At 44.0% G+C, this 230,686-nt stretch carries 214 protein-coding genes, 5 tRNA genes, 3 rRNA genes and 1 pseudogene (2 of these 223 only partly in view); 90 read left to right on the top strand and 133 right to left on the bottom strand.

Annotated elements, in window-relative coordinates; genetic code table 11:
* Positions 1–1,424 carry the final stretch of a DNA polymerase III subunit alpha gene (gene dnaE / locus FGL37_RS02765; RefSeq protein WP_028071344.1) on the top strand. Its footprint begins 2,995 nt before the window's first position, so the window shows 1,424 of its 4,419 coding nt (coding positions 2,996–4,419); its start codon lies off the left edge, out of view; it ends in the stop codon at positions 1,422–1,424.
* Between the two features lie 124 nt (positions 1,425–1,548).
* Positions 1,549–1,869: a thioredoxin gene (gene trxA, locus FGL37_RS02760; protein WP_028071345.1), complete on the top strand. Its 321-nt coding sequence runs from the start codon at positions 1,549–1,551 to the stop codon at positions 1,867–1,869.
* Between the two features lie 501 nt (positions 1,870–2,370).
* Here the strand turns inward: trxA and rplI are convergent.
* The 7 genes from rplI to FGL37_RS02725 form a co-directional block, all read right to left on the bottom strand.
* A complete protein-coding gene (gene rplI / locus FGL37_RS02755; protein WP_028071346.1) occupies positions 2,371–2,814 on the bottom strand; it encodes a 50S ribosomal protein L9 in 444 nt (147 codons plus the stop codon).
* Between the two features lie 15 nt (positions 2,815–2,829).
* The gene (gene rpsR / locus FGL37_RS02750) at positions 2,830–3,093 is read right to left on the bottom strand and encodes a 30S ribosomal protein S18 (RefSeq protein ID WP_028071347.1); all 264 of its coding nucleotides are present in this window, start codon (positions 3,091–3,093) and stop codon (positions 2,830–2,832) included.
* Complete coding sequence (gene rpsF / locus FGL37_RS02745) at positions 3,093–3,461, bottom strand: 30S ribosomal protein S6 (protein WP_028071348.1); 369 nt, start codon at positions 3,459–3,461, stop codon at positions 3,093–3,095. The genes rpsR and rpsF overlap by 1 nt, the downstream gene beginning before the upstream one ends.
* 141 nt (positions 3,462–3,602) lie before the next feature.
* Positions 3,603–4,481 (bottom strand): 4-hydroxy-tetrahydrodipicolinate synthase, encoded by an 879-nt coding sequence (dapA, locus tag FGL37_RS02740; RefSeq protein ID WP_028071349.1) that lies wholly within the window; start codon positions 4,479–4,481, stop codon positions 3,603–3,605.
* Positions 4,482–4,514: 33 nt separating this feature from the next.
* Positions 4,515–6,539: an NAD-dependent DNA ligase LigA gene (gene ligA / locus FGL37_RS02735; RefSeq protein WP_028071350.1), complete on the bottom strand. Its 2,025-nt coding sequence runs from the start codon at positions 6,537–6,539 to the stop codon at positions 4,515–4,517.
* Between the two features lie 120 nt (positions 6,540–6,659).
* Positions 6,660–7,691 carry a glycosyltransferase family 2 protein gene (locus FGL37_RS02730; RefSeq protein WP_028071351.1) on the bottom strand — a complete coding sequence of 344 codons (1,032 nt, stop codon included), beginning with the start codon at positions 7,689–7,691 and terminating at the stop codon, positions 6,660–6,662.
* Positions 7,688–8,554: a lysophospholipid acyltransferase family protein gene (locus tag FGL37_RS02725; RefSeq protein WP_028071352.1), complete on the bottom strand. Its 867-nt coding sequence runs from the start codon at positions 8,552–8,554 to the stop codon at positions 7,688–7,690. The genes FGL37_RS02730 and FGL37_RS02725 overlap by 4 nt, the downstream gene beginning before the upstream one ends.
* An 88-nt stretch (positions 8,555–8,642) precedes the next feature.
* Here FGL37_RS02725 and FGL37_RS02720 point away from each other — a divergent pair, with 88 nt between their 5' ends.
* Positions 8,643–9,254 (top strand): WbqC family protein, encoded by a 612-nt coding sequence (locus FGL37_RS02720; RefSeq protein WP_028071353.1) that lies wholly within the window; start codon positions 8,643–8,645, stop codon positions 9,252–9,254.
* 64 nt (positions 9,255–9,318) lie between these two features.
* Entirely contained in the window at positions 9,319–10,005 is a 687-nt protein-coding gene (locus FGL37_RS02715) for a hypothetical protein (RefSeq protein ID WP_138096662.1), read from the top strand.
* 4 nt (positions 10,006–10,009) lie between these two features.
* Here FGL37_RS02715 and FGL37_RS02710 read toward each other — a convergent pair whose 3' ends face one another.
* Positions 10,010–11,011 carry a YihY/virulence factor BrkB family protein gene (locus tag FGL37_RS02710; RefSeq protein WP_051607218.1) on the bottom strand — a complete coding sequence of 334 codons (1,002 nt, stop codon included), beginning with the start codon at positions 11,009–11,011 and terminating at the stop codon, positions 10,010–10,012.
* A 35-nt stretch (positions 11,012–11,046) separates the two neighbouring features.
* Entirely contained in the window at positions 11,047–12,813 is a 1,767-nt protein-coding gene (locus FGL37_RS02705) for an AMP-dependent synthetase/ligase (protein ID WP_037534060.1), read from the bottom strand.
* Positions 12,814–12,984: 171 nt separating this feature from the next.
* On the opposite strand from FGL37_RS02705, the gene FGL37_RS02700 reads away from it, so the two are divergent.
* On the top strand, positions 12,985–13,485 hold the full coding sequence (locus tag FGL37_RS02700; protein ID WP_028071357.1) for a hypothetical protein: 501 nt from the start codon (positions 12,985–12,987) through the stop codon (positions 13,483–13,485).
* A 59-nt stretch (positions 13,486–13,544) separates the two neighbouring features.
* Here the strand turns inward: FGL37_RS02700 and FGL37_RS02695 are convergent, their stop codons facing one another.
* Positions 13,545–15,290: a M61 family metallopeptidase gene (locus FGL37_RS02695; protein ID WP_037534062.1), complete on the bottom strand. Its 1,746-nt coding sequence runs from the start codon at positions 15,288–15,290 to the stop codon at positions 13,545–13,547.
* Positions 15,291–15,528: 238 nt separating this feature from the next.
* Between FGL37_RS02695 and FGL37_RS02690 the strand changes: the two genes are divergently transcribed.
* Together FGL37_RS02690 and FGL37_RS02685 are read left to right on the top strand one after the other, a co-directional pair.
* Positions 15,529–16,395 carry an N-acetylglucosamine kinase gene (locus FGL37_RS02690; protein WP_028071358.1) on the top strand — a complete coding sequence of 289 codons (867 nt, stop codon included), beginning with the start codon at positions 15,529–15,531 and terminating at the stop codon, positions 16,393–16,395.
* A gap of 11 nt (positions 16,396–16,406) precedes the next feature.
* Positions 16,407–16,928: a glutathione peroxidase gene (locus FGL37_RS02685; protein WP_028071359.1), complete on the top strand. Its 522-nt coding sequence runs from the start codon at positions 16,407–16,409 to the stop codon at positions 16,926–16,928.
* Positions 16,929–16,982: 54 nt separating this feature from the next.
* Here the strand turns inward: FGL37_RS02685 and FGL37_RS02680 are convergent, their stop codons facing one another.
* Positions 16,983–18,119, bottom strand: coding sequence for a serine hydrolase domain-containing protein (locus FGL37_RS02680; RefSeq protein WP_028071360.1), 1,137 nt, complete (start codon positions 18,117–18,119; stop codon positions 16,983–16,985).
* A gap of 32 nt (positions 18,120–18,151) precedes the next feature.
* Positions 18,152–19,030 (bottom strand): LysR family transcriptional regulator, encoded by an 879-nt coding sequence (locus FGL37_RS02675; protein WP_028071361.1) that lies wholly within the window; start codon positions 19,028–19,030, stop codon positions 18,152–18,154.
* Positions 19,031–19,122: 92 nt separating this feature from the next.
* Between FGL37_RS02675 and FGL37_RS02670 the strand changes: the two genes are divergently transcribed.
* Entirely contained in the window at positions 19,123–19,836 is a 714-nt protein-coding gene (locus FGL37_RS02670) for a class I SAM-dependent methyltransferase (protein ID WP_028071362.1), read from the top strand.
* Positions 19,837–20,158: 322 nt separating this feature from the next.
* Here the strand turns inward: FGL37_RS02670 and FGL37_RS02665 are convergent, their stop codons facing one another.
* The 3 genes from FGL37_RS02665 to FGL37_RS02655 are packed head-to-tail and all read right to left on the bottom strand — an operon-like array spanning position 20,159 to position 22,638.
* Positions 20,159–20,620 carry an NUDIX domain-containing protein gene (locus FGL37_RS02665; protein WP_028071363.1) on the bottom strand — a complete coding sequence of 154 codons (462 nt, stop codon included), beginning with the start codon at positions 20,618–20,620 and terminating at the stop codon, positions 20,159–20,161.
* A 31-nt stretch (positions 20,621–20,651) separates the two neighbouring features.
* Positions 20,652–21,398, bottom strand: coding sequence for a hypothetical protein (locus FGL37_RS02660; protein ID WP_028071364.1), 747 nt, complete (start codon positions 21,396–21,398; stop codon positions 20,652–20,654).
* Between the two features lie 52 nt (positions 21,399–21,450).
* Positions 21,451–22,638: a DEAD/DEAH box helicase gene (locus tag FGL37_RS02655; protein WP_028071365.1), complete on the bottom strand. Its 1,188-nt coding sequence runs from the start codon at positions 22,636–22,638 to the stop codon at positions 21,451–21,453.
* Positions 22,639–22,870: 232 nt separating this feature from the next.
* On the opposite strand from FGL37_RS02655, the gene FGL37_RS02650 reads away from it, so the two are divergent.
* On the top strand, positions 22,871–25,285 hold the full coding sequence (locus tag FGL37_RS02650; protein ID WP_028071366.1) for an alpha-ketoacid dehydrogenase subunit alpha/beta: 2,415 nt from the start codon (positions 22,871–22,873) through the stop codon (positions 25,283–25,285).
* Positions 25,286–25,346: 61 nt separating this feature from the next.
* Here the strand turns inward: FGL37_RS02650 and FGL37_RS02645 are convergent, their stop codons facing one another.
* The 5 genes from FGL37_RS02645 to FGL37_RS02625 form a co-directional block, all read right to left on the bottom strand.
* On the bottom strand, positions 25,347–26,201 hold the full coding sequence (locus tag FGL37_RS02645) for an ROK family protein (RefSeq protein ID WP_037534065.1): 855 nt from the start codon (positions 26,199–26,201) through the stop codon (positions 25,347–25,349).
* Entirely contained in the window at positions 26,188–27,294 is a 1,107-nt protein-coding gene (gene aroC / locus FGL37_RS02640; RefSeq protein ID WP_028071368.1) for a chorismate synthase, read from the bottom strand. Before aroC ends, FGL37_RS02645 begins: the two co-directional genes overlap by 14 nt.
* A 199-nt stretch (positions 27,295–27,493) precedes the next feature.
* Positions 27,494–28,744: a 3-phosphoshikimate 1-carboxyvinyltransferase gene (gene aroA, locus FGL37_RS02635; RefSeq protein WP_028071369.1), complete on the bottom strand. Its 1,251-nt coding sequence runs from the start codon at positions 28,742–28,744 to the stop codon at positions 27,494–27,496.
* Positions 28,744–29,856, bottom strand: a complete 1,113-nt coding sequence (locus FGL37_RS02630) for a chorismate mutase (protein WP_028071370.1) — start codon at positions 29,854–29,856, stop codon at positions 28,744–28,746. The genes aroA and FGL37_RS02630 overlap by 1 nt, the downstream gene beginning before the upstream one ends.
* A gap of 119 nt (positions 29,857–29,975) precedes the next feature.
* On the bottom strand, positions 29,976–30,800 hold the full coding sequence (locus FGL37_RS02625) for a prephenate dehydratase (protein ID WP_028071371.1): 825 nt from the start codon (positions 30,798–30,800) through the stop codon (positions 29,976–29,978).
* A gap of 531 nt (positions 30,801–31,331) precedes the next feature.
* Between FGL37_RS02625 and FGL37_RS25670 the strand changes: the two genes are divergently transcribed.
* Genes FGL37_RS25670 through FGL37_RS02605 form a run of 5 tightly spaced genes read left to right on the top strand, consistent with a single transcriptional unit; the run spans position 31,332 to position 34,159 of the window.
* Positions 31,332–31,496, top strand: coding sequence for a hypothetical protein (locus FGL37_RS25670; protein ID WP_232048619.1), 165 nt, complete (start codon positions 31,332–31,334; stop codon positions 31,494–31,496).
* On the top strand, positions 31,496–31,807 hold the full coding sequence (locus FGL37_RS25665) for a thermonuclease family protein (RefSeq protein ID WP_317132253.1): 312 nt from the start codon (positions 31,496–31,498) through the stop codon (positions 31,805–31,807). The genes FGL37_RS25670 and FGL37_RS25665 overlap by 1 nt, the downstream gene beginning before the upstream one ends.
* Before the next feature lie 17 nt (positions 31,808–31,824).
* On the top strand, positions 31,825–32,694 hold the full coding sequence (locus tag FGL37_RS02615; protein WP_028071372.1) for a DMT family transporter: 870 nt from the start codon (positions 31,825–31,827) through the stop codon (positions 32,692–32,694).
* Positions 32,691–33,308 carry an IMPACT family protein gene (locus tag FGL37_RS02610; RefSeq protein ID WP_028071373.1) on the top strand — a complete coding sequence of 206 codons (618 nt, stop codon included), beginning with the start codon at positions 32,691–32,693 and terminating at the stop codon, positions 33,306–33,308. The genes FGL37_RS02615 and FGL37_RS02610 overlap by 4 nt, the downstream gene beginning before the upstream one ends.
* Positions 33,305–34,159 carry a nucleoside phosphorylase gene (locus tag FGL37_RS02605; protein ID WP_028071374.1) on the top strand — a complete coding sequence of 285 codons (855 nt, stop codon included), beginning with the start codon at positions 33,305–33,307 and terminating at the stop codon, positions 34,157–34,159. The genes FGL37_RS02610 and FGL37_RS02605 overlap by 4 nt, the downstream gene beginning before the upstream one ends.
* Position 34,160: 1 nt before the next feature.
* Here FGL37_RS02605 and rodA read toward each other — a convergent pair whose 3' ends face one another.
* The 11 genes from rodA to FGL37_RS02550 all read right to left on the bottom strand — a co-directional run bounded on the left by rodA (position 34,161) and on the right by FGL37_RS02550 (position 47,403).
* Positions 34,161–35,426, bottom strand: a complete 1,266-nt coding sequence (gene rodA / locus FGL37_RS02600; RefSeq protein WP_028071375.1) for a rod shape-determining protein RodA — start codon at positions 35,424–35,426, stop codon at positions 34,161–34,163.
* A complete protein-coding gene (mrdA, locus tag FGL37_RS02595) occupies positions 35,419–37,404 on the bottom strand; it encodes a penicillin-binding protein 2 (protein WP_028071376.1) in 1,986 nt (661 codons plus the stop codon). The genes rodA and mrdA overlap by 8 nt, the downstream gene beginning before the upstream one ends.
* 27 nt (positions 37,405–37,431) lie before the next feature.
* Complete coding sequence (locus FGL37_RS02590) at positions 37,432–37,950, bottom strand: hypothetical protein (RefSeq protein WP_028071377.1); 519 nt, start codon at positions 37,948–37,950, stop codon at positions 37,432–37,434.
* Positions 37,943–38,785: a rod shape-determining protein MreC gene (gene mreC / locus FGL37_RS02585; protein WP_028071378.1), complete on the bottom strand. Its 843-nt coding sequence runs from the start codon at positions 38,783–38,785 to the stop codon at positions 37,943–37,945. The genes FGL37_RS02590 and mreC overlap by 8 nt, the downstream gene beginning before the upstream one ends.
* Before the next feature lie 101 nt (positions 38,786–38,886).
* On the bottom strand, positions 38,887–39,909 hold the full coding sequence (locus FGL37_RS02580) for a rod shape-determining protein (RefSeq protein ID WP_028071379.1): 1,023 nt from the start codon (positions 39,907–39,909) through the stop codon (positions 38,887–38,889).
* 321 nt (positions 39,910–40,230) lie between these two features.
* A complete protein-coding gene (locus FGL37_RS02575) occupies positions 40,231–41,538 on the bottom strand; it encodes an NAD(P)/FAD-dependent oxidoreductase (protein WP_028071380.1) in 1,308 nt (435 codons plus the stop codon).
* Between the two features lie 254 nt (positions 41,539–41,792).
* Complete coding sequence (locus FGL37_RS02570; RefSeq protein WP_028071381.1) at positions 41,793–42,125, bottom strand: 2Fe-2S iron-sulfur cluster-binding protein; 333 nt, start codon at positions 42,123–42,125, stop codon at positions 41,793–41,795.
* Between the two features lie 2 nt (positions 42,126–42,127).
* The gene (locus FGL37_RS02565; RefSeq protein WP_028071382.1) at positions 42,128–43,132 is read right to left on the bottom strand and encodes an NAD(P)/FAD-dependent oxidoreductase; all 1,005 of its coding nucleotides are present in this window, start codon (positions 43,130–43,132) and stop codon (positions 42,128–42,130) included.
* 5 nt (positions 43,133–43,137) lie between these two features.
* Entirely contained in the window at positions 43,138–43,572 is a 435-nt protein-coding gene (locus tag FGL37_RS02560; protein WP_028071383.1) for a MarR family winged helix-turn-helix transcriptional regulator, read from the bottom strand.
* Between the two features lie 108 nt (positions 43,573–43,680).
* Positions 43,681–46,668 (bottom strand): protein translocase subunit SecDF, encoded by a 2,988-nt coding sequence (secDF, locus tag FGL37_RS02555; protein WP_028071384.1) that lies wholly within the window; start codon positions 46,666–46,668, stop codon positions 43,681–43,683.
* A 261-nt stretch (positions 46,669–46,929) separates the two neighbouring features.
* Positions 46,930–47,403, bottom strand: coding sequence for a hypothetical protein (locus tag FGL37_RS02550; protein ID WP_028071385.1), 474 nt, complete (start codon positions 47,401–47,403; stop codon positions 46,930–46,932).
* Positions 47,404–47,628: 225 nt separating this feature from the next.
* On the opposite strand from FGL37_RS02550, the gene guaB reads away from it, so the two are divergent.
* From guaB to murA, 4 genes are all read left to right on the top strand, one after another.
* A complete protein-coding gene (guaB, locus tag FGL37_RS02545; RefSeq protein ID WP_028071386.1) occupies positions 47,629–49,104 on the top strand; it encodes an IMP dehydrogenase in 1,476 nt (491 codons plus the stop codon).
* Positions 49,105–49,246: 142 nt separating this feature from the next.
* On the top strand, positions 49,247–51,526 hold the full coding sequence (locus FGL37_RS02540) for an ATP-dependent helicase (protein WP_028071387.1): 2,280 nt from the start codon (positions 49,247–49,249) through the stop codon (positions 51,524–51,526).
* A gap of 52 nt (positions 51,527–51,578) precedes the next feature.
* On the top strand, positions 51,579–52,352 hold the full coding sequence (locus FGL37_RS02535) for a DUF4290 domain-containing protein (protein ID WP_028071388.1): 774 nt from the start codon (positions 51,579–51,581) through the stop codon (positions 52,350–52,352).
* A 147-nt stretch (positions 52,353–52,499) separates the two neighbouring features.
* Positions 52,500–53,825: a UDP-N-acetylglucosamine 1-carboxyvinyltransferase gene (gene murA, locus FGL37_RS02530; RefSeq protein WP_028071389.1), complete on the top strand. Its 1,326-nt coding sequence runs from the start codon at positions 52,500–52,502 to the stop codon at positions 53,823–53,825.
* A 234-nt stretch (positions 53,826–54,059) separates the two neighbouring features.
* Here murA and FGL37_RS02525 read toward each other — a convergent pair whose 3' ends face one another.
* Positions 54,060–54,464: a DUF5606 family protein gene (locus tag FGL37_RS02525; RefSeq protein ID WP_028071390.1), complete on the bottom strand. Its 405-nt coding sequence runs from the start codon at positions 54,462–54,464 to the stop codon at positions 54,060–54,062.
* Positions 54,465–54,491: 27 nt separating this feature from the next.
* Positions 54,492–54,950 carry a peptidylprolyl isomerase gene (locus FGL37_RS02520; protein WP_028071391.1) on the bottom strand — a complete coding sequence of 153 codons (459 nt, stop codon included), beginning with the start codon at positions 54,948–54,950 and terminating at the stop codon, positions 54,492–54,494.
* Positions 54,951–55,118: 168 nt separating this feature from the next.
* Between FGL37_RS02520 and radC the strand changes: the two genes are divergently transcribed.
* On the top strand, positions 55,119–55,817 hold the full coding sequence (gene radC, locus FGL37_RS02515) for a RadC family protein (RefSeq protein ID WP_028071392.1): 699 nt from the start codon (positions 55,119–55,121) through the stop codon (positions 55,815–55,817).
* Positions 55,818–55,833: 16 nt separating this feature from the next.
* A complete protein-coding gene (locus FGL37_RS02510) occupies positions 55,834–56,583 on the top strand; it encodes a class I SAM-dependent methyltransferase (protein ID WP_051607227.1) in 750 nt (249 codons plus the stop codon).
* A gap of 1 nt (position 56,584) precedes the next feature.
* Here FGL37_RS02510 and FGL37_RS02505 read toward each other — a convergent pair whose 3' ends face one another.
* Genes FGL37_RS02505 through FGL37_RS02495 form a run of 3 tightly spaced genes read right to left on the bottom strand, consistent with a single transcriptional unit; the run spans position 56,585 to position 59,688 of the window.
* A complete protein-coding gene (locus FGL37_RS02505) occupies positions 56,585–58,129 on the bottom strand; it encodes an MFS transporter (RefSeq protein WP_081817962.1) in 1,545 nt (514 codons plus the stop codon).
* A gap of 3 nt (positions 58,130–58,132) precedes the next feature.
* Positions 58,133–59,194: an HlyD family secretion protein gene (locus FGL37_RS02500; RefSeq protein ID WP_028071395.1), complete on the bottom strand. Its 1,062-nt coding sequence runs from the start codon at positions 59,192–59,194 to the stop codon at positions 58,133–58,135.
* A gap of 47 nt (positions 59,195–59,241) precedes the next feature.
* Positions 59,242–59,688: a MarR family winged helix-turn-helix transcriptional regulator gene (locus FGL37_RS02495; RefSeq protein ID WP_051607221.1), complete on the bottom strand. Its 447-nt coding sequence runs from the start codon at positions 59,686–59,688 to the stop codon at positions 59,242–59,244.
* Between the two features lie 134 nt (positions 59,689–59,822).
* Here FGL37_RS02495 and FGL37_RS02490 point away from each other — a divergent pair, with 134 nt between their 5' ends.
* Positions 59,823–60,299: a hypothetical protein gene (locus FGL37_RS02490; RefSeq protein ID WP_028071396.1), complete on the top strand. Its 477-nt coding sequence runs from the start codon at positions 59,823–59,825 to the stop codon at positions 60,297–60,299.
* A 36-nt stretch (positions 60,300–60,335) separates the two neighbouring features.
* Here the strand turns inward: FGL37_RS02490 and FGL37_RS02485 are convergent, their stop codons facing one another.
* The 3 genes from FGL37_RS02485 to FGL37_RS02475 all read right to left on the bottom strand — a co-directional run bounded on the left by FGL37_RS02485 (position 60,336) and on the right by FGL37_RS02475 (position 67,178).
* Entirely contained in the window at positions 60,336–63,659 is a 3,324-nt protein-coding gene (locus FGL37_RS02485; RefSeq protein WP_028071397.1) for a DEAD/DEAH box helicase, read from the bottom strand.
* A gap of 2 nt (positions 63,660–63,661) precedes the next feature.
* Complete coding sequence (locus FGL37_RS02480) at positions 63,662–65,731, bottom strand: TonB-dependent receptor (protein ID WP_028071398.1); 2,070 nt, start codon at positions 65,729–65,731, stop codon at positions 63,662–63,664.
* Between the two features lie 136 nt (positions 65,732–65,867).
* Positions 65,868–67,178, bottom strand: a complete 1,311-nt coding sequence (locus FGL37_RS02475; protein ID WP_081817963.1) for a BamA/TamA family outer membrane protein — start codon at positions 67,176–67,178, stop codon at positions 65,868–65,870.
* 241 nt (positions 67,179–67,419) lie between these two features.
* Here FGL37_RS02475 and FGL37_RS02470 point away from each other — a divergent pair, with 241 nt between their 5' ends.
* The gene (locus tag FGL37_RS02470; RefSeq protein ID WP_051607222.1) at positions 67,420–69,300 is read left to right on the top strand and encodes a M1 family metallopeptidase; all 1,881 of its coding nucleotides are present in this window, start codon (positions 67,420–67,422) and stop codon (positions 69,298–69,300) included.
* A gap of 72 nt (positions 69,301–69,372) precedes the next feature.
* Here FGL37_RS02470 and FGL37_RS02465 read toward each other — a convergent pair whose 3' ends face one another.
* The 5 genes from FGL37_RS02465 to FGL37_RS02445 all read right to left on the bottom strand — a co-directional run bounded on the left by FGL37_RS02465 (position 69,373) and on the right by FGL37_RS02445 (position 73,064).
* On the bottom strand, positions 69,373–69,993 hold the full coding sequence (locus tag FGL37_RS02465; protein WP_028071401.1) for an alpha-ketoglutarate-dependent dioxygenase AlkB family protein: 621 nt from the start codon (positions 69,991–69,993) through the stop codon (positions 69,373–69,375).
* A 23-nt stretch (positions 69,994–70,016) separates the two neighbouring features.
* Positions 70,017–70,853, bottom strand: a complete 837-nt coding sequence (locus FGL37_RS02460; protein ID WP_028071402.1) for a methylated-DNA--[protein]-cysteine S-methyltransferase — start codon at positions 70,851–70,853, stop codon at positions 70,017–70,019.
* A gap of 78 nt (positions 70,854–70,931) precedes the next feature.
* Positions 70,932–71,219, bottom strand: a complete 288-nt coding sequence (locus FGL37_RS02455; protein ID WP_051607223.1) for an Rdx family protein — start codon at positions 71,217–71,219, stop codon at positions 70,932–70,934.
* A gap of 123 nt (positions 71,220–71,342) precedes the next feature.
* Positions 71,343–72,200, bottom strand: a complete 858-nt coding sequence (gene ygiD, locus FGL37_RS02450) for a 4,5-DOPA-extradiol-dioxygenase (RefSeq protein ID WP_081817964.1) — start codon at positions 72,198–72,200, stop codon at positions 71,343–71,345.
* 435 nt (positions 72,201–72,635) lie between these two features.
* Positions 72,636–73,064 carry a hypothetical protein gene (locus FGL37_RS02445; RefSeq protein WP_028071405.1) on the bottom strand — a complete coding sequence of 143 codons (429 nt, stop codon included), beginning with the start codon at positions 73,062–73,064 and terminating at the stop codon, positions 72,636–72,638.
* Between the two features lie 357 nt (positions 73,065–73,421).
* On the opposite strand from FGL37_RS02445, the gene FGL37_RS02440 reads away from it, so the two are divergent.
* The 6 genes from FGL37_RS02440 to FGL37_RS02415 all read left to right on the top strand — a co-directional run bounded on the left by FGL37_RS02440 (position 73,422) and on the right by FGL37_RS02415 (position 82,837).
* A 16S ribosomal RNA gene (locus tag FGL37_RS02440) occupies positions 73,422–74,949 on the top strand.
* Between the two features lie 120 nt (positions 74,950–75,069).
* Positions 75,070–75,143, top strand: a tRNA-Ile gene (locus tag FGL37_RS02435).
* 10 nt (positions 75,144–75,153) lie between these two features.
* Positions 75,154–75,227 (top strand) — tRNA-Ala (locus FGL37_RS02430).
* 166 nt (positions 75,228–75,393) lie between these two features.
* Positions 75,394–78,277 (top strand): 23S ribosomal RNA (locus FGL37_RS02425).
* Positions 78,278–78,424: 147 nt separating this feature from the next.
* Positions 78,425–78,536 (top strand): 5S ribosomal RNA (gene rrf, locus FGL37_RS02420).
* Together the 16S, 23S and 5S rRNA genes with 2 tRNA genes alongside form the textbook arrangement of a ribosomal RNA operon.
* 434 nt (positions 78,537–78,970) lie before the next feature.
* Entirely contained in the window at positions 78,971–82,837 is a 3,867-nt protein-coding gene (locus tag FGL37_RS02415; protein WP_028069905.1) for a TIM-barrel domain-containing protein, read from the top strand.
* Between the two features lie 126 nt (positions 82,838–82,963).
* On the opposite strand, the gene FGL37_RS02410 is transcribed toward FGL37_RS02415, so the two are convergent.
* The 3 genes from FGL37_RS02410 to FGL37_RS02400 all read right to left on the bottom strand — a co-directional run bounded on the left by FGL37_RS02410 (position 82,964) and on the right by FGL37_RS02400 (position 84,483).
* Entirely contained in the window at positions 82,964–83,842 is an 879-nt protein-coding gene (locus FGL37_RS02410; RefSeq protein ID WP_028069906.1) for a pirin family protein, read from the bottom strand.
* An 89-nt stretch (positions 83,843–83,931) separates the two neighbouring features.
* Positions 83,932–84,249: a hypothetical protein gene (locus FGL37_RS02405; RefSeq protein WP_028069907.1), complete on the bottom strand. Its 318-nt coding sequence runs from the start codon at positions 84,247–84,249 to the stop codon at positions 83,932–83,934.
* Positions 84,250–84,483 carry a hypothetical protein gene (locus tag FGL37_RS02400; protein WP_028069908.1) on the bottom strand — a complete coding sequence of 78 codons (234 nt, stop codon included), beginning with the start codon at positions 84,481–84,483 and terminating at the stop codon, positions 84,250–84,252.
* A gap of 274 nt (positions 84,484–84,757) precedes the next feature.
* On the opposite strand from FGL37_RS02400, the gene FGL37_RS02395 reads away from it, so the two are divergent.
* Positions 84,758–85,477: an outer membrane beta-barrel protein gene (locus FGL37_RS02395; protein ID WP_028069909.1), complete on the top strand. Its 720-nt coding sequence runs from the start codon at positions 84,758–84,760 to the stop codon at positions 85,475–85,477.
* A 73-nt stretch (positions 85,478–85,550) separates the two neighbouring features.
* Here FGL37_RS02395 and FGL37_RS02390 read toward each other — a convergent pair whose 3' ends face one another.
* Positions 85,551–86,117, bottom strand: coding sequence for an AAA family ATPase (locus tag FGL37_RS02390; protein WP_028069910.1), 567 nt, complete (start codon positions 86,115–86,117; stop codon positions 85,551–85,553).
* A 217-nt stretch (positions 86,118–86,334) separates the two neighbouring features.
* A complete protein-coding gene (locus FGL37_RS02385) occupies positions 86,335–87,153 on the bottom strand; it encodes a hypothetical protein (RefSeq protein ID WP_051606872.1) in 819 nt (272 codons plus the stop codon).
* 159 nt (positions 87,154–87,312) lie between these two features.
* On the opposite strand from FGL37_RS02385, the gene FGL37_RS02380 reads away from it, so the two are divergent.
* Both FGL37_RS02380 and FGL37_RS02375 read left to right on the top strand, forming a co-directional pair.
* Positions 87,313–87,846 carry a hypothetical protein gene (locus tag FGL37_RS02380; protein WP_028069911.1) on the top strand — a complete coding sequence of 178 codons (534 nt, stop codon included), beginning with the start codon at positions 87,313–87,315 and terminating at the stop codon, positions 87,844–87,846.
* 1 nt (position 87,847) lies between these two features.
* Positions 87,848–88,381 carry a hypothetical protein gene (locus FGL37_RS02375; RefSeq protein WP_028069912.1) on the top strand — a complete coding sequence of 178 codons (534 nt, stop codon included), beginning with the start codon at positions 87,848–87,850 and terminating at the stop codon, positions 88,379–88,381.
* Positions 88,382–88,386: 5 nt separating this feature from the next.
* On the opposite strand, the gene FGL37_RS02370 is transcribed toward FGL37_RS02375, so the two are convergent.
* Genes FGL37_RS02370 through FGL37_RS02360 form a run of 3 tightly spaced genes read right to left on the bottom strand, consistent with a single transcriptional unit; the run spans position 88,387 to position 90,536 of the window.
* Positions 88,387–89,640, bottom strand: coding sequence for an RNA polymerase sigma factor (locus tag FGL37_RS02370; RefSeq protein ID WP_028069913.1), 1,254 nt, complete (start codon positions 89,638–89,640; stop codon positions 88,387–88,389).
* 50 nt (positions 89,641–89,690) lie between these two features.
* On the bottom strand, positions 89,691–90,029 hold the full coding sequence (locus FGL37_RS02365; protein WP_028069914.1) for a YciI family protein: 339 nt from the start codon (positions 90,027–90,029) through the stop codon (positions 89,691–89,693).
* A gap of 33 nt (positions 90,030–90,062) precedes the next feature.
* Positions 90,063–90,536, bottom strand: a complete 474-nt coding sequence (locus tag FGL37_RS02360; RefSeq protein ID WP_028069915.1) for a carboxymuconolactone decarboxylase family protein — start codon at positions 90,534–90,536, stop codon at positions 90,063–90,065.
* Positions 90,537–90,823: 287 nt separating this feature from the next.
* On the opposite strand from FGL37_RS02360, the pseudogene FGL37_RS02355 reads away from it, so the two are divergent.
* Positions 90,824–92,574, top strand: a pseudogene (locus FGL37_RS02355) (DUF885 domain-containing protein).
* A 37-nt stretch (positions 92,575–92,611) separates the two neighbouring features.
* Here the strand turns inward: FGL37_RS02355 and FGL37_RS02350 are convergent.
* Positions 92,612–93,589 carry a GlxA family transcriptional regulator gene (locus tag FGL37_RS02350; RefSeq protein ID WP_028069916.1) on the bottom strand — a complete coding sequence of 326 codons (978 nt, stop codon included), beginning with the start codon at positions 93,587–93,589 and terminating at the stop codon, positions 92,612–92,614.
* Between the two features lie 137 nt (positions 93,590–93,726).
* On the opposite strand from FGL37_RS02350, the gene FGL37_RS02345 reads away from it, so the two are divergent.
* The 7 genes from FGL37_RS02345 (at position 93,727) to FGL37_RS02315 (ending at position 100,831) form a co-directional block, all read left to right on the top strand.
* Positions 93,727–94,149 carry an SRPBCC family protein gene (locus tag FGL37_RS02345; RefSeq protein ID WP_028069917.1) on the top strand — a complete coding sequence of 141 codons (423 nt, stop codon included), beginning with the start codon at positions 93,727–93,729 and terminating at the stop codon, positions 94,147–94,149.
* A 19-nt stretch (positions 94,150–94,168) separates the two neighbouring features.
* Positions 94,169–94,579, top strand: coding sequence for a DoxX family protein (locus FGL37_RS02340; RefSeq protein WP_028069918.1), 411 nt, complete (start codon positions 94,169–94,171; stop codon positions 94,577–94,579).
* Between the two features lie 87 nt (positions 94,580–94,666).
* Complete coding sequence (locus tag FGL37_RS02335) at positions 94,667–95,116, top strand: SRPBCC family protein (RefSeq protein WP_028069919.1); 450 nt, start codon at positions 94,667–94,669, stop codon at positions 95,114–95,116.
* An 11-nt stretch (positions 95,117–95,127) separates the two neighbouring features.
* Positions 95,128–95,511 (top strand): VOC family protein, encoded by a 384-nt coding sequence (locus FGL37_RS02330; RefSeq protein WP_037533293.1) that lies wholly within the window; start codon positions 95,128–95,130, stop codon positions 95,509–95,511.
* Between the two features lie 119 nt (positions 95,512–95,630).
* Positions 95,631–96,164 carry a GNAT family N-acetyltransferase gene (locus tag FGL37_RS02325; RefSeq protein ID WP_197734448.1) on the top strand — a complete coding sequence of 178 codons (534 nt, stop codon included), beginning with the start codon at positions 95,631–95,633 and terminating at the stop codon, positions 96,162–96,164.
* Between the two features lie 148 nt (positions 96,165–96,312).
* On the top strand, positions 96,313–97,197 hold the full coding sequence (locus FGL37_RS02320; RefSeq protein WP_028069922.1) for an ABC transporter ATP-binding protein: 885 nt from the start codon (positions 96,313–96,315) through the stop codon (positions 97,195–97,197).
* A complete protein-coding gene (locus FGL37_RS02315; RefSeq protein ID WP_028069923.1) occupies positions 97,190–100,831 on the top strand; it encodes an ABC transporter permease/M1 family aminopeptidase in 3,642 nt (1,213 codons plus the stop codon). The genes FGL37_RS02320 and FGL37_RS02315 overlap by 8 nt, the downstream gene beginning before the upstream one ends.
* Positions 100,832–101,139: 308 nt before the next feature.
* Here FGL37_RS02315 and FGL37_RS02310 read toward each other — a convergent pair whose 3' ends face one another.
* The 5 genes from FGL37_RS02310 to FGL37_RS02290 form a co-directional block, all read right to left on the bottom strand.
* Entirely contained in the window at positions 101,140–102,093 is a 954-nt protein-coding gene (locus FGL37_RS02310) for a nucleotidyl transferase AbiEii/AbiGii toxin family protein (protein WP_028069924.1), read from the bottom strand.
* On the bottom strand, positions 102,083–102,706 hold the full coding sequence (locus tag FGL37_RS02305) for a hypothetical protein (RefSeq protein WP_051606874.1): 624 nt from the start codon (positions 102,704–102,706) through the stop codon (positions 102,083–102,085). Before FGL37_RS02305 ends, FGL37_RS02310 begins: the two co-directional genes overlap by 11 nt.
* Before the next feature lie 203 nt (positions 102,707–102,909).
* Entirely contained in the window at positions 102,910–103,719 is an 810-nt protein-coding gene (locus FGL37_RS02300) for an ImmA/IrrE family metallo-endopeptidase (RefSeq protein WP_028069925.1), read from the bottom strand.
* A complete protein-coding gene (locus FGL37_RS02295; protein ID WP_028069926.1) occupies positions 103,688–104,110 on the bottom strand; it encodes a hypothetical protein in 423 nt (140 codons plus the stop codon). The genes FGL37_RS02300 and FGL37_RS02295 overlap by 32 nt, the downstream gene beginning before the upstream one ends.
* Positions 104,107–104,718, bottom strand: coding sequence for a hypothetical protein (locus tag FGL37_RS02290; RefSeq protein WP_028069927.1), 612 nt, complete (start codon positions 104,716–104,718; stop codon positions 104,107–104,109). Before FGL37_RS02290 ends, FGL37_RS02295 begins: the two co-directional genes overlap by 4 nt.
* A 115-nt stretch (positions 104,719–104,833) precedes the next feature.
* Between FGL37_RS02290 and FGL37_RS02285 the strand changes: the two genes are divergently transcribed.
* The 5 genes from FGL37_RS02285 to FGL37_RS02265 all read left to right on the top strand — a co-directional run bounded on the left by FGL37_RS02285 (position 104,834) and on the right by FGL37_RS02265 (position 110,105).
* Positions 104,834–105,808 (top strand): SMODS domain-containing nucleotidyltransferase, encoded by a 975-nt coding sequence (locus FGL37_RS02285; RefSeq protein WP_138096661.1) that lies wholly within the window; start codon positions 104,834–104,836, stop codon positions 105,806–105,808.
* Positions 105,809–105,839: 31 nt separating this feature from the next.
* Positions 105,840–106,193: a type II CBASS E2 protein gene (locus tag FGL37_RS02280; RefSeq protein ID WP_138096660.1), complete on the top strand. Its 354-nt coding sequence runs from the start codon at positions 105,840–105,842 to the stop codon at positions 106,191–106,193.
* Between the two features lie 31 nt (positions 106,194–106,224).
* Positions 106,225–107,157: an S-4TM family putative pore-forming effector gene (locus tag FGL37_RS02275; RefSeq protein WP_138096659.1), complete on the top strand. Its 933-nt coding sequence runs from the start codon at positions 106,225–106,227 to the stop codon at positions 107,155–107,157.
* A gap of 466 nt (positions 107,158–107,623) precedes the next feature.
* Positions 107,624–108,997, top strand: a complete 1,374-nt coding sequence (locus tag FGL37_RS02270; protein WP_028069931.1) for a hypothetical protein — start codon at positions 107,624–107,626, stop codon at positions 108,995–108,997.
* A 133-nt stretch (positions 108,998–109,130) separates the two neighbouring features.
* A complete protein-coding gene (locus tag FGL37_RS02265; RefSeq protein WP_028069932.1) occupies positions 109,131–110,105 on the top strand; it encodes a hypothetical protein in 975 nt (324 codons plus the stop codon).
* Between the two features lie 115 nt (positions 110,106–110,220).
* Here FGL37_RS02265 and FGL37_RS02260 read toward each other — a convergent pair whose 3' ends face one another.
* From FGL37_RS02260 to FGL37_RS02115, 31 genes are all read right to left on the bottom strand, one after another.
* Positions 110,221–110,868, bottom strand: coding sequence for a hypothetical protein (locus FGL37_RS02260; protein WP_028069933.1), 648 nt, complete (start codon positions 110,866–110,868; stop codon positions 110,221–110,223).
* 111 nt (positions 110,869–110,979) lie between these two features.
* The gene (locus tag FGL37_RS02255; RefSeq protein WP_028069934.1) at positions 110,980–111,600 is read right to left on the bottom strand and encodes a hypothetical protein; all 621 of its coding nucleotides are present in this window, start codon (positions 111,598–111,600) and stop codon (positions 110,980–110,982) included.
* Positions 111,600–112,415 carry a DUF4099 domain-containing protein gene (locus tag FGL37_RS02250; RefSeq protein ID WP_037533297.1) on the bottom strand — a complete coding sequence of 272 codons (816 nt, stop codon included), beginning with the start codon at positions 112,413–112,415 and terminating at the stop codon, positions 111,600–111,602. The genes FGL37_RS02255 and FGL37_RS02250 overlap by 1 nt, the downstream gene beginning before the upstream one ends.
* 28 nt (positions 112,416–112,443) lie before the next feature.
* Entirely contained in the window at positions 112,444–113,670 is a 1,227-nt protein-coding gene (locus tag FGL37_RS02245; RefSeq protein ID WP_028069935.1) for an ArdC family protein, read from the bottom strand.
* Entirely contained in the window at positions 113,663–113,818 is a 156-nt protein-coding gene (locus FGL37_RS25320; protein ID WP_157739352.1) for a hypothetical protein, read from the bottom strand. Before FGL37_RS25320 ends, FGL37_RS02245 begins: the two co-directional genes overlap by 8 nt.
* 1 nt (position 113,819) lies before the next feature.
* A complete protein-coding gene (locus tag FGL37_RS02240; protein ID WP_051606876.1) occupies positions 113,820–114,281 on the bottom strand; it encodes a M23 family metallopeptidase in 462 nt (153 codons plus the stop codon).
* A 35-nt stretch (positions 114,282–114,316) separates the two neighbouring features.
* Positions 114,317–114,748 carry a hypothetical protein gene (locus FGL37_RS02235; RefSeq protein WP_028069936.1) on the bottom strand — a complete coding sequence of 144 codons (432 nt, stop codon included), beginning with the start codon at positions 114,746–114,748 and terminating at the stop codon, positions 114,317–114,319.
* 36 nt (positions 114,749–114,784) lie between these two features.
* Positions 114,785–116,821 carry a type IV secretory system conjugative DNA transfer family protein gene (locus FGL37_RS02230; protein ID WP_028069937.1) on the bottom strand — a complete coding sequence of 679 codons (2,037 nt, stop codon included), beginning with the start codon at positions 116,819–116,821 and terminating at the stop codon, positions 114,785–114,787.
* A 134-nt stretch (positions 116,822–116,955) separates the two neighbouring features.
* Positions 116,956–117,804 (bottom strand): conjugative transposon protein TraN, encoded by an 849-nt coding sequence (traN, locus tag FGL37_RS02225; RefSeq protein ID WP_028069938.1) that lies wholly within the window; start codon positions 117,802–117,804, stop codon positions 116,956–116,958.
* Between the two features lie 20 nt (positions 117,805–117,824).
* Positions 117,825–118,988: a conjugative transposon protein TraM gene (traM, locus tag FGL37_RS02220; RefSeq protein ID WP_028069939.1), complete on the bottom strand. Its 1,164-nt coding sequence runs from the start codon at positions 118,986–118,988 to the stop codon at positions 117,825–117,827.
* A gap of 15 nt (positions 118,989–119,003) precedes the next feature.
* A complete protein-coding gene (locus FGL37_RS02215) occupies positions 119,004–119,444 on the bottom strand; it encodes a hypothetical protein (RefSeq protein ID WP_028069940.1) in 441 nt (146 codons plus the stop codon).
* Positions 119,422–120,042 carry a conjugative transposon protein TraK gene (gene traK, locus FGL37_RS02210; protein ID WP_028069941.1) on the bottom strand — a complete coding sequence of 207 codons (621 nt, stop codon included), beginning with the start codon at positions 120,040–120,042 and terminating at the stop codon, positions 119,422–119,424. Before traK ends, FGL37_RS02215 begins: the two co-directional genes overlap by 23 nt.
* Before the next feature lie 21 nt (positions 120,043–120,063).
* Positions 120,064–121,206: a TraJ family protein gene (locus tag FGL37_RS02205; protein ID WP_232048618.1), complete on the bottom strand. Its 1,143-nt coding sequence runs from the start codon at positions 121,204–121,206 to the stop codon at positions 120,064–120,066.
* Positions 121,207–121,224: 18 nt separating this feature from the next.
* Positions 121,225–122,013: a hypothetical protein gene (locus FGL37_RS02200; protein WP_051606878.1), complete on the bottom strand. Its 789-nt coding sequence runs from the start codon at positions 122,011–122,013 to the stop codon at positions 121,225–121,227.
* Between the two features lie 2 nt (positions 122,014–122,015).
* On the bottom strand, positions 122,016–122,690 hold the full coding sequence (locus FGL37_RS02195) for a hypothetical protein (RefSeq protein ID WP_028069943.1): 675 nt from the start codon (positions 122,688–122,690) through the stop codon (positions 122,016–122,018).
* Complete coding sequence (locus FGL37_RS02190) at positions 122,687–123,346, bottom strand: hypothetical protein (protein WP_051606880.1); 660 nt, start codon at positions 123,344–123,346, stop codon at positions 122,687–122,689. Before FGL37_RS02190 ends, FGL37_RS02195 begins: the two co-directional genes overlap by 4 nt.
* Positions 123,343–124,005, bottom strand: coding sequence for a hypothetical protein (locus tag FGL37_RS02185; protein ID WP_028069944.1), 663 nt, complete (start codon positions 124,003–124,005; stop codon positions 123,343–123,345). Before FGL37_RS02185 ends, FGL37_RS02190 begins: the two co-directional genes overlap by 4 nt.
* A complete protein-coding gene (locus FGL37_RS02180) occupies positions 124,002–126,491 on the bottom strand; it encodes a TraG family conjugative transposon ATPase (protein WP_028069945.1) in 2,490 nt (829 codons plus the stop codon). The genes FGL37_RS02185 and FGL37_RS02180 overlap by 4 nt, the downstream gene beginning before the upstream one ends.
* On the bottom strand, positions 126,463–126,774 hold the full coding sequence (locus FGL37_RS02175) for a hypothetical protein (protein WP_028069946.1): 312 nt from the start codon (positions 126,772–126,774) through the stop codon (positions 126,463–126,465). The genes FGL37_RS02180 and FGL37_RS02175 overlap by 29 nt, the downstream gene beginning before the upstream one ends.
* The gene (locus FGL37_RS02170) at positions 126,771–127,079 is read right to left on the bottom strand and encodes a DUF4134 domain-containing protein (protein WP_028069947.1); all 309 of its coding nucleotides are present in this window, start codon (positions 127,077–127,079) and stop codon (positions 126,771–126,773) included. The genes FGL37_RS02175 and FGL37_RS02170 overlap by 4 nt, the downstream gene beginning before the upstream one ends.
* 41 nt (positions 127,080–127,120) lie before the next feature.
* The gene (locus FGL37_RS02165; protein ID WP_028069948.1) at positions 127,121–127,426 is read right to left on the bottom strand and encodes a DUF4134 family protein; all 306 of its coding nucleotides are present in this window, start codon (positions 127,424–127,426) and stop codon (positions 127,121–127,123) included.
* A gap of 7 nt (positions 127,427–127,433) precedes the next feature.
* A complete protein-coding gene (locus FGL37_RS02160) occupies positions 127,434–127,754 on the bottom strand; it encodes a hypothetical protein (RefSeq protein ID WP_028069949.1) in 321 nt (106 codons plus the stop codon).
* On the bottom strand, positions 127,751–128,098 hold the full coding sequence (locus FGL37_RS02155) for a hypothetical protein (RefSeq protein ID WP_028069950.1): 348 nt from the start codon (positions 128,096–128,098) through the stop codon (positions 127,751–127,753). The genes FGL37_RS02160 and FGL37_RS02155 overlap by 4 nt, the downstream gene beginning before the upstream one ends.
* Positions 128,095–128,730 (bottom strand): ParA family protein, encoded by a 636-nt coding sequence (locus FGL37_RS02150; protein WP_028069951.1) that lies wholly within the window; start codon positions 128,728–128,730, stop codon positions 128,095–128,097. Before FGL37_RS02150 ends, FGL37_RS02155 begins: the two co-directional genes overlap by 4 nt.
* A 40-nt stretch (positions 128,731–128,770) precedes the next feature.
* Positions 128,771–129,943 carry a relaxase/mobilization nuclease domain-containing protein gene (locus FGL37_RS02145; RefSeq protein ID WP_037533301.1) on the bottom strand — a complete coding sequence of 391 codons (1,173 nt, stop codon included), beginning with the start codon at positions 129,941–129,943 and terminating at the stop codon, positions 128,771–128,773.
* Positions 129,940–130,350 (bottom strand): ribbon-helix-helix domain-containing protein, encoded by a 411-nt coding sequence (locus FGL37_RS02140; protein WP_051606882.1) that lies wholly within the window; start codon positions 130,348–130,350, stop codon positions 129,940–129,942. The genes FGL37_RS02145 and FGL37_RS02140 overlap by 4 nt, the downstream gene beginning before the upstream one ends.
* On the bottom strand, positions 130,347–131,336 hold the full coding sequence (locus tag FGL37_RS02135) for a DNA cytosine methyltransferase (protein WP_407695581.1): 990 nt from the start codon (positions 131,334–131,336) through the stop codon (positions 130,347–130,349). Before FGL37_RS02135 ends, FGL37_RS02140 begins: the two co-directional genes overlap by 4 nt.
* A gap of 551 nt (positions 131,337–131,887) precedes the next feature.
* Positions 131,888–132,841, bottom strand: a complete 954-nt coding sequence (locus FGL37_RS02130) for a DUF8464 domain-containing protein (RefSeq protein ID WP_028069954.1) — start codon at positions 132,839–132,841, stop codon at positions 131,888–131,890.
* A gap of 17 nt (positions 132,842–132,858) precedes the next feature.
* Entirely contained in the window at positions 132,859–133,692 is an 834-nt protein-coding gene (locus tag FGL37_RS02125; RefSeq protein ID WP_028069955.1) for a DUF8464 domain-containing protein, read from the bottom strand.
* Positions 133,693–133,721: 29 nt separating this feature from the next.
* Positions 133,722–133,997 carry a hypothetical protein gene (locus FGL37_RS02120; protein WP_028069956.1) on the bottom strand — a complete coding sequence of 92 codons (276 nt, stop codon included), beginning with the start codon at positions 133,995–133,997 and terminating at the stop codon, positions 133,722–133,724.
* A gap of 294 nt (positions 133,998–134,291) precedes the next feature.
* Positions 134,292–134,567 carry a hypothetical protein gene (locus FGL37_RS02115; protein WP_037533307.1) on the bottom strand — a complete coding sequence of 92 codons (276 nt, stop codon included), beginning with the start codon at positions 134,565–134,567 and terminating at the stop codon, positions 134,292–134,294.
* A gap of 363 nt (positions 134,568–134,930) precedes the next feature.
* Here FGL37_RS02115 and FGL37_RS02110 point away from each other — a divergent pair, with 363 nt between their 5' ends.
* The gene (locus FGL37_RS02110; protein WP_028069958.1) at positions 134,931–135,149 is read left to right on the top strand and encodes a hypothetical protein; all 219 of its coding nucleotides are present in this window, start codon (positions 134,931–134,933) and stop codon (positions 135,147–135,149) included.
* An 80-nt stretch (positions 135,150–135,229) separates the two neighbouring features.
* On the opposite strand, the gene FGL37_RS02105 is transcribed toward FGL37_RS02110, so the two are convergent.
* On the bottom strand, positions 135,230–135,613 hold the full coding sequence (locus tag FGL37_RS02105; protein WP_028069959.1) for a hypothetical protein: 384 nt from the start codon (positions 135,611–135,613) through the stop codon (positions 135,230–135,232).
* Between the two features lie 669 nt (positions 135,614–136,282).
* On the opposite strand from FGL37_RS02105, the gene FGL37_RS02100 reads away from it, so the two are divergent.
* From FGL37_RS02100 to FGL37_RS02090, 3 genes are read left to right on the top strand one after another with little or no spacing between them, the layout of a single operon-like run.
* Positions 136,283–137,572: a TlpA family protein disulfide reductase gene (locus FGL37_RS02100; protein ID WP_160169488.1), complete on the top strand. Its 1,290-nt coding sequence runs from the start codon at positions 136,283–136,285 to the stop codon at positions 137,570–137,572.
* A gap of 37 nt (positions 137,573–137,609) precedes the next feature.
* Complete coding sequence (locus tag FGL37_RS02095) at positions 137,610–140,813, top strand: SusC/RagA family TonB-linked outer membrane protein (protein WP_051606884.1); 3,204 nt, start codon at positions 137,610–137,612, stop codon at positions 140,811–140,813.
* 12 nt (positions 140,814–140,825) lie between these two features.
* Complete coding sequence (locus FGL37_RS02090) at positions 140,826–142,196, top strand: RagB/SusD family nutrient uptake outer membrane protein (protein WP_028069961.1); 1,371 nt, start codon at positions 140,826–140,828, stop codon at positions 142,194–142,196.
* 68 nt (positions 142,197–142,264) lie between these two features.
* Here FGL37_RS02090 and FGL37_RS02085 read toward each other — a convergent pair whose 3' ends face one another.
* The 13 genes from FGL37_RS02085 to FGL37_RS02025 all read right to left on the bottom strand — a co-directional run bounded on the left by FGL37_RS02085 (position 142,265) and on the right by FGL37_RS02025 (position 154,054).
* A complete protein-coding gene (locus tag FGL37_RS02085; protein ID WP_028069962.1) occupies positions 142,265–142,561 on the bottom strand; it encodes a hypothetical protein in 297 nt (98 codons plus the stop codon).
* 30 nt (positions 142,562–142,591) lie between these two features.
* Positions 142,592–143,092, bottom strand: a complete 501-nt coding sequence (locus tag FGL37_RS02080; RefSeq protein ID WP_232048616.1) for a MauE/DoxX family redox-associated membrane protein — start codon at positions 143,090–143,092, stop codon at positions 142,592–142,594.
* Between the two features lie 142 nt (positions 143,093–143,234).
* Positions 143,235–144,182 carry a helix-turn-helix domain-containing protein gene (locus FGL37_RS02075; RefSeq protein WP_028069963.1) on the bottom strand — a complete coding sequence of 316 codons (948 nt, stop codon included), beginning with the start codon at positions 144,180–144,182 and terminating at the stop codon, positions 143,235–143,237.
* Positions 144,179–145,357: a hypothetical protein gene (locus FGL37_RS02070; protein ID WP_028069964.1), complete on the bottom strand. Its 1,179-nt coding sequence runs from the start codon at positions 145,355–145,357 to the stop codon at positions 144,179–144,181. Before FGL37_RS02070 ends, FGL37_RS02075 begins: the two co-directional genes overlap by 4 nt.
* A gap of 158 nt (positions 145,358–145,515) precedes the next feature.
* Positions 145,516–146,709, bottom strand: a complete 1,194-nt coding sequence (locus tag FGL37_RS02065) for a hypothetical protein (protein ID WP_028069965.1) — start codon at positions 146,707–146,709, stop codon at positions 145,516–145,518.
* 139 nt (positions 146,710–146,848) lie between these two features.
* Positions 146,849–147,904: an NAD(P)-dependent alcohol dehydrogenase gene (locus FGL37_RS02060; protein WP_028069966.1), complete on the bottom strand. Its 1,056-nt coding sequence runs from the start codon at positions 147,902–147,904 to the stop codon at positions 146,849–146,851.
* 28 nt (positions 147,905–147,932) lie between these two features.
* Positions 147,933–148,691, bottom strand: coding sequence for an SDR family NAD(P)-dependent oxidoreductase (locus tag FGL37_RS02055; protein ID WP_028069967.1), 759 nt, complete (start codon positions 148,689–148,691; stop codon positions 147,933–147,935).
* 13 nt (positions 148,692–148,704) lie between these two features.
* On the bottom strand, positions 148,705–149,433 hold the full coding sequence (locus FGL37_RS02050) for a dihydrofolate reductase family protein (RefSeq protein WP_081817866.1): 729 nt from the start codon (positions 149,431–149,433) through the stop codon (positions 148,705–148,707).
* A 64-nt stretch (positions 149,434–149,497) separates the two neighbouring features.
* Positions 149,498–150,355 (bottom strand): aldo/keto reductase, encoded by an 858-nt coding sequence (locus FGL37_RS02045; protein ID WP_197734447.1) that lies wholly within the window; start codon positions 150,353–150,355, stop codon positions 149,498–149,500.
* 27 nt (positions 150,356–150,382) lie between these two features.
* A complete protein-coding gene (locus FGL37_RS02040) occupies positions 150,383–151,120 on the bottom strand; it encodes a carboxymuconolactone decarboxylase family protein (RefSeq protein WP_197734446.1) in 738 nt (245 codons plus the stop codon).
* Positions 151,121–151,196: 76 nt separating this feature from the next.
* Positions 151,197–152,156 carry an alpha/beta hydrolase gene (locus FGL37_RS02035; protein ID WP_232048615.1) on the bottom strand — a complete coding sequence of 320 codons (960 nt, stop codon included), beginning with the start codon at positions 152,154–152,156 and terminating at the stop codon, positions 151,197–151,199.
* A 103-nt stretch (positions 152,157–152,259) separates the two neighbouring features.
* Positions 152,260–152,676, bottom strand: coding sequence for a cupin domain-containing protein (locus FGL37_RS02030; RefSeq protein WP_211253633.1), 417 nt, complete (start codon positions 152,674–152,676; stop codon positions 152,260–152,262).
* Between the two features lie 127 nt (positions 152,677–152,803).
* Positions 152,804–154,054, bottom strand: coding sequence for a multidrug effflux MFS transporter (locus FGL37_RS02025; RefSeq protein WP_081817867.1), 1,251 nt, complete (start codon positions 154,052–154,054; stop codon positions 152,804–152,806).
* Positions 154,055–154,226: 172 nt separating this feature from the next.
* Between FGL37_RS02025 and FGL37_RS02020 the strand changes: the two genes are divergently transcribed.
* Positions 154,227–155,123 (top strand): helix-turn-helix domain-containing protein, encoded by an 897-nt coding sequence (locus tag FGL37_RS02020; protein ID WP_028069973.1) that lies wholly within the window; start codon positions 154,227–154,229, stop codon positions 155,121–155,123.
* An 83-nt stretch (positions 155,124–155,206) separates the two neighbouring features.
* Here the strand turns inward: FGL37_RS02020 and FGL37_RS02015 are convergent, their stop codons facing one another.
* From FGL37_RS02015 to FGL37_RS01990, 6 genes are all read right to left on the bottom strand, one after another.
* The gene (locus tag FGL37_RS02015; protein WP_028069974.1) at positions 155,207–155,623 is read right to left on the bottom strand and encodes a (R)-mandelonitrile lyase; all 417 of its coding nucleotides are present in this window, start codon (positions 155,621–155,623) and stop codon (positions 155,207–155,209) included.
* A 78-nt stretch (positions 155,624–155,701) separates the two neighbouring features.
* Positions 155,702–156,727, bottom strand: coding sequence for an alpha/beta hydrolase (locus FGL37_RS02010; RefSeq protein ID WP_232048614.1), 1,026 nt, complete (start codon positions 156,725–156,727; stop codon positions 155,702–155,704).
* A gap of 59 nt (positions 156,728–156,786) precedes the next feature.
* On the bottom strand, positions 156,787–157,836 hold the full coding sequence (locus FGL37_RS02005; RefSeq protein ID WP_232048613.1) for an alpha/beta hydrolase: 1,050 nt from the start codon (positions 157,834–157,836) through the stop codon (positions 156,787–156,789).
* A 44-nt stretch (positions 157,837–157,880) separates the two neighbouring features.
* Positions 157,881–158,786, bottom strand: coding sequence for a carboxymuconolactone decarboxylase family protein (locus FGL37_RS02000; RefSeq protein ID WP_232048612.1), 906 nt, complete (start codon positions 158,784–158,786; stop codon positions 157,881–157,883).
* Positions 158,787–158,855: 69 nt separating this feature from the next.
* Positions 158,856–159,491 (bottom strand): NAD(P)-dependent oxidoreductase, encoded by a 636-nt coding sequence (locus tag FGL37_RS01995; protein ID WP_028069978.1) that lies wholly within the window; start codon positions 159,489–159,491, stop codon positions 158,856–158,858.
* Positions 159,492–159,501: 10 nt separating this feature from the next.
* On the bottom strand, positions 159,502–159,870 hold the full coding sequence (locus FGL37_RS01990; protein WP_028069979.1) for a DoxX family protein: 369 nt from the start codon (positions 159,868–159,870) through the stop codon (positions 159,502–159,504).
* 91 nt (positions 159,871–159,961) lie between these two features.
* Between FGL37_RS01990 and FGL37_RS01985 the strand changes: the two genes are divergently transcribed.
* Positions 159,962–160,306 carry a winged helix-turn-helix transcriptional regulator gene (locus tag FGL37_RS01985; protein ID WP_171019301.1) on the top strand — a complete coding sequence of 115 codons (345 nt, stop codon included), beginning with the start codon at positions 159,962–159,964 and terminating at the stop codon, positions 160,304–160,306.
* 62 nt (positions 160,307–160,368) lie between these two features.
* On the opposite strand, the gene FGL37_RS01980 is transcribed toward FGL37_RS01985, so the two are convergent.
* Together FGL37_RS01980 and FGL37_RS01975 are read right to left on the bottom strand one after the other, a co-directional pair.
* Positions 160,369–161,376 carry an alpha/beta hydrolase gene (locus FGL37_RS01980; protein ID WP_197734444.1) on the bottom strand — a complete coding sequence of 336 codons (1,008 nt, stop codon included), beginning with the start codon at positions 161,374–161,376 and terminating at the stop codon, positions 160,369–160,371.
* A gap of 23 nt (positions 161,377–161,399) precedes the next feature.
* A complete protein-coding gene (locus FGL37_RS01975; RefSeq protein WP_028069982.1) occupies positions 161,400–162,026 on the bottom strand; it encodes a flavodoxin in 627 nt (208 codons plus the stop codon).
* Positions 162,027–162,182: 156 nt separating this feature from the next.
* Between FGL37_RS01975 and FGL37_RS01970 the strand changes: the two genes are divergently transcribed.
* Positions 162,183–163,076 (top strand): helix-turn-helix domain-containing protein, encoded by an 894-nt coding sequence (locus FGL37_RS01970; RefSeq protein ID WP_028069983.1) that lies wholly within the window; start codon positions 162,183–162,185, stop codon positions 163,074–163,076.
* A 111-nt stretch (positions 163,077–163,187) separates the two neighbouring features.
* Here FGL37_RS01970 and FGL37_RS01965 read toward each other — a convergent pair whose 3' ends face one another.
* From FGL37_RS01965 to FGL37_RS01930, 8 genes are all read right to left on the bottom strand, one after another.
* The gene (locus FGL37_RS01965; protein ID WP_197734443.1) at positions 163,188–163,862 is read right to left on the bottom strand and encodes an NAD(P)H-binding protein; all 675 of its coding nucleotides are present in this window, start codon (positions 163,860–163,862) and stop codon (positions 163,188–163,190) included.
* Between the two features lie 8 nt (positions 163,863–163,870).
* Positions 163,871–165,094, bottom strand: a complete 1,224-nt coding sequence (locus tag FGL37_RS01960; RefSeq protein ID WP_028069985.1) for an MFS transporter — start codon at positions 165,092–165,094, stop codon at positions 163,871–163,873.
* Between the two features lie 10 nt (positions 165,095–165,104).
* Positions 165,105–165,941 (bottom strand): SDR family oxidoreductase, encoded by an 837-nt coding sequence (locus tag FGL37_RS01955; protein WP_028069986.1) that lies wholly within the window; start codon positions 165,939–165,941, stop codon positions 165,105–165,107.
* A 13-nt stretch (positions 165,942–165,954) separates the two neighbouring features.
* Positions 165,955–166,704 (bottom strand): formylglycine-generating enzyme family protein, encoded by a 750-nt coding sequence (locus FGL37_RS01950; RefSeq protein ID WP_197734442.1) that lies wholly within the window; start codon positions 166,702–166,704, stop codon positions 165,955–165,957.
* An 89-nt stretch (positions 166,705–166,793) separates the two neighbouring features.
* The gene (locus FGL37_RS01945; protein ID WP_081817870.1) at positions 166,794–167,942 is read right to left on the bottom strand and encodes an aldo/keto reductase; all 1,149 of its coding nucleotides are present in this window, start codon (positions 167,940–167,942) and stop codon (positions 166,794–166,796) included.
* 62 nt (positions 167,943–168,004) lie between these two features.
* Positions 168,005–169,150 (bottom strand): aldo/keto reductase, encoded by a 1,146-nt coding sequence (locus FGL37_RS01940; protein ID WP_028069988.1) that lies wholly within the window; start codon positions 169,148–169,150, stop codon positions 168,005–168,007.
* Between the two features lie 38 nt (positions 169,151–169,188).
* Positions 169,189–169,665: a cyclophilin-like fold protein gene (locus FGL37_RS01935; RefSeq protein ID WP_051606890.1), complete on the bottom strand. Its 477-nt coding sequence runs from the start codon at positions 169,663–169,665 to the stop codon at positions 169,189–169,191.
* 17 nt (positions 169,666–169,682) lie between these two features.
* A complete protein-coding gene (locus FGL37_RS01930; RefSeq protein ID WP_081817881.1) occupies positions 169,683–170,777 on the bottom strand; it encodes an aldo/keto reductase in 1,095 nt (364 codons plus the stop codon).
* 217 nt (positions 170,778–170,994) lie between these two features.
* On the opposite strand from FGL37_RS01930, the gene FGL37_RS01925 reads away from it, so the two are divergent.
* Positions 170,995–171,891, top strand: a complete 897-nt coding sequence (locus FGL37_RS01925; protein WP_028069990.1) for a helix-turn-helix domain-containing protein — start codon at positions 170,995–170,997, stop codon at positions 171,889–171,891.
* A 413-nt stretch (positions 171,892–172,304) separates the two neighbouring features.
* Entirely contained in the window at positions 172,305–172,511 is a 207-nt protein-coding gene (locus tag FGL37_RS01920) for a hypothetical protein (RefSeq protein ID WP_028069991.1), read from the top strand.
* A 265-nt stretch (positions 172,512–172,776) separates the two neighbouring features.
* Here the strand turns inward: FGL37_RS01920 and FGL37_RS01915 are convergent, their stop codons facing one another.
* On the bottom strand, positions 172,777–174,078 hold the full coding sequence (locus FGL37_RS01915; protein ID WP_037533321.1) for a site-specific integrase: 1,302 nt from the start codon (positions 174,076–174,078) through the stop codon (positions 172,777–172,779).
* Between the two features lie 184 nt (positions 174,079–174,262).
* A tRNA-Ile gene (locus FGL37_RS01910) sits at positions 174,263–174,336 on the bottom strand.
* A gap of 259 nt (positions 174,337–174,595) precedes the next feature.
* Here FGL37_RS01910 and FGL37_RS01905 point away from each other — a divergent pair.
* The 8 genes from FGL37_RS01905 to FGL37_RS01870 all read left to right on the top strand — a co-directional run bounded on the left by FGL37_RS01905 (position 174,596) and on the right by FGL37_RS01870 (position 182,300).
* Positions 174,596–175,228 carry an HAD family hydrolase gene (locus FGL37_RS01905; RefSeq protein WP_028069993.1) on the top strand — a complete coding sequence of 211 codons (633 nt, stop codon included), beginning with the start codon at positions 174,596–174,598 and terminating at the stop codon, positions 175,226–175,228.
* An 89-nt stretch (positions 175,229–175,317) separates the two neighbouring features.
* Positions 175,318–175,512, top strand: coding sequence for a 30S ribosomal protein S21 (gene rpsU, locus FGL37_RS01900; RefSeq protein ID WP_028069994.1), 195 nt, complete (start codon positions 175,318–175,320; stop codon positions 175,510–175,512).
* Between the two features lie 102 nt (positions 175,513–175,614).
* Positions 175,615–176,496 (top strand): tyrosine-type recombinase/integrase, encoded by an 882-nt coding sequence (locus FGL37_RS01895; RefSeq protein ID WP_028069995.1) that lies wholly within the window; start codon positions 175,615–175,617, stop codon positions 176,494–176,496.
* 14 nt (positions 176,497–176,510) lie between these two features.
* Positions 176,511–176,867, top strand: coding sequence for a ribosome hibernation-promoting factor, HPF/YfiA family (hpf, locus tag FGL37_RS01890; protein ID WP_028069996.1), 357 nt, complete (start codon positions 176,511–176,513; stop codon positions 176,865–176,867).
* Positions 176,868–177,030: 163 nt separating this feature from the next.
* Entirely contained in the window at positions 177,031–177,405 is a 375-nt protein-coding gene (locus FGL37_RS01885) for a DUF6686 family protein (protein WP_028069997.1), read from the top strand.
* A 380-nt stretch (positions 177,406–177,785) separates the two neighbouring features.
* Entirely contained in the window at positions 177,786–178,313 is a 528-nt protein-coding gene (locus tag FGL37_RS01880; protein WP_028069998.1) for a ferritin, read from the top strand.
* Positions 178,314–178,446: 133 nt separating this feature from the next.
* Entirely contained in the window at positions 178,447–181,215 is a 2,769-nt protein-coding gene (locus FGL37_RS01875) for a TonB-dependent receptor (RefSeq protein WP_138096657.1), read from the top strand.
* Between the two features lie 116 nt (positions 181,216–181,331).
* Positions 181,332–182,300 (top strand): NAD(P)H-quinone oxidoreductase, encoded by a 969-nt coding sequence (locus tag FGL37_RS01870; RefSeq protein ID WP_028070000.1) that lies wholly within the window; start codon positions 181,332–181,334, stop codon positions 182,298–182,300.
* Here FGL37_RS01870 and FGL37_RS01865 read toward each other — a convergent pair.
* Positions 182,289–183,152, bottom strand: coding sequence for an AraC family transcriptional regulator (locus FGL37_RS01865; protein ID WP_028070001.1), 864 nt, complete (start codon positions 183,150–183,152; stop codon positions 182,289–182,291). The genes FGL37_RS01870 and FGL37_RS01865 overlap by 12 nt on opposite strands.
* Positions 183,153–183,296: 144 nt before the next feature.
* Between FGL37_RS01865 and fucP (FGL37_RS01860) the strand changes: the two genes are divergently transcribed.
* From fucP (FGL37_RS01860) to FGL37_RS01775, 18 genes are all read left to right on the top strand, one after another.
* Positions 183,297–184,562, top strand: coding sequence for an L-fucose:H+ symporter permease (fucP, locus tag FGL37_RS01860; RefSeq protein WP_028070002.1), 1,266 nt, complete (start codon positions 183,297–183,299; stop codon positions 184,560–184,562).
* 9 nt (positions 184,563–184,571) lie between these two features.
* Entirely contained in the window at positions 184,572–184,904 is a 333-nt protein-coding gene (locus FGL37_RS01855; protein ID WP_028070003.1) for an L-rhamnose mutarotase, read from the top strand.
* Positions 184,905–184,907: 3 nt separating this feature from the next.
* Complete coding sequence (locus FGL37_RS01850; protein ID WP_028070004.1) at positions 184,908–186,566, top strand: UxaA family hydrolase; 1,659 nt, start codon at positions 184,908–184,910, stop codon at positions 186,564–186,566.
* 21 nt (positions 186,567–186,587) lie between these two features.
* Positions 186,588–187,901 carry an alpha-L-fucosidase gene (locus FGL37_RS01845; protein ID WP_028070005.1) on the top strand — a complete coding sequence of 438 codons (1,314 nt, stop codon included), beginning with the start codon at positions 186,588–186,590 and terminating at the stop codon, positions 187,899–187,901.
* A 2-nt stretch (positions 187,902–187,903) separates the two neighbouring features.
* Positions 187,904–188,668 (top strand): SDR family NAD(P)-dependent oxidoreductase, encoded by a 765-nt coding sequence (locus FGL37_RS01840; protein WP_028070006.1) that lies wholly within the window; start codon positions 187,904–187,906, stop codon positions 188,666–188,668.
* A gap of 27 nt (positions 188,669–188,695) precedes the next feature.
* Complete coding sequence (locus FGL37_RS01835) at positions 188,696–189,553, top strand: fumarylacetoacetate hydrolase family protein (RefSeq protein ID WP_028070007.1); 858 nt, start codon at positions 188,696–188,698, stop codon at positions 189,551–189,553.
* Positions 189,554–189,573: 20 nt separating this feature from the next.
* Positions 189,574–190,401 carry an amidohydrolase family protein gene (locus tag FGL37_RS01830; protein ID WP_028070008.1) on the top strand — a complete coding sequence of 276 codons (828 nt, stop codon included), beginning with the start codon at positions 189,574–189,576 and terminating at the stop codon, positions 190,399–190,401.
* A gap of 10 nt (positions 190,402–190,411) precedes the next feature.
* The gene (locus FGL37_RS01825) at positions 190,412–191,203 is read left to right on the top strand and encodes an L-fucose dehydrogenase (protein WP_028070009.1); all 792 of its coding nucleotides are present in this window, start codon (positions 190,412–190,414) and stop codon (positions 191,201–191,203) included.
* Between the two features lie 337 nt (positions 191,204–191,540).
* Positions 191,541–192,689 carry a glycoside hydrolase family 172 protein gene (locus FGL37_RS01820; protein ID WP_028070010.1) on the top strand — a complete coding sequence of 383 codons (1,149 nt, stop codon included), beginning with the start codon at positions 191,541–191,543 and terminating at the stop codon, positions 192,687–192,689.
* A 10-nt stretch (positions 192,690–192,699) separates the two neighbouring features.
* A complete protein-coding gene (locus tag FGL37_RS01815; protein ID WP_028070011.1) occupies positions 192,700–193,950 on the top strand; it encodes a DUF6786 family protein in 1,251 nt (416 codons plus the stop codon).
* Positions 193,951–193,954: 4 nt separating this feature from the next.
* Positions 193,955–195,718: an L-fucose isomerase gene (locus FGL37_RS01810; RefSeq protein WP_028070012.1), complete on the top strand. Its 1,764-nt coding sequence runs from the start codon at positions 193,955–193,957 to the stop codon at positions 195,716–195,718.
* A gap of 27 nt (positions 195,719–195,745) precedes the next feature.
* Positions 195,746–197,092, top strand: coding sequence for an L-fucose:H+ symporter permease (gene fucP, locus FGL37_RS01805; protein ID WP_051606892.1), 1,347 nt, complete (start codon positions 195,746–195,748; stop codon positions 197,090–197,092).
* A gap of 13 nt (positions 197,093–197,105) precedes the next feature.
* Entirely contained in the window at positions 197,106–198,755 is a 1,650-nt protein-coding gene (locus tag FGL37_RS01800; RefSeq protein WP_028070013.1) for a ribulokinase, read from the top strand.
* A 277-nt stretch (positions 198,756–199,032) separates the two neighbouring features.
* Positions 199,033–200,055, top strand: coding sequence for a LacI family DNA-binding transcriptional regulator (locus FGL37_RS01795; protein WP_028070014.1), 1,023 nt, complete (start codon positions 199,033–199,035; stop codon positions 200,053–200,055).
* Positions 200,052–201,107 carry a hypothetical protein gene (locus tag FGL37_RS01790; RefSeq protein ID WP_028070015.1) on the top strand — a complete coding sequence of 352 codons (1,056 nt, stop codon included), beginning with the start codon at positions 200,052–200,054 and terminating at the stop codon, positions 201,105–201,107. Before FGL37_RS01795 ends, FGL37_RS01790 begins: the two co-directional genes overlap by 4 nt.
* Before the next feature lie 145 nt (positions 201,108–201,252).
* Entirely contained in the window at positions 201,253–204,399 is a 3,147-nt protein-coding gene (locus FGL37_RS01785; RefSeq protein WP_028070016.1) for a SusC/RagA family TonB-linked outer membrane protein, read from the top strand.
* Between the two features lie 10 nt (positions 204,400–204,409).
* The gene (locus tag FGL37_RS01780) at positions 204,410–206,167 is read left to right on the top strand and encodes a RagB/SusD family nutrient uptake outer membrane protein (protein WP_028070017.1); all 1,758 of its coding nucleotides are present in this window, start codon (positions 204,410–204,412) and stop codon (positions 206,165–206,167) included.
* Positions 206,168–206,185: 18 nt separating this feature from the next.
* On the top strand, positions 206,186–208,285 hold the full coding sequence (locus FGL37_RS01775) for a hypothetical protein (RefSeq protein ID WP_197734441.1): 2,100 nt from the start codon (positions 206,186–206,188) through the stop codon (positions 208,283–208,285).
* A 66-nt stretch (positions 208,286–208,351) separates the two neighbouring features.
* Here the strand turns inward: FGL37_RS01775 and FGL37_RS01770 are convergent.
* Positions 208,352–208,424 (bottom strand) — tRNA-Phe (locus tag FGL37_RS01770).
* Positions 208,425–208,466: 42 nt separating this feature from the next.
* Positions 208,467–208,539, bottom strand: a tRNA-Phe gene (locus FGL37_RS01765).
* A gap of 187 nt (positions 208,540–208,726) precedes the next feature.
* Between FGL37_RS01765 and mnmA the strand changes: the two genes are divergently transcribed.
* Positions 208,727–209,818 carry a tRNA 2-thiouridine(34) synthase MnmA gene (gene mnmA / locus FGL37_RS01760; RefSeq protein WP_028070018.1) on the top strand — a complete coding sequence of 364 codons (1,092 nt, stop codon included), beginning with the start codon at positions 208,727–208,729 and terminating at the stop codon, positions 209,816–209,818.
* Positions 209,819–209,914: 96 nt separating this feature from the next.
* On the opposite strand, the gene FGL37_RS01755 is transcribed toward mnmA, so the two are convergent.
* Positions 209,915–210,658 carry a hypothetical protein gene (locus tag FGL37_RS01755; protein WP_028070019.1) on the bottom strand — a complete coding sequence of 248 codons (744 nt, stop codon included), beginning with the start codon at positions 210,656–210,658 and terminating at the stop codon, positions 209,915–209,917.
* A gap of 626 nt (positions 210,659–211,284) precedes the next feature.
* On the opposite strand from FGL37_RS01755, the gene FGL37_RS01750 reads away from it, so the two are divergent.
* From FGL37_RS01750 to FGL37_RS01735, 4 genes are read left to right on the top strand one after another with little or no spacing between them, the layout of a single operon-like run.
* Complete coding sequence (locus FGL37_RS01750; RefSeq protein WP_028070020.1) at positions 211,285–211,926, top strand: hypothetical protein; 642 nt, start codon at positions 211,285–211,287, stop codon at positions 211,924–211,926.
* A 7-nt stretch (positions 211,927–211,933) separates the two neighbouring features.
* Positions 211,934–212,698: a hypothetical protein gene (locus tag FGL37_RS01745; protein ID WP_028070021.1), complete on the top strand. Its 765-nt coding sequence runs from the start codon at positions 211,934–211,936 to the stop codon at positions 212,696–212,698.
* Complete coding sequence (locus tag FGL37_RS01740; protein ID WP_028070022.1) at positions 212,695–213,084, top strand: hypothetical protein; 390 nt, start codon at positions 212,695–212,697, stop codon at positions 213,082–213,084. The genes FGL37_RS01745 and FGL37_RS01740 overlap by 4 nt, the downstream gene beginning before the upstream one ends.
* A gap of 54 nt (positions 213,085–213,138) precedes the next feature.
* Positions 213,139–214,206 carry a PA0069 family radical SAM protein gene (locus FGL37_RS01735; RefSeq protein WP_028070023.1) on the top strand — a complete coding sequence of 356 codons (1,068 nt, stop codon included), beginning with the start codon at positions 213,139–213,141 and terminating at the stop codon, positions 214,204–214,206.
* An 86-nt stretch (positions 214,207–214,292) separates the two neighbouring features.
* On the opposite strand, the gene FGL37_RS01730 is transcribed toward FGL37_RS01735, so the two are convergent.
* The 4 genes from FGL37_RS01730 to FGL37_RS01715 form a co-directional block, all read right to left on the bottom strand.
* Positions 214,293–215,723, bottom strand: coding sequence for an amino acid permease (locus FGL37_RS01730; protein WP_028070024.1), 1,431 nt, complete (start codon positions 215,721–215,723; stop codon positions 214,293–214,295).
* Positions 215,724–216,117: 394 nt separating this feature from the next.
* Positions 216,118–216,282 (bottom strand): FeoB-associated Cys-rich membrane protein, encoded by a 165-nt coding sequence (locus FGL37_RS01725; RefSeq protein ID WP_081817871.1) that lies wholly within the window; start codon positions 216,280–216,282, stop codon positions 216,118–216,120.
* A 46-nt stretch (positions 216,283–216,328) separates the two neighbouring features.
* On the bottom strand, positions 216,329–218,431 hold the full coding sequence (gene feoB / locus FGL37_RS01720; protein WP_028070025.1) for a ferrous iron transport protein B: 2,103 nt from the start codon (positions 218,429–218,431) through the stop codon (positions 216,329–216,331).
* The gene (locus tag FGL37_RS01715; RefSeq protein WP_028070026.1) at positions 218,431–218,670 is read right to left on the bottom strand and encodes a FeoA family protein; all 240 of its coding nucleotides are present in this window, start codon (positions 218,668–218,670) and stop codon (positions 218,431–218,433) included. Before FGL37_RS01715 ends, feoB begins: the two co-directional genes overlap by 1 nt.
* Positions 218,671–218,801: 131 nt before the next feature.
* On the opposite strand from FGL37_RS01715, the gene FGL37_RS01710 reads away from it, so the two are divergent.
* Positions 218,802–219,251 carry a MarR family winged helix-turn-helix transcriptional regulator gene (locus FGL37_RS01710; protein WP_028070027.1) on the top strand — a complete coding sequence of 150 codons (450 nt, stop codon included), beginning with the start codon at positions 218,802–218,804 and terminating at the stop codon, positions 219,249–219,251.
* Here FGL37_RS01710 and FGL37_RS01705 read toward each other — a convergent pair whose 3' ends face one another.
* Together FGL37_RS01705 and FGL37_RS01700 are read right to left on the bottom strand one after the other, a co-directional pair.
* On the bottom strand, positions 219,252–220,085 hold the full coding sequence (locus tag FGL37_RS01705) for a ZIP family metal transporter (RefSeq protein ID WP_028070028.1): 834 nt from the start codon (positions 220,083–220,085) through the stop codon (positions 219,252–219,254). It abuts the gene before it with no gap.
* Positions 220,085–220,666, bottom strand: a complete 582-nt coding sequence (locus FGL37_RS01700) for a phosphatase PAP2 family protein (protein ID WP_028070029.1) — start codon at positions 220,664–220,666, stop codon at positions 220,085–220,087. The genes FGL37_RS01705 and FGL37_RS01700 overlap by 1 nt, the downstream gene beginning before the upstream one ends.
* 200 nt (positions 220,667–220,866) lie before the next feature.
* Here FGL37_RS01700 and glmM point away from each other — a divergent pair, with 200 nt between their 5' ends.
* Both glmM and FGL37_RS01690 read left to right on the top strand, forming a co-directional pair.
* Positions 220,867–222,249: a phosphoglucosamine mutase gene (glmM, locus tag FGL37_RS01695; RefSeq protein ID WP_028070030.1), complete on the top strand. Its 1,383-nt coding sequence runs from the start codon at positions 220,867–220,869 to the stop codon at positions 222,247–222,249.
* A 76-nt stretch (positions 222,250–222,325) separates the two neighbouring features.
* The gene (locus FGL37_RS01690) at positions 222,326–224,401 is read left to right on the top strand and encodes a Na+/H+ antiporter (RefSeq protein WP_081817872.1); all 2,076 of its coding nucleotides are present in this window, start codon (positions 222,326–222,328) and stop codon (positions 224,399–224,401) included.
* 20 nt (positions 224,402–224,421) lie between these two features.
* Here the strand turns inward: FGL37_RS01690 and FGL37_RS01685 are convergent, their stop codons facing one another.
* Both FGL37_RS01685 and FGL37_RS01680 read right to left on the bottom strand, forming a co-directional pair.
* Positions 224,422–225,444: a WD40/YVTN/BNR-like repeat-containing protein gene (locus FGL37_RS01685; protein ID WP_028070032.1), complete on the bottom strand. Its 1,023-nt coding sequence runs from the start codon at positions 225,442–225,444 to the stop codon at positions 224,422–224,424.
* A gap of 61 nt (positions 225,445–225,505) precedes the next feature.
* The gene (locus FGL37_RS01680; RefSeq protein WP_028070033.1) at positions 225,506–226,531 is read right to left on the bottom strand and encodes a LacI family DNA-binding transcriptional regulator; all 1,026 of its coding nucleotides are present in this window, start codon (positions 226,529–226,531) and stop codon (positions 225,506–225,508) included.
* 120 nt (positions 226,532–226,651) lie between these two features.
* Between FGL37_RS01680 and FGL37_RS01675 the strand changes: the two genes are divergently transcribed.
* The 3 genes in view from FGL37_RS01675 to FGL37_RS01665 are tightly spaced (at most 52 nt apart) and all read left to right on the top strand, a layout consistent with a single transcriptional unit that may run on beyond the window.
* Entirely contained in the window at positions 226,652–228,136 is a 1,485-nt protein-coding gene (locus tag FGL37_RS01675) for a xylulokinase (protein WP_028070034.1), read from the top strand.
* Between the two features lies 1 nt (position 228,137).
* Positions 228,138–229,466 (top strand): xylose isomerase, encoded by a 1,329-nt coding sequence (xylA, locus tag FGL37_RS01670; RefSeq protein WP_028070035.1) that lies wholly within the window; start codon positions 228,138–228,140, stop codon positions 229,464–229,466.
* 52 nt (positions 229,467–229,518) lie between these two features.
* Positions 229,519–230,686, top strand: partial view of a sodium/sugar symporter gene (locus FGL37_RS01665; RefSeq protein ID WP_028070036.1) — the 5' portion only. Its footprint extends 509 nt past the window's final position; only the first 1,168 of its 1,677 coding nucleotides appear in the window; its start codon is at positions 229,519–229,521; its stop codon lies off the right edge, out of view.

Here is a 230,686-nt window from a genome sequence, read left to right as displayed (position 1 = left end):
TGGGTAAGAAGCAGAAGGCCGTGCTGGATAAAATGAAACCCAAATTTATTTCACAGGCTGAGGAACGGGGACATAACGCAAAGGTGCTGGAGAAAATCTGGACGGACTGGGAAGCATTCGCAAGTTATGCCTTCAATAAGTCCCACTCAACCTGTTATGCATGGGTGGCTTATCAAACCGCCTATCTAAAGGCTCATTTTCCGGCAGAATATATGGCTGCGGTGCTTTCCAACAATATGAACGATATCAAGCAGGTGACGTTTTTTATGGAGGAGTGTAAACGCATGGGATTGGAAGTTCTCGGCCCTGATGTAAATGAGTCGTACTATAAATTTACCGTAAATGAGCGGGGAGCGATCCGCTTTGGTATGGGTGCAGTAAAAGGCGTTGGCGCTGGGGCGGTGGATGCGATTGTACAGACAAGAAAATCAGGGTTGTACAAATCTGTTTTCGATATGGCCAAACGTATAGACCTCCGTGCCGTAAATAAGAAGGCCTTTGAAAGTCTGGCTTATGCTGGAGGTTTTGATAGCTTCGAAAGTACACACCGTGCGCAGTATTTTCATGCTGACGATAATTCGACAGGTCTGGAAAAAGCGATTCGCTTTGGACAGCGTTATAAGGAGAATGAAAGCTCGGCTCAGGCTAGTTTATTTGGATCCGGAGGGGCAGCAGAACTCCCGGAACCTGTATTGGCTCCTTGTCCACAATGGGGATTGATTGAAAAACTGAAATATGAGAAAGATGTGATCGGTATTTACCTGACCAGTCATCCGCTGGATACGTACCGTTTCGAAATCGAGCATTTCTGTCATAATCCGGTGTCAGATCTGGCGCTTATCAATAAAGTGAAGGCAGCTGAAGTGGATGAGGAGACCTTGCTGGAATTTAATCGCATTAAAAATAAGGAACTGGTGATTGGAGGCATTATTGCCTCGGCAAGTCACCGGCTTACCAAAAATGGTAAGCCATTTGCATCCTTCATCATCGAAGACTATAGCGATTCTTATGATATGGCCGTATTTGGAGAGGAATACGTTAAATTAAAAGGGTATTTACAAGAGGGATACTTTGTTCAATTACGTGGATTGGTACAAGAACGTTTTAGGCAGGTGGGCAACTGGGGCTTTGAATTACGGAGCGTTCAGCTTCTTTCTGAACTTCGGGAAAAGATGGCCAAAAGTTTTACCATTAATATTCCGCTACCGAAACTTAACGAGGAATTTCTGGATGGTATTAAAGAGATTCTGGCACAGAATGAGATTGAGGGGGTAGTGCCAAATTGTCAATTGAAATTTAAAGTGTGGGATCCTCAAGATGAGATATCTGTCGAAATGCCAGCCAAAAGCCTAAAAATAAATCTAACAAACGAGTTTTTGGAATGTATCGAGAAGTTTGAGGGAATTCATTACCGGCTGAATTAGTTTGGATTGGATTTTGTGTAATTAAGATTACAATTAGATAGATAGTTGTTATTATCTTTGTTTATTGATTTTAGCAATTAAGTAGTAACATAAATATAACTTCGGTTTATAAAATTTAACGATTATGGCATTAGAAATTACAGATAGCAACTTTGATGAAGTTGTTTTAAAAGCAGACAAACCCGTATTGATCGACTTTTGGGCAGAATGGTGTGGTCCATGCCGCATGGTAGGTCCTGTAGTTGAAGAGCTAGCAAAAGATTATGAAGGGAAGGCTGTAGTAGGAAAAGTGAATGTGGATGAAAATCCGGAGATTTCGGTCCGTTACGGCATCCGTAATATTCCGGCTTTATTATTTTTCAAAAATGGTGAGATTGTTGACAAACAAATTGGTGCTGTTCCGAAATCAGTGCTGAATGAGAAATTAGAAAAACAATTGGGTTAGTATTCATTTTTGTAGATAAAAAAAGGTCTTAAACATTTGTTTTAGACCTTTTTTTATGTTTTATTCCTTATTTATTTTAAATTTTACAGGATTATTCTATTTTTTTAGATGTTTTGTGTATATTTTCTTTGTTTTTATTTGATTTTACATTATTTTTTCAATTATTTATGATATTTATCATGTTTTTTGTGTTTATTATTGGTTTTTAGTAATGATTTTTGTTTTTTTTGATTAAAATTTGATTTTTATTTTGATAAATGGATATTTTTAGCTTATTTTGGATATGAAAACAGAGATAAATGAATTTTTAATAAGTGTTTTTATATTTTTAGATATGTAAAGAAGATTTTCCCTTTCAAATACCCTAGATTATGCCTCGCGTTGTTCTCAGCAACGCGAGTTTTTTATTTATAGCCCTGTGGGTGGGGTAAGAGAAAATATAGCATAAGGGCCGTCCTAAAACAGGACGGCCCTTATGCTATATTTTACTAAATAACTAGCTTATTCAGCAACTACTTCGAAAGGAACCTGAACTTTAACTTCTTTGTGTAAGTTCAAGTTGGCAATGTATTCACCTAATTCTTTAGGCTCAACTTCGAATGTAATACGACGACGGTCAACATCGAAACCTTTAGCTTTTAACGCATCAGAAATCTGTATGCTGTTTACCTTACCAAAGATTTTACCGGATTCACCTGCTTTAGCACCAATTGAAAGCTTAACAGATTCCAATTTGCCCGCTAATTCAGTAGCGTCTTTCTTAATTTTTTCTTGTTTGAACTGAGCTTGTTTGATGTTCTCAGCTAAAACTTTCTTTGCAGATTCAGTCGCTTGGATAGCAAATCCTTGAGGGATTAGGTAGTTACGACCGAAACCTGGTTTTACGTTAACGATATCATTTTGCTCACCTAAGCCTTTGATATCTTGTTTTAAGATTACTTCCATTTTCTATCGTCCTCCTTATTTAATTGCATCAGCTAAGTAAGGTAACAAGCCGATGTGACGCGCACGTTTAACAGCTTGAGCTACTTTACGTTGAAATTTCAAAGATGTACCAGTCAAACGACGAGGTAAAATTTTACCTTGGTCATTTACAAATTTCATCAAGAAGTTAGCATCTTTATAATCGATATATTTGATACCATTCTTTTTGAAACGACAGTATTTTTTACGGTTGTCCTCTACTTTAGGAGCAGTTACGTATTGGATATTTTCGTTAGCCATTAGTTTGCGCCCTCCTCAGTTTTAGTTTCAGCTTTTTTGTTGAATGCACCGCTACGTTTTTTCTCGTTATAAGCTCTGGCGTGTTTGTCTAAGCTTACTGTCAAGAAGCGCATAATACGCTCATCACGTTTGTATTCAACCTCTAATTTATTGATTAATTCACCTGGAGCCTTGAATTCAGTTAAGTGATAAAACCCAGTAGTTTTTTTCTGGATTGGATACGCTAATTTTTTCAAACCCCAATTGTCTTCGGCGACAATCTCGGCTCCGCCTTCTGTTAAGATGTTTTTGAATTTTGCGATTACTTCTTTCGCAGCATCTTCAGAAAGCAACGGGGTTAGAACGATTACAGATTCGTACTGTTGCATTGTGTTAATTAATTTTGTTATTTAAAAATCCACTTTTTGTGGAAGCGCAAAGATAGGTATTATATTGTTATATTGCAATGCTTTGAAGCAAAAAAGTTTAGACGCTATCCGACGTCTAAACTTTTATAAGGCTTTTGGCTCCTAGCTCAACTTTTTTAGTTCTTCTTTGATCGCCGCCCGAGTTTTTTCACTAACGGGCACTAATGGTAGCCTTAGGCTGTCTGTCCCTATGCCCAGTTCTTTGAGAATGAATTTAACACCTGCTGGATTCCCTTCTATAAAGCAAAGGTCAGTGATTTCAAGCAAGTCACTATGTATTTTCCGGGCTTCCTGATATTTGCCCTGTGCGCATAGCTTCGCCAGCGTGGCCACCTTTTTAGGAAATGCGTTGCCAACTACCGAAATAATGCCCACTGCTCCTAATGCCATCATAGGCAAAGTGACTGGATCATCTCCCGAAATCAGCATGAAATCTGCCGGTTTGTCGCGAAGTATCTCACTAAACTGAGCAAAGTTGCCAGAAGCTTCTTTGATTGCTACGATATTCGTAAACTCGTTGGCTAGGCGCAACGTGGTCTGTGCAGTCATATTGCTACCGGTACGGCCTGGGACGTTATATAAAATGATCGGCAAAGGAGAGACCTGAGCTATAGCTTTGTAATGTTGATAAATGCCCTCCTGTGTAGGCTTATTGTAATACGGCGACACAGAAAGAATAGCACAGAAGCCGGCTGGATCGAAGTTTTTGATTTGCTCCACGATCTCCGCAGTGTTGTTGCCCCCGATGCCAGCGACTAACGGAAGTCTACCGTCCACGCGCTTGACAGTGAAATCCCAGATGCGCTTTCGCTCTTCTTTGGTTAAAGTGGCCACTTCGCCAGTTGTGCCCAAAGAAACCAAATAATCCATGCCCTCATTGATTTGCAGGTCGATCAGCTGACCTAACGCTTCGAAATCAACAGATTCATCTGAGTTAAAAGGAGTGACTAATGCAACCCCTGCGCCGTGAAGCTCGTTCATCTTGTTTGTTTTTATATTAATTTATTTAAATTGTTATTTGGAATGAATAAGATCCATAAGATCTTTTTCGTTAATCATTGGAATGCCCAATTTTTCTGCCTTGGCAAGTTTCGATGGTCCCATTTTATCTCCGGCAACCAGAAAATCCAATTTAGCGGAAATGGAGGAGAGCATTTTTCCTCCATGGCTTTCGATCAGTGCTGCTAGCTCCTCTCTGGAATAATCGGCAAAAACACCTGAAATCAGAAAGGTCTTGCCGCTCAGGCTCTCGCTCGCCAACAGAATTTCCCTTTCCTCGACTTCAAACTGTAAGCCATAATTTCTTAAACTGGCAATCTGCTGCTGATGGATGGGGTTGTCCAGGTATTCTTTAACACTCTCTGCGATACGGCGGCCGATGTCCTGAACGCTTTCGATTTCTTCTGTAGATGCCTGGGCCAACGCATCTATATTTTTAAAATGCTGGGCTAATTTTTTGGCAATCGTCTCGCCGACATGACGTATCCCCAGCGAAAACAGTACTTTCTCGAAAGGCTTTTCCTTCGACTTTTCGATCCCGGCAAGCATATTATCGATTGATTTCTGGCCAAAGCGCTCCAGCTGCTGTAAATCAGCCTGATGATCTTTTAAACCATAGATATCGACAATATTATGTAATAAGCCTTTTTTAAAAAATGTTTCTACCGTCTCGTCGCCCATACCTTCGATGTCCATCATTTTTCGGCCGATAAAATGCTGCATCTTGCCTACAATCTGCGGCGGACATCCGGTCTCATTGGGACAGTAGTGAACCGCTTCGCCATCCTGCCTGATCAGTGGAGTGGAACACTCCGGGCAAACCGCTGGATAGGCAAAAGCCATGGAATCCGGTCTCCGTTTCTCTAAGTTTACTCCGATGATCTTGGGGATAATTTCACCTCCCTTTTCAACGTAGACCGTATCGCCCTGATGTAAGTCCAGACGTGCAATTTCGTTGGCGTTGTGCAGAGATGCCCGTTTGACCGTCGTCCCAGCAAGTAGCACGGGCTGTAGATTCGCGACCGGAGTTACAGCTCCTGTGCGGCCCACCTGATAGCTGATCGAATTCAGCGTTGTCTCCACCCGTTCAGCCTTAAATTTATACGAGATAGCCCATCTGGGGTTTTTAGCGGTAAAGCCCAGATCCTCTTGTTGGGCATAGTCGTTTACCTTGATCACAATTCCGTCGATCTCATAACCCAAATGATAGCGTTGGGCATCCCAGTAATTGATAAAATCATAAACCTCTGCCAGTGTACTGCATTTTCGTGTATGTTCGCTCACATGAAAACCCCAGCTTTTCACGTGTTCGAGGCTGTTCCAGTGGTCGTGAAACAGATTGGTTCTATTGTCACAATAGAGGAAGTAAAGAAAGCAGTCAAGCGGCCTTTTGGCAACTTCCGAAGAATCTTGGAGTTTTAAAGTGCCCGAAGCAAAATTGCGCGGATTCGCGTACGTCTGTTCACCGTTCTCTTCTCGCTCTTTGTTGAGTCTTAGAAAGGCAGATTTATGCATAAAAATCTCACCCCTGATCTCGAACTGATCTGGGTAGTCACCGTCTTTGAGCTTGATCGGAATGGAGCGGATCGTCTTCACATTGTTGGTTACTACGTCGCCCTGCGTGCCATCGCCACGGGTGACGGCACGGCTTAACCTGCCATTTTCATAGGTCAGGCTGATAGAAAGACCATCAAATTTTAGCTCACAGACATACTCAAACTGATCGCCTATGATTCTGCGGATTCTCTGATCAAAATCATGGAGTTCTTCTTGGCTATAGGTATTACCCAAGGAAAGCATCGGCCAGCGATGTTTCTCCGTTTGGAATCGGGATGTGATGTCTCCGCCTACACGTTGTGTGGGCGAGTTTGGGTCGGCAAACTCAGGGTATTGACGCTCCAGGGCTTCAAGCTCTTTTAATTTGAGGTCGAAGTCATAATCCGAAATAACACTATCCGCCAATACATAGTATTGATAGTTATAATGGTTGAGTTCCGCCGTTAAGTCTTTTATCTTTTTTTCAATATCCATCACCGACATGTTGCAAAATTACAAATAAAAAGTACGTTTAAATAAAATAAATAAAGAATCTTGTTCCGAAGAATGCTTTATTTTAAAATGCGTTTTTGTGCATTTTTGGCTGAAGGCACTTCCGATGTTCTATCGAAAATCTCTAGGGTTCAACTGTGCAAATTTATGTTTGTTGTTTGCATAAAAATCAACAACGATTGACTTCTTATAGTGTCCTTTCTGATTTCCAATTGCCTTGTATTTTTTTCGTTTTCTAGCATTTTTGAAAATATTCATGAAGAAATACTGATGTGCGCGGCTTATTGCCCAGGCGTCTTTTGGTTTGCCGTCAGTCAAAAATTTGATCAGAGCTGCCAAGTCGAACCAAAACCGCATAAAAATCACCCAGATAGCCGTGCCAAAGGGCAGGTTTTTCTGTAACATGATCAGGTTATTTCTAAAGTTGAGATAGGTCTTTTTAGGATTGCTGGCGTTTAACGTTCCGCCACCGACATGGTAAACTACAGAAGCGGGACAGTAGCCGATACCATAGCCCATCCTCTTCAGCCGCCAGCACAAATCGATTTCTTCCATGTGGGCAAAGAAGTCTTCATCCAGGCCATTGGCTTCCTTCCAGGCGCTGGCTCGGATAAAAAGGGCGGCACCTGAAGCCCAAAAAATTTCAGATTCTTCATCGTATTGCCCATTATCAGTTTCTACCTCATGCAGAATGCGGCCTCTGCAAAAGGGGTATCCATAATAGTCCAGAAAGCCTCCCGCTGCGCCTGCATGTTCAAATTGATCTTTATTGTGGAACGATAGGATCTTTGGTTGTGCAGCAGCAAGATGAGGTTTTCGTTCCAGATAGGATATAACAGGTTCTATCCAGTTTTGGCTGACTTCTACATCCGAATTCAGGAGGACATAATAATCGGCTTCGACACGTTCCAAAATCTTGTTATAACCTCCGGCAAAACCATAGTTCTTGTCGTTTTCAAGAACGGTAATGGTGGGATAGCACTGCTTTACAAATAAAATGGAGTCATCGTCGGATGCGTTATCACCGATGACAAATTCGATATTCGGATAAGAACTGTTGTAAACAGACGGCAGGAATTTTTCCAGAAAAAATCGGCCATTCCAGTTGAGGATTACAACAGCGACTTTGGGTAATGTACTCATTTTCTACGTTTCCTTTTCCAGCGATTGTGTGACCAGAGCCAATATTCGGGATTTTCCCGAATAAGTTGTTCCGCAAAACGGTTGTGTAAATCGGTTATCTCATGTTCCGCAAAACCAGTGGGATCTTCCACTAAAGTTACAAAACGGCAAAAATACTGTCCTCGTTTGGGCTTCCGACCAATATAGCAATAGACAACCGGTGCTTTGCTCATTCGCGATAAGCGCTCAGCACCGGTATAGACCAATGTTTCCTGATTAAGCCAGTTGATGAAGTAATCAGAATCTGAGTAGAGCGGGGTCTGATCCGCAACGAGGATACTGATATTGGGTTGGCCTCTTAATTTGACAATATGCCGCAATATCTGTTTCATGGGAACCATTTCAGCTCCAAACCGTCCACGCATATTGTTGTAAACGGTATCAATATCTTTATTGTTCAGTGGTTTGTATACAATTAGTGTCGGGAAATCGGTGATCAGGCTCAACCGGTGTATACCAAGTTCCCAATTGGCATAATGTGAAGTAACGCCAATAACATTCTTACCACTGGCGAGATGACGTGTCAGCTCGTCTTCGTCTTCCAGCGTCATTTTTTTTCGGACTTCCTCCGCCGTGATCGTTTTTAGCTTGATGGATTCGATGAAAAGGTCGGGAAAAAAGCGGTAAAATTTTTTGGCAATGACCAGTCGCTCTGCTTTTGTTTTTTCAGGAAAGGCGTTTTCAAGGTTCTGAAAGACAATAGTCTTCCTATATGCAATCACGTAATAGAGGACATAATAGAGCCCATCGGAAACCAAATATAGAAACCAATAGGGGAGAAGTGAAATGATATAGATTAACGCGTTTAACGCTTTTTGTTTCATGCTATAGCTAAAATTCCCAGTAGTATTTTACAAATATCCTTAATTTAAGTTATTTTTGCGTCACTTATAACAAAAATCATCAGTTTTTATGGAATCGCAGTTATTACTTCCGGCATGTTATCTTCCGCCAATATCCTATTTTCACGTCATTCAGGAGAATAATCTTCCGGTTGTCATTGAGAAATACGAGCATTTTCAGAAGCAGAGTTACCGGACAAGAGCCCGGATTGCTTCGGCTAACGGTGTGCAGGACCTGATTGTGCCCATCAAGCACGGGAACAAAGATCGCATTCCGATGAAAGACATCCGAATCAGCTATGAATTTGACTGGCAACGCTTACACTGGTTGAGTATACAGACTGCCTACCGTAGTTCAGCTTATTTTGAGTACTATGAAGATGATTTTAGCCATTTTTACAACGAGAAGTTTGACTATTTGCTGGACTTTAATATGGCTCAGCTGGAACTGCTGTTCAAGTTGGTCAAATTGAACAGAACGTTGTCATTCACGGAAGAATATAGACCTAGCGAACCTGGAAGCCCGGACTATAGGGATTGCATCCATCCCAAAAAGGAAAGTATACTGACTTCCCCCAAGGAATACTATCAAGTTTTTTCTGATAAAAATGGCTTCCATTCGGACTTAAGTATTGTTGACCTTTTGTTTAATCAGGGGCCACAATCCAGAACCTATCTCTAATCTGTCGCATCATTGAACAATATGCGTTTAATATTGTTTTTAAGTCAATAGTAAACGCATATTAATGAAACGTTTCATTCTTATTTTTGCTCTGCTGTCATCGGTTGGGGTTTCCGTCCATGCCCAGGGAGGAGCGGATACCATCCACTATAGGAAGGTGTATTATTGGGGGACCACAGGGATGGGCTTTCCGTTAGGTGAGACCAAGAATATCCTGTCACCGAAATTTTCCGGCAGTATCGGACTGGACATTTCCCTTAAAAATCCAATGTTTTTTGTGTCACCGACACTGTACACCCTTTCTTTTGCCTATAAGCAGCCTTTGGCGGATCCGGATTTTGCCTATCGCATAGAGGACGCCAACACGAATTTTTATACCGTGGCATTTTCAGGGGGCGTCCGTAAGCAGCTGCGTCGTTTAAATATATATGCGTTTGCCGGTCCGGGAGTCGGCCTTACCAGTGAACCACGGGCCCGGGTTATAGAGCCGCAGCGGCTTGTGAAAATGGAAAATAAAAACCATTTTAACCTTTCAAGCAAAATAGGTGCTGGAGCCGATTATAAATTTAATGGTTTTTTTCTGGGGATTGAACTCGGCTACCTGCATAACTTTAGGAAAATCCAGGACACGCCGGTCAATATCTTTACCGTAATGGTAGGGCTGAAATCAGATATCACACAAATCGGCGACAAAGTCATTGATGTTATCGGTATAGACGGCTCCCTCAGTGGGAAAAAAAGTAAAAAATGACACCTTATTTAGACACCTGTATCGTATCACCGATATGCGCTTCGGCGTCGGACCCCATTTTTTTGACTTTTTCTGTCTGCTCTATGGCCACGGCAAATGCGGATGGCACGATCCCAGCTCCAAACTTGATCGCGTAAAATTTCGTAAACTCTGCACCGAAATAAAGAATGGCGGCGGAGTAGTAGATCCATAATAGCATAACGATGATGGAACCTGCAGCCCCATAGAAACTTGCGGTCGAAGACAGATTCAGATACAGCGAAATGCCGTATCGCCCCAACATGAAAAGCAGCCCAGTGAAAATCGCGCCGCCCAGTATGTCGCGCAACTTGACCTTGGCATCCGGTAGGAATGAAAATATAAAGCCAAAAAGGATGACAATGACCGAAAATGTGATACCTGTATTTACCCAGGAGATCAGCGCAATCGGGATGATCGGAAAATATGTCATGACCAGATTGGTTACGGCAACGATTATTCCGTTGATCATCAAGGATGCAATTAATAAAAAGCCTAAAGCGATAATAATAGAAAATGAGATCAGCCTATTTACAATCAGTTTTAACCAGCCTTTCTTCGGCTTAGGTTTTACTTTCCAGATGTTGTTAATCGAATCCTGGATATCCACAAATAAGGTTGTGGAAGAAATTACGAGTGTAATGATCCCGATAGTAATCCCAATATTGGATTTGTTTTCAAATGTAATTTTTTGAAGGTAGGACTGAATCTGCATAGTTACATCTTTGCCAAAGAGTACCATAACCTCGTCCAGTACTTCATCTTGGGCGGAAGAGCCGCTCTGTAGATGCTCTCCATAAAAGAAGCCTATGCACCAAATGACAATCATGAGCATTGGTCCGATCGAAAAAATGGTATAATAGGCTAAAGAGGCACTTTTCTTCATACATTTATCGTCGTTGAAGCCGTTGAAGGCATCCACCATGACCTGCCAGATATTTTTCCAGTATACAAGCGTAAACAAATCTCTAAACGTTACATGCTTCATATCAAGGTTACCCGTTCCAATAATCGTGCAAAATGTTAATCCTGATGTTGATCCGCATATAATTTTTCGATGGCGTCTTCATTTTCTTTTAGAATGACTTTTCGTTTTAAACTCAATTTTGGTGTGAGCTGTCCTGCATTTATCGTCCACTCCTTAGGCAACAGGATAAACTTCTTCACAATTTCCCAATGACCAAAATTGCTGGATAATCGATCTATTTCCGTCTGATATTTTTCAATTACTTCCGGATTTTTAATGATCTCTTCGTTGCTGCTGCTGGCTATACCTTTTTGTGCGGCCCATTTAGCAAGCACATCGAATGCCGGAACGATAAGCGCACTTGGGAATTTCCGATTTTCTCCGATAACCATCACCTGACCGATCAATGTGGATTCCATCAGCTTATTTTCAATGGATTGCGGTGCAATATATTTTCCGCCGGCAGTTTTGAACATTTCCTTTTTTCGATCGGTGATCTTCAAGAAACCATCGCTGGTGATTTCGCCAATATCACCGGTTTTGAAAAAGCCGTTCTCATCAAACGCTTCTTTGGTTGCTTCCTCATTTTTGTAATAACCTGTAGTGATGCTGGGGCCTTTGACCAGGATTTCACCATCCGAAGCAATCTTCACCTCAAGATTGCTTAATGGCTTACCAACTGTTCCGAATTTTAGCCCATTTTTTAAGTAGGAATTTACGGCGATCACGGGGGAAGTTTCGGTTAGACCATAGCCTTCGAGAACTTTCAGGTCAGCGGCCCAAAATATCCGCGCCAGACGTTCCTGAAGCGCTGCACCGCCTGATACGATGATCTTAATATTGCCACCCAGTGCCTCACGCCATTTTGAGAAAATAAGTTTCCGCGCTATGCCTAGCTTGAAGTTATAGAACGCGCCGTTTTTTTCAGGTTCCTGAAATTTCAAACCTAAGCCGACTGCCCAAAAGAAAAGCTTCTTTTTAATCCCGCTTAACGCTTTACCCTTCTCAATAATCTTGTCATAAACTTTTTCGAGTACACGCGGTACCGTAGTGAATACATCAGGCTTGACATCATTGATGTCGGCGACAACATTGTCCAAGGTCTCTGAAAAATAAATCTGGATGCCTTTCGAATAATACATATACACCACCATACGTTCAAAAATATGACAGAGTGGCAGAAAGCTTAATGCAGTTTTAAAATCTTCTCTAATCAAGTAGTTGCACGCTGTTACGTTGCTGTATACATTTTTGTGGGATAAGTAGACGCCTTTCGGCCTGCCCGTCGTGCCTGATGTGTAAATCAGGGTCAGCAAGTCGTCTTCTGTGACACGGTCACGGTACAGCGATAGATCGGTGGTATCCTCTTGGGCACTGGCAATCAGTGCTGCCAATGGTGTATGATGGTCTATCTGATCAAATGTATAAACTTTGGGCTGGATGCCGTGTTCTTGTATAGCCTGCTCAATCCGCGCGGTCAATTCTTTGTTGCTAACAAATAATACTTTGACATCGGAATCATTCACAATAAACGAGAGGTCCTGCGGCGATAAGGTAGGGTAGAGGGGCACTGTAGCAAGGCCGATCTGGTTACAGGCAAAATCCACCAAATTCCATTCTGGCCGGTTGCCCGACATAATGCCTACGCGGTCTCCTTTCTGAAGGCCCAGTCGCAGTAGCCCCCGGCTGACGGTATCGATTGCATCAATATATTCTGTTGTGGAATAAGATCTCCATTTGCCACTTCCATCTCGTCCCGCCACCATGACGTCCTTTGGATATTTTTCTTTATAAGAGGTTATAAAGTCAAAAATTCTGCCCATATCACTTGAGTTTATTTGGTTACTACTATTGTCTTAAATATAAAAAAAATATCAGAAATAAAGTTGCTGATATTGGGATTAATGTCATAACAAATTAAACATTGTGTCGTTATAGCTGTAATTGTTACTTTTGAAAAATATAGAGGAGAATAAATAAAGCGTACAATTTTTATGAGAAAAATATTTTTGGCCGTGGGTGGAATACTGATGTTGGGCGCATTATCCAACAGAGCAATGGCCCAGTTAGACAATAGAGGTGCTATTGGGGGGCGTTTTGGATCTGCGCAAGGAATTACTTATCGACATACACTCAATTCGGACCACGCACTGGAGGGTATTATGAGTATTCAGAGCAACTCAGATTTTCGCCGGTTTCGGTTAGTCGGACTATATGAGATCTACAAACCCTTAACTTCCGGACTAAACTGGTACTATGGTTTTGGTGGCAGCATCGGGTCTTATAAAGAAAAAGATAAGATAATAGAAGGACAGCGGCACTCTTTTGATTCGCACCTCAATCTAAGCATCGATGGTATTGTTGGTATTGAATATAATATCCCGCAAGCACCATTTCAGTTATCGCTGGATGTGAAACCCTATTTTGATTTTCTGAACGAATCAAGCATTAAATTGTTGGATCCCATCGGTTTTTCGGTACGTTACAAGTTTTAATCAACAAAAAGGAGCAGCCTAACAGACTGCTCCTTTTTGTTGATTAACAGCCTTTGGTATCAGGCCAGCCATATTTTTCCCAACAGTTCCTGCAGGAACGTTTGTTCCTGAAGCGGGCGGATTACATGATTCTTTCGGTTGCTTCGTCTGACTTCAACAGGAATCTCCCGAATTAAACCGTCCCTCGCGATCAGACAATTCAATACGTCTCCTTCGTTTGCGTGCTGCATAATAAAATCGAGTTCTTTATCTTTTATATCCAGCCGGCTGTTGTTGATTGCTATGAGCTCGTCTCTGACGTTCAGACCGGCATCATAGGCCCCCGAACCTTTTTCCACAGTGGCAACGGTAATGAGCCCATCCACTTTGTTGGTCGTGATGCCCAATGTTAAAGTGGCAGTGTCTTCGTTGATGTCAGCTATCTCATAACCGACGAGATTAAAATAGGTATTATAATCGAGCTCGCCGTCTTCATGCGCAGCGCGAAATATGTCGTCCAAGGATGTACCTGCGATACGTTCGGCAAGATTCTGAAACTCATCTTCTTCAAAGCCGCGATCTAATTTTAAGAAAAATTCTTCATACGCCGCGCGGATAATATCGTCCAGCTTGATTTTTCCCTCGGTGGCTGCAATAATCTTAATATCGAGCATTGCTGTTAGCATCGCTCCCTTATTATAATACGAAATGGAGGAGTTGATCGAATTTTCGTCTGGCCGGTAATATTTGATCCAAGTGTCAAAACTGGATGCCGCAGCCGACTGGATCGTATGTCCCGGCCGGTTTAACACGATGTTAAAATCATTAGCCAGCAATGCGAGATATTCTTTCTCATCATAAAAGCCACAGCGTTTTATAATCAGATTGTCGTAGTAGGACGTAAATCCTTCCATGATCCATAGCCCAGTGGTATAGTTTTCTCGATCATAATCGAATGGGCCCAGGGCTTTAGGACGCAGCCGTTTGACGTTCCATAAGTGGAAATATTCGTGGGCCACAAGACTTAAATAGGCCTTATAGCTATTTTCATTTTGATAGGCGTTTCTGGACGCGCCCAGCACTGTCGAATTGAGGTGTTCCAGACCGCCGCCGCCCGACTGATAATTATGTGTGATGATGACGTAACGTTTGTTGGGATTGGATCCCCAAATGCGGGTTTCCTCTTCCACAATACGGCTAATATCTTTCGTCAACCGGTCTTTGTCGTAAGTGCCACCACCTACCATGGCGCATTCATGTTCTACACCAGCGACATGAAATTTCCAGCTGTCCTGATTACCCACTTCAATGGGGGTATCGTATAGAACATCAAAATCCGGCGCGAAAAAGGAATGCTGGTCGATCTGCTCAAGACCTGTTGAGATACGTGCCCAGTTTTCTTTCGGAAGAATATGAATCCTGGACGACGCTTTGAGATACCCATCGATATGAAGAAAGGTCGCCGTTGGTACAATGAATGCATGATCGCTGTCAAAAAAATTAGTACGAACCGAGACTTCAAATCCATATACATCATAGTGTACTTCGATCTGGTCAAGCGAATGTGTCGTGATGCGCCAGATGTTTTTTGCAGTTTTGTGAAACACAAGGTCATCGCCCACCGCATTGACAGTTTTAAACCGTTCTACATTCTTGGCATATTCACGAATCAGATAAGAACCTGGAGACCATACAGGCATCTTGAGGTCCACGTAAGGCTGTCTAAGGTTTTTGATGCTCATTTTCACGTGGATATAATGAGCTTGTACTTCGGGGAATGATACCTCAAAATCGATTTCAGGTATATTTAAATCGTCACTGTCCATGAAAGATAATTTTGTATGAGCCTACAAAATTAAAAGTATCCTATGCTAATTCAAATAAATAATGACATCTGGCCCCTAATATATTTGTTTCGCGTCGTCGGTACCACGGCAGGGCCGCTCGGATTGTCTCGTATTTATGTCATAAGGTTGGTAGCAGATCCGAAAAAATCTGTTTTTTTTCAGAATTTTTACTAAGTTTGATACACGAGTTTATAAGGGAAAATAATCGAGAATTTGTATGATCTTAGTTGTTGATAGTGGCTCATCCAAGTCAGACTGGAAACTGGAACTGCCGGATAGTGCACCCATTTCGTTCAGTACAAATGGACTTAATCCTTTTTTTGTCAATGAGAAAGAGATTACGCGGGTTATCAAAGAAATACCGGAGATCATTCCATATGCCGACGAGGTTACCGAGCTCTACTTCTTTGGAGCAGGCTGTATTACCCCCGATCGGCGTGAGATGGTTTCCAACGCATTGACTCCGCTGTTTGAAAATGCCTATATTTCTGTAGAGAACGATCTTTTTGGAAGTGCGCTGGCGACCTGCGGCAATAAAAAGGGCTATGTAGCTACAATGGGTACGGGCTCGGATCTAAGCTTTTTTGATGGGGAGGAGCTCCTCCCGTCGCATAATGGTAACGGGTATGTCTTGGGTGATGAGGGCTCTGGAGCATATTTTGGCAAAAAGCTACTGTGTTTATTCCTCTATGGCCGTATGCCGAAGGATTTAAATGAAAAATTCGCTACCAAATACAGGATCAACAAAGAAATTGTAATCAAAAACGTTTATCAGAAAGAACGACCCAATGCTTTCTTAGCATCTTTTGCCCCCTTTATGTCTGATAATATTACCCATCCATTTATCATTGATCTCATTAAGAGTGGTTTTGAGGAATTTGTACAGGCCTCCATACTAACCTATCCGGATTATAATCAGTACGAATGTCACTTTGTAGGTTCCATTGCGTATAGCTTTGATCTACTGCTACGGGAAGTATGTGCCACGCACCAAATAAAAGTAGGAACAATTCTAAAGTCGCCCATTAACGAATTATTCGATGCTGTATTGGAGCGGGAGAGCAATTCATTGTTAAGTCTTTAAACTATATAAATATGATTATAGCAACTATTATGGTGTATATGTCGATGTTATTTGGCAATCCCGCGATTTATAATTTCACTTTCAAGACGTTGGAAGGACAAGAAGTGAAGATGTCCGAATTCAAAGGCAAAAAGATATTAATCGTAAACACGGCATCCAAATGCGGTTTTACAAAGCAGTATAAGGATCTCCAGGAATTGCATAAAACATTTGGTGATAAATTGGTAATCATCGGTTTTCCGGCCAATAACTTTGGACAGCAGGAGCCGGGGTCCAATGCGGAGATTCAGGAATTCTGTGAGCAGAATTATGGGGTAGATTTTCTAATGGCTGAGAAAGTTGAGGTGAAAGGCGAGCAGATTTCACCGCTTTTTAAATATCTCACTACACAGGACAACCCGGATTTTACCGGCGATATTAAATGGAATTTTGAAAAATTCCTCATCGACGAAAATGGTAAGTTGGTGCATCGTTTCCGTTCAGCTACCAATCCGTTGGACCCTGCGATCATAAGTTGGGTACAAAACAAATAATAAAACAAGAAAGCCGCTACCGTAAGCGGCTTTCTTGTTTTATACCCTCTGAAGCTATTGGATGTAAGTCTCGTGAAGCGCACGGATACAATCTCGCAGCAGGGGATTGAAATCGTCGTTGTCAGGAATATTACAGCCATTCGTAATCACTACAAACCCGTATTTGCGTTTAGCATCAAAGAACATTGCGCTATAAAGGCCATAAGCGGATCCCGTATGCCCGGTTAGGGTAACACCGGGGACAATATCCTTTTTGTTCATGATGGCGAGCCCATAACCCGCATCTTTATTAACCGATTTTTGCATCAGCTTTGCATATCGCCGTGGCATAATGCGTACGCCCTGACTTTTGCCGTAGTTCATGTGCATGAGCATGTAATGCGCTAGATCTATTGCTGATATTTTCATCCCACCGGTAGGGGATAGCACCGGCGTACTATATCCTAAATGATAAGACAACAGTTCTTCACGTCGCGGATGATAAGCATTTGGTTCGGGCTGATAATCTCCCTTTCCATCAAAAGAATATAGAGGCACAAATCTGTTCTTGTCGAGCGAATCAACGCAGTAACCGCCATATAAATGCAGTGGACTAAGGATATGGTGGACGATATAGCTGTCAAAGCGGGTTTGCGTTAGCCGCTCTAAGGCGGCACCAGCCATATTAAAGTTTAAATTGCAATATTCATACCGACTACCGGGTTTATAGCTGTTGTAGGACTTCTTCCAGTTCGGATTTTTAGATGGATTGATCACATCAAGATCGAAATAGCCATTGCTGTCGTTGATACTCGAGGTATGTGAAAGTATCATGCGGAGTGTAATTTTCGCATCGGGATACTCCGGGTTGCGGACAGGGAAACCTACTAAGTCGCCAAAATCATCGTCCAGTTTGCAAATACCTTTCGCAACGAGCTGCATAAAAGATGTTGCGGTAAAAGATTTTGAAATGGAAGCAATCCGAAAGATGTCATCGTCCTGTAATGCTTCCTGCTCTGCCAGCTGCTTATAACCATAATTCCTGTGGAAACTAATTTTGTTGTTTTTGACCAGTACCACGCTCAGCCCTACAGCCTGATACCGCTGCATGATCGCAGCCAGTTTTTGGTCGATCACTGTGCTGTTCTGTGCCATAAGTAGAGTTGGGAACAACAGGACCAGTTGCAAGAAAAGAATAAATGCCTTTTTCATATGTTTAGTAGCTTAAAACTATATCTGGCGCGTTAGGCGATGAATTTTCGATACTCTGTTTGAATACAGTCAATAAATTCGCCCAAGGCGCTGTTCTTACTTTTTATATTTGAAACGAGGATGAGTTCTGTTTTGCTGTCTACATCCAGGATATCCATTGTTTTTAGTTTGAGATGCGGATACTGCCGGACTGTGGATGCAGGTACGACTGCCAGGCCCAGACCCTGCGAAACGAGTTCAAGAATCGATGACATGGAATTGCTCTGGTGAACAATACGCGGCTCAAATCCCATCCTATTACAAGTATTGATGACAAGTCTGTGGTATTCTGCGGCGTACTTTTGATTAAAGGAAATGAAATTCTCATGAAAGAAGTTGAGGGTTTGGAAATCGGTTTCCGCTGATCCGGCGATAATCAGAGGATCCTCAAACAATGAAGTTACGCGGAGTTCACTCGAATAAATCGGAGCGCGCATAATACCAAGATCCAGCTTTCCGTTTTCCAGCGCGGCTTTCTGCTTTTGGGTCGATGTTTCGAACAGACTGACCCTTAGGTACGGAAATTTACCCTGGATTTGTTTTAATACCGTGGCGAGCATCTGTTTCGGGGTGGAACTGATATACCCGAGTTTAAACTCGCCTGAAATGTTGTTGTGGATTTGCTTGGTAATTGTTTTGCTGTGCTCAATATTCTGGAGGATATCAATCACCTCTTCCAAAAAGTATTTGCCTGCTTCCGTCAGTTCTACCCTTTTGTTTGTCCGGAAGAACAGGATGACTCCCAGCTCATCTTCAAGGTCTTTAATTTGCCTGCTCAAAGGGGGCTGGGACATAAATAAACGTTCGGCGGCCCTTCCAAAATGAAGTTCTTCAGCTACAGTTTTGAAATAAATTAGATGTCGAATTTCCATTGATACTTTTTTGGTATGAATTGATGACAAAATAAATATTTTTAATGAAATCAGCTTAACACTACCTTTAAATAATCAAAATTTATTCTCAAATGAACAAAGCAACATTGAAAGAAATAGAAGCAAGATTCGATAACGATGTCGAACGGTTTTCGAATTTGGAAACAGGGCAGGCGACGACGCTGGATGCGGTATGGAATATGGAACTGATCACAGATGCAATAAGAGGGCTTTATCCCGATCTGGCAGATGTTCTTGACATTGGCTGCGGTGCGGGTAATTACGATGTAAAGTTATTGCAAAAAGTAAAGTCAAACCCTAACGTTACGTTAGTAGATCTGAGTTTGCCGATGCTAAATAGGGCTAAGGAACGCGTTTCTACGCTGACCAACGGTAAGGTAGATATTGTTAAAGGCGACTTTCGTGAAGCGCCTCTCGCTGGGCAACAGTATGATGTAATTATTGCCACCGCGGTTCTGCATCATTTGAGAGATGATCATGATTGGGAGAATGCCTTTAGGAAACTCTTTGGATTGCTTAGAGAAGGTGGCAGCCTATGGGTTTTTGATCTGGTCGAGCAAAGTGCTGGAGGACTTCAGCAGCTGATTTACCATGAAAAATATGGCGAGTACCTCGCTCAGCTTAAGGACGAGCAATACCGCGATCATGTTTTTGCCTATATTGCTCACGAGGATACGCCCCAATCACTGATGTATCAGCTTAATCTATTAACGAAGGTCGGCTTCAGCAATATTGATGTTCTGCATAAGAATCTCTGTTTTGCATCATTTGTTGGGTTCAAATAAAAACGGTAGATGGCAGCTGCAATGAGTATAGGCTTGCTTCCGACCGAAACGAAAAAAATAAGGCGATACGGGGAGTATCGCCATAAAATCACACTAACTATTAAAAAACCTATAGGACTAGGAATTTGCAAATTCAATAAACCAACGTTTGTTTGATATCTATTTTCCCCTCCTAAATCCCGTCGATAACGAGATATCAAATAAATAATAAAATGTAATTATTAAGGCTAATACTTCAATAAAAACGAAGTATCTGCATTGGTTTACGTAAAGATATGTGTTTATTTTTAAAAAACAAATAAAAATGACGAAAATTAAAAAATTAGTATGATTTAATTATTTTTAAGAATTCCATCCATGCGATCTGGTCCGTTTTAAAAGTCAGATCCGCTGTAGTAAGCTCATCTATATGTACCCACCGGAAAGCCTGCAATTTATTGTCCTCATCGCGCTGTTGTGCATCGAAATCAAAAGCTTGACTAGTGGTTCTGATATGTATCGCTGATATATTTTTTACCTGATAGTAAATTGAAATGATCTGGCTGTCATTGAAACTGGACTTTTCGTAAAAATCTGTCGTGTAGATATGCCTCATGATAGCGATGTCGAACGCGCACTCTTCTTTGTATTCTCGGATCAGCGCGTCCAGCAGGCCCTCTCCGTACTCAAGTCCACCGCCCGGGAATTTTGTAAATGAAACATTTTCCGTCCTTTCATCACTGATCAATACCTCTTGTTGGTCATTGACCAATATTCCGTATACTCTTACGTTAAATGGGAACATGGGTTGTTTATGTATTATATTTGATTTTTTGTTACAATGGCAGGAAGCCATTTTCTACGGCAAATTCATCCAATCCGATATAAGAGTAATGTCTCGGCAGAAACCAGCCTATTGCCTCCATGATGTCGGTAAATTCTTTTTCTGTTCTGAACTGATTGGCCACAATATTAAAAACTAGATCCTGAGAGACTTTCTTCTCGTCCTTATAGTTGCGGGCAATTAGCATCACTTTCGGATTCTTAACACCGTAATAATCTAAGAATTCACGGAGCTGTGCACGAGCAACCTGTGGCAGGATCACTTCGGAAGGCTGTCCAACCAGTATCTCTTCATCTTTGCCGATAACGGTTTGCTCATTTTTTCTGGAGAAAATACTATTGTCTGTATAAAACTCGTCGTTCAGGAAGTAGTTGACGAGATCACCGTACGTAAATACCCAGTCCGGATTTTCATATTGTGTATTGATGGCAATACCGAAACCCTTCGGTAATACAAAATCTTTTAACCGGTTTTTTATAACAAAAGCCTGGAAGTTCTGATCTTTCGGCGCGCTTTCCAATTGAAAATAAGGGAAGCCATCTGGACCGATAACCACTTCAGTTTCGGCGAGTTTTAATGTGCTGGCCGCAATATTCGTTAAAAATGTATCCCGCCATTCTTCGTCCCGTTCTCCAAAAGGCACCTCCATTAAATTATTAATAATGATGGTCTTTTCAAGATCTCCTAACCTATTGTCGCTGGCGTTATTGCTATCGTCAAATAAATGTATTGTACTCATCTTGGATCTGTGATTTATTAATTGCAGGTAAAAGTAAGAGAATAATTAGAATTTAACGACGTTTTCTGGATTTTGATTGCGCGTTCCGGCTATTACTGTGGCTGCTCGACAGCATTTTTTTCCAGCTCAGCAAATAAGGGTGCTGATCGTCAATTTTTATCTGACGTTTTAGGGACAGTTGTAGGTTGATCCACTTCTGGTTGTCCTCGGCGTCACAAAATGTTAGTGCCGTCCCATTTAAATTCGAACGTCCTGTCCGGCCAATGCGGTGGGTATAGGTGTCGGGTGAATCCGGTACTTCATAGTTTATGATAGCCTCCAGATCTGGAAAGTCTATCCCCCGTGCCAACAGATCAGTGGCTATTAATATGCGGCTTTCTTTGTTTCGGAATTTCGTGATGATTTCCTCGCGTTGTTGCTGCGACTTATTACCATAGAGTGCCAGGGCGGCGATGCCGTTTTTCACGAGATCAGCCTGTATGCGTTCCACGCCGTGCACTGTTCGTGTAAAAATAATCGCTTGTGCCTGAATTTTGTTCTCGAGCAAATAACGTACAAGATTTTTTTTGTCGTTTTTATCCACATATAGGACATACTCAGTTATTCCTCCTGTCTTCCGTTCTTCCACCAAAATTTCAACCGGATCGCGGAGTTTCTTCCGGACGATTTTTTCAATTTCAGGCGTTTTCGTTGCAGACTGGAAGATTGATTGCCTCGTTGTAGGAAGTGTACCCATAATCGTATGGATTGCTTTGGCAAAACCCATGTCCAGCAGTTGGTCAAATTCGTCGATGACTAATGTGGTTATACTGTTAAGGTCGATAACACCCTGTGCCATAAAATCCATGAGCCTTCCCGGTGTTGCAAGAATGATCTGTGCATCTGCATAGGCTGCCAGCTGCTTTTCGTAGCTACCTCCGCCATAAAAGCTCACTGTGTGTATTTCGGTCCCAACGGTTAGATTCGCTATCCGCTGCTGTGTCTGGATACAGAGTTCCCTCGTAGGAAGCAGAACAAGGACTGTCGGCCCTTCATCTTTTCGCTGACGCAGCAACTGTTCTAAAATGGGAATGGCAAAAGCTTCCGTTTTACCAGTTCCGGTAGGAGCAATGGTTAAACAGTCACGGCCAGTCAAAATAGCTGGTATTGCCTGTTCCTGTACAGGAGTAAGGCTCGAAAGACCCTGCTTTTCCAGATTATGAAAAAGTTGTCTGTTAAGTGTTAATGCTGAAAAATCCAAAATATATTGCAATGATAAGTCCGTGGCAGAGAAACTAGCAGGTGCAGATCACTCCGTCTGAAGCTTAATGTAATTAAAAATCCACAAAAATTAGGAATTTTTCTCAAAAAGTACTAATTTGAGAAATTAGAATATTCTATCTCAAATAACAGCTATTGATTGTCAATTTATTTGACAAACGCCAATTATATAGAATAATATTTTTGTTAAATTTGTTGAAACAAAAAAGAATATGTTTGATACTGCATTTGACCAAAACAATGAATCTACTTCTACTTTGAGCTTTGAAGAGTTCAAAAAGATCATTGTGAATGACTATCGAACTGCCTTGGAGAGTCGTTATGTGAGCCTGTTGGGACGTAAAGAAGTACTTACGGGTAAGGCAAAGTTCGGTATTTTTGGCGATGGAAAAGAGCTGGCGCAGATTGCTATGGCCAAGGTCTTCCGGAATGGTGACTGGCGGTCAGGTTATTACCGTGACCAGACGTTTATATTTGCTTCGGGCATCAGTAATATCTATCATTTTTTCTCCCAATTGTACGCGCATCCTGACGTGGAAGCGGACCCGTCTTCGGCAGGTCGGCAGATGAACTGTCATTTCGCCACACGCGTTTTGGATAATCGGGGCAACTGGCTCGATCAGATGAGTCAGAAAAACTCTTTCTCAGATATATCGACTACTGGGGGTCAGATGGCAAGGATGCTTGGACTTGGGCTTGCCTCTAAATTGTATAGGCAAAACCGTAACCTGGATTATCTGTCCTATTTTTCCAATATGGGGAATGAGGTGGTGTTCTGTTCAATTGGTAATGCCTCCACTTCAGAGGGTGTATTTTTTGAGGTTATTAATGCTGCTGGCGTACACCAAATACCTGCTGTGATCTCTATTTGGGACGATGGCTATGGTATATCGGTACCGAACGATATTCAGACGACCAAGGGTGACATTTCCGAAGTGCTGAAAGGTTTCCAAAAAGAAGAACTGACCAATGGAATTGAGATCTTTAAGGTCAGAGGATGGGATTATGCGGGCTTATGCGAAACATACGAGCTCGCAGCCAATATTGCCCGGGAAAAGCATGTGCCTTGTCTGATCCATGTTACCGAGATGACGCAGCCGCAGGGGCATTCCACATCAGGTTCTCACGAACGCTATAAATCATCCGAACGTCTACAGTGGGAGGCTGATTTTGACTGCATCGCCAAGATGAAAGAATGGATACTGAGCTCGGGCATTGCAGCGGAAGATGAGCTGGATCAGCTGGAACGTACAGCTAAGGAGCATGTCCGTCAGGAGCAGAAAAGAGCCTGGGCAGATTATATCCGGACGTTAAATCTGGAAGCAAAGGAAGCAATCGAGCTGCTGGCACGTATACCTCATGAAAAAGCAGATTTTGCAGCCAAAAAACTGCAATCCATGATCGAACCGTCCTTAAAGGAAGTGTATGGGCAGGTACGTAAAGTCCTGCATGAGCTTAAAGGACAGCATACTGCGGGGCGACAAGAATTGCTGGATTGGTATAAACAAAAACAAGAAATTAACGAAAAACGTTATAATTCCAAATTATTTACTGAGGGCGAGGGCTCTCCCTTTGGGGTTCCATCAGTGGCTGCAGTCTACGACGAAAACTCCAAAATCGTAGACGGCCGTGAAGTGTTGAATCTATGCTTTGAGCAAAATTTTCAACGTGACGAGCGACTGCTCGCTTTTGGAGAAGATGTTGGAAAAATCGGCGACGTCAACCAGGGCTTTGCTGGTCTACAGGACAAGTTGGGAGCACATCGTATCTTCGACACTGGAATACGTGAAAACTCGATTATAGGGAAGGGGATAGGTCTGGCCATCCGTGGTTTGAGACCTATTGCTGAAATTCAATACCTGGATTATTTGATCTATGGAATCACTGTAGCCAGCGATGATTTAGCCAGCCTGAGCTATCGCACATTTGCCGGGCAAAAAGCGCCGGTAATTATTCGTACCCGTGGACATCGCTTGGAGGGGATATGGCATTCGGGCTCGCCCATGTCTGTTATCTTAGGTTCTTTGAGGGGGCTGCATGTCTGTGTACCACGCAATATGACGCAGGCGGCAGGGATGTATAATACGCTCTTCCGCTCGGACGAACCTGCAATTGTCATTGAATGTCTCAATGGATATCGTCTCAAAGAGCGCCTACCTGAAAATGTCGGTGAATTTACGGTCCCTATCGGTTATGCTGACTGTGTAAAAGAAGGACAGGATATTACCGTGGTTTCCTATGGCTCAACTTTAAGGGTTGTTGAGGAGGCAGCAGTGGAACTGGAACGTCTGGGAATAATGATCGAAATTATAGATGCACAGACCCTTCAGCCATTTGACAAGGGGCAGCTCTGTGCCCAGTCCCTGAAGAAAACAAATAAGTTGCTGATTGTAGATGAGGATGTTCCGGGCGGGGCCTCGGCATTTCTATTACAGGAAATACTCGAAAAACAAAACGGTTATTACTTCTTGGATAGTCAGCCAAAGACATTGACTGCGAAAGCGCACCGTCCGCCGTATGGCTCGGATGGTGATTACTTCTCGAAGCCTTCTTCTGACGATGTGGTGGAAACAGTCTACGCCATTATGCATGAAGCTAAACCAGAAAAATATCCATCTATGTTTTAATAGGTGGATATCTTTCTGGTAGAAATAATGCAGTTATTTGCGACTGCCGCAACTACCCGAATTAGCTAAATATACTGGCAGCGCCGATCATGGCGGCCTTCTCGCCGAGTACAGCGGTATAGAGTTTGAAGGCATCGAACTGCTCGCGTCCGGCGATAAAAATAGGGAGGGCTTTGGCGATGTTGCCACCGATCACGAAAATATTAGATTGATATTTTTTCGAGAAAAACGCCATAAAATCAAATAAGTGGGTGGCATACTCTGATTTTATCAATTCAAATGCATCGCTCTCGCGGTAGTTTTCCAGAATTTCTTTCAGGCCGCTTACATCTTTTCCGGTAAGTTCCTTAAACCGTCTGACAAACCATCGCGTTACAAGATACTCTTCGAAGATACTCTCCGCATAAGGCGTATTCCATAAATCCGCGTCAAAAGCTTTTTCACCTTGGTTCCACACAGCAGATCCCAGACCGGTTCCTAAGGTGATCCCTAATATTCTGTTGTTTGACTGTAGGTTCTGCACAAAAATTTCGCCCTGTAGGAAAGCAGCAGCATCATTGATAAAATGAATAGCAGTAGGTGCCAGGTTCAATTCTGCCGCTAAGAGACTTTTAATGTCTTTATTATATAGCTTGTCGTACTTGCTCTGTCCTTGCATTTTGGAGATGCCATTCTCATAGTCAAATGGTCCGGGCATGGCGATGCCGACAAACTGAATGGCGGCGGGAGCACTGCAGACAATATCCTGAATGGTTGAGGCCCAGGTGTGTAAAATCGTTTTAGCATCTCCTTGCGAAAAAACGTGGTTTCTGACCACGTTCTCTAAATGTATATTCCATTGTTTGGTGTCAATGATACAGGCGGAAATATGGGTGCCGCCAATATCCACACCCACGACATAATTATCTTGCAGCATGTTTGTAACTTTGATGTTTAAGCAGATGATCCGCAATAACAAGTGCCGCCATGGCTTCAACAATGATTACCGCCCTCGAAACAACACAAGGATCATGTCTTCCCTTACCACTGGCGATGGCGGGGTTGCCATGGACATCGACTGTTTCCTGATCTCTCATGATGGTAGCGACAGGCTTGAATGCTACTTTAAAAGTAATATCCATACCATTTGAAATTCCACCCTGTATTCCCCCGGAGAAGTTGGTATGTGTATGCACTTGATTTAAATCATGGTCATCTGCTACAAATATATCATTATGTTCGGAACCTCGCAACTCTGAACCTGCAAAACCTGATCCGTATTCAAAACCGTGCACAGCATTGATACTCATCATAGCTTTGGCCAGGTCGGCATGTAGCTTGTCAAACACAGGCTCTCCCAGCCCCACTGGAACGTGTCTAATGACGGCCGAAATACGTCCTCCGACAGTATCGCCCGCTTTACGCACCGAGTCTATAAATTCGATCATCTCGTTTGCTGTGGCTGGATCTGCACAGCGCGCTATGTTGGATTCCCTGAGTTCAAGCAGTGCTCCGAGATCTTTTGTGTCCAGATTGGGTGCCTCGATAGTGCCCACCCCGGATACATGGGCAAAGATTTCTATGCCAAATTGTTGTAGGAAGCTTTTCGCTACGGCTCCAGCGGCAACCCGTGCTGCTGTTTCCCGGGCCGAAGAGCGCCCTCCACCGCGGTAATCCCGAATGCCGTATTTCATCTGATAGGTGAAATCCGCATGTGAAGGTCTGAAGATATCCTTGATGTGGGTGTAATCTTTGGATCGTTGGTCCTCATTTGGTATTACGATGGCAATGGGCGTTCCCGTGGATTTGCCCTCAAATACGCCCGAAAGGATCTGTGCGGTATCGCTTTCTTTCCGCTGTGTGGTTATCCTGGATTGCCCGGGTTTCCGTTTGTCTAGTTCGGACTGTATAAATTCTTCGTCTATCGTTATGTTTGAAGGACAACCATCAATGATCACACCTATAGCTTTACCATGTGATTCGCCAAAAGTGGTGATCCTGAATAAATCGCCAAATGAATTTCCTGCCATAAAAATTAAATTTCAATAAACTTAGATAAAATTGCGTTTAAATCCAACCTTAGCTCAACAGTAAAACACAAAATTGTTCCCTCGCCTGGTCATGGCTATGGCCTGAATCCACTTTGCCAGCGTTGCCTTCTCGTGTTGGTTGCGGTTAAAAACGATAAGAAACTGGGTGACCAATGATGTTGCCCACCCAGTTATTTTATTATTCAATGATAAATGCCTGGGCCTGTAGATGTTTCCAGAAATCAGGGTATGATTTCTCTACAACCTGCGGTTCGGCAATCTTGATCTGATCAAAAACGAGCGCCAATGGCGCAAAAGCCATAGCCATCCGATGGTCCTCGTAGGTGTCGAATGTGAGATCTTGAGGACAATAGACTGCCTCAGTTTTCAAATGGTAAGTTCCATTGTCTTCGATCAATGCGGCGCCGAATTTTGCGATTTCCGCCTGCAGTGCTGCAATACGATCCGTCTCCTTGATTTTTAGTGTTTCAAGTCCCGTAAACGAGACGTCACGACGTAATGCTGCTGCAACGACAACGACAGTCTGGGCAAGATCAGGGCATTCCTTGAAATCAAATAATGTTTTGTCCGTGGTCACCGGTTTTTTGATCAGATGCAGGCCGTCTGTCTGAAAACTAGACTGTACGCCAAAATGTTCCATAATATCAATAATCGCGATATCACCTTGTAGACTGTCTTTCCGAAGTCCCGGTAGGACAATGGCGGCATCCGCCCCCGCCAAGGCCACAATAGCATACCAATATGACGCAGCGCTCCAGTCTGGTTCAACATAAATTGTGCTTTTCAGGAAAGCTTGAGGCGCAATCTTTATGGCGTTTTCTGTCCATTGGTGTTCAATACCAACACTTTTTAGCATATCCAATGTCATGGATACATAGGGCCTGGAGGTCAGCTCTCCTTCGATTTCCAGTGTAAGTCCCTTCTTTAGTGCTGGTGCAATTAAGAGTAAGGCAGATATATACTGACTGCTTATATTACCCTTAATGCGGACACGGTCCTTTCCTTGAAACATTCCGCCGATTATTTTTAAGGGAGGATAGCCCGCTTTTTTTTCATAATGGATGTCAGCACCGATTTCCTTCATCGCATCCACCAGGATACCGATGGGCCGTTGCTGCATACGTTCGGTACCAGTAAGGGTGAAGCTGCCCTTCACAAGGTTCAGGTATGCCGTCAGGAAACGCATCGCAGTACCAGCAGGGCCGATGTCAATTGTATTATCGCCAGGCTGAGGGTTGGCAGCAATCTGAAGTACACGGTTCAATGTTACTGTGTCTGCGGCCTCCGAAAGATTTTGAATATCAACCTGACCCTTACTCAGCGATTGTATAATGAGGGCACGATTGCTCTCGGATTTTGATCCCGTCAACTGAACCGTGCCTTTTATTTTCCTCGAGGGATGCGTCAGCTTGATCACGTGTCGACTCATTATGCTTCTGCTGTTGGTTGTTCTTGTACATTCATTACCGCATTTTGTTTGCGGATAGACTCGTTGTGAATTAATTCTAAGAATTTTGTAGCAAACTCATTGCTCAATGAAAGTGCTTCAGCAAGCTTGGTACGTTTTTGTACAATTTCATCCCAACGGTTGACTTGTAAGATAGTGACATTATTGTCGCGTTTGTATTCACCGATCTTCTCGGCAATTTTCATACGCTCACCGATTTTTTGGATAATCAAATCGTCCAATTTGTCAATATTGCTGCGTAGCTCGGCTAGTTTATCTTCGAATGAAGGATTGTTTGAAGCCGCTTTACGCAAGGTCAAATGATCGATTAACTCTGCCAATGCCGCTGGTGTCACCTGTTGTTTAGCATCTGTCCAAGCAACGGATGGATCAATGTGTGACTCCATGATCAAGCCCTGCATATCCATATCCATCGCCTTTTGTGCGATGTAAGGCAGCAATTCGCGATTGCCGCAGATGTGGCTAGGGTCGTTAATGATGGGCAGGTCAGGGCAGGCAGTTTTTAGTTGAATTGCTAGATCCCACATCGGCTCATTGCGGAAAGCAGTTTTTTCGTACGAAGAGAACCCTCTGTGGATGGCGCCCAATTTCTTGATGCCGGCGCGGTTAATGCGTTCAAGAGCACCGATCCATAACGACAGATCTGGGTTGACAGGGTTTTTAACGAAAACAGGAACGTCTATGCCCTGTAGTGCATCGGCAATTTCCTGTACGGTAAACGGATTCGCCGTTGAGCGCGCACCCACCCAGAGGACATCAACACCCGCAGCCAGTGCTTCCTCGACGTGTTTTGCTGTAGCCACTTCTGTCGCAGTCAATAAGCCTGTTTCCGCTTTCGCTCTTTTTAACCATTCTAGGCCTACGGAACCTATACCTTCGAACTCTCCCGGACGTGTTCGCGGTTTCCAGATACCAGCACGCAAAATATTTACTTTTCCGGTATTTGCTAAAAGGTGTGCCGTTGATACTAACTGCTCTTCTGTCTCTGCGCTACATGGACCAGCAATGATTAAAGGTTTGTCTCCTGTGTCCAACCAAGATTTCAAAGGAGCAATGTCTAATGTATTTTTCATCGGAATAAAATTTTAAAGGTAAATGAAGCTGCTGTGAAGACCTTTATTCGCCTATGCTAAAGAAGGTATACCCAGGACAGATTCAGATTCAGTTTGATTATTTTTTATGTATGAGTTGATTATAGTTTTTCATTTTTGACGTATTCGCCCATAATATTAAAATTAATGCTATGTTTCAGTACTTTACGGATCGCAGCTTCGTAGTCAGATTGCTTTTTCCATTCTACATCCACGAAAAAGTCATATTCGTTACGTTTTCCGATGACAGGCATCGATTGAATCTTGCTGAGGTTGATGTTCTGTTCAGCAAAGCACTGTAGGATGGTGGCCAATGAGCCTACTGTATTTCCTGTCTGAAATGATAATGAAGCTTTATTTGCATTTTTATGTTCAATCACCTCATTTGACAGCACCAAAAAACGTGTAGCATTCTTTTTGTTGGTTTCGATTCTTTTTTCAAGGATCTCAAGGCCATAAATCTCGGCAGCCATAGTGCCTGCTATCGCCGCGGTATCCGTCAGCTTGCGTTCGGCAATCATCTTTGCCGTTGCAGCTGTGTCAGAACCCTCGGTGATTCGCACTCCCTCTAGTTCGGATAAAAATTCTTCGCACTGTCGAATCGCAATGGGATGCGATTCAATATGCTTGATGTCTTTTAACTTGACCCCAGGCAAAGCCATCAGGTTTTGCTGGATATTGAGGTACACTTCGCCTGTGATATGAAATTTATAGTCCCGCAACAGATTATAGTTGGGCAACAGGCTGCCTGCAATCGAATTTTCGATGGCCATGACAATATAGTCCACTTTCCGATGCTTAAGTAATTCACAGGTTTTCTTGAATGAATCACATTCAACAATTTCAACATCCCGTCCAAAATACTTAAATGCTGCCTCCTCATGGAAAGAAGCCTTAGCTCCTTGTATTGCAATTTTTAAACTCATTGTTGTATCGCTATTTAGCCCTTAAACAAGAAGAGTCCCGGTCATTTTCACCGGGACTCTTCTTGTTTGTATTTTATATGTATACACAATCTAATCCCGGCTCTTATTTTTAAAATAAAAGAAGTTAAAATAGAAATATGTATACGTTCTGTTCATCCTTTTGTTGTTTGACTGTTCAAATGTACGAATGTTTTCGGAATATCAAAGAAAAAAATATTTTTTTTGTAAAAATTTCGATGTTTCTTTGTTGTTTTTGACTGCATTTTTATGTTAAAAATTTCGCATTATTTTCCTCTTAATTTTATTGTATTTATTTACTTAAATTGGTTAATATTAGTTGTTTAACTTTATTTATTTCTTTTTTTTATGTGTTTTTAAGTGATTTTTTGATGTAAAAATACGGTAAAAATTGGCGTTTTTTATATTCATTTTTTGATAGAAAATATACTATTTTTTGGGTAATAAATGATGCATGTATAATGCTGCTTGTTAAGAAAACAAATTTAGTACCTTTGCCCAAATATTCAGTTTATGCTAAAGCGCGTAAGTTTTCTAAGTGTAGTCAGCATCGTCGGTTTTGTGCTGTCAAGTTTTGTTTTCAAAGGTGAGGAGAAAGAAGCGAAAGTAAAAAGAGTAATTGACGGGGATACCTTTGTTATTGAAAACGGGTATCGAAAGGTGAGAAAGTCAGGCTAATCGGGATTGATGCCCCCGAAACACGACGAACTGCCCGTAAAGAAATTGGTTATTATGGAGAAGAGACAAAAGAATACCTGAGATCCATGCTTGCAGGTAAGACAGTGCGGCTGGTATTTGATGTAGGAAAGAGAGACCGTTATGGAAGACTTCTGGCTTATGTGTATCTTGGGGACAAATTTGTGAATGCAGATCTGGTGAAAGAAGGCTATGCGGTGACATACACCCTGACGCCGAATGTTCAATATGCCGGACTTTTTGCAAAACTAGAACGCCAGGCCCGTCAGGCGAAACGTGGTCTATGGAAATAAATAAATTTAAATAAATAATGATCTTTGTCCTATTCAGTGTAATCTGCAGCGTTACTGTTGCCGTGTTGCTTAAATTAGCAAAACAGAATAACATCGAGACAAAACAAGTCATCGTATGGAATTATCCGGTCGCAGTAGCATTGACCTATTTCGTCTTGCAACCAGATTTGCTTGCTTTCTCTTTGAAGAACTTGCCTTTGACGTTGTACGGTACGCTTGCTGCACTGTTGCCAGGTATGTTCATTTGCATAGCCTTGTCCATCCGCTATAGTGGTCTGGTAAAAACGGAAGTCGCACAGCGCTTGTCACTATTTATTCCTTTGTTGGCTTCTTTTTTTCTGTTCAACGAGCAGTTGCACGGGAATAAGGCTCTTGGGATAGGGGTAGGCTTGCTGGCTATCGTATGCTCTTTCAGTTGGCAAAAAGCCGGCATCTCTGCCGGCAATATCTCCGGTCGTTACGGGAGCCTGTATCCGTTACTGGTCTTTATCGGTATGGGCATCATTGATATTCTTTTTAAACAGGTCGCTCTGCATGGGACGGTTCCTTATGTCAGCGCAATGTTTATTATCTTTGCGATGGCTATGTTGGTCGCTTTTGGCATGCTTCTTTATTTTTTAGGTGTGGAAAAACAGCGTTTTTCAATACCTGCTGTCGGGTACGGTATATTCTTGGGGACATTCAATTTCTGCAATATATTGTTTTATATGAAAGCCCACAGGGCTTTGCCCGAAAATCCGTCGGTTGTGTTTACCGGAATGAATATCGGTGTCATTTCTTTGGGCGCATTAGTTGGTGTACTTTTTTTTAAAGAAAGACTATCGCGCTTAAATTATCTGGGTATAGTATTTTCCATGGTTTCAGTTTTAATTATAGCTTATCTGTGAGTTTGTTTGAGGATACATATCGTACCGTTGAGAGGACGTATGAGGGAATTTTTAGGGACAAGGGAAGTAAATTTATTGCTTATGCCTTTCCTTTCCGGTCGGAGGATAGGTTGAAAGACATCCTGCAGGAAGTTAAAGCTCTGCATCCAAAAGCCAGACATCATTGCTGGGCATATCGCCTGACTCCGGACCGCAATGTATTCCGTTTCAATGACGACGGCGAGCCCTCAGGAACAGCAGGGCGGCCGATTTTAAATGCCTTGCTTTCCGCAGATATCACCAATATAATCGTTGTTGTGGTACGCTACTTTGGGGGCACCTTATTGGGCGTGCCCGGATTAATCAATGCTTACAAATCGGCCACCCAGGATGCGATAGATCAGGCAGAAATTATTGAGCGCACGGTAAATGATATTTATGGGCTCAGCTTCAGTTACTTGAATATGAATGATGTGATGCGAGTTATAAAGGAAGAGGGACTTGAAATAATAAGACAGGAATTTGACAACAGCTGTTATCTGGAATTTGAGGTGCGCAAAATGCAGGTGAATACTGTCGTGGAGCGCTTTTCCAAAATTGAAGACAGTCAGTTAACATACTTACGGACGATATGATCAATGATTCAGAACTGATTTTAAATGCGGATGGTAGCATCTATCACCTGAACTTGTTGCCCGAAGATCTGGCCGAAACAGTGATCACGGTAGGAGATCCGGAGCGTGTAGCCAAGGTGTCGAAATATTTTGACCATATTGAGGTCAAAAAAGGAAAGCGAGAGTTTATTACGCATACCGGATATGTCGGCAGTAAACGCTTGTCAGTCGTTTCTACGGGTATAGGTACAGACAATATTGATATCGTACTTAACGAGCTCGATGCATTGGTCAACATTGACTTGCAGCGCAGGCTGGTGAAGACGGAACTGACAGCATTGGAAATTATCCGTATCGGCACATCCGGCGCTGTTCAGCAAGATATCGAAATGGGGACTATTTTAGCATCCGCTTATGGCGTAGGCATGGATGCGCTGATGCACTATTACGAAAAGCCCGACGATGCCGCCGAACGGAATATTCAGCATGCGCTGATTCAGTATTTGCCGCAATTAGGTCTCAAACCCTATGTGGCCCGTGCCAGTCAACCTCTCCTGGAACGTATAGCTTTTGATCTGCCACAGGGAATGACGCTGACAGCTCCCGGTTTTTATGCACCTCAGGGACGCTGTGTCAGGTCTTCAAATGTCATCCCTGATTTTATTCCCTTAGTTAGCGGCTTTCGCTGTGGTGACTTGCGTTTTACCAATCTGGAAATGGAGACCGCCGGTATCTATGCCATGGCACGCATGTTCGGCCATCAGGCGATTTCTATCAATGCTATTTTAGCAAGCCGGGTGGCGGGTAAATTCTCAGCAGATCCGGAGTCTATAGTGGACAAGGCCATTCGGCTTGTTCTGGAAAGAATTTAGATTAGACAACCCCCTTCCGGTTCGAGTCAAATTTCAACATGATAAACAGCAGAATGGTGAAACTCCAGAGGGAGGACCCACCATAACTAATAAACGGTAAAGGGATGCCAATAACCGGTACTATCCCTATGGTCATTCCGATATTGATGAAGAAATGGAAAAATAGGATGGAGGCCACACCATAAGCATAGATCCGTGCAAAAGCTGACCGCTGTCGCTCGGCGATATGGATAATACGCAAAAGGAGGGTCACATAGATGGCCAGCAATGTGACTGAGCCTACAAAACCCCATTCCTCCCCAACCGTACAGAAAATAAAATCCGTACTCTGTTCGGGCACGAAATTGTATTTTGTCTGTGTACCCTGTAAATATCCCTTTCCCCAGAACTGTCCCGAACCAATAGCAATTTTAGACTGATTCAAATTGTAACCCTGGCCTCTTGGGTCGTCCATTTTTCCAAGAATAATATCGATCCGGTTGCGTTGATGTGGCTGCAGTACGTGGTCGTACACAAGATCCACGCATAAAATAAATACCGAGCATGCGGCAAGAAGAATACTCAAATTAATCAGATATTTTCTCTTTTTGCGAAAGCTCCACATAAAAAAGCCAATAATGACAGTAAGCACAAGGATAAGTATCCAGGGGTTGAACAGCAGGGCGAGGACAAATAACAGGATACATAGCCCTCCAAATATCAAGAGTTCATTGTTAACATACCCTTCGCGATAAAACACGAAGATTAAAGAAAAGAAAGCCAACGCGGATCCCGTGTCGGGCTGGAGCATTACCAAAAAAACCGGGAACAATACAATTCCGGCGCCCATAGCAAGGGTCTGCATCGTGGGGGCTTTGTTGCTTTGTGCACTTAAGAAGTTTGCCAATAACAGGCAGGTAGACAGCTTCGCAAACTCCGACGGTTGTAACCGGAAGAAGCCCAGGTCAATCCAGGCCTGATTGCCGCCCACATTGCGACCCACCACCAGTACGATAATCAGCAGGATGGCTGTAATGCCGTAAAAAATAGGCGATGCCGAACTAAAAAATTTCGCATCAATGATCAGAATAGAAACACCCAGTATAATAGCGGATATCAGGTATAGAGACTGTTTCCCATAGTTGGTGCCCAAGGTGAAAAAACTGGGCATCTCCGGATTGAAAACTGCGGCGCGGATATTGAACAGGCCTATAAGACATAAGGAAAACCATAAGATGATGGTCAGCCAGTCTATTTTTCCAAAGAAACTATTTTTTTGGTTATTCATATCTTCTTCTTATCGCGCTATGGTGAACAATGGTTTCTTTTGATTTTGTCAATGCCGCTAGTTGACGTTTTGATTTCGTGCTGTCGGTTTTTGTTTTGATGGTATCCGTCTTTTTGACATCTTTATTTTTCGGGTCCTTTACATCCTTTGGAGTCGGCAGGAAGTTAGCCTTATAGATGCGGTCCTGAATATATTTTGGTGTAGTTATTGTATCTTTAAGATACTTCTCGACCATCATACTGGCAATAGGACCAGCCCAGGTACCTCCATAGCCTGCATTTTCAACAAATACCGCAATGGCAATTTTCGGGTTTTCACGGGGCGCAAATGCAAAAAAAACAGCATGATTCTCTCCATGCGGGTTTTGTGCTGTACCCGTCTTGCCGCACATTTCAATGCCGGCGATGCGGTTTGACCAAGCTGTTCCCTCTGGTGTGTTGACTGCATCGCTCATCCCCTGGATCACGACAGGATAGTATTTCTCATCTACGCCTGCACTGATCTTCTCGGTAAATTCTTTTTTGATAATTTTCTTTGCGCCTATGCCTTTGATAAGATGTGGCCTATAATAAAAGCCTTTATTGGCCACAATGGCCATGATATTTGCCATTTGTAATGGTGTTATCCCCATTTCGCCCTGTCCGATGGATAGGGAGATATTGAAGCTCGAACGCCATTTGTCGTTGCCATATCGCTTTGTATAGAACTCGGAGGTGGGTAGTAGTCCTGCTTTTTCACCAGGTAGATCGATACCCAATTTATGTCCTATACCGAATTTCGTGACGGCGTTGCGCCATAGATCATAGGCTTTTGGGCCTGAAAGTCCTCTTCCGTCTATCATTTTGGCATAGGTAAATCCGTAATATGTGTTACAGGATACTGCCACAGAGCGCTGCAGTGTCGTCGATCCGTGATAATGGGTGCACCCCATCCAGCCGCGTCCGCCCCCGTAACTATAGCCATGCGGGCAGAAAAAGACCGTGTTGCGGTCGATCACCCCTGCCTGCTGTGCTGTCAGCGCCGAAACCACCTTAAATACGGACCCGGGTGGGTAGGAGGCCTGAATAGGGCGGTTAAATAAAGGGTTGTTTGTTTTGTCCTCCAGCAGTTTCATATAATTGTTACCCGCCTGCCTGCCGACCATCAAGTTGGGGTTGTAACTAGGGCTACTGACATAAGCGAGGATTTCGCCCGTTGCCGGTTCGATTGCAACGATAGAGCCCAGCTTGTTCTTCATTAACTTTTCACCCAATATCTGCAAATCTTTGTCCAGTGACGAAATAAGGCCCTCACCTGCAACAGCAAGGGTATCATATTTACCATCCATAAATATGCCCTTAGGACGGTTGAGCGCATCCACCATTAGATTGTTAACCCCTCTTTTTCCGCGAAGTAAATCCTCATAGGAACGCTCAACGCCACTGCGCCCAATATAGTCACCGCTACGATAAAAACCGTTGGAACGTTTGATGTCCGGCTCATTTACTTCGCTCACATAACCAAGGAAATGGGATGCTATGCTATCTGGATAATTTCTGATCGTTCTTTTTTGTACATAGAAGCCGCGGAATTGGTACTGATATTCCTGGTACTGTGCCCAGGTCCGGACCGAAAGCTGCTTTTCAAAGATGGAGGCCCGATAAGGCGAATGCGCCCTGGCCTTTTCCATCCGCTTGATGAAACCTTCTTTGTCGATTTCGATTAATTTGCAAAATAAAGCAGTATCAATTTCTTTGACCTCCCGGGGAGTAACCATAAGGTCATAGACAGGTTCGTTTTGGACCAGCACTTTGCCGTTACGGTCCAAGATCACACCTCGGGCAGGGTAGACAATCACTTTGCGCATCACATTGCTGTTGGCCGAATGTATATAAGAGTCGTCAATGATCTGCAGATAAAATAAGCGGGCGACCAAGGTCAATGCAATGGCAATAAAAATTCCGGAAACGACGTACTTACGAGCAAAATAACTGTTCATAGAAATAAATTTCTATCCACCGGCCAATTACAGCCGATCTTTCTTTTTGTAGAATAATATGCTAAATACTAGCATGATAATTACCGTAAATATACAACTTAAAACAATACTGAGCAGTGTATACTGAATGTGCTGAAAGGAAAATGATTCCAACAGGTATAAGAACGTATGATGAATCAATGTTCCAAAGAAAAGATATGGAAAGAACCACCTGAAATTCATCAGGCCCAACATGGGGGTCAGAAATGATTCGCGCTCTTCGATTTCAAGTGTAATTTTCATGAAGAAAATCCGGAAGGCCGCCAGGGCTATACAGGCCGCTGTGTTTACCCCCAAGGTATCATAAAAAGAATCTACAGTAAGTCCCGTAAGAAATGCCAGCAGGTAGACAAGGAAATTTGGCGTGCCGGTAGGCAGCAAAAAAATAAATAAGACATAAGGAAAGGCAGCTACCAGATTGTAATACCCGATATTCTTGAATAAGAATACCTGTATCCCAATCAAAACGATAAACCGAATAATATTAAATATCAGAATCCTAGCCATTGTCTTTCGTCGCTTCTTCCAGTGTTTTTAGTTCATTGTTTAATAAGTCCTTGACAACATACACGTGCTGCAGATTGGAGAAATTGGTACTTAAAAGAATCCTTAGATCCAAAAATGCATCCCCGGAGGAAATTCCCGTCTGTATAACCGTTCCGACAAAAATGCCTTTTGGAAAATGGCCCGAATATCCTGAGGTGTATACTTTATCGCCTTTCTTTACTTTTACATGGTTGGGAATTTCCTTGACCATGGCTGCTCGGTAATCAATATTGTTTCCCCAGACCAAAGAACCAAAGACTTCGGTATGTCCTAATGTCACTGAGATACGTGTATCTGGATGTAATAAAGACTGTACCGTGGAAAAGTTGGGCGACACATTCAGCACGATGCCGACGACACCATTGGGCGCGATCACTCCCATTCCTTTTTCGATACCATCTTTAGTACCTTTGTCCAATGTTATGGTATTCGCTTTTTGATGAATGCTATTATTGATCACATTGGCCACGATAAACTGATATCGGCCAAACTCGCTGCTGTCTATGGGGGGGATAGGACCTATCTTGATGCTATCAGTGGATTTGTAAGCCTGAAGATCTTTTCGTAATTGGGCATTTTCCTTAGCCAGCGCTTCATTGGTTTCGCCCAGATGCAGATAGCTCTTCCATGAATTTATCCTCGCGTAGAGATTGCCGATCACCTCATTGGAAGAGTTGAAAACTGCATTGCGCTGATAGGAGTTGTTGGTGATAACCAAAAACAGCGAGAACCCAAAAAATAGGATAAACCAAAAGAATGCATTATATCGTCTCAGGAATAACCACAGGTTTCTCATGTGCTGCTGTCGGTGTTGTATTTAATAAGCAAGCGATATAATAATTTTGCATATTATATCGCTCTTTAATAAAATATTGTTAATTAATTATCGAACGTTACTTATTGCATCAAAAATTTGAAACGGCCAATATTTTTAAGTGCAATACCGGTTCCCCTGACGACAGCGCGAAGCGGATCTTCGGCAATATGAACAGGAAGTTTTGTTTTGGCTTGAATACGGCGGTCCAGACCGCGTAATAAAGCACCGCCACCAGTGAGGTAAATGCCCGTTTGATAAATATCTGCCGATAATTCAGGAGGGGTAATCTCCAGCGCTTTTAAGATAGCCTCCTCAATTTTAGAGATCGATTTATCCAGACAATGAGCGATTTCTGTATAAGATACGGTAATCTGTTTAGGAACACCGGTCATCAGGTCCCGGCCCTGAACGGCAAAATCCGCGGGTGGCTCCTGCAGTTCGGGAAGGGCGGCACCGACTTCGATCTTAATTTTTTCTGCCGTGCGCTCACCGATCATGATATTATGTTGTCTACGGATATACTGTACGATATCCGAGTCGAAATTATCTCCGGCAACACGGATGGACTGGTCACACACAATGCCCGATAGTGCGATGACGGCAATTTCCGTCGTACCGCCACCAATATCAATGATCATGTTCCCCATCGGCTCTTCGACGTCGATGCCGATACCGACCGCTGCCGCCATAGGCTCGTGAATGAGATAAACTTCTTTGGCTCCGGCAATCTCTGCAGAATCGCGCACCGCCCGTTTCTCAACTTCCGTAATGCCCGAAGGGATACAAACCACCATCCGCAAGGAAGGGAAAAACCAGCTTTTGCCATTGTTGACCAATTTGACCATACCCCTGATTAAATGTTCGGCAGCGGTAAAATCAGCAATTACCCCATCACGTAAAGGTCGTACCGTTTTTATATTATCATGTGTCTTTCCCTCCATTTGCATCGCCTGACGTCCGATCGCAATGACTTTGTTCGTCGTGCGGTCAAATGCGACAATAGAAGGTTCGTCCACTACTACTTTGTCATTATGAATGATGAGGGTATTTGCAGTACCCAAGTCAATCGCAACTTCTTGCGTAAACCAGTTAAATAAGCCCATCTGCTAATCCTTAAGCTATTTTAAAATAATATGCAAACCTACACAAAAAAAATTAATCTTTTTGAGGTTCTACATCAAAAAAAACTATATTCTGAAAGTAAATTCTGCCTGGAAAAAACTGTCTTTAAATTTAACGAATAATATCCACAATTCTTGTCTTGGGGGGGACTAATTTTTTATTTTCTCGAAGAGAATGGGGAATAAGCGGGACTATGCTGTATTTTTCGCTCTTACTGCATCGGTGCTGTCGAGGCGTACGAAAAAGGCATTACTATACTCCAGTAATGCCTTTTTTATAATTTGTCAAGCTTTTAGGACGTTTCACTCTGCTATGTTCGTCTGCTCTTCGGGAACCGGTTTGTTGTATTTATGGAAGATCAGTCGGACACCACTGTTCTTGGTGAAGAATTTCACGGTCCAGTTGATGAAAGTGACGAGTTTATTTCTGAACCCATAAATGGACATCAGGTGGACAAACATCCAGGTCATCCAGCCGAAGAACCCATTGAAATGTATTTTGCCCATATCTACCACAGCCTTGTTACGGCCTACAGTGGCCATTGAACCCTTGTCAAAATAGCTGAATTTTTCCGTCGGCTGATTAGACATAGTTTGCAGGATATGTTTGGCTACATAACGGCCTTGCTGCTGTGCAACCGGGGCGACGCCTGGCAGACCGCGGGGCAGATCTTCCGTAATGAAAGCTGACACATCACCGATGGCATATACTCCCGGCATATCGATTACACGGCACTGATCATCTGTCTGTATACGGTTGCCCCGTTGAATCACCTCTTTTTTGAAACCTTCTGGATATTGGCCGGCCACTCCTGCGCCCCAGATTACCGTTTTGGTTTCGATGCTTCGACCATCTGCAAAGGTAATGGTCTTACCGTCGTACCCAGTCACCTGTACGTTCAGCAACACTTCCACGCCCAGGTCCTTCAGGTATTTCTCAGAATCCCGGGACGATTTTTCAGAAAGGTTAGCCAGCACTTTAGGAAGCCCTTCGACCAGGTACACCGACATTTCCGATTTTTTAAGTTCCGGATAGTCTTTTTCAAGCACATTGTTCTTAATTTCAGCTATCGCGCCCGAAAGTTCTACCCCCGTGGGACCACCACCGACGATGACAAAGTTCAGGTTTGGTTTCCGGTCTTCCGGATTGGAAATCCTGACCGCCTCTTCCAGATTTTGAAGAACATAACTCCGGATATTTAACGCTTCCTGAATGTTTTTCATGGGTAGCGCATATTTTGTGATCTGCTGGTTGCCGAAGAAGTTGGTTGTGGCACCCGTTGCTACAACCAAATAATCATATTCAAAATCGCCAACATCTGTTTTCACTATTTTAGCTTCATTGTCTACGCTTTTGACGTCCGCAAGTCTAAAATGGAAGTTTTCCTGGTTTTTGAACATTTTACGGACCGGGAAGGATATCGAGTCCGCAGAGAGCGTACCTGTGGCAACCTGGTACATCAATGGCTGAAAGGTGTGAAAATTGTTTCTGTCTAGTAGTAGAACTTCAACTTCCTTATTTTTAAGCTTTTTAGCAACTTCAATTCCACCAAATCCAGCACCAATTATGATTACTCTTGGGAATTTTCTATCTGAACTATTGCTTGGCATATTTTTAATAGTTTGTTGTAACAATTCGGTACAATCGAATTAAGTTACAAATATCCTAAATTTCGGGGCAAAAAGCTAAAAAATATTTATTTATTATACCGATTAATTGTCAATTTTATTGCTTATCTACCATTTACCACTTTTTCTTAGTAGTATATCATATTGGTTGTTAGTATGTTATCGTTTCATAAAAGTGGCAAAAAATATTTAAAATGTGTATAACATGCATTGTGTATTTTATACACAATGCTTGCTCACTGCAGCGCTCCTCTGATTTTTATTTTCAGCCCATTATTATCATTGTGTAAATGCAGTTGGCAGGCCAGCCTGCTGGAGTTGTCTGCATCAGGTAAGGTATCGAGCATGTCCAGTTCCTGATCATTGGCTGCAGGGAGGTGATCCATCCCTTCGAGTACGGTAATATGGCAGGTAGCACATAGTGCCATGCCCCCACAGGTGGCCAAAATCTCATATTCGGAAGCTTTTAGTATTTCCATTAATGAAAGATTGACATCCGTAGGCACCTCGATTGTGTTTTCGGTACCGTCGCGATCCACGACGGTCATGTGTATGACGTTTTCTTCCATGCTTAAAAAGTGTTGATACCGTTTACCGTCGTGTATTTAAATGTTAGCTTCTGATCAGGATAGACAAACTTAAAAGCACTCTGGCACATCAGCGCTGCTTCATGATAACCACAGAGGATCAGCTTTAGTTTGCCCGGATAGGTATTAATGTCGCCGATGGCATAGATACGTTCAACGTTTGTCGAATAATCGAATGTATTCACTTCAATGGCATTTTTATCGATATTCAGTCCCCAATTGGCAATTGGCCCTAGTTTGGGTGTCAGTCCATAGAGCGGTATTAAGTAATCTGCGCCAAAGGATATTGTTTCGTTATCCCTGTTGGTCGTTTCGACAGCGGACAATATCCCATTGCCCCGTACATTGCTGAGGTTGTGGGACAGGAGCAGGTTGATTTTTCCCTGTTGAGCAAGCTTAAAAACCTTCTCAGCTGAATCGGGCGCACCACGGAAAGAGTCGCTGCGATGGATCAGTGTGACTTGCTGGGCGATTTCTGCCAAATGCAGGGTCCAGTCAAGCGCAGAATCACCGCCGCCGGCAATAATAATCCTCTTGTCGGCATATTTAGCAGGGTCTTTTACCATGTAATCCACTCCTTTTCCCTCGTAACGCTGTAGATTTGGAATATCCGGTTTACGGGGTTCAAAACAACCTAGCCCACCAGCAATCACGATCACCTGTGCATGAACATTCGTGCCGTCTGCTGTGGTGACTATAAAAGATCCGTCCTGTTGCTTTTCAAGCTGCTCCACTCGCTCACCTAAGGTAAACGTAGGAGCAAATGGCTTTATCTGCTCGAGCTGTCTGTCTATAAGCTCCTGGGCGGTAATGCTTGGATAGCCCGGAATGTCATATATCGGCTTGTGCGGATAGATTTCGGAAAGCTGTCCCCCGACTTGGGGTAACACATCGATCAGATGGCACCGCATTTTCAGCAGACCCGCTTCAAACACGGCAAATAGCCCCACAGGGCCAGCTCCAATAATACAGATATCAGTATTGATCATGACCTTTATACATTTAAGTTGTTGTAAATTTTACTTAATATTCTCGTGAAATGCGCGAAATCTTCTTCTGTCAGCTGTTCCCAAGCTTTCATACGGATCTGTGTCACAATAGGAGAGAGTGACTCCACTTTCTGTTTTCCCACAGGCGTCAAGTGCAGATAAAGGGTCCGGCGATCACTCTCGGAAACAACACGCTCAGCCAGCCCTTTTTTTAACAGCAGGTCGACAATACGTGTCAGTGTTGGCTGATCTTTTCCGCAGCGTCGCGCCAGCTCTTTCTGTGAAAGCTCGTCCGTCTCATACAGCGTCTTCAATACCGACCATTGGTCCACGGTTACATCAAAGCCTTGTTCTGCAAATGAAGATTGTGCAAACTGCTTCACTTTCTTGGCAGTCTGGTCCAAGATAAAAGAATACCGGTCAAATTTTTCGTTTAGCATACAAATATTTAGTATAACAAATATATAAAAAAATTTAGTGTGACAAGTAATATTTATGCCATAAAAAAAGGCGTTCAGAATGAACGCCTTTTTATCATTTTATAGATGTTATGGTCTTACCGGAACTGCTTTTTGAGCTTTGCCCGATTCAGCCAGATGCTTTCCCTTACGTAAGTCATATACGGAAGGTGCAGCTAGAATAATCGAAGAATAAGTACCTACGATAACACCGATCAGGATGGCAAATGAGAAGCCACGGATCACCTCACCACCGAAGATAAACAAGACTGCCAACACGAAAACAATCGTCAACGAGGTAATGATGGTTCTACTCAATGTCGAATTGATCGCATGATTGACCACATCTCCCAGGTCTTCATTGTGTGCATTGGGTTTGGAAACGAATTCCCGTAGACGGTCAAATACAACCACCGTATCGTTTACTGAGTAGGCTATTACTGTCAAAATCGCGGCCACAAAGTGCTGATCGATATCCAGTGAGAACGGCACGATCCCATCTAGTAACGAAAACAGGCCCAATAAGATGATCGCATCGTGGATTGTTGCAATGGCGGCGCCCACTGAATATTCCCATTTGTGGAAACGGATCAGGATGTAAGCTGCCACGATGATGATGGAGAAGATTGCTGAGCTCGTTGCTCTTGATTTGATGTCCGAGGCGATGCTGGGACCGACTTTTTGAGAAGAAAGAATCTCATGTTTGTTGGAAGCATCGACTTTTGATAACCCTTGGTTCAATTTATCAAGGACTTCTTTATCTGCTGCATCAGAAGTCTCCTCAATATGATAAGTGGTCGTTACACGGACTTGGTTTGAGGCGCCAAAGACTTTGACCTCTGTTGTTTTTTGGAAAATATCATCGAGGTTGGTCCGTACAGCTTCCAAGTCAACCGGTTTTTCGTAACGAACTGTATAGGTACGTCCACCCTGAAAATCAACACCTAGGCTAAAGCCTTTTGTAAAAACCGAAGCCAGTGAAATCAATACAGCGACGATCGAGATGGCGTAGAATATTTTGCGTTTTTGAACGAACTTGAAGTTTGCATTGTGCAAGGTATTAGCAGACCAGGGGAAAGAGACTTTGATCTTCATATCTTTCTCCAGCATCCATTCAAATATTACGCGGGTTACCAGGATCGCTGTAAACAATGATGTGATAATACCGACCATCAATGTTGTTGCAAAACCCAGAATCGGGCCACTACCAAATAAAAATAAGATAATACCGATCAAGAAAGTGGTGATCTGAGAGTCGAGGATCGAAGGTAAAGCATGTTTGTAGCCATCTGCAACAGCCTGACGTACGGATTTGCCTAAGCCGAGTTCCTCACGGATGCGCTCGTAGATCAGGACGTTTGCATCCACTGCAGTACCCATGGTCAGTACGATACCTGCGATACCGGGAAGTGTGAGTACGGCGTTGAGGGAAGCGAGCACACCCATGATGATAAATACGTTCAATAATACAGCAATGTTTGCGACGATACCCGCTGTGTTATAATAGGCGATCATAAAGATCATCACGACGATGATACCGATGACAGCAGAGTTGATACCAGCGTCAATCGCGGCCTGTCCCAAGGTAGGACCAACGATAGCTTCTTCAACGATCTTTGCTGTTGTGGGAAGACGGCCAGCTTTTAGTACGTTTGCTAAATCTTTGGTATCTTCTACAGTGAAAGAACCGGAGATTGACGAACTTCCATTTGGAATCTCACCGTTAACCGACGGAGCGGAGTATACAACGTTATCCAGAACAATCGCGATGGCATCTCTGTTTTGAGCAGCTTTCGCTGTGATTTTTTTCCATTCGCGTGCGCCTTCACTGTTCATCTGCATACCAACTACCGGTTGGTTTTTCTCATCAAAGTTTGCGTTGGCATCCGTAATCACGTCGCCTGTCAATACCGAACCATTATCAGGGCCTACAGCCTTGATGGCATATAGTGACAGTTGTTCAGGTGTTTTTTGCTCAGGTTTTACTGCCCATAATAGTTTGAGGTTGCCCGGTAAGATAGATTTAACTTCGGGGCGCTGTAGGTAAGCATTCACTTTGGCAGTGTCCTTTAATGCAGCGATACCTACCATAGCACCTGGCATAAGCGCCATCTGCTGGTTTTCACCCATGTAAACAGCTGGACGCAATACTTCAAACAAAGGATTTTTCTGCCCCAGATTAAGCGCAGCACTGTCTTTCTTTGCTTTGCTGTCTTTCTGGCCTCCGGTCAGATTGGATAATAAATCATCCGATTTTTTACTTGTGTCGGCAGCCGCTTGATTCGCCACCGCAGGAGCCGCCTTTAACGTGCTGGCTAAGGTTCTGTCAATATTTTCAAGTATTGGATAAACTTCTTGGTTGGTGAAGGTTTCGTAGAATTCCAGTTTGGCCGAACCCTGTAACAGATTGCGTACACGGCTTTCGTCTTTTACACCTGGCAATTCAATCAGGATACGGTTGGTACCTTGCTGAATCTGAATGTTTGGCGAAGCAACCCCAAATTTGTCAATACGCGTGCGTAATACCTTATAAGAATTCTGGATGGCATTGTCTGCTTCTTTCTGTAAAAACGCTTCTACTTTCGAGTCTGAGTCGCCCGGTTTAATTAAAGAAGCATTGTCTTTCGTCGAAAAAAATGTCGAAAGTGGTGTGGGAGCACCGATCGCTTTGTACTCTTCAATAAACAAAGCTACTACCGTTTTTGTACTGGATTTGCTTTTTGCTACAGCCTGCTCCAATGCTTTGTTGAATTTCTCATCTTTTGGATTGTTGGCCAGATTGCGGATCAGTTCATCAAGAGAGATCTCCATGGTAACGTTCATACCACCTTTTAAGTCCAATCCTAAAGCCAGCTCGTTCGCTTTCGCTTCGCGATAGGTGTATTTCGCAAACCCCAAATTGTACACTACTTCACCGGCCATGGAATCCAGATAGCTCTTCTCTTTTGCCAAATCTCCCTTGGCAAAATTCTCAGCATCTCGCTCCACCTTGCGGGTCACCCAAGTAAATGATAGGGAGTATAGACACGCTAATGACACCACTATCACTAAAAGTTTAATCAGCCCTTTACCTTGCATCGTCTGTTATTAATTGTATTAATTTTTAATGTTAAATACTGTTTATGTAATTGATAATTAGTTCTTGTTTATTCACACTTTACCAAGAATGGCAAAGGTATAAAATTTTTATAGAATGAAAAGCTTTATTTCTGCCAATTAGGTCAAAGGCATAAAATTAGAAGAATTGAGGAAAAAATGAAATATGTGGAGCAATTTATTTTATAAAAAAAAGACCCTGCTCGTTCGAGCAAGGCCTTCTGTCCTGTCAGTTGTTTAATGTTATCTCAATGTGTATTTAATACCGAAAGAAAACGTAGAAGCATCAAAATCACTGTTGTGGTTTAATCTCCAGTCTGGTTTCCAGTCTGCGTGGAATCCGATAGGTGCCGCCGGAATTTTAAATTCCAGACCTAATTGTGGTCTTAAACCTACAAGCGTCATATTGTCGCCGGCATCTACAAAAGTCAATTGTGCACCCACACCTGCATACCAGCCCAAACCGTTTACACCACGGAAAGGTCTTGCGTATTGCCAGTCAGCGCCTACAGCCACAACGTTGTCATCAAACATCACTTGAGCCTGGCCGTTGTTGGCGCCGCCCATAGACTGTTTGTATTGAACACCCCAAAGATCACCACCTGTGCCATCAAATACAACGCCGATAGCAGCGCGTTGTGGGGATTGTGCTTTTGCTTCGTTTGCTCCTAAAGCTAATGCTGCAACTGCAGCTAAAGAAAGTAAGGTCTTTTTCATAATTATCTTATCTTTATATTCTCAATTAATTAAAATTACTTTTCGTGTTACCAAAAGCAAATAGCTTGCCAAAAAAATAGCAACCCGCTGTGTAACCTCTGAAGACTGGATGATTCATCATGTTTATCATTTGTCTACAGATTGTAATTTGTATATTTTATTTTTCAATATTGCTAATTTTTCTTAAATTTGCCTGGCAAATAGAAAACCCAATACATATTTGCCATGCAATTAGATCCACAAAAATTCGTAGCAGAAGGTCTCACTTACGATGACGTCTTATTAATTCCAGCTTATTCTGAAATTTTACCCCGTGACGTCGATACGAGTACTTCGCTGACAAAAAAAATCAAATTAAATATTCCACTGGTTTCTGCAGCCATGGATACGGTAACTGGTGCTGATTTAGCTATTGCAATCGCACAAGCTGGCGGTATTGGTATGTTGCATAAAAACATGACTATTGCAGAACAGGCTGCCGAAGTACGCAAAGTGAAGCGTTCGGAAAGCGGTATGATTCAGGATCCGGTAACCTTATTGGCGACAGCAACCGTCGGAGATGCCTTCAATATTATGAAAGAACATAAGATTGGTGGTATTCCCGTAGTCAACGAAAGAGGTCAGCTGGTCGGAATTGTAACCAATCGTGATCTTCGTTTCCAAAAGGATATGCGCCGTCCGATCAACGAGCTGATGACCAAGGATAATCTGGTCGTGGCACCGGAAGGAACGGATCTGGTCAAGGCGGAAGAGATTCTACAGAATGAAAAAATTGAAAAACTTCCTGTGGTCAATGAAGAGGGGATATTAAAAGGGCTCATCACCTTTAAAGATATACAGAAATATAAACATTATCCGAATGCAGCCAAAGATAGCCATGGCCGCTTATTGGTCGGTGCGGCGGTAGGGGTTACGCCAGATACATTGGACCGGGTGGACGCGCTGGTCAAAGCCGGGGTAGATGTGATCACTATAGATACGGCTCATGGTCACTCCAAAGGAGTAATTGATAAACTGAAGTTGGTGAAATCTCAATTTCCTGAACTCCAGGTTATCGTTGGTAATATTGCTACAGGCGCTGCGGCGACAGCGCTGGCAGAAGCCGGTGCAGACGCAGTGAAGGTGGGGATAGGTCCGGGCTCTATCTGCACGACGCGCATTATTGCAGGTGTGGGGGTGCCGCAGCTGTATGCTGTTTATGAGGTAGCCAAAGCACTTAAAGGAACTGGTGTGCCGATCATTGCGGACGGCGGGATCAAACAAACCGGTGATATTGCAAAAGCAATTGCCGCTGGCGCAAGTACCATTATGGCCGGTTCTTTATTTGCAGGTGTTGAGGAAGCGCCCGGCGAAACGATTATTTATGAAGGCCGTAAATTTAAATCATACCGTGGTATGGGCTCCATTGAAGCTATGGAAAAAGGGTCTAAAGACCGTTATTTCCAGGATGTGGAGGACGATATCAAAAAGTTGGTGCCTGAGGGAATCGTTGGACGTGTGCCTTACAAAGGTACCTTGGCGGAAGTCGTCTATCAATATATCGGTGGGCTGCGTGCCTCCATGGGCTATTGCGGTGCTGCGACTATTGAAAAGCTGCAGGAAGCACAGTTTGTCCGCATCACTGGAGCCGGACTGAGAGAGTCTCACCCGCATAATATCTCGATCACGAAAGAAGCGCCAAATTATAATAGCAGAGGTTAACTATCATTTTGTCCATAGATTATCCGGCAATTTAGATTGCCGGATTTTTTTTGCAAAAAATAGACTTCATATGACCTAGTGATCGGCAGGAAATTTGTACTTTTATATCCTATTCTCAGGTTTAAAAAATTAAGGAGTTAATTTGGATTATTTAGCGGGTTTAAACCCTTCACAACGAGGAGCCGTAGAGCAAACAGAAGGTCCTGTCATGATTGTCGCAGGAGCCGGTTCAGGAAAAACACGGGTGATTACATATCGAGTAGCGCACCTGATTCAAAAAGGTGTTGACCCATTCAATATCTTGGTGCTGACATTTACCAATAAGGCGGCCAAAGAAATGCGTGAGCGTATCATGTCCGTCGTCGGTAGGGAAGCAAAAAATATCTGGATGGGGACCTTTCACTCTGTATTTGCAAAGATACTACGTGTAGAAGCCGAGTTGATAGGCTATCCAAGAAATTTTACCATCTATGATACCGATGATACCAAAAGTTTGTTGCGTTCGATCTTGAAAGAAATGAACCTGGACGATAAGCTCTACAATGTCAATCATGTCTATGGACGTATATCGCAGGCCAAAAATAACCTCATATCACCGCAAGAATACAATAAAAATGAGGCGATCCTCGCCGAAGATATCTCCAACGGACGCGGGCAGATGGGGCAGATCTATATGACCTATGCGCAGCGCTGTTATCGCGCTGGCGCCATGGACTTTGACGACCTGCTGTTCAAAACAAACGTCCTGCTCAACAAACATCCCGAGGTATTGCATAAATACCAGCACCAATTTCGTTACCTGATGGTGGACGAGTATCAGGATACCAACTTCTCCCAGTATCTGATTGTAAAAAGGCTGGCCGCAGTCAACGAAAATATATGTGTCGTGGGGGATGACGCACAGTCGATATATGCTTTCCGCGGTGCGAATATTCAAAATATCCTGAATTTCCAGAAGGATTATCCCGACGTGAAGATATTCAAATTGGAACAGAATTACCGGTCCACCAAAATGATCGTCAATGCGGCAAATTCGGTAATTGCGAATAACAAAAACCAGCTGGAAAAGAATGTCTTTTCGGATAATGAGGACGGGGAAAAGATCAAGGTATCGCGTGCATTTTCGGATAATGAGGAGGGTAAGATTGTCGCTGACCAGATTATCGAAGAAAAGGCCTTAAAGGGCCTCAACTATAAAGATTTTGCTATTCTCTATCGTACCAATGCCCAGTCCAGAGCGATGGAGGAGGCTTTGCGCAAGATTAATATACCTTATAAAATCTACGGGGGCACCTCTTTTTACCAACGGAAAGAAATCAAAGATCTGATCGCTTATTTTCGGCTGACCTTTAATCCCAACGACGAAGAGGCACTGAAGCGGGTCATCAATTATCCGCGCCGTGGTATAGGTGATTCAACGATCGAAAAGATCATGATTGCCGCAGATCAAAATCAATACCGTATATGGGACGTGGTTGCCAATGCAGCTCATTTTCTGGACGGAAGGAGTGCAAGCTCTGTCGGCGGATTCGCACAGATGATACAGAGCTTTCAGGCATTAGCCAAAAATAATAATGCTTTCGATACTGCGATGCACATTGCACAGCACTGTGGTATACTCAAAGAGCTGTACGAAGACAAATCCGTCGAAGGTCTGGCACGTTATGAAAACATTCAGGAACTGCTCAATGGCATTAAGGAGTTCTCAGAACGGGAAGATATCGAAGACAGAGGCCTGGATGTCTATATGCAGGATATTGCGCTATTGACCAACGATGACAATGACAAAGACCCCAATGCTGATACGGTATCCCTGATGACCATACACTCTTCCAAAGGTCTGGAATTCCCGGTAGTGTTTATCGTAGGGCTCGAAGAAAACCTGTTCCCATCGCAGCTGTCGCTCAACTCCCGGTCAGAATTGGAAGAAGAACGTAGACTTTTTTACGTGGCTGTTACCAGAGCTGAAAAAAAATTGCTACTTTCGTATGCTACTTCGCGATACCGCTGGGGGACACTCAATAATTGTGAACCCAGCCGTTTTTTGGATGAACTGAATCCCGCCTGTCTTGCGTTGGATTTCAGACCTAGACAAACTTCTGCTTCTGCCGGAAGTTTTCAGGGCGAACGCATCGCCTGGCAGCAAAAAGACAGCGATGACATGTTTTCGAAACCTAAGCCCAAGCCCATGGTAAAGACGACATCCATCCTGCCCAAGGCCCACAAACCTACAGCGGGTTTTGCTCCTTCGGACACTTCAAACCTTCAGGTCGGCATGGAAGTTGAACATGAACGATTTGGATTTGGAAAGGTGGTCAATCTCGAAGGAAACAAAGGAGATATAAAAGCAACTATTTTCTTTAAAGAGTTGGGTCAGAAACAATTGTTGCTTAAATTTGCAAAACTTAGAATAATTCAATAAGAAAATACCAAAACGGGATCTTAATCGTTTATTAGGTACTTATATTAGCTATATGAACTTTGACTACAACAGCACTAGACCAAAATTGATCCTTGCAGAATATGGTCGCAATGTGCAAAATATGGTAGACTACATCTGTACTTTACCCACTAAGGAAGAAAGAAATAAACATGCGCAGATCGTCATTGATATGATGGGGGTGTTAAATCCACATTTGCGGGACGTCTCGGACTTTAAGCATAAACTTTGGGATCACCTACAGATTATCTCTGACTTCAAGCTTGATATCGATTCACCTTATCCAATTGCGACAGCCAAAAGCGTGAAGCACGAGGTAGAGCATCTGGGGTATCCGCAACATGCTATCAAGTACAAACACTACGGTTATACCGTGGAGAAGATGATCGAAAAGGCACTGAAGCTGACAGATGATACCAAGAAGGAGCAGATGGTATTAGGGATAGCCAACTTTATGAAAATGGCCTACTTGACCTGGAATAAGGATTCTGTGTCTGACGAATTGATCATTCAGGATCTGAAAGAACTGTCAGGTTACCAATTAACTCTGCCCGAAGGTACTGTATTGACTAAGCTGGATTTTAAAACGCCGCCTCCGGGTAACCGCGTGAAGGGTGCTGCGAATAGCAATTCAGGTAATAATAACAATAACAACAATAATAATGCTTCCGGACAGTCAAAGGGTGGAAGCAAGCCGCGCATCGCCAACAGCAACAATAATGCAAAGCGAAGCAATTTTAGCAACAACAACAATAACAACAACAGAAATAGAAAACCTCAGAACAACTACAGCAACAAAAGAGGCTAATTCTTCACTGAATATTAAAGAAGCGGGCAATTGCGAAGTGATTAAGATTTCTTTACAATTGCCTTCTTTTTTAGGGTAATACCCGTCCAGACAATGAATATGCAAAGCCTTAGGTGTTAGAGTAATGAGAAGATATCAGTTTTATAGATGAATGCATTTGAAATAATCGGTGGTAAACCGTTGAAAGGGGAAATTATTCCTCAGGGAGCAAAAAATGAAGCGTTGCAAATTCTGTCTGCAGTATTGCTGACCGAAGAACCCATGACAATCAGCAATATTCCGGATATCAAAGATGTCAATAAGTTGATAGACTTGTTGGGCGCGTTGGGCGTAAAGATTAACCGGATTGATAAGGATACATATGTCTTCGAAGCAAGGGACATTAATATAGACTATTTTCAGTCGCCAGAGTTCAAAGAGAAAGGTGGCGGTTTACGAGGCTCCATCATGATTGTGGGGCCTTTATTGGCCCGCTTTGGAAAAGCGGCGATTCCCAAACCGGGCGGTGATAAAATCGGGCGCAGGCGGTTGGATACCCATTTTCTCGGTTTTGAAAAATTGGGTGCTAAATTTGTCTATGATTCTTCAACACATTTTTTTAATGTGGACGCCACAGAGTTAAAGGGAAGTTACATCCTCCTGGATGAAGCTTCTGTAACGGGTACTGCAAATATTGTAATGGCTGCCGTTTTGGCCAAAGGCACAACAACCATCTACAATGCGGCTTGTGAACCTTATTTGCAGCAGCTTTGTAAGATGTTGAACCGCATGGGAGCAAAGATTACAGGTATTGGTTCCAATTTACTGACTATTGAAGGGGTGGAACGCCTTGGTGGAACCTCACACCGTATGTTGCCTGATATGATTGAGATCGGCTCTTTTATTGGTCTTGCAGCCATGACCGGTTCGGAAATTACGATTAAGGATGTGTGTTTCCAGGAGCTGGGAATCATTCCTTCCGTTTTTTCGCGACTGGGTATCCAGTTTGAACTAAGGGGTGATGACATTTTCATTCCCGCGCAGGATTCCTATGAAATTGATACCTTCATTGACGGTTCCATACTGACTATCTCTGACGCTCCATGGCCGGGCTTCACGCCGGATTTATTGAGTATCATCCTAGTAGTTGCCACACAGGCTAAAGGCAACGTCCTGATACACCAAAAAATGTTTGAAAGCAGACTGTTCTTTGTTGATAAGCTGATCGATATGGGGGCGCAGATTATCTTATGTGACCCACATCGTGCAACAGTGATCGGTTTAAATAAATCCCATCATCTGCGTGGTATCGAAATGACTTCACCCGACATCCGTGCCGGAGTGTCATTACTGATCGCTGCATTATCGGCGAAAGGCAAATCGGTGATTCACAATATTGAACAGATCGAACGCGGATATCAGGACATTGAAGAGCGCCTGCGTAGGCTGGGTGCTGACATCAAACGAGTAGATGTGGAGCCGAAAGGACATTAATCCTGTATACAAGACACAAATAACTATAAAGGAACCAAAAAGCCCCGGATGTATTCCGGGGCTTCTTGCTTACGACCATCCGCCTCGTGCGGGTTGGCAGCGTGATTTCGTTGTCGGGAAGCCGAAGCAGGGCTGTTAAGCGAAACTTCTGGATCAGAATAAACAAATGCCTCCATAAGCAGTGCGCTTACTGAAGGCATTTGATGTAATTCCTATGGATAACGTAATGACGGATTACATTAATGGAGCAGGAGCTTCTTCTTCAAACAAAGGAAATTCCTTGATGATATTATACCAAGTGATAATTTTCTTAATATCAGAAGTATATACACGGGATTCGTCATGGCCCGGAGCAACTTCACGAAAGAAATTCCGCAATGTCACGCCATCGGATTTCGTATCGGGCAGCGTTATTCCTTTTTCTTTGATGGTCTCAAACACATCCAAAAGACGGATTTCCTCTTCCTCACCGTATATAGTGATGTCTTCCAATGTAGCCATTTTGGTTGATGACAGGCTTACCACAGTTTTAATTTTAGCTTGATCCAGTGTTTCCAGAATGAAACCGCCTTTATTTTGTCCCACCAGTTTAAATAAGCCTGGCTTACCAGTAACAGACACTAATGCTCTTAAATTCATGTTTAAATTTTTTTAAATCTCCGGGAATTAATCTTCGATCACTTCAACTGATAAAATACGGTCTCCTTGTCTGATATCGTCCACTACATCAACGTTTTCGATTACTTTTCCAAAACAAGTATGGTTGCGGTCCAGGTGAGCCGTATTATTGCGGCTATGGCAGATAAAAAACTGTGAACCGCCGGTGTTGCGTCCAGCATGCGCCATGGACAATACACCTCTGTCGTGGTATTGGTTTTCTCCGGTCAACTCGCAGTCGATCTTATAGCCTGGTCCACCTGTACCCGGAATACCTGTTGCACCTTCGCGGGAGTTAGGGCAACCGCCCTGAATAACGAAATCAGGGATAACACGGTGAAAAGCCAAACCGTTGTAATACCCTGATTTGGCAAGCTTAATAAAATTCGCTACTGTATTTGGAGCATCTGCTGTGTAGAATTCCACAGTCATGTCGCCTTTCTCTGTTTTAATAATCGCTTTACTCATGTTCAAAAATTTTTATGAAATACAAAGATAAGATTTCGGACTGAAATGTGAAGTAAATAGTGGACGCCAAATTTTTTTAGAGCTTTCTTCAGTAAGTTTTTTTATCTGGACAAATAATATTAAATATTTTATATCTTTATGTTTATTAGCCAATTGTCGTGAACTGTAATGTCAAAACAGCAAAAATTAGTCATTCGGGAATGGTCGGAGGCGGACCGTCCACGTGAAAAATTATTGAGCCAAGGCCGCAGAGCACTCTCTGATGCCGAGCTATTGGCGATCCTGATCGGATCGGGATCCAGAGAGGAAAGTGCTGTCGCCCTATGCAGGCGTATACTCGCGGACGTGAAAAATAGCCTGCATATTCTCTCGACCATGGACGTCAAAGAACTGAGCCACTATAAGGGGATCGGCGAAGCAAAAGCGATTGCAATTGTTGCAGCGCTAGAACTAGGCCGACGTAAAAAAGATGCTCCCACAGAGGAAAAAAAAACCTTGAATAGTAGCAAGCGTGTATATGATTATGTGAAACCCATATTACAGGATCTGCCACATGAAGAGTTCTGGGCACTTTATCTCAATACCGGTTGTAAACTTTTGGATCAACAGCTTATTGGCCGTGGTGGAAATGATTTTACACCGGTCGATGTACGTATTATTCTACGTAATGCCCTGACGGTCAAAGCACACAGTATCGTATTGATACACAATCATCCTTCAGGTACGCTTCAGCCGAGCAATGCTGACAGAATTCTGACGCAAAAAATTGTGGCTGCATCAAAAATTATGGATATTCGAGTAAATGATCACCTGATCTATACAGACAACGGTTATTTTAGTTTCAGAGACGAGGGAATAATTGATTAGCTATAGCAAAATCTATATGAATAAAAACAGTATTGAGCGGTTTACCGACAGAGTGGTGGACTACGAAAAATATAGGCCCAGTTATCCGGAGGAAATTATAAAGATTCTTAAAGAGCGTATAGGTTTAACCAGAAAGTGGCTCGTTGCCGATATCGGAAGCGGTACAGGATTGTCTACTCAGTTATTCCTGGAGAATGGAAATGATGTTTTTGCAATAGAACCCAATCGGCAGATGCGGGAATCGCTTGTACACCATTTTAAGACGTATAGAAATCTCATCGCCTTGAACGCTACTGCTGAAAACACCTCGATCGAGCCGGGATGTGTCGATCTCATTTTCGCGGGACAGTCTTTTCACTGGTTTGACCGTAACGCCTGTCGTGTCGAATTCGATCGAATCCTGGCAAAGGATGGTCATATCGTACTGGCTTGGAACCAGCGCGACCCCGAGGATGCATTTCAGCAGGAATACGAACAGTTTTTATGCGATCATATCCCCAACTACAGATCCCTGACGCATAAGCATATTTCGGATCAGGATATACAGGAGTTTCTTGCTCCGAGACCTATGATTAAAGTATCGCTTCCCAACCAGCAAATCTTTGATCTCCGGTCTTTCTTGGGTAGAGTAAGGTCTTCGTCCTATTTCCCGAAAAACCAGACTGAAAACAAAAGTCTTTACGATGAACTACATGCGCTTTTTGACAGGTACGCCATATCCGAGAAAATTGTATTTAAATATATAACCGAGATCTATATCAGTTAGATTAAGATACAGGTATCTGCAGAGCATCTTTTGCTGTATTCCGATTCCGCCAGTCGAAAACTTTTCGGATGGATGACGAATGAAAAGGGAAGATCAAGATGATGAAAGTCAGCAACAGTCCCGCTATAAAAAGCCAGTTATAGCTGTCACGGATCGCCAACAGCGAGGATTGTATCTGTACGGTTTTACCCAGGCTGGCATGTCCGGCTATAAAAACGCTGGTCTTATCCATAAGCGTGGCGAGATGGTTTGCGTGTATAAGCTGTAGTCTATAATATCCATTCGCAAGCACATTGGCCCATACCACGGGCACCAGAAATGACCGGGTAAGTATCAGGAATACCAGGCCGGAGAGATAGTATCGGGATGGAATATTGCCCGCCATATAGACGCCGATGCCGATATAGGACGTGATAACGCCCATGCCTCTAAGAATCATGGGTAGCCAAAAGAGTGACTGGGCGGATTCAGAGCTGACAATATGGGCGAAGAAAAAGCTGGATAGCGTATAGCATAGAGCAGAGAAGGCCAGGATGAACTTGCATTTTTTCGTGATCCTGAAATATAGGTACGCTATCCCTGCACCGAGGATATAGCCAGGGATCACATAGGTGTTTACTGCAGCCGTTTCTTCGGGGTTGACTCCCAGCGTAATATTTAGTAAAGAGGTGTAGAGTGAGGTGGAACTATAAAAGATCCCGAAGAAAAATATAGTTACGACCGAAATGGGCAGAATCCTGGAAGCGAACGAGCTAAAATTCATCAGGGACTTCCTGATGAGCAGACTTCGGTTGACAAATAGGACGAGGAACGCTATGCTGGCAAGGCCCGTTATCAGGATCCTAGGAGAATGGAACCAGTTTTGCGTCAATCCATAAGTCGTAAAATACGAAAGATTCAGTAAGGAAATGCAAAGGAGGATATTGCCAAACCAGTCGTACTGGTATAATGGAATTCTTTTGAACTGCGAGGACTGCATAAACAGGATGCAGATCAGTAGGCCAATGCCTAATAGTATGTTCTGAAATAAAAATACAGCTTCCCAGTAGAATACGCCAGCTAAACGGGCGGCGATATAGCTCGCCAGGGCTGGTATGATCATCGTCATTGGATAATACACGGCATACAGCTGATAGCGCTCACCTCGCGGCATTAAAAATGGAATCATCTCTCCAATAATAGCCATGGTGACTATCATCTTGGCGCTTCCTACAAAAAACGTGGCCATGCAAATATTAATACCATTGCTCGCATGTTCGAGAATCATATTGGAAAAAAGCAGGATAACAATACAAGCAATCAGCACAGCTTTCTTCGGACTGAGCTTGAATAGGCGAAATACCAAAGGAATAGCGCACACCATACCGGCATAATAACAGTATGTTGCCATGCTGAGGTCAGCACTGATACCAGCGTAACCATTCATCACATAGGTGTTGATGGAGGATGGAATCCCGTTATTAAAGGAGAATATAATATTAAGTATAAATAGCAAGAAGAGTTCCCAACGAGGGGAGACCCAATCTCTGAAAATTCGATCTCTCATGATTTATTTAACACGTATGATGGCATTCATGCCGGCGCGGAGCAGATCTAAATCGGACTTGGCATTGGCCGCTGTAAAATTGATCCGTACTGGAATACGCTGTTGTACTTTAACGAAATTGCCGGTGGAATTATCGACGGGGACGGCAGCATATTTTGAGCCAGTTGCTTCTGAAATGGCTACGACCTCACCTTCAAAGGTCTTTCCGGGCAAGGCGTCCATTTCAATACTTACTTTTTTCCCGATCTGTATGTTTTTCATCTGACGCTCGGTATAGTTGGCCGTGATCCACTTTTGTTCATCACGTACGATATGAACGAGGGGTGTTCCATTCTGAACGAGCTGCCCTTGCTCAATAGTCCGTCTGCCCAGTACCCCATCATATGGGGCGGTAATGACGGTGTAGGAAAGATTTAGCTTTGCCAGATCAATGGCAGCCTGTGCCCGTTGTAATGACGCATCATTTACCGACAATTTTTGCTCCGATTCACGTGTGTTGAGTTTTGACGTCTGTTGCTGGGCAAGCAAGGCCTTGTATTTAGCCGCCATTGCCTCATATTCTGCCTTGATCTGATCAAACTGATAACGTGTTACTGCTTCGTCCTTCACGAGACTTGCGTATCTCCTGTAATTGGCCTCCATGTTGTCCAGACGTGCTTTCATCTCCTCGATGTTAGCGTTCACAATCGTGGTGCTGTTGTCGGCAATAGCTATGCCTGATCGGACTACGGTCCGGTTGGCTTTGGCATCCGACCACGCCGCCCTTGCATTCTGCAATAGAATCCTGTACTCCGAATCATCCAGGATGACAAGTGTGTCACCCCGATGTACTTTTTGATGCTCTTCAAATCGGATATCTTTGATATAACCGCTGATGCGGGCATTGATCGGTGTAATATGGGCGTCCACCTGCGCGTCGTCTGTATAAACAGATTCGTTGATGTGGAAGAAGACCATAACGCCCCAAATGATAGTTACGGCGATCACTAAAGCGGATATGCTATTAATTACCCATATCCTTCTTCTTCTTTTTATCTCTTTCTCATTTAATGTTGGATTATTCATGGCTCATCGTTACTGTTCTACAACTTTTAATTAATCTCACGCCCGCATTATTGGGCGCCAATGATACGGGCCAACCTCTCCAGAAGCTCCGTGATTTCCGAGACTTGCTGTGGAGGAATTTCCCTTAAAATTGATGCGTAAAGATCTTGTTGTACCGGATTGAGCAGCGCTCTATAAGCGTGGCCTTTGTCCGTCAGTTCTATGAGATTGTTGCGCCTGTCGTGGGGATCACTGACACGTTTCACCAGTTCACGTTTACATAGATTGTCGATGAGTGGTGTGACACTGGCTTTATTTTTTTGGATAGCAGCCGCGATATCCTGCTGATTCATCTGCTCTCTTTTCCAGAGTACGGCCAGCACCTGCAGCATTTCGTACGTAATATCTAGTTGCTGCTCCTTAATTTTTTGGATGTAATATTGTTTTAAGCTTGTTCTTAGAGCAATGATACTATCCACCAAAGGTTTTACGGGATTGATCATTTCGTTTTTCATAGTGCAAAGTTAAATATAAAACAGTTAAATATCAAACTATTTATTCTTATGTAGTTAAATATATGTTAAACCTTCCTCGTCAGAAACTAATGGCATTTAAATTGAAAGTACATGAAAGATAAGTGAAAAAAAGTATGGTCAGAGTTGAATTCATATTCCTAAAGCGTTGTGTGCTTCTCCTGCCGATTTTAATTTGGGCAGGGAAGGCGAAGGGGCAGCAGTTACTGTCTTTTGGCAGTATCGGTATGGATTCCCGTTTCGTACAGCGTTGGATAGACCCTTTTTACCCGATAATAATGCAGCCGAATGATAGCGACCCTGATGTGGTGTATACTGCTTCAGCAGAAAACGCACACCTGCATACCGGAGCGACGCTAAAGGCGAAGGCAACAAAAAAGGTCTTCAATGTTTCGGAGTTTGGGGGAAATCATGCGCACCGCGTGCGCCAGACAGATACCATAGCTTACGTATCTTCATCTTCAGGCGCAGTGTATCGCGTTGCACTTGATAGAAAGACCCAAGAACGACATGATGGGAAACCAGTTTTTATCGATGCAAAAGGTGAAAAATATATTATCGATTCCAAATATCAAAAGAAGTTAATCAAGTAACCCTACTCAAAGTTAAAGTTACGTTTCCCTTTTAGTTTAGAGGCTCTTGCCAAGTATATCGAGCAAGTAGTCTTTGTCGAGATAGAATGCGTTTAAACTTCCCCCTTCCTCAAGGATACTGCTGCTAATTTCTTTTTTATGCTGTTGGAGCTGCTGTATTTTGTCTTCAACTGTATCGGGGCTGATCAGTCGAACGGCGGTGACCTGCTTTTGCTGCCCTATGCGATAGATGCGGTCGATGGCCTGTTGCTCTACAGCCGGATTCCACCAGGGATCCACTAGGTAGACCACATCGGCAGCCGTCAGATTCAGCCCTGTACCACCAGCTTTTAAACTGATGAGAAATACCCGTAAGTCCTGGTTAGACTGGAACTCGCTCACCAGCTGACCCCGATTTTTGGATTGGCCAGTCAGCATGAGTGTGGGAATACCGTTTTTGTTCAGTGCATGGCGAATGAGATCGAGCATACTGACAAACTGTGAGAACACGATGATTTTATGCTGTTCCTTTTTATGCTGGATTTGTTCGACCAGCATTTCGATCTTAGCAGAGTCCTCAGCCACAGTTAGCTCCTCGCCTTGGAGCAGTTTGCTTGAATTGCAGATCTGGCGCAATTTTGTCAGGCCCTTAAGAACGTGCATGGGACTCTTTCTAATTTCGTCACCGTCTTTGGCTGAGATAAATTCGCGGAATTCCTTTTCGTAGAGATCGTAGATACGCCGCTGGGCAGTCTTCATTTCGCAGTACAGCACAAGCTCATTTTTTGCCGGAAGATCCTCCAGTACATCCTGCTTGGTTCTGCGAAGGATAAAAGGCCTGATTTTTTCGCGCAACATTTGTTTTCTCTTTCGGTCGTGAAAAGCATCAATAGGCATGGTATAGACGTCCTTAAAATATTTTTTATCTCCCAAGAGCCCGGGGACAATAAAAGAAATCTGCGAAAACAAGTCCATGGTATTATTCTCAATGGGTGTGCCCGTTAAAATGATCCGGTTTCTCGAACGTAATAAGTTGACCGCTTTATAGCGTTGCGAATCTGGATTTTTAATTTGCTGGGACTCGTCGAGTATTACGTAGTTGAATGTATATTTTTTCAGTACATTGATGTCCGTCAGTAGATTATGATAGGAGATCAGTGCGATATCAGCATTGGCGAGCTGACCGGTCATTGATAGCCGCTTACTGCCATCCAGTACAAGAACCTCAAACGAAGGGAGAAATTGCTGGATTTCACGCCTCCAATTGAAAATTAAGGTTGTGGGAAGCACCAGAAGCGTAGGGTGAGCGTGTCCCAATTTCTTTTGTAGGGACAGAAAAGCCAAAACCTGTACGGTTTTTCCAAGCCCCATGTCATCAGCGAGACATGCGCCAAAATGGAGCTGATCCAGAACGCTAAGCCATTGTACTCCTTGTTGCTGATAGGGTCGCAGGGTTCCTGTGAAGCTGTCGGGGATTTCGGTTGGCGGGAGAGCTGCCCAAGAGGAAAGCCGGTGGCGAAGACTTTTTAGTTCGTCTGATACGGATTGATCAAGCTCGTTCGGACCGAAGATGTTGTCGATCTCGTTAAACCGATATTTGGGAATCTGGATAGATGAATCCTCGATGACCGTTGCAGCACTAAAGTAGCTTTCAAATTTGTCTAACCATTCCGTTGGTAATATCCCCAAAGTGCCGTCATCCAAGGTGATAAATTGAGAACGGTTGCGGACAGCTTTTTCCATCTTCTTGAGCGAAACGCTTTTTGGGCCAAACTGGACCTGTATTGTTGCGTTGAACCAGTTCAGACCGCTTAGCACCTCTACGTGTATCTTCCCCTTAAAGCGGCTTAACTTATTGCCACGTAACGTATTGAATCCAATAATATGAATTCCTTGCCTATGCCATTCATCAAACGCTTCCAAAAACCAGTCCTTATCTAAAAAATACCTACGGTGCAGGTAGAAATGCTGAAAGCTGCCCTCATCCAATTGTTCCTGAAAATAGGGGTGCTGTTTGAGCAGCAGCGCTATGATTTTGCTTTCCGCCTCTTTCTTGCGGTCCACCAAAAACTGTTTTCCCTTGGTATCCGTCCCGAATATGTTCCTCTTGCTGAGTATCGGGACTTCCACATCTCCATAACGCATGACCGGAATAATATTTACAAAATCTTCTGATTCCTCCAGAAAAAGCAAGGGCTGCATATCCTGATAATAGAGGCTTTCCTTTAGCTGCAGCTTGTTTGCTTGGGGAATATCCTTGAACCGCAATTCCACTGTATTTGCGAGAGGATCCAAAAAAAGCTTGCTAAATGCATTGAACTTGCTTTGGTGTACCCGTAGGCATTGCCCCTTTTGTATGAATAGGCGAAAGAGCTTCAGATGAATTTTGTCGTCCAACAGATAAAGCTGCTTGTTGACCATAATAAAATGGTCGAAAACAATGTTAATGTCCTGCAGATTATAGGCGATACCATGGATACTCCATTTTCCGCAAATGGTGTAAAAGGTTTTATCCTGTTCGATGCTGAGCTGTATTTCGCCTTTGTGCAGGCTGACCTGTATTGGAGACAGTGCGCTGGCGGTGATATGTTCCCCCTTATCAAAGTCGTGGAGATAAAAAGGCAGAGAAAGCGGGTTCCTAACGAGCGCCTTCAAAGGCGGCACAATGTCTTGTTCCTGCTGGAGAATAGGTTGAGCCAGCTGGCTGATCGCTGTAAAAAACTGCGTTTCTTCCACCGAATTGGTGCGCCAGATAGCTGTTTGGCTGTCTTTGACAGAAACTGGGTTTTTGGGCGTTCCCGATTTCGCAAGCGGTGCCTGACAAAGCCGCACCTGCAAATGTCGGTAATAGCGGCTACGTGTCAGAACAACAAAACGGTGCTGTTCTTCATTCGCTGTTAGTGCGCCTGCTGTGACTGGTCCCAGAAGGTCAAAATCGTCAATGGAGGTCAGCTGTTTGTCCTTCAGTACAAATTGCAGCTCACCATCGCGGATTTCTGCTCCAAAGTATTGCTCCAGCGACATCTCATTTTCGAGCCCATACTGTGAAGCTACTTTTTGTAACAGCTTGCCATAGCGCTTTGAATCGAAAAACGAAAGCCAGCTTTCCTGCCCAAACAACTTTGTCAATGTAGCTTTCTGATGACTGCAAAAGCCTTTCTGACTACAATTACAAAAGACGGTCGTGACCGGTGGTTGGTGTACGACCATCACTTGGAAGCGAGTATATTGGTCCTGTACGTAGAATATGCCGCGGTTTAGCTCAATTGCGACAGGATTGACCTGGCTAGATGAACTGGAGGTATCCATCCAGGGAAAATATGAATAGCGGCTGATGTTCTTAAAATCTATTGTCGTTAAGCTGTGTTCGTGGAAGTCCATAGTTAAAAGTTTAAGCTCATGCCACCATAGTAATTTCGTAAAGGCGCTGGATTAAAATAACGGCCCCCAAAAGCGTTAATATCGTTGCCGAGACTATATTTTTGGTTCAATACATTGTCTGCCCCCGCAAATAGCACAATTTTATGGCCTGCTGCTACGGATTTCGTCCAGGATATTTTTCCTTGCAGGAGATGATAACGGTCTGCATACACCGTATTTGCGTCATCCAATGGTAATCTTCCTGTGAGATTGGAAAGTACATCCAGCTGAACCCCCTCGGGGAAGAGCATACGCAATGTATTTACCCAGACCGTCTTGGGCACTGCTGTCAGCCTGTTGCCACTGTAATCTTTATCGGCTACCTTATAATCGCTGAACACATAATTATGGAAGGAAAAGTTGCTCGACATTTGTACACTGCGGATGGGACCACGCTTGCGTGGTACGATCAGATAGGCCATGACGGAAGCTTCAATACCTTTTTGGTCAATTTTTCCTGCATTCTGAAAATACTCTGCACCGCTCTCGCGGATCTGCCTGATGATGGCATTGTCCATTTGATAACTATAGACTGCGGCGTCGAGCACCAGCCGGCGGTTCCATAAGTGCCACCGGAATCCGAGTTCATGATTGGTGCCGGTTTCGGGTAGCAGGCCGGCATTGAATAGGTTGTCGGACGATCGAACTTCAGCGATGGTCGGTGCTGAAAATCCCTTCGAAACCGAAGCTCTAACCGCCAATGACGGATTGATTAAATAGGAGGCTGCAGCGCGGGGCATCCAGGTATTACCAAAGTCTATTGCTGTCGCACGATCTTGTTCGAGTGGATACTGCTGTTGATAGCCGAGCTTATTGCCATTCAATCCAATGGATAACTCTAGCTGCAGCCGCTCCATCCATTCCAGTTGTGTGCGGGCAAAGAATGCGCGTTGCCTGTTTTCCAGTTTGTCTTTGGCCTGAGGATTTCCCGTTTGCCCTCCATTATTATCATAATTATCGATATTATACCAGCCTTTTTGTGCCTCTACCCCGAATTGGAATTCATAGTTCAGGCTCTTTGTGATCACGTCGGTGTAGGATAGGTATATTCTTGTTCCCAGATTTTTCTCATTCCGTTTTTCATAATTGGTTATAAATGGATTCTTGATCAGGTTGGATGATCCAAAAACATTGGCAAACAAAGTTAATTTTGAATTGACGTTGATTTGGTTGCTGATACCTCCAAAAAATGTCTTGTCATAGATGGCTGCTTTCTGTTCCGCCGCGCCGGGGTTAGGTCCGCCCTTAGGCCGCGATTGCCGTCGGTCGCTCTCTAGTTGGGCGAGTGTCAGTCCTCCCGGTGTCTGATAGCCCAAATCAGCATATAAACCTGTGAATTTCAATTCAGCGTATTTGGCATATTGCCAGTTGTAATTTAATTGGAGAGTCTTCTTGTTTAGGTTTGAATGTTGCCTATAACCGTCGCTGCGCGTCCAGCTTTGGTTGACAGCGAGCTGCTGGGTCGCATTTACAGGTAGGACAACACTGAGCTGCTGCTGCACAAGACCATAAGAACCTCCGGTGACCTGCAAGTCCGCCTTTGTGCCAATGGTTCTATTAAAACCTTTGCTGTATAGGGATATCACGCCGCCCGAATTGGCCCCATAAAGGGAACCATCCGGTCCTTTTAATATATTTATCTGATCGATGGAGTAGGGGTCGATCAAGTTGAGATAAGTGTTGCCCCCTGCATCGGTGAGTGGAAAGTCGTCCAGATAGATTTTTACATTGCGCACACCAAAGGGCGAGCGGATCATACTGCCGCGCAAGGCCAGACGATAGCTGCCCGGAGACCGTTCCTCCATACGGATTCCGGGCACGGCATTCATCGCAGATACCAATGAAGGCGATTGCTGCGCCGCCAGTGTCTGCGAGCGCAGTACAGCAGCTGAAGAAGTCAGCCTGAGCAGGGGCTGCTTGTTGAAATAAGCCTTGATTTCCACAGAGTCAAGCTTATAGCTGCTGCTGTCTGCCATTTGTGCATATAGCTTGCTGCTGAGAAAGGCCACAGCAAGAAAATAATATTTTTTCATTTCAAAGTTAAGGTTGCTTACACTGCATCTCTGCCTCCCTGAAGGCGAGAAGAAAACACCTGTTGACACCGTTTTTGATAACAACAATCTCGGCTAATTTAATCATTTTATGCAAGAAGTTTCAGGATCCGCTAAATTAGAAAGCTTCGTTCAGGCCCAGGAAAAAGCCGCGTGACCCATATTTTCCGATGGCATAATCCAAGCAGAGATTGGTCCGGGTGGCTTTATTGAACAGAACCCGCAGTCCCGCACCCCCGCCCGGCTGCCATCTTTCAAACAGTTTGGTGCCCAGTTCATCACTTGCGCTTTGCAGGTTAAAGAAAGCTGCACCGCTCAGAAAGCGGTTTTTTAAAATAGGGAAACGGTACTCAGCTTCGGCATATGCAAAAGAAATTCCTTTGAAATAACCGATGGTATAGCCGCGTCCTGTCCGCACTGCTGCATCTCTTCCCGTGCCGGGCAAATCAAAGTAGGGAAGGGTACCCCCTAATTTGTAGGAACCCCAGTACCAGAATGCTAATATATGTGCTGGGTCCGACTTTGAGAGGCTGAAATATTTGCGGAAATCGGTGGTCAGCTGCACAGCGTTTTTACTGCTGCCCAAGATTGTAGTGTTCCACCGAATGCCGACATCGGAATAAATACCTTTATATGGCCTATTGGGATTGTCTCTGGTCGTATACTGCATGTTTAACAGCACTCCATTGGAATTATAACTATCGGGAGCAAATCCATGTTTCTCGGTGTAAATGGTATTGGGCGTAACATCACCCAAGGGGCCGCTGCTCGTAATTTTGCGGCGGAGGTCAAAAGCCAGGCCAGCCCCAAGAAATAGTCCATCGGCCACCCGTTTATACACTTTTTCGTTGAATGTAAAGGCATTGTATTTGGCTCCGTATTTCGTATGTTCGGGATTCGCCAGTATTTCTTCGTCTTTATTGGTCCATTTGCCATGCGGAGTCATACCCAGTCCGGCATCCAGAGCGACCATCTTGACCAAGGCAAATGCACCTTGAAAATTGAGTTTGTTATTTGGCGTAAAAACATTGTGGCTGATATAAAAGACCATAATGTTTTTTGTCGTGATAGATGCCGATGTGGCTGCAATGGACATTGTCGTTGTCTTTGGGTCCCCCAATACTTTGCCTGCAACAGCTTTTATGCCGATCTGTCCGCCAATTGTTGGATTATAGGCGACGTTTGGCATCAATGTGATCGGTGAGCGTTTACTGGACCTTTCTCTTTTTCGTTTGGGATGGATAATTCGACCAATAAGGTCCGATATGTCGTATTGGCTCGCCAATATGGAATCACGCTGATGCTTATATAGTAGCGTCGAGTCTGCTTCGTGTGCAGATTGAGCATCCGCCCGAATCGGGAATAATAAAAAACAGAAGATGGAGAAGCAAAAAGTAATTAAATATGTATATCGTAAATAATGCTGCATATATTCGGGTTTATCTCCAAACTAAACGTCGAAAATATCAAAATTGTTTTACGGCGAGGATGGCTATTAAGGTGAGTGCTTTGCACAAAATTCCCCCTGTTATCCCGCACATGTGCAGCCGCTGTACGGATGGATACACTATTGCGTGATAGTATTAGGGTAAACTCCCTCGGAAACCCTGACAATAAACTTGCAAATTAGTGGGAATTTATCTTAGTTTTGGTGATCTAATTCGGAATATATGATAAAATCAACGATACGTTACTGCAGTATGGCATTACTGTTATCGGCAGGCTATGCGCAAGCACAGGATCTATATACCCCCCGTAATATTAGGGTGGCGATGGAAAAGGGTACGCGGACGGCAAATGGTGCGCCGGGCAAAAAATATTGGCAGAACTTCGGTAAATATAATATCAGTTTTAGGCTGGATCCTGCCAAAAGGAAAGTGACTGGGAGTGAAACTATCCAATATGCTAACAACAGCCCCGATACCTTGACCAAGTTGGCCATCCGGTTCGTCAATAATGTACATAAACCGAATGCCGTCCGGGCCAACTATGCTTCGGACGACTATCTGACCTCCGGTTTGAAGATTACATCATTGAAGCTCAATGGGCAGGCTTATCAGGTGAACAGTCAGGACTGGGGCACGGTGAAACTGACTGATTTTGCACAAAAAATGCTCCCTGGAAGTATATCAACTTTGGAGATCAGCTGGGAATATCCGCTTTCAGCCGAAAGTGACCGCGATGGAATGCTCAACGAATCAACATTTTATTGTGCCTATGCTTATCCACGCGTGTCGGTATATGACGATTATAACGGCTGGGATCTTTTGGAGCACAATGGCAGACAGGAGTTTTACAATGATTTCAACGATTATCAAGTGACGATAACTGTTCCCAAAAACTTTGTTGTATGGGCAACAGGCGAGCTTCAGAATGCAGCAGAAGTATTGCAGCAACCTATACTGGCCCGTTTTGAAAAGTCAAAGCATACTGATGCGGTCATACATGTCGCAACAGCAGCAGAGATGAAAGCAGGTAAGGTAACGGCGCAGCATGAGTGGAATAGCTGGAAATTTAAGGCAAGCTATGTCCCTGATTTTTGTTTCAGTGTGAGTGACAATTACATTTGGGACGCTTCCAGTGTGGACTTGGGAAGCAAACGTGTAAGTGTACAGTCCAGCTATGTTGCCGGGACACCCGATTTTGAACAGTATATAGGCTGGCAGCAGTACTGCATTGAGTGGTTTTCGAACAACTGGCCCGGAGTCACGTACCCGTATCCAACGATGACGGCAGTGCAAGGTTTCGCTGATATGGAATATCCCATGATGATCAATGATTCCAGTGTACCGGACAATTTTGTTGATGCCCGTCAGACCGCCGATCATGAAATTGCACATACGTATTTCCCATTTTATATGGGGATCAACGAAACCCGCTATGGATATATGGATGAGGGTTGGGCCACAGCCCTGGAATATTGGATCGGTAATGCCGAAATCGGCGAAGAAAAAAACAAAGAACTTTTCAAGGACTCACGTGTAAAGCGTTATATCTTTGATCCTTCAGCAGAAGAAGATCAGCCGCTGATAACCATGACCTCGCAACTGAATGGATTGGGCTACGGCAACAACGCCTATATCAAAGCTGCGTTATCTTATATCGCCTTGCGGGATTACTTGGGTGATATGGTGTTTAAAAAGGCCCTGCATCATTATATGGATCTTTGGCACGGCAAACACCCCACCCCATGGGACTTCTTTTATAGTATCAATGCTGGTGCGGGCCAAAACCTGAACTGGTTTTGGAAGAACTGGTATTTTAGCAATCACTATATAGATTTAAAGGTGGATAGCTTTGACCAATCCGGTCACAACAAAAAGCTGACTATTGCCAATGTGGGCGGATTTGCTGTTCCTTTCGAGGTGAAGATTACCTATGCGGACGGATCGGTGGAGACCAAACATCAGACCCCTGCAATCTGGCAGCAGGATGAAAAACGAGCTATTATCACTTGGACATCTTCCAAGAAGGTTCAGAACATAACATTGGATGGCGGTGTATTTATGGATTACACAGCCAAAGATAATAGCTGGCAAAATGTAGATTAACAGGTAGCTTTATGCCGGTCATGGGGACCAGTGGAATGGCCGGCACAAATCCTCACAAGGGACCTTTGCTGGTTATGACGTTTGGAGGTTGTCAATGGTTCTGAATGTCAGGTTGATCCGCGGTTCAAGTACCTTTTTAGTAGGAGGTAGGCGGTGCAACCAATAGGTCTGCGTACGGTCCTTCATGACCAGAAGGCTGCCATTCCCCAACGTAAGTTCGACTTTTTCCTTTGTCGTCTTGTGCTTAAATGCAAACTTTCGTTCGGCTCCAAAGCTCAAGGAAGCAATGGCACCATTCTTTTTCAGGTCTTTTTCACCGTCACTATGCCAGGCCATACCCTCATCGCCGTTGTGATAGAGATTAAGTAAACAGGAGTTGTAAGTCTCTTTCGTGTGCGCTTCGGCAAGGGCTTTCAGCTCAAGCAGCTCCTTTGTCCAGGGCAGGGCTTTTTTAGTCGTATTGGAATAAGTGTATTCAAACGCACGCTCGCCGTACCAGGCGACTTTACGTTTGGTGATGATTTCATTCCCAAAGATGACAGCCCGGTCATTGACCCATTGAATGGAGCGAAGCAGCAAATCAAAATACTGGTTAGCCTGCTGATCGTTCAATATCTTACCATAGTAATTGGCAGTACCGTCATAAGGAAGCAGGTTTTTATTACTATCAAATAGGTTGTCGAAAAGTTCCATGATATCTCTATTAAGTTAAGTCCTTATATGGCAGTGTACAAGCCTTCCCAGCCGATCATCGCTGTTTTTCGCATCGGATCCCAGCGGTAGCCACCAAAAATGCCACTGTTCTGAATCACACGGTGACAAGGGATGAGATAGGCGATGGGGTTACTTCCCACTGCCGTGCCGACCGCCCTGGATGCCGTTGGTTTTCCGATCTGTGCCGCAATGGAGCCATAGGTGCTTAAATTGCCCATAGGGATTTTTAGTAATGCTTCCCATACTTTCAATTGAAACTCTGTACCCTTCAGGTGCAGCTTTACGAGACTCAGGTCGTTGTTTTGAGGGTTTAACGCTTTTAATGCGCTCCCGTGCATGCTATCGCTTTCAAGCCTAAAGTTTGCTTTTGGAAATCGCTGTCGCAGGATTTCGAAAGCAGCTATATGATCTTCCTCATATGCGATGTGGCAGATTCCTTTGGGAGTGGAGGCAATGATAATGGGACCAAAAAGCGTTTGATAGTAATTATAGGAAATTAACAGATTTGCGCCTTCATTTCTGTACTCAGCCGGAGACATGCCTTCTATGTTGATAAACAGTTCGTGCAGCCTGCTGCTGCTGGACAGTCCCAGCTGAAATGTCGTTTCAGCGATGTTATTCTCCTTCAATAAGGATTTGGCGTGGTTTAAGCTAATATATTGAAGAAACTTCTTGGGGCTAGTTCCTGCCCAAGAGGTAAACATTCGCTGGAAATGTGCTTCACTCATATAAACGTGAGAAGCGATCTGTGCCAAGCTGGGTTGCGTCTTATAGTTATTTTGTAAGAAATGAATTGCCTTGGCGATACGTTGAAAATCTACTTCTTGCTGAATAGTCATGATTGTCCTTTTAGTTTATACAAAGTTGCGAAGAACAAGACACTCCTAAAATCCGATTTATGCTAAATCAGAGAATGGTTAGACGGTTTTGTCCGAATGGCCGAGGGACTTTTCGGGTGCAACAACATTACGTATCAGCTGTTTCAGTTCTTTGATTTCCGGAAAGCGGCCTTCTCTCTTCCGGTCGAAGATTTCGTTGCCATCTACACGTACTGTATAACGGCCGGCAATTTCACTCGGGACAAGCGTTACGCCGTATACGTCTTCAGTAAATGAGCTTAATACTTCCTGAGCCATATAGGCAGCGCGCAGCATCCAATTGCATTTAGGACAGTATTCTATTTCGATAATGGGTTTTGTTGCCATGAGGGTTTTCGGTATCTTTTTACCTTAAAACAAAGATACCGAACTCGTTGCTGGTATCAAAGGATATTGGGAAAAAGCTGTGGCAGGCTAGTGGTCTCCTTGTCTAGGCGTATCCATTTCCGTTTAGCCTATCTTTAACGATGTCATATAGAGTGAACCAGCGACCGAATTATCGTTGAAGAGGAGCAGGTCTTCATTTTTTTCCTGCAGCGCCAATGTGTAGATCAAAGGTATATAATGTTCAGGCGTAGGGATGGCAAGGTCAAATTCACGCCCCTGTTTTCTAAAGTCGATCAATGCCTGATGGTTGCCGTTCTGGATAAATGTTTTCATTCTCTCATTTGCTATCGCTGCCCATTCGTAGGCGTATCCTGAGCTATGGAGTTTGTCCCAGTCGACCATCGTGAGATTGTGGACCATGTTGCCGCTTCCGATGATCAATATACCTTTATTTCGGAGGGCAGCCAGCTGTTTGGCAATTTCATAATGGTAAGACGCTGGTTGTGTATAATCAATGCTCATCTGTATGACGGGGACGTCGGCAAGCGGATAAAGGTGTTTTACGACCGACCAGGAACCATGATCCAGTCCCCATTTTTCGTCTAGGTGTACAGGCGTTCTTGTAACCAGACGCTGTGTCTCTATTGCCAGTGAAGGGCTGCCGGGGGCAGGATATTGCACATCAAATAAAGCCCGGGGAAAGCCGCTAAAGTCATGTATGGTGCTAGGATGCTCCATCGCAGTAACATATGTTCCACGTGTTTCCCAATGGGCAGAGATTACAAGCATCGCTTTTGGCTTTTCAAAGGTTTGGCCTATGGCTTTGAAACCTTGCACAAATTCGTTGTCTTCAATGGCATTCATAGGACTTCCATGACCAAGAAATAATGCCGGAAATTTCGCTGTTGCCGTCATTGCAGCACTGAATTTCGCCAATGTGCCTGCCTTGCCGGCGATGCCAGATAGGGGGAAGGTTGTCATACTCGTTTTAGATTGCTGAATTGCGTATATCTTCTTTGTATATCGATGTAATAAACTTTGAAGAGTTTGTTTCAAAGATTGACTTATGTGATTTTTCCGGATACGAATATACTAAATTAGATGGTTTAACTTAAAACTGCGATACGACCTCAGAAAGCTAAAGTTTAAATTTTTAGGCGGATTGTCGGCCAAGTGTATATTAATTTCTGAATAATTTCCTATCAATTTCAGCAATAAAACCAGATTTAAAGTAGTTTTATAAGGATATAACAAGGGATTAACAAGGGTACACCCCTATAATACCCCTGTTAACCCCCTGTTAACCCGGTGTTATTTCCGTGTTAGTTTTAAATTTGATCATAATTTAAATGAAAGTTAGTCAGGAGTAGGAACAGAAGGTGCATCCTGACGGACCATTAAGCGACTTTCAGGTCTTCAGTTTGCTTCCGCACAGGTTCCTTTTATTGGCCTGCGGATCCGCTTATAGTCTGTCCGGAGTGCGTGTGTCCGTGCTGCCCCATGTTTTCTCCGGCTGCGGTGCACCGCGGATCCACTGCTGCTCCGTGCCTTATCCGCATCCGGGGCAGGATGACCGTGGCCAGGCTCTGGTAACCCGTCTTCAGGATCTGCTCTGCCCTCTGCGGTCCGGCAGAACTGCGTCCGGCTCCGGGCGCCTTCCCGGCCTTCCGGCCCCTGTTCTGCGGTCCCGGAGCAGGCGGTTTCAAAAACAATCGTCCACCTGTCCAGCGGGTTAGGGCAAAAACGGAAAAAATAAGCACAGAAGTCTTGGAAGTTTGTTCCAAAAGTTTCTATCTTTGCACCACTCCGCAAGGGAGGGCGTGCTGCTCCGGAAGAAGCAGCCATGAAAAAAGAAGGGTTCAGCGGTAGCTGAACGCGGAAACCGGAAAAAGAAAGCCAAAAAAACTTCAGAAATTTTTTGGAAGTCCGGAAAAGATTCCTACCTTTGCAGTCCCATCGGAAACGGCGGAAAAAACAAAAAAGATAAAAGCGGGCGCAATGCCCGTCTGAATACAGCGGATACGGAAGTTGAAGCGCATAAAGTTCTTTAATAACACACAATCATGTAGCGTGACGGGCAGACAGACGAAAGTCGGAAGTCATGGAACAGATTCAATCAATCCGTTCAATTCGGTCCGAGATCAGAGATATTAAAAAAGAATTCTGATTATTATAAATAGTCGGAGTCAGAAACTTCATTTTACAATGGAGAGTTTGATCCTGGCTCAGGATGAACGCTAGCGGCAGGCCTAATACATGCAAGTCGGACGGGATCCATCGGTAGCTTGCTATCAATGGTGAGAGTGGCGCACGGGTGCGTAACGCGTGAGCAACCTGCCTCCATCAGGGGGATAGCCTCTCGAAAGAGAGATTAACACCGCATAACATATCAGACCGGCATCGGTCGGATATTAAATATTTATAGGATGGAGATGGGCTCGCGTGACATTAGCTAGTTGGTGGGGTAACGGCCCACCAAGGCGACGATGTCTAGGGGCTCTGAGAGGAGAATCCCCCACACTGGTACTGAGACACGGACCAGACTCCTACGGGAGGCAGCAGTAAGGAATATTGGTCAATGGGCGGAAGCCTGAACCAGCCATGCCGCGTGCAGGATGACTGCCCTATGGGTTGTAAACTGCTTTTGTCCGGGAATAAACCTCCTTACGAGTAGGGAGCTGAATGTACCGGAAGAATAAGGATCGGCTAACTCCGTGCCAGCAGCCGCGGTAATACGGAGGATCCGAGCGTTATCCGGATTTATTGGGTTTAAAGGGTGCGTAGGCGGCCTGTTAAGTCAGGGGTGAAATACGGTGGCTCAACCATCGCAGTGCCTTTGATACTGACGGGCTTGAATCCATATGAAGTGGGCGGAATAAGACAAGTAGCGGTGAAATGCATAGATATGTCTTAGAACTCCGATTGCGAAGGCAGCTCACTAAGCTGGTATTGACGCTGATGCACGAAAGCGTGGGGATCGAACAGGATTAGATACCCTGGTAGTCCACGCCCTAAACGATGATAACTCGATGTTGGCGATAGACAGCCAGCGTCCCAGCGAAAGCGTTAAGTTATCCACCTGGGGAGTACGCCCGCAAGGGTGAAACTCAAAGGAATTGACGGGGGCCCGCACAAGCGGAGGAGCATGTGGTTTAATTCGATGATACGCGAGGAACCTTACCCGGGCTTGAAAGTTAGTGGAGGATGCAGAGACGCATCCGTCCTTCGGGACACGAAACTAGGTGCTGCATGGCTGTCGTCAGCTCGTGCCGTGAGGTGTTGGGTTAAGTCCCGCAACGAGCGCAACCCCTATGTTTAGTTGCCAGCATGTAATGGTGGGGACTCTAAACAGACTGCCTGTGCAAACAGTGAGGAAGGTGGGGACGACGTCAAGTCATCATGGCCCTTACGTCCGGGGCTACACACGTGCTACAATGGACGGTACAGCGGGCAGCTAGCTGGCAACAGCATGCTAATCTCTAAAAGCCGTTCACAGTTCGGATCGGGGTCTGCAACTCGACCCCGTGAAGTTGGATTCGCTAGTAATCGCGTATCAGCAATGACGCGGTGAATACGTTCCCGGGCCTTGTACACACCGCCCGTCAAGCCATGAAAGTTGGGGGTACCTAAAGCATGTTACCGCAAGGAGCGTGTCAGGGTAAAACCGATAATTGGGGCTAAGTCGTAACAAGGTAGCCGTACCGGAAGGTGCGGCTGGAATACCTCCTTTCTAGAGCATCGCGGACCGTTGCTCGTCACGTACCACATGATTGAAAAAAAGAAAACATCAGAAGAAAGTGCCCTCCCCTTAAAGGAGCGGTCCCGGAAGGAGAGATGGAATAATACAGCTAGTCCCGTAGCTCAGTTGGTCAGAGCACTACACTGATAATGTAGGGGTCAGCAGTTCAAATCTGCTCGGGACTACGGACAAAAAGGGGAATTAGCTCAGCTGGCTAGAGCACCTGCCTTGCACGCAGGGGGTCAACGGTTCGAATCCGTTATTCTCCACGTTTCCGGGAGGAACATCGAGAGATGTTCTAGAAAAAGCAACCGGAAAAAGAGTTCTTTGACATACTGAAAGAGAAAAAAAATTACAAGAGAAGACAACAGTAGGGATAATGTCAGTGATGGCATATCCATGCAGCTTCCCGGCGGGCAAAAGGGCCGGGGGGTGAAGAAAGTAAATAAGGGCACACGGGGGATGCCTAGGCTCTCAGAGGCGATGAAGGACGTGATAAGCTGCGATAAGCTTTGGGGATCGGCAAATGCGAAATGATCCAAAGATTTCCGAATGGGGTAACCTGGCTATTTGAAGAATAGCCGTATGATACGCGAACGCGCTGAACTGAAACATCTAAGTAGGCGTAGGAGAAGAAAATAACAATGATTTCCCAAGTAGTGGCGAGCGAACGGGAAAGAGCCCAAACCGTGCATGTTACGGCATGTGCGGGGTTGTAGGACCACGATATTGTACTGTGCTATGAACTGGAAGCAGGTGGGAAACTGCGCGATACGGGTGATAGCCCCGTACAGGTAAAGAATACAGACATAGTGGTATCCTGAGTACCGCGGGACCGGAGAAATCCTGTGGGAATCTGCCAGCACCATCTGGCAAGGCTAAATACTCCTGAGAGACCGATAGTGGACCAGTACCGTGAGGGAAAGGTGAAAAGAACCCCGAACAGGGGAGTGAAAAGAACCTGAAACCGTGTGCTTACAAGCGGTTGGAGCAGATAGATTCTGTGACAGCGTGCCTTTTGCATAATGAGCCTACGAGTTACTCTTGTCTGGCAAGGTTAAGTCCTTCAGGGGCGCAGCCGAAGCGAAAGCGAGTCTTAACAGGGCGCATAGTCAGATGAGGTAGACGCGAAACCTTGTGATCTACCCTTGGGCAGGTTGAAGTTGCAGTAACATGTAATGGAGGACCGAACCGATAAACGTTGAAAAGTTTCCGGATGACCTGAGGGTAGGGGTGAAAGGCCAATCAAACTGGGAAATAGCTCGTACTCCCCGAAATGTTTTTAGGAACAGCGTGAGAACTGAGTCTGTCAGAGGTAGAGCTACCGATTGGGTGCGGGGGAGTCAAATCCTACCAAATCCAGACGAACTCCGAATGCTGACAGATATGTCTTGCAGTGAGGCTTTGGGTGCTAAGGTCCAAGGCCGAGAGGGAAAGAACCCAGACCATCAGCTAAGGTCCCCAAATCCGTTCTAAGTTGAACTAACGAGGTCCGGCTGCCCAGACAGCTAGGATGTTGGCTTGGAAGCAGCCATTCATTTAAAGAGTGCGTAACAGCTCACTAGTCGAGCGGCCGGGCGTGGATAATAAACGGGCATCAAGAACGGTACCGAAGCTATGGATTTGTACTGAAAGATGTACAACTGGTAGGGGAGCATTCCATCGCCGGGGAAGCAGTCCGGTAATGAACTGTGGAGGTTATGGAAAAGCAAATGTAGGCATAAGTAACGATAAGGCGGGTGGGAAACCCGCCCACCGAAAGACCAAGGTTTCCTGATCAACGTTAATCGGATCAGGGTCAGTCGGGACCTAAGGCGCACCCGAAGGGGGCAGGCCGATGGACAACTGGTTAATATTCCAGTACTCTTTTTAACTGCGATGTGGTGACGGAGTAGTGACACTGCCGCGAACTGACGGAATAGTTCGTTGAAAGGCGTAGGTATTGGGGCTGTAGGCAAATCCGCAGCTCCAGCTGAAACCCGATAGTACAGCAAAGCTCCGGCGGCGCTGATAGAGCAGGTAATCAGACTTCCAAGAAAACCCGCTAAGCTCCAGGTTAAGAAGACCCGTACCGCAAACCGACACAGGTGGTCGAGGAGAGAATCCTAAGGTGCTCGAGTGAATCATGGCTAAGGAACTCGGCAAAATGGCCCTGTAACTTCGGGAGAAGGGGCGCTGTCTCAGCGATGAGCAGCCGCAGTGAAAAGGCCCAGGCGACTGTTTAACAAAAACATATGGCTTTGCAAAATCGGAAGATGAAGTATAAGGCCTGACACCTGCCCGGTGCTGGAAGGTTAAGAGGGGATGTCATCGCAAGAGAAGCATTGAATCGAAGCCCCAGTAAACGGCGGCCGTAACTATAACGGTCCTAAGGTAGCGAAATTCCTTGTCGGGTAAGTTCCGACCTGCACGAATGGTGTAACGATCTGGGCGCTGTCTCAGCCATGAGCTCGGTGAAATTGTGGTATCGGTGAAGACGCCGGTTACCCGCAACGGGACGGAAAGACCCCATGCACCTTCACTATAGCTTAACATTGGGACTGGGTACAGGATGTGTAGGATAGGCGGGAGATATCGAAGCGGGTTCGCCAGGATCCGTGGAATCGCCCTTGAAATACCGCCCTTTCTGTATCCGGTTTCTAACTCCGCTGCGCGGAGGACATTGTTTGGTGGGTAGTTTGACTGGGGTGGTCGCCTCCAAAAAGGTAACGGAGGCTTTCAAAGGTAAGCTCAGTACGCTTGGTAACCGTACGGGGAGTGCAATGGCATAAGCTTGCTTGACTGTGAGACCTACAAGTCGAACAGGGTCGAAAGACGGACATAGTGATCCGGTGGTTCTGTATGGAAGGGCCATCGCTCAAAGGATAAAAGGTACGCTGGGGATAACAGGCTGATCTCCCCCAAGAGCTCATATCGACGGGGAGGTTTGGCACCTCGATGTCGGCTCGTCACATCCTGGGGCTGGAGAAGGTCCCAAGGGTTGGGCTGTTCGCCCATTAAAGTGGCACGCGAGCTGGGTTCAGAACGTCGCGAGACAGTTCGGTCCCTATCTGTTGTGGGCGTTGGAAGTTTGGGTGGATCTGACCTTAGTACGAGAGGACCGGGTTGGACAGACCTCTGGTGAACCTGTTATGCCGCCAGGTGTACGGCAGGGTAGCTACGTCTGGAGCAGATAAGCGCTGAAAGCATCTAAGTGCGAAACTGGCCACGAGATGAGACTTCCTGACAGGGCCGTAGAAGATGACTACGTTGATAGGCCACAGGTGTAAAGGTTGAGAGACCATAGCCGAGTGGTACTAATAGCCCGAAGCTTTCTCATGCAGACAGACACTGTTGTCTTCCTCTTTAATTTTTGAAAACCTCTTTTGGTATATATGTCAGTATGGTGCGTGCTGCCGGACCGGTATTTTCCCTGCGGAGGGAAGCTGAATACCATCATCCAGCTGCTTGCTACCATAAATGATCTTTAGGTGCCTATATCGGCGGTGTCTACCTCTTCCCATTCCGAACAGAGCAGTCAAGCCCGCCAGAGCCGATGGTATTGCCGTAACAGGTGGGAGAGTAGGTCGGTGCCTTTTTTTACACGGAAGCCCTTGCTGGAAACAGTCAAGGGCTTCTTTCGTTTACAGCGGTACTTGCTGCGCGGCTGCATACCAGATGCGGAAATGATAGGGCTTGCTGTCCTCCCCGCAGATTATAGCGATCCTAACCTATATGTTATGCCCCAATCCGGCTTTAAACAACCAATTTCTGTTCTTGTGGAAATAGTCTATCTATACTTGCCAAAACCACGACGACGCTTTAAAAAATAGTGATCGGTTCAGGTATTTAAGCGAGATTTACTATATACAGATCTTATGCAACATTATTATTGGACAATCGTTTGCATTTACCAATCGCTTTTTTACTTCAGATTACTGTTGTATTATTGTTAAGTTAATTTAACGGCTTCTATAAGTGTACGAATTCCATGTTAACCTATAGAGGCTTTTCAATAGTATAAATCATATAGATGAAAATATCTTTTTGGAACGTTAAAGCCCAGGCCACATTATTGATCGGATTGGCTTCTCCTTTTATTTTTCAGGCGGGCAAGCTCAGCGGCAGAACCAGTTATCAAACTCCTCACCAGGTAGCATATACGAAGAGCGAGAATATGATCATTGCTGTCCAGCAAATAAATCCGACCACAGTGGAGATCGTCTTTGAGAATAACCAGCGTCTGACGCTGGATTTTTATGGAAACCATATTTTTAGGATGTTTCAAGATGTACATGGTGGTATAATCAGGGATCCTGAGGCGAAGCCTCAGGCTAAGATCTTAGTCGACCAGCCAAGAGGGAAAGTGGATGGGCTGGAGGTCAGTGAAGAGGGCAATAGGATCCATATCTTAACAAAAGATATCCGGTTCACTATGGATAAGCAGACATCGCAGTTTAGTGTACTGAATCGAAAGACCAACAAAGTGGTTGTGGAAAGTTTAAAGCCTATTGCTTTTCAGGAAAAGCAGGTGATCCTCGAACTGAAAGAAAATGACGACGAGTATTTCTTTGGTGGGGGGGTACAAAACGGACGCTTTTCACATAAGGGAAAGGTGATCGCCATCGAGAATCAAAATAGCTGGATCGATGGTGGTGTCGCGTCACCCACTCCATATTTCTGGTCAACGAAAGGGTATGGTTTCATGTGGCATACCTTCAAAAAGGGAAGTTATGCTTTTGGTGCAAAGACGAAGGGGACTGTACGGTTGTCGCATGATACAGATTATCTGGACGTCTTTTTTATGGTAAATGATGGTGTCGTGCCTTTATTGAATGATTTTTACCAACTGACCGGAAACCCTATTCTACTCCCTAAATTTGGCTTATATGAGGGACATCTCAACGCTTACAACCGCGATTTTTGGAAGGAGGACGAGAAGGGAATTCTTTTCGAAGATGGCAAACGTTACAAAGAGAGCCAAAAGGACAATGAAGGCATTAAAGAATCCCTGAACGGAGAGAATAATAACTACCAGTTTTCCGCACGCGCGGTGATAGAGCGGTATAAGGCTCATGACATGCCATTGGGTTGGATCTTACCTAACGATGGCTATGGAGCGGGCTATGGACAGGCTCAGACTTTGGATGATAATATTCAAAATCTCAAGAAATTTGGTGAGTATGCACGCCAAAACGGCGTTGAGATCGGTCTTTGGACGCAATCGGATCTACATCCCAAGGACAGTATCAGTCCCTTACTGCAACGCGATATCGTAAAAGAAGTACGGGACGCAGGTGTCAGAGTCTTGAAAACAGACGTGGCCTGGGTGGGACCGGGATATTCTTTCGGTTTAAATGGTGTGGCCGATGTGGGGCATATTATGCCCTATTATGGGAATCATGCAAGGCCGTTTATTATCTCCCTGGACGGTTGGGCCGGGACACAACGTTATGCGGGTATCTGGTCGGGAGATCAAACTGGGGGCGTATGGGAGTATATTCGCTTCCATATTCCGACCTATATCGGTTCGGGTTTATCCGGTCAACCTAATATCACGTCGGATATGGATGGTATTTTTGGAGGCAAGAACTTTAAAGTCAATATCCGGGACTTCCAATGGAAAACATGGACACCAATGGAGCTCAATATGGACGGATGGGGAGCTAATGAAAAATACCCACATGCGCTCGGCGAGCCGGCGACGTCCATCAACCGGTTATACCTAAAGCTAAAGTCCCAATTGGTTCCCTATAGTTATAGTATTGCAAAACAAGCAGTAGACGGTCTACCCATGATTCGTGCGATGTTTTTGGAACAGGCAAACCGGTATACGCTGGGCAAGTCCACCCAATATCAATATTTGTATGGCCCCAACTTTTTAGTAGCCCCGATCTATCAGGAAACCAAGGCGGACGAGAAAGGGAACGACATCCGCAATGGTATTTACCTACCGGACGGAGAATGGGTTGATTATTTCACCGGTGAAAAATACAGGGGTGGGCAGATCATCAATAATTTTGACGCTCCGATCTGGAAACTTCCTGTTTTCGTGAAAAATGGTTCCATCATCCCTGTCACTAATCCCAACAACAATGTGCAGGAAATCCGAACGGATCAGCGGATCTATGAGGTGTACCCTCATGGGAATTCGAGCTTCACGGAGTACGACGATGACGGCAAGACAGAAGCTTATCGTTACGGCAAAGGCATGAATACACAAATCACATCCATCGTAAAGGGCAATAAAGCGTTGTTGCGCATTACGCCTTCACAAGGTGATTTCGATGGTTTTGAGAAAATGAAATCGACAGAAATTCGTTTCAATGTGACCGAAGTACCTAAAAAAGTGCTGGCAAAAATAAATAACAAATCCGTCAAACTACACGAAGTCCATACATTAGATGAATTAGAGCGTACTGAGAACGTTTACTTCTATGATGCAGCACCCGACCTAAACCAGTTCGCTAGTAAAGGCTCCGAGTTTGAAAATGTCAAATTGATAAAAAATCCGATGCTGCGCGTGCGGATCGGCAAGCAGGACATTACGGCGACGACCATCGAGGTGCAGGTGGATGGATTCAAGTTTGCGCCCGATAGTCGCTACTTGTCAAAAGCGGGTGCAGTCGAGGCTCCTAAGGCACAGGTGACCGACCAAAATAGACAGGCATATGCATTGACTCCGACCTGGGAGAAGGTAGCGAATGCAGACTACTATGAAGTCGCGTTCAATGAACTGATCTATTCGACGATCAAAGACGAACAGCTACTCTTTGAAGGCCTGGAAGCTGAAACGGATTATACGTTTAAAATTCGGGCCGTCAATAAATCCGGCGTATCTAACTGGAGCTCGTTTTCCGCGAAAACTAAAGCAAACCCGCTGGAATTTGCCATTGAGGGTATCCAAGCTGAAACTTCTGTGGACAACCAGAGCGGAAATGGTATCCAGAAGTTATTTAACTATGATGAAGGTGACATGTGGCATACCAAATGGGGACAGACGGCGGTACCATTTGATATGATTCTGGATCTGAAGTCGGTCAACCACTTAGATAAATTCGAATATCTGCCGCGTACCGACGGTGGTAACGGTATCCTTCTGAAAGGTAAGGTTTATTACAGTAATGACAAGGCAACCTGGATCGAAGCCGGCAGCTTCGACTGGAAGCGTGATGCTGAAATGAAGCGTTTCGGGTTCACTCAGCATCCGGTAGCCCGGTTTGTTAAAATCGTTGTCACGGAAGCTGTCGGCGGTTTTGGGTCGGGACGGGAACTCTATGTATTCAAGCTGCCCGGTTCGGCAAGCTACTTACCCGGTGATATCAATAATGATCGTCTGATCGATCAGAATGACCTGACATCCTATATTAACTATACTGGACTGCGTTTAGGAGATGGCGATTTTGAAGGTTATGTGAGCAATGGGGATGTCAATAAAAACAATTTGATCGATGCTTACGACATTTCGAATGTCGCTGTACGGATTGAAGGCGGCGCCAAACCGGCCAAAGAAGAAAAAGTCGCAGGCAAGCTTAGCCTCGCCGTTTCGAACACCTCGTTCAAACAGGGCGATATAATGGAGATAACCGTCAGTGGCCACAATCTGAAAGCGGTCAATGCACTGAGTTTCGCGTTGCCGTATCATCAAGGCGATTTTGATTTTGTTGGTATCGAATCCTTGAACATGAAGGGAATGAGCAATTACACAAACGATCGCCTGCATACGAATGGCAGCAAGGCGCTTTATCCTACCTTTGTGAATCTTGGAAATAAAGAAACATTAAGCGGCTCTGAAATGCTATTTAAAATTAAGTTAAAAGCGAAACGGGACTGCCGCTTTCATCCGAAAGCCATTGACGGTATGCTGGTTGACAAAAACCTTAATTCGGTCAGTTTTTAAATGTGAATAGGTAATGCAGTAAGGGGGAATTTGTCCAATTTCCCCTTACTGCTTCCAGACAGTGAGTCAGCTCATTTGGATCAGCAGCTGTATATGGTTCTGGCGCCACGACACTATGTATTCATATCAACGGAGCACAATGCTGACATCCATCAACAAAATTTCGGTGTCGGCTGATGTCGCTTTTAATTTGATCTCAGCAGCGTTCCAGATTCCAAAACCGTCCCGCGTTTGAAGCTCCTGCCCTTCTACGGTGACGCTGCCATTGATGACAAAGATGTAGATACCGTTTCCTTCCTGCTTGAGTATATAATTCGTCTCAATATCGCGCTCAAAACGCCCTAAATGAAACCATGCATCTTGATGAATCCATACCCCTTCGTCTCCCGGATCAGGAGAGAGGATCTGCTGAAATTTATTCTGTCTCTGGGTACTGTCAAGTGTTATCTGATCGTATCGGGGAGTCACATTACGTTGGTTGGGGTATACCCAGATCTGCAAAAATTTGACGTTCTGATCCGCATTTTTATTATATTCACTATGCATGATGCCTGTTCCCGCGCTCATAACCTGAATGTCTCCTTTTTGGATGATGGCCTTATTTCCCATGCTGTCTTCATGTACAAGGGTGCCTTCCAAAGGAATACTGATAATTTCCATGTTATCATGGGGATGCAAGCCAAATCCGCGTCCTCCATCGACGACATCATCATTCAGGACGCGCAGTACGCCGAAATGCATGCGCTCCGGATTATGGTAATTGGCAAAGCTGAAGGTATGGTTGCTCTGTAGCCAGCCATGATCGGCATATCCGCGACTGGATGCGCTATGCAGTACGCTATGATTTTCAAGTTTGTCGTTGTTTATCCCCATATCATTTGCTTTCAGACCTTCCAAGGGTGCGATTTCATCGATATCGTTTTGCAACAGTTTGTCTGACGAAGCTGTTGTTGTAAAGATTCCGGAACCTAAAATTCCTTTTTTTATAAATTGATTCCTGTTCATGTGCTTACTGTTGTTTTAAAGTGTGTTGTTATAATATCCATTAAGGGTATCCTAGATAACTGTAAGATGCTGCTGCGTTCACGTAAGCTTTATTGGCGTGAAACCAAGCTGGGAAATAGACTGTAGATTTCATTTTTCAGGAGGCCGCTTCCACCACCATAATGATGTATCAGACCGATACTGTAGTCTAGAACTGATAAATGCGCCGTTATCGCCTGTTCTTCCAGCGAGGAGAGTCCTGAGCTCAACAGCAGTATATCGGCTGTGTTACTCGACAGATAGGTTTTACAGGAAGCAATATCCTGCTGGATGATGGCTTTCCAGCCTGTATTGCTCTCAATGAGCCGTTTTAAAGTATTCAGAATAACTTCATTTTTTCCAAATACAACGATGTTCAAGTTCTTCATTTACAACCTATTTTTAATGTTGGTGTAGACAACTGTGCTATCCTTTAATATCATGGAGACAGGACTCTCTTCAGCGACTTGTTGCAAACGTTGTTGTACCTCCTCCGGTATAGGTTGGTTGAAAAATATGTACCTTTCAAAGTAAGTTACAACCTGTTCTTTCTCAATACGTAAATACATATTGGCCGCAACGCTCAGGTCTCCAGTGGACAGCCCTTTCTTATCGATGTACATGCCTAAGGTGGTGAGGGTACCGGATTTTCTAGGATATATTTCATACGATCTGCTCTTTATTTTAATGTTGACAGAACAAAATTAGAATTCAATAGCCTCAATTTCATTGATGTAGTTCAAGAAATCGCAGGAATGCAGACCATTTTACTTATGCGTTTATCCAGTATCGAAATAAATTAATGGAATGTCAGATTCAATCGGCTAAAATTTACTAATTTTAGAAACAAATAAAATTGTGCTGATCCACTAAATTGTTCCATTTTTTAAATTATTTATGATAAAGAGATTTTTACTTACAACATGTTCAGCCGCTATCGTTCCGTTTCTGGCATTTTCGCAAACTCATGAGCTGCGTGTGGGTATCACTTCAGGCATTTCCAACTTCACCGGATCGGGCAGTGTCGGAAAGAGTGCATTGAATGGTTCCAGTCAACAAGAGTATTATACCAATAATCCTTATGGCAAAAAATATGGAATTAATCTTGGTGGGGCAGTCAACTACCGTTATGTTTTTGCCACTAACGTTATTTTGGGAGCTGAAGCTGCTTTCGAGCGCTTGCAGACCAAAGTGGATCTGGAGGGTAACGAGTTTGCGAACGGTAGCCGTGGGCTGACCAAGCTCAACCAGCAGTTTCTGAATTTTAATCCTTTTGTCGGCTATCGTGTTTTTTTCGAACCCATGTCAATGGATATGCAGCTTGGCGTTGACCTTGCCAAGACACTCAGTATGAAGGAAAACGGCAGTATCGAAGACAAACAGGGAAATAAAACCGAGTTTGATAGAGATAGAGGTAAGATAATCGAACTCGATATTCGGCCACGGCTGCAGTTCAATGTAAACTATGACCGTTATACGGTCTTTGCTAGTTATTCGTGGGGGCTTATGGATTATCGAAGTGGGCTTATCGGAGGGGACTTCGGGCCAGCGCGTCTCAATGTATTCCGCTTAGGTCTACAATATCAGCTCCTAAGACCGGTCGATAGAGCCGAATAGGCAGTCGTCCATCGAGGGAGCTGTATGGCAGCTTATGTTAGATCTCCGTGTGAAAAGGAAGCAGAAGCCTCAGTTAATAACGGGGCTCATTTAGATGCTGAAGTATAAACTGACAGCGCCGCTCGATCGATGTTTTTGGCATCTCTAACATTTGATACCCGAGCTGCTTATAAATATCGCTCATGAAGCAGAATGTAGCTTCGGCTTCCGCCCAGGTCTGCTTCCGTTCATTGTCTGTTGCGTAAATTTCACGCCAAGGAGGGAAAATAAATACTTTTTGATGGTAACGTAGGCTTTTGGCCTGTTCAAGCATACTTTTTTCAAAAATAAGGTTTTCCATCTCGATATAGGCCAGTGTGTCCGGAATGCCACGATCAAAGAAGATATGCGGTGAGCCGCTGCTATCCTTGTTTAATTCACAGCGATAGCTTTCAAAGGATGCTTCGAGCATCAGAGTAGCATAGCGTTGTTTGTTTTTCCAAGGCAGTCCATCGCCATTGGTTTCTATTTGTTGTTTAATGATACGGCGTGCTTCTTCGGCGACAGTTCCGAAGCCCTTCCGTTGTAAGGCAGTCCATACGGCGGTTTTGCCTACACCAGGTCCTCCCGTGAGGACGATAAAATTAGCAGTCTGTTTCATGATATTAAAGTTGATTGGAATTTACGGGCCCTTTTGCTGTGCTATACTAGCCTTGCGAAATTGGTGGAGTTGCTTTAAGGAGGGGTTATTGTGTATAGAACAACACTATGGAGCTTTAATTGCCAGTTTGGATAGAGATACCATCCTGGAGATGGTCTGCACCAAAGATACGAATTATTGTGCAGCACGTCAAGACGATAAGAGCCGACGTATTCTATCAGCCGAACAAGCGTTTCCAGAAGCCTTTTCCTTTATATTTGCGGGTCTCAGTGCTCCCGGTAGTTGTCATATGAGCGGGTTGGACCTGCACCTTTTCAATTTTCACGTTTTGTAGGATGTCCGGTCCAGAAGTGTTATTGCGCTGTTCAATATCGCCGATCTGTATGAAGGCCATTTGCTGATACAGCAATGGTCCCTCTTGATCACAGTTGGAGAGATTGGAATAGCTTTTGGATTCATTTAAATCCAAAGGCTGAGGTTCAACGACTTCTGTAGCCTCCAGGAGGCCTAGCCCGCGTTCTTTGGCATAATGTAGTGCTTTCAGAAAAATAGCAATACGTCCCTCTGAAAATATATGGTCCAGTTCCGAACGGACCGAAGGCCTACCGTCATAATCTACGAGCAGCTGTGCTACCTGCTCGGCAGGAATAAATACGCCCGAACAATAATTTTCGATGAGCCGGTTCCGTACCTTCCCGGTCAGCATATGCTGAGGAACGAACTGTTCCCACTTTTTGTAATAGACGTCTAACTGTTTGTTTCCTGAGAAGGATAGTGCAGCGCCACGGATATAAAAATAGGTTTCAAAAAAACCTTGAACAACAGCAATAAAAAAACCATGTGTTTTATCGAAATAGTCACTCTGGTCTGTTTCCCGGCCAGCATTTATCGTGTCCTGGTATTTTGTTTTGTAGAATTCTTCCAGATTATTGGCTACTGCAAGTTCCTCTACTTTTTCGGGATGCTCGATTGCCTCAAAATACCAGGCGTTGATTTGTTGCTCGGATATTGGATGGTAACTAATGTCATAGCCCATAATTAACGGTTTTTAATCTGTTGTTTTATATGTGTCTGCTAAAATATTAAAAATTAACATCTTAGGCAAGTGCAATCCTATTATCACCGGCTGCTTCGAAAGAACTGACTTGTGCGTGTAAGTTTTATTCGGTAGTTTCGAACAAATTAATATTTAAATATGAAGCACTTCCTATTTCTTCTTGCACTATCAGCAAGTTTAGCTTTTACGGCTTGTCAATCTCCAAGTCCTGAAAATTTTTTCGGCAAAGTTGTTCTAAATACCAACCTGATAGCTGATTTTGCTCCCGAACGTTATGGTAAACGCCTGGAGCAGGAAACTGTTGAATTTGCGGATATGCCATCGAGTAAAAAGCAGGGCGATGAAGCGCAGAAGTCGGTCGATATTAAAATTCAGACCGTCGAGAAAGCCATAAAAGATATCAAAGCGCTTCAAGTATCAGATGAGGATGCAAAAGCACTTCAGGCGCAGTCCGTTGCCCTGTTTGAAAAAGTACTGCCTATCTATAAAAACGAATATGCAGCCTATGCAAAATTGTGTGATACAAAGGGCCCTGATGCAGAGAAGAAAGCGCTGTTGCAGAAAATCAGCACAACATATATGCCCGAAGTTGACCGGGCTTTTGAACAGGTATATACTTTGGGGAAAGCGTATGCCGAAAAACATCATCTCAATGTGACATGGGGAAACTAAAATGGGAAATGAGATTAAGTTGTTCCGCAATAGAAGCAAAACAAAAAAGCTTTTATGGACGTCGGGTGCAGTATGTATCGCTCTTTTCTTCGTTTTATTGTATGGTCTCGGTGTTTTTGACGGCATATTGAAAATAAAACCCGCTATTTTTGCGGGAGGAGCATGTATCGTCATGCTGACCTTATTGATCAATAGCCTAATTAGTCTAAAAGATACTTCCGCTCAGATCGTGCTCAATCGCCATAATTTTCAGGGTAGAACCACGCCGCTGGCGAAAGCTTTTGGTGTAGGGAATTGGGACGATGTCACGGCCATTCAATTACAAAAAGTCGGAGGCGATGCACTGGTTGTCGTGTCGGTAACAAATGCCGCTTCATACAGAAGCCGGCTGTCGTCAATGCTATGGAAGATGGCCTTTGATGAACCATCACAGCAGTTGCATATCATGTATTCGTCCTCAGTGGTCGATGTCGATGCTACAGCGCTTTACGAATTGTTTATGCGCTCCTGGGAGGAGTCCAGGAAAGCAGTTTAGCCGTGTTATCCTCCATCGGACAATCGCGAATTGCAGAGTGCATCAATCTTACGTTGGATCGTTTCCTGTTCCAGTGGATTTTTGGTCAATGTTCTGGCACGCTGAAAATTCGCGATTGATTTTTCCCGGTCAATATCATTATAAAGTTCACCCAGCAGGACAAAATAAAAATGGTTGTCTACGAGATCAAGGTTCGTCGCTTCCACTAGGGCTGTTTGAGCACCTTTTGCTTTGTATAGCGCAAAGATCCTGTTGAGCAGGGTGGCAGAAGAGTAATTGACTCTGAGCAAGCGATCGTAAAGCTGAAGGATCTCCTTCCATTTTTCAGGGGTATCCGCTTTCGTACAATGGCATTGTGCAATTTTGGCCTCAATATGGTAGGATGTCAGTTCATCACCAGCTGCAGCGTTGTTTAAAAAATAAATGCCCTGGTGGATCAGGTCCCGATTCCAGAGGTTTTCATTCTGATGTTCATACAGCACAAATTCACCGTCGCTGTTGTGGCGGGCATCAAAACGCGAAGAGTGAAAACACATGAGGGCGATGAGAGCATTGGTTTTCGGGACATTCGTTTTTTCGTATCTTGCTAACATCAGGGCTAGTCGCAGTGCTTCAATACACAGATCTTTCCTTAAAATCTGATTTTGTGTTTTTGAATAATAGCCTTCATTGAATAGCAGGTAAATCACGTGCAATACGTTGTCCAGGCGCTTGACAATTTCGTTTTCAGGGGGTAAAAGCAGATCGACCTTTTCAGTACGTAATTTCTCTTTGGCTCTAAAGAGCCTCTTATTAATTGTTTCTTTGTTGGAGAGAAAAGCCTCGGCAATTTCATCAATACCAAATCCACAGAGTATGCGCAATGCCAGTCCGATTTGAGCTTCGCTCGCGATGGCGGGGGTACAGATGGCAAAGAGCATCTTGAGCTGACTATCTTCGATGTTCTCCCGGGAAAAGTTAAATTCGGAATTCGAAGCTACGATTTGTTGCTCCTGATGCAGATGAGGCATCACTTTCTCTTCAAAAATTTTGATCCTCCTGAAGTGGCTTAACGTTTTGCGTTTGGCCACGGTATATAGCCATGCCGTGGGGTTCGGTGGCAGGCCATTGGTCTGCCATGTTTCCGTTGCCAGCAAGAAAGTTTCACTGACAATGTCTTCTGCCACTTCAATGTACTGAAGACCAAAGCCTTTGGATATGACGGCTACTATTTTGGAAAACTCCTGCTGAAAAAGTTGTTTTAGAAAATTGGATTCCATAATAATATATCAAGGCAGCTGCGATTAAGCAGCTGCCGGAATAATACGTGTTACAGGAGAAGTTCCCGGATTTCCACACTTCCGCTGGATTCCAGTATAGGACAACCATGTGCCAGTGTGGTGGCCTCTTCCAGATTCTCGGCCGAAACGATGATAAATCCACCGAGTCTTTCCCGGATTTCAACAAATGGGCCGTCGGTAATCACACCGCCGGGTTTTAGGACTTTTCCTGTGGACACCAGGCGGGAGCCATGGCTGGACAATTTCCCCTGTGCCTCGATACCACTGATCCAGTCCTGCCATTTTTTGTTTATGGCACCTATTTCCTGTTCAGTTAGCTGCGGCTGCTCGCTGCCAGCCTGGCGAAATAATAAGATGAAATCTTTCATGCTATTGATTTATCTATTGAATATATGTTATCCTTACGTTGCCTGCACCTTATGCTGACCAACTTTGTAGCCGCCGGCTTCGGTACGGAAAGAAATATTAAACCGATTGTACGTATTGATAGTGGTTACAGCCAAGGTCAGATCGACCAATTCTGCTTCCGAAAACTCACTGCTCGCCTTGGCATAGACGTCGTCGGCGACGTCGCCGTTGGCGATTTTCGTCACGGCCTCCGCCCATTCTAGCGCAGCGCACTCCCGTGCAGTATACAATGGAGCCTCCCGCCAGGCATCCAATAGGAATAGGCGCTGTGGATTTTCCCCGGTGGCAAGCAGATCTTTGGAATGCATATCCAGACAATACGCGCAGCCATTGATCTGTGATACCCGAAAATAAACGAGGTGCAGCAGTTCCTGCTCGATTGTACAATTACTGAGGTAGGCACCCAATCCATACATAGCCTTCATGGCATTTTGTCCCTTGGCGAAAAAATTAATTCGTTGTTTCATTTTATTATTGTTTTAAGTGTAACTGATTTACACTACAATAATGATTGAAGTTAAAGAAATTGGACAGGAAGCGTTTAATATTTTTTAATTTATATATAATCACTTGTTATTTAATAAGTTATGTTGTTGTCTTTTTTAATAATCCGTTTATTGCCGGATAGGGGGCCGTGGAGATGGGGGCAGAAGTATAGTCGGTCCATTTAGAACAGCTTTGATTAGCCGGAAAAGGTTAGCAAAATTTTGCCGGAAATCGCTGGCAATATGTTATTTTTATTCAAATTACTCCAATGAAACTAACAACATTGATACTTTTCATCTTAGGCCTTGTTTTTTTTGCTTCCTGTGGCGCGGGCAGCAACAAAAAGCAGGCGCAGGCGGATACTGTGGCAAATGCAGAATTTAAGGCATACGAAGACCGCTTTATAGAGCAGCTCTGGCGGGAGAACCCCGAATGGGCGACACAGGTCGGATTCCATCGCTATGACTCCCTATTGACCATCCCCGATGCGCGCAGCAGGGAACAGCGTTTAGCTTTTTCAAAGCGGCATCTGGACAGTCTCAGCAGCTTTGATCTGAATGATCTCAATCTTTCGCAGCAGACGGATTACCATTTGATGCAGAATTATCTTGAATCAACAGTGTGGGCAATAGAAAAGGAGCGTTCGCATGAGTGGAACCCTTCTTCCTACAACGTTAGCGGAACCATTGCCTTTATGCTGGCTGAGAATTATGCGCCCTTAGACCAGCGCCTTCGGGCTATTCATCAGCGCATTGTTCAGATCCCAGCTTATTATCGGGCCGCACAGCAGCAGATCAAAGCTCCTGCGCAGGAGCTGACGGATCTGGCGATACAGCAGAATCTGGGAGGATTATCGGTATTTGAAGCTGATCTGCGAGATTCTCTGCAAAAGTCAAATCTTTCGGCCACCGAGAAATCGAATTTGCAGACAGCAGCAGACAGCGCCATGAATGCGATAAGAGGTTTTGTAACCTTTCTTAAAGAAACCCCGAATCCTGCCCCAAGAAGTTTTAGGTTAGGGCAGGAACTTTATGAACAAAAGTTCAAATTTGACATTCAGTCCGGTTCTACAGCAGCGCAGATTTACGATGCTGCCGTGGCGCGCAAAAGCTATCTCCACACCGAGATGTACAAAATTAGCAAAGAGCTATGGCCTAAATATTTTGGGCCTGCTGCTCAGCCGACAGATAGTCTCGTACTGATCCGTAAGATGATCGATACCCTATCTGTCAACCATGTGAAAGCTGAAGATTTTCAGGCAGCAATTGAAGCGCAGATACCGAAACTGGTGGAGTTTGTGAAAAAGAAAGATCTTCTCTATATCGATGATAGCAAACCATTGATTGTGCGCAAGGAGCCTGCTTATATGGCCGGGGTTGCAGGAGCGTCCATCAGTGCACCCGGTCCCTACGATAAAGGGGGAAATACCTATTACAATGTAGGTAGCCTGAACGGTTGGACCAAAGCGGCTTCTGAAAGCTATCTACGGGAGTATAACCACTACATTTTACAGATATTGAATATCCACGAAGCTATTCCGGGGCACTATACGCAGCTGGTGTATGCCAATCAGTCGCCGAGTCTCATCAAAAGCGTGCTCGGTAACGGAGCAATGATCGAAGGCTGGGCTGTGTATACCGAACAAATGATGCTGGAAAATGGTTACGGTGACCGTGCGCCTGAGATGTGGCTGATGTGGTATAAGTGGCATCTTCGTACCGTATGTAATGCTATACTGGATTACAGTGTGCACGTGAAAAACATGAGCGAGAAGGAAGCTATGCATCTTCTGGTGGACGAGGCTTTTCAACAGCAGGCCGAAGCAGCAGGCAAGTGGAAAAGAGTGTCAGTGAGCAGTTAACTTCCTATTTTACGGGCTACAAAGAAATTTATGACCTACGCGAAGCCGTAAAAAAAGAGGAAGGGGCACAGTTTAATTTGAAGGCCTTCAATGAGAAATTTTTAAGCTTTGGTAATTCACCGGTAAAATATATTCGCGAGATGATGCTGGCAAAGTAAGCGAAGACTGCAGATATCCGATACAGAGGCGTCGGTGCTATGAAGCTTCGGCAACTTTTGCAAATTTATTGCGGTACTCGATCGGAGTAAGACCAGTTATCTTTTTAAAGATATCGCGAAACGCTTTTGTATCGGTATATCCCACATCATACATGACCTGGGATACATTTTTCCGCGAAGCTTCGAAAAATTTCTTTGCGGCTTCTATACGGACGCGCTGGATATATTCGACCGGCGTATTGTTGGTTGCTTCTTTAAATCGTCGCTCAAAAGTACGACGGCCGATGTTGACCAGATTGGCAAGGTCTTCCACTGTGATTTTTTCCTCATATTTCTGTTCAATAAAGTCCTGGGCTTTTTGGATGTCCGCATCGTCATGGTTCCGCTGTCCTCTGAATATGGCAAATTGGGATTGGCTGTCGCGACTGATATCGAGTGCAAAATACTTCGCTATCATTACTGCGGTCTCCCGATCAGAAAACTTTTCAACCAGATAGAGAATCAGGTTCCATAAGCTGCTGGCACCTCCACTGCTGTAGATATTGTCGTTCTCCGTAATCACGGCCCCATCTTCGATTTCAATGGCGGGGTATTTTTCCTTGAATTCACTGATATAGGCCCAGTGGGTGGAGCATTTTTTTCCGTCCAGCAGTCCTGTTTCGGCCAATAGAAACGCCCCTACGCACAGACTGGCCAGGCGTGTGCCTTTAGCGTGCAATTTTTTAAAATACGGTATTGCATCGGCGTTGTCCCGGATGCCATTATCGATGTCCCCGAAAGTAGGCGGTATAATGAGCAGGTCAGTCTGGGTAACGTCCTGAAGCAGCCGGTGCGTTCGGATGGTATATTCACCACTATTTGCTGGGACATAGTCACTCAGACCCACATATTCCACCCGAAATATAGGCTTCTTGCCAAATGCTGTCAGAAATTCATTGGCGGTATGGAACGTTCTAAATGCGGGCGTAATGCCTTCAATAGTACCATATTGTGGAACAAAGACAGAGATCTGCATATCTTATTAAGTTTATAACGTAAAGGTACAAATTGTTTTTGTCGTAATCCACCCCTAAAGTTGTCGGTTTTACGCCTTACCTGCTGTGCAATTCCTTTGCATCTTTGCTATATCATTATAAACAAATACATAAACTCATGAAAAGACAAACAAAAATTAAGGTTGAAGCAACGGTAAACGCACCGGTAGAAAAAGTATGGCAACAGTGGAATACTCCGGCCGATATTATGCAATGGAATGTGGCGGATCCGAGCTGGCATTGTCCGAGCAGCCAGAATGACCTCCGGGTAAACGGGACATTCAAAAATCGTATGGAAGCGAGAGACGGTAGTTTCGGATTTGATTTTGAAGGCACCTATGACAAGGTGGAGCTGTATCAGGAGATCGCCTACATCCTGGCAGATGGCAGGAGGGTTAGCACAATTTTTTCCCCCAATGACGGAAGAACAGTCATGACCACTGTCTTTGATGCGGAAGAAACCCATGATCCTGAGTTTCAGAAACAGGGCTGGCAGGCTATACTCGATAACTTTGTTAAACATGTAGAATCAAAAAATTAACAACATAAAAGCTGAAGTCATGAAAAAGAATAGAATTATTTTTTGGGCTGCGACACTATTTATTATCCTCTGGGAAGGCATTATGCCCTTGAGCACCTTATTGTTTGCGCCGCAATATGTCAATATGGGCACAAAACCGTTGGGGTATCCTGATTATTTTGCCTATACATTGATTATTTGCAAAGTCTTGGGCGTCATAGCTATAGCCATGCCTAAGTTTCCGGCTAAACTTAGGGAATGGGCATATGCCGGGTTGACCTTCAATCTGATCTTTGCCTTTATTAGCCACGCCTGTGTAGACAAGAATATCGCCTATATGCTGATGCCACTTATCGTATTGGGTATTCTGATGTTATCGTATCTCTATAGGGGCAAGATTAGCCGTTCGGGCCAATTGTCACTTGGCGGTGCGGCGTCGGCGTTGTCCTAATACATGCGGCGGGAAAGCTTGCTTACAGAGCGGATAGCTCGCCATAACGCATGCGAATAGCAATTTACTTATAAAACTATATTAAAAATGAAAACAAATCGTGTTTCTTTACATCGGATTATTCAGGCTAGCCCTGAAAAAATCTTCCGTGCATTCTCGGATTCAGCGGCCTACGCTTCCTGGCTGCCGCCCTACGGTTTTGTCTGTACTGTGCAACAGATGGACTTTAAAGTTGGTGGAAGTTTCAAGATGACCTTTATCAATTTCGGTACCGGAAACGGTCATTCATTTGGTGGCGAATATCTGGAAATTTCGCCCGATACCCTGATTAAATATGTGGACCGGTTTGACGATCCCAACCTGCCGGGAGAAATGACCACAACAGTTTCGTTGCGGGCAGTGTCCTGCGGCACGGAGCTGCAAATTGAACAAACTGGTATTCCCGAGGTTATTCCTGCGGAGATGTGTTATCTAGGCTGGCAGGAGTCTTTGGAAAAGATGAAAAAGCTCGTGGAACCCGTAATACCAGACGCATAGTTCAACCAGCCATGGAAGGGTTAAAAAGTGGGGTGTTTATCACATTTTCGGGCAATTGCAGAAAGGCACTTACGTTTTACCAAACATGTTTCGGCGGCACCTTAGAGTTCCACATGTTTGGACAGGCTGTGGACGGAAATTCAGAAGTTCCAGTGGTAAGTGCCTCTCTGATTGCCCCCGGGGTGATTATCTATGGGTCGGATCTTGTGCATGACGAAGGAAGAAAAATAGGGAATTATGTTTCTATGTTTTTGACCTGTCCGGACGTTGCCCGCCGTAGAATGCTGATGGCAAAACTGGCACGGCCTGAACGGCCGCCGTCGGCTGACAAATTGCATGATAAATTGGTGGAGGTGGTCGATCCTTTTGATGTACGATGGATACTGAGCATATAAATTGCTCCGCTGTGAGTCAATCGCTATTATACTGAGTCCCTTCAATGGAGTGAATCTGTATCCTTTTTCATTGCGATGCGAATGATAGCTTTGTATAACACATCAACAGTTAATGAGATATGCAACAACTGGATATACAGATACGCAACAGTACGATAGACGATATAGAACATATTTTCGGACTTTATCGGATGGCAACCGATTATCAAAAATCAAAATCCATGGTCTCCTGGCCGGAGTTCGCCCATGAGCTTGTCGAGGCCGAAGTAAAGGAACACCGGCAATGGAAAATGCTGATCAATGGGCAGATCGCCTGTGTATGGGCCACAACGTTTACTGATCCAGAGATTTGGGAGGAGAAAAACGAAGAGCCGTCGGTATATATCCATCGGATAGCTACCGATCCGGATTTCAGAGGCAATAATCTGGTTCGGCACATCGTCAGCTGGGCTATCGGATATGCCGAATCAAATGATAAGCAATATGTGCGTATGGATACTGTTGGTGAAAATAAAAGCCTTATTAAGCATTATACCGGATGCGGTTTTGAATTTTTGGGTTTGCGCAAATTGCGCAATACCGCCGGATTACCCGCACATTATGATAACGCGACGGTGAGCTTATTTGAGCTCCGGATTGACCCGGAGCTATAGGCGTTGGCCATCTGTTCAACTGTTAACTGTATTGGCTAAATTCAGCCAGTATTGAGCCGCTCTGCTCAAGGCTGCATAATTTTTAGTATATTGCTGTAACAAACTATCGTTTCAGTATACTAATGGCTTATTAACAGTTAACTTATTTATGAATTTATCAATAGAAAGACTCAGCAAAACCTATCCTAACGGCGTAAAAGCGCTAGATGACGTCACTTTGGAAATAAAACCCGGAATGTTTGGCCTATTGGGGCCTAATGGTGCGGGGAAGTCATCTTTGATGCGCACGATAGCAACACTTCAGAAGCCCGACAGTGGAAGCATCCGTTTCGGAGATATTGATGTGCTTAGTAGGCCGATGGATCTGCGGCGGGTGCTGGGCTATCTACCACAGGAATTTGGCGTTTATCCGAACCTTTCTGCCGTAGATCTGCTGCACTATTTTGCTAAGCTCAAAGGTATCAAATCCAGTGTAGACCGAAATGCCGTCATCAATCGCGTCCTTGAAGTCACCAACCTCTGGGACGTGCGCAACAAAAGTGTCAGCGGCTACTCAGGCGGTATGAAACAACGCTTTGGGATTGCACAGCTCCTGTTAAACGATCCCAGGCTCATTATTGTCGATGAGCCCACTGCCGGACTGGATCCGGCGGAGAGGCACCGTTTTTTGAATGTGCTCCGTGAGATCGGTACCAATCATACGGTGATCTTCTCGACCCATATTGTGGATGATGTACGCGAACTGTGCCATGAGTTAGCCATTCTCAATGGCGGGAAAATCCTTTTGCGCGGTACACCAAAGGATACCATAGCGCAGTTGCAGGGTAAGATATGGGTGCGTGTCATTGGGCGTGACCAATTGGATGAATATACCCAGACGCATGAGGTCATTTCCTCAAACTATAATCAGGACAATACGCTCAATATCCGTGTTTTTAGTGCCGTACAACCAGATGAGTCGTTTGTAAACGCTCAGGCGCAATTGGAGGATGTTTATTTTGTTGCACTCAAAACTGACCGGCACCATGTTTAGTTCTATCTTTAATTTTGAGTTTACACGTTGGTTTAAGAATGCTACGGTCTATATCTATATAGCGATATTCTTTTTGTTGTCTTTGCTCATTATGCTGTCTTCATTGGGGATGTTTGACGGCGTTACGGCAACCACATCTTCCAACACGATCAGAAATTCGCCTTGGGCAATCAATGAAATGATCAACGGAATGTCTTCACTGATCTATTTTTTAATCCCTTCAATAGTTGGCGCCTGTGTGTACCGGGATTTTCAGTATAATGTACATACCATCCTATTTAGCTACCCTTTTACGAAAACCGATTACCTGCTGGGCAAATTTTTCGGGTCAATGGCGGTGGTGCTGGTCATTGTGCTGGCTTCAACGCTTGGAATTGTGGTTGCCCAGCTGCTTCCGGGAACCAATCCTGATCTTTTGGGGCCAGCGCGTGTATTGGCCTACATCCAGACTTATGTGATCCAGGTGATTCCTAATCTGATTGTCCTGAGCGCGATTATTTTCGTCCTGGTAACCCTAACTCGCAATATCTATGTTGGTTTTGTTGCGGTTTTGGTCCTTATCATCCTCCAGGTACTCGTACAGAACTTAACCACAGAGGCGGAGAAGCTTTACCTCGGAGCGCTGATAGATCCCTTTGGGGACAGCGCGATTTCCTATTATACCCGTTATTGGTCCCCTGAAGAAAAGAATGTAAACAACCTGCCTTTGGCTTCGGCCATTATTTATAACCGGCTGATCTGGCTCGGTGTGGCAGCATTGTTCATAGGCATATTTTATGCGCTATTTTCATTTTCACAACATTCCATCGCGCTGAAGACAGGCAACAAGGCAGCCCGGTTAACAAAAAATAATTTCGATACGATCTTTAAGATCAATCTCCCCAAAGTTTCCTATGACTTTTCGGTGCGGCACTACATGGGGACTATGTGGACCATGGCACGGTATGACTATCGTTATATTGTCAAAAGTCCCGTTTTTCTGATTATCACCCTTGTCGGGGTACTGTTTATTATTTTGATGGCCAGTACTATCGGGGCTATATTTGGTACTTCCACCTATCCAGTTACCTGGAAAATGCTGCTGATCCCCGGGGCGACCTTTAAGTTTTTCCTGCTGATACTGACTTTTCTATTTTCGGGATTGCTTGTCCATCGCGGTTCAATTACCCGTATGGGCAGCTTGCTGGATACGACTCCGGTACCTAGCTGGGCATTGCTGGGATCTAAGATTATGGCCATTATCTTGATGCAGCTGACGCTGCTGCTGGTTGTGATGTTGACTTGTATGGGCATACAGGCCTACCACCAGTATTACCATGTTGAACCAGGGCAATATCTGATGAGCTTAATGGTGTATGGCATGTTGTCCAACCTGACATGGCTTTTTATCGCGATTTTTGTGCATACCCTTTTCAGGAACTATCTCGCTGGATTTTTCGTGCTTTTAACGTTATTTATCGGTTTGCCCTTCTTGTCGATGCTGGGTGTGGAACAGGCTATTTTTCAGTTTAACCAAGGGCCGGGGTTAGAATATTCGGACATGGACGGATTCGGCTATATCCTGCCATTTTTGACTTATAGGCTGTATTGGTTGCTGTTTTCTCTGTGTTTTCTCGTGATAGCACTGCTCCTATGGCGAAGGGGGGGATTTTCGGGTGTCAGAGAGCGTATGGCGATAGCTAGGGCCAATATGAGCACAGCGAATATGGGACTATTGATTGCCAGTGCCATTGGATTTATGGGCATTGCGGCTGCCATATATTATGAAAATCATATTAAAAATCCGTATTATACCAGTTTGGATTATGAAAAACAATCTGTGGAATGGGAGAAAAAGTATAAAAAATATCAGGACCGTCCGCAGCCGCGCGTCGTTGACGTCAAGTTTAATATGGACATCTTTCCCTCCAAACGCAGCTTTAAGGCGCAGGCGTCCTACGTGCTGAAAAATAAAACCACTTCGGCCATTGATTCGATCTTTATTAACTATAATGACTATGACTACAGCTTTTCGTTCAATGTATCCAATAAATTGATTTCGACCGATGACAAATACAATTTTAATATCTATAAGCTGGATAAGCCCATGGCTCCGGGGGACTCCATCGTGTTCAGTTTCAGCACTGTCAGCCCCGCTAATACTTGGGTGAACCAAAAATCGCCGGTTAAGGGCAATGGTACGTTCATCAACAATATGGTGTTTCCGAATATCGGATATTCTGATCGGAGTGAGCTGGTGGACAATGATATACGGAAGAAATATGGTCTTCCTCACCGCGACCGTATGGCGCCGCCAACCGATCCAAAGGCCCTGAAAAACAATTACATTTCGAATGATGCGGACTGGATCCGGTTTGAAGCGGTCGTCAGCACGGATGCTGATCAGTTAGCCATTGCACCGGGATATCTCATCAGACAATGGGAGAAAGATGGCCGCAAATACTACCAGTATAAAATGGATTCGGAGATCCTGAATTTCTTCGCATTCAATTCTGCCCGTTATGCAGTCAAAAAGGAACGGTGGAACGGTGTCAATCTGGAGGTTTATTACCATAAATCACATCGCTATAATCTCGACCGGATGATAGCTGCCAGTAAGGCGTCTTTGGCATATTATAGCAAGGAATATAGCCCATATCAACATCGGCAGCTTCGTATCGTCGAATTTCCGCGGACAGCAGGTACATTTGCTCAGTCATTCGCGAATACCATTCCCTTTTCTGAGGCGATTGGTTTTATTGCCGATGTTGACGAAAAGAAGGATGACGCAGTAGACTACCCTTATGCGGTGACGGCACATGAGATTGCACATCAGTGGTGGGCGCATCAAGTTGTCGGGGCCAACGCTCAGGGAGCAACATTGATGTCGGAGAGTATGTCTGAATACTCTTCACTGAAAGTGCTCGAAAAAAGATATGGAAAGGGGCAGATGCGTAAATTCCTCAAAGATGCCCTGGACGGCTACCTCAAAGGCAGAAGTGAAGAACGGCTGGGCGAGCGTCCTTTGATGTATAATGAAAATCAGATGTATATCCATTATCAAAAAGGTTCCTTGGTCCTCTATGCTTTGAGCGACTATCTGGGCGAAGATGTTTTCAATCGTACCGTACAATCTTATTTACAGAAGACCGCTTTCCAGAATCCGCCTTATACGACGTCGCTCGAATTTGTGGATTACCTCCGTGGGGCTACACCTGACTCGCTCCGTTATCTGATCAAGGACATGTTTGAGACAATCACGCTATATAATAACAAGGTCGTGAAAGTCAATAGCAAAAAACTAAATAACGGTAAATATCAGATCGACATACAGTTTGAAGTGTCCAAGTATCGGGTAGACGCCAATGGTAAGAAGAGTTACAATGATCCGGGGGAAAAGCCATTGCAGTTCAAAAAATCTGAGCGCGTGACGGTGCAGTCGCTGCCCCTCAGCGACTATATTGAAATCGGAGTTTTTAGTAAACCAAAGGAGGGGAAGGGGAAGCCGCAGGAGCTTTACCTCAAGAAGCACCGTATCAGTCAGATCAACAATACCCTGAAGCTAGTCGTGGACGCTCCGCCGTTTCAGGTGGGTATTGATCCATACAATAAACTTATCGACGTGGATTCGGATGATAATCGAAAGGAAATTTAGGCAAATGAGAACAACAATGATCGGTTAAATAAAAAATCCCCATAATGCTATGGGGATTTTTTTGTGCTCCCACCTGGGCTCGAACCAGGGACCAAAAGATTATGAGTCTGATGGTCATATATCTTGGAAATGGTTGAAAAACGCCATTTCTGCTTTACAGAAGCAATATATGAACAATTTTTGAAATCCCAAAATTTTCTTCCGTTACGTATTTGTTACGGTTTTGTGGTGATTGGATGGTGATGTTACGGATTGTAACGTAGATAGGTTATTGTTTAGGTTGTGGGCTTTGGTTAGTAAATTCCTTTTTAGAGTTTTTCGACGTACTTGCTTATTCTATCTATGAACAGGTCAAATTCGGGTTGACCTTTGTAGTAAAGAGCGGCTGAACTTAGGTACCTATCCTTAAAGGATTTTCGCAATTCCATATCATGAAGCAGAAAAGCTTGATTTTCGGCAACAGAAATTTCAAAGTCCACTTTTGGGAATCGTTTAGCTTTATGGGCATAGTAAGCATCTGTGCCAATGAACTCTTGTATCTCTTTCTTTCCCAATAGGCAGTAAATATCATAATATTGTCTCATGAAATTCACATCATTATTGCCAGTCTCGATCTCCTTACGGAATTTGGTAGCAATGGTTTGTAATTTTTCAACGAATGTGTACCGTGGATCGTAGCAGATTATATCAATCGCCCGGTTATCAATGATGTCCACATCATTTTGTACCGCCCTATCATAAGCCCATGAACTTATGGATATTTTGCTATTGGGAGCAACATCGTCAAAGCCTGCTTCCAATAATATACCGTCTTTTACACCCTCTATCGGGGTCGTATGACTATTGTAGTGTAACCTAATCCCTCCGCTACGGTAATAGTTCTTGTCATCAAACAGGGTATCCCTTTTTACCGAAACAATCCCGTCTATCTTAATAGAATCCACAAGCCAGTCATAGAAGTTTTTTCTTGCCGCAACGGTATTTGGTTTTGTATTATTAGGGTTTTCGTTGACTTTGAGTTCAGCAGGTGGTTTGATATGAATATCAATGTCCTCCGAAAATCGATCGATAATCTTAAAGCCTTTGGATAAAGAGGTACCGCCTTTTAGTTCAAATTCATACCCTTGTTTCTGCAGGCCATACAAGGTGTGCATGATCCAATAGTCCTTTTCTACTAATCCGGCTTGTATCGCAGTTTCGTCCTCAATGATGCGAAGCAGATCAGTAAATTGACTATGGTTGTGTAGATAATCAGAGGGCATATTTCAAATCCTTAGAAGCTCTATGATTTGGCATATTGTGTTTAGAAACAACCGGGGCGAGTATTCTCTTGGTTTTGGCCGTGCCGTATAAGGAAACAGAATTGGCCAATTTTCTGACATCCATTGTTTCAGCTTTTTTCAAGACATTTCTTAAAACTCCTTGTTTATCCTCTGCAAGCCTGTCAAGATTATTAACCAAATCAACCAACAAGAACTCTTGTGTTAGCTTATCTGGAAAATGGTGTTTTACCTGAAAGTCGAATTTCCGATTGCCAAGTGTAAACTCGCCGTGACGCTTATGGTTGTAAACCTTCCTTAAGTTATAAAGTTGTGTTGTACCAACGCCTAAACTATTGTATAGATTTGGAGAGGTCAACAAAAATCGATCGTCTTTCAAAAAGCTACGAACCAAAACATCTTCTTCCGGTGGTGTTTTACCAAAAGCCGTTTCTTTAGGATAATAATATACTCCTTGTGAAAGCTTTTGAAGTGTACCGTCTTTTAACAAAGCTTCAAGATGCCTGTCTACGGACTTCGACCATTGGGTTAAATCCGTTCTACGATAGACTTCTCCTTTTTTCAAACGTTTTCTTAGTTCATCCAGCTTTGTCATAAGCGATTGCTTTATTTACAAATATCGGAAATTCCTACGAAATGTAAAAATATGAATTGAAAATTCATGCAAAATTATAAATAAAGCGATGAACAAATTATGAAATCTTACTGTTTTAGAAATTTAGGTATTTATGTTTTGCTCTGATGAGTACAACTTGTAAAACAAATCCGATACATAGTTTATAGCTCGCCCCTTAATATTTATCTTTCCCATATTACACTGATTGTATAGTCGTACGATTTAGCAAATAAACAATACTCATAAAAACGAGTATCTTCCTCGTCGTCGTCCCTCATTCTCAACCAATCTGATTTCCAAATATCCTGTTTGAGTTCATCCCCTACGTAAACTCGTTTTGTCATGTATAATTCGTAAGCAACTGAGCCAGTGGGTGGATGTCTGTCCCTTTCAAATTCTATGAAGTACCTAAAATCAGGTGATGGTTTAAACCATTTCATTTTATTGTTTTTACAAAACACAACGCAGACAGGGTGATTTCCAGCTTTTACGAATTTAAGTATTGCAGCTGTCTTACTCACCTGAAACCTCTTGGATAAATAATCAATTAGAGCTGGGCCAAAAACCTTTCTTTCACATTCCTTATAGAAAACTGATGATGGCATCAAGAATTCAGAAGCGAATTCGTTTGCTTCCATTTCATGCGGACCGCCATGAAACCAACTCATTAAGTCTTCGTCCGTATCAGAAATTATTGGATAAAGATCTTTATGCATTTCGAAATGTCCCAACTCATGTGCCGCCGCAAACCTCTTCTTCGTTTCATATTCGATCTGCGAGTTTATGGTAATAATAGATTTTCCTTTAACCGTGATGATTTCTCCTTCTTTTCCGTGAAGCGGCTTCTCTTCATAGAAAGCTCGTCTTCCAAGAATAATCTCCTCCAACGAAAGCTCCGTAGGATCATCTAAACCACATTCGCTCAAAACCTTTTGGGCGATAATTTCTGCCTTTGTAAGTTTAAATGTTTTCGGTGTTGGAATCATCTTCATCCATGAGTTTAAGTGTGAAATGCTTGACTAAAATTGCTTTAATATCTTCTTTAGACAAGGACTCGAAATTTCTGAAATTCAATGATAGTTTTTCTTTAAGCATGAATTCTCTAATTGAAAAAGAAGCCTGATTTAATAGGGTTTCTGCCCAGTGAATAGCTTTGTCTTTAACTGATTCAGCTATAGCCATATCTGCTTTCGTTTGTTTGGCAGCATTTTGAAGCTGCATTTTCTTTATTCTTTTTAATCCCTCTGATAGTAGATTGTCAGGATTTACCCCCTCTGATGATAAAAATTGTCTTGCCTGTTCTTGATTGGAGCTAATTGAGTCCAAGTCAGAAACAACCAATCTGATAAAATCAGATTTAGTATATTTTGTGCCTTTACTCATATTTTGTGTTCCGTTAAATCAAATTTATTCACAACGTTCCTAATTATCGTTTTTAACCGTCTAAAAGCGTTATCATAAGTGCTTTCGTCCATTTCAAACTCCTTTATAATCTCTCTTCGTTTCATCCCAAAACCGTAGACCGAAACAAATATCTGTTCGACATCATTTTGTCCCTGAACGGCATCTGCAATTTCGCTCATCACATTTTCATAATCTATTTGTTGGTCAAAAAATGCCTCAACAACAGGAAATATCGATTCGATATAACTTTCAGCATTATCTCCATCCGCCATGGTATCCGCCATGCCAAAAACATCTTTAGTCGTTTTATTCTCATCGGATCGAATGTCATTTGATACAAGAGTTCGCACGATGTTATACTTCAAATAGTCTTCTAAAGAACCTTTTAGCGGATCATATTTTTGTGGATTTTCCAAATATCTTCCTATAGCGTCAAAAACATAGTCGTCAATTTCTTTTCCTTTTAAAAAGGATGTAGGATTTTTACCTCTAAACCAAGTTTTACCTTGTAAAAGTCTCCTTGTATGCGCATGGAGAATTAAAATAATGCTTTCCCAATTTGGTTCTTCTGTGTTTATGTCACTCATTATTCCCCGACTTAATTATATAATGTTACTGAAATTATCTTTTTTACAGTCATCTGCAAAAAATACTTTTTCGATAACATATACAAGTATATGCAAAATATTAAAGAAAATACATATGACATTACTACAAGCTATTAATCGGTTTATTGATAATATTTCCGTAACCGATAGACAGGAAAGCAGTATTAGAACCTCCCTGGACAATATCAACTATTACCTAAAGAATAAGGATAATAGTCTGCATGTAAAACGTACCTTTACGAATGGTTCTTATGAGAGGGATACGATTATAAGGCCATTGAATGACATTGACATCTTTGCGGTATTGGATATTGAAAAGTGGAAGGATGATTTTGGACTGTTACCTACACCCCAAGATGTGTTAACAGCTATTAAAGATTATTTGAATGATGTTCCCGATTATAAAGGAAAGGTCAAACAAGATAGGCCCTGCGTTACCGTAAAATTATCCGATAAACATTTCGATATACTGCCTTGTTTTGAATTATATGGAGAGGGGTATCAAATCCCTAATCATGATCTTAGCGGTTGGACGTACAGTTATCCGGAAAAGTTGCAAACAGATTTGGACAACATCCATAAGGAGAGGGGCTACAAAGTCAAGTCGATAATCAAGGCTATAAAATACTGGAACCGGGATTTGGACAAGCTCATCCCGTCCTACCATATTGAAGAAGCAGCCATCGACATCTTTTCCTTTTATGGCTTTAAGAGTTTTCAGGAGGGGATTGAGTTATGGTTTGAGCATGCAGGGACCTATCTGGTATCAGCAAAATTTAAATCCTACAGGCAATACGAGAAAGCCATTGAAAAAGTAAATAACGTCGTAACGAAATTGGAGAAGGCAGCTGAAAAATGCGGAGAAGGTGAAGAGACTGAGGCCCTATTGATATGGAAGGATATTTTTGGAAAGGATTTCCCGACAATTGATCCGGAAGAAGCGAAGAATTTTTCCAAGGCTATTAGCGAGGGGACATTGAAAGTTGCCGGTACGGGGTTGTTATCCACGGTTTCGGGTTATTCAATCACTGCATCAAGGGGATATCATGGCGGTTTATCAAAAGAATAAGAAACACAACCCTGTCGTCCAAATTATGGCGATGAAATCTAGATATCCCCAATTCAACGCGAAGCGGGAGAAGAATGGGGATATCTCTTTTAAGGGGAAATTACAGGTTAAGCCGGAACTCCCTGTGTATACCATTAAGGTAATTTACAGAGGAGACAATACACCGATAATACACATCCTGGATCCTGCTCCACTAAGCGGCGCCCCACATATATATTCAGACACTGAATCACTATGTTTGTATCATCGTAGTAACTTCAAGTGGACAGCGAGCAAACTGATTGCCAATGAAATTATGGGTTGGACGGCGGGCTGGATATATTTTTACGAGTATTGGCTTCAGAATGATGAATGGATCGGACCGGAAGTACCACATAGCCTCTAACCAGATTAAAGTAATTATTAATATCAAAAATATGGCAAATAATATACCAGTTAGACAAAATGAGCAAAGACAGTTGGAACGGCTTGCTGCACAACGGGAATTATATTCCGCGGCAAAAAATTATTTCGGAATCCAAACAATATTTACCTTGCTTGTCCCGGTCATATTATCTGTTTTATCTCTGTTTATAGCGGGGATTTCACCCTATTCCGCCTTATATGGAGTTCTCATTTTTGTTCTGGATATGTTGTTTATAGAACCTGTCATTAGTCGGAAGAAAAGCAAGGCGGCAAAGATTCAGGAACTTTTTGATTGCAGTGTTCTCTCGTTAATCCATTCACCCCTAAAGGTCGTAGATGATGTCAACGTCGAAGAAGTCCTCCAGTACTATGAAGCCCATCAAAAAATCGCAACCAACATCGAAAAGATAAAAGATTGGTATCCAAAAGTTGTTTCGGAAGTGGATATCTCAATCGCCCGTATCATCTGCCAGCGATCGAGTTGCTGGTGGGATAAAGGTCTACGCAAAAAATACTGTAAACTACTAAAAATCGTGACAGTAATAATACCCTTGACTATCTTGGTCATCGGTTTCCTAAATGATATTCCTCTTGTGCAGTTTGTCCTTATATCCAGTGCTCTTGTTCCTTTTTTTCAATTCACAATAAAACAATACAACGATAACAAAGATATGGATTGGCGGTTGAACAAGCTGACAGCTTATATCAATGAAACTTGGCGAAGAATTTTAGATAATTCGATTTCAAAAAGCCAATTAGATATTGAGGCACGTAGGATACAGGACGGAATATATGATAATCGAGTAAATGCACCTTTAATATTTGATGTCTTTTATAAATGGTTTAGAGACAAAGATGAAATTACAATGAATAGATCTGCTGAAATATTTGTGAATGAAGTAATGAAACATCGTTCTAACTTAAATGATGAATCAAATAGATAGTTAATCTTTCTGAGGCACAACAAAAATCCCTGACCCAATAAAGAATCAGGGGCTTGGATGGGCTGGTTCGAATTAACCCATATTTGTAAAGATTGATCGAACGTTTCAAATGGCGCTTTTTGTTTATGTTCCCGGATACCCGAACGGATACCGGATAATTTTTCAAAACGGCTCAATGAAAAAATATTGATCGGAATACGGTACTTCTTTTTGTTGTAATAAAACTCTCCTTGGTCATTGGCCAGACTAAACCTTGCACTCTTGCCGATCTGCCACGTTGCCACTTTTCAATCACCTACACGTCCACTTATTCCTGCATCGAATATGGTATGTATTTTAGCGTTCGGGAGTAGCATTTTAAGCCAAGTTCATTTTAATGGATCATTTCTAAATGATTTTCTAAGGCTTTAGCAAAGTCCTATCCTTAAGGTCTTCTTTTTTTGTCTTGCGAATCATAACTTTGATTATGATTTGGCCTGATTTTAAAACCGCGGTAGCATGTACTGGTTCGGAACAACTCTTTCAACTAATCTTACAGGAGAAGTTCCATAAACCCCTAATAGATTTTGGTACACTTTCGACATTGTTAAATTTAGAAAAAAAAGAAATTATACCTGATGATGGATTCCTATATTTTCCATCGTGGATGAATATCTATCTAACAGAAGATTTTATTACACAACATTTCATACCGAAAACGGACGTTTACCATGCGTTCAACAGTTATTTAGGAGATGTCTTTGAAATGTTAGGCCGGACAAAGGATCGTTCGGCTAATTCTGTTAGATCAGCTATATATTCGTTCTTCTATAGAGGGAATAACGGGAAAGTTCTAATATTTCAAATGCAGAATGATGCCCCTGATTTATTAAAGAAACAACATTTGCAATTACTATTTTTTATCGCAGACTTGATGAGTGGCAACAGCCCTGAAGTTGACGAAGCAATAGAACAGAGTTACTCGTACAACAACGCTATCTACTATGTTGGTTATGAAGAAACAACATGGAACATCATAGACCCTTTATTGTATGTTGCAGAACAATTAAATCAGGAATATAAGGAACATGCTGACTTAAGAGCACATAAACCCGATATTATTTTACAGCAAGATAAATTAAACCAAAAACATACGTTCGGTGATAATTGGGTACTGGAATTTGATGGTTTGTCAACGTTACTAAATAGGCCTAATGATGTTAGTCTCTATTCGAGTATCTGTGAAAAAAATCTAACTGCGGCAAAAAGGTTTTATGAAGATGTAATTCTGTTCCGGCACAAACATCAGACAGGGAATTTCCCGTTAATAGAACAACAAAAGGAATATTTTGATTATTTTGAGCTGATTACTACTGCCTTGATTTTTGCATATTGCTCCATTGAAGCATTCACAAATAGTTTTATTCCCAATGAATACACCTATACTAAACCAAACGGAACCAAAGTGATGGATAAAATTTACATCGAACGCTATTTTTCATTAAAAGATAAATTAAAAATAAATCTAACCGAGATATATCAAACACCTGATCCTGAAAACGAACAATGGTGGAAAGATTTAGTAGAATTACAAGATTTGCGGGATCAAACCATACATACTAAACAGGATCATTCGCAATTACGGTACTCAAAACTATTAAGCAGGAATATTTTCCAAATCATTAACGTATATAAGGGTATTATATCTTATTACGGCAAGTATATTGTAGCTAAAAACTCCCGTCTTATCAATGAATTTCCATATGACTTTGGATTTGATGAAGTTTATCCTTTATTAATGACCGAACGAACTTATAAAGATATTTATAATAGTCTGCATAATCCATCTAATCCGTTGTAGTCCAATTTTACAGTTTTTTCGGGATTTCAAGATATTAGTAGGACCTGTATGATGTGTAAAAAAAGTCTTTAACACAAATGTAAATCTCCTTCAAATGATGGTTTTCTTATTTTAGTCATTTTATGCAAAAACAATGGGTCGTAATTTAGAACGAAGAAGAAGTTTATTTAAGAAATTTTCAAGACAACTTTTGTTATTGAAGGAACACGGATATATTGATAGAAACTTCAAATATGGTGATCCTTATTTATGTCCGATTTGTTTAAGAGAATTTTCAGAAGATCATTTGGATGAAAATAAATATAGAAATTTTCTTACTGCGGAAGACGCTCCGCCAGCGGCATTAGGCGGCAGCAAAATTGCATTGACATGTCGAGAATGTAATAACAATTGCGGAAAAGAAATAGATTGCCATCTAAGTAGTGTATTAAGAGCTATTGACGATAGTTATTTTTACAAGGGTACTAAACAAAGCGCAATGATTGAGTTTGAAAACAAGAAACTTACTGTCGAGCTCGAATCATTAGGTGATGGAATATTAACAGCTTACCATAGGATAATATATAACAACCCAACCTTATTGGAGAGGTTTATTTATGGAATAAAAAATAAGAGTATCGGACCAATCCTAAATATCATACCTCCTGCCAGAAAACTTGATCCTCAACGAATAGATTATGCTTTGGTCAAAACCAATTATATTCTCACATTTGCAAAATTTGGTTATATTTTTCTATTGTCTGAGCAGTATGATAAATTAAGGGAACAATTACTCAAACCGTTCCAATCCATATTTCCGTGGACACCATTTATTAAAAACCAATTCAAAAGAGAATCTACAGGAACGTACTATATTCAAAATAAAAATTTAGAAGCCATCCTTAATATTTTTGTTCTAAAGACAGATTATTCCGAAACCGTTATAGGTGGTTTTACACAACCACCGGGTATTACCATAGAAGCATATGGAAAACTAATCGATCAGAGCAAGGGTTATCAAGGTATGTTAGAAATCGACACAAGTTTTTATGATGCACATGCCGATCTATTTTGCGACATTGCAGAAATTAACAAAGTAAGAAACTGGATAGGTTTAAATACTAAATAGTAAGAATTCCGGATTCGCTAATCCATAACGAAAGCTTTTAATAATTCAAAATAGGGTAATCGAAAAATATTGAATTACCCCATGATTACTTCATTTAGTGAGGTTGGTACTTTACTTACCTCGATATCCCTCTGTTGTTTTTATTATCGTCTACGTCGGGGATTGTACCATATCTGATATTCTGAATTGTGGGCTTTACGTATTGTTCTTCTTTTAAACCAGCGGCCTTAATGATACTTTCGGGAATGTTCGTGTTTAAAAGTTTATTCCCGTCCTTTAGCTTAGGCAGAATTTTATCCTTAATCGTTTGTAGGACGGTTTGAGGGCCTTTAGGGTGAGCCAGAACGTTAACAAGTGGCAGGTTAAAAGTAATAGCACCGTATGATTGATCGGGTATTCCGTAAACTATCCCTTTTAACATTGTTTTATTCAATTTTGCGTTGAATTTAGCAGTTTCCTTTTTCTCGATATATTTGTAAAGTTGGTCGTCAATATAGTGTTCAAGATCCATGTTAACCGAAAATGCTTCCATGTATTTATCGGCAGGGTATTCAATCGGTGGTAAACTCTTACAGTATTCCTCCGCTTGACGGATTAATTCTCGTCCTTTTTCGTCTTTTGCATAATAGTCGGTGTTACCTCCATGCCCCTCATTTTTAGCATAGCCAGCGTGAACGCCGTTTATATACAAATTGGCGGTAAAGGCTTCCGTTTCTTCACTAAGTTGGACGCTGTGATAAATGCTCTTTAGTTCGATTTTCATAATGAATTGATTAAATGATAAATTAAAGTCTGTTTTCTTTTGCTATAACTTACACGGTACAAAAACCCCTGACCCAATTAAGGATCAGGGGTTCGGGTGGGTTGGTAGGGATTAGCCCATATTCGTAAAGGATTGATAGAACGTTTCAAATGGCGCCTTTGGTTTATGGGTTCGGATACCCGAACGGATACCGGATAATTTTTCAAAGCGGCTCAATGAAAAAATATTGACCGGAATACGGCATTTCTTTTTGTTGTAATAAAACTCTCCGTAGTCATCGGCCAGACTAAACCTTGCATTTTTACCGAGTTGCCACGTTGCCACTTTGCAATCAGCTACACGGCCACTTATTCCCCTATCGAATACGGCATGTATTTTAGCGTTCGGGAATAGGGTTTTAAGCCAAGTAAATTGTTCTTTAGTTGGTAATAAACCCAATGAAGCAAATGCACTCAAACAGGACGGATTAACCCAATTGGGGTGATAATGGCAAAAGCACAACAGATCGCTTGCTGAATGACCGATAAAAAGATGGGTGACGGATACAGGCAAGCCGTCCGTCACCAACCACATACCTTTACAGACAGGAATACGGACACCGTTTTCATTCCAATGTTCTTGGGCCAATACCTGATTTCCTAATGTATAAGGAAACTGAATGTTATCCTCGACTATATTGATATGTGGTGCAAAGAAGTTCCGTACTTCGGACTTTAATCGGAGAAATACCATTACCTCGCAACGCCACGTCCGTAGCTTCTGCTTTCCTGTTTATCACGGAGATTTAGCACGAGGTCTTGAACGGTTTTCTCGTTGCCTTTGTCTTTTTGTTTTTTATCGGCCATCATTATATCGGTCAATGCGCGGTTATATCCTTCACTATATCCCTCGCTCTGCGGTTCAAACCTACCTTTTAGGTTATTGATACCTCGGAAAACCAAGTAAGATATACCGCCGTCCAAAAGCACCGATAGGATGAGCCGTTTTCGGTCTGAACGGATACCCTTGTTGTCCGTTGCCGAATGCTGGATTTTGGTTCCATCTGTGAGCTCCACCACTTCACCGTTGCGGAAAGCCTCCTGTTGCTTTTCCGAAAGTTCTTCGCCGTTTACTCGGATTGGGGCTTGCACTTCTTCGGGTTCATACGCTATAAATTCCCTCGTCAAGTCGTCATATTCAATGATGACTTTCTTCTTTTTATTACCGTCAATGTCCTGTTCCTTGCTGACTACGTGCTGTTCTCCTGCGATCAGGGCTTTTTCCTCGTCCTCGCTCAATAATGGATGCCATTGCGGTTCTCGGTAAATTGGATGTATGTTTAGCTGGACATCGCCGAGCTCATTCCGGCTAAGGGATAGCTTTGCATCCAGTTGACGGATGGCAAGCCCGTCGATGTTCAGACCTGCCATGCTCAACATATCGGTTCTTCTCCCTGCAAGCAGGGCATCGATATTCTCCGGACTGATGCTGAACCCTCCGTCTTTGTAAAGCCCCAATTTTTCAAGTTCACTTAGGGGCATTTCATTTTCGTTGATGGGATATTTCATGATGTAATTGTTTGTTAAGTTTTAGATTTTATCTTCTGATACCATAGGCGGCAACAGCCTCCTTTTCGGCATGTACCGGGCGTTGCAGGTCTTCACTTACCTTAACAGCATCGGGATGCTGTTTGGCGTGGAGCAGTGAACCGTATAACCGATCAGTTTTCGACAGGGGGAAAATATTTCCTGTAGTTAAGTCTTCCACACGCATACGGCCACGTTTCAGATGACCTTGCACTTTGTAGACGGTATTGTTATAGGCAATTTCATCACCTATGGACAGGCTGCTTTCTTTTGTCCTTTGTGGTCTTGCATCGGCCTGTACCTCGGTCTGAATATTTGCGGCAGCTTTGATTTCCCTTTTTTGCTCAAATGCCAAAAGGTAATTAAGGATTTTTTCGGCATCGGCAGCGGCGGCATGTATTTCAAAAGGTGTGTCACGCAATATCTGTATCCAACTTTCCACGTAGGCAACGTGCTGGCCAGGATCATGGCCTATGTTGAGTTCCTGACCGATAAGCATCGAAGCGATTTCGGCACGGAGTTCCTCGCGGGCATAACCCTCTGTGCCAAAACTGTCAACCATACTTCTGTCCAGACGGTCTTTGTGTCCCGTCCAATGGCCGAGCTCATGGAGCAGCGTGGCATAATACTTATCCGATGCGTCGAATTGTTCCCGCATGGGCATGGTGATACTGTCGAGTGCCGGACTGTAATAGGCCCGATCTCCTGATTTGTGGGTTATCTCTGCTCCCGAAGCCTGAATGATATTCTCTGCCCGTTGGATAGCGTCCCATTGGAATTGCTTTACGTCGGGTTTTACCAAAGGTTCGATGCCATCGATCTGCTGCGCATTGAATACCCATGCGCTGGTAATGATTGCCCGGTTCAGACCTACTTTGGCTTTTACGGGTTTACCCTGTTCATCTAAAATCGGCTTGCCCTGTTCGTCTCTTTTGGTAACAAGTTCATGGGTCTTGACAAATTGGATCAGGGATGCTTTTTCTCCCTTTCGCACTTTCCAACCTTTTGCGGAAGCTTGATTGAACGTCATCCAACGCGGGTCTTCCCGGTCTGACGATAACAGCGACAGGCTGTTAATCCCTTTGTAACGGTTACCCGTAATCGCATTATAGGGCAGTTCAAAGGCTGGACTGTTGCTGTTCCACGGCTTCTGCCACGGTGCCGTACCCTGTTCAAGTTTCTTGATGATGTTCTCCGCAACTATTTCATGCAGGGATTTTGAATTTTTGCTACTCATCTTCGTCCACCTCCGGGGATTCGTCGTCTGGCCATTCGTCGGCGTATTCCACGCCATAAATGGCCGCTTCCGCTGGTGTCAGTCCAATGTCCTCACCACTGGCCAGAACACTTAATTTTTGTTGCAGTGATCTTAAATGATAGTCCATATTATTCGATGTTTAAGGATTGATCTGATTGTTCTTTTATCCTGCGTAGGAATTTCAAAGGGTCAAGGAATTTACCGTTGAATTTCACCGAAAAATGCAGGTGTTCTCCCGTTACCCTGCCCGTGCTTCCAGTGATGGCGATAGGCTGTCCCGCTATAACCGTGTCGCGCGGTGAAACGAGTATATTGGAAAGATGCCCGTAAATGGTTTCTACTTCGCCGTGTACTATGCGTATGTACTTGCCGAGTAACTTATGTTTTCCGGTTTCTTTAACCCAACCGTCAAGTACATTGAAAACGGGATCGGAACGGGCGGCAAAGTCAACACCGTTGTGAAAATCTGATTTTCCTGTTACCGGGTGGGTACGCCAACCAAAAGGAGAAGTCACCGTAAGATCGGATAACGGCAGGGAAATTGACAGTTGTGCTTTCGTTCCTATCGGAATGGCAAAAACGAGCGACATAACCAATATTTTGGTAAGGGCTTTTTTTATAGTAATCATCTGGCCCTCCCTGCCTCTTGCTTCTCATGACCTTGATCTTGGTCAACCGACCGTCGTAATTTCTCTTGTAGCGGAATCGTGCTTAATGATAAAATCGTTTGGTTGTTTAACGCAATTTCAAGCGCCTGTGCAAGCGCGTTAATTGATCCGTTTCGCAGACGGTCATCAATTTCCATAAGGGTGACAAAATCTTTTTCGTCCAGTTTTTTGAAGCTGCTCTTGGCAAGGGTGTATAGTTCTTCCTGTGGTTTCAATACCAAAAGTGCATCCGTAGCATAAAGGCTTTTTTTACCATCTCCAAAGGCGACGGTGATTTCATCTTTTTTTAGTCTTGTATCTGTAATAACCCCTATTTGACTTTGGCGGAGATAGGGATCGTATGTCAATTGCGGGTTCACCAAAACCAATTGGCCATGTAATTCTTCCATAGTTTTATGTTTAATTAAGAGGGGGATTAAGCTTTTTTACTTTTTAAATACCGGGTTCATGGTACCCTTTGGTTGGAGAATTTGATCGTCATCGTTCATGGGAATAAACTGTTCGACGATTTCTTCAACCTCCCTGTTGATACGGAAAAAATTGTCCAATAGGATTTCTTCTTTTCGATCACCGAAGTCGTAATAGGTCGGCAGTTCCCGATAATTTGCTTCTTCTTTTTTGATGGCTTCCATATCCAGATTGACGCGGCAGTTTACCGCGGTGGTCTCGTATTTGCCCGTATAGGTTTCCATCGTATCACGGGCAACGATGCCGACAATTTCACCCGCTTTTAATGATGCTATCTTTCCGGCGGGTATCAACGGTTCAAGTTTTTCATTCAGGGATAGCGAGGTTTTCGTACGGTCGATGCTTAGGCTTTCTCCCGTCTGCTTGACCTTGCCAAACAGACGTTCCAGCCACTCTAAAGTTTCTTTGCTCCTGACCGCACCGGACAGTACATTACCCATGATTGACGTGATCGTTTCGGCCGTTTCCTTACCGTATTGTTGGCGTAACATAGGCAACTCCTGAAGCCCCAAGACCACCCCGGAAAAATTGGATCTGCTCTGTGCCACCAATAGGTCAACACGGTGAATATAGAGGCTTGTGGCCTCATCCACCACTAAACCGATGGGTAAATTGCCTTTCGTATTGATAAGTTTGGTCACCCGATTAAGCACCACCGACAGGCAAGCGGAGTTGATGCTCTGGGTTCGCGGGTCATTGGCAAGCACCAGAACACCGGGGTGTTTGGGATTGCTGACCTGTAGTTCAAAATCATCCGCACCGAAAACCCAGAACGTCTCTTTGGTGGCCATTCGGCTGATAAAGATTTTGAGGGTACCCACTTGCCCCTCCAACTGATCGTACGATTTCGCCTTGTAGGCAGACATGAACGGCGACAAAAGGGAAGCAAGCTCCCCGTTACTGAACAGCACCGCAAAAATCTGTTCATACGACAGATTAAGAAAGGCAAGTACATGGGGCAGACTGGAATAGCGTCCATCTTGATAGCTACTGAAAAAGTAAATACAGGCGGCAAGGAAGTTGATCGCAGACTGCGTAAAGAATTGGTCGCTACCCCCGCTTTTGTCTCCCTTTTTCAACGCTTCAACGAGTGCTTCGGCCGTTTCCGAAGCATCTGCAAGGGTATTAAGGTACTCCCGTTTCAAAGGGTTTACCCGTCTGCTCTTTGCCGGATCGTTGAGATTGATAACATGGAAGCGGTAATTCTTGCACCGACCGTTCTGCTTGGCAAGCAGGTAATGATAATAGGCAATTTTGCCGAGATCGGGGTATTTCAGATCGTATAGGCACATGGTGAACGAATTGGCCAGCATTTGGCGGATGATTGGCATGATGATCCCAAACGATTTTCCACTGCCCGGAACCCCGCAAAGAAGCAGGCCCCTAAAAATATTTTCAATTAAAATATACCCTCTACGGACTTTTCCTTTGTAATAGAACAAGGTCGGAATATTGATTGCATACGGACTTACGACGGGCTGGGTCGGCTGCATAAAGGATTCTTCTTCGACGTTCCAGCGATCCTTTCCCAAATTGGAGCTTATGATCTTGGATACATTGTCCATTGCCATGTGTACCAAGATCGCTCCCGCAAAAGCACTCGTGACATAGGCGATGTCGTACCAACCTACCGATTGCCATATTGGGGCTGCTTCACGCCCCTGCAACCATAGACCTGAAAAAAGGATAAGCATCCCCAATGCCAAAGGATATACGATCTGGGTCTTGGGATTGAGGTCTTTTTTCTTTCGGCTCAATGTTCCAACGGAGACCAGACAGATCAGCACGAGTGTAAAGAGTTTGCTGTTTATCAGTTCGGCATAAAACGGCACCCTCGAAAGTCTCTCCGCAAACAGGAACAACCCGTTATCGGTTGTTCCTGTCAAGAGGAAGCTATCTACATAGAAAAAAAGAAAGACTTCGAGGACGACGGATAGGTATATGCCAAATTGCAGGGAGCGATAAAGCCCCTGTTGCTCTTTGGTTTCTTCCATAAAAAACTTGTTTTTTATCGGCTGGAAGGAGGGCTTCGCCGTTCCTCCATAATAATTGGATTTTTAATGGTTGGTGGGCTGCCTTACGGCGGTCTTCCATGATTGTTGATTTTCAAAGATTTGATACAGCCGACCTAAAAGGTGTCGGCTTTCAGAATATCTCCGTATTTTATTTTTAGGTTGACCGTACGGCCGGAAATCTGTTTTTCGGTGAGCGTTACCCGAAGTACTTTACTGCCGGGAAAGGTGGCCTTTTTTAGTACGAACACATTGCGGTGTCTTTTCTTAAACTCCGTCAGTGGCTGGTATTGCCACAAGGGTTTGATTTCCACGGTCTGCACGTTCGTTGCTTTGGTGATCTTCTTGTCCTCAATGAAAAACCGGAGTTCATCCACATTGTAAGAAAGGTTTGAGGTATTGGTAAATGATACGTCAAGAAAGATATAATCGCCCAATGTGCTGATACCGTTAAGTACAATGCCTACACCGTATTCCTTTGTGCTTCGTACAGGATTGTGAGCACTTTTTGTAAGTAGGCCGAGCGCAAGGTTTTTCATATTGCTACGGCTCAATCCGATTTCCGAAAGTTCCAAAGGCCGGGTGTGTTCCGGTTTGATTTCCAGCATGGCCGGAATGCTCTCGTCATTAACCCATAATGGGGCAGTTAGGCGGTATTGCGCCACGAAGTTATCGCCAACAATGGTAACTGTTCCGAGTTCATAATCGAGGTGTTCTGTCTGCGTGGTGTCCTCATTCAATTTGATCCGCAACACGTTTTCAAGGGGCAGGTCGCCCGACACATGATGCGAAGCGATGTCAACGTATTGGATGGGTTCGGGTGAAAGGATATGCACCGTGTGGCCACGGTGCAGATTTAGTTCGGGAAGTGTTCCTAACCGGGTATCCGTAGCCTGTTGACTGTGTGCGGAATATCCGATACAACATAAAAGGAAAAGGATAAGAAAATGATGTCTCTTTTTCATGGTGAAATCTTAAAGTGGTTTTACTGTTTGTAGTTCTGTTGGTTTTGGCGGAGTGCCTGGGGATCGATGAGGTACACCATCGTATTGAATTTCAGTTTAGCCCTGTTCTTCCGAATATGCTTTGATACTGCGGTCGTTGTGGATTGGAACATCCGCTGAATGGCGCTCATCACCAACTGGCTGTTGTTCTCGGCCTGTTGTTGCAGGGTAATTCCCTGTGTGGTGTTACCGCCAAGCTCGCGGCTAAATTCCCTGAATGCCGACGCGGGCACGTACAGTCCGGGGGAACCGTCATTGTCGTAGATTTCCAGCCGGACGGGCAATATGTTGTTTTCGTGCATAATGGAAGTGATGGTGAGCAGCACCCGTTGTCCTGAAAAACCGGAAATCCTTGCAAATACGTGCGTACCTTTCTTAACGATGTGCTGGCCGACCAATAGGTCATCCATAAGCCGTATCCGTAGACGGGAATCGGCATAACCCGTTATGTTTTCGTCAATGATGGCCTGTATGAAAGTATTGTTGCTTTCGGGGCGGATGGTGTTGAATGCTCCTTGACCTGTACCGTATTTGGAAACGGTAAGACGGGGCTGATTTTCGAGTTCTTTTTTCGCTTCCTCCATGCGTTCACGTTCCTTGCGGGCAGCCTGCTGGTCGGGGTCATTCGCCCTTGCCATACTGTCCGCATAGGCCATCTGTTTGCGAAAAAGTTCCATCGGATCGGTCTTGTCCGGTTCCGCTTTGGTCGGTTCGGGTTTTCGCTGTAATGAGGACAGGGCCTGTTGCAATGCCCGGTCTTGGTCGTCATTTTCCGAATCTCCGTTAACGGAAACAGATCGCTGATTTTTTAGCGCCCGCTCGATGGAATCAAGTCTGCGCTTTTCTTCCTCGTTGTAGAGTTCATCAAAACGGAATTGTTCGGCTCTTTCTTCCTGTAACTGGCCTATGGCCGTATAGCCATCACCACGTCGGTACTGCTCACGGTAGGCGGCAAGTTTGTCGGATAGCGCGCGGTTCTTCACGTCCTCCGATACTTCGGCAATCTGTCCCTGTAAGGGATCGCCCTCTTGCTGGGGTGCTTCTTCCTTTGCAAAACCTGTTTGGTAGACGTAAAAAAACAGGCATAGAAAAGGCAGCACTATGAGGGGCAGCACATAGCGCGGTTGTCTGAAATTGATTTTCATGTTTGTTGGATTGTATTAGGGTGAATTATGGTGTCTGTTTGCTTCGGCAAGTCGCTTTTCGAGTATCTGCATCCTGTCGATGGCACTTTCCATCAACAGGCTGTCGGCACTGTCCAAACTTTCCTTTTGCATAAGCGTGTCAAGGACGGTACGGATTTCAAGCAGTTCCTTTAAAGCTGAAACGGTGGTAACAATACCGCCCATTCCGTCCATTAGGGGTTGTTGCACGGACAGTTGTAAGGGTTCTTTCTTGGGCATTTCCTTTGGGAGAAAAAGAAAGCAACTGGCAGAAACGAGGATGCTTACCACCATTGCAGAAAATACCGCCCGTGGCTGGGCTTCAAGAAACTGTTTGGTACGTATGATGCTCCCATCGATGTATTTGCCAAATTCTTTGTAAACAGCTGCCCACAACGTGGTATCAGGTGGTCGGTTAGAAGTTATTTTTTTGAACATAGCTGATGTCTTTGTTTTCGAGTGTTTTCCATCGGGTTATCAGTACGCCGTGGCCATTGTTCTCCGTGCGCATTTCAAGGTCCCGTAAATAACCCTCGGTGACCAGCGAGCGTATTACGGTAGAGCTGCGTCGATCTATGGTCTGTTTGCCATAAAACTTAAAGTATTTCTTTACCGGATCGACATGGATGGAATCCGTCTGGATGGTGAGCACGGAGCTGGACGATAGCACGGAATTGAAAAATCCCTTTTCCCGCAGGTTGTTGTACTGCAATGCACCGGATTCATCGATTAGGTACATGGCTTTTTTCATCTGGTATTCGATAAACTTCTCGTCTGGTGCGAGCGTAAAGAACAGCGAATGAAAAAGGTTGATATGAGTCCGGTATTCGACGGGCCTGTTTACCTCTACGTCGGTCTGGCTTGCGGACATGGGTACATTGTTGGCATCAAGTATATACACGGATTTCCGTGCATTGCCGACCTGTTTGTAGGCAAAAAAAGATACCGCCACCACCATGAGCAGGGCGACGATCAGGCTTGCCCCTGCAATAAAGGTGGCAAGCCTGATCTTGGCTTCGATATTTTTTATTATCATGAAATGAAGTGTGTAAAAGGGTTAAAACTTGGCGATGATCTTTCTTGCGGCACGTCCCATATTGGATGCTCCGCGTCCCATTGTGCTTGCGGCCGAAGTAATGCCGGATGTCGATACGATCCATGTGCTGATGCTCGGTACGGTGAGCATGGTCAGTCCTCCGATCAGGAACGTTACGATGACGATACCGAAACTCAAAATTCCGTTTCCCGCAAACCAGCCCATCTTCTCCAATGTGTCGCCCGTACTTTCAAGGAGCTGCTGATAGCGGGTAATTTCGGCTTCCATTGCATACTGTTGGAACAGGCTGGCTACGTGCATGACCAGATACGCAATGCCCGAATACAGGTTAACGGCGATAAACCGGGCGATCCACGTACCAAAGGAATCCCTAAATGCAGGCAGGATACTTACGGCAACACTAAACGGGCCTAATATGATAAGGATGGTCGAATAGATGATCTGGATAATGAATATGATATAAACGCAGATACGCAATACCCAAACGGCCAACGTTTCTAAGGTATAGGTCGCCAGTAGCTGTAACCCCACTTGCATGCGGTTTTTAAGTTCAACGATTGGGTTCCATACCGAAGCAAATCCCTCCTTTACCGTTGAGGTAACCGCATCCCATGCCTGACCGTACCACGTATCCGCTTCTTTTTCGGCGATCTCTGTTTCGGCCTGTATGGTGGTCAGTTGGTCGGCAACGTCCACCATGAGTTTTGCACGTTGCAGGCGTAGGTTGTTCACCTCGATCTGTCCGCTGTCAAACAGGCTTTCCGTTTTGGCGGCCACAATGTCGGTGGGGTATGCCAATACGCGGGTAAACGTACCCCACCAGATAATGACCATGACCAGCCCGAACGGGCGTAACAAAGGCATAATCTCCATTTTTTTGTCGCCCGCCATCATTTCGTATGATTTGATGGCAAAGAATATAAGCATGAAAATGGCGGCGAGGGCCTGTGCATCGGTTATGAACGTATCGAAGTGCGTCCATATCGTGTTTTTCATGCCTTTGAGAAAGTGCATAACACCCTCCTCATAAACACCGTTCCCCTGTAAAAAATTGAACGTGTCTTTAAAGGAATCGGGCACATTTACAGGATTTCCCTGCAATAAAAAACGGGGCATTAGCCCCGTCATGTTCATAAAGTCCATAAAGTAATCTGATTTTGGTTATTGGGTTCTTTTTAGGATGTCCTCCGCAATCTGTACGTCGGAACGACCGCCAGAAAACTCCGGCAGATCGGGGTTATCGCTTTGCAGGCGGTCGCGGCTCCCCGCCAATAAAAGGAATTTGGCGGCATAGTTCTTTTTAGCTTCCCATGCGGACTGTAGTTTCCTATGTTCTCCAAGTAAACGGTGATAGGCCATGATACGGCTGCCTCGGTCAAGCGTGGTCGTTCGGGTCGCTTCCAATCGTTCTTTGAGTTCCGCACGTTCTTCGCTGTACCACTCCAATAGACCTTTGTTCCTCAAATAATCTCCGACGTCCGGTGAAAGTCCGGCGAGTGGATCGGCCTCTGTTCCGTCGATAAGGTTTCCAAATTCCCTGCGGTAATACAGAAGCCATAAGGGATCGGCATCCGTGACCAGACCGGAATAATTGAGGGCTTCGGTCACCGCTACATTTCGGATGGTATCTGCGTGTTTTTTATAGGCTTCGTCCGTCTGTTGCATGGCCAGTACCATACCCATGCGCAAGGTCTGTGGGCCTGTACCGCTCAACGGTCGGTGGTCAGTCTTGGGGTAATTGGGGTGCCACGCCCAGGTGAGCCAATATTGGTAATTCAGTCCCAAAAAACCTTTGGTCGGCGTAAACTTCTTTCGATCCCATTGCTTATGAACCATGCGTTCCTGTTGGTTTACGATATGTTTATCGGTCTGTCGCTTCACGTTCTGCGCCATCGTTCCCGTAATGGAAAATAGGAACAGCAGTAGCCCTGTGATGTATTTTGTTTTCATGTTCAGTCCTTTAGTAGATAATAGTTCCTTATGATCTCGTCCGCTTTGCGTTTGTCCGTATTGATAAAGTTTCGGTATGGGTTCGCCATTTTCAGTACACCGTTGATCTTCGCCCAATACATTGACCTTTCCATACTGAACACCAATGCCCTGATTACTTTCAGTTCCAGAATGATCTTGCGCATGAGGTAGTCTCTTTTTTCGTAGTCCATCAGCACGTTTTTTCCCTCTTGTAGCACGAAGTCGGATACTTCGGCGGCAAGGTTTATGCCCCTGTCTTTGAGCTGGCGGGCGACGTCCTCGGCAAAGAGCAGCAACCACGGTTCGCCTTTGGCAGTTTCGAGCATCTTCGTGCTGTGTGTGGCGATGTCCTGTACGAGCCTCGAAATATGGAGCGCGGAACGACCTGATTTCAATGCCCGATCCACTTCGGTCAATGATCGGTGGATCATGTTCTGCACCAGCACTACGGAAGAAAGATTGACGTTAATATCGTCGATCCGTCCGCGGATGTTGCCCAGCATATTGTTATGGGTCTGTTCGGAAATCAACCTGATTGCACCGTTTTCGTTTACGATGGCAAGATGCTTGGCATCATAGATGATCGTCACATAACTTTGGGCGAAAGTCATCTTTGAAAGACACATAAACAGTAGGATTATGAGTTGTGTTTTCATGGTTTAAATTCCTCCAATTGCCTTAAAATATTATCGATTATACGCTTGTCCTCATTGATATAACCGGAAAACGGATTGAGGGAATCGAGCAGTTTTTTTCGTATCGAATAGTACATGGTAGCTGCAAGTCCCCGTGATGTTCCTGCGATCTTCCGAAGCTCCTGCAGGACGTGTCCGTAAAGTATTCTCCTGTCGCTTGCTTTCATCTGGTTGAGGTCACCGATACTGATAAAAAGTCCGGTCAGGTAGCGTGCGAGCTGCACGGCTTTTTCTGCCATATCTTTTTCTGCATCGATGGCAAGCAAAAGAAATTCGGGGTGTGTGGAAACAATGCCTATAATCCTCTTTTGTTGGTTTATGATCTCGGTTACGATCGGGGCGGATTCAAGCCCCATACTAAGCCCCTGCAATGCTGTTCCCAAAACCTGAAAACGGCTGTGCAGCTGCCGATAGCGGGTTTTGAGTTTTGCCGTTTCCTCCCGGTTTACTTCCTCGTTGGCCGAGGTAATGGCCTGTCTGTTTCTTGCGGTGATCTGGCGGTCGTATTCATCTTTGCTGTGTTCGACCAATTGGTGGAGCAGTTCCACATTGAGCTGTGCATTTGCTCTGGTCAAGCTGGTGGCCAAAAGCAAGAGGGTCAGGATAAAGTATCTCATCGTTTGAGCAATTTTGAATTACGGATAATGTCATCGGCAATCTGTTTGTCGATATTGATATAACCGGAAAACGGATTGAGGGAGTTAAGGATACCGCGCTGTTTCGCCCAATACATACTTCTGTGCATCCCAAAGGCCACGCCTCGCAGGATGGTCAATTCGGTACGTATCCGGTTGAGCAGTTTTGCCCGTTCTCCCGCATCCATCAGGTTATCCTTTCCGCCTTTCAGCACAAAAGCGCTGACCTCGGCGGACAGGTTGGTCGCCCGTGTCTTAAATTCCCGTGCGCCCGCTTCGGCAAATAGCAGGAGTACCGGATTTCCCCTTGCGATGTTCATTGCCTTTTCCACGTCGTTAACGATGTCAAGGGAAATGCTGGCAATGTCCTTTACCGTCAGCAGGGAACGGACAACGCCGGACACTTCGCTCAGCCCTTTGTAAATCTTGTCCTGCAAATCGTTCACGATCACGAGCTGCCCTGTTACGGCGAGCTGTCCCCGCTGGATAAGCGTGAGATTGTCATTCACGTCATTGAGCTGGCTGTTCATCACTCCGGCATGGACGCCCGTCGCGGCTGCCACGGCGGGGTCGATGTAAATCTGTCCCCTTGCGTAGAAAACAGCAAGGGACAGGATCGTTATTGCAATAATTCGCTTCATGTAAAATCAGGTTTAAAATATTCTCTTTGTGTTTCAACGGGTGCGTTGTTCTCGTTTACCCTTTGCACAAAATCGCCCAATAAAAGACCGCTCTTTTCCATGTCGGACACGAACGCCGTTAGGGCTTTTGGGTAGCTGCCATGATGTTTGGCGTAAATCTCCACGGCGCTTTTTTCGGGTTTTTCGGTGGTGAACGCCAAATGGTGGTAAATGCTGACCTCCACGCCGTACACTTCCCCGACATTTCCCCGACGGATATAAAACTCGTTGAAACGGGCGCGCCCCTCTTTGTTATCAAGTCGGTTGATCGTGAAAATCTTTTTCTGTTCGGCCTCATTGATGGAGAGCAATTCGGCGACCTTTCTAAAATCGGCCTCGTTCTGTTGCAGTAGGATAATGGTGTCCGAATTGTTTATGATGCTGTCCTTGATAATGGGGTTGCCGATAATGTCATTGATTTCCTGTGTCACCTCGATGATTTCCCCCCAGAACTTCCGTACGGTCTTGTTTAGGTATAAAAGGAAATTCGCCATCATTGGCGAGGAAATGGCCCGCCATGCTTCCTCCAAGATCAGTGTTTTCCGGCGGTTCTTCCGGTGGCGCATCTTTTGCACGAACAGATCCATTATTATCAGCGTTACGATTGGAAGGAGCGTCTTATTATTTTGTATGTTGTCAATTTCATAAACTATGAACCGTTCGTTGAACAGCGATTGGTCGGCATCCTCGTTCAGAATCGCTTCGTATTCACCACCTCTGTAAAACTTCTTTAATACAAACCGAAATTCTTCCACGTCAAAAGCGATGCTTTCTTCATTCCTTATATCGGGGATTTTCCGAACGGCAAATTCATAAAAGGAATTGAAGTCCAACCTGTCTACCCGTTCTTCGATGGCCTTATCGAAATGATGGGCGTAATAGGCTGAAATGACATTGGAAATTACGTCTCGCTCGACAGTGGTCACCGTACCCTCCGAACCTTTCCAGAGCAGACAGATCAACGTTATCAAAAAATCCTTTTTCTCGATGTTGTATTCTTCCTCGCTGATCGCAAAGGGGTTCATCGTGATGGGCTTTTGCTCCGAATAGGTGATGTACTTGCCCCCATAGGTGCTGCAAAGACCGGAATAGGAATGCCCCACGTCCACGATCACCACGTCCATGTTGTATTGCAGGTACTGTTGGACGATATTATTTATACAATAACTCTTACCCGTACCCGATGCTCCTAACACGAAGCGATTGCGATTTTTTATACGGCCTGTCCTCATAACCAAATCCGATGGGTCGAGTGCCACGGGCACCCCTTGACGGTCGGTAAACCTTAGCAGAAACTCCGAGGGTTCGTCGGTCGGTAGCCGTTCCTTGAAAAAGAAACAGAGGGCGGCATCGGCGGTCGTCAGGAACCAATCGTACTTTTTCAGTTCCACGCCAACGCCCGGCAAGGCACAGCGGAACAGTTCCAATTGGTTGTAGGCATTGCGTGATGGGATAATCCCCTGTTGGAACAGGGCGGCTTCGATAAAATTGGCAGTTTTGTCGATCTTGTCCGTATCGGCACATACGATCATGGAATAGTGGGCATTTACCAATAGCTGGTTGTCGCGTGCCACGTCCACCAGTAAACGGTCGATGTCCTCCACGCACATGAGGTTGGCCGGATCGGGTACGCTCGAATGCCTTTTGCGTTTTACTTCAAGTTTTCCGAGCGTGATCTGTTGGCTGGGTATCTCCAATAATTGGTTATAGATAATGGTACGATAACCGGGAACATGGTGCAGGAAAAACAGGTTGTCCACCGGAAAATCACGCATACCGTTCGTTTCATTTTTGGCCGTAAAGGTTCCGACCTTTTCGGGCAGGTCAACCGAATCGGTGTTGACCATGCTGATACAGCGGACGGCCCGGTCACCGATCCGTAACTCACGGTCTGCACAACGGAGATTGTCCAACGTGATGTGCGGCTGCTCAAACTCCACGGCGAGCACCCTGTTTACAAAACGGTTTATTTCCGCTTCGGTGAGGTATGCGGGGTTAAGTGCGGCGCCGGAAAGCAGGTCAGATACTTTGGCCATGTTCTGCCCGAAAGTGGCCAGCACTTTTTTGTCATAGGTGTAGAATGCCCCTTTTTTGACCAGACGGGTAACGGTCAGGTAGGTTCTGATCTCGGTATATTCCCGACCCTTGAAGTGTTCTTGGTATTTCTGTTCCAAGAACTCGGTTGCAGGTTTGGGCTGGTATTTCCGTTTGATGAATACGTCGTGCTTTTGGATGATATGCCCCTCGCCAAGTATCTTGATGACGTTAAGCAATACCTGTTGGAAAGCGGTATAGGCTTCGGGATCGGCGCCATACTGTAAGACGGGATTGGTCAGTCGCATCACGACTGAAAAATCGCCACGGTCGCCGTACAGTATGGACATGCCCTGATAATGGTCAATACCCACGTAGGGCATTTCAAAGGCTGTCTTTCTTTCTGTTCTCATAGCTGATCGATAAATGGACGGGGTGGATAAATACGCCTCGGTGGCGGGTTTTGTCATGGAGACCGTTACCCTGTTTCATGAATGTATAGGCAAGTCCTGCACCCATCAGGGCAAGGGTGGCAAAGCCGCCCAGGATCAGGTTGGTCAGTGCGCCGATAAGTCCACCGAGGGCCAGACCACCGATAAGCGAACCTATGCCCCAATAGATAAACTTGCCCTTGAAACCGCGGTAAATAAGGGGCTTTTGCAGCCCCTTATAGATTGGATAACGCCCGTGTGTCATACGCCGAAAAACGCTTTGATGACCACCGACACGAGTACCAAGAACAGGCAGGAACCTCCCCACGACATCAACTCTTTATTGATGTCCTGATCTCCGCTGTTCCACTTGATGTACACCCGTATTCCCCCAATGAGCCCGACGACCGCGCCGATGGCCAGAATGAGCGTCGAAATGGGGTCTACGTAGCTGGTCAATGATGATGTGGCGGCATCGATACCAACTGTCCCACCTTGTGCGAATGTTGATTGGGCCGCCGAAAGGCAAAGCGCGGCCATTGCAAACAGTTTTTTAGTGTTTACTGTCATAGAGATAATGGATAAAAAGTGAATGAAAAATGATTGGATTGTTAGTTTACCCCGAAAAGGGCCTTTAGTGCGGCACCGACAAGCGATAGGAAAAGGCAGGAAAAGAACCATCCCATGACCTGTGCATCGATGTGGTGCTTGCCGGACTGCCAGTTGCTGTACACCCTAAGTCCGCCGAGCAGTCCGCACACGGCACCGATGACAAAGGCAAGGTCAGAGAAGTTGTAGTACCACGTATTGACTTCCTTGCGCACTTCCCTAAATTCGGCAAGGCCGGGCTGGGCGGCCCCGTACAGGGCAAAAAAAATGACAGTAAGGAATACTGCCACAAAGCGGATTGGTCGCATAATGGATTTAATAAGGGATGGCTTTGGTGTACTCGACCACGTCGTTTTGCATGAGCGATACGAGCTGCTTTAGGTTTATGCCTCCTGTGGATTGCAGGGGGCCGGACGAGATAACGGGTTTCCCCTCGGTTACCATAGGTTCGTTTTTTCTTTTGGATGGTTCGGGGATAACCCTTTCGGGCGGCGAATCTTCATCAAATGTCAATTCGTTTCCTCCGTCGGCGGCGCTCGGAGCACGGCGGTGGATAAACAGGTCATACAGTACGTTTAGGGCATAGTAAATGCCATAGATGGCGATAACGCCGAGCAGGAATTGTGTCCAGTTCATAGATCAAGGGTTTTAATGTGTTCTTTGATGTATCCGGTCAGTTCGGGATGGGTTTTTAGAAATTGGTGCAGGCTGTAGGATATGATCTTGGTCATGTCGATACCTTTGGCAACTTTCAGTTGTTTGAGCAGAAAAAGGGTTTTGTCGTCCAAACGGATCAGTAACCGTTCACGTCCGGTCAGCTCATGGTTTTGGATACTTTCAAACAGGCGTTCCAGCGTTTCCGTTTTTTTCTTTGGCGTGTCCTTTGGTGCTTCTGCCGAGGGAATTTCATTTGACTGTGGCGGTTTCCCTTTCCGCATGGAATCCCGAAGCTCGTCGGCAAGGCTTTTTATTCCGCTCATAATGGTTCCTCCTTAGCAATGTACTGTTCATAGATCAGGTCTAAGAGCGGCAGGATAACGGGATATAGGATGATCGGTGTCTGGAATGTATTTACCCGCTGGAAGTCTATTCGGTCTGGCAGACCGGGTGCGACCGTACCGAAACCACGCAGGACATTTTCGACTTCCGTCCGTGTTTCGTACTTGACGGTGTTCTTGATACGGTTCGGCACGAAAATCAGGGGCGCCCGCTTGTTGATCCTGCCGATGACCATTGCAAACAGCAATGTGGAATCCACCGAAAATTCGTCAAAGGCAAACGGACAGATCACCGCATCGGCGGCGGCAAATATGGGGATCAACCCATCGTCGTCCATCTTGCCCGGCAGGTCTATCAGTACGATTTCGTTCCGTGACTTCCTCAACTTCCGTTGCATTGCCGGAAAATGGCCAAGGTCTGCGGGTACGATCTCGTACAGCGGTTCATTTTCCAAGATTTTTGCTTTCTCGGCTTTGGCGGAAAGTGATTGCTGGTAATCCATGTCAAGTATCGTAACCCGTCGTTCCTGTTGCTGGGTCAGGTAGTTGGCGAGCAGCAGGGTGAGCGTGCTTTTCCCTGCTCCGCCCTTTTGGTTTCCTATTAATATGAGCATAGTGCGTGGGTTTAATGGTATTGTTGATTAAAGGGTGTCGTCAACGGGTATTCGTCCGTGCCTTGCGCTTACGCCTCCGGTTACGGCCGTGGATCGCCTCGTCGTCGATGTCGTCGGCAATGTCGATCTGGATATTTGGCATCCATTGTTCCGATGCTCCCTGTACATGATCGGTATAGGTAGCGGTTTCTTCGGACGGCGTTTTCTGTTCCTTTTCGTTTTGTTCCGCTCTGTCCGCTTTAGTTTCTGCTTTGGCCGATATTTCGGTACTGTCTTTCGACGGTGCGATAAATTCTGCCAACGGCATGAGGTCTTTGCCCTTATAGACCATTTTTTTCGAATGGTCGATGACGGTATAACCGTATGGCGGTTTTCCGTCCTTACCGTGGAATATGATCTGTACCCCGAATTTGTCGGATAGCATCTGCGCCATTGCAGACGTGTAGCCCGATGGTGAGGACGATCTATTACCGGGAAGCGGGGCCGTAAGATGGACGACCGCCGGATCGTACTGGCCACGGTACTTGGCAAAGACTGCTCGGAGCTGTGCCAACCGATCAATGTCTTTACTGAATGCGCCGATTTTGGCGTCCACCTGTTCCGAAGGGACCGCGCCTTGTCTTTTGCCGTAACGGCTGATCTGGTATATCCCGTCGGAAAGTTTAAGGGAATACCCTTGCGCTTCAAGTATCATCATGAATTGCGCCCGTGTGGAGAAACCATAGCTCAATGCTTTTTCGATGTTCTTGTCGATCTCCTGTTTTTCGTCCACGCCGACGATACGGTTCAATACCTCGTAGGCACGGATTTTCTCGAAGCTGTCGTTTATTTTCTTGCCGTCCCGGTCTACCCGTGTGGAAACGATATGGATATGGTTGTTCGCCGTATCCTTATGGAATACCAAGAGGTAAGGTTGCTGGCCGTAGCCCATTCCTTTCAGCCATTGTTCGGCGATAGCTGTAAGTTGTTGCTTGCTATGGGACCGCCCTTTACAGGAAATCACGGCGTGGAGCTGCGGGTATTTCGTCCGTTTACTGGCTGCGGATTGGGCTTCCAGATAATTGACGTAATCTTCCGGGCGGAGATTTTGCAGGGCCTGCAAGGCACCGAAATTTGCTGTTTTCATCAGTTCGCCTTTGTCCTTGTCTACTTTGTTCGTATTGTAACGCACCCCTTTGAACGTGGTTGACGGGTCAAGTATCTTGACGATCATGTCTGCCCCCTTATCAATCGAATAAGCTGCCGGATGGACTGTTCCAATTCCCTTTGCAATCTGACATATTCGGTAAGCAAAGGGATAAGGTCACTAATAAGGACAGCGTGCAGCATTCCCTGTTGCCTGAGGGTATTGGCATGTTTCGCCAATTGATTGATGTTGTTACCGGATCGGCCGATCTCTGTGCCGATACCGTCCAGCAGTCTCATGATTTCGGTGGTATTGACCAGCATCTTTTTGGAATGTTGGAGCACACGGATACGCACGATGTCCGCACGGCTTAGGCCCAGCGCTTTTTCAAGTTCGAGAAACTGTGCGTGTTCCGCTTCGCTCAACCGGAGCTCAAAACGTCGGGTACGCTGTTCATGGGCTGTAGGTTTTCGGTTTCCTTTTCTGTTTGTCATGGTGCTTGGTGGTTCAGGGTGACAGATTGTATTGCCCTAAAGATTTCAAGGGCGACCTGCGGAACGATAGCATTGCCGTAGGCTTTTATGCTTTCTGCTCGCCATGCAGGAAAGGTAATTCCGTCCAGTTTCTCGGAAAGCCCATCATCTCGGACACAAAACGGGGATTCACTTGGCCATCCCGTCCATAAGGGAATGTCGTGCCATCGATCTGCTCCGCTGTCGGCAGCACTTTTAGCAAACGCTTCTGTATTTCGTTGGGCATCCTCTCGGCTATTTCCTCGGTCGGTGTCCAAAGGGAGATCAGGGCGTGGTAATGCAAAAAATCCGTCAGGGAAACCTGACCGCCGTTGCCCCGCTCGTTCTTCCTGTCCTTTAGCCTTCTTCTGTCCTGTGCCTGTTCCATCGTTGTTTTTATATTGCTTATCTCGGTGGCCGTTGGCGTGGGCAACAAACCAAACCCGATCCCGTTGGTGTGGAGCGCCAACGGCAGCAGCCGGAATACACAAAACGATTGGTGTGCCGTCTTCAAGTGTCGGAAGTACGTATCCTGCTGACCCGATTTCTGAAATGATGTTTCCGATAACCCGTTGTTGGAGTCGGATAATGGTACTTGTTGCAGGTTGCTCACTGTCCTGACAAAAAAGCTCAACCGCTTTGATCTCCATTTCAGAAAGACTATCGGGCTGGAGAATGGTGAACAGTCCAGTAACGTTTTCAAGAACGATCCACTCCGGCCGTGCTTCCTTAATAATTCGGATAGTCTCCGGGAAGAGGTAACGGTTATCTTTCGCCCCCTTTCTCCGTCCGGCCTGACTGAACGGTTGGCACGGAAAACCTCCGCTGATGATGTCGATATGTCCTCGATAGTGAGCTGCCCGAAAATCGTAGATGTCTTCATAGTGTGTTGTATTAGGCCAATAATGTTTGAGAACTGTTCGGCAGAATGGGTCTTTCTCGCATGAGAAAACGTTTTGCCAACCCATCCATGAAGCGGCGATGTCAAAACCGCCGATGCCCGAAAAAAGGCTACCGTGTCTTAGCATGGTGATGGTTTTAATGGTTTATGGATGTTTCGTCGCGTAGCGACGATATGGTGCGCTATGCAGGAGAAAAAGGGAGTTGCGACCTTTTTCCTACCCTGGTACAGACCCGTTCCATCGGAGCCGGGCTGTTCCGGGGCAAGTTGGTTTTTGTGGGTACGGCCGAGGTACGAAGCCGTACGTACAAAAACACAACTTGCACAATACAAAACAAAAAACAGGGGTTATACCGCAAGGGGCAAAAAAGTGGGTTTTGTGGGTATTTTTCGCATATAGGTGCGGGGATGGCCGATTGATAAAATACATTTCAATCGGTCGTATATCCATATATCCATATCGCTACCTATCTGGATATATGGATATCTTATCTGCATAGCTGTATATCGGGATATATGAATATCTGTATATCGGGATGGCTATATAGATAGCTATCGGTATATACCTATATCCAGTTATCTATATAGCTGAATAACCGATTTCGACCCCTCAAAAAATCAACGCTTGGGGCCCGCCCGTTGGTGCTGTAATTCCTGCCCATTTAGGGCAGCCCTTAGCATATCGTTGTAATCTTTGTATGCCCCATAAACACCGGAACGGTCTTTGGCCTGTGGTACGGCTTCGATCAGTCTTTGGGTACAGTTGCGGCCGGGATCGTCATTGTCGAAATACACGTCCACGATGGATATGCTCTTGACACGTTCGATGGCATTCTTCAATTGGACAATGGAATTTAGGACAATGGCGGTAGGCGTAGGATCTGGGCGGTTTACTTTGAGCCAACTTAGGTAGTCCATATATCCCTCAAAGAGAACGGCATGGTCTGGATTGCCGGGGATCACGGATATACCTTTCTTGCCGATACTGCTCTTGAAACCTTTGGCATTGGTAAATTCCCAATTGTCCTGATCGTTCTTCCAGCCAATGGCATAGAAGATATTTTTATTTTCGTTGTCAAGACGGTTTCTGTAATAGATTTCGTGCAGGTGTCCATGTGCAACGTCCAATATCCCACGTTCTTCGAGGTATTTGGTCAGGACAAAGTTTCTGCCGATTGGCTGTGTTCGCACGAGTTCAAAGGTGTATCCTTTCTGCTCTTGTTCATTAGGGGACTTGACGGGTTTATAAGCTGGTATCATGGATACCTGCATATCGCAGGTGTCCTTTATCTTGTTCAGTACCTCGACAAAGGAGAGCTGGGGCCAATAGGCAAGGCCGAGCTGGACGATACTACCGCCCTGTATGCCCGTTGAGTTCGGGCCACCTCGGTCAATCCATTTTCCACCCTCATCCCATACCGTAAGGGATGGTGTATCTTGCTTGGTTTCCCTTAGCATACTGTGGTAAAATAGTTCCTTGCCCGTTTTCCGCACTGGATGGTGGCCGAGCCGGGCGAGGAAATCCGAAATTGGGATTTCCCGCAGGTCGTCCACATTTACATATTTTGACATAAGCAGGGATTGGATAATTAAAGGGGTATAACTTCGGTATGCGGTAGTTTGTCCGTGAATACTTCTTTCGCTGATTGGTACCCGATCCTCGTGTCATCGACATAGAACAGTACCTTTTCAAAATGGCTGGCACGTTTCAGCGCTGCGGATAAAAATTCGGGATGGTTCAGTATAAGCACGGATGCGTATTGTAGATGCTTGTCATTCCGCTTTTTTAGATAGTCCACGTATTCGGGGAATATGGCAAGCACGGAGCGGCTACCCGAATTAAAGGTCATTCCTTTTGTACCGATACAGCCTGTATAATTTTGGGCGCGGACTTCCCAGCCTCCGTTTTCATTCAACCAACCAGCGGCACAAAAGTCCTTGCGCTTCCCCTTTTGGTCAGTGACATAATAATAGACTTCCCGGATGTTCAGATCGGCGAGTTCCCAAAGGCCGCTTTCCATCAGAAAATCGGTAACCTCATTGTTGTATCCCAAAGGGCGGGTACGGGCGACACGATAATCGGGTATCTTGGTTGCTTTTCGTTTACGTAGGGGTCTATCTTTCTTAGCTGATTGGGTCTGTATCTCCCGAAGTTTTTCTTCGATCTGTTCAGGGGATAGATCGGGCCAATAGGTACGGGCAAAATCCATGAGGTTGCCTCCTTTGCCAAGTGAGCTGTCAAACCAGCTTTTAAATTGTTGATTGACCGTTAGGACTATTTTGTTATTGGTTCGATTTCCAAACACACTGGCGTACCCAAATTCATCGCCATTGATTGATATTGGTTCATGCCCCAATGCTTTGAGCAGGGCTACGAGGTTGGGCGTTTCGTTGGATGGTGTGTTGCTTTTGTTAAATGTCATAAGGAATATTTTTGATGTGATGGATAGGTTTATAGGTAGCGCATGGCCTGGCGGGATTTGCTCACGGCTTCGATCTCCATGCGGTCGATCCTCCAAGCTGCGGAGTGGTCGCCGTCCTTTCGCGGGGTAATCAGTCCCAGACCGATCCAATGCTCTACGTTTTTTCGTCCGTACCGTTTGAATGCCTCTGATTTTTTGAGGTACGGCCTGATATGGCCAGTTTTGGACAGGGCCAGTTTTGCGCCCATTTCGGCAGCATAAGAAAGCAATGTCTGCAATTGCAGCGGTGTCAATAGTATGTTCATGGCTTCTTTGGGGTTTAATGGTTTACTGATAAGGGAAAAGGGATTTCCCAATGGAACCGGCAACGGGCAACGAACCCGAAATGATCCGCTCTTGCCGATTATGGTAAGTTGTCGGAGCTACTCACGTCAGTCCCTACGGACCGGGCGACTGCCTGCCAATGCGCTTTCAGCATATTGGTACCGCCGAGTATTTCGGCTTACCTCACTTTCGCAAAATTTCCTGTTCCTCGCAGGATAATGCTTCGCTCCTCGATGTCAAAGACCGTTCTTGCTCCGCTATCGCAGCGGATGCGCTTACCTGTCCGCTACGGGCAGGTAGGTGATCCGATTGCTCGAAGCAGCGACGGCTTCGAGTTCCGATCTGTCAAAAAAGATTTGGGAAGTGTCGGTAGGTTGTTGTTTGGAGATCAGCCCCTCACGGAGCCATCTATCTACATTGCTACGACCATACAGGCGGTAAGCGTCGGCTTTGGTCAACTGATCTGGAACAGGTTGTTCTTCTTTGATTGCGTTTGCTGTTCCTTGTTCGGCTGCATTTTTCAGCAGCGTTGCCAGTTCCGTGTACTTCATTCTTCCCGATGGATTTATTCTTCCATTCGGGTACAAAGCACGAAAACGGGCCAACGCAAAAACAGTGTAAGGGGGTGAAAGAAACGTTTCACCCTTGCGTTAAAAAGTGGTTTTAAATGGTGTTAAAATGGGTTTTTGGGAATTTTCAAAAGTGCGGTATTTTATGGGAAAAGGTTCTGAATTGACTGGAAAAGCGGTAGAAATGTGGAGACCTTTGGGGATGGTCTGGCATTGGAAAGAATGTAATATAATCCGTGATACAGCCGTTAAGAAATAGAAACGTCATCTTTCACATTTGACTTGAAAAAGTTGGGATGATAGGATATTTATTTTTAATTTACACCACGTAATCTAATTTAAAAAATGACATCAACAGATATATTCCTAACCCAAATCCAGAGTGATGTTGAGTTTATACAGCGTGCAAAACGTATGGGGTTGGAAACGCTGGGCGACATTATGGATATTAAGCTACCCGATCTGCGAAAGAAAAAAGATTTCACCTATCTATGGTATGCCGATCTGTTGGCGATGCTGGATAAAAGAGGACTTCTCGAAGAATTTGAACGGAGACAGCTTTGAATTTTATACTATCTGGTAGGGGCTAAAAAAGAAAAAGGCGAGTTTTTTTAACTCGCCCTTGTCCTGTATTGTAATGTTTTTTAAGTATCTCTTTTAGATAGTTTTTCCTCCAATTCAGCGATAAGTTTATTTTGAAGTTCGATGATATGATCCTTATCGTCTATCGTTTTGGTGTGTTGTTCAATTAGCGCCTCTAATTTGGAAACCTTTTGCTCTAATTCTTGGGTGTTTTGGTTTAAGATAGATTTCAGTGGTTCTTTACTACCGTAATAGTGTAAATAGACATTCTCATTTAACAATATGCTGATTTTTGCAATACGGTCGCTGGGTATTTCAGATTGTTTATAAATTTTGGGAACGGTCTTAACGGACAGATTAAGAATATCGGCAACGGCTTTATCCTCGATACCTCTTTCTCTTAGTCGTCGTTGTATATATTTACCCAATGATTCCTTTTCGTCCATTCCCAAAAATCCTAAAGATTTAGTTGATTTGCTTAGGTGTTAATATCCTAATTTTGAGTATTTGATAACCAAATTTTGGATATTAAAACTATTCTATCTATACTTGTAGTGGAATATTAATTTGTATTCCAATGGTATTTAACTAATTGAGTCTCGTCCACAACTCTCACATACAATTCAAAGCGAGACGGTAGGTTAAAGCCCATGATGATATTTTATGTACCTTTAGGCATACTATAGCTCATGGGCTACTACTGTAAATCCGTCTTTGAAGGGGTGAGAGCCTTGTGGAGCGGTATGGAGTAGCCCGGCTATAGTCCTCTCACCGACGAGACTCACTATATTTAAAAATAGTGAGTATGATCCGCAAAAAACAATTTCTTAAAAATTTGATTTCTGCTCCAGAGTAAGGCAGCAGCCGTTTTCGGCTTTCTATTCCTATACTACGATGGGCGCCCTCAATGTTTAGGTTTTTATTCATTAACAGATTTATGACTGTTTTAAACCTATTTACAAATGAAGCTATTTTACAGCTACATAGGGCGCTTATGTTCCTATCTTCCCCATCTTTTTCATATAGTCAAAGACAAATCTAATAAAATATTTTGGCCTGCCATCAGAGGGCATAGACTGGTAGTGTCCGGCAGGCACTTTTTAGTATTATGTTTCGTGTTGTTTAGTGTCGGGGTATCCCGATCGCAGTCCCGAACCGAGTTCGGGGCTGTTAACAAACAAAACATTACACCTCTTAATATAGGTGATCCGCTCCCACATGGATTGTGGGATTTACCATTACAGGTAGTCAACCACCCAAAGGGCAAAAAGAGCATAACCCTAAGCGAGTATAAAGGCAAATTAATCATTTTGGATTTTTGGAGTACGTGGTGCGTGCCTTGCATCCGAAATTTTCCTAAGCTGCATGATTTACAAAATGAATTTGGCGACAGGATCAAGGTCTTGGCTGTAACAACTGAGGATACAGAGAAAATAACCAAGTTCTTTACAACAGGGATTGGGAAAGAACATACCTATGTTCATTCTGTAATAGATGACAAAGTGCTTACGACTTACTTCCCACATATAAGTGTTCCACATATTGTTTGGATTTCGCCCGATGGCATTTTACAGAATACGACATTGGCGGATGAAGTCAATAAAGTCAATGTGCAAACAATGTTAAACGATAAAAAAACTAACATGGTCGTAAAGGTGGACATTGATCGCAATAGACCTTTATTTCTTTCGGAATACTTTGGTGACGACTTACAATTAAATAGCTATTCCATTTTTTCAAAAGGGTATTATCCGGGGCTGCCGTCTGGTAATAATTTTAAGACAACCGAGGATGGTAAAGTGTATGGCAGGCAGATGACGAATACTTCTATAATTGATATATATAGGGCTATACTCAATGAATTGTTTCGCAAGAATGGAGAACACTTCAATTCAAAACGTATGATTGTAGAGATTAAAGAACCTGCCTTACTGAATGCGATAGAAGAAAAGGGCGGTGAACATGAAAAGTCTAATCTATACAACTATGAACTGATTGTACCCAAAGAAAAAGCAGACAGCCTTTATTATTATATGTTGGCAGACCTAAATAGGTATTCAGAATACATGGTTACTATCGAAAAACGTATGGAAGATTACCTTGTATTGGTAAGAACCTCTGCCAACGACAAAATAATGAGCAAAGGCGGAAAGTCGAAAATCAAATATTCGTCAACGAATTACATATCAATTAATCGTCCAATAAGCCACATGCTAAATATCCTCAATGCAGATACCATCATTAAACTGCCTATAATTGATGAAACAGGCTATACCAAAAAGATAGACATTGAAATTTCGGGAATTACCGATTTGCAGGCCTTAAGAAAAGAGTTAAACAGGTATGATCTCGATCTTAAACCTACGAAACGATACCTAAATATGGTCATTTTGAAAGACAAGTAGTTGCTTCTATTTTTTCACAATCTAACTCAATTTATAAATGAAATCTTTTATACTTCTTATTATTTTACTTACTGTTTCAGTATGCTTATATGCACAAACGCACTTAACTGGCAGAGTATTCGCCGACAATAATAATCGACCTATCGAGGGAGCGAACATTTCTCTACAAGGAACCCGTATTATAACTATCACGAACAGTAAAGGAGAATTTACAATACAGACAGGTACAAGTACAGAAAACGCTGTTTTAATCGTTAATCATGTAGGTTATGAGCCAACTACCATCACTGTAAATCTTCCGCAAAAAGACGCTTTAAATATCCATTTGCAAACATCTGTCCTTATGTTGGATGAAGTGGCAGTAGTCTCAACTGGGTATCAAAAAATTCCGAAAGAAAGGTCTACGGGGTCATTTTCTACAGTAAGCAATGAACTGTTTAATCAGCAGGTGGGAACAGATATTCTTTCCAGACTGCCCGCCATCGCTAATAGTATGGTGATGGATAACGGACGGCAAAGTAGCCCCCAAATGATGGTACGAGGATTGAGTACAATAAGTGGCCCAAAAGACCCTTTGATTATTGTAGATAACTTTCCGTATGATGGAGATATTACGAATATCAATCCAAACATAGTAGAAAATATAACCATCCTGAAAGATGCTTCGGCTTCCAGTATCTGGGGAGCAAGAGCAGCTAACGGTGTTATTGTCATTACCACCAAAACCGGAAGCTTTAATCGGCCAGTTTCTTTAGACTTTAATTCCAACGTAACCATTAGTGCAAAGCCTGATTTGGGATATATCCGTCAAATGTCATCTAATGATTATATTGACATGGAGCAGGAATTGTTTTCACGCAATTTTTATAACAGTCAAATTAATTCATCAAGTCGTCCCGTAATCAGTCCAGTGGTGGATTTACTGAACAAAGCGAGGAATGGAATAATTACACAAGAACAGGCGCAACAGCAGATTGATAGATTGAGAACAGTAGATGCAAGAGATCAGTTTAATCAATATATGTACAAGCCATTGGTCAATCAGCAATATTTCTTAGGTGCGCAAGGTGGTTTAGAAAAGTTTTCGTGGACTTCTTCATTAGGTTACGATCATAATAAAGACAATTTAGAAAGTACATACCAACGGATCAATTTCCGTTTTCAAAACACTTATCGTCCTATAACACAACTTTCACTTACCACGGGGTTGTATTACACCCAAAACCAAAACAAGTCTGGTCGTTATGGCTATAATAATGTATCTATGAAAGGCGGTTCGGCACCTTATATGCTGTTGGCCGATGACAGTGGAAATGCTCTCTCTGTTGTAAAGAACTATAATCAAACGTATATCAATAATCTCGGTGACGGCAAACTGCTTGATTGGAACTACTATCCGCTTACTGATTGGCAACACCAAACGTCAAACGGCAATTTATCCGATATATTGGCAACGGCAACACTTGACTATCAAATCATAAAAGGGTTGAATGCGACCGTAAGTTATCAATACGAAAGGCAATTGGGACTAACCACCAATCTTGCAAACCTACAAAGTTTTATGGCAAGGGATTATATCAACCGATATTCCCAAATTGTAAACGGAGACGTGGTCTATATCGTACCCTATGGTGATATAATGGATAAATCCAACAGTATCCTGAATGCAAATAATATACGTGGCCAATTGAATTTTGACAATACTTATGGGAAACATAATATCACGGCATTAATCGGGGGAGAAACACGTTCCGCCCATACACAATCAAATCAGACCCGCTTCTATGGCTATGATCCTAACAATTTAACTACGGCAAACGTGGACTTTACAAGGACATACCCAAACATTGTAAATGGCGGAGCGGACTTCATCGAAAGAGGTCAATCTCTCGGAGAAACAAGTACGCGGTTCTTATCCTATTTCGCTAATGCAGCATATACTTATGACGAAAGGTATGTACTTTCAGCGAGTGCCCGCAGGGATGCAAGCAACCTTTTTGGATTGACAACTAATGACCAATGGAATCCTTTCTGGTCGGCAGGAATTGCTTGGAAACTATCGAATGAAAAGTTCTACAAAGGTGATTTTTTGCCATATCTCAATCTTCGTGCAACTTATGGCTTCAGTGGCAATATTGACCCTGCTATGGTTGCCGTCAATACGGTTAGGTTTCTCCCATATACATCTGTTTTTACGGGTACGCCATACGCAAATTTCAATAATTACTACAATCCATTGTTAAGATGGGAGACAAGTAAGATGCTAAACCTTGCATTAGATTTCCGTTTGAAAAATGATCGCTTGTCAGGATCAATAGAGTACTACCATAAAAAAGGCGAAAATCTTTTTGGTATGGCTCCAATGGATTATACAACAGGTGTGCCTACCTATATATTAAGAAATGTCGCCAGCATGAAAGGAAACGGTTGGGATATACAGCTTAGAAGTAAAAATATAGATCGTTCATTCAAATGGAGTACTATATTAAATCTTAGTACTTATCAGGACAAAATAATCGAATACTTGATAGACCGTACATTGGCAAGAGAGTACATTTCCACTTCTACTGTACCCATATCTGGTATAGAGGGAAAGCCAGTATATGCAATTTATGCCTATAAATGGGCTGGATTAGATCCAAATACAGGCGAAGCACAAGGATACCTTGATAATGAAGTGAGCAAAAACTATAACAGTATAACTGGGAATGGTACAAGTGTTGAAGATTTAGAATATTTCGGTTCGGCTATACCTACTACATTTGGTTCATTAATCAATGCCCTCTCCTATAAAAATTTCAGTCTTCAAATGGGTGTCAGTTTTAAATTTGGTTATTATTTCAGGCGCAGTTCGGTTAATTACACAAACCTGTTTAATAATTGGATAGGCCATTCGGATTATGAATTTCGCTGGCAACAGCCGGGAGACGAAATGCAAACGAATGTGCCTGTAAATTTATATAGCACTAATACCAATAGGGATTCTTTTTACAATGGTTCAAGTGTTTTGGTAGAAAAAGGCGACCATATCAGACTACAATACATCAATCTTGCATACGACTTTAAAATGCCTTTTAATATGAAAGCTGGCATTAAAGGTTTGCAGGTATATTTCAATGCAAATAATCTTGGGGTATTATGGAAAGCCAATAAAGCGGGTATTGATCCTGATTTTAATAGAGGTACTAACAGCCTTATAACACCCGCAAATTATTCACTTGGTCTCAAAGCAAAATTATAAAAGGACATTACGATGAAAAAGAATATACAAATAATAACGATAATATTATTGCTGTCAATTTTGTTTTCGGGATGCGAGAAGTTTCTCGAAGAAAAATCGGATAAAAGTTTAGCTATTCCTACCACTCTACAGGATTTTCAAGCCTTATTAAATAATTGGGAAATGCTCAACAGTAATTCTTCTGGTATGGGAGAAGCAAGCAGTGATGACTATTTTTTAAAAGACGAAGATTATGAGGGATTATATTACGAAAGTGACAAGCGGCTATATACATGGCAACCGGACTATGTTTCAACTCCGGTGTCTGCTACAGGGGATGATTGGCAAAGATGTTATAGTAGCATTTATATCTGTAACTCTGTTCTGAAAGGACTTGAGGAAAACAATCTTGTTGGACAAGAAGCAGATTATATCAAAGGTCAGGCATTGGTTTTTAGGGCAGCCAGTTATTTAGATGGTGTGCAAATTTGGGCACCTGTCTACAATAAGCAGACTGCGGGTACCGACTTGGGAATGGTGTTAAGGTTAGACCCCGACATGAATATTCCATCAATCAGGTCATCTGTACAGGAAACCTATGACCGGATATTGAATGACTTAACCGATGCCATTCCTTTGTTACCAACTTCAAGTCTGGCGGCTACACTTCCGACAAAAGCAGCAGCTTACGGATTATTAGCGAGAACCCATCTAATTTTAGGAAACTATACCGAGGCATTAGAAAACGCAGAAGAAGCATTTGAAATTAGCAATAAGTTGATAGACTTTAATGAGTTAGACCCTAATGCAAATTTTCCGATTCCCGCGGTAAATCAATTGAGTTCAGAAATAGTATTTCAAACAAGGATGTATCCACCGAATCTGATTAATCTTGACATAGCGAGAATAGCTCCCGCACTTTATAATCTTTATGACGAGGGAGATTTAAGAAAGATTATATACTTCCGCAGGGGGGATGATGGAGATTATAGGTTTAAAGGCACGCACATGGGGCATCCAGGACTTACAACGGGCATTACGACCAGTGAATTACTCTTAATTATTGCAGAATGTGATATTCGTTTAAATAAACTCACCGAAGCTGCAAATGCGTTGAATGAATTACTTGCGAAACGATGGGATGTTAATCTGTTTACGCCATACTCATTTACAGACAAAAATATTGCGTTAAACATTCTTTTAAATGAAAGAAGAAAGGAATTGGTGTTTCGTGGGCTACGTTGGTCAGACATTAAGCGGTTGAACAGGGACGGGGCCAATTTAACCCTTACAAGAACGGTAAATGGACAAACATTTACGTTACCGCCAAATGATTTACGCTATGCCATCGCTATTCCCGAAACTGTTATCGAAATTAGTGGAATATTACAAAATCCGAGGTAAAATTTTAAAAAGCATAAAGGGGGAAGCCCCTTTATGCTCTCAAATTAATTTTGATAAATTAATTTCGCCTACTGTCGTCTGCTATCAACAATGCTCAATACTTCTGGATTAGTTTTCCCATCCAGTTTGCTTTCCAAATCCGCCTCATCCTCAGCGGTAATTTGACAAGGCTTGGTATTGCCTGTTCCACAAGTTACCGATGAGTTTCCGGGTTCCCAATTGTCAGGATTAGCGAATGCTCCGGGATCTGTACTTTCGCTTGCATAATGATAAGTCGTAGCTGTACTTACCATCTTAAACGACATCGTTACTGCCCCAATTGCCAAAGCAGTAATCATTAATAAATTTACTTTTAACTTTTTCATTGTCTTAGAATTTTGACGTTATGTAATATTTTATATCTGTCTTTTGGCCGACCCGCCCTCGGCAGTTCCGTTTCCCACGTCACTACCTCGTAGTTTGTACCATAAATAAAGTCCGCTAATACTTAGGACCAAGAAAAATAGATTAAAGAAAAAATGCTGTGTCCAGTTCATACCTTTGATGACTGATCCACATCCGCAGGGTCGTTTTTCCCATGCGCCCAGGAGAGCCACAGCTATATAACCTGTAAAGACCGTCATTAAGAAAGCGGATAGTATTAAACCGATCCTACGGAATTTCTCTGACACCAATACAAATACGATCAACAGCTCCAAAGCTGGCAGGGTATAAATAAGGACAAGGCCTAAACTATCAGAAAAAGGTTGATTTAAAATGCCATCTTTAAAGGATGTAAAATCTATTATCTTATCGATGACCACTGGCACCCAAAGGAGTAGCAATAGTGCAATTACTATATTGAAAGCGATCTGTTTTCTCTTTCGTTGGTCTTGATATGTAATCGTTGTTTCCATTGCTTTTGATTGCTAAGGATAGCTGTATCATCCTTTGGTATAAAGTTCACCAAAGCTGGAAACGTGGGAAAGAAAGAAACGGTAAAAATTGAGCAAACTTGTGCTAAAATCTTACCATATTTTTCAATTTTCGGGTAAAAGGTTATTTATTGCGTTTTTGGTAGCCCTCTAAGGCATAGCGAAATGTTCTTTCATCGGTATATCCAATTTTCATATAAACGTCCTTGATGTTCATGTTCTCCTGATCCATTAAGGTGATTGCTTTCTCCATACGTAGATCGGTATAATATTGTTGAACACTAAGGTTGTATCGTCGTTTGAAGATATTCGATAGGGTGCGTTCCGTCATGTTGAAATGATCCGCCAAAAACTTAGTGTTTAACCTCGCATCGCAATAGTTAGAATCTATAAAAGTTTTGATTTCAAAAGCTATATCGTTGTCCTGATCTTCCAATGCCTTATCGTAGTATTCCAGTAAAAGACTGATATACTTGCGTAAGTTTCCATCCAATGCTCCTTTGTTGTCCCGTGAGTAGCTATAAATTTTATAAAGCCAACGTTGTATTTGTCGATCCATACGGCGTTGATACATGGTTTCATATAAACGTTTGCTATGGGTGAACCTTTGCAGGATACATTGGATATTTTTATAATCATGGGTGATGCTCGTGATCCAGTCCGGGTCTATGCTCACGACCAAAGCGATATGTTTCCCTTTCTTGGCGTAGGCAAAATATGACCCCTTGTCATAGTATGACATCATGAGTGTGTTAGCCTGTGTCCTGACGATTGGTCTTTTCTTTTCCGTTGTATAGAGCAGGCTACCTTTTAACATAAAATACATATACAGTTGCCTATCGTGGATAACGTAAGGAATGTAAGTGTGTTCTTTAACATCAATCTCAATCAGATCAATAAAGAATGGATTGTTAACCAGCTGTTGACTGAATAATTGTAACTCCGGCACTTTCATAAGTCGTTTTTCTTTAGCAAAGGGTAATTGATACCTGCACCCATCGGGAATATTTTGGAGCTGCTCATTGAGATTTAGCCGTTTATCATCGATATATAGAGTATAGGGTATCTTCATGGATTAGGCTCTTTATCACGGTGGGTATTATGATGCTCGTTCAGCCAGTTGACCATACCGATCAAATGACCCTTAACTTTATTTGCTGTTGAGTATTCGATATTGGTAGATTTCTTTTGAAGGCTTTCAGCAGAGATAAAGGGTGTCTTAGGTGTACGGTAGTGACGTGCGTAATAGGCAAAAGTCCGTCCTACATCTTCTTTAGGCAAAATACCTCTCTCCATAAACAGCCTTACGAATACGCCCAATTGGGTAACAGGTACACTCACCTCCATACGTTCGTTTTCTTCGGTGAGTTTATGATCTTCAATTTCAGATCGGCGCAACTCCATACGTTGTTGAAGATATGCTTTCTTCTCTTTTAGGAATACCCTTAATTGTTCTCTAATGGATATGTCTTCGGGCATCCATCTTAAAGTGGTTCTTGGTGGCAGTCCGTTTATTCTATCCTCGAATCCGATCAGTATTTCCATCTGCTCGTGCAGGCTTGGCGTGTCCAAGAGCATTCGATTACAGTTAATGATGCAGTAATTGAAAAAAGCCGGGGTATTAAAATCATATTGGTACAAGAGGTTTTCCATTTCTGCTGTTGAATAGCTTTCCGAATCTTCCATTCTGTCCAATATCAGACAGGCATAATCAAGATCGGATTTCTTCATTTCTTTTTTTCGGATATGGGATTGTAGGCCGGACAACAAGAGCTTGCTTAATTGCTTATCTATATTGGAGTTTCCGATTTGTTTACGGACGATTTCAAACTTTTGGTTTAACATGATCCTGACATTGGAGAGGAAATAGTTTGCTATCGGAAGTCCTAATTGGATTTCTCGGTCATAGCGCCCACACATTTCTGTTATTGATCCTAATAGAAAAAGTACGTGTCGATAAATATTCCGTATATGGTGTGAAAAACGACTTTTATTCCACAATGCCGACATTCTTGTTAGATAGGCATATATCTTATTGCTTACCTCGATTAATTGCATGAGGTAAATTCTCGCAATCTTTTCTGAACTGCTAAGCTGTTCAATAAAAAAGGACCGAAATTGCTTAATCTCTTTTTCTAAATCGACGACCAATCGATATAAAATATCGTGTTCTTCGCAGGCATTTAGTTTTCCGGGATACAAAGTGTCTTCCAATGTGTACAGCCAATTTATTGATACTCTTTCCATAACCACAAAACTTATAATCTGACATACAACTAAGGTTTATGAATAAAAACCAAAGTATGGCGAAGCAAATGCGACTACAAGTACAACTTTTGGTGTTCCCTTTTTGTACCCGTGGTTATTTAAGCTGAAATTAGAGTGGGGTTTAGGTAATTTTTAGACTAATACTCTTTGATTTTCTCTATGATCCGTTCCAATGTTTCGATGGCAATCTGCCTGTCTCTTTCCTCTGGGCTATATGCTTTGCTTCGCATCGCACCATGTGAAATATCTTCTTTATATGGGGTAGATAGATGAGGGGCTATCGTTTTAAAAACCTCATTTAGTGATTTGGCTTGGATAATTCTTAGATCGTCTGTAGCCCGAAGTATCAATGCCATCTGATCGGTTGAAAGAACACAAAGGATTTTTTGTTTTAGTGTTTGTTCTATACCATTGCTCGATCCAGCAATCCCCTGTAGGGGTAATACAACTAACCTCAATTTCTTTTCCAAGTAAACGATCTCTTGTGAAAACCAATTGCCGATTACCGTGTCTAAATCCCGGTATTTGGGATTAAGTTTCATATTAGGTTTGCGATGCAATTGGTTAAATGCTTTGTAGAAATACAATAACTTATCCATTTTCTCTACGGGCTGCTCATAACGGTTAACTTCGGTCGCAAGACGATCAGTAAGCAAATTCATAAATTTCTTACTGTTGAAGTTCAAGTATATCAGGAGATGTTCCAATTGGGAAAATTCTTCATTATCATTTTGCGTCCAATCAATCTTTTCTAATCCATTTATAAGCTCCCTAAAGTACAGCACTACTCTAAAAGTCAGATCGTATGGATGCGATGGCGAGGTTATAAAGTTTGTCATCTTATTGACCAACAATTTCGCTACCGGATTATCCAATACACACTTTTGTAACCTGTCTATCTTAATTTTAAGTTCACGTTTGGTCACGTCAAAATACGTGACGGGCAACCGTTCATCAAGACTGATATATTTGGAAAACCGGGTTTCTAAAAAAGAGAAAAGTTCATCAAGATTGGAAAGAAGTGCTCTATTTAGCTCTTGCATTGGTTTTGCTTCGGGAGCAGTTAACTCTTTGTTCCTAACTGTCTGGTCGAGCAAGGCGATCAGTGAAACATGATATTGTTTTATAAGTAAATCTATTTCATCTTCTTTATTGATAGAAAATACTTGACTTTTTATAAGCGACTGCAAGCGCAAGGTTTCTTCACTCAAACGGCTTTTGATCTGTTCTGCCTGTTCTTGGGTTATGGCCGAAACGTCTGTCTTTGCTGGGTTTAATGAAACCATAACTAATAAGTCTAACCATTCTAACGGGTATTTCCCCTTTTCCATAAATAGATATTCGTATGAATTAAGTATACTGTCGTTGTTCGCTCTCTAATGCCTATTGCATTTATTGTCATTTAAAAAGAAATTCCAGATACATCTCGACAGTAGGTGTATCTGGAATTTGCTATACGATAATGGTCTGCTAAATTTTCAAGCTTGCCATATCAATGACAAAACGGTATTTCACATCACCTTTTTCCAACCGTTCAAAAGCTGTGTTTACCTCTTGAATATTGATAATTTCGCTTTCGGCGGTAATGTTGTGCTTGAAACAGAAGTCTAACATTTCCTGTGTTTCAGCAATACCTCCAATGTTGGAGCCTGCAAAACTTCTTCTTCCTGATACTACGTTAAATGCACCTATTTCCAACGGTTCCGGTGGCAATCCTACCAATACGACTGTTCCATCGTGGCGCAATAAGTTGAGATAAGTATTTACATCGTGTTTCGCAGAAACGGTATCTATTATGAAATGTAACTTACGGTTGTATTTAGCCATTGCTTCTTCATCCGATGACAATACGGCTTCATCAGCTCCTAATCTTTTGGCATCTTCTACTTTGCTCGGCGAGGTAGTAAATACAACTACTTCCGCACCCATTGCTTTTGCAATCTTGATAGCTAAATGTCCTAAACCTCCAATTCCTAAAACCCCAACTTTTTTGCCCGGTGCTGCTCCCCAATGTTTCAATGGAGAATACACTGTTATTCCGGCACAAAGTAAAGGTGCTGCGGCTGCCATATCTTTAAATTCTGGCATGTGCAATACATATTTTTCATTGCACACATAGGTTTTAGAGAAACCTCCATACGTGTAACCTCCTGAAATTTTATCGGGGCTGTTGAAAGAATAGGTTACGCCCTCATCGCAAAATGGCTCTAAATCTGTTTCGCAGTATTCGCAGTGACCGCAGGCGTCTACAATACAGCCTACTGCGGCAAGATCGCCGACTTTGAAGTTTTTAACGTGATCGCCTATTGCGGTAACTCTGCCCACAATTTCGTGACCGGGAACAATTGGTCTGAACGATGGTCCGAAATCGTCCTTGATCTGGTGCAAATCTGAATGACAGATGCCGCAATACAGTACTTCAAATTCTACATCGTGAGGCTGAACCGCCCTGCGATTAATAACCATTTCTTTTAATGGTTCTGTGGCTGCTTCCGAGCCGTATGCTTTTACTTGTTTTGTTTCCATAACTTGAAATTTCTGAATTTTAATAATGTTATTGTATGGTAATACCTCCATCTACAACAAGGGAATGCCCCACCACAAAACTGGATGCTTCGCTCGAAAGCCAAAGTACAGCCTGTGCGATTTCATCGGCACGTCCAAGTCGCTTGATTGGCACTTGATTTATCAGTGCATTCAATACATCTGCTTCGCCTGTAAGCATCGTAGATACCATTGGGGTATCTATTACTCCCGGACATACTGCATTAATCCGTATGCCTTTTGAAGCATACTCCAAAGCAGCACTTTTGGTAATCCCTACAACTCCGTGTTTGGTAGAGCAATAGATGGTTCTTCCTGCAACACCGTCAATAGCTCCCATTGAAGCACAATTTACTATTGTCCCGCTACCTTGTTTTAGCATCTGCTGCACCTGATATTTTACACATAGCCAAACTCCCTTTAGGTTTACATCGTGAACACTGATAAAGTCTTCGGTATCGGCTTCTGCTATCTCTGCAAACGGGGGCATAATCCCAGCATTATTATAAGCTGCATCAATACGCCCAAATTCTTTAACTGTATTTTCAATAAGTGCTTTAACCTCCTGCTCATTGGAAACATCGCATTTTAAAGCCAATGTTTTTCCTTTGGCTGATAATCTATCGGCTTGTTCTTTAATGCTTTCATAGTTGTTTCCTGAAAGCACCACAGAAGCCCCGGCATCAAGAAACGCTTCGGCTGTTGCCAACCCCATTCCTGACCCTGCACCCGTTATTAAGGCAACTTTTCCTGTGAAATCAATTTTCATATTTTATAATTTTTTAGTTCTTTTTTACTTTGTAACGCAGCCACAAACCTCCCTCTGCCAGTTTTTCGACATCTATAAGCGTAAACGCTACCGGATTGATTTTATCCAAATATTCGCCTGTCTCAAATAAGGTGGAAGTATGAGAAGAAGCATCGATTACAGGAGCCATTACAAGGCTCAATTCATCTATCAACCCCTCACTCAAAAATGAACCGTTGATATAACCGCCACCCGATACCATTAAGGTATTGATACCAAAGAGTGTTTTCAGCTTTTGCGCAGCCAGTGTACAGTCGATATATTCTTTTCCCGCAATGATGTAAGAGATATTTAACCTACGCAGCAAATCACGGTAAGCATTGGAAGCCTGCTGGCTCAATACTTCGATGATGTGTGCTTCGGGGCGTTCCATATATTGTAGGGTATTGGTTGTCCAGCCCACTTTTCCCAAGCGGTCAATAGACACGTAGTACATTGCTGCATCGGCAGTAGCAATAAAATCGCCATCGGGAACTTGCGCTGCATTTTCCTGCAAGTCGGGTTTACGAAAATCTGTAAAATTTTCTTCCGTTGTAACTCTGCCACAAAGCCAGGCATCGGGATTATAGGTATTGTTGGTACGCTCGTATTCGCTGTCCACTTTTCTCGTTACAGATGCGCCCATGAAAGCTCCGTGTATTTTTCCGTCCAGCGAGGTCATCATGTGACAGATAATTCTCGGACGATTATTTTGTTCGCTCATATTTTTTTATTGATTAATTCGATTGCGTATATCCCGTATTCGTTATCCCTATAAAAGGTGGGCATTATTTCCGTTTTACGTTAAAAACAGGAAATGCTTTTGCATCACCGTAGTTGATTGGTTCTATGCTTTTCAATATCTCCAAATCTTCCACAGATATAGTAAAATCCACCTTTGCGTTATTTTCCATATTTCTCGGGTTGGCTGTTTTGGGCAATGGCAGCAATCCAAGATCAAGGCAATACCGGATTGCTAATTGCGGTACGGAAACACCATATTTTTCAGCTATTTTAGATACTTCGGGTTTTTTTATCAATTCACCGTGTGCAATTGGCGAATAGGCTTCCACAAGGATATTTCTTTGCTGGCAGTATGCGATCAGTTCTTTGGGGGTATTGCCTATGTGCGCCAAAACCTGATTGACCATTGGCTTTATGGCACAATCTTCAAGGATGTTTTCAAGGTCTTCTATCTCGAAGTTTGAAACGCCTATGGCACGTAGCTTTCCGTCTTTATAAGCATCTTCCAAAGCCTGCCATACTTCGATGTTTTCTTTGAAATAACGATTGCCTTTTCCAAATTCTGACCAGGGTTGCGGACTGTGTATAATCACCATATCAATATAATCAAGCCTTAACGCTTTGAGTGAACGGTCGATAGAAGTAGCTGCCTTAGTGTAGGACTTTATTTCTGCCGTTATTTTAGTGGTTACAAATAAATCTTCCCTCGCTACGCCACAAGATCTTATCCCATCGCCAACGCCTCTTTCATTACCATAAGCCTGTGCGGTATCAATATGTCTGTATCCTATTTCTGCCGCATCTTTTACTGCCTGTGCCGTTACATTATCACTGATACGCCATGTCCCCAAGCCAATCTTTGGAATTTCTACCCCATTTGAAAGGGTATATTTTTCTTTCATAATCATACTATTGCCCTTTGCCTCCTGTTAATTTTTAACTGTTATCTTTGAAAGCACAGCCCGCCCTTTATCTGCCTGCGCTTTACTGATATTCTTTTCGATAATATCAAGTATGCCCTCCAACTGGCTTTTGGTAAGACCTGTATTCATCCCAATGGAAAAATGGGATTGGAGTTGAGGCTCTACACCCGTCATGGCGGCCAAAGCCGAAACGGTCACCAATTCTCTTTGCTGGTAAGTCAGCACATCGCTGGCGAATACAGCACCGAAAAGATGCTCTTTCAGATAGCGGTCGATTGCCGGGGCAAACGCCATTACGCCTCCCGAAACAGGTTGCCCGACCAATTTTGTCTGAACTTCTGTTCCTAATTCAAGCATATTTGTATCGGCTGGCAAAAGGCTTGCATTGCGCCCCTCAACATCCTGTTTGCCTGCTTTTTTTCTGTCTTCAACCACTTGCATAAACGCTGTAAGCCCGTTAAGGCTACGTGGAAAACCCGCATAGGCATATAGGTGAACAAGTGTTTCTTTTATCTCATTAATCGTCAGACCTGCATCCAGCCCATTATTAAGCTGAACGGTCAGGCTGTCTATATTTCCTACGGCTGTCAGTGCAGAAATACCTGCCATATACTGCTGCCCGGCATCCAGTTTGTTCGTTGCTTCCATACTATTCTGTGCATTTAATTGTGAGGAAACGAGCAACAGCATCAAGGGTATAAATAACCTGATGCTCCAAGAGAAAATAATATTGTTCGTTCTCATGTGGGTTACTTTTTATTACAATGTCATTATCCATTGACCCCCCGCCTTTAATTAGCGGAGGTTTTATTTATAATTTTTACAGATTTTCTCCGAAAAATTTCACCAGCTTATCGAAAGGAATGATATCTAACCTGTCATACAAATCCGTATGTACTGCACCTGGAATAATCATTAGCTCTTTCGGCTCTGCTGCCTCTTTAAAAATGTCTTCACTTAAATAACGTGAGTGCGCATTTTCTCCGGCAATCAGTAACATCGGTCGTGGACCAATATCTTTTAGATTAGCCAAAATCGGCATATTGATCAGCGATATTGGCGTGGTAGCTGTCCAAGAGCCGTTTGAATTGATTGAACGTTCGTGAAAACCTCTTTTAGTTTTATAATAATCAAAATAATCCTTTACAAATTGAGGTTCATCGCCTTTTATCTCGCTTGGCAATCCGTTTGGTGCGTATTCAAACGTTCCTTCCTCTGCATCTTTCCAACGTTGCTCGCCCAATTTCTCCAATGTTTTTGTCAGTTCTTCGTGCGCGGTAGCATCGAAATACCCTTTAGCCGTAATCCTTGACATATCGTACATGCTCAAAGTTGCTACCGCTTTTACTCGTTTGTCCACGGCAACAGCGTTTAGGGCAAAACCACCAAATCCACAAATTCCGATGATACCAATTTTATTCCTGTCAATATTTTTCTGTATGCCAAGAAAATCTACGGCAGCACTGAAATCCTCCGTGAAAATTTCGGGCGATGCAAGGTTACGGGGTTGGCCGCTACTTTCGCCTGTATAGGACGGGTCAAAGGCAAGTGCTGCAAAACCTCTTTCTGCCATTTGGTTGGCATACAGTCCCGAAGCCTGTTCCTTTACCGCACCGTAAGGACCACTCACGGCGAGTGCCGACAACATTTTACTGTCTGTATTTTTGGGAGTATATAAATCGCCTGTAAGCGTAATGCCATAGCGGTTTTTGAATGTTACCTTTTGACGGCTAACATTGTCACTTAACTGAAAAGTGTGTTTATCTTCTGTAATGTTCATTTTTTCTGAATTTTTAGTGTTCGTTTCTTTTTGCGCTTGCCGGCACGAAGTGAATACCAATAGGAAAGCTATTATTGCTAATGCTGTCTTTCTCATTCCTTTGTTATTTAACGGCTTCTGCGTACTGCTCATCGGTAACGGGTTCCAGCCACTTATTTTCGTTCGTTTGAGGATTGGAAGTTATGGCAATATGCGAAAACCAGCTATCGGGAGCCGCCCCGTGCCAATGTTCTACGTTGGGCGCAATCTCGATAACATCGCCCGGCTCCATACGCACTGCCGCTTTTCCACGTTCCTGATAATAACCTGCTCCGCCAACGGCAATAAGAATTTGTCCACCTGTATGGCTGTGCCAGTTATTACGGCAACCCGGCTCGAACGTTACGTTGTTCATGGGTACGTTCAGGTCTTTGTTGGTGGTTAGAGGGGCAAGCCACGACCTGCCTGAAAAGTATTGTGCAAATGCTGTGTTTTCTTCCCCCACAGGGAAATCGCTGATTTTTGGGACTGATGTTTCCATATTATTTTTTTGTTTAGGATTGCTGCAAGAAGCACCCAAGATGAGTACCATTGTCACAATCATTGTTTGTAAATATTTCATTCTAATTCGTTTACGACTAATTTGATAGTACAAAGTTCGGAAATGCCTATTCCCTCCTTGTATAAAAATCACTGATTTTCATACCATTTTTACTGATTTGGTTTTTACCTTTTTTTAATGAGATTGTAATCACGGCTGCAATTGCCGAAAAGGCCATAATCCAAGCCATCGTCCAGCCTGTGCCGTCTGACAGCCAAGCTAAAAGTACCGTAGATATGATACCGCTGCCGTACTGCAAAGAACCCAATAACGCAGATGCTGCACCAGCCATTTCGGGAACACCATCAAGGGCGGCGGCTGTCGAAGTAGCCGCAATGATGCCGTTCATAGAAAAAAAGACAAATGCGGGAATAACAATTCCGTAAATACCTCCGATATTCCACTTTGCATCTATTGCCAAAATCAGAGCAGCAACCATTGCTGTTTTGGTTGCAACCCGGAGTAAGGCATCCAAGCTGAAACGCTTGACCAAAATCCGGTTAAGAAAACTGATAAGCATTAACCCGACAATATTAAAGGCAAACAACCAGCCATAGTGCTGTGGTTCTATACCATAATAGGTGATATAAACAAAAGGTGAGCCTGCGATAAAGGCATAAGCACCTACATAATAGAAAGTAACACAAAGTGTATATCGCATAAACTTCCTGTTCTTTAGCAGAGCAGGGTATTTTGAAAAGGCACTTGCTATGGAAGCGTTGGTTCTGTTTGCTATCGGCAACGTTTCTTTGAGCCAATAGGTAGCCAATAGGATAAGCCCGCCAATAATGGAAAGAAACCAAAATATACTGTGCCACGAACTTATTTTTATGAGCTGCCCGCCGATAAGAGGACCGATAATGGGTGCAACTGCCATAATCAGCATTAATGTTGAAAGCGTTTCGGCAGCTTTTGTCCGTCCGTACATATCCCTTACCATTGCTCTTGCCAGCATCGGACCTACACAAGCACCAAAGGCTTGTATTACCCGACAGAATATCATTTGGAAGATATTTTGTGATAATGCACAGCCCACCGAACCAATGATGAAAAGAAGCAATCCTAAGATAAGTGGCATTTTTCGTCCAAACCTGTCACTGAACGGTCCCCAAAATATCTGTGCAACTGCAAAGCCGATAAGAAAACCTGTAATAGTGAGTTCTACATTACCTTTTAGGTCGGTCTGCATCTGTGGCAATGCAGGCAGGTAAACGTCCGTTGATAAGGAAGTGAATGCCATTAATGCGCCCAAAAGGGACAGTAGGAACCAATTGGATTTATGATTTGTAATAACTTGATTGTTGGAAGTGTTTCCCATTCTATGATGTATATTTTATCTATTTTTAACTGTACAAAATTAGCGGTAGCCTGTGAGCCGGACTGTATAGAAATCACTGATTTTCATACCATTTTTACTGATTTGAGTTCGTGTGTGGATTCAGTAGGATAGAATTAGATAAATTTGTATGATAGAAATTTAGCAGGTAGTTATGGACGAGATAAAACAACTGAAGAAAGTATCGGATTATAATGATTTGTTGGGTGTGGAAACCCTGCATCCTTTGGTAAGTGTTATTGACTTTTCAAAATGTGAGCCACTGAACCACGGACCGTTGAACTTTGGCTTTTATGCGGTGTTCCTGAAAGATGTGAAGTGTGGCGATTTCCGTTATGGCAAAGAGTATTACGATTATCAGGAGGGGACACTCGTTTTCTTTGCACCCGGACAGGTATTGGCTCTTGAAAATGATGGCGAAAAATTTCAGCCAAAAGGCTATGGTCTGCTTTTTCATCCTGACTTTTTAATAGGAACTCCATTAGCTAAGGAAATAGGTAATTTTTCCTTTTTTTCCTATGATACCAAAGAGGCTTTGCATATTTCAAAAAAAGAAAGGAAAACCATTTTGGAATGCCTGGTTAAAATAGAGGACGAGATAGACCAGCGACTGGACAGGCATAGCCATAAGTTGGTTGTCAGCAATATTGAATTGTTCCTTAACTACTGTGACCGTTTTTATGACCGTCAATTTCTTACCCGTGATACCATAAACAGGGGGATTTTGGAAAGGTTTGAAACCCTGCTTGATGCTTACCTGCGTTCAGAACTATTACAAACCGAGGGGCATCCCAAAGTAGGCTATTTCGCCAATGAACTTCACTTGTCTTCCAATTATTTTGGCGACCTTGTTAAGAAAGAAACAGGGAAAACGGCACAAGATTATATCCACCTCAAATTGATGAACCTTGCTAAAGAAAAGATGTTTGATGATAGCAAGAACGTCAGCGAAATTGCCTATGAGCTTGGCTTTAAATACCCGCAGCATTTCAGCAGGATGTTTAAAAAAGAAACGGGCATTTCGCCCAATGAGTACAGGAATTTGAATTAAAAAACCGGGTTTAACATCAGCGTTAAACCCGGTTTTATTTTAAAGATTGGTTTATTGAATTTTACTCGATAAATCCCTTGTTATTATTTCAATCCTGCATTATATTCTTCATCGGTTACAGGTTGCAGCCAAACAGCACCGCCGATATTGGTATTCGTTCCTATGGCAATATGTGTCATTGCTTCGGTGAGTGTTGCTCCGTGCCAATGCTCAATATTGGGCGGACATTTTACTACTTCGCCCTTTTTAATGATTTCAATCGGCTTACCTTTTTCCTGATACAGACCTGTTCCCTCGGTTACCAAAAGTATCTGTCCGCCTTTGTGGTAGTGCCAGTTTGTTCTTGCTCCCGGCTCAAAGGTTACAGAACCAATATTTACATTATGGGTAGTATCGGTTTCTACCAAATAGTTGAGGTAAACCGTTCCGGTAAAATTATCGTTGGTAACCTTTTCGCCTTTTGCGAAAACTGGCTCACTGTGCTGTTTTGTTTCTTCCATTTTCTGATTGTTGTTGCACGCTGTGAATAGCATCGCTACAAGCGGCAGGATATACATTAAATTATGCTTTATCATTTCTTAAAGATTGGTCTGATAAAAGCTCAATAATTTTTTTACTACCTGTGATACATATTCGGGTTTCCAATAAGTTTGGATATGCGTAGCTCCCTCAATCAAAAACAATTCCTTGTTTTTAGCATTGGTGGCTTTGGCAAAGGCTTCATCGGTCATATATTTTGTATCGGCTTTGCTTCCTGCCATCATCAGCAAAGGCTGATTGATTAGTTCAATCTGGTCGGTAGCATCCCACGCCATTAAATCCATTAAACTACTTGTGGTGTACAGAAAAGTAGAGTTTGGATGTGCGTGGGTTCTGTAATAGTATTCATAGCCCTCACGGTACAAATCGGTCGGTGTTTTTGCGATTTCTTCATCGGTAATGCTTGCCACACCTGAAAACAGGATCTTACCGCCTGCGGCTTCCTGTGCACGTGCATCTGATGCTTGTTTAATGCGCTCCTGAATATTGTTCAATTGTGAGTTTTGGAAGCCGTTACGTCTTACCTCGCCCGAATTGAACATACTTAACGTAGCCACAGCTTTGAAACGTTTGTCAGACTGGGCAGCTTTCAACGTGTAACCTCCACCGCCACAGATACCCAATACACCTAAACGGTTGGCATCAACGCCTGGATATTGTGTAATAAAATCTGCCGCCCCGTGTAAATCTTCAGTGCGGTATTGAGGCTTATCGGTATGACGAGGTTCTCCACCGCTTGCTCCCTGATAGGCTGCATCAAAGGCAATAGTGATATAACCTGCTCCTGCCAAATTCTGCGCATATAGCCCAGCAGTCTGCTCTTTGATACCACCGTTAGGGTGTGCTACCACTACTGCCGGATATTTTTTTGAAGCATCATAGTGTGCTGGCGTATAAACGTTGGCAGCAATATCTATCCCGTTCAATTTATAGGTAACAGGATGGATGTTCACTTTACCTTTTTCATTTTTGGTTATGGCTCCGTCATATACCAACGTAAAAGGATTTTGTTCAGCCTTTTGATGGTATTGGGCATTGACTGTATCGGTTGCAAATGTTGACATAGCTACTGCAATTATTGATGTTAACTTTTTCATTTTTCTAATTATTTTATGTTTAACCATTATTTATCCAGTCCTTTCTCTTTTAACCAGTCAGCCATAAGGTCGGCTACCCGTACATTGTTCAGGTCGGACATTATAAAGTGTGTATTACCATTTATTCCAATTTCAGGCAGATGCACCACTTTGGCATCGCCACCGTGTTTATTGATGGTTGCCGTCCAGAGCCTTGCCATTTCAAGCCCTGAACGCCAGTGGTCTTGGTTCCATACCTTGGTTGGCTCTTTGGAGATGTTATCGCCATAATAGATAACGATAGGTTTTTTGGTCAGCTTCTCAAAATCAGCCAGTGGTATCTCCACGCCACTTAAAGCACCGAAAAGCCCTGTTGATTTGATAGGCTGTGGCAGTTCTCCCTGCGGGAACACAAAACCGCTATAAGGTTCATAAGCTACCACCGCTTTAACCTTGTCGTTCTTTATGGCTGTGAGCCAACCCACGCCACAACCCTGTGAGTGTGTAATCAGAATGCCCTCGCCAATTTTGTCGAATAATTGTGATACTGCATCAGTAACAACGTTGGCATCAAAAGCACCTACGTTGGGGGTCATTTGCCTATAAAACTGCTCTAATGAGGCTTTGTCTTTAGGGAACTGCACGTTAGGGAAGTAATCTGGATAATTACCTATCCTGAATTGGGTAAACCAAAACTGTTCATCCGCAGAAGCCTTAACCGTTGCATCCACGGTACTTTTGCCTGCTTCGCCACGCCGAGGCTGGTCAAGCAGATAAACTCCGTAACCTTTTCTCAAAAAGATATTTTGGAAACCCTCACGACCGTCAGGTGTGGTTTCCCACGTTTTTTTAGACTGACCTGCGCCGTGTAAGAACACTAACGGGAATTTATGCGCTTTGGGAGGAACCTGATAAAAAACATAGGCGTGGTCGCCGTGCAGCGTTTGTCCGTCGGGTTTCAGCGCATTAGCTACCTCGAAGTTTCCCGGTGCTGTAATCATTGTTCCACCTACCGTAAAACTGCCTTGCTTTTCGATAACCAAAGGTTTTTGGTCGTTCGCATCTTTGGTATTTTCTACGTTTGTACAAGCTGCCATAGCGATTGTCATTAGTAAAAATGTTATTTTTTTCATCTTTTCATTTATTTTGTAAGCACTTCGTCCAAGACTTTTTGTGCTGTTTTCGCATCCTTTTTCCCTATGGCTGATTTCAGCATCTCAACATATTCCTGTAACTGCTCCGGCGTTAAGCCTACATTCAGGCAAATGGTCAGATGGCTCTTTAGCATCGGTTCTGCGTTGCCAATAGCGGCTATTACGGAAACGGTAACCAGTTCTCTTTGAACATAGCTCAATACATCCCTTTCAAAAATATCTGCAAAGAGATGTTCTTTTAAAAAGGTATCTATTGTCGGTGCAAATGCTGAATAGCCTGAAAGCGTGTCGGGCTGTGGCGTTTTGGTCAGTTCGTCTAAAATCTTTTTACCACGCTCGTACTTACTGCCTGTTTCATCAATCTTTGAAGCCTCTTTGCCAACCTTATCGTTGATGCCTTTTTCCTTGCGTTCGTTCATTACTTCCATAAAGGTTTGCAAGCCCCTTATGCTACGTGGAAACCCGCAATAAGAATAGGTGTGTACCAGTGCTTCTTTTATTTCATTAACGGTAAGCCCATTTTCAAGCCCTGTATTTAAGGCTGTTTTGAGTTTCTCCAAATCGCCTTTTGCGGTCAATGCGGAAAGGGAGATAATGCTCTGCTCTTGCGGGCTTAAACTTTTATTTGTTGCTGCCATTTGCTGTGCTTTTATGGGATTTGTAAACAATGAGATAGAAACTATCATTGTTATCATACTGATTATTTTTAATTGCTTCATTTTCTTGTATTTGATATATAAATTTCGGAAAATAAAATGTACGAGACTTATACCTATTACTGCTTTACCTACCAATATTACTGATGTGGCGTTTTCCCCTGATTGGTTTAGCACGATAGATAAAGATTTTTGTACCGTACAAAAAAAGCAGGAATGAATTTCCTGCTTGTACATTCTAAAAATATTTATATTCACAATAATCACCAATGGTATGGGACTTTGCGTAGCGATTATTGTCGTTGGTCAATTGCTGATTACAGGTGATTTGTGTAACCATTTTTTATCGCTCAACTGTTGCAATAAAAAGTCAGCTAAATCGGCTCGCGAAAGAGAAAACAAACTAACAGTTCCGTCACCTGTATAACCTGCCTTTATTTTTCCGCTTGCGGGTTTATCATTCAACATTGGGAGCCGAACAATTGTCCAATCCAAACCACTTTCAGAAATATATTTTCCTGTCAGAACAATGTTATTGTAGCTGTCTTTGATTAACGCCTTTACCATAAAAACACCAAACGCAAATCCGAATTGGAATTTGTCGTTACTGTCCTTAAAACTTGGTGTTGCTGTGGCAATCAGGCGTTTTACGCCATTTTTTTTCATTGTTTCCACGATGTTTTTAATGCCATCGGCAATAATAAGTCCTTTTGTTTTTTGAGCAGGTCCTAAAACACTGATTACCGCATCTGCGTTTTTTATAGCTTCTTCAATTTTTTCGGGTTCTGTCAATTCCCCTTTTACAATTCTAAGGTTGTCGTTTTTGATAGAAATCTTAGACGGTGTTCGTGCAAACACGGTAATTGTATGTCCGCTTTTCAATGCTTTTTCGATGAGCAAAAGTCCTGTTGCTCCTGTTCCGCCAAATATGGTAATGTTCATTTGATTTTTTTTAGAGTGAATTAAAACGTCCGTAAGCAACGAAAACAGCTAATGCGAAAAGAACAGCGTTGAAAACGATTGCTTTATTTTCTTTGTGTTTTAAGTGATGAACTGCTGCTAAAATCATTATTAGCGCAAGTCCGACTGCCGCAACGGGCGTAAGTATCGGAAAAATACCCAATGCCAAAGGCAGGATTAAACCAATCGCACCCAATAGTTCTGATAGTCCTATGATTCTGACCGTTGAAACAGGAACTCGCTCAACCCAGTTCAGTCCCGATTTCATTAGTTTGTCAATAGGCTGAGTTGATTTCATAACGCCTGCCATTGCAAACATTGCGGCAAGTATTCCCTGTGCTATCCAAAGTGCTATATTCATTATTATAATATTTTTCTGTTTCAGCAAAGATACTTACTTTTGCTTACAAAAGTATAGCAGTTACCTAAAGGTAAGCGGAAAAAGCAAAATAATGAGCAAAGCAAACCATACTGAATGTTCTTCGGCAATGCTTCCTGTCAGAGATGCGTTGGACGTAATAAGTGGCAAATGGAAGCTGATGATATTGATTTCAATTTCGGCAGGCAACAATCGTTTTAGAGAAATTGAACGAAGTATTCCAAAGATTACGTCAAAAGTCCTTGCCAAAGAGTTGAAAGACTTGGAAGAACATACATTGATTAAACGAACTGTTTATAATGAGTCGCCCGTAATTGTTGAATATACGACAACACCTTATGCTGCTTCGCTTGGCGATGTCATAAAAGCATTGAGGGATTGGGGTATTAATCACCGAAAAAAAGTCACAGGAAAATAGTTCTTTACAGTTTGTTATATGTTGGCAAAAATGCAAAGGGTCACGCCCCAATAAAAATAATATTACTTTATCATCTTACTTTTCCAAAAATCTACGGCTTTGGGAAGCCAACCTGCCGCATCTGTACCCGTTCCCAAAGCGAACCCGTGACCTGCGGTTTTATACCGTTCGTAAGCAACGGTAACGCCTGCGTTTTTCAAATTCTGAACACGCCTATCTACGGTTGCTATATTGGCTATCCGGTCATTTTCACTGTTAGTAATGAATGTGGTGGGAAATCCTTTATTGTATGTGGATTGACCTGTGTAGGCGATTACTGCGGTGACAGGTTTCGGATGGTTACCTGTGGTAAAGGCATTAACACCATAATCCGCAATATTGCCTACCATTCTCGCACCTGCGGAAAAACCCCATAATGAATAGTTCTTTGTATCTACTTGCAGGGTCTTTGCATTCTGAAAAATGAAACTTATCGCATTTGCCAAATCTTCCGTTGCCCATTGCTCATTGCCAATCCGGTAACGGATGACAAAGGCATTCAATTTCTTTTTACTGATTTCATTTGCCAACGGTAATCCCTCGTGCAACGAACCAACGTAGGCAAATGCACCACCTGGGCAGACTATGGCAAACGGTGCATCGGGGTCGCCACGGTAAAAGAACAGTCCTGTATTGTTTTTATTGGGGTCTTGCTTCTTCTGTGCTTCGGTATAAAAGCTGTAAAAAACGGTTTTCCCGTTATTGGTATCATCAATCAACTGATTGAGCGATTGTACAATCTCGTCAGGGTTAACCGCATTATGATAGGGCATCAATTTACCAATGTTTGTGATTGGCGTATTGTAATAGCGGGTGTTATCGTCATTGGGCAACAACAATTCGCCAAAGCCACTGAATGCAGGGTGTTTGATAATATCCTGAACAAAATTGCTTGTAGTAAGATGGGTGTTCATTGTACTGGTGGTATCTGTATTATTTTGATTGCCTGTTCCAGTATGACCTGATGTAGTGGAAAATGAACAGCTTCCTGCGAAAAGGGCAAATAGCAATATGATGTTATGACCTATCATTCTTATTTCTTTTAAGTCAGACATTATTTAAGCAAACCAATTTTCTGAAGCCATTTCTTTACTTCTGATTGCACCTGAACTTCTTTATCGCCCTCCATTACAAATAAAATTCCGTCCCTTTCCGAACCGCCTTTAACCGTGAAGCCGTCAAACACTTCGCTTTTCGGGCATAGTTCTTTTACCGTTTGAAAACTGCTGCCAATACCATAACCGCCGTTGGTGTTGAACGGGATTACTTTTTTACCGCTTAAATCATATTGCTTTAAAAAACTTTTCATCGGTGGCGGCAACTGCATTCCCCAAGTTGGAAAACCGACAAAGACAACATCGTATTTCTGTATACTGTCAATCTTTGTTTTTAAGGGTGGCAAAAAACCTGTCCTGTTTTCCTCCGCTACCTGATTTACCGTTGTTTGATAATGTTCGGGATATGGTGTTTCTAATTCCAGTGCCACCAAAGTTCCACCAACATTTTTATGGATAATTTCGGCTACTGTCTTTGTATTTTGGGTGCGGGAAAGGTAAACAATGAGTACCTTTTTATCTTCTAATAATTCGCCTTTCCCCGGTAATCCATCTGCTTTCGCACAAGACGACAGTAGCAATATAATAGTGTTCAGCCACAAATAATATGTTGTTCGTATTTTCATCTTATAACATTTTATCTATACAAAATTCTGAATAATAAATTTTCCGAACTTATACCAATTACGGTTTTACCTACCAATATTACCGATTGGGGTATAGTAGCGTTAAACAAGGGGAATGATTTTGTAAATTTGTATTAGTATTTAAACAGTTAGACAATGGATGATATACTGAATTTCAGCACGATAAAGGAATATAATGCTTTTAATAATAACGAAACCCTGCACCCGTTGGTAAGCGTGGTTCATCTGGATAAAGCCGACCCAAGAAAGCTAAGTCGGATGCGTTATGGTTTTTATACGGTATTCCTGAAACAGATTTATTGTGGAGATTTGCGTTACGGATTGAATACTTACGACTATGAGGAAGGTACATTGATATTTCTTGCTCCCGGACAGGTAATTGGTGAAAACGGAGAAGATTACTATCAGCCACAGGGTATCGCTTTGGTATTTCACCCCGATTTGTTATTGGGTACTTCAGTTGGAAAAAATATGGATAGTTACCATTTTTTCTCTTATGCGGTAAACGAAGCCTTACATTTATCGGAGCAGGAAAGAAAAATCATAATGGACTGTTTCGCTAAGATAGAATATGAATTACAGCACGCTATCGACAAGCATAGCAAACAATTGATAGCAAATAATATCGAACTGTTTTTAAATTACTGTACCCGTTTCTATGACCGCCAATTTATCACAAGGGAGAATATCAACAAAGGGGTTTTGGAAAGGTTTGAAGAATTATTAAACGGCTACTTTTCATCTGACAAACCTGTTAATATTGGTTTGCCTGCCGTGGCTTACTGTGCTGATGAATTAAATCTGTCTGCGAATTATTTTGGCGATTTGATTAAGAAAGAAACTGGCAAAACGGCACAGGAATATATACAATCAAAAGTTATTGAAGTTGCCAAAGAAAGAATTTTTGACAGCAGTAAATCCATTAGCGAGATTGCATATGAATTGGGCTTTAAATATCCGCAACATTTCTCACGCCTTTTCAAGCAGAAAACAGGCGTATCGCCTAATGAATACAGGTCATTAAATTAATAACTAATCGGGTTTAACGTTACTGTTAAACCCGATTTACAGGCATAAAGAAATAATCCATATTTTCTTTAAGATTTCTACGTTATTAATTTACTAAAAATTCGATTATTCTTAATTAGGCTTGCTAATTCCTAAATTCTCGTTTTTATGCAATTCGGGATTTTGGACAATGGTAGCTACGAATGCCGCAATGCTTTTTCTCGAAATAGCCTGCCCGGTTTCGGGTTGTCCTTTTTGCGTTATGGCATAATCAACTTCATTGGCATTGGTAAACCAATCAGGGCGTAAAATAGTATAGTCCAACCCTGAACTTTCTATTACATCTGCTAACTTTCTGTAAGGCACTAATACAGGTTTCAAAGGTGTTTTGTAAATACCTATGGAACTAATGGCGATTACTCTTTTTACTCTTGTTTCCTGCATCGCTTTTACAATGTTCTTAGCCATTGCTTCCAGATCGCCCGCAAGGTTTACATACACTATATCCTGACCTTTGATCGCATTTTTCAATTTCGGATAATCCATCACATCGGCTTCCACTACGGTGCAGCCAGTGGTATCAGTTGCAATCCTGCCTTTATTTCTTGCCAACAGGGTAAGATGAACATCAGGCACATTTTGGAGCGTGTCTATTGCATATTTGGCAAGGCTTCCGCTTGCACCTATCACGATTACTTTTTTCATTTGTTTATCTTTTAAATTATCAGCCGTAGGTTTGTTCTGTGCGTTGGAACAACCGGAAAACAGGCTGATAATAATGATTACTAAAGGGATGATTTTTTTCATTTTAGCTGTCAATTTTCAAACGTTTTAAATTTACTGCTTACCCTGATGGCATAGAACCCCAAAACTCCTGAAATCAATAACAGCACAATTCCGGTAATAAGAATAAATCTGAACTCAATAAAATCGGCTAAATAACCCCAACCGCCCGACATCAATGCGCCTCCTGCGGCTAAGGCAATGGAAATATTGGAGAATATTTTGGCATAGTCCTTACTTCCGAAAACCGTTCTTACGAGCAAGGCTGTTTCTACCGTTACGCCTGCGTACGCCCAACCAAAAAGAAATCCTCCGATGGTCATTACAGCCATACCGGATTTGCCGAGCAATAAAAAAACGAAACCCATAATTCCCAAGCCCACAGAAGTTGCTACCCCTGATACCGCACTTTTGTCATTAATCCAGCCCAATGCAACTTTACCGATCGTAACGCCCAACATAATGGCAGAAGCTACGAAAGCTGATTGCTCTACGGTATAGCCAACACTGGTTACATAGGTCGGTAAAAACAGATTGAGGGTCGAAACCGAAATCATTAACAATGCAAATACAATCAGGGCATAGAATACAGGGGATTTTATGGCAAAGGTATAATCCACACCCGATTTTACGGTCTCGGCCTGTTTTTCGCCAAAAGCCTTTTGCCCTTTGTCGGCAGGATAATTTCGCAACAGCAACGCCAGTAAAGGTGTAACTACAATAAGGACAATCATACCGAAAATAAGGTAGGTGGTACGCCACCCGTAATTGGCTATCAGATAGCCTCCAAAGGGATTGAAAATAACACCTCCAATTCCCGAAGCCGCACTGCAAAGCCCGATGAAAAACCCAACATTTGAATTGAACCAGCGATTGACCATTGTCGGGTAGCTGAGGTACAATAAGAATGCAAGTGTTAGCCCGATGACCGCACCTGCCCCATAGAATTGCCAGACCGCATCAAATCTTGACATTGCCAATAAAACCAATCCCAATACTGCCGAACTTAAAGTGAGCAGCCACCTTGCACTGTATCTGTCCATCAGTTTGCCTGCAACGGAAAGCATCAGGGTAGAAAACAAATAAACGAAAGTCATATACAGACCAAAATCGCCAACAGATACACCAAGCTCTGTGCTTACGGGTTTATAGAAAATTCCGGCGCAGCTCATTACCAATCCGATGTTGATGCCCATGATCAGGCAACAACAAAAAACGATGACGTAGCCGTAATGAAATTTAGAAGAATTAGCCATATTTGTGTTTTTAATTGGTTTCGGGTTGGAGCGGTCCATAGAAGTATGATGCCGTAGAACCTCCGTCAATCAGAAAATCCGCTCCGGTAATAAATGCCCCTCTATCGGACAACAACAGTTCTGCTACATTGGCTACCTCGTCTGCCGTTCCGGGGCGACCTGCGGGGCATTTAGCAAACATATTTTTGTAGAAATCGCCTCTTGGTCCGTTAATTTCATCCAAAGCCAGTGGCGTGATGATAATACCAGGTGAAATGGAATTTACCCTTGCACCTCTTTCGCCCCATTTCACGGCTTCAGCCATTACCCTTTTTACGTTACAGCGCTTTGCCATTTGGTAGGCGTGCAGCGTATCGTTGATGTTTTCGGTTTTTAGCACCTCTAAATCCAGCAGTTCCTCGGTAGGTGTTACGGCTAATTGCCTATCCACTTCGGGGCTTAAAGCGGGCATCCTGTGTCCTGACTGGCTCGAAATGGTAATACCTGTACCGCCTGCTTTTATCACTTTGCCGAACTCTTGCAATAAAAGAGCCGTTCCATATAAGTCCACTTTCAAAATCTGTTCAATAGAAGCCTGACTTGGCGATACGCCTGCGGCATTGATGAACATTGAAATTTCTCCCTCTTTTTGGGCTACTTCAATCAACCCAAGAACGGATGTTCTTGATGAAATATCAACCTCGAAAGGAACGGCATCAAAGCCAGCCTCTTTCATTATTTTGGTGATGGTGTTGGCATTTTCGAGTTTCCAATCGGCAATAAAAATCTTCTTTCCGTAGCCCATTCGCCTTGCTATTGCCATTCCTATCTGACCTGCTCCGGTCAATACAATAATGTCTTTTTTCATTTTTTCATTTTTTTTATTCGACTTCTTTAATTATCCTAAACCCGATACTAATTCCCCTGTAATCTGGTTTGTATGGTTTCCTGAATGAACTTCTCCAACTATCGGATGTTGCATGCCAGCTTCCGCCTTTAACCACTTTGTTGCTTCCCGCATCGGGTCCCTTCGGGTCGGTTTGGGGGCTTTGCTCAAAATAATCATCGCTGTACCAGTCCTGTACCCATTCCCAAACATTCCCGTGTACATCGTATAATCCCCACGGGTTAGGAAGTTTTTTACCCACCGGATGCGTACCTCCAGTACTGAAATCTCCGCCATACCAGGCATATTTATCCAGGTCTTTTTTGTTATCTCCAAAAGAATAAGCGGTAGTGGTTCCCGCTTTGGCTGCATATTCCCACTCTGCTTCGGTGGGCAATCTGTATATATTTTTACCTTCTTTCTCGTTTAGTTTATTAATGAATTTCTGTGCATCTTCCCAAGAAACGTTTGCAGGATGGTCAGGTTTGGTTATCCGCTCTTTCATTCCCGGCAGGTTATAGAATGGATTGGAGCGGTCTAAGTCAAAACAGCTATAACCCATCACGTCTTCCCATTGCTTTTGTGTCACTTCAAACTTTGAAATGTAAAAGTCTTTGCTGATAGTTACTTTGTGTTGCGGCTTTTCAGAATGCGATGCTTCATGGTCGTTTTCGGAAGCTCCCATCATAAAATCTCCAGCTTTTACACGTACAAATAGCGTATCCGCCACCTTGCTTTCTTGCATAAAGCTATTTTTGTTCCGTTCGTTCATATCTGCATTTGAGCAGTTCAAAAGAACAAGGGATATAATACTTAAGAGTTTTACCATTTTGCTTATTTAGTTGCCGGATATCCGGTGGTGTAACGCTCCCCTTTAATTTCAATTGCCGACAAATCAGCCGTCAACTTTTTCAATTCATCTGCGGTAAATTCATAATCTGCTGACCACATATTTTCCTGTAAGTGCGCCAGCTTAGTCGTACCCGGAACAGGAACGATAAACGGCTTTTGCGCCAACAGCCATGCCAGCGCAACCTGTGCTACTGTCAGCCCCCTGTGGTCGCCAAATTCTTTCAGGATGTCAATTATCGGCCAGTTTGCAATGATTATTTCGGGCTTGTAACGTGGCAGGGATATTCTGTTGTCGTTATCAGGATTAAACTTTGTCCGCTCGTTGATATAACCGGAGATAAGCCCACGGCTTAACGGGCTGTACGGTACAAAGCCTATTCCCAATTCTTCGCAAAGATTTAATACTTCCTTTTCAGGTTGGCGTGTCATCGTTGAGTATTCACTCTGCAATGCTGTGACGGGTTGTATTGCGTGAGCCTTGCGGATAAGTGCAATTCCATCTTTGGTCTGACTAAAATCCCGTTCGCTCATACCGAAATGCTTTACCTTGCCCTCTGCTATCAGGTCTTTTACCGTCCCGGCAACATCCTCGATTGGGACATTCGGGTCTATGCGGTGCTGGTACAATAAGTCTATGTAATCCGTCCTTAAACTTTTGAGTGAAGTTTCGACTGCCTTTCTGATACTTTCGGGACGGCTATCAAGTCCTATCTCCGGCTTACCTTCTTTAAAACCGAATTTCGTGGCAATGAGGACATCTTTACGGATGGGTTCAAGTGCCTCTCCAACCAATTCCTGATTGGTAAAAGGTCCATAGGCTTCTGCTGTGTCAAAAAGATTGACACCCAAATCAGGGGCTTTGCGGATTAAGGCAATCATTGCCTTTTTATCGGGAATAAAACTCCTGTGGTAGCTCATGCCCATACAGCCTAACCCGAATGATGATACCTCAATGCTATGATTTCCTGAACCCAGCTTACGTCTTTTTGATTTCGGTGGGGTATTGCCATTTTCTTTGTTTGATGGATTACTACATCCGGTTGTGACTACTCCGAGTGCGGAGGTAGCCAATAATGCTGCTCCGGCAATTGCTCCTGTTTTCAGGAAGTCCCTGCGATTGTTATTTTCCATTGCTTTTTTGTTTTATTGTTCATACTTAACTCTTTTGCGGTTTCAACGTGGTAGCTGAACCATCATTGGTCGCTAAGCGCCGATTGCGGCGAACGTACTCCCTGTAAAGGTATTTTTGTTATAGCTGCTCTTATCTCTGTGATTTCGGCAGCCGTTAACCTAACGTCTACTGCTCCGATATTTTCTATAAAGTGTTTCGGGTTTACCGTACCGGGAATGGGGACAATAAAAGGCTTCTGTGCCATCAGCCATGCCAGCGAAAATTGTACTGGTGTGCAGCCTTTACGTTTTGCCCAATCACGTACCAGTGTCAGTAAAGGCATGTTGAATTTGAGTACTTCCGGCGCAAAATAAGAAACACTGCCCCGGCGGTTACTTTCGTCAAACTTTGAATTTTCATCATACAGCCCGGTTAAAAAACCTCTTGCCGTTGGTCCCCACGGCACAAAGCCAATTCCAAGTTCTTCACAGGTGGATATTACGCCATTTTCCACAGCCCGCTCCAAGAGTGAATATTCAGATTGGACGGCAGCAACAGGTTGGATGGCGTGTGCCTTACGAATGGTGTCCGGGGACACTTCCGACAGACCAAAGTGCTTCACTTTGCCAGCCTGTACCAGTTCTTTCACTGTCCCTGCAACGTCTTCGACCGGAACATTCGGGTCAATCCGATGCAGGTAGTACAGGTCAATAGCTTCCACTCTAAGGCGTTTGAGTGACTGGTCAACCACTTTCCTGATATGTTCAGGGGTGGCAAGCCGTCCGCCTCTTTTACCGCCTTCCGTATTCCAGCCAAACTTGGTGGCAATCTGTACCTTGCCTTTAAAGGAAGCCAGTCCTTCACCCACATATTCTTCGCTTATGTGCGGACCGTAAACTTCTGCCGTGTCAAAAAATGTAACGCCACGGTCAACGGCTTTATGCAAGAGTGCTATCATTTCCGCTTTGGGCTGTACAGGGTTGTAAACTCCTGCCATGCTCATGCAACCCAGCCCGATTTCGGAAACCTCCAATGCGCCAAGCATCCGTTTACCTTTTACAAATGGCTCCGCTGCCTGTAATGGCTTGCCCGCAGCAGATGCCCACGCAAACTGTGCCATGACCAATCCTGTTCCCGCAAGTGCTGTCTTGGTCAGAAAATCACGCCTGTTGATGTTGCTACGACCATTGGCCGCATCCGTTTCATCTGTTCTTTTATATTTTTCCATTTTTAAAATTTTATCAGCTTACAATGTTTCAGTTATTGTTAATTTCTCTTCGATTTCACAATTTGAAAAATCACTTTCACATTGCCGGGAACATTGAAATCCTCAAAACCCTTTTTGATTTTAGCCATTTCGATAAGTCCTGCCTTTATCGGGCGTCCGTCCTCGGTATAATACAGGGCGATGCCTCCACCAAGCCAATAGGAAATATCCCCGGCTTTGTAGGAATGGATAACGTTTCCCTCTTTGGGCAATTCCGTTTTAAGGTCTGCGTACTTTTCTGTTTTAAGTACATCCTGCATATCAAGGGTAAGTGGCAGCATTTTGATAAATTCCTTCGTGGTGGGGTTATCCACCAGGTCTGCGGTAGCTACCGTTTTTCCCATCGTTATTTTCAGTTGCAGTCCTTTAATATCCTCCGTGTTTTTAGCCAAGCTGTCACCACTAACGTTTTGCGCTCCGGCATAGCCTGCAATGAATACAAAGGCAAGGATAATTGCTATCAGTTTTATTTTCATATCAATAGTTTATCGCATTAGCCTGCTATCTTTATTTTAGACAGGTCTTCCGTTAGTTTCTTCAATTCATCCGGTGTAAATTCATAGTCCATCGCCTGAAGGTTTTCCTGCAAGTGCGCAATTTTGATGGTTCCCGGTATCGGAACGATAAAAGGTTTTTGAGCCAGTAACCAAGCCAACGCCACCTGCGTAACAGTTAGCCCACGATGATCGCCAAATTCTTTTAATACTTCAATCAAAGACCAATTGGCAACAATCGCTTTGGGCTGGAAAAGTGGAAGCCGGGGACGGTTGTCATTTTCGGGAATGAACTTTGTCCGCTCATTGATATATCCGGTTATCAGTCCACGGTTCATGGGGCTGTAAGGCACAAAACCGATACCCAATTCTTCACAGACACCAAGCACTTCATTTTCCGGTTCACGTTCCATCAATGAATATTCGCTCTGGATAGCGGTCAATGGTTGTACGGCATGTGCCTTGCGGATGGTTTCACCATTCACCCCGCAAAGCCCCAATGCCCTGACCTTTCCTTCTGCTATAAGGTCTTTCACCGTTCCGGCTACATCCTCAATTGGAACTGTCGGGTCAAAGGAATGCTGGTACAGCAGGTCGATATGGTCTGTCCTCAATCTTTTCAATGACTGTTCCACTACTTCCCGGATGTGGGCGGGCTTACTGTTTCTACCTGCCATTTTACCGTTTTCAATATTGAAACCGAACTTGGAGCAAATAAGGATGTCTTTGCGTATAGGAGCCAACGTTTCCCCAACAAGTTCCTCATTGGTAAAGGGTCCATAAACTTCTGCCGTGTCAAAGAAATTGACACCGAGGTCTACTGCCTTACGTATCAATTTCGCCGAAGCCTGTTTGTCAGGAATGACGCTTCTGTGAAAGCTCATGCCCATACATCCCAGACCAATGGCAGTAACTTCGAGACGTTGTTTTCCTGAACCCAAAACACGTTTTTTCAACGTTGCCGGATTATCACCCGCTTTTACCGATGTCCTATCTTTTTCCAAAGCTGTCGCTCCGAATGCGGAGGTAGACAATAATGCTGCTCCTGCCATTGCACCTGTTTTAAGGAAGTTCCTGCGATTGTTATTTTCCATTGCATTTTTTGTTTTATGTGTTTGCTGATTAATCCTATTCAAAAAATCTTCAAGTTCCTTCTGCACCATTTTATTCTCATTTACAAATTTCGGTACTCTATATGGGTACATTTTTATATAAATTACTGTTTTACATACCAAAATCACTGATTTACAGTTTGGAGCGGTGTTACCTATACGGGAATGTATAAATTTGTATCAGTAAATCATTTGTGTTATGGACGAAATAATAAAACTGGACAACGTAACAGCATATAATAAAATGCGTGGTGTGGAAACGATGCACCCCTTAATTAGCGTCTTGGATCTGTCAAAAGCTAAGCCAATGCCTGCACAAACCTTTCATTTCGGTTTATATGCCATTTACTTAAAGGAATTGAAATGTGGGGAATTGAAGTATGGACGTAATAATTACGATTTTCAGGAAGGAACGCTGGTATTTGTAGCACCGGGGCAGGTAATGGGCATACAGCCCAATGTAACCACTTTTGAACCCAAAGGCTGGGCAATGCTGTTTCATCCTGATCTGATAAAAGGAACGGCTTTAGGAAAGCATATACAGGATTATTCTTTCTTCTCTTATGATGTAAATGAAGCTCTTCATCTTTCTGAAAAGGAAAGACAGATTGTATTGGACTGCTTTGCTAAAGTTCAGTATGAAATGGAGCAGTCTATTGACAAGCACAGCAAAACACTGATAGCTTCTAATATAGAATTGTTCCTGAACTATTGCACCCGGTTTTATGACAGGCAGTTCATTACAAGGGATAATTCCAATAAAGGGGTTTTAGAAAGGTTTGAGCATATTTTGAATGACTACTATTCTTCTGATAAACCGCTGAATATAGGCTTGCCGTCTGTTTCGTGGTGTGCCGATGAACTGAACCTTTCTACCAATTATTTTGGCGATTTAATTAAAAAAGAAATCGGTATTTCCGCACAGGAGCATATTCATTCAAAAGTAATTGATATAGCCAAAGAAAGGATTTTTGAAATTGACAAATCCATAGGCGAAATAGCCTATGAGCTGGGTTTTAAATATCCGCAACATTTTACACGGTTATTTAAGCAAAAGGTTGGAATATCGCCTTTAGAATACAGGAATTTGAATTGAGGGGTTGCTAATTATTCTTCTTATATTTTTGCTCTTTCTTCTTATCAATAGGGGGGAGAAGTGTAATGGTTATATGCCTATTCCCTAAACTTAACCTAAAAAATCTCCCTCTATCATTTATTTACTTATCTCTGATTAGGTAAATAACATCTAAAAGACGTTATATATAACTTTACATTAAAACGGAATTGTTATCTTTGTGCAAAGATATTCTTGAAGCGTTTTGCTTTGAGTCCGGCACTGAAACTTAGGAACTTTCACAACAGCAGGACAACAAGTGTAAATGCTCATGCTACGGCGTGGGCGCACTTATTGTTGTTGGGTTTCCTAAGACCTCAGTGCTGTAAGTTGTTGCCTACGCTCTTTTTTTAATGGCGTCGGCATGATAGTTAAAATCAACTCTTTAATTTAATATGGCAGCCGCAACATATTTTCCCAATTTTGAATATCCTGCTTCGGAAGTTTTCAAATATATATGTATTCTTAAAGATTTCACCTTAATGTTGCATAGTGGAGATATTATAAAATTTACTCCTGATGACGAGTACGCCTTCAAAGCATGGCTGGATAATAATGGAGTGCAGAATATCAGAAATGAAAGCGATTGGGCGGTGAAATAGTAATTGTGTCACCACCCGGTATATTAACGCCTACGTCTTGTTGGCTTAGTAGTAGTCCATATAAATATAAACCATATACCAAAAGCTACAGCAAATCCTACCCACGGAGTTTTCATTGACAAGGCTGCAAAATATCCTACTGTTGAAATGATGCAGGTGATAAAGAACCAAATTACATTTTTCATCGTTATTCAAATTTAAGTGTTTAAATACTTAAAAAGAATTACATGGGAAAAATATTCCATTCCCATGTAATCCATTCTATTTAGGCGGCGATTTTTTTTATTTCGTTTTCCTTTTGTACTTTCTTCATCACCTTGATTTCGATTTTTCTTAGCTGTGCAAGGACTTTCCGCTGTACGTCATCCACAATCTTCCAATCTTTGGCGATGTAAATATCTGTTGTACGATTGCCCTCGTCAACGTGATTAAGTGCAAGAGCCACGTCGTCTTTGGACATACGGCAATCATTCCTTGCAGTATTTGCAAATGTGTGTCTTGCCCAATACAAAGTAAGTTCGGGTATGCCAGTCAATTTACGTAGTTGCTCCATACCTTTACATAATGCCCAATTAAGGGCATTGGCACTTGAATAGCGTTCACGTAGCTTCCCTAAATATTTTTCCAATAAAGGCTTGGCCTCCTCGACAATCTTAATACTGATAAAGGCATTGTCCTTACGTTTGCCCTCCGTCTTGGAGCGGTTATAATCGACACGTCCGTTTCTAATGTCACGTTCTATTATCTGATACAGGTCTACCGCATTCATTCCGCATAGGTAGAACGAAAGCATATAAAGTTCCTTAGCTAATTCCGCACGACTTCCGGGTTTGGTGACACAATCCCGAATAATCAATACCTGTTCAAGTGTGTTGTTCCTTTTCTTGGTGAGAGGTGGGGAACCAACTTTATATTTCTTGAATGGATAATGTTTGACGCGGTATATTCCGAGGTCCTCGTTATTATAAAGTTCTCGTGCAGCATTGAACAATGTTCGTAAATCTCTCATGTGGTTGTGCAGCCCACTATCAGACAATCCTTTTTCCGTGGTGACAACTGGCTTGTTGTCTTGATTGTACCGTGTCATTGTCCGCTCTGACCTTAAATAACGCTCGTAGGACATTAGCATATTGGAGTTGACTTCCTTAATGGATATGGACGGGCGTTTAAAATAATCGACAAGACTGTTACGGATTACCGATTGATTTTTGGCCGATCCGCCGCGTCCCTCTTTCTTTAGCCGTTCAATGTGTTGAGTACAAAACTTAATAAAGTCGATGTCCTCGTCCTTATCACGCAGGTAATCCCGCAATGATGTAGCTGTAAAATAATCAAGTCGGTCGTCGAGATCGCTAATCATCTTACGATAATCTCTTAGCTGTTGTTCGACCTTATCTGCAATAAAAGGATCTTTGATTTTGTAATCCTTGGTAAGTTGCTTCTTGACAACAAAGTGATTTGTGTCAATAAACTTTCTTTCACTTTTGTGATGGACACAAATTTTTACGTTGTAAGTTCCATCTGCTTTCTTGTGGTGTTCATAAACCTTTGCGCTTACGGTTGCCATAATTTTTTCAATTAGCACGCAAAAATTTCCGTTACCTATTTGTTACGGTTTTGCGTGAAGTTCAACAAAAAACTATGTAAAACCAGCCGTAGGGGCGATTTACCCGTGACTGTCTCGCCGATGAAATCGGCTCAAAGAAATGAAAAAAAAACCGCTTCAAAATTTCTTCTGAAACGGCTTTTAGTGCGCCCAACAGGGCTCGAACCTGTGACCAAGAGATTATGAGTCTCCTACTCTAACCAACTGAGCTATAGGCGCTTATGTTATTTTATTTGTCAAATATAGACAAAAATGCTCAAATTTTTTGAGTTTTAAACTTTCTGAAATTTTCTCTCTGCTTAGGAGAGGTTTTCAGTACTAAAAAACTCTTTTTTAGTGCCTTAGCCCATGAGATTATGAGTCTTCTACTCTAACCGACTGAGCTATAGGAGCGGGTTATTTCGTCAATTTTAGCCACTGTTGTGCTGTTTTGACGATGCAATTATCGATATTTGTATCGGTATTTCAAAATAATTCGATGGAAAAAATTAAAAATATTGTTCTTGATTATGGGAACGTCATCTTCATGATTGATTTTGTAAAATTGAAAGCTGCTTTTACTCAGTTAGGTATAAAAAACGTGGATGCAGTTTTTGGGCACCATGGGCAGAGCGAACTTTTTGACAATTTTGACAAGGGAAAGATTGACGCGGCGCAATTCAGGGACGGTATTCGCGAAATCACAGGAAATGCGGCGCTAAGTGATGCGCAGATTGATGCCGCCTGGAATAGTCTGCTCGTTGGCGTACCTCAAGGTAATCACGATCTGTTAATGCAGCTGAAAGATAATTATCGCACATTCTTATTAAGCAACAACAATGCAATCCACTACGCCTATTGCATGAATGATATTCAGCAGAAGTATGGTGTCGCCGACAATGAAGCTTTTTTTGAAAAGACGTATTATTCGCATCTGGTAGGGATGCGTAAACCGGATGCTGAAATATTTGAACTGGTCATGCAGGAGCAGCAATTGCGTCCAGAAGAGACACTCTTCATTGACGATAGTCCGCAGCACCTGGCAACAGCCCAACGATTGGGCTGGCATACGGCACTCTGTACCAAAGAGAAACCGCTAAAACTCCTGCTGGAAGAGTTTAAGCTGTTATAAGTGATTTTTTTCTTTTCATTATCATTCTTATTTTGTACCTTTGTCCCACTTTAAATTTTAAAAGCGACGAAAGGAGGTATATACAACGCATGATTATCGTAAATGTAAAAGAAGGAGAATCTTTAGATAGAGCATTGAAACGTTTCAAAAAGAAATTCGAGAAAACTGGAGTTTTGAGAGAGTTACGTTCACGTCAAGCTTACGAGAAGAAATCTGTGACTCGTCGCATTCAAGTGAAAAAAGCGATCTACAAACAATCTTTGAATCAAGATGTAGCTAACTAATTGATTCGCTGAGATTTCAAAAATATAGAGGGAAAAGCATTGCTTTTCCCTTTTTTTTGTGCTTTTAAATTTGTAAATTAAGCATACTATAGCGCGGTAATTATGTTGGAAAAGGAGTTTATTCGTTTTTTACAGATTGAAAAAAGGTATTCGGAACATACGGTGATTGCCTATCGGCATGAGCTGGACATGTTTCGGGACTTTTTGACCGCCGAAGGACTGGAGGTGAAGGATGTGGTCTACCGTGATCTGCGCCATTACTTTGCGCAAATGATGGAAGGCGGTAAAAATGCCAGCTCTGTTAACCGGAGTATGTCGTCGTTGCGTACCTATTTCAAATTTCTGCAGCGGGAGGATTATATTGTTAAGAATCCGATGACCTTAATCAAGGCTTTAAAAACAGCTAAAAAGTTACCGGTCGTGGTCGAGAAGGATAAGTTGGTCCGTCTATTGGATCACATGGAGCAGCAACAGGAGGATTTTGAATCCTGCCGCAATTACATTGTGATGGAATTGCTCTTTGGTACAGGAATCCGCCTGGCCGAATTGTTGAAAATTAAGGAACAGGATATCGATTTTTTTAACAAAAAAATCCTTATATTAGGTAAAAGGAACAAAGAAAGGCTCGTTCCGATAAATGATGTTTTACTGAAAGAATTGAAAAACTATTTACAACAAAAAGCGACGCAATTTGTTGATACTGATAATAGCTTATTGATCGTGACCAGAGCGGGGAAACCAGCGTATGCCAAGCTGATTTATGATATTGTGCATAAGCATCTGACGCTGATTTCTACCCAAGGTAAACGAAGCCCTCATATCTTGAGGCATACGTTCGCAACCGCCCTGTTGGACAATGGGGCCGATTTAAATGCAATTAAAGAACTGCTGGGACATGCAGGCCTGGCGGCAACGCAGGTCTACACGCATAACTCAGCAGAGCGATTGAAGTCAATTTATAAACAAGCTCATCCAAAAGCTTAAAAAAAGGAGGAAAAATGAACATTACTGTGCAATCCATTCGATTTAATGCGGATCAGAAGTTAATCGAATTCATTAAAAAGAAAACAGGAAAATTGGAGCAGTTTTTGGATTCAATCATCGGTGGTGAATGCTATCTTCGATTGGAAAATGTTGATGACGAGGCGAACAAAATTTCGGAAATAAAACTGAATATCCCCGGAAGCCAACTTTTTGCAAAAGGACAGGCGAAAAGTTTTGAAGAGGCAACTGATATTGCCGTTGAATCTATTCGTAGACAGATTAATAAATATAAAACAAAATCAAAAAATACAGTCATTAATAATCGTAAAGAAGTCTTGTTAGAGGAGGAAGAAGAGGAAGAATACGATTAAAATATATACATACCCATGTTGTAGAGGAGGTCAGGTCATACTGGCCTCCTTTTTTATACAGGAAAAATCTTATTTATAATAAATCAAAATAATGTAATGTTTTACTTGGATTGATTATAAATAATATTTACTTTTGGGCAGTCAAATGATAAGAGGAATAGAAATGTCAGAATTGGTTTGCCCGTTAGCGAATGTAGAAGAGGTATTTTCTACCGCCGCTGGTACAGTTTATCAATGTAGCCGTAAAAATTGTTTCTGGTTAGCTTATAATAATAGCACCACTTCTTTTTCAGTTTCGGATTTTTTGAAGTTCAAGAAAAGAATTGATACCATAGATGTGGAGCGTATGCTCAATGATACAACTCGTTCCTCAGATTTTGAAATTGTGATGCCATTTCGTACGGAGCGCTGTTTTATCCTTTCAGTGGAGAATATACTTGAACTACGCGAGCTTCTGGATGGCGCCAAATTTATGATTGAATTAAACAGTGTCGTCAGAACCTGCCTGCAGGTATCACCTTTCGCTGTATTGGCCTAGGCTGACGTATGCTAATACAACATAGTAGCTGCGGTGTATTTTGATAAATATACACCGCAGTTTTTTGTATAAGGCCTCCTTATTTAAATTAAAATTAAATAACAGGTCGATGGGCCTAAATCCAGCAAGCCGTAAATTCTGCTTTTTTAAAGCGATTTAAAGCCTCATTGTTTTCATTTATTGCCTATTGAAAGTTTCGATCAGCTGTATTTGTAATTGTATTGATTCTAAACAAGTTGCATTTTTATTGGCTAATTTAGACTGAATTTGTATTGCATATTCTTTATACAAATTGTTTAAATGCGATGTATCTTTGTAATGAAGTCGGGTGATCGGATTTATCGCCCGAGATTGTTTTAGAAATTAAACTTAAGGAAAATATGAAAGATTTATTGAAATTAAAATCTTCTTTAAAAGAAGAAATCGAAAATATACTTAATGCACAGATCAAGGTAGAGGCACACTCGTCAGCATTGTATCTAGCGATGTCATCTTGGTGTGATGACCAAGGTCTGGAAAATGCAGCGGAGTTTTTTGCGAGACAGTCCAATGAAGAGCGCGAGCATATGCTGAAGCTTTTTAACTATATCAACAACCGTGGTGGACGTGCGATCTCTCCGGAGATTACAGGGATCCCACAGGACTTTGAGTCTTTCCGCGGTGTATTTGAACAAACCCTGGAGCAGGAAATGTTTGTGACCGAGCAGTTTAACAACATTGCAGACAGATGTGCAAAAGCAAAAGATTATGTGACGTTCAACTTTGTACAGTGGTTTTTGGAAGAGCAAGTGGAAGAAGAATTTGTGGCGCGACGCATTCTCGAATTATTCGATGTTATCGGTGAAGAGGGTACGGGCCGCTGGGAAATTGACAAACACCTTGTTAAAGTTTCTTTTGCTGGTGAGTAAAAGATAGAAAGATTTATCCGAAAGAACGAGCTGTTTTCCCGACAGCTCGTTTTTTTTTATACAAAATCACAACTTTTTACGTTAATAGCTTAAGAATTCTTATATTGAATTGTATAATTGCAAAGTCTATTTGATGGAACTAAGGGGCGGGAATATCATCCGGTTTATACTTTTGTTGTCTATTATAAGCTTGTTTTTTCTGCCAGGGATCACTTTTGGCCAGTCGACAAAAAAAGAAGTTTATGGACTTGTTGTAGATACAGCTGGCAGGCCGCTAAAAGGTGTTAATGTCCACTTGACGAGCTCCCGCGATACCTTGTTCACTTCCACATCCGTTACAGGTTACTTTCATTTCAGCAGGGTGCTGGGCAACGATATCCGTATAAGCTGCAGCCAGATCGGTCTCAGTATACTGGAACGGAGTTACCCGCTCTACAGCAGCACGACAGCTAAGCTGGATGTCGGCAAATTGACGATGTTTCCACATGTTTCGCTGCTCAAAGAGATTGTAATCCAAAAATATAAACCCATTGTCTACAAACAGGATACAGTACAATTTAATCTGGATGCTTTTCAGTTTGACCGTCGGGCATTACTGGAGGAAGCACTTAAAGCGCTGCCAAATGTACAGGTTTCGCGTGACGGCTCTGTCTATGCTTTTGGAAAGCCTATTTCCTCGGTCAAAGTGGATGGCAAGAAATTTTTTGGCGGTGATGTGCTGACAGCTACGAGAAACCTGCCGGCGGACTTTGTAAAAAACGTGCAGATTATCGATTTTTATGGTGATGAAGCGACAGCCAAAGGGGTCAAAAACACCGAATCCGAAAAGGTGCTGAATATTGTTCTCAAGGAAGACAAGAAGAAAATCACCTTTGGCCAGGCAACTTTGGGCGGCGGTTCTGCAGAGCGCTACCTCGGCAGCATAGGGGTCAATAGATTTGACAATGGAAAGGAATACTCTATTGTTTCTTCGACTAATAATACAAACACCAATCTTTTTTCATTTGGGTCGCCCAATGGGGGAGAGCGCGAGCGGGAGATGGGGGAGCTCGCGGATTTTGCGGACCCTACTGATGGAGTCAATAAAATCAGCTCAGTGGGAGCTAGTTTCTCCAGCCCACTGTCCCGAACAGTGAATGCCAGTGGGAGATATAGCTTTACTCAGCGTAACAACTATACCGAAGGGAATTCATTCCTGCAATCCATCTATAAATCCGGCAAGGGCGTCAACAATTCCATTAGTAATTACGAAGATTACAAAATCAGGTCCGTAGACCGTACGCATAAGATGGACTGGGACTTTGACATGAAGTTGTCCCCAAAAGACCAATTAAAAGTTTCCCCGAAACTTTCCTGGTCCAATTCGGCTGGACAGACTTACAAAGACAGACGTCTTCGGAACAACAGTCTGAGCAGTACTGGGCGTTACGGTGCTGTCAACAGCAGCGAAAGTCCGGCTGCCGCCCTCGATCTTTTTTATGTACGGAGCTTCAGCAAGCCCGGCCGAAAAATACTCTATACCTTTCATACCGATTTTAATTCGCTCGATAAGGATGAAGAGCTTCGTGATGCCAATAGTGCGATAGACAGCAGTTCAACCGAACCTCGGAGAACGGAGACATTTCTCAAACAGATGATCCGTTCGGACAATCAGAATACCAACCTGCAGAGCCGGCTGTCTCTGGTTGAGCCTGTCGATCTGGGGGGTGTTCTGGAAATCAACTACGACTTCGACTATACCAAAATAGATGCAAATCGCTCAACCTATGATACAAAGGATGAGAGTATCAACCCAATTTTGGTGGATTCGCTCAGTCTCAGATACAACTATGCCTTTGCCAGCAATAAAGTTGGGATGATCTACCGGCATGATCTCGGCGAAAAGGTCAAAATGAGCTTTGGATTTGCGGTGCAGCCATCAGAACTGACGGGGACTTCTACCGACAAGGCGATCAGGACATCATATTCGAATGTGAATCTTGTGCCATCTACTGGCCTCAAATGGAAGTTTACCAAAGAAGAAGACCTGTCGATAGACTATTATGGACGCAATAATCAGCCTAACTTCTATCAGATACAACCTGTCGTGGACAATACCAATACGCAGAATATTATTATCGGCAATAAGGATTTAAAATCCGAGTTTGCCCACAGTTTTGTTTCTAAGTATCGTAAATCCATGACAAGGCATGGACAGTATCTCGAAGCGAGCCTCGCTTTTAATTTGGTAAACGACAAGATCGTGGCCAACCGGACGATCGAACAAAACTCGACTGTTCAGAAAACCAGTTACCGCAATACCGAGGGATATTATGATATTAAAAGCTACTATCTCTTTACGGCATCATTGCTGTCTGACAATTTGCAGATGAGCCTTAATGGCAATGCCGACTATTACAACAACATATCCTATATCAATGAAAAGAAGAGCTTTGGCGGCCATTTTTTACTCACGCAGGCGATCCAGTTTCGTTATGCCTGGAATGATATTTTTGAAGCTGAGTTAAATGGCAACTATTCTTTAAACCGGGCTACATTCGACTGGCCGGTGCAGGACAATATAACGGCGCATTCCGGAATCGTGGGACTCGGGTCCAAGGCTTATCTGGGCAAGCATGTAACGATGGGACTGGAGGTCTCCCAAAAATTTAACGCGGGGTATTCCAGTTCGTGGAATAATATAAATCCAACCATTATCAATGCATATATGGAGTATACTTTTGGACGTAATAATCTCGGTATGCTACGGTTTCAGGGATTTGACCTGATGAACCAAAATACCGGAATCTCGCGTGCTGTTGTCGGCAATGATATCCTTGATGTTCAGAATAACCGTCTGGCACGCTATTTTATGCTGTCCCTCAATATCCGCCTGCAAAAATATCCCAAAAAGTCGGGATAAATTGTCCAGCAGCAGCGTCTTGGAGACGGAAGTATGCGCTTGTTCAGGAAACTGCAATAGTGCGCAGCAAAACTAAATGTTGATAGACCAAGTGTCACCTATAATAATTATTGCAAATGAAAGCAGTTGTCATCACAATGCCGGGTGGACCGGAAGTCCTCCAAGTAGCGGAGAGGGCGCGTCCCCGGATCAGCGACTCGGAAGTGCTGATCGAAGTCCGCGCTGCGGGAGTTAACCGGCCCGATGTTTTTCAGCGAAAGGGAAACTACCCAGCGCCTCTGGGCGTGGATCCCAGGATACCGGGTCTGGAGGTAGCGGGCGTGATCGTCGAAAAAGGGAGTGCCGTAAAAGACTGGAATATCGGTGATCGGGTGTGCGCTCTGGTGGCAGGCGGTGGTTACGCAGCATATGCTGCCGTGTATCACGGACATTGCCTTCCCATTCCGGATGCGCTGAGTTTTGAGGAAGCCGCCGCGTTGCCCGAGACGGTTTTCACCGTGTGGGACAATGTCTTCCGCAGAGGGATGCTACAGGCAGGAGAAGGGTTGTTGGTGCATGGTGGCGCTGGGGGAATCGGGAGTACCGCCATTCAGCTTGGGGCGCTGTTCGGAGCAAGCGTATATACAACCGTCAGTTCACCGGAGAAAGCCGCTTTCTGCCTTTCCCTTGGTGCGGTCAAAACCATAAATTATCGGGATGAAGACTTTCAGCAGGCCTTGGCTGGCCTGCCCGTGGATGTTATCCTGGACAGTATCGGCGGATCCTATTTTGAAAAGAATGTCAACCTGTTGAATGCTGATGGCCGGCTGGTGTATATCAATGCAATGGAAGGTGCAAAAGTGGAGCTGAACTTACTCAAGCTCATGCAGAAGCGAATAGTGCTAACCGGTAGTACACTACGCGCCAGGGACCGGCAGTTCAAAGAAGGCCTACGCGATGCAATCTGGTCTAGTGTATGGCCCAAAATTGATTCGGGCGATTTTAAACCGGTGTTATTTCGCGTACTTCCATTTCATGAGGCTGCCGAAGCCCATCGTATCATGGAGGATTCTGTGTTGCTTGGTAAGGTTGTGCTAAGCTTTTAGCTTTTGAAAGTTGAGTGGCGTTGTGCCGGTGATATTTTTGAAATATTTATGGAAACTCGAGAAGTTCTGGAATCCAGAATCGAAGCAGATCTGTTTGATCGTATGTTTGTTTTCCCGCAAAAGGTTGCAGGCGGTCTTGACACGCATCTCGATCAAGAACTGAAAAAGCGTTTTGCCTACCTGTGATTTGAAATAGCGGCAGAATGAATTTGGCGTCATGCCAGTCAGAGAGGCCAGTTCCTGCAAACGGATCTGATCGCGATAGTTCTCACCAATATATTGCATGGCGATCCGCATGCGGTCGGCATCCTGATTCTGTAGCTGCACCGTAAACGTCTCGCTGGTGAGCAGGTCATGTTGCTCCTCGGCGGCGACGCACACCAGGATCTCCAATAAACATACGATCCGTGCCGTGCCTGCACTACGTAGTATATCGTTGATATACTGGATTGTTTTCGACTTGCTTTTCGCAGAAAGTGCAATGCCACGTCTGGCCGTGCGCATCAATTCTTTGATCTGCTGATTTTCGGGTAAATTAATGAAGTCATGTCCCCAAAAATTCTCTTTAAAATGTATGACGCGAATATCCGCCGGCTGAGGCTGATCCTTTTTTAAATAGATCTCGTCAAATAACCAATAATGTGGAAGATTGGAGCCGACCAGCGTAATATCACCGGACTCAAAACGCCGTACACTGTCTCCAATAAACTGGGTGCCGGATCCTTTGGCAAAATAGATGAGTTCAAGCTCTTCATGATAGTGCCAAAGGTTGTGATATTGTGGCGTACTATCCTGTCTGGCATTGAAGGAATGGGCGAGGTGTTTATTTAGATGGAGCAATTGCGCTTTCATAACTATGAAATATATGCAATAAAGTTACGTATTTCTAGGTAGGGATGGTAATATAGCTTAATAAAATGATAATATACCTGAATATAGTCTAGTATTTTTAAGTTTATTTTACATTTAAATAACTACTTATAAGCGTTTGAAACTATGACTAACAGAAAGAGTTACACATTTGCCCTGATTTTGGTAACCTCCCTTTTCTTCTTCTGGGGATTTATCCATAACCTGGATCCCATATTGATACCACATTTGCGGAATGCCTTCAGTTTAACCCATTTTCAGGCTTCGTTGGTCGATTCGGCGGTGTTCATTGCCTATTTTGTGATGGCTATACCAGCAGGGATTATCATGAAGCGCTACGGTTATAAGGCCGGTATTTTGATTGGCTTGCTATTTTTTGCCATCGGATGTTTTCTTTTTGTACCGGCTGCCAACACCATCAGTTATACTTTCTTTTTGGGCGCTTTATTTGTAGTAGCCTGTGGTCTGACGATATTGGAAACAGCGGCTAACCCGTACGTGGCCATTCTAGGCGATCCGGCCTCATCTGCGCAACGGCTTAATTTTGCTCAGTCGTTCAATGGGCTGGCTGCCTTTTTAGCCCCTATATTTGGTGGTAAATTCATCTTGTCGCATGCCCCCAAATCGCAGGAGGAACTTGCCCAGATGACAGAACAGGCCAAACTGGCCTATATTCAGTCCGAGACAGCTTCGGTGAAGATGCCTTATCTGATTCTGGGGATATTGATTTTGTTGATCGCAGCACTGTTTTTCTTTACGAAGCTTCCGGATATCAAAGACGATGAGGAGGAAGGGAAGGCGGGCTTTTTTCATGCACTCAGGCATAAAAACGTACGCTGGGCCGTAGTTGCCCAATTCTTTTACGTCGGTGCGCAGGTTTGTATATTGAGCTTCTTGGTACTGTATGCGACCGAAGTGGCGGGAATATCGGGAAAAGACGGTGCTGATTACGCGGGTTTTGCCGGATTGGCGTTTATGCTGGGCCGCTTTATCGGAACCTTCTTTATGCGTTTTGTCACGGCGTCCAGATTGCTTATCATGTATTCGTTTATCACCATCGCACTATCCCTGGTTGTAATCTTTGGAACAGGTGAGGCGACGCTTTACGCGTTGATAGGTATTGCATTTTTTATGTCCATCATGTTTCCGACGATTTTTGCCTTTGGTGTACAGGGGATAGGGGCAGACACCAAATCTGCTTCTAGCCTGATTGTCATGTCAATCGTCGGTGGCGCATTGTTGCCACCGCTCCTCGGTTTAATCTCGGATAAAACAGGTCACTTTCAATACGGATATGTTGTGCCCCTGGTCTGCTTTATTGTTGTATTGATCTTTGCTTATCAGAACAAAGATGTCCGTATTGACGAAACAGAAAATCTTAAATCACATTAATAAACAGGAATGAAAAAATATGTCATGGCATTGGATCTAATTGATGATCCACAGCTGATCAAGGAATATGAAGACTATCACCGTGCAGTATGGCCAGAGATCAAGCGTTCGATCCTCGACGCGGGCGTGACGCAAATGGAGATCTACCGGTTCGGGAATAGGTTATTCATGTGTATGGAAGTAAGCGAGGACTTTTCTTTTGAGCGGAAAGCCACTATGGATGCCGCCAACGAAAAAGTACAGGAGTGGGAGCAGCTGATGTGGAAATATCAGGCTGCAATACCTGGGGCCAAAGCGGGGGAGAAGTGGGTAATAATGGATAAAATATTTGAATTAGTATAAGTTATGGCCATACAACGCTATTTACAGATCCACCCCATGGACAATGTTCTTGTTGCATTGCAGGATCTGGCCGAGGGGACGACGATTGTTTTTGGAGACAAAGAATTTACACTCAAACAGGCTGTTGCTGCCAAACATAAATTTACCATCCAGCCGATGAAGCAGGATGCCAGCGTGTTTATGTATGGTGTTTTAGTGGGAAAGCTAAACCATGATTTGCTGGCGGGTGAACTGATCACGACAGAAAACTTGCGGCATGCGTCCGAAGATTTCCGCATGGGGGAACGCAAGACCGGCTGGACGAAGCCGGATGTCTCTGCATTTAAAGATAAGACCTTTAAGGGGTTCCACCGCTCTAACGGAACGGTCGGAACGGCCAACTACTGGCTGGTCATACCACTGGTATTCTGCGAAAACCGTAATGTACTGACGTTAAAAGCTGCATTCGAAGAAAAACTGGGCTATAAAGTGAATGCAAATAACTATGTCTCGGAGGTAGAAGATCTGATCACGTTATACAAATCGGGCGCGGATGTGAACCAGATTCTTGCAAGGAATCTACAGGCGGATCCAGCATCAGTACGGCACGAACGCCTATTTAAGAATGTCGACGGAATCAAATTCCTCAATCATGAAATGGGATGCGGAGGTACACGCATGGATTCAGATGCCTTATGTGGCCTTTTGGCAGGATACATTACTCATCCCAATGTTGCAGGGGCGACGGTGCTGAGTCTGGGCTGTCAGCATGCACAGGCCGCTATTCTGAAAGCAGAGATTGCAAAAAGAGATCCGGACTTTGACCGACCAGTCTATATTTTTGAGCAGCAAAAAGAAGGTACTGAAAAGGAGCTGATGCAAAAAGCCATTAAGGCGACATTTGCGGGTATGATGCAGGCGGATCAGCATGAGCGCAGGCCTGCAAGCCTGGACAAGCTCTGTGTTGGGCTGGAGTGCGGTGGGTCAGACGGATTCTCCGGTATTTCAGCTAATCCGGCACTCGGATATGTTTCCGATATCTTGGTTGCTCTGGGCGGTTCGGTGATCCTGGCCGAGTTTCCTGAGTTATGTGGGGTGGAGCAGGAATTGAGCGACCGGTGTATTGATGAGGCTACTGCCGAAAAATTTATGACGTTGATGCGTACCTATAACGCCAAGGCCGAAGCTGACGGTTCGGGATTTTATATGAACCCCTCACCGGGCAATATACGTGATGGTCTGATTACGGATGCCATAAAATCTGCTGGAGCGGCTAAAAAGGGTGGAACTTCACCTGTAGCTGCAGTGGTCGATTATCCGGAACTGGCCAATGGGCCGGGATTGAACTTGCTGTGCACGCCGGGCAATGATGTGGAGAGCACGACCGCGGAGGTGGCAGCAGGAGCTAATATTGTGCTATTCACAACAGGCTTGGGAACGCCCACGGGCAACCCGATCACGCCGGTGGTCAAAATATCCACCAATACAAAAACTTTTGAAAAAATGCCCGATATCATAGATCTCAACTGCGGGACTATTATCGAAGGTACGGAAAGTATCGAGCAGGCGGCATATCGAATCCTCGATTATGTGATTGCAGTCGCCTCAGGTGAAATAAAACCAAAAGCAGTACTGTTGGGGCAGGATGATTTTATACCATGGCGAAGAGGCGTGTCACTATGATGAACCAATAATAATATCTATATGAAACTGAAACATGTCATCTGCGGTCTGGCGCTGTTCATGGGGGGTATCTCCCACAGTTATGGCCAGCAAGCTTACCAGCCAAGCCCTGAAAATTTAAAAAATAGGGAATGGTTTGAACAATCCCGGTTTGGCGTTTTCATCCATTGGGGAGTATATAGTGTCCTGGGAGATGGTGAATGGGTGATGAACAATCAAAACATCAGCTTGGACGAATATGGACTGTTGCCCAGATTCTTTAATCCACTTGCTTTTAATGCAAAAGAATGGGCAAAATTATTCAAACAGGCGGGTGCAAAGTATATTACGTTCACAACCCGGCATCACGATGGTTTTTCGATGTGGAATAGCCAGGTATCTGACTATAATGTTGTCCAAAAATCACCATTCAAGCGTGATATCGTGAAGGAGCTGGTGGAAGCATGCCGTGCCGAAGGGATAAAAGTCATGTTTTATTATTCCTTGCTGGACTGGAAGCGAAATGATTACTTGCCGGCCGGAAAAACCGGCGGCGGTATCGCTGGTCGGGATTCGACCAAGGGTGACTGGAATCACTATGTACAGTTTATGAAAGATCAGCTGACCGAACTGCTTACCAATTATGGTAGGATCGACGGCATCTGGTTTGACGGGCACTGGGACAAGCCAAAAGCAGACTGGCATTTCGAGGAGATCTATGCCTTGATTCACAAGCTGCAGCCACAGTGCCTGGTAGGCAATAATCATCATCTGGCACCGTTTGAAGGTGAAGATTTTCAGATGTTTGAACGTGACCTGCCCGGGGAGAATACGACCGGTTTTGGGACGAAAGCGCATGATGTCGGTACATTGCCGAAAGAGGTGTGTGGTACAATAGCCGGCTCCTGGGGATTTGAGCTGAAGGACCGGACCCGAAAATCCTTTAAGGAGGTGCTGACCTATCTCCTCAAAGCTGCGGGCCATGGTTCCAACCTCCTGCTTAACGTAGGGCCGATGCCAAACGGTGAAATACAGGATTATCAGCAAGATCGGTTAAAAGAGCTTGGCAAATGGTTGTCAGTATATGGTGAAACCATTTACGGTACCGAGGCTGGCGGAATAGCACCGACGGATGACTATGTCCTGACGAGAAAGGGCAACCAAGTATACTTGCATGTGCTCAAACCGGAGAAAAAGGATTTGCACATTCCAAATCTTCCATATCAGGTAAAGAAAGTGACAACATTTATCGGAAACAAAGAAGTTAAGTTTAGCAATAAGCAGAATGGTTTGCAACTGGATCTGCCGGCATCGACTGAGGAAACAGATCTGGTGCTGACATTAACAATTAAATAACAATGGGAAAATTAGAACAAAAAGTAGCTGTTGTAACAGGAGGGGGCAGCGGGATTGGACGTGCAATCAGTTTGGAATTTGCTGCCGAGGGTGCGAAAGTTTATATCTTGGACCTCAATGAGGAAGGGGGGGAGGCTGTCGTCGAAGAAATTGAGTCGGCGGGTGGACAAGCGGTATTCAGCCGTTGTAATGTAACAGATCAGCAAGAAGTAGTGACAATAGCGCAAAATATCGGAAAAATTGATATTTTAGTAAATAACGCAGGTATTGCCCATGTCGGCAATTTAGAAAATTGTAAATCAGAAGATTTTGAACGGATTTTTAACGTCAATGTAAAGGGGGCCTACAATGCCCTATACGCGATTGTGCCAATTATGAAAGCGCAAGGTTCAGGGGCGATCCTTAATCTGGCATCGATAGCAGCATGGGTGGGTATTACCGACCGTTTCGCTTATTCGATGAGCAAGGGTGCGATCTATGCCATGTCCATGTCTGTGGCACGGGATTACATGGCATATGGTATTCGTTGCAACAGTATTTCGCCTGCGCGAGTTCACACGCCTTTTGTCGATGGTTTTATTGCTAAAAATTATCCCGGGAAAGAGGCCGAGATGTTTGAGAAGCTGTCCGCCAGCCAGCCTATCGGGCGTATGGCGCAGCCAGAGGAAATTGCCAAATTAGCACTTTTCCTTTGCAGTGATGATGCTGGCTTTATTACCGGAAATGACTATCCGATCGATGGGGGTTTTATCAAGTTGAATAATTAGAGGTTGAAATACTCAATACTATAAAATATGAAGTTAATACGTTTTGGTGCTTTAGGCAAGGAGAAAATCGGCGTTCAGATTGACGGCGTAAATTACGATGTAAGTGCGTTCGGAGGAGATTATAACGAACAGTTTTTTGCGGAAGATGGTCTTGCCCGCCTGGAGGAGTTTGTAAAAGCAAATGAAGGCAAATTAATCGAGATCCCAGCCGGCGAACGCATCGGAGCACCCTTTGCCCGCCCATCAAAAATTGTCTGTATTGGACTGAATTACATGGATCATGCAAAGGAGACTAATGCTCCTATCCCTGCTGAGCCTATTATTTTTATGAAATCCACCACGTCACTTGTGGGACCGTACGATAATGTGATGATTCCGAAAGCATCTGTGAAGACAGACTGGGAAGTGGAGTTTTGTATTGTAATTGGTAAAAAAGCGTCTTATGTTGAAGAAAATGAAGCGCTGGATTATGTGGCTGGCTACGTGCTTCATAATGACGTATCAGAACGCGAATACCAATTGGAACGCGGCGGCACCTGGGACAAAGGCAAAGGCTGCGATACCTTTGCGCCGATGGGCCCCTTTATGGCGACCAAGGAGGAGATCAAAGATATCAACAATGTACGTATTTGGTTAAAAGTCAACGGTAAAACTTACCAGGACGGTAACACCAAGGATTTGATCTTTTCCATTGCCCATGTTGTTTCCTACGTGTCTCAGTTTATGACCTTACTGCCGGGCGATGTCATTTCTACGGGTACTCCTGCCGGTGTGGGGCTTGGATTTAATCCGCCAATTTATTTAAAACCCGGCGATGTCATTGAACTAGGAGCAGACGGTCTCGGCGAATCCCGTCAGACTGTGGTCGCTTATTCGAACAGTTAACTTGGTACGAAATTACGATTATGCGTATAGACACCCATCAGCATTTCTGGAAGTTTGATCCTGTTCGGGACAGCTGGATCACCGGCGAAATGCACAAAATTCAACGCGATTTTACACCGCTTGACATTCAATTTTTGCTCGAACGCAATGGTTTTGCTGGCAGCGTGGCTGTTCAGGCAAGCCAATCTGCTATGGAGACCGCCTATCTTGTCGGACTATCCAAAGAATATGCTTTTATCAAAGGTGTGGTCGGCTGGGTTGATCTCCAGGCACAAGACATCGATCAGCAATTAGCTGACTACCGTTCTGAGTCGATTATAAAGGGATTCCGCCATGTGGTGGAAGGAGAATTGGATCCTGATTTTTTGATCCGTCCGGCCGTATTGAATGGCCTCAAGGCCTTGGCTGAATTCGGGTATACCTATGATCTGTTGATCCGGCCCCGTCATTATGCTGCTACATTGCAATGTGTTGAACAAAATCCCCGGTTACAATTTGTGTTGGACCACATTGCGAAGCCTCCGATCAAATCCCGGGAGTTTGACGAGTGGGCGGCTTTTATTGACCGGCTTGCTGCCTTTCCAAATGTGGTATGCAAGGTGTCCGGTTTAGCGACGGAGGCGGATTGGACAGCATGGAAGCTTGATGATTTCAAGCAATATGTGGATCATATTGTCGATCGTTTTGGTAAGCAACGGATCATGTACGGTTCGGACTGGCCTGTATGTTTGCTGGCAGCCTCATATGAGGAAAGTATAGCCATCGTCGAAGATAAACTGGGGCAGTTCACGACGGCGGAGAAAAATGCATTTTGGGCCGAAAACGCGATACGTATCTATAATCTTTAAGAAAAATACTATGGATCTTCATTTAAAAGATAAAGTTGTCATCGTTACTGGCGGAGCAAAGGGTATCGGGCGTGCGGTGGTGCATGCACTCGCCAGGGAACAGGCGATACCCGTAATCGTCGGACGTAAACAGGCAGATAACGAAAAAGTCAGGGAAGAAGTGGGACAGTATGGCGTGCATGCACTATGTATTGAAGCGGAACTGTCTCGTCCTGAGGACTGTGAGCGGGCTGTCCGGGAGACGCTCTCTGTCTATGGACGCATCGATGGCTTGGTAAACAATGCGGGACACAATGACGGCGTGGGACTAGCTTCAGGGAACTATGAGAAATTTGTTGCTTCTTTACATAAGAATCTTATTCATTACTATCTAATGGCACACCATGCTCTGGATGCCTTAAAGTCGTCCAAAGGAAGTATCGTAAACATTTCTTCCAAAACGGGTGAAACCGGGCAAGGGAATACCTCAGCCTATGCTGCCTCCAACGGGGGTAGGAATGCGCTGACACGGGAGTGGGCAGTAGAATTGTTGCCATATTCCATTCGTGTAAATGCCATCATTGTCGCCGAATGTGCAACACCTCAATACGATAGCTGGATTCAGACCCTGCCAAATCCGGAGGAGACGCTGAAAAAGATTACGGACCGTATCCCCTTGGAAAACCGGATGACGACGGCAGAGGAAATCGCCAATACGACTGTTTTTCTCTTATCGGACAGATCGAGCCATACTACAGGGCAGCTGATTCACGTAGATGGAGGTTATGTGCATCTTGACCGTTCAATCATTGCCGAAGGATAACAGATCTTAAGTTCGTTTAAAGTCTTTTCTAACAAAGAACAACCCCTAACGCAACATTAAAGCCGGAAGAAGTTTCTTCCGGCTTTAATGTTGCGTTAGGGGAATTAATGGTCCTCAGTACTGGCGGATGAAAACACCTGCGAAAAAAAATAAAAAATATTTGTGTATTTAAACGATTAAGCTTATACTTGTGTAACTAAATTATAAACTTACGATCGGTGGCAGATTTTTGACCATTTTTTTTAGCTTTTTTTGTTTAAACGTTTAAGCTAAAAAATGATCAGCTTCCACAAAAACTGATTATAATCAATAAACCCAAATAAATAATAAGAACATTATGAGAAGACTCGTGTTTTTATGGTGTATATTCCTGTTTGGTTATACATCTTCCGCTCAGCAGTTTAACGGCCTCAGCAACCTGTCTAAATTATCCACGGCCAAAAGCAGATCTATTAGTCCTGAGAATTTTACCGGAGCCAAAGGGAAGGGTGGCATGGCTGTTCCCAATGAGAAAGATAGTCCTCGGAACCAGGCAAACGCTTCACGCGCAGCACGGGAGTTGGGGATAGGATGGAAGGTAAACCCTTATGTGCATATTGGTGCGGGTGAAACCTTTACCTTGGCAGAAATAGATGGGTCCGGAGTGATTCAGCATATCTGGATGACCCCCACTGGAAACTGGAGCCAATCTATCATCAGGTTTTATTGGGACGGGGAAACGGAGCCGTCGGTGGAGGCTCCTGTAGGCGCTTTCTTTGGAATGGGCTGGAATCGCTTTGCACCGTTAAATTCGTTGATGATGACGGTAAATCCGGGGAGCGCCTTTAACTCCTACTGGCCCATGCCGTTTCGGAAAAAATGCAGGATAACAATGGAAAATGTAAGTATACATCCCATGGTTCTCTATTATCAGGTCAATTATGCAGAAACACAAGTCGGAGATGATGAAGCCTATTTTCATGCACAATATCGTCGGTCCAATCCTACGGAAGGTTCCTTGCATACCATTCTTGATGGCGTAAAAGGTAAAGGACATTATGTCGGAACTTATTTAGCTGTCGGTGTAAACAATACGGGGTGGTGGGGAGAAGGCGAGGTTAAGTTTTTCTTGGACGGTGACAAAGAATTTGCCACTATCGTGACCACGGGGCTGGAAGATTATTTTTGTGGATCCTACAATTTCGAGAATAAAGAAACACGCCGATACCAGGAGTTTAGTACGCCCTATGCAGGACTTCATCAGGTGATTCGGCCCGATGGTATCTATGATTCACAGCAACGTTTTGGTATGTACAGATGGCACATTGCGGATCCAGTGCGTTTTGAAGGAGATTTAAAAGTAACCGTGCAGGATCTTGGCTGGAGATCTGAAGACCGCTATTTACCCCAAAAATCGGATATGATTTCTGTAGCCTATTGGTATCAAACTGAGCCTCACGGAAAATTTAAGCCTCTGCCCGGCAAGAACGGTATTGAAATCAATTAACGCTTACGATATGAAGAACACCAAATTATTGATGACCATGGTAATATGTTCGGTAATGTTCTCTGGTTGTGATAACCACAATAGAGGGAATAAAGGGGAAGCGCAGAAAAATCCACCCGTATCTGGTTTTGCCAATGATGTCGCGTTCCTCCGTGAGTGGGACAGGGATCTCATTGTCCTTACTGCTGCCCAAAGTGATGCGCAGGTGATCGTTTCGCCCAAATATCAAGGTAAAGTATTTACCTCTACCGCCGAAGGAAAAGACGGGAGGAGCTTTGGGTGGATAAATTACAAAGCCTTTGGGAAGCAAATAGATCCCCATATGAACGCGTACGGCGGTGAAGACCGGCTTTGGCTCGGACCTGAGGGCGGTTCTTTTTCCTTGTTCTTTGCTCCCGGTCGGGAGATGATCTTCGACCAGTGGCACACGCCGGCGGCGATCGATACCCAACCTTGGAACTTAGTATCATCTTCGCAGAAGGCGGTGCGGATGACCAAGGACATGGAGCTCTTGAACTATGCGGGTACGGTCCTAAAGCTCAATATCAACCGTCAGGTAGAGATTCTAGAACCGGGAGAGATTGAAAAAATGCTGTCCATTACATTGGACAGCCAGATCAAAGCGGTGGGATTCAAGACGATCAATGCGCTACGTAATACCGGAGATATAGCCTGGAATAAAGAAACCGGTGCGCCTTGTCTGTGGAGTCTGGATATGTTTACGCCAAGTCCCAAAACGGTAATCGTTATCCCTTATGTTGAGGCGGCAACAGGCAAAGTGGCGACGACGGATTATTTTGGTGAAATTCCTGCCGATAGGATTGTCCGGGAAAAAGGACTGTTGTACTTTAAAGCTGACGGTTTGTCCAGGGGAAAGCTGGGGATCCCGCCACAACGGACAAAACCTGTCGCAGGGAGCTATGCTGCTGATACCGGTGTGCTCACCATTACTCTTTTCGATGTAGACAAGACTGCAACTTATCTGAACCAAGAATGGACAACAAAAAAAGACCCGTTTGTAGGCGATGCAATGAATGCTTATAATGATGGACCATTAGCTGACGGCACTCAGATGGGCCCATTTTATGAGATTGAAAGTGTATCTCCGGGCGCATTTATTGCGCCTGATGGACTGATTGAACATAAACATAGCGTTTTCCATTTCGTCGGTGATATAGCTGGTTTAGATGCGATTGCCCAGCGTGTACTAGGAACGTCCTTGGAACGCATTTCCTCAATTTTTGACAAACCTAAACAATAACTTTATGAAGATCTATCCTAAAATTGGCATTCGGCCGATTATTGATGGCCGCTTGGGTGGGGTCCGTGAGTCGCTGGAAGAAACGACGATGAATATGGCTCAAGCTGTAGCTGACCTGTATACCGCAGAACTAAGGTATCCGGATGGCAGTCCTGTGGTATGTGTAATTGCAGACACCTGTATCGGCGGCGTGAAGGAGGCGGCATCCTGTACTGAAAAGTTCCAGCGCGAGAACGTGGGGGTGTCACTATCTGTTACGCCATGTTGGTGTTATGGATCCGAAACCATGGATATGGATCCTTTGTTGCCGAAAGCAATCTGGGGTTTTAACGGTACCGAGCGTCCAGGAGCCGTGTATTTAGCGGCAACGTTGGCTGCACATAACCAAAAAGGTCTACCTGCATTTGGTATCTATGGTAAAGATGTACAAGATCTGGGTGATCAGCATATACCCGACGATGTGCGTGGTAAATTGTTAGCTTTTGCAAGGGCGGGACTGGCTGTAGCCATCATGCGTGGCAAATCTTATCTGGCAATCGGTTCTGTTTCGATGGGGATAGCAGGCTCTATTGTAGATCCCGATTTTTTTCAAAGCTTTTTAGGCATGCGTAATGAATATGTGGATTCTTCGGAAATTCTACGGCGGATACAGCAGAATATCTATGATCAGGACGAATTCCAGTATGCTCTTCAGTGGACACGCGAAAAATGTCAGGAAGGAGATGATTTCAATCAGGAAAAAAATATTAAAAGCCGCGAGGAAAAAGACCGGGACTGGGAATTTGTGGTCAAGATGACCATGATTATACGCGATCTGATGGTAGGTAACGAAAAGCTGGCCGATAAGGGGTTTGGGGAAGAGGCTCAGGGGCATCATGCCTTGTTGGCTGGCTTTCAGGGACAGCGTCAATGGACGGATTTCCTGCCGGACGGTGACTTCTCTGAGGCCTTATTGAATTCATCCTTTGACTGGAATGGGATACGTGCACCTTATCTTGTAGCCACAGAAAATGATGCCCTGAATGGTGTGTCCATGTTGTTTAATTATTTATTGACAAATACGGCGCAGATCTTCGCGGATGTCCGCACCTATTGGAGTCCTGACGCCGTGGAACGGGTATCGGGATGGAAGCCTGAAGGCAGGGCAGCTGACGGTTTTCTCCATCTGATCAATTCGGGGTCCGCTACTCTGGATGGTACAGGGAAACAGCGCCGGGATGGCAGGCCTGCCCTAAAACCATTTTGGGCGATATCGGATGAGGAAGTTGAAGAATGTCTTCGGGCCACGACCTTCTATCCGTCCAATCGCGACTATATGCGTGGTGGAGGCTTTTCCTCCAAATTTGTAACCGAAGGCGGCATGCCCGTAACCATGTGCCGTCTCAATTTGGTCAAAGGACTAGGGCCCGTGCTACAGCTGGCAGAAGGCTGGACAATCGAGCTGCCTGAACATGTACATACTATCTTGGATGAACGTACCGACAAAATATGGCCGACAACCTGGTTTGTGCCGCGGCTGAATGAAAGTGTAAATTTTGCTGATGTCTATACTGTTATGGCCAGTTGGGGATCCAATCACGGGGCGATTAGCTACGGACATATCGGTGCAGACCTGATCACCCTTGCCTCCATGCTACGTATTCCAGTCAATATGCACAATATTGATCAGCAGGATATTTTCAGACCATCAGCCTGGGGATCGTTTGGTATGGACGGAGAGGGAAGTGATTATAGGGCATGTCAGACATACGGACCTTTATATAAATAAACCGAAGATTCAATTATACGTATCCTGATGAATAATATATCTCAACAAGAAAGGAAAAGGCCACTCTTTGTCAATGAACAAGGTGTAAATTACTTCTTTCCATTTATTTTTATCTGCAGTCTGTTTTTACTTTGGGGCTTTGCGCACGGTTTTTTAGATGTTTTGGATAAACATTTTCAAGATCTCTTGCATGTAAGTAAAGCGCAGTCGGGTTTTGTGCAATTCTCTCTTTACATCGGCTATCTTGCCATGGCACTTCCGGCCGGCTTGTTTATCAAAAAATATGGCTACCAGAAGGGGATCGTACTCGGTTTGGCTATTTTTGCTGTTGGCGCTTTTATGTTTTATCCAGCGGCAATTATGGGCTCGTTTATACCTTTTCTGGTGGCCTTGTTTGTCTTGGCATGCGGGCTTACTTTTTTAGAAACAGCCGCGAACCCTTACTCTACCGTATTGGGCAATAAAGCGGGAGCTGCCAGAAGAATTAATATCTCCCAGTCATTTAATGGTCTGGGTTGGATATTAGGGCCGCTGATTGGTGGGTTATTCGTTTTTGGCAGTGAGTCTACAGGTGAACATGATAAGTTTGATTCTTTGGTTACTCCTTATATGTTGATCGGCGGCATTGTGGTGGTTGTGCTGCTTATTTTCATGATGATTAAGTTGCCGGAGGTGGCCGAAGATTCGGATGCTGCGGGTGAAGAAAATCCGCCGCTACGGAAATTGCTGCAATATCCAGTATTTATGCTGGCTGTTGCAGCTCAATTTCTGTATGTTGCGGCGCAGACGGGTACGAATTCTTTTTTTATTAATTACGTGATCGATGCCGTACCGGATCTGCAGACGCCAATAGCTAGGATCATGCAGCATCTCGGGTACTTTGGGGAATTTTTTATGCCGAGGAACAATGAGCAGGCCGCCTCGATTCTTTTAGCTATCGGAGGCATGGGAGCCTTTTGGATCGGGCGGCTTTCCGGAGCTTATTTTATGCGCTACGTCAGTCCACGGAAACTGCTGATGTGGTACGCTTTCGTCAATAGTGTCCTGGTCGCTATGGTTATGATAGATATGGGGTGGGCTTCGGTCTTTAGTTTGTTTATTACCTACTTCTTTATGTCTATTATGTTTCCGACCATATTCGCCTTAGGTATTCAGGGGCTGGGAACATTGACAAAAAAAGCATCTTCGTTTCTAGTGATGGCTGTGGCAGGAGGAGCTTTTTGTCCTCCAGTTATGGGATTGATTTCTGACCACTCCACGATGGCGATAGGCTTTATTATTCCCCTATTGTGCTACTTGTTCATCGCTTTTTACGGATTCTGGATCAAAGGTAAGCTGAAAACCGAATCGATTACGGTAGGTGCATCCCACTAAAAGGAATCGGAATATGAGAAATGATAAATATGTGATCGGTGCTGATTTTGGAACAGATTCAGTGAGGGCTATCGTATCAAATGCCCAGAACGGCGAAATCGTGGCTTCATCGGTCAGTTCCTACGCGCGCTGGCAGAAGGGTTTGTACTGTCAGGCCAGCCAAAGTCAGTTTCGCCAACATCCCTTGGATTATATTGAAAGCCTGAGCCTTGCTGTACGAGACTGTTTACAACAGGCTGGACAGGAGGTGCAGGAAAATATTGATGCCTTGTCCATGGCGATGACAGGGTCGACCCCCGTAGCTGTCGATACAACGGGGAAAGCCTTGGCCCTATCGGACCAGTTCAAGGACAATCCCAATGCGATGTTTGTCCTCTGGAAGGATCATACGGCTATTCAGGAGGCTGAGGAAATTAATGCGGCGGGACAAAGAGATCCGAATCGCTTTTTGCGATATGTAGGCGGGACTTATTCGTCCGAATGGTACTGGGCCAAATTACTGCATGTACTGCGACACGATGCGGAGGTCAGGGATGCTTGTTATACATGGGTGGAGCACAGCGACTGGATGCCTTTCTTGCTGACAGGGGGGCAGGATGCCAGGCTGATCCGACGGAATGTGTGTGCTGCGGGACACAAGGCATTATGGTCTCCTGATTTTGGAGGGCTGCCCCCGGTGGCGTTTTTCAACAGTATAGATCCAATGTTGGAACCTTATATACGGCGATATGGCGATAAGGTGTACACGGCAGTGGAATCGGCAGGATATTTATGCCCTGAGTGGGCCGGGCGGCTGGGATTATCCACTACTGTACTGGTAGGAATCGGCTCCATAGATGCGCACGTCGGTGCTGTGGGAGGAGAAATAAAGCCTTTCTATATGAGTAAAGTGATCGGAACCTCTACTTGTGACATGATGGTAGTACCCAAAGAGGACATGAAAAATCTCCTTGTCGAAGGAATCTGTGGGCAGGTCGGGGACTCCATTATCCCGGGCATGGTGGGACTTGAGGCAGGCCAGTCCGCTTTCGGAGACGTGTTTTCCTGGTTTAAAGATCTGCTATTATGGCCCCTAAAATCCAAACGGACTTCCGGTGCGCATGAGTTTTATGCCGATATGGAGAAGGATCTGCTCCATGAGCTTAATCAGGCTGCTGCACAGTTGTCTTTACAGGAGGATGATCCATTTGCGCTAGATTGGTTCAATGGCCGGCGGACGCCAGACGTGAATCCTGGTTTGAAAGGTCTGATCGGTGGACTCACTTTAGGGACAACAGCTCCAGCTATTTTCAAAGGATTGGTGGAAGCTGCCTGTTTCGGTTCACGGGCCATTGTGGAGCGTATCGAACGTGAAGGTGTTCGTGTGGAAGGTATACAGGCAATAGGAGGAATTGCAAACAAGTCTCCTTTTGCCATGCAACTCCTGGCTGACATCTTGAACCGTCCTATTCACATTGCGGCAACCGAACAGGTTTGTGCTTTAGGAGCCAGTATGTTCGCTGCTGTGGTGGCTCAACATTATTGTACCATTGAAGACGCAATGGCGCAGATGGGTAAAGGCGACAAAGAAATCGTACAGCCGCGAACGGCATACACGGCACTCTTTGATCAGCGGTATAAGCAATATCTACGTTATGGGAGTCTGCAGGAACAGTCCCCTTAGTACGATCAGATTTAATTTATGACTTTATGCTACTTGTCAAGGCGTTTATATAAGAAGACAAATTTTCTAAATTAGCGGGAATAATTGACAAACTACCCCCACTTTGTAGACAGGTTTTTGAACTTTGTAACTCGGGGCGGACAAGCTGGAAAAGAGAAGTGAATTGGCGTATATTTCGCGGTCGACAATTAGTGATGTTTTGTCAAGGCGACGCAGTTCATTAACAGATATTGGAATTGAACCCTATATAGGTCACGATTAATGAAAAAATGAGTGTATGAGCAAGAAGATCTCACTGAAGGATATAGCTGAGGCGGTCGGAGTTTCTACCGCATTGGTATCGTATGTATTAAACGATAAAGATGAAAAGACGAGGGTCAACAAAGATACGGCCAGGCGTATCCGCGAGATGGCAAAAGAAATGAACTATCAGCCCAACCAGATAGCCAAGAGTTTGAAAAGTGGTCGTTCACAGGCCATTGGCTTACTGGTTGCGGACATATCCAATCCTTTCTTTGGAAATCTTGCCAGGGCTATTGAGGATGAAGCAAAGAAACATGGTTATAGCGTGCTTTTTGGAAGTTCGGATGAGGATCTGGAGAACTCACAACGGTTGATCGATACTTTCGTCAATCGGCAGATTGATGGATTTATCATCGCACCGGCAGAAGGTACCGTGTCACAATTGGAATATCTCAAATCGGCTAATATTCCTTTTGTTCTGATTGACCGGTATTTTAAGGATCTGGAGACCAGCTACGTTGTCATCGACAATTTTGATGCGACTTATCAGGCTACCCGACAGCTGTTGAAGCAAGGGCATACCAAAATAGCTTATGTATGTTATCAGAATCAGCTTCAGCATACTGCAGACCGGTATAGTGGATATGTCAGTGCACTACGGGATCACGGTCTGTCGGAGGACAGCAACATGATATGTGAGGTGGAATTCAATAACAGTGTTTACTTCAGGCAGAAATTTATTGAGCTGTTGCATCCTGAACGAGGCGTTGAGGCGATTTTATTTTCTACTAATACGTTGTCTATCATGGGATTGAAGATTGTTCATGAGCTCAATAAAGTGATTCCGGATGATCTGGCTGTTTTCTGTTTCGATGAAAGTGAGTCTTATGATCTGTTTTATTGTCCGATAAGCTATGTAAAACAACCGCTGTCACGGATCGGGAAAGAAGCGGTAAGGGTATTATTAGAACAGCTCAGGGGAAAGTCTTCGGCTGAGCAGAAGGTCATGTTGGAGGTGGAGATCGTGGCCCGTAAATCTTGTCAGAAAAGAAAATGAAACACTATTTAGGCTCCATATCTTTGTTATTCCTGACTGCACCCGCTTTTGGCCAGTCGGCAGTGCCCGACGGGGGGCAGCTGGCACAACCTGATACGACGGGCGTGTGGGTACAGCCGGCGCAAGGTAGGGCAGCGATGCCCGTCTGGGGGCATGTAGACGGCATTCGCATTGGTCTGGCTCCATTGCCGGGCCCCAGGGGGTTGCTCCGGATTTATGCGCCGTATCTGGACTATGATTTTCCTCAGGTGATCAATTTTATCGCCTTTGAACCTATACCAAAAGGAGAAGATCGCCGTGGGTTTTCTGAACTCGAAATGAGCAGCATGCATCCAGGGTTACAAGGCAAGCATTTTTGGAGCTCGGATACGGTAGACTATGCGGCGAGGTTAGACGGAGTATTTCCTGCCCGTGGACGGATTGGGAAGGATCATGGAGAGGAGACCTTAACAGTCTATATTTTTGCCGAGCCTTTTGATAATGGAGCTGCTGTGTATGCCCGAATTCGCTTTTTTGCGAGCAGGCCCTACGAATTTGAAATTACAGGTTATGCAACTCCGGGCTCAAGACCGCTGCAGTATTTTATTCCTACGGCCACAATGGGCAACAAAGCCCGGCTACGGACATTATATCTTAAAGATAGAAACTATTCATCTCAGGAGCTATGGCCGGATTATCAAGGGCAACACTTCACAGCGCATGCTTTTTTTTCACAGAAGGATATGATTCATAATAAAAAAGGAAATGTTTATTTTATTGCAGGTCCCAATGAAGCCAATTATCAACAGACTGTGTACACCCGGAATACCCATGATCATTGGCGGTATAACGGCAAGGTGGCTACCCAATACTGGTGCCGGCCAAGTCCCAGTAAGCTATTGAAAGGCGCTGTTAATGGGAGATACACCTATTGGGGCAGCCGTGAACCCATACCTGGAGGTGTCGCCATCGAAAACTTTGAATTCATAGAACCGTTCGAAAATGGGCAAGTCTATATTTACGGAATTAGTCCTCTTGCTCCAGAGTTACTGATTAAACATATTCAACAATAACCAAAATATAACAACCAATTCTTGCTTTCGATCGAGTTGGTTAAAGGGAAAAAATAACTGCCGTATTCCTGTTGTTAATTAGCTTAAACGATTAAATTATCTGCTTTTAAAATAAACTAATTTATAACACCTAATATTAATGACTATGAAATGCTACCTAAATTTAGCACATCGTGTCTGTTTAGTTCTCATGCTCTGTGCATTAACCTTTCAGGTGAGCACTCTACAGGCATCCACCTTTTTGCAGCAGTATCTGGTCCGTGGCGAAGTGAGGGACAGTAGTACGAATGCGGCCCTTGCTGGTGTGAATGTACGAATCAGAGGCAAAGCCGGTGGCACGGCAACTGATGCCAATGGCAGATTCGAGCTCGCTGTAGCTTCGAAAAGCGATATACTCGTCTTTTCGTATACAGGGAAAAAGACGGAGGAACGTGTGGTCGGCGAAAGCCGTCTTATTCATGTTAGTCTTGTTGATGAAGCTCGGATGATATCGGAGGTATATATCGGCTATATGACGCAGCGTAAGGCAGATCTTACGGGATCCATTGCAATTGCTGATGCGGAAGACATCGCCAGAAATCCATCAGCAAATGTGATGAAATCGCTTCAGGGTAAATTGGCTGGCGTGCATATTACGACCAATGGTGGTAATCCAGCAGAGGGCGTGAATGTGCAGATCCGTGGACTTTCGTCACTTTCGGGCGCTGTAAGACCTCTTATTGTACTGGATGGCATGCCTACGGAAAACCTCAATCTTAGGGATATCAATGCCTCGGATATCGAATCTATTCAAGTGTTGAAAGATGCGGCGTCGGCCAGTATATATGGCGCTAGAGCCTCGGGAGGTGTCATTCTGGTACAAACCAAGAAGGGGAAAGCCGGACAGACGAAGGTCGAGTACAATGGAAGTGTAGCCGTGGCCAACGTGTCACGAAAACCCCGGTTGATGAATGCCGAACAATATGGCGTAGCGATGTTTAGGGCTTATGCCTATGACGAAGCTGTGTATGGGCTCCCCATGACTTTGCCCACCACCTATAATTTTACCTGGCATAGGGATGCAGAAGGACGCGCGGTCCTGGATGCCGTGAAGCCAGCCGAATTTCTCAATGCCGAGAAGACGGTCAAAAGTGCAGATACGGATTGGCTTGACGAAATCCTCCGGTCAGCTGTCATGACCAATCATCAGATCGCGGTCTCTAGTGGTAATGAAAAATCAAAAAGTATGTTCTCCCTGGGCTATTTTGATAATCAGGGAACGCAGATACATACGTTTTTCAAACAGTTTTCGTTACGTGCCAACAATGAGGTCAGCCTGTTTAACAACCGTTTAAAAGTAGGAGAGAACTTTGCTGTATCCTACTTACGTTATCGAGATGCCAATGAGATGCGCTGGGCACTGATCAATCCCCCGGCAGTTCCGGTCTATGACATTCATGGGGGCTGGGCAGGAGCAGCTGGTTTTGACGACTTTACCAATCCTGTGCGTGTGCTTACTGATAATAAAGATAATGTGAGCAATTATGTGAAGATGATCGGTAATGTCTTTGTGGACCTTAATATCTGGAAAGGAATTTCTGCGCGTTCGCAGTTTGGCATTGATTATGGAAATGCCTATCGCCGCACAGTCGATAAGAAGTGGTCCGAAACGGGAGGGCGAAACAGTGACGGCGAAAACTATGTAGGCAATTCACAGTCGCATCCTTTGAGCTATGTCTGGACCAATACCCTGTCGTATAATCTGCAGCGGGATAAACATAGCTTGGATGCTGTATTGGGGACAGAGTATACCCGTTTTGTAGAGGAGGGATTTTCGGCCCGACGGGAAGGTATTTATCTAGAGGATCGTGATTTTGCCCATATTGGAGTCACCACAGGAACAAAATATTCGCTGGGTAGTACGGCAGATGAATATGTGTACCTATCCTATTTTGGTAAAGCCAATTATGCATACAATCAAAAATATTTGTTTTCGGCCACACTACGTCGGGATGGGTCCTCGCTTTTTGGTGCAAATAATAGGTTTGCAGTGTTTCCAGCTTTTTCTGCAGGTTGGCGGATAAGTGACGAGCCCTTTATGAAAGAGGTGAAGTTTGTGTCAGATTTGAAGCTAAGGGCAGGTTGGGGGGCCAACGGAAGTGTGCAGGGGCTCCCCAGAGGCTATACTTCGACACCTTTTACCACTGATTATTTTGGTACTTCCTATCCTATAGAGGGGAACGAAACCGGTCCTTTGTATTCGGGATATCGAAGAACCTGGTTAGGCAATCCTAATCTAAAGTGGGAAACAACTACCCAAACGGACGTTGCCTTGGATTTCAGCCTTTTTAATAGCCGGATTAGCGGTTCATTTGGATATTACTTCAAGAAAACCAAAGATATTTTGGTGCAGACACCTTACATTGCCGCTATGGGAGAAGGGGGCGAACCCTGGATTAATGGAGCCAGTATGAACAACCGGGGAATAGAATTTGATATTAACTACCGCAGTGATCCCCAACGTGAATTCAAATATAGTATTTCGGCCAATATCGGAACGTATAAAACAAAAATCATCAGCCTTCCTCAGGATGTCATCAACAAATACCCTGGCAATGGAGTAGACGATCTGGTACTGGGGAGAACACCAAACATACTGTATGGTATGGTGGCGGATGGAATCTTCAAAACCCAGGAAGAAGTGGATCAACATGCCGAGCAAGCCGGCAAGGCTGTTGGCCGTATCCGCTACAAAGACCTCGACGGTAACGGAAAAATCGAAGAATTCTATGATAGGGCTTATATCGGGGTAAAAGATCCCAAATTTTTTGGTGGAATCACCTTCGATTTTGCCTATCGAAATTTTGACTTAAATTTCTTTTTTCAAGGAGTCTTTGGAAACAAGGTCAATAACTTGTGGAAGTATGAGTCTGATCTGTGGAATATCAACGTACCCGCACACAAAAATCATCCGACACGTATTTTGGACGGATGGTACTTTGACCATACCGATGCAGATATCCCTGCAATTTCCAATGCGACTTTAAATGCTGAGCAGCGATTTTCTAGCTATACCGTTGAAGATGGCTCTTATCTGAAACTGCGCAATATCGAGTTGGGCTATACACTTCCAGCATCCATATCGCAGAAGGCAGCGATGAACAAATTACGGTTTTATGCATCCGGGCGTAATCTATTGACCCTCAAAAAAGGCTGGGGTAAGGATCGCTATACAAGTTTTGATCCTGAAATGCCCGAATATGGATATCTAACGCCTATGTTTTTGACATTTGGTATTCAAGTAACCTTTTAAGCTTCCTATTATGAAAACATATAAAATAATCTTAGGTCTTGCAGCATCGCTACTGTGTGTCATGGGCTGTACAGATTCTCTCGATATTTCCCCAAAACAGGTGCTGGATGAATCCTATCTGGTAAAACCTGAAGATATGGAAGGTTTTGTCACAGCGGCCTACGCAAGAATGACCGACATCCCATCATTTGATTCTCCTTTTTCACCATGGTGGTCGGGGTCCATGCGTGCGGACGACTCCTATAAAGGAGGGGGCGGAACATGGGATGGTGATGGATGGCACAACATGGAGATTTTTGTGGGAGTTAATCCAAATGGTTGGCCGCTGGATTATCCTTGGTATGTATCCTATCAGATTATCCAGCGCTGCAATACAGCCATACAGAAACTGCAGCAAATCAAAGACGAAGATTTCCCACTCAAAAACGCGCGTTTGGGAGAGGTCATATTTATACGCACCTTTACCTTTTTTAGGTTAAAGCAGTTCTGGAAGTATATTCCGTATATTGACGAAAATGTCGTCGGCACGAGTGCCAACTTCGAGGCCGTACCCAACAGGGTCAGAGAGCAGCCCGATGACCAGTACCTATGGACAATCATATTAGATGATTTTAAGAAGGCCGAACAGTTATTGCCAGCGACCCAGGCCGAGAAGGGAAGAGTGGATAAAAATGCCGCGACAGCGATGGTCGCGCGAACCCTGATGTTTATGGCTTACGAACAGAATGACCTGCATGCGGTCGTCAATATCAATAAGGAAAGGTTGAGCGAAGCCCTGGTGTATCTGAACAAACTCACCGATCAGGAGGGTGGTAAAGTAGGTCTTCAAAATGATTTTGCAGAGAATTTTGATATCGCTTTTGATAACAAAACAAAAGAATCCATTTGGGAGATTCAATATTCCATCGATGACGGGAGTTCTACGGGAGGTAAGATCAACCGTGGCGAAGGATTAAACCACCCTTTTCAATGGGGTGGGTTCCAATGTTGCGGTTTTCATCATATCAGTTATACTATGGCCAACGCTTTTAAAACCGGTATTAATGGCCTGCCATTATTTGATACCTATAATAATGGTAGTTATGCAGATGGGGAAGCAGCTTTTTTCGGTAATAACAGTTTTGATCCACGTTTTAGTCATACCATTGCTGCTCCGGGACAGCCATGGAAGTATAATCCCAATCTGCTGTTCGAAACTAAGGGCATTCGTAATGGTGCCGAGTATGGCTACCTAAAATCAATCAAGGAACTTCCTCAGCCCGATTGTAATTGCCTGCTTTACGACGGCTGGCAGTTTAACTCGATGAACAAACGTATGATCCGTTACGATGAAGTGCTGCTCTGGAAAGCGGAGGTACTGATTCAGCTCGACCGCTGGAATGAAGCACTCCCTTTGATCAATAAAATACGGGAGCGGGCGGCAAGGAGTACAGCGCGACTGGTGAAAAAGGACGGTACGCCCATACTGAATTACAAGATTGAGACCTATAAACCCGGAGTGAATTGTACCTGGGATAAGGAATTTGCCTGGAAGGCCGTTCAATGGGAAAACCGACTGGAGATGGCCGGGGAAGGAAGACGCTTTTTTGACCTACAACGGTGGGGCATTCTGGAAAAGACGATGAATGCTTATTTTGCTGTCGAAAAGAATAGATTTAGGTGGATGGGAGGGGCACGCTTTACCGCTGGCCGTGACGAATATTTTCCAATACCACAACCGCAGATTAATTGGGCCAAAGGTAATTATACACAAAATCCGGGATATTAACAGTAAATAGGAGCTAATATGATTGTTCAAAATTTATTGCAGAGCCTGCGTTATTGCTGTTGGCTGATATTCATAATTTGTGATGTTCTTCTATTACACTCCAGTTATGCCCATGGTGGAGAGAGGGGCCCCAACCCGCTGATCAAGCGTATGGAGGTGGATAGCCTGGCGGGGAAGCCCGCCAATATAAGCGTCCGACGGCTTGGTCGCGGTGTGATGAAGGTAAATATCTCTTTTGACCTTCAGTCTGAGGTAGGTTGCGACGATTGGAGGGTAACTATCGAGCCGACATTCGAGGCTTCCTTCCATTGGGCTCCCCATTTAACGCCGACAGATAAGCATATTGTTGCGCAGCATGTGTTCAGGGCTCCGATGATGATGATGGCAGACGGCCAGAAACAAGTAGTGGTCATTCCCGATGTCGATATGCTGAATGCTACTGCAGCGCGGGATTGGTATATGGATCTGGATGCTCAGCAGAACAGGATGACTTTGGGGCGTGCGAAAGCTAAGGTAGACGATCATGTGCTGTTTCAGCGGAAGGAAGGTAACCGTTTTTCGGCTGGAAAATTCGAATTTGGATTTTATATACTGTCTTATACAGGTCGGGAGGTGAGGGACAACCCTTTTCGTGAACCGCTGGCATTTTTCTGGAAAAAATGGGGGAGCAGGCTGTATACAAAAGGCGAACCGATTTCGGGTAATCTAGATGCCTATGTGCGGCATAGCTATCACTGGGCTTTTGCGTCCTGGGTGGATCAGGTATGGCAAGATTTTGAAATCGGCGGGAAGAAAGTTGGAGCGCCGACGTTTATTGTGAACACTACACAGAGCCCCAACTTTGTGGGGGAGGTGAATGAGCGCGAGTTCCGGTCGGTTTGGAACCAAGCTTGGTTTAGCTCGCTACGTTCTGCCAGTGGGCTGTACCGCTTCGCGCGCAGGAATGCCGACCCCGAATTGTTGCGCAAAGCCAACCTGACAAAAGAACTGGCTTTGTCTTTTCCCAAAAAGGAAGGGTTTTTCTATGGACTGATTGGTGCTGAGATGGAGGAGCGAGAAAAGGGAGGGAAGAAAGTGTGGGGGAGTATAGGTTGGGACAACTTTTATTGGGGCAATTCGAACCGAAATCCTTACACATCAGATGCCCGTATATCCCCTTTTCATATCTTGGACATGAGCTGGACGGCCTTGCTGATGCTCCGCTGGTATGATGAACTGGATAGGGACGTGCGGCTGCTGAAGTATGCGGAGGACTATGCTCAGGCGCTGCTTAGGCTGCAGCAGGCTAACGGTTTTTTTCCGGGCTGGCTAGACCTGGAGACTTTGCAGCCTCTGGCAATCCTGAACGAGTCTCCCGAAAGTGCCCTGTCGGTAACCTTTTTGTTGACCTTGTATCGCCTGACAAAAAAGGAAATCTATAAAGCCGCAGCTCTCAAAGCGATGGACGCCGTGATCAGAGACATAGTCCCCAGTGGACGCTGGGAAGACTTTGAGACCTACTGGTCCTGTTCACGGATTGGATCCGAAGATTGGGTTGGGAAAAAAATAGCACGCAATCAGATGTATAAGCAGAATAACTTCTCGATGTTCTGGACGGCAGAGGCGTTATTGGAGTGTTACCGGCTTACACAGGCGAAGTCTTATTTGACAATGGGGCAGCGGGCTTTGGACGAAATGTTGATGACACAGGCAGCTTGGCAGCCCCATTTTATTCCTGTCAGAGCCTTAGGAGGTTTTGGGGTGCTGAATGCAGATGCCGAGTGGAATGATGCTCGGCAAAGTCTCTTCGCCGAGCTTATCATCGCCTATGGTAGAGCCCTTAATGAACAGGAATATATTCAGCGGGGACTATCGGCGTTACGGGCCTCTTTTGTCATGATGTACTGTCCGGAAAATCCAGATACCAAAGCGCAATGGGAGAAAGCCTGGCCCTTTTTCGGGGAAGAGGACTATGGGTTTATGATGGAAAACTATGGACATGGTGGCGAGACCAATGCGCATGGTTTGGGGATAGGTGAGTTTACGATCTATGATTGGGGTAATGGAGCTGCCGCTGAGGCTTATAACCGGATACTGGATCATTATGGAGAGGACTTTTTGCAGACAAAAAACGATTGATTGGCAGTTGTTGAAAGGGAGGCCTAAAACAAAAAAACTCCCGTTCATTTGAACGGAAGTTTTTTGTGGTGCCAGCTGGATTCGAACCAGCGACACAAGGATTTTCAGTCCTTTGCTCTACCAACTGAGCTATGGCACCTTTTGATTTTTTATTTAAATCTGTAATCTTCAGATTGAAGCGTGGTGCCAGCTGGATTCGAACCAGCGACACAAGGATTTTCAGTCCTTTGCTCTACCAACTGAGCTATGGCACCGCTTTTTTGCTTTCGTTTTATTCCCGATTGCGTTGCAAATATAGTGTGATAATTTGAAATCTAAAACTTTTCTGGATATTATTTTTGCTGTTTTTCCAAACAGGTTGATTTTGATCGAGATAAAATTACAAGAAACTAACATATCCAAAAGGGAATAAGCCGTATCTTTGCATTTCAATAAATTGAGATGAGTAAAAGAGGAAGAGTTTTGGTGGCAATGAGTGGAGGGGTGGATAGCTCCGTTGCTTCCGTTATGCTCCACGAACAAGGGTATGAGGTGATTGGTATTACGATGAAAACCTGGGATTACGCCTCCGCAGGTGGTTCGTCCAAGGAGACAGGCTGTTGTAGCCTTGATAGTATCAATGACGCCCGTACATTAGCCGTAAACTATGGTTTCCCCCATTATATATTGGACATACGTGATGAGTTTGGGGACTTCGTCATTGACAATTTTGTGGAGGAATATATCGCTGGACGTACACCCAATCCCTGTGTGCTGTGCAATACCCATATCAAATGGGAAGCGTTGATGAAACGTGCCGATAAGCTGGACTGCGAGTTTATTGCAACAGGACACTATGCCAATATCCGCTTGCACGACAATGGCCGTTACGTTATATCTAAGGGTAAAGATGAAAATAAGGACCAATCCTATGTGCTCTGGGGTGTTTCTCAGGAAAATCTTGCCCGGACACAGTTTCCATTAGGTTCGTTCACAAAGAAAGAAATCCGTCAGATGGCCTTGGATATGGGACAGAAAGAACTCGCCAATAAATCAGAAAGTTACGAGATCTGCTTTGTGCCGGACAATGACTACCGCGCGTTCTTGCGACATAAGGTGCCAACCTTAGATCAGCAAATTGGGCCTGGCAACTTTATCCTGTCGGATGGTACGGTTGTTGGCAAACATATCGGTTATCCCTATTTTACCATAGGTCAACGCAAGGGCCTCGGCATAGCCTTGGGCAAGCCCATGTTTGTGATCGAGATTCTTCCTGAAAGCAATACTGTTGTCCTCGGGGAGGAGCATGAGCTCGAAAAATCCCATGCTTACGTCCGTAATGTCAACCTTGTAAAATATGCTCGTCTCGACCAGCCTATGGAAGCGATATCCAAGGTCCGTTATAAAGATCCCGGGGCTTCATCGACGATCACGCAGGAAGGAGACCATGTGCGCATTGACTTTATACACAATGTTAAGGGGATAGCGCCCGGGCAGTCTGCCGTGTTCTACGAAGGTAACGATTTGATCGGTGGCGGTTTTTTAATGAAATAATAACGGCTGACCCACATTCCGAATAAGATGTTTAATCCCTATGCTGCTACAGCATAGGGATTTTTGTTGTGGGTCAGGCTTTTCAATTCTAGTTCATTACGGCTTTTCGGGGTTGTGTGCAGCTATGATCCCAGCAGGATTTAAGTCGATCGAATTGAGAAGAATGGCATAACTGCTTCTCTTGTCAAGATATAGCGTCGAAAGCGATACAAGAATGGTATCATAATCCCTGTCAGGTGAATCAAAAGTGAGTGTCCTTGCCTGGTGTTGTTGTCTATCGTATCGGGTGAATTCGATTTCTTGGGAACCGATCGTCTGAGCTTCCTTTTGATCAAAAGATAAGCCTATAATCTCAATTTTTAGTATGATATGACTACATGCCTTGGGCCAATGGAAATGTGTTTCTGCTTGCAATTCAGGTATGTAAATTAAGATGTTACCTGTAGCTGAAAATGTCACATTGGTGTCGAAGTAGACGTAATCGTAGATATGACAATTCTTGTTAAATTGAAAGCCGACCAGTCGCTGGATATTTCCCCGGTTGACATGTTGGTTGCCGGGGGGCTGTTTTCCATTACCGAGCAGTACACGCTGCATTCGTTTCACCAGTCGGTTGTGCATTCCGCTGTCATGTATTTTTTGGTGTACAGCAATGAAAGCCCTACGTATTATTGCTCCTGCTGCGCTCGCCGTCCCGAAATCGGAAGCGGCAGCTTCAGTCCATATAGTTTGGCGCATTTTGTCCGAGGATCTGGTTTGTACCACGTTTTTGTTGCCAACTTTACGATTGATCAAATTCCCGATCTGACCTCTCAAATATCCATTTTCAATGATAGCCATACCTAAAGTTAGTTTTTTAAATTGCTGAAAAGCAATTTATTATAACTTTTGCCGCATTTAAAAAAGGAATGTACTGGTATTTATGAATTTTGAAATTGCTGGTACTTCATGATTATAAAAATGACAATGATACCCGTATGACTCGCTATAGCTACAGTGAAGATAGTGTAGGTTCGGTGGAGAAAGACAATATGTACGCGGTGTCCCGGAAATAATATCAGGTTGTGAGCGTGATACAGTCGCTGTCAACACGGAGTGAACACGGACTCAAGTCGGACTGGAGGCGCTTAGTATGTGAATGTGCAGGACGTTATCCATAGATGAATATGGGATAGCTTCCGCTTATTGCACTTGAGCAAATTATTGTTTTCTGATAACTTCCGTGTTTTTATTTTATCTCCATTTGTATAGAAAATATTTACAATTTTATTTTTTTTGTTTGTTTAATTTGTATATTTGTATAGATAATCTATTTAAATGTATTTAATAATACTATTTAAAGATTTACTGCTCAAGAGCGATCAATCATAAAATTGCGCTCAGTGGGAATTTTAATGTAGTTAGAGTAATGGGAATAATGTCTAAGCGCACTTGATGGTGTTTTGGAAATCAAATTGATTGAAAATATGGAAAAACAGTTTGAAACTTATACGATGGCCTGTAAGCCTCAATACATCAATTTTTTGTATTGTATCCTGATCAATAGGATCAGTAGGGGGTGGTCGGCAGAAGAACTGTCTTTTTTGCTCGGGAAGGATGATGACTTTATAGGTAATCTGGAGCGTTTTGTCGTGTTCGATTACAGTGTTGAATTAATGGGGAAGCTGTTGCAGGTTATGCCACAAGGTAATCTGTTGATGACTTCGGTAAAGGGTACTTCAAAGTTCACATATAAGCATAGTATAAATGTAGAAGGGCATCTGATTCGCTATCGTATGGAGCGGTATGTAAATGAACGGGAGAGTATATCTGTATTTGATCTGACCGAGGAAGATGGAAAGTGGAGGGAGCAATCGGCCTCAAATTCTGTAAAAGAAGAACTAAGACAAGCCGGAATAATAATAGATATGTTTATGAAGGATGGTCGTTTTACGGGATATATTACAGCGCTGGAGATTTTCAACGTGTTAAGAACACATGTCAGTAGCCATTTTCAGCCGAAACAATTAAAGACTGAATTGGATAAATTATGGGGTAGGAAAGGGACTGCTCCCCTGAAGCGGACAAAAAGGCGGAGTTATGGCTATCGTTTTACTATGCACAAATAATTCAAAAATGGAAAATAGAATAAATAAAGAGGTTCTGGAGGTACCTATGGACTTCCGTATAGCTTGTGAAGCTTTTGGCATCCAGGTAGCGGATTTTTTACAGTTATTAATCGATCACTTTGCCTTTGTTAATGTTTTTGCCGCAGAGGATTCTGTGTATGACCTGGTTGCAAAGGGCCTTGCGGAAGCAGAAGATGAGTTAGAGAAAATGGGAGGTTATAAAACCAATTATTCCTATGAGGATAGTGCGGGACAGTGTTTTCCTTTATATAAACAGCTTTTTAAACTCGCCATGAATCGTAATTATTCGTGGAATGCGAAGCGGAGGCGGGCCAGGAAAACTATAGATAAACTGTTTTTAATCATGAGTTCGAAAGTAAAGATAAGACCTACCCTCTACTTGGACGAAGAAACTCCAATACGCCTCAACCGTGATTTTCGGATATGGAGCATGATCCATAATTGTCCAGCAATACCCGTATTAAATGCAATCATGCAAAGGGTGTCTTTGGCTGATCTGTATGCTAGGGTTCATCTCGATGAAACTGAACATAATCCGATATTGGGGCTATATCTCCGGGTACAGAGCGGTTATGGTGATCTAGCTGATGCCGGGCACATAAATAGCTTGGGGTTTAAGAATTTTTTGTGTGACTTGCAAGAATTCAAGATGCGCTATTTTCTATTTTACCGGTTGTCCGATCGCATTGAAATCTATCGGGACCGGTTTTTAGAAAATTACAATGAAATGAACAAAACGACAATACGATGAAAAGTTTAGAACAAATTACAGTTCCAAAGCCTGTGTCGCAGGTGTGTGATATCTTCGGTTTGACAGTGGAACAACTGGTACAGCAATTTTTGAATCATGTAGATCTGGGGCTATATTTCTCCAATCCATTTGATCCGGATCGATGGGCAAATTTGTTTACAATTACCTGTGTTCTGGAAAACTTAGAAGATGAAAAGTACTTGGAGCGGTATGCAGGCTTTGTGAATCGCATTACAGAAGCTGTACTTTCCGGCCCAAAGAAAGATGCCTTGGATAAAGTTTACAACATCGTTGACGAATGGCATAAAGCTGTGTTGGAAAACCGTATTCACGAATTGATGAAAAACGGTGGGGATGAGGGTAGTGAAGGGCTTCCTTATGACTAAATAAAATGACATTTTTTTTGGGGAAATTACTAAAATTATTAGTAATTTTAATCCATGAATCCATCAGAATCATATTTTAAGGGGCGGGGGGCACAGGTCAATCCCAATAACAAATTTTTTTCCAGTCAATATGTACAGGAGCATATAGAAGGGCTTGATGAGGAATTTCTGGGGACAGAGAAAACGCAGTTTATAGCTACACATCCCAAATCGATCATATCAAAGTCCAATAGTCCGGATTTGCGTTTTGAACGTTCGATTAATCCTTACCAAGGCTGTGAACATGGCTGCATCTATTGTTATGCGCGCAATTCACATGAATACTGGGGATTCAGTGCGGGACTTGATTTTGAGCGGAAAATTCTGGTCAAGCACAACGCTGCCCAGCTGCTCGAGCATGAATTCCGGAAGCGGAGCTATCAGCCGGACCTGATCATGCTTTCGGGAAATACTGATTGTTATCAGCCCATCGAACGTAAACTGGGAATCACGCGCTCTATTTTGGAACTTATGGTCAAGTATAGGCATCCTGTTTCCATCATCAGTAAGAATGTGTTGATGCGGAGAGATTTTGATCTGCTAGCGGAGCTTGCAGCACTCAACCTGGTGTCGGTGGCGGTTACGATCAATTCACTGCGAGAGGAAGTGCGGCAAAAAATGGAGCCCAGGACCGCAACGGCAGCTGCCCGTCTCAAGCTGATCGAGGGATTGACGCGGATAGGTGTGCCCGTGATGCTGATGATGGCGCCGATCGTTCCGGGTATCAATAGTGACGAGATTGCAGAATTAATCCGCTCAGCAGCAGATGCGGGGGCGGTGACAGCCTCTTATACCATCGTCCGGCTCAATGGACAGATCGGTGATATTTTTAAGGACTGGCTTTATCAGAATTATCCTGACCGTGCAGAAAAAGTCCTGCATTGGATTGAGGCCTGCCACGGCGGCAAGATCAATGACAGTGATTTTGGCCGGCGTATAAGGGGAGACGGCAATATGGCTGAAAGTCTGCAGCGGCTGTTTAAACTGTCGGTCCAAAAGTATATGAACGGCAGGTGTCTGCCGGCATTAAGACGGGAGCTCTTTAGTCTGCCAGATGCTGGCACCCAACTGGGGCTGTTTTAGCCCCTTGGTTTGCCAGCTGGACGGCACAAGGCAGGTAGTCTAACTCGATATTAACAGCTCTGCCGCTGCTAATCTGGTCTCCCTAGTTATTGCTTCCCCTTTGTATTTTTGATTGCGATATAGCTGATATACAATAACAGTAACCAGACCGGAATCAGTTCAACAGGCAGCTTCATGCCGGTAATCCACATGATGCCAAGGACTGCAAGCAGAAAAATCAGACAGATATAGTTGCTCCATGGATACAGAAATGAAGGGAATTTGGTGTGCTCTTCTGTCTGCTGTTTGTTCTTTCTAAAATAAAGGTGAGTAACGGAAATCATCAGCCAGTTGATAATGAGCGAGGAGACGACAAGTGACATCAGTATTTCCAATGCATTTTTAGGAGCAACATAATTGATGAACACACAGATGGCGGCGAATAGCGCCGAAACCAAAATAGCATGGGTAGGTGCATGGTTTTTGTTGAGTCTGGAGAGGAATTTTGGTGCATTGCCTTGCTCAGCCAGGCCATAGAGCATCCGGCTATTGCTATAGACGCTGCTGTTGTAAACCGACAGTGCGGCTGTCAGCACAATGAGATTGAGTGCGTTGGCGATAATTTTTGTGAAATAGAAGGTATTGCCGAACAAGCTGAATTCAAAACCCTTAAGTTTATCGAATACCAGCACAAAAGGACTGGTGTCAGGGGTGATATTCGTCCAGGGAGTTAATGAAAACAAGATGACCAATGCACCAACATAGAAGATCAGGATGCGGTAGATTACCTGATTGGTTGCTTTGGGAATATTTTTTTCGGGATGTTCAGCTTCTGCTGCAGTGATGCCGACCAATTCAAGCCCACCGAAAGAAAACATAATCAGTGCAATCGCGGCCAGCAGTCCTTCATAACTTCCGTCCGGGGCCCGGTTAAACCAGCCCTTGGGAAAAAAGCCGCCATGGGCCGTGAGATTGTTAAGGCTCGCCTGTTCGCCACCTGTACCACTGATCAACAGGTAAGCTCCAAAAACAATCATTGCGATAATGGCAACAACCTTGATGATGGAAAACCAGAATTCAGTTTCACCATAAATTTTTACGGAGGCGAGGTTGAGGGCGTTGATTGCAAAGAAGAAAAACAAGCTTGATCCCCATAACGGGATCTCTGGCCACCAGAACTGCACATATACACCGATGGCGGTCAGTTCTGCCATGCTGACCAAAATATAGAGTACCCAATAATTCCAGCCCGAAGCGTAGCCGGCAAAGGGCCCCCAGTACTTATTGGCGAAATAACTGAAGCTGCCCGAGACAGGTTCCTGAACCACCATTTCGCCAAGCTGCCGCATAATAAAGAAAGCGATTATTCCTGCGAATGCATAGCCGAGGATCACGGCCGGCCCCGCTAACGTGGCGGCCTTTCCAATACCCAGGAAGAGTCCTGTGCCAATGGCTCCGCCTAATGCGATGAGCTGAATATGTCTATTTTGCAGTCCTCTCCTTAATTGTTTTGAGTTTTTATTATGCTGTTTCTCCATCTGTATGGTTAATACGGTTACCGTTTCTATCCCTGGACATTGAGCTCCATCGTATGCCGATCGCTTATCTGATTATATCATATGTGCGTGGATGCTACAAATGAACTGCTGTACCAAGCCATAAAGTTACTAAAACCCTTAATATTTTACGTACGTTGTCCGTCCTTTTTGCGGTGGATGAGATTATTGCTTCGTATTCTTTCAAAAAAAGGGATCACTGAACTTGCTTTGCCGCATTTGCTGACGATGAGGGATAATTTCAAAATTGTACTAAATAAAAAACCGCCTCATCATTATTTATGAGACGGTCTCTTTGTTGTAGTAGCTAGTGTGATTTTTGGCCACTCTAACCAAAAACGAAATATTGTTTGCAAATGATACATTTAGAGATAAATTAATTTGCTTTTTGGGTTTTTTCCGGGGTAGAGCAGCTGCATCCACAGCCCTTGGAACAGCCGGATTTACCTTTGAGTGATTTCTGGATATTCCTAACGACATACCATACGGCCACCAACACCAAAATTCCAACGATGAGATATTGTACTGTTAAATTATCCATGGGAGTTTATTTTTATATTATCATTTTTATCCGTGTTCTGATAAGGTTATTTCAATAGCTGATAAGCTACTAAAGCACTGAAATAAGCCAGTCCCGTCATAAAGCCTACCTGAATTAACGTCCATTTCCAGGAGCCAGTTTCCCTTTTTACCGCTGCTATGGTACTCATGCATTGCATCGCAAAAGCGTAGAAAAGCAGCAGTGATATTCCAGAAGCAAAATTATAGGCCGGTAAGCCTGTGTTGCGGTTGATCTCGTTCCGCATTTTACTGAGCACTGTCGTTTTGGTTGCTTCATCTTCAATATCAACTTCATCGCCAAGGCTGTATACTGTTGCCATGGTGCCGACAAACACTTCGCGTGCTGCAAAGGAGGATATCAGACCGATACCCATTTTCCAGTCATAACCCAACGGCTCGACAACAGGTTCAATAGCCATGCCAAGATAGCCTAAGAAAGAATGCTCGAGGCGGTAGGACGATACTTCATGGTCGAGGTCCTCGTCGGAAAGATTCGGATTGTTTTGCTTGACATACTCTTCGGCTTTGCTGAATTTGTCATTTGGCCCGAAGCTGCCCAGTGCCCAGAGTATCACTGAGATGGCCAGGATAATCTTACCGGCGCCGAATACGAAACTGGAGGCTTTTTCCCATACGTTCAACGCTACGTTTTTCCAGTCGGGAGATTTATACGTCGGAAGTTCAAATATCAAAAAGGATTTGTGCTTTGATTTGATCACCTTTGTCAAAATGATTGCTGAAAGTAAAGCTGCAAAAATACCTAATAGGTACATGGCGAACAGGACCATTCCCTGCAGCTGGAATCCGGCAAATTTTGTGTCGGGGATGACCAGGCCGATCAATACGATATAGATCGGCAGGCGCGCCGAACAGGTCATGAAAGGTGTCACCAGGATAGTTACAAGCCTTTCCTTTGTGTTTTCGATATTGCGAGCCGACATCACTGCAGGTACGGCACAGGCTACACCGGATATCAGCGGAATGACGGATTTGCCATTCAGTCCAAAAGGCCTGAGCCAGCGATCCATCAGGAATACCACGCGGCTCATATAGCCGGTCTCTTCCATAATGGAAATAAAAATATACAGAATGACGATCTGCGGTATAAAGATCACGATACCACCAATACCTTTGATAATACCGTTGCTCAGCAGGTCTGTGAGCGGACCGGCAGGAAGAGTGGTCTGTATATAGGCTGCCAGATCACCAAAGAGCCCATCGATAAAGTCCATTGCAGGGCCCGACCAGGTGTAGATGGCCTGAAAGATCAGGAATAGGATGCCAAAGAAGATCATATAGCCCAAAACGGGGTGCAACAAGATGCTGTCAATACTGCTGGTCTTGTTCTTGTTTGCCGTGTCATCCTTCCTATAAATTTCGGACAGGCTGCTGTCCAGGGATTTACTTCGTGAGATTGCTTCTTCCTTTTGCAGCTTCTGGGCCTGTAGCGCATATTTGTCGCGGATGCGCTGAATAGCATCATTCTTTTCTTTGGAGAGAAAAGAAACTTCGCCCTTGGCGAGATACTGCCAGGTATGGTATTCCGTGTCAAGCGGAAATAGTCGTTTTGTTTCTTCCAGTGCCTCATTGGCGGCTGCAGGCAGGCTAAAATTGCTGATATACATCGGTGGCACAGCGTCGAAATTCTTGATCAGCTGATCAATACCCTGCCCTGTACGGGCATTGGTTTCATAAACCTTGGTGTTCAGCAGCTGTTCGAGCTTCGGGATATCGATGTGTATTCCTTTTTCTTTGGCTTCATCAATCATGTTGATCACGAAGATCGCCGGAAGGCCAAGTTCGCGCGCCTGCTGATAGAGGATAATAGACCGTTTCAGGTTGGTCGGTTCAGAGACAACAACAACTAGGTTGGGCCTAAAGCTGTTGCCTTTGTTGACCAAGGTGTTGAAGACTACTTCTTCGTCCATAGAGCTCGGGAAGAGCGTATACGTACCCGGAAGGTCAATAATGCGGTATATCTTGTTGTTGGCTTTGACTTGGCCTTCACGCTTTTCGACCGTGATGCCGGGATAATTCCCTACTTTCTGATTTAATTTTGTAATCCGGTTAAAAAGAGAGGTTTTACCCACATTTGGATTACCCAAAAGTGCAATAATCGGGTTATTCATTATTTCTGATCGATAAGGATGACTTTAGCTTCTGATCTGCGGATTGCAATCAAGGCGTTATTAGCAATAATATTTAAACATATGGGACCGTTCATTGGAGCGATATGTTTCACTTCAACTTCAGTACCGGGTATAAAACCCAGCTCGAAAAATTTAGCTGGAATATCGTGCGAATCAAAATCAATAATCACCGCTTTTTCCCCTTTTTTTAGCCTGTCTAAGCTATTTCTGTTACGCATCTGCCTGTTTTTTGATATGCTTCAAATATACAGCTTTTTCCGTCATTTAGAATGATTCTAATGTCATAGTTATGTATTTAGCGCAAAAAACAGCTATATTTACGACTAAAAATGATTAATTATCAACCAAAATGAAGATTGAGGACGAAATCAAGGCAAGTAAATTCAGCAATGAATGGCATCGTTGTACGGTCAATATTTTATATACGTACAACTGGATCAACAATGAACTGGAACAGCGGGCGGCAAAGGAGGGTATTACGCTGAAGCAGTTCAATGTACTGCGTATTCTCCGGGGTCAATATCCTAAGCCAGCCACCAATAACCTCATCAAATCAAGAATGCTGAGCACCACGCCCGATATTTCACGTATGATTGACCGAATGGTCAGCAAGGGACTTGTCTCCCGCTGTCAGTCGGGTGGCGACAAGCGGGCTGTGGACCTGGTCATTACGGATAAAGGCCTGAAGATACTGGAGAATCTCGAAGAACCCATGTTGATGCAGGATATCCTTCCTGGCCGGATCACTGCTGCGGAAGCGTTGCAGCTCAGCGAACTGCTCGATAAGCTGAGAGGCTAGTTAATGCACATGATCATGATGTTCGTGCCCGTCATGACCATCGTGATCATGATGCTCCTGATGTTCCTGATGGTCATGTGCATGGTCGTGACCGCCAAAAGCAAAACTCGCCAGTGCAATAGCCACCCCGGCAATGACGGCAATCATCTTCTTTTTATTGAACTTATGATGATCGATAGAGCCCGATTCGAACAATATTGTAGTGGATATATGTAAAAATATACCGATTACCACAGCCATGATCTTGTCGAAGTACTGTTGGATGTCGCCTACCTCGCCTGCACTGATAGCCTTACTCAATAAAAAGCCGAAAGGTGTCATTGCAGCAAACAAGGCCAGCGTGATGATAATGGTATTTCTTTTGAGGTGAGTACTGATCAGGATGCTTCCCAGCGCAAAAGCTGCGGGGATATGGTGTACGGAAATGCCCAGCGCCAGCTCGGTCTGATGTGTTGCGGCCAAGGGCATTCCTTCGAGGAATGCATGTAGACATAGGCTGAACATGATCCCGATCGGAAAACTGTGGCTATGCTGATGGCCATGTTCATCGGCGGTATGGATATGGCCGTGTTCGATCCCCTGAGAGAACTGTTCGAGAAAAAGCTGAAACAAAAATCCGGCTAGTACATAGATACCCAATACCTCGGGTGAGGTATTGTTGGATTGATAGACATGCGGGATCAGGTGCAATACTGTGATGGAGAACAAGTAGGCCCCACTAAAGGAAAGAATCAATTTCAAAAAATTGGTACCTTTTTTCTGTACGAAAAATACCGCTATCCCACTTGCAAATGCAGGTACGAATAAAATTAAAATCAATAAGATTGAATTCATTATGCTTGTTCAGTTTTAAAAAAGCTTGGTACAAAACGTTTGAACAGATAGCCTGTTGCCAGTCCGACCAGTATACCCAGGGCAGATCCACAGAGTATGTCAAACGGATAGTGCACGCCAACATAGATCTGGGACACCGAAATGAGGGCTGCCCACACGATACAGAGCCAGAGCACATGCTTCCATCTTCTGCGGAACAGAACGATCCAGAAGAATGCCAGCGAAAAATGATTGGCTGCATGTGAGGAAGTAAAGCTAAATCCCGAGCCGCAGCGTACGCGGATATTCACGTTTTCTTTAAACTCCACATCATTGCAGGGCCTGATCCGTTTCACGGTCTTCTTGATCAGATGGGATGAAATACCGTCAGAAATGCCAAACGTAATTAACGTCATCGCCACAATTAGAATACCTGTTTTTCCATAAGTCTTAATGAAAAAAATGATCAGAAAGAGATACAGCGGAGCCCAGGTATATGGGTTGCGCAGGATAGGCAATAACCAGTCAAATACGGGATTGCTCAAGCCTTGATTAATGGCCAGAAAAATTTCCTGATCGATGTGTACTAATTGTTGAATCATAAATGCTGCTGATTACAATGAAATTCCCAAACTTTTAAAACTCGCTTTTCAAAAGTAAAAATAATTTCATTGCAAACGATTGTTTCTTTCAAAAACAACTTTGTTGCAACAAAGATACGGTAAATATTCAATATTTATCATTTTAATTCGATATTTTATTGCCATAATGCTAAATTTACACGTTAATCAATTCGAAGAAAATGACTTTAATTAAATCAATATCTGGGATACGGGGTACGATAGGTGGTCGTGCAGGAGAAGGACTGACTCCGATAGACATTGTTAAATTTACAGCTGCATATGGAAAGATCATCGTGCAGCAAAGCGGTATCAAGAAGATCGTGGTCGGCCGGGATGCACGTGTATCTGGCGAAATGGTCAGCAATCTGGTGATCGGCACATTGCAGAGCATCGGAGTTGATGTCATTGATCTGGGCCTGTCCACTACGCCTACAGTTGAAATTGCTGTGCCCATGGAGCAGGCGGCAGGGGGGATTATCCTAACGGCTTCGCATAATCCCGGCCAGTGGAATGCCCTCAAGCTTCTGAATGCGAAAGGTGAGTTTATATCAGATGCAGAAGGCAAAGAAGTGCTGGCGCTGGGCGAGTCGCTGGATTTTGATTTTTCAGCTGTTGAGCAACTTGGACAAGTGCATAAAGATTATTCGTATTTGCAAAAACACGTAGATGCCGTATTGGCACTGGAATACGTCGATAAAGAGGCGGTAAAAGCTGCTAATTTCAAAATAGCATTAGATGCGGTAAATAGTACGGGCGGCACGTTCATCCCCGCCTTGCTTGACGCTCTAGGTGTACAGACCGTTTATAAAATCCATTGCGAGCCCAATGGTCAGTTTCCGCATAACCCCGAACCTTTAAAGGAACATCTGACCGATTTATCGGCGGCGGTGCTGGAAAACAAAGCTGATCTGGGAATTGCCGTTGATCCGGATGTGGACAGATTGGTGTTTATGATGGAAGACGGTGAGCTCTTTGGCGAAGAGTACACGCTGGTGGCAGTAGCAGATTATCTGTTGCAGCATAAAAAAGGAAATACAGTGTCCAATTTATCTTCTACACGTGCACTGCGCGATGTAACAAGGGCGCACGGGGGCGAGTATTATGCTGCTGCTGTCGGAGAAGTAAATGTGGTTACCAAAATGAAAGAAGTGGATGCTGTCATCGGTGGTGAAGGCAACGGGGGAGTGATCTATCCTGCCTCACACTATGGCCGTGATGCGCTGGTGGGTGTGGCAATTTTCCTGACTCATCTGGCCAAATTGGGTAAGAAAGCCTCTGAATACAGGGCGTCTTTGCCACAATATTTCATGTCCAAGAATAAAATTACGTTGACTCCGGACCTGGATATTGACAACCTTCTTGCCAAAATGCAGGAGAAATACAAGCATGAGCAGCATAGCACCATTGACGGTCTGAAAATTGATTTTGAAGAGGAATGGGTGCATCTCCGTAAATCGAATACTGAACCGATTATCCGGATTTATTCTGAAGGACCGACTCCGGAAGCGGCCGAACAGATTGCACAGAAGATCATTGCTGAGATCGAAGAGATCATTAAATAAGGACAAAAAGCTGCTACATTGCAGCTTTTTGTTTTATGGAAGGTATTTTCACAAACGATAAATGGCGTAATAATTTATGATTAAAAAGATCGGGATAACGATTCATTGTTTTTTGAGTTTATTTCTTTTTGCACTTCCGCTTGCTGCGCAGCAGCCTGCCGATGAGGTCAATACGACGTTGGACGCCTGGCATAAAACAGCGGGGGAAGTCAAATTCGGACCATTTGTTCAGTCTCTGTCGGCTGACGCTGTTATTTTGGGGACCGACAGGCAGGACCGTTGGGATAAGGAGCATAGTGCGGCCTTTTCCAGCCAATACTTCGACCCCAAGCAGGCCTGGACCTATACCTACGAGCGTAGACATCTCTATTTTAACAAGGACAGTACCACTGCCTGGTTTGACGAAACGTTCAAGATAAATACCAAGTTTTTTCGCGGTACCGGTGTGCTGAGCAAAGCCGACAGTGCCTGGACAATCCGGCAGTACAACCTATCCATGCTGGCTCCTTATCAGGAGGTGAAAGCCGCTGTTGGCGGAAAGCTGGGGCAGCAGGTTCACAACAACCTGCTGCTGGTTATGGTGTTATTTTTCTTTATGGCGATGCTGTTTGTCCTGAGCCAGCGGCTGAAAATTTCCTATCCGATCTTGCTGGTCATTGGTGGCTTGGGAGTTTCTTTGATACCCGGAGCACCGGTCATCAGTATTGATCCTGACATTGTATTTTTGGTATTTTTGCCACCCTTACTGTTTGAGGCAGCTTGGTATACCAACTGGGACAATTTCCTGAAATGGCGTCGTTCGATTTTTATTATGGGTTTTGGGCTGGTGTTTTTCACTTCCCTGGCTATCGCTTATTTCTCGGTGAGTATTATCCCCGGCTTTACGCTAGCTTTGGGCTTTTTGCTTGGCGGCATTATTTCACCACCCGATGCGGTGGCCGCGAGCTCGGTACTGAAAGGTGTAAACATGCCTAAACGGGGTATCACCATATTGGAAGGGGAAAGCCTGGTCAATGATGCAGCTTCGCTGACGGTCTTTCGATTTGCTTCCATAGCTATTCTTACTGGCCAATTTGCCATGGGGACGGCGACAACACAGTTTCTGGTACTCTCGATTATGGGGGTGGTGGTCGGCCTGGTCATCGGTCATATCCTCTATTTCTTTTTGCGTTATGTAGCCAAGTCTTCAAGTATAACGACACCGATCACGCTTATTGCGCCCTATCTGATGTATATTGTCGCGGAGCATTTTGAATGGTCGGGCGTGCTGGCGGTCGTGAGCGGAGGGCTGTTTCTGTCATTCAGGGCCGGAGACTACCTGAACTATCATACTCGTATCCAGACTACAGAGGTCTGGGAGACCGTCGGTTTCCTGCTCAACGGCTTTGTATTTATTTTGATCGGACTCGAGCTTCCAGTTATCATTGACGGTCTGGGCGAATACTCGATGGAGGAAGCGATTGATTATGCACTGGCCATCTGCGTAATTGTTATTGTACTGCGTCTGGTGGCGGTTTACCTGTCTGCCTTTGTCCCACGGATGCTTTCGGGACGAGTTCGGCGGAGAGAAAAAAGCCCCGGCTGGAAACTGCCGCTAATCGTCGGCTGGGCAGGTATGCGGGGAGTAGTTTCGCTGGCATCTGCGCTGGCCATACCGTTGACGTTGTACGATGGAACAGCATTTCCGCACCGCAATCTGATCCTATTCATTACTTTTGTCGTCATTCTTGTGACGTTGGTATTTCAGGGACTTACCCTGCCGCTGCTGATCCGGCTGATCAAAATAGATGAAGTGGACGAGCAGGTGCCGGCGGAAGAGCAGATGGATGAAATCCGGGTCAAACTCGGGAAGGAGTCCATTGCTTACCTGGATAAGCATTATGCCAAGGAGATGATGGAATACGAAACCATTGCCCGGGTGAAAGAGCAGATCATTCGCAGTGTCAATGCATCCGAACGTGCCAAAGAAGAAGATACACGGGCACAGCTTTCGGCAGTTCGGGGATTATATATTAAAATTATGCTCGAACTGCTGGCATTACGTCGTGAAGGGCTGGCGAGGATGAAGTCGACCAAGGCCTACGATAGCGAGGTGATCAAGGAGCTCGAATATTCCCTGGATCTCGAAGAGTCGCGTCTCTCGCGGCGATAAAACAGAAAAGCGGAGCCTGCTTATGGATGCAGCTTCGCTATTTTTCCCTTATCTCCCGCGAGGAAAACAGCTTTGCCTTTTTTAGCGCGTTGTACGACGTTATAACTTTCGTCCGATATAGGCTGCCATGACCGGCCGCTGTCCGCCGAGAGGTCTGTTCCCGAGGTACCCGTACAGATCAGCTGCTTTGCGGAGCTATAAATGACAGACGATTTGTAGCCCAAAGGAGGCTGCTGCGGGGCAGTCCAGCTTTTTCCACCGTCTGTGCTGAGGAAGCAGGCTTTCTCGTTTTTTTGGGCAGCAGTATAATCTCCGCCAACGACGATGCCTGTTTTGGGCGAACGGAATGCAATGGAGAATGGGCCCGTGCTGTTCTGGCCCTGCAGGATCGGGCAGGCGTAGCGTTGCCAGGTATCCCCCTGATCGAGGCTATGATAGATGTGTGAGACTGTCCCGCCTGTAGCGATCCAGAAATGTCCCTTTTCGTTGCAGAAGATGGAAGTGCCGCTCGCGGCGAAGCCCGCTTCGCCGCGAGCGATGGCAAAGGTTAAATTGTCGGAAATATCTTCCCAGGTTTTGCCAAAATCGACAGTTCGCAATAAGGGCATCCTACCGTCGATGGCATCTCCAAAGGCGATGCCCAGTCCCTTTGTGGTGAATGCAAAGCCATCATAAAAAATTTCAGGCCGCGTATCTTTAAAAACTTCCTGCCATGTACGCCCACCATCGGCCGTACGTAATACCAGCGCCGGCGAACCTGCAGAGATAATCAGGGCCGTATTTTCATCAAAAGCTTCAATATCCCTGAAATCTATTTTTTCATAACCGATGGGATTGATCCATTGCCAATTCCTTCCGGCATCGGTGCTCAGGCCTACCGTGCCTTTGCTGCCGCTTACCCAGAGCGTTTGGTCGTCGACAACACTCAGTCCGCGGTAACTGCTGCTACGTTCCTGATTGAGCAGCTGTATGCTGTGTTTTTGGGCCAGTAGGCTGCTTGTCAGTGCCATTTGGATTCCTAAGAATAGCAGGAGTGTTTTCATGTCTTCCGTATTGAATGTTCAGTAATCTGTTGAGTTTAAAGCTGCGGCAGGTATGGCGGGGTTATGACTGCTGATTTCTCGCAGTTGATTCCCTTTTGACCAAAATGGGATTCAGTACCACCTGCTCAATTGCTGCATAGGGGTCTTTTTGTTTCACCATCTTTAGGAAAAGCTTAGCACATTCTTCCCCCATTTTATTGGCCTGCTGATCGATGCTGGAAAGTGTAGGGGTGATGAAGGATGAAAACCTCTGGTTTGCAAATCCAATGACGCCCGTTGCCGGAATATTGATCTGCTGGGCTTTAAGTGCCTGCATGATACCAACGGCCGTAAAATCATCACCGCCGATAATTGCATCCGGTTTGATAGGCGACTGCAACAGTTGCCCGGTCCCCTTGATACCCGCTTCGATGGATAGATTACCGCGGACGATCAGGCTTTCATGTCGTGGTATACCTGCGTCTTGCAGTGCCGCTTCAAATCCCCGGACCCGATCTTTAAAAATGGTGATCTCCTTATTGGTTGTTATAAAGCCGATATTGCGGTAGCCTTGGTCGATCAGATGTCTGGTCGCGAGATACCCCGCCTCGAAATCATCGAGTTTGACAACAGGGGCCTGGATATCCTGATGAGTACGGTCAAAGATAATCAGGCACTTACCCTGTCTGATGACTTCCTGAAAATGCGCTGTCTGCTGGGTCTCCAGCGAAAGAGACGCGATAATGCCATCCACTTGTGCTTCCAACAGGGTTTTGACACCGTTGACCTCGTCGGCATAAGACTCGTTTGACTGATACAGCAGAAGGCTGTACCGATGTTTCTTGAGTTCTTTTTCGATACTGTGAACCGCCTCCGCAAAAAAATGGATCTGCATGGTAGGCACGATGACACCAATGGTATTGGACTTGCCTGAAGATAGGGAAGATGCAATTTTATTGACACTGTAATTCAGTTCTTTCGCTTTCTTCAATACCAGCTGTCTTGTCGCCTCACTAATGGTAGGTACATTATTCAGTGCACGGGAGACGGTAGATACCGTAATGCCAAGCTCTCGTGCGATGTCATATATGGTCGTTTTTTTATTCACGCTCCAAAATAAATAATTTTTATTTAATTTTTGGAAATTTCAGAAACATCTCCTACTTTTATGCAACCGGTTGCAATAACGTCGCCGTTTTTAAAATTTATAACCAGTTAAGAAATTACCATGTATTTGTTAGGTATAGACGTCGGTACATCTTCGGTCAAGGTCTCCATAGTAGAGGCATCATCCCAGCGCAAAGTCTGTTCGGTGCAATATCCTGAAACCGAAGCGCCGATTATTTCACTGCAGCCCAATTGGGCCGAGCAGGATCCCCTGGATTGGTGGGCCTATTTTAAGCAGGCGCTTTGGAAGGCGAATGCATCAGGATTGTATGACCCTAAAGTTATTACGGCTATTGGAATTGCTTACCAAATGCACGGACTTGTCGTTGTGGACAAGCAGCAGCGGCCCTTGCGTAATGCCATCATCTGGTGTGACAGTAGAGCTGTGGGATTGGGGAATGCCGCTTTTGATGCTTTGGGAAAAACGTTCAATCTGCAGCATCATCTCAATTCTCCGGGCAATTTTACCGCCTCCAAATTAGCTTGGGTCAAAGCCAACGAGCCCGCTATTTATGAACAGATTGATAAGATCATGTTGCCGGGCGACTTTATCGCGATGAAATTGTCGGGTAGCATCAGCAGTTCGATCTCCGGACTTTCGGAAGGGATATTTTGGGACTTTGAACAGAATAGCCTGTCCACGTCGCTGATGGACTATTACGGTTTCGATAAGCAGATTATTCCCGAAATCAGACCCGTATTTTCGGAGCATGGTACCATTAGCAAAGCTGTAGCGGCCGAACTGGGCCTTTCGGACTCAGTGACCATTAATTATAAAGCTGGCGACCAGCCCAATAATGCGCTGTCGCTGAATGTGCTGCAGCCCGGCGAAGTCGCGGCCACGGCCGGAACCTCCGGGGTGATATACGGTGTTAGCGATCAGCTGATTGCTGATCCCGAATCACGCGTCAATACCTTTGCCCACGTCAATTACAGTGCTGATGAGATCCGTACCGGTATGCTGCTTTGCATCAACGGGACCGGCATCATGAACAGCTGGGGCAAAAAACTGTTCGGGAAGGAGCTTTCCTATGACCAGATCAATGCACTGGCAGCCACATCGCCGGTCGGCAGCAAAGGGGTACAGGTCATACCTTTTGGTAACGGCGCCGAACGCATGCTGCATAACCAGCTGGTCGGAGCGTCGATCGCTTCCATAGATCTCAACAGACATGACACAAGCGACATCTTGCGTGCCATACAGGAAGGAATTGCCTTTGCCTTCCGCTACGGTCTGGATATTATGCGCGAAAACGGCTTTTATCCTGAGGTGATCCGCGCCGGAAATACAAACCTTTTTCTGAGTGAAGTATTCCGGAAGTCATTTGTGGGCGCCACTGGCGTGCCGGTCGAAATCTTTGATCACGATGGCAGCGTCGGCGCTGCTCTAGGTGCAGGGATAGGAAGCGGCTATTACAGCGATGCAAAAGATGCCTTTCATTCACTAAAACCGGTGTACACTGTTGAACCACAGCAGGTCGATGTCTATGAAACGTATTATCAGCAATGGAAAGAATTATTGAACACAAAAATCAATTTAAAATAAGATGAATATAATTAAAGGACAAAAAGAATTTTTCAAGGGAATTGAACAGATTCAGTTCGAAGGCAGAGACAGCAAGAATCCGCTGGCCTTTCGGTATTATAATCCCAAGCAGATCGTTGCGGGGAAAACCATGGAAGAGTATTTTAAGTTTGCCTGTTCTTATTGGCATTCCTTCAATGGAGACGGTTCGGATCCATTTGGTGGCCGTACGCATGTGTTCCCCTGGGATGCGAGCAGCGACGTGCTGACACGGGCCAAAGATAAAATGGATGCAGCATTTGAATTCATCACTAAGATGAATATACCTTACTACTGTTTTCATGATGTGGATCTGATCGATTATACAGACGATGTCTTAGAGAACGAAAAAAGACTGGCGGCCATAGTGGATTATGCGAAAGAAAAGCAGCAGGCCAGCGGGGTGAAACTCCTCTGGGGAACTGCCAATCTGTTTAGTCACCGCCGTTACATGAACGGTGCAGCAACCAATCCGGACTTTCAGGTACTGACCCATGGTGCTGCACAGGTGAAAGCGGCCTTGGACGCGACCATTGCTCTTGGTGGAGAGAACTACGTGTTTTGGGGTGGAAGGGAAGGTTATATGAGCCTGCTCAATACCAATATGAAGCGCGAACAGGAACACCTTGCCAAATTCTTACACCTTGCTAAAGATTATGCTCGTAAAAATGGATTTAAAGGCACCTTCTTCATTGAGCCCAAACCTTGTGAGCCGACCAAGCATCAATATGACTACGACGCTGCTACGGTGTTAGGCTTCCTACGCCAATACGATCTACTGGAAGATTTCAAGCTGAATCTGGAAGTGAACCACGCGACATTGGCGGGCCATACCTTCCAGCACGAACTGCAGGTGGCTGTAGATGCCGGAAAATTGGGTTCTATCGATGCTAACCGTGGCGATTACCAAAACGGCTGGGACACAGACCAGTTTCCAAACGATATCAATGAACTGACAGAGTCGATGTTGATTATCCTAGAAGGTGGTGGCTTCCAGGGTGGTGGTGTCAACTTTGATGCAAAGATTCGTCGTAACTCAACCGATCCTCAAGATCTATTTTATGCGCATATTGGTGGTATGGATATCTTCGCACGTGCGCTGCTGACTGCTGAGCGTATCCTGGAAGACTCCGAATACCGTAAAATCCGGGCCGAACGCTACGCTTCCTTTGATCAGGGATCTGGTGCCTCATTTGAATCTGGTGCACTGACTCTGGAGCAATTGAGAGACCTGGCAGTGGAACTCGGTGAGCCGCAGCCGGTCAGCGGTAAGCAGGAGTATTTAGAAAATTTGATCAATAGATATATATAGTTATTCAAAATATTTCTATATTAGGCGATCAAATTAAACCAATTACCAGTACATGAATAATTATTTAAGCACAAAAGATTACATCGTTTTCCTGATATACTTCGTTATTGTTGCAGGTTATGGATTATGGGTGTATTACCGTAAAAAGTCGGAATCGGTCGGTTCCAAAGACTATTTTTTGGCCGAGGGTTCCTTGACTTGGTGGGCGATCGGCGCTTCTTTGATCGCATCCAATATTTCGGCCGAGCAGTTTATCGGCATGAGCGGATCAGGTTTTAAAATGGGGTTAGCCATTGCGACTTATGAATGGATGGCTGCTATTACCCTGATCGTGGTTGCAGTCTTCTTTATTCCGGTCTATCTGAAGAATAAAATCTTTACGATGCCCCAGTTCCTGCACAAACGGTATAACGGCACTGTAGCCATGATTATGGCCGTCTTCTGGCTGCTGCTTTATGTGGTGGTCAATTTGACTTCCATTCTCTATCTTGGAGCAATTGCTGTCAGCAGTATCTCAGGCATCAGTCTCGACGCCTGTATGTACGCGATTGCCATCTTTGCAGTGGTCATTACACTGGGCGGAATGAAAGTAATCGGTTATACGGATATTATTCAGGTGTTTTTCCTGGTATTGGGCGGTCTCGCAACGACCTATCTCGCGCTGAACCTGGTATCTGAGCATTATGGTGGATCAGGGATATTACAAGGCTATCATTTGATGACAGAAAAAGCCTCGGATCATTTCCATATGATTCTGGATCGCAAAAACGAGAATTACCTGGATCTTCCGGGATTAACCGTGCTGATCGGTGGAATGTGGATTGTGAACCTCAACTACTGGGGCTGTAATCAATATATTACACAACGGGCACTGGGAGCTGATCTAAAGACTGCCCGCAACGGGATTCTGTTTGCTGCATTCTTAAAGCTGCTGATGCCTATTATTGTGGTACTTCCGGGTATTGCGGCCTATGTAATGTGGAAAGATGGCTTGTTCCAGAATGAGATGATGCAGCATGGTGAGGTCAATCCGGACCATGCTTATCCAGTATTGCTGAACCTGTTGCCGGCAGGTCTTAAAGGACTTTCCTTTGCGGCACTGACGGCTGCGGTGGTGGCTTCGCTCGCCGGTAAAGCCAATAGTATTGCTACGATCTTTTCCCTTGACATCTATAAAAAGGTATTCAATACGGAGGCTTCCGACAAGAAGCTCGTCAATA

Source organism: Sphingobacterium thalpophilum (assembly GCF_901482695.1).
Taxonomy (GTDB): domain Bacteria; phylum Bacteroidota; class Bacteroidia; order Sphingobacteriales; family Sphingobacteriaceae; genus Sphingobacterium; species Sphingobacterium thalpophilum.
This window is presented reverse-complemented; position numbering and strand designations above follow the sequence as displayed.

Excerpts from the sequence above, each read along its gene's own strand:
- FGL37_RS02650 (WP_028071366.1), top strand. The coding sequence starts at position 22,871 with ATGTTTGATACTGCATTTGACCAAAACAATGAATCTACTTCTACTTTG.
- FGL37_RS01690 (WP_081817872.1), top strand. The coding sequence starts at position 222,326 with ATGATTAAAAAGATCGGGATAACGATTCATTGTTTTTTGAGTTTATTT.
- FGL37_RS01935 (WP_051606890.1), bottom strand. The coding sequence starts at position 169,665 with ATGAAAATAAAACTGATAGCAATTATCCTTGCCTTTGTATTCATTGCA.
- FGL37_RS02465 (WP_028071401.1), bottom strand. The coding sequence starts at position 69,993 with ATGGAACTTTTCGACAACCTATTTGATAGTAATAAAAACCTGCTTCCT.
- FGL37_RS02350 (WP_028069916.1), bottom strand. The coding sequence starts at position 93,589 with ATGCAGATCTCTGTCTTTGTTCCACAATATGGTACTATTGAAGGCATT.
- FGL37_RS02705 (WP_037534060.1), bottom strand. The coding sequence starts at position 12,813 with ATGGGCAGAATTTTTGACTTTATAACCTCTTATAAAGAAAAATATCCA.
- FGL37_RS01725 (WP_081817871.1), bottom strand. The coding sequence starts at position 216,282 with ATGGATAATTTAACAGTACAATATCTCATCGTTGGAATTTTGGTGTTG.
- FGL37_RS02485 (WP_028071397.1), bottom strand. The coding sequence starts at position 63,659 with ATGGACTTCCACGAACACAGCTTAACGACAATAGATTTTAAGAACATC.
- FGL37_RS01785 (WP_028070016.1), top strand. The coding sequence starts at position 201,253 with ATGAAATGCTACCTAAATTTAGCACATCGTGTCTGTTTAGTTCTCATG.
- glmM (WP_028070030.1), top strand. The coding sequence starts at position 220,867 with ATGACTTTAATTAAATCAATATCTGGGATACGGGGTACGATAGGTGGT.
- FGL37_RS02445 (WP_028071405.1), bottom strand. The coding sequence starts at position 73,064 with ATGGCTGCTTCTTCCGGAGCAGCACGCCCTCCCTTGCGGAGTGGTGCA.
- FGL37_RS02005 (WP_232048613.1), bottom strand. The coding sequence starts at position 157,836 with ATGGCAGCTTGTACAAACGTAGAAAATACCAAAGATGCGAACGACCAA.
- aroA (WP_028071369.1), bottom strand. The coding sequence starts at position 28,744 with ATGAGTCGACACGTGATCAAGCTGACGCATCCCTCGAGGAAAATAAAA.
- FGL37_RS02675 (WP_028071361.1), bottom strand. The coding sequence starts at position 19,030 with ATGGAAATTCGACATCTAATTTATTTCAAAACTGTAGCTGAAGAACTT.
- rpsR (WP_028071347.1), bottom strand. The coding sequence starts at position 3,093 with ATGGCTAACGAAAATATCCAATACGTAACTGCTCCTAAAGTAGAGGAC.
- FGL37_RS01925 (WP_028069990.1), top strand. The coding sequence starts at position 170,995 with ATGGACGAAATAATAAAACTGGACAACGTAACAGCATATAATAAAATG.
- FGL37_RS01895 (WP_028069995.1), top strand. The coding sequence starts at position 175,615 with ATGTTGGAAAAGGAGTTTATTCGTTTTTTACAGATTGAAAAAAGGTAT.
- FGL37_RS01915 (WP_037533321.1), bottom strand. The coding sequence starts at position 174,078 with ATGGCAACCGTAAGCGCAAAGGTTTATGAACACCACAAGAAAGCAGAT.
- FGL37_RS02405 (WP_028069907.1), bottom strand. The coding sequence starts at position 84,249 with ATGAAGAACTTGAACATCGTTGTATTTGGAAAAAATGAAGTTATTCTG.
- FGL37_RS02300 (WP_028069925.1), bottom strand. The coding sequence starts at position 103,719 with ATGAAGATGATTCCAACACCGAAAACATTTAAACTTACAAAGGCAGAA.
- traN (WP_028069938.1), bottom strand. The coding sequence starts at position 117,804 with ATGAAAAAGAGACATCATTTTCTTATCCTTTTCCTTTTATGTTGTATC.
- FGL37_RS02335 (WP_028069919.1), top strand. The coding sequence starts at position 94,667 with ATGAAAACAAATCGTGTTTCTTTACATCGGATTATTCAGGCTAGCCCT.
- FGL37_RS02565 (WP_028071382.1), bottom strand. The coding sequence starts at position 43,132 with ATGATCAATACTGATATCTGTATTATTGGAGCTGGCCCTGTGGGGCTA.
- FGL37_RS02130 (WP_028069954.1), bottom strand. The coding sequence starts at position 132,841 with ATGTCAAAATATGTAAATGTGGACGACCTGCGGGAAATCCCAATTTCG.
- ligA (WP_028071350.1), bottom strand. The coding sequence starts at position 6,539 with ATGTCGGTGATGGATATTGAAAAAAAGATAAAAGACTTAACGGCGGAA.
- FGL37_RS02280 (WP_138096660.1), top strand. The coding sequence starts at position 105,840 with ATGAAATCTAGATATCCCCAATTCAACGCGAAGCGGGAGAAGAATGGG.
- FGL37_RS01845 (WP_028070005.1), top strand. The coding sequence starts at position 186,588 with ATGAAACTGAAACATGTCATCTGCGGTCTGGCGCTGTTCATGGGGGGT.
- FGL37_RS02070 (WP_028069964.1), bottom strand. The coding sequence starts at position 145,357 with ATGGAAAGAGTATCAATAAATTGGCTGTACACATTGGAAGACACTTTG.
- FGL37_RS02080 (WP_232048616.1), bottom strand. The coding sequence starts at position 143,092 with ATGGAAACAACGATTACATATCAAGACCAACGAAAGAGAAAACAGATC.
- FGL37_RS02190 (WP_051606880.1), bottom strand. The coding sequence starts at position 123,346 with ATGAGATACTTTATCCTGACCCTCTTGCTTTTGGCCACCAGCTTGACC.
- FGL37_RS02340 (WP_028069918.1), top strand. The coding sequence starts at position 94,169 with ATGAAAAAGAATAGAATTATTTTTTGGGCTGCGACACTATTTATTATC.
- rodA (WP_028071375.1), bottom strand. The coding sequence starts at position 35,426 with ATGAATAACCAAAAAAATAGTTTCTTTGGAAAAATAGACTGGCTGACC.
- FGL37_RS02135 (WP_407695581.1), bottom strand. The coding sequence starts at position 131,336 with ATGGGTTGGCAAAACGTTTTCTCATGCGAGAAAGACCCATTCTGCCGA.
- FGL37_RS02030 (WP_211253633.1), bottom strand. The coding sequence starts at position 152,676 with ATGGAAACATCAGTCCCAAAAATCAGCGATTTCCCTGTGGGGGAAGAA.
- FGL37_RS02525 (WP_028071390.1), bottom strand. The coding sequence starts at position 54,464 with ATGAATTTAAGAGCATTAGTGTCTGTTACTGGTAAGCCAGGCTTATTT.
- FGL37_RS02250 (WP_037533297.1), bottom strand. The coding sequence starts at position 112,415 with ATGAAATATCCCATCAACGAAAATGAAATGCCCCTAAGTGAACTTGAA.
- FGL37_RS02270 (WP_028069931.1), top strand. The coding sequence starts at position 107,624 with ATGATTTGGCCTGATTTTAAAACCGCGGTAGCATGTACTGGTTCGGAA.
- FGL37_RS02475 (WP_081817963.1), bottom strand. The coding sequence starts at position 67,178 with ATGCAGCATTATTTACGATATACATATTTAATTACTTTTTGCTTCTCC.
- FGL37_RS02275 (WP_138096659.1), top strand. The coding sequence starts at position 106,225 with ATGGCAAATAATATACCAGTTAGACAAAATGAGCAAAGACAGTTGGAA.
- FGL37_RS01795 (WP_028070014.1), top strand. The coding sequence starts at position 199,033 with ATGAGCAAGAAGATCTCACTGAAGGATATAGCTGAGGCGGTCGGAGTT.
- FGL37_RS02500 (WP_028071395.1), bottom strand. The coding sequence starts at position 59,194 with ATGAATAATCCAACATTAAATGAGAAAGAGATAAAAAGAAGAAGAAGG.
- FGL37_RS02365 (WP_028069914.1), bottom strand. The coding sequence starts at position 90,029 with ATGAAAGATTTCATCTTATTATTTCGCCAGGCTGGCAGCGAGCAGCCG.
- FGL37_RS02320 (WP_028069922.1), top strand. The coding sequence starts at position 96,313 with ATGAATTTATCAATAGAAAGACTCAGCAAAACCTATCCTAACGGCGTA.
- FGL37_RS02720 (WP_028071353.1), top strand. The coding sequence starts at position 8,643 with ATGGAATCGCAGTTATTACTTCCGGCATGTTATCTTCCGCCAATATCC.
- FGL37_RS01810 (WP_028070012.1), top strand. The coding sequence starts at position 193,955 with ATGAAGATCTATCCTAAAATTGGCATTCGGCCGATTATTGATGGCCGC.
- FGL37_RS02200 (WP_051606878.1), bottom strand. The coding sequence starts at position 122,013 with ATGAAAACAAAATACATCACAGGGCTACTGCTGTTCCTATTTTCCATT.
- FGL37_RS02710 (WP_051607218.1), bottom strand. The coding sequence starts at position 11,011 with ATGAAGCATGTAACGTTTAGAGATTTGTTTACGCTTGTATACTGGAAA.
- FGL37_RS01875 (WP_138096657.1), top strand. The coding sequence starts at position 178,447 with ATGGAACTAAGGGGCGGGAATATCATCCGGTTTATACTTTTGTTGTCT.
- FGL37_RS01975 (WP_028069982.1), bottom strand. The coding sequence starts at position 162,026 with ATGAAAATACGAACAACATATTATTTGTGGCTGAACACTATTATATTG.
- FGL37_RS01945 (WP_081817870.1), bottom strand. The coding sequence starts at position 167,942 with ATGGAAAATAACAATCGCAGGGACTTCCTGAAAACAGGAGCAATTGCC.
- FGL37_RS01965 (WP_197734443.1), bottom strand. The coding sequence starts at position 163,862 with ATGAAAAAAATCATCCCTTTAGTAATCATTATTATCAGCCTGTTTTCC.
- FGL37_RS02095 (WP_051606884.1), top strand. The coding sequence starts at position 137,610 with ATGAAATCTTTTATACTTCTTATTATTTTACTTACTGTTTCAGTATGC.
- FGL37_RS01985 (WP_171019301.1), top strand. The coding sequence starts at position 159,962 with ATGAGCAAAGCAAACCATACTGAATGTTCTTCGGCAATGCTTCCTGTC.
- FGL37_RS02105 (WP_028069959.1), bottom strand. The coding sequence starts at position 135,613 with ATGGACGAAAAGGAATCATTGGGTAAATATATACAACGACGACTAAGA.
- FGL37_RS02065 (WP_028069965.1), bottom strand. The coding sequence starts at position 146,709 with ATGGAAAAGGGGAAATACCCGTTAGAATGGTTAGACTTATTAGTTATG.
- FGL37_RS02120 (WP_028069956.1), bottom strand. The coding sequence starts at position 133,997 with ATGAACATACTATTGACACCGCTGCAATTGCAGACATTGCTTTCTTAT.
- FGL37_RS01955 (WP_028069986.1), bottom strand. The coding sequence starts at position 165,941 with ATGAAAAAAGACATTATTGTATTGACCGGAGCAGGTCAGATAGGAATG.
- FGL37_RS02580 (WP_028071379.1), bottom strand. The coding sequence starts at position 39,909 with ATGGGCTTATTTAACTGGTTTACGCAAGAAGTTGCGATTGACTTGGGT.
- FGL37_RS01820 (WP_028070010.1), top strand. The coding sequence starts at position 191,541 with ATGAGAAGACTCGTGTTTTTATGGTGTATATTCCTGTTTGGTTATACA.
- FGL37_RS02150 (WP_028069951.1), bottom strand. The coding sequence starts at position 128,730 with ATGCTCATATTAATAGGAAACCAAAAGGGCGGAGCAGGGAAAAGCACG.
- FGL37_RS02410 (WP_028069906.1), bottom strand. The coding sequence starts at position 83,842 with ATGAACAGGAATCAATTTATAAAAAAAGGAATTTTAGGTTCCGGAATC.
- FGL37_RS02715 (WP_138096662.1), top strand. The coding sequence starts at position 9,319 with ATGAAACGTTTCATTCTTATTTTTGCTCTGCTGTCATCGGTTGGGGTT.
- FGL37_RS02535 (WP_028071388.1), top strand. The coding sequence starts at position 51,579 with ATGAACTTTGACTACAACAGCACTAGACCAAAATTGATCCTTGCAGAA.
- FGL37_RS02725 (WP_028071352.1), bottom strand. The coding sequence starts at position 8,554 with ATGAAACAAAAAGCGTTAAACGCGTTAATCTATATCATTTCACTTCTC.
- FGL37_RS02570 (WP_028071381.1), bottom strand. The coding sequence starts at position 42,125 with ATGGAAGAAAACGTCATACACATGACCGTCGTGGATCGCGACGGTACC.
- FGL37_RS02325 (WP_197734448.1), top strand. The coding sequence starts at position 95,631 with ATGCAACAACTGGATATACAGATACGCAACAGTACGATAGACGATATA.
- feoB (WP_028070025.1), bottom strand. The coding sequence starts at position 218,431 with ATGAATAACCCGATTATTGCACTTTTGGGTAATCCAAATGTGGGTAAA.
- FGL37_RS02010 (WP_232048614.1), bottom strand. The coding sequence starts at position 156,727 with ATGTCAACATTTGCAACCGATACAGTCAATGCCCAATACCATCAAAAG.
- hpf (WP_028069996.1), top strand. The coding sequence starts at position 176,511 with ATGAACATTACTGTGCAATCCATTCGATTTAATGCGGATCAGAAGTTA.
- FGL37_RS02265 (WP_028069932.1), top strand. The coding sequence starts at position 109,131 with ATGGGTCGTAATTTAGAACGAAGAAGAAGTTTATTTAAGAAATTTTCA.
- FGL37_RS02020 (WP_028069973.1), top strand. The coding sequence starts at position 154,227 with ATGGACGAGATAAAACAACTGAAGAAAGTATCGGATTATAATGATTTG.
- FGL37_RS02060 (WP_028069966.1), bottom strand. The coding sequence starts at position 147,904 with ATGGAAACAAAACAAGTAAAAGCATACGGCTCGGAAGCAGCCACAGAA.
- FGL37_RS01830 (WP_028070008.1), top strand. The coding sequence starts at position 189,574 with ATGCGTATAGACACCCATCAGCATTTCTGGAAGTTTGATCCTGTTCGG.
- traK (WP_028069941.1), bottom strand. The coding sequence starts at position 120,042 with ATGATAATAAAAAATATCGAAGCCAAGATCAGGCTTGCCACCTTTATT.
- FGL37_RS02360 (WP_028069915.1), bottom strand. The coding sequence starts at position 90,536 with ATGAAACAACGAATTAATTTTTTCGCCAAGGGACAAAATGCCATGAAG.
- mreC (WP_028071378.1), bottom strand. The coding sequence starts at position 38,785 with ATGAGAAACCTGTGGTTATTCCTGAGACGATATAATGCATTCTTTTGG.
- FGL37_RS01685 (WP_028070032.1), bottom strand. The coding sequence starts at position 225,444 with ATGAAAACACTCCTGCTATTCTTAGGAATCCAAATGGCACTGACAAGC.
- FGL37_RS02665 (WP_028071363.1), bottom strand. The coding sequence starts at position 20,620 with ATGTTCCCATTTAACGTAAGAGTATACGGAATATTGGTCAATGACCAA.
- FGL37_RS02695 (WP_037534062.1), bottom strand. The coding sequence starts at position 15,290 with ATGGACAGTGACGATTTAAATATACCTGAAATCGATTTTGAGGTATCA.
- FGL37_RS01750 (WP_028070020.1), top strand. The coding sequence starts at position 211,285 with ATGGAAAAACAGTTTGAAACTTATACGATGGCCTGTAAGCCTCAATAC.
- FGL37_RS02700 (WP_028071357.1), top strand. The coding sequence starts at position 12,985 with ATGAGAAAAATATTTTTGGCCGTGGGTGGAATACTGATGTTGGGCGCA.
- FGL37_RS02090 (WP_028069961.1), top strand. The coding sequence starts at position 140,826 with ATGAAAAAGAATATACAAATAATAACGATAATATTATTGCTGTCAATT.
- secDF (WP_028071384.1), bottom strand. The coding sequence starts at position 46,668 with ATGCAAGGTAAAGGGCTGATTAAACTTTTAGTGATAGTGGTGTCATTA.
- FGL37_RS02245 (WP_028069935.1), bottom strand. The coding sequence starts at position 113,670 with ATGAGTAGCAAAAATTCAAAATCCCTGCATGAAATAGTTGCGGAGAAC.
- FGL37_RS02495 (WP_051607221.1), bottom strand. The coding sequence starts at position 59,688 with ATGAAAAACGAAATGATCAATCCCGTAAAACCTTTGGTGGATAGTATC.
- guaB (WP_028071386.1), top strand. The coding sequence starts at position 47,629 with ATGCAATTAGATCCACAAAAATTCGTAGCAGAAGGTCTCACTTACGAT.
- FGL37_RS02490 (WP_028071396.1), top strand. The coding sequence starts at position 59,823 with ATGGTCAGAGTTGAATTCATATTCCTAAAGCGTTGTGTGCTTCTCCTG.
- FGL37_RS02085 (WP_028069962.1), bottom strand. The coding sequence starts at position 142,561 with ATGAAAAAGTTAAAAGTAAATTTATTAATGATTACTGCTTTGGCAATT.
- FGL37_RS02390 (WP_028069910.1), bottom strand. The coding sequence starts at position 86,117 with ATGAAACAGACTGCTAATTTTATCGTCCTCACGGGAGGACCTGGTGTA.
- FGL37_RS02575 (WP_028071380.1), bottom strand. The coding sequence starts at position 41,538 with ATGCCAAGCAATAGTTCAGATAGAAAATTCCCAAGAGTAATCATAATT.
- FGL37_RS02175 (WP_028069946.1), bottom strand. The coding sequence starts at position 126,774 with ATGACACACGGGCGTTATCCAATCTATAAGGGGCTGCAAAAGCCCCTT.
- FGL37_RS01880 (WP_028069998.1), top strand. The coding sequence starts at position 177,786 with ATGAAAGATTTATTGAAATTAAAATCTTCTTTAAAAGAAGAAATCGAA.
- FGL37_RS02075 (WP_028069963.1), bottom strand. The coding sequence starts at position 144,182 with ATGAAGATACCCTATACTCTATATATCGATGATAAACGGCTAAATCTC.
- FGL37_RS02480 (WP_028071398.1), bottom strand. The coding sequence starts at position 65,731 with ATGAAAAAATATTATTTTCTTGCTGTGGCCTTTCTCAGCAGCAAGCTA.
- FGL37_RS01835 (WP_028070007.1), top strand. The coding sequence starts at position 188,696 with ATGAAGTTAATACGTTTTGGTGCTTTAGGCAAGGAGAAAATCGGCGTT.
- FGL37_RS02180 (WP_028069945.1), bottom strand. The coding sequence starts at position 126,491 with ATGAGAACAGAAAGAAAGACAGCCTTTGAAATGCCCTACGTGGGTATT.
- FGL37_RS01920 (WP_028069991.1), top strand. The coding sequence starts at position 172,305 with ATGGCAGCCGCAACATATTTTCCCAATTTTGAATATCCTGCTTCGGAA.
- FGL37_RS02605 (WP_028071374.1), top strand. The coding sequence starts at position 33,305 with ATGATCAATGATTCAGAACTGATTTTAAATGCGGATGGTAGCATCTAT.
- FGL37_RS02305 (WP_051606874.1), bottom strand. The coding sequence starts at position 102,706 with ATGACAAAGCTGGATGAACTAAGAAAACGTTTGAAAAAAGGAGAAGTC.
- FGL37_RS01885 (WP_028069997.1), top strand. The coding sequence starts at position 177,031 with ATGTCAGAATTGGTTTGCCCGTTAGCGAATGTAGAAGAGGTATTTTCT.
- FGL37_RS01980 (WP_197734444.1), bottom strand. The coding sequence starts at position 161,376 with ATGATAGGTCATAACATCATATTGCTATTTGCCCTTTTCGCAGGAAGC.
- FGL37_RS02460 (WP_028071402.1), bottom strand. The coding sequence starts at position 70,853 with ATGACTATTCAGCAAGAAGTAGATTTTCAACGTATCGCCAAGGCAATT.
- FGL37_RS01800 (WP_028070013.1), top strand. The coding sequence starts at position 197,106 with ATGAGAAATGATAAATATGTGATCGGTGCTGATTTTGGAACAGATTCA.
- aroC (WP_028071368.1), bottom strand. The coding sequence starts at position 27,294 with ATGGCAGGAAATTCATTTGGCGATTTATTCAGGATCACCACTTTTGGC.
- FGL37_RS01995 (WP_028069978.1), bottom strand. The coding sequence starts at position 159,491 with ATGAACATTACCATATTTGGCGGAACAGGAGCAACAGGACTTTTGCTC.
- FGL37_RS01930 (WP_081817881.1), bottom strand. The coding sequence starts at position 170,777 with ATGGAAAATAACAATCGCAGGAACTTCCTTAAAACAGGTGCAATGGCA.
- FGL37_RS02310 (WP_028069924.1), bottom strand. The coding sequence starts at position 102,093 with ATGCCCTCTGATTATCTACACAACCATAGTCAATTTACTGATCTGCTT.
- FGL37_RS01675 (WP_028070034.1), top strand. The coding sequence starts at position 226,652 with ATGTATTTGTTAGGTATAGACGTCGGTACATCTTCGGTCAAGGTCTCC.
- FGL37_RS02395 (WP_028069909.1), top strand. The coding sequence starts at position 84,758 with ATGATAAAGAGATTTTTACTTACAACATGTTCAGCCGCTATCGTTCCG.
- FGL37_RS02040 (WP_197734446.1), bottom strand. The coding sequence starts at position 151,120 with ATGAGAACGAACAATATTATTTTCTCTTGGAGCATCAGGTTATTTATA.
- FGL37_RS02645 (WP_037534065.1), bottom strand. The coding sequence starts at position 26,201 with ATGCTGCAAGATAATTATGTCGTGGGTGTGGATATTGGCGGCACCCAT.
- FGL37_RS02520 (WP_028071391.1), bottom strand. The coding sequence starts at position 54,950 with ATGAGTAAAGCGATTATTAAAACAGAGAAAGGCGACATGACTGTGGAA.
- FGL37_RS02510 (WP_051607227.1), top strand. The coding sequence starts at position 55,834 with ATGAATAAAAACAGTATTGAGCGGTTTACCGACAGAGTGGTGGACTAC.
- murA (WP_028071389.1), top strand. The coding sequence starts at position 52,500 with ATGAATGCATTTGAAATAATCGGTGGTAAACCGTTGAAAGGGGAAATT.
- FGL37_RS01905 (WP_028069993.1), top strand. The coding sequence starts at position 174,596 with ATGGAAAAAATTAAAAATATTGTTCTTGATTATGGGAACGTCATCTTC.
- FGL37_RS02185 (WP_028069944.1), bottom strand. The coding sequence starts at position 124,005 with ATGAAGCGAATTATTGCAATAACGATCCTGTCCCTTGCTGTTTTCTAC.
- FGL37_RS02550 (WP_028071385.1), bottom strand. The coding sequence starts at position 47,403 with ATGAAAAAGACCTTACTTTCTTTAGCTGCAGTTGCAGCATTAGCTTTA.
- FGL37_RS02615 (WP_028071372.1), top strand. The coding sequence starts at position 31,825 with ATGATCTTTGTCCTATTCAGTGTAATCTGCAGCGTTACTGTTGCCGTG.
- fucP (WP_051606892.1), top strand. The coding sequence starts at position 195,746 with ATGAATAATATATCTCAACAAGAAAGGAAAAGGCCACTCTTTGTCAAT.
- FGL37_RS01840 (WP_028070006.1), top strand. The coding sequence starts at position 187,904 with ATGGGAAAATTAGAACAAAAAGTAGCTGTTGTAACAGGAGGGGGCAGC.
- dapA (WP_028071349.1), bottom strand. The coding sequence starts at position 4,481 with ATGAACGAGCTTCACGGCGCAGGGGTTGCATTAGTCACTCCTTTTAAC.
- FGL37_RS02315 (WP_028069923.1), top strand. The coding sequence starts at position 97,190 with ATGTTTAGTTCTATCTTTAATTTTGAGTTTACACGTTGGTTTAAGAAT.
- FGL37_RS02670 (WP_028071362.1), top strand. The coding sequence starts at position 19,123 with ATGAACAAAGCAACATTGAAAGAAATAGAAGCAAGATTCGATAACGAT.
- FGL37_RS02370 (WP_028069913.1), bottom strand. The coding sequence starts at position 89,640 with ATGGAATCCAATTTTCTAAAACAACTTTTTCAGCAGGAGTTTTCCAAA.
- FGL37_RS01745 (WP_028070021.1), top strand. The coding sequence starts at position 211,934 with ATGGAAAATAGAATAAATAAAGAGGTTCTGGAGGTACCTATGGACTTC.
- mnmA (WP_028070018.1), top strand. The coding sequence starts at position 208,727 with ATGAGTAAAAGAGGAAGAGTTTTGGTGGCAATGAGTGGAGGGGTGGAT.
- FGL37_RS25670 (WP_232048619.1), top strand. The coding sequence starts at position 31,332 with ATGCTAAAGCGCGTAAGTTTTCTAAGTGTAGTCAGCATCGTCGGTTTT.
- FGL37_RS02470 (WP_051607222.1), top strand. The coding sequence starts at position 67,420 with ATGATAAAATCAACGATACGTTACTGCAGTATGGCATTACTGTTATCG.
- FGL37_RS02050 (WP_081817866.1), bottom strand. The coding sequence starts at position 149,433 with ATGAGCGAACAAAATAATCGTCCGAGAATTATCTGTCACATGATGACC.
- FGL37_RS02205 (WP_232048618.1), bottom strand. The coding sequence starts at position 121,206 with ATGGACTTTATGAACATGACGGGGCTAATGCCCCGTTTTTTATTGCAG.
- FGL37_RS02235 (WP_028069936.1), bottom strand. The coding sequence starts at position 114,748 with ATGGAAGAATTACATGGCCAATTGGTTTTGGTGAACCCGCAATTGACA.
- FGL37_RS02155 (WP_028069950.1), bottom strand. The coding sequence starts at position 128,098 with ATGAGCGGAATAAAAAGCCTTGCCGACGAGCTTCGGGATTCCATGCGG.
- FGL37_RS02165 (WP_028069948.1), bottom strand. The coding sequence starts at position 127,426 with ATGCGACCAATCCGCTTTGTGGCAGTATTCCTTACTGTCATTTTTTTT.
- FGL37_RS01870 (WP_028070000.1), top strand. The coding sequence starts at position 181,332 with ATGAAAGCAGTTGTCATCACAATGCCGGGTGGACCGGAAGTCCTCCAA.
- rpsF (WP_028071348.1), bottom strand. The coding sequence starts at position 3,461 with ATGCAACAGTACGAATCTGTAATCGTTCTAACCCCGTTGCTTTCTGAA.
- FGL37_RS01735 (WP_028070023.1), top strand. The coding sequence starts at position 213,139 with ATGAATCCATCAGAATCATATTTTAAGGGGCGGGGGGCACAGGTCAAT.
- FGL37_RS01850 (WP_028070004.1), top strand. The coding sequence starts at position 184,908 with ATGGCCATACAACGCTATTTACAGATCCACCCCATGGACAATGTTCTT.
- FGL37_RS01715 (WP_028070026.1), bottom strand. The coding sequence starts at position 218,670 with ATGCGTAACAGAAATAGCTTAGACAGGCTAAAAAAAGGGGAAAAAGCG.
- FGL37_RS02505 (WP_081817962.1), bottom strand. The coding sequence starts at position 58,129 with ATGAGAGATCGAATTTTCAGAGATTGGGTCTCCCCTCGTTGGGAACTC.
- FGL37_RS01970 (WP_028069983.1), top strand. The coding sequence starts at position 162,183 with ATGGATGATATACTGAATTTCAGCACGATAAAGGAATATAATGCTTTT.
- FGL37_RS02195 (WP_028069943.1), bottom strand. The coding sequence starts at position 122,690 with ATGAAAACACAACTCATAATCCTACTGTTTATGTGTCTTTCAAAGATG.
- FGL37_RS02630 (WP_028071370.1), bottom strand. The coding sequence starts at position 29,856 with ATGAAAAATACATTAGACATTGCTCCTTTGAAATCTTGGTTGGACACA.
- FGL37_RS01790 (WP_028070015.1), top strand. The coding sequence starts at position 200,052 with ATGAAACACTATTTAGGCTCCATATCTTTGTTATTCCTGACTGCACCC.
- FGL37_RS02330 (WP_037533293.1), top strand. The coding sequence starts at position 95,128 with ATGGAAGGGTTAAAAAGTGGGGTGTTTATCACATTTTCGGGCAATTGC.
- FGL37_RS02140 (WP_051606882.1), bottom strand. The coding sequence starts at position 130,350 with ATGACAAACAGAAAAGGAAACCGAAAACCTACAGCCCATGAACAGCGT.
- xylA (WP_028070035.1), top strand. The coding sequence starts at position 228,138 with ATGAATATAATTAAAGGACAAAAAGAATTTTTCAAGGGAATTGAACAG.
- FGL37_RS02260 (WP_028069933.1), bottom strand. The coding sequence starts at position 110,868 with ATGAAAATCGAACTAAAGAGCATTTATCACAGCGTCCAACTTAGTGAA.
- FGL37_RS01990 (WP_028069979.1), bottom strand. The coding sequence starts at position 159,870 with ATGAATATAGCACTTTGGATAGCACAGGGAATACTTGCCGCAATGTTT.
- FGL37_RS25320 (WP_157739352.1), bottom strand. The coding sequence starts at position 113,818 with ATGGACTATCATTTAAGATCACTGCAACAAAAATTAAGTGTTCTGGCC.
- FGL37_RS02385 (WP_051606872.1), bottom strand. The coding sequence starts at position 87,153 with ATGGGCTATGACATTAGTTACCATCCAATATCCGAGCAACAAATCAAC.
- FGL37_RS02625 (WP_028071371.1), bottom strand. The coding sequence starts at position 30,800 with ATGAGTTTAAAAATTGCAATACAAGGAGCTAAGGCTTCTTTCCATGAG.
- rplI (WP_028071346.1), bottom strand. The coding sequence starts at position 2,814 with ATGGAAGTAATCTTAAAACAAGATATCAAAGGCTTAGGTGAGCAAAAT.
- FGL37_RS02045 (WP_197734447.1), bottom strand. The coding sequence starts at position 150,355 with ATGAAAGAAAAATATACCCTTTCAAATGGGGTAGAAATTCCAAAGATT.
- FGL37_RS02455 (WP_051607223.1), bottom strand. The coding sequence starts at position 71,219 with ATGGCAACAAAACCCATTATCGAAATAGAATACTGTCCTAAATGCAAT.
- FGL37_RS02255 (WP_028069934.1), bottom strand. The coding sequence starts at position 111,600 with ATGGTATTTCTCCGATTAAAGTCCGAAGTACGGAACTTCTTTGCACCA.
- FGL37_RS02660 (WP_028071364.1), bottom strand. The coding sequence starts at position 21,398 with ATGAGTACAATACATTTATTTGACGATAGCAATAACGCCAGCGACAAT.
- FGL37_RS02295 (WP_028069926.1), bottom strand. The coding sequence starts at position 104,110 with ATGAGTAAAGGCACAAAATATACTAAATCTGATTTTATCAGATTGGTT.
- FGL37_RS01825 (WP_028070009.1), top strand. The coding sequence starts at position 190,412 with ATGGATCTTCATTTAAAAGATAAAGTTGTCATCGTTACTGGCGGAGCA.
- FGL37_RS01855 (WP_028070003.1), top strand. The coding sequence starts at position 184,572 with ATGAAAAAATATGTCATGGCATTGGATCTAATTGATGATCCACAGCTG.
- FGL37_RS02160 (WP_028069949.1), bottom strand. The coding sequence starts at position 127,754 with ATGAACTGGACACAATTCCTGCTCGGCGTTATCGCCATCTATGGCATT.
- FGL37_RS02690 (WP_028071358.1), top strand. The coding sequence starts at position 15,529 with ATGATCTTAGTTGTTGATAGTGGCTCATCCAAGTCAGACTGGAAACTG.
- fucP (WP_028070002.1), top strand. The coding sequence starts at position 183,297 with ATGACTAACAGAAAGAGTTACACATTTGCCCTGATTTTGGTAACCTCC.
- FGL37_RS01730 (WP_028070024.1), bottom strand. The coding sequence starts at position 215,723 with ATGGAGAAACAGCATAATAAAAACTCAAAACAATTAAGGAGAGGACTG.
- FGL37_RS02730 (WP_028071351.1), bottom strand. The coding sequence starts at position 7,691 with ATGAGTACATTACCCAAAGTCGCTGTTGTAATCCTCAACTGGAATGGC.
- FGL37_RS02415 (WP_028069905.1), top strand. The coding sequence starts at position 78,971 with ATGAAAATATCTTTTTGGAACGTTAAAGCCCAGGCCACATTATTGATC.
- FGL37_RS02240 (WP_051606876.1), bottom strand. The coding sequence starts at position 114,281 with ATGTCGCTCGTTTTTGCCATTCCGATAGGAACGAAAGCACAACTGTCA.
- FGL37_RS02215 (WP_028069940.1), bottom strand. The coding sequence starts at position 119,444 with ATGTTCAAAAAAATAACTTCTAACCGACCACCTGATACCACGTTGTGG.
- FGL37_RS01940 (WP_028069988.1), bottom strand. The coding sequence starts at position 169,150 with ATGGAAAAATATAAAAGAACAGATGAAACGGATGCGGCCAATGGTCGT.
- FGL37_RS01780 (WP_028070017.1), top strand. The coding sequence starts at position 204,410 with ATGAAAACATATAAAATAATCTTAGGTCTTGCAGCATCGCTACTGTGT.
- FGL37_RS02110 (WP_028069958.1), top strand. The coding sequence starts at position 134,931 with ATGACATCAACAGATATATTCCTAACCCAAATCCAGAGTGATGTTGAG.
- FGL37_RS02590 (WP_028071377.1), bottom strand. The coding sequence starts at position 37,950 with ATGGCTAGGATTCTGATATTTAATATTATTCGGTTTATCGTTTTGATT.
- FGL37_RS01775 (WP_197734441.1), top strand. The coding sequence starts at position 206,186 with ATGATTGTTCAAAATTTATTGCAGAGCCTGCGTTATTGCTGTTGGCTG.
- FGL37_RS02055 (WP_028069967.1), bottom strand. The coding sequence starts at position 148,691 with ATGAAAATTGATTTCACAGGAAAAGTTGCCTTAATAACGGGTGCAGGG.
- FGL37_RS02680 (WP_028071360.1), bottom strand. The coding sequence starts at position 18,119 with ATGAAAAAGGCATTTATTCTTTTCTTGCAACTGGTCCTGTTGTTCCCA.
- trxA (WP_028071345.1), top strand. The coding sequence starts at position 1,549 with ATGGCATTAGAAATTACAGATAGCAACTTTGATGAAGTTGTTTTAAAA.
- mrdA (WP_028071376.1), bottom strand. The coding sequence starts at position 37,404 with ATGAACAGTTATTTTGCTCGTAAGTACGTCGTTTCCGGAATTTTTATT.
- FGL37_RS02170 (WP_028069947.1), bottom strand. The coding sequence starts at position 127,079 with ATGACAGTAAACACTAAAAAACTGTTTGCAATGGCCGCGCTTTGCCTT.
- FGL37_RS02560 (WP_028071383.1), bottom strand. The coding sequence starts at position 43,572 with ATGCTAAACGAAAAATTTGACCGGTATTCTTTTATCTTGGACCAGACT.
- FGL37_RS01815 (WP_028070011.1), top strand. The coding sequence starts at position 192,700 with ATGAAGAACACCAAATTATTGATGACCATGGTAATATGTTCGGTAATG.
- FGL37_RS01950 (WP_197734442.1), bottom strand. The coding sequence starts at position 166,704 with ATGCAAGAAAGCAAGGTGGCGGATACGCTATTTGTACGTGTAAAAGCT.
- FGL37_RS02025 (WP_081817867.1), bottom strand. The coding sequence starts at position 154,054 with ATGGGAAACACTTCCAACAATCAAGTTATTACAAATCATAAATCCAAT.
- FGL37_RS02115 (WP_037533307.1), bottom strand. The coding sequence starts at position 134,567 with ATGAAGTACACGGAACTGGCAACGCTGCTGAAAAATGCAGCCGAACAA.
- FGL37_RS02375 (WP_028069912.1), top strand. The coding sequence starts at position 87,848 with ATGGGAAATGAGATTAAGTTGTTCCGCAATAGAAGCAAAACAAAAAAG.
- FGL37_RS02145 (WP_037533301.1), bottom strand. The coding sequence starts at position 129,943 with ATGATCGTCAAGATACTTGACCCGTCAACCACGTTCAAAGGGGTGCGT.
- FGL37_RS01960 (WP_028069985.1), bottom strand. The coding sequence starts at position 165,094 with ATGGCTAATTCTTCTAAATTTCATTACGGCTACGTCATCGTTTTTTGT.
- FGL37_RS02035 (WP_232048615.1), bottom strand. The coding sequence starts at position 152,156 with ATGAACATTACAGAAGATAAACACACTTTTCAGTTAAGTGACAATGTT.
- FGL37_RS02000 (WP_232048612.1), bottom strand. The coding sequence starts at position 158,786 with ATGTACAAGCAGGAAATTCATTCCTGCTTTTTTTGTACGGTACAAAAA.
- FGL37_RS01740 (WP_028070022.1), top strand. The coding sequence starts at position 212,695 with ATGAAAAGTTTAGAACAAATTACAGTTCCAAAGCCTGTGTCGCAGGTG.
- ygiD (WP_081817964.1), bottom strand. The coding sequence starts at position 72,200 with ATGACAACCTTCCCCCTATCTGGCATCGCCGGCAAGGCAGGCACATTG.
- FGL37_RS02015 (WP_028069974.1), bottom strand. The coding sequence starts at position 155,623 with ATGGAAGAAACAAAACAGCACAGTGAGCCAGTTTTCGCAAAAGGCGAA.
- FGL37_RS01755 (WP_028070019.1), bottom strand. The coding sequence starts at position 210,658 with ATGGCTATCATTGAAAATGGATATTTGAGAGGTCAGATCGGGAATTTG.
- FGL37_RS02285 (WP_138096661.1), top strand. The coding sequence starts at position 104,834 with ATGACATTACTACAAGCTATTAATCGGTTTATTGATAATATTTCCGTA.
- FGL37_RS02125 (WP_028069955.1), bottom strand. The coding sequence starts at position 133,692 with ATGACATTTAACAAAAGCAACACACCATCCAACGAAACGCCCAACCTC.
- rpsU (WP_028069994.1), top strand. The coding sequence starts at position 175,318 with ATGATTATCGTAAATGTAAAAGAAGGAGAATCTTTAGATAGAGCATTG.
- FGL37_RS01865 (WP_028070001.1), bottom strand. The coding sequence starts at position 183,152 with ATGAAAGCGCAATTGCTCCATCTAAATAAACACCTCGCCCATTCCTTC.
- FGL37_RS02400 (WP_028069908.1), bottom strand. The coding sequence starts at position 84,483 with ATGTACATCGATAAGAAAGGGCTGTCCACTGGAGACCTGAGCGTTGCG.
- FGL37_RS01705 (WP_028070028.1), bottom strand. The coding sequence starts at position 220,085 with ATGAATTCAATCTTATTGATTTTAATTTTATTCGTACCTGCATTTGCA.
- FGL37_RS02345 (WP_028069917.1), top strand. The coding sequence starts at position 93,727 with ATGAAAAGACAAACAAAAATTAAGGTTGAAGCAACGGTAAACGCACCG.
- radC (WP_028071392.1), top strand. The coding sequence starts at position 55,119 with ATGTCAAAACAGCAAAAATTAGTCATTCGGGAATGGTCGGAGGCGGAC.
- traM (WP_028069939.1), bottom strand. The coding sequence starts at position 118,988 with ATGAAAATCAATTTCAGACAACCGCGCTATGTGCTGCCCCTCATAGTG.
- FGL37_RS02290 (WP_028069927.1), bottom strand. The coding sequence starts at position 104,718 with ATGAGTGACATAAACACAGAAGAACCAAATTGGGAAAGCATTATTTTA.
- FGL37_RS02230 (WP_028069937.1), bottom strand. The coding sequence starts at position 116,821 with ATGGAAGAAACCAAAGAGCAACAGGGGCTTTATCGCTCCCTGCAATTT.
- FGL37_RS01710 (WP_028070027.1), top strand. The coding sequence starts at position 218,802 with ATGAAGATTGAGGACGAAATCAAGGCAAGTAAATTCAGCAATGAATGG.
- FGL37_RS01700 (WP_028070029.1), bottom strand. The coding sequence starts at position 220,666 with ATGATTCAACAATTAGTACACATCGATCAGGAAATTTTTCTGGCCATT.
- FGL37_RS02685 (WP_028071359.1), top strand. The coding sequence starts at position 16,407 with ATGATTATAGCAACTATTATGGTGTATATGTCGATGTTATTTGGCAAT.
- FGL37_RS02380 (WP_028069911.1), top strand. The coding sequence starts at position 87,313 with ATGAAGCACTTCCTATTTCTTCTTGCACTATCAGCAAGTTTAGCTTTT.